This is a genomic window from Bernardetia aquimarina (genome assembly GCF_042180575.1).
Taxonomy (GTDB): domain Bacteria; phylum Bacteroidota; class Bacteroidia; order Cytophagales; family Bernardetiaceae; genus Bernardetia.
In genome coordinates this window covers 5,015,343-5,246,028 of sequence record NZ_CP170094.1, presented here as the reverse complement: position 1 = coordinate 5,246,028, position 230,686 = coordinate 5,015,343, and the positions used below count along the sequence as shown (strand labels likewise).

221 protein-coding genes, 10 tRNA genes, 2 other RNA genes and 2 pseudogenes (2 of these 235 only partly in view) are annotated in these 230,686 nt (G+C 31.2%); 114 read left to right on the top strand and 121 right to left on the bottom strand.

Going from position 1 to position 230,686, the window contains the following annotated elements; translation table 11 throughout:
• From ACE193_RS22690 to thiL, 4 genes are all read right to left on the bottom strand, one after another.
• On the bottom strand, positions 1-790 hold the 5' portion of the coding sequence (locus ACE193_RS22690; protein WP_375560467.1) for an aminopeptidase. It extends 296 nt beyond the left edge of the window; the window shows 790 of its 1,086 coding nt (coding positions 1-790); it begins with the start codon at positions 788-790; the stop codon falls past the left edge of the window.
• 5 nt (positions 791-795) lie between these two features.
• Positions 796-1,203: an STAS/SEC14 domain-containing protein gene (locus tag ACE193_RS22685; protein ID WP_375560466.1), complete on the bottom strand. Its 408-nt coding sequence runs from the start codon at positions 1,201-1,203 to the stop codon at positions 796-798.
• 244 nt (positions 1,204-1,447) lie between these two features.
• Positions 1,448-2,269, bottom strand: coding sequence for a 3-methyl-2-oxobutanoate hydroxymethyltransferase (gene panB / locus ACE193_RS22680; RefSeq protein ID WP_375560465.1), 822 nt, complete (start codon positions 2,267-2,269; stop codon positions 1,448-1,450).
• A gap of 149 nt (positions 2,270-2,418) precedes the next feature.
• Positions 2,419-3,456, bottom strand: a complete 1,038-nt coding sequence (gene thiL, locus ACE193_RS22675) for a thiamine-phosphate kinase (RefSeq protein WP_375560464.1) — start codon at positions 3,454-3,456, stop codon at positions 2,419-2,421.
• Between the two features lie 155 nt (positions 3,457-3,611).
• Here thiL and ACE193_RS22670 point away from each other — a divergent pair, with 155 nt between their 5' ends.
• Complete coding sequence (locus ACE193_RS22670; protein WP_375560463.1) at positions 3,612-4,616, top strand: ADP-ribosylglycohydrolase family protein; 1,005 nt, start codon at positions 3,612-3,614, stop codon at positions 4,614-4,616.
• Between the two features lie 485 nt (positions 4,617-5,101).
• Entirely contained in the window at positions 5,102-5,746 is a 645-nt protein-coding gene (locus ACE193_RS22665; RefSeq protein ID WP_375560462.1) for a hypothetical protein, read from the top strand.
• Positions 5,747-5,829: 83 nt separating this feature from the next.
• Here the strand turns inward: ACE193_RS22665 and ACE193_RS22660 are convergent, their stop codons facing one another.
• Positions 5,830-6,843 (bottom strand): IS110 family transposase, encoded by a 1,014-nt coding sequence (locus tag ACE193_RS22660; protein WP_375560034.1) that lies wholly within the window; start codon positions 6,841-6,843, stop codon positions 5,830-5,832.
• 450 nt (positions 6,844-7,293) lie between these two features.
• Positions 7,294-8,529 (bottom strand): 7TM diverse intracellular signaling domain-containing protein, encoded by a 1,236-nt coding sequence (locus ACE193_RS22655; protein ID WP_375560461.1) that lies wholly within the window; start codon positions 8,527-8,529, stop codon positions 7,294-7,296.
• A 319-nt stretch (positions 8,530-8,848) separates the two neighbouring features.
• Here ACE193_RS22655 and recO point away from each other — a divergent pair, with 319 nt between their 5' ends.
• Both recO and ACE193_RS22645 read left to right on the top strand, forming a co-directional pair.
• Positions 8,849-9,541, top strand: coding sequence for a DNA repair protein RecO (gene recO, locus ACE193_RS22650; protein WP_375560460.1), 693 nt, complete (start codon positions 8,849-8,851; stop codon positions 9,539-9,541).
• Positions 9,542-9,812: 271 nt separating this feature from the next.
• Positions 9,813-11,519, top strand: coding sequence for an acyl-CoA carboxylase subunit beta (locus ACE193_RS22645; protein ID WP_375560459.1), 1,707 nt, complete (start codon positions 9,813-9,815; stop codon positions 11,517-11,519).
• A gap of 151 nt (positions 11,520-11,670) precedes the next feature.
• On the opposite strand, the gene fbp is transcribed toward ACE193_RS22645, so the two are convergent.
• Positions 11,671-12,654, bottom strand: a complete 984-nt coding sequence (gene fbp / locus ACE193_RS22640) for a class 1 fructose-bisphosphatase (protein ID WP_375560458.1) — start codon at positions 12,652-12,654, stop codon at positions 11,671-11,673.
• A 309-nt stretch (positions 12,655-12,963) separates the two neighbouring features.
• On the opposite strand from fbp, the gene ACE193_RS22635 reads away from it, so the two are divergent.
• Together ACE193_RS22635 and ACE193_RS22630 are read left to right on the top strand one after the other, a co-directional pair.
• On the top strand, positions 12,964-14,874 hold the full coding sequence (locus ACE193_RS22635) for a von Willebrand factor type A domain-containing protein (protein ID WP_375560457.1): 1,911 nt from the start codon (positions 12,964-12,966) through the stop codon (positions 14,872-14,874).
• A 321-nt stretch (positions 14,875-15,195) separates the two neighbouring features.
• A complete protein-coding gene (locus ACE193_RS22630; protein ID WP_375560456.1) occupies positions 15,196-16,035 on the top strand; it encodes a tetratricopeptide repeat protein in 840 nt (279 codons plus the stop codon).
• On the opposite strand, the gene ACE193_RS22625 is transcribed toward ACE193_RS22630, so the two are convergent.
• Positions 16,036-16,515 (bottom strand): GNAT family N-acetyltransferase, encoded by a 480-nt coding sequence (locus ACE193_RS22625; RefSeq protein ID WP_375560455.1) that lies wholly within the window; start codon positions 16,513-16,515, stop codon positions 16,036-16,038.
• Between the two features lie 54 nt (positions 16,516-16,569).
• Here ACE193_RS22625 and ACE193_RS22620 point away from each other — a divergent pair, with 54 nt between their 5' ends.
• Both ACE193_RS22620 and ACE193_RS22615 read left to right on the top strand, forming a co-directional pair.
• Entirely contained in the window at positions 16,570-17,214 is a 645-nt protein-coding gene (locus ACE193_RS22620; protein WP_375560454.1) for a HupE/UreJ family protein, read from the top strand.
• Between the two features lie 27 nt (positions 17,215-17,241).
• Complete coding sequence (locus tag ACE193_RS22615; RefSeq protein ID WP_375560453.1) at positions 17,242-17,700, top strand: hypothetical protein; 459 nt, start codon at positions 17,242-17,244, stop codon at positions 17,698-17,700.
• 25 nt (positions 17,701-17,725) lie between these two features.
• Here ACE193_RS22615 and ACE193_RS22610 read toward each other — a convergent pair whose 3' ends face one another.
• Together ACE193_RS22610 and ACE193_RS22605 are read right to left on the bottom strand one after the other, a co-directional pair.
• Positions 17,726-18,742, bottom strand: coding sequence for a hypothetical protein (locus ACE193_RS22610; protein WP_375560452.1), 1,017 nt, complete (start codon positions 18,740-18,742; stop codon positions 17,726-17,728).
• A 425-nt stretch (positions 18,743-19,167) separates the two neighbouring features.
• Positions 19,168-19,890, bottom strand: coding sequence for a hypothetical protein (locus ACE193_RS22605; protein ID WP_375560451.1), 723 nt, complete (start codon positions 19,888-19,890; stop codon positions 19,168-19,170).
• A gap of 342 nt (positions 19,891-20,232) precedes the next feature.
• Between ACE193_RS22605 and ACE193_RS22600 the strand changes: the two genes are divergently transcribed.
• Positions 20,233-20,823 (top strand): hypothetical protein, encoded by a 591-nt coding sequence (locus ACE193_RS22600; RefSeq protein WP_375560450.1) that lies wholly within the window; start codon positions 20,233-20,235, stop codon positions 20,821-20,823.
• 17 nt (positions 20,824-20,840) lie between these two features.
• On the opposite strand, the gene ACE193_RS22595 is transcribed toward ACE193_RS22600, so the two are convergent.
• A complete protein-coding gene (locus ACE193_RS22595; RefSeq protein ID WP_375560449.1) occupies positions 20,841-21,347 on the bottom strand; it encodes a type I restriction enzyme HsdR N-terminal domain-containing protein in 507 nt (168 codons plus the stop codon).
• Positions 21,348-21,533: 186 nt separating this feature from the next.
• On the opposite strand from ACE193_RS22595, the gene ACE193_RS22590 reads away from it, so the two are divergent.
• Together ACE193_RS22590 and ACE193_RS22585 are read left to right on the top strand one after the other, a co-directional pair.
• Positions 21,534-22,307, top strand: coding sequence for an AMP nucleosidase (locus ACE193_RS22590; RefSeq protein ID WP_375563378.1), 774 nt, complete (start codon positions 21,534-21,536; stop codon positions 22,305-22,307).
• A 99-nt stretch (positions 22,308-22,406) separates the two neighbouring features.
• On the top strand, positions 22,407-23,051 hold the full coding sequence (locus ACE193_RS22585; protein WP_375560448.1) for a hypothetical protein: 645 nt from the start codon (positions 22,407-22,409) through the stop codon (positions 23,049-23,051).
• A gap of 58 nt (positions 23,052-23,109) precedes the next feature.
• On the opposite strand, the gene ACE193_RS22580 is transcribed toward ACE193_RS22585, so the two are convergent.
• Positions 23,110-27,045, bottom strand: a complete 3,936-nt coding sequence (locus tag ACE193_RS22580; RefSeq protein ID WP_375560447.1) for a SpoIIE family protein phosphatase — start codon at positions 27,043-27,045, stop codon at positions 23,110-23,112.
• Positions 27,046-27,531: 486 nt separating this feature from the next.
• Between ACE193_RS22580 and ACE193_RS22575 the strand changes: the two genes are divergently transcribed.
• Positions 27,532-29,259 (top strand): alpha/beta fold hydrolase, encoded by a 1,728-nt coding sequence (locus tag ACE193_RS22575; RefSeq protein WP_375560446.1) that lies wholly within the window; start codon positions 27,532-27,534, stop codon positions 29,257-29,259.
• A gap of 175 nt (positions 29,260-29,434) precedes the next feature.
• On the opposite strand, the gene ACE193_RS22570 is transcribed toward ACE193_RS22575, so the two are convergent.
• Positions 29,435-30,397: a hypothetical protein gene (locus ACE193_RS22570; RefSeq protein WP_375560445.1), complete on the bottom strand. Its 963-nt coding sequence runs from the start codon at positions 30,395-30,397 to the stop codon at positions 29,435-29,437.
• A 382-nt stretch (positions 30,398-30,779) separates the two neighbouring features.
• On the opposite strand from ACE193_RS22570, the gene ACE193_RS22565 reads away from it, so the two are divergent.
• The 3 genes from ACE193_RS22565 to ACE193_RS22555 all read left to right on the top strand — a co-directional run bounded on the left by ACE193_RS22565 (position 30,780) and on the right by ACE193_RS22555 (position 34,847).
• Positions 30,780-34,082, top strand: coding sequence for a S41 family peptidase (locus ACE193_RS22565; protein WP_375560444.1), 3,303 nt, complete (start codon positions 30,780-30,782; stop codon positions 34,080-34,082).
• A gap of 139 nt (positions 34,083-34,221) precedes the next feature.
• Positions 34,222-34,665: a DUF6934 family protein gene (locus ACE193_RS22560; protein WP_375560443.1), complete on the top strand. Its 444-nt coding sequence runs from the start codon at positions 34,222-34,224 to the stop codon at positions 34,663-34,665.
• 17 nt (positions 34,666-34,682) lie between these two features.
• Positions 34,683-34,847 carry a hypothetical protein gene (locus ACE193_RS22555; RefSeq protein ID WP_375560442.1) on the top strand — a complete coding sequence of 55 codons (165 nt, stop codon included), beginning with the start codon at positions 34,683-34,685 and terminating at the stop codon, positions 34,845-34,847.
• A gap of 65 nt (positions 34,848-34,912) precedes the next feature.
• Here ACE193_RS22555 and ACE193_RS22550 read toward each other — a convergent pair whose 3' ends face one another.
• From ACE193_RS22550 to ACE193_RS22540, 3 genes are all read right to left on the bottom strand, one after another.
• Positions 34,913-35,305 (bottom strand): type II toxin-antitoxin system VapC family toxin, encoded by a 393-nt coding sequence (locus ACE193_RS22550; protein ID WP_375560441.1) that lies wholly within the window; start codon positions 35,303-35,305, stop codon positions 34,913-34,915.
• Positions 35,295-35,507: a hypothetical protein gene (locus tag ACE193_RS22545; RefSeq protein WP_375560440.1), complete on the bottom strand. Its 213-nt coding sequence runs from the start codon at positions 35,505-35,507 to the stop codon at positions 35,295-35,297. The genes ACE193_RS22550 and ACE193_RS22545 overlap by 11 nt, the downstream gene beginning before the upstream one ends.
• 193 nt (positions 35,508-35,700) lie before the next feature.
• Complete coding sequence (locus ACE193_RS22540) at positions 35,701-36,255, bottom strand: hypothetical protein (protein WP_375560439.1); 555 nt, start codon at positions 36,253-36,255, stop codon at positions 35,701-35,703.
• A 54-nt stretch (positions 36,256-36,309) separates the two neighbouring features.
• Here ACE193_RS22540 and ACE193_RS22535 point away from each other — a divergent pair, with 54 nt between their 5' ends.
• The gene (locus ACE193_RS22535; protein WP_375560438.1) at positions 36,310-36,612 is read left to right on the top strand and encodes a DUF6804 family protein; all 303 of its coding nucleotides are present in this window, start codon (positions 36,310-36,312) and stop codon (positions 36,610-36,612) included.
• Between the two features lies 1 nt (position 36,613).
• Here ACE193_RS22535 and ACE193_RS22530 read toward each other — a convergent pair whose 3' ends face one another.
• Positions 36,614-36,865 (bottom strand): hypothetical protein, encoded by a 252-nt coding sequence (locus ACE193_RS22530; protein WP_375563377.1) that lies wholly within the window; start codon positions 36,863-36,865, stop codon positions 36,614-36,616.
• A 219-nt stretch (positions 36,866-37,084) separates the two neighbouring features.
• Between ACE193_RS22530 and ACE193_RS22525 the strand changes: the two genes are divergently transcribed.
• Both ACE193_RS22525 and metK read left to right on the top strand, forming a co-directional pair.
• Positions 37,085-38,140 (top strand): hypothetical protein, encoded by a 1,056-nt coding sequence (locus tag ACE193_RS22525; protein ID WP_375560437.1) that lies wholly within the window; start codon positions 37,085-37,087, stop codon positions 38,138-38,140.
• 293 nt (positions 38,141-38,433) lie between these two features.
• A complete protein-coding gene (gene metK / locus ACE193_RS22520; RefSeq protein WP_375560436.1) occupies positions 38,434-39,723 on the top strand; it encodes a methionine adenosyltransferase in 1,290 nt (429 codons plus the stop codon).
• 192 nt (positions 39,724-39,915) lie between these two features.
• Here the strand turns inward: metK and ACE193_RS22515 are convergent, their stop codons facing one another.
• The 4 genes from ACE193_RS22515 to ACE193_RS22500 form a co-directional block, all read right to left on the bottom strand.
• Complete coding sequence (locus ACE193_RS22515; protein WP_375560435.1) at positions 39,916-41,250, bottom strand: DUF58 domain-containing protein; 1,335 nt, start codon at positions 41,248-41,250, stop codon at positions 39,916-39,918.
• A gap of 178 nt (positions 41,251-41,428) precedes the next feature.
• Positions 41,429-43,342 carry a tetratricopeptide repeat protein gene (locus ACE193_RS22510; protein ID WP_375560434.1) on the bottom strand — a complete coding sequence of 638 codons (1,914 nt, stop codon included), beginning with the start codon at positions 43,340-43,342 and terminating at the stop codon, positions 41,429-41,431.
• Between the two features lie 84 nt (positions 43,343-43,426).
• A complete protein-coding gene (locus tag ACE193_RS22505; protein WP_375560433.1) occupies positions 43,427-45,265 on the bottom strand; it encodes a cation:proton antiporter in 1,839 nt (612 codons plus the stop codon).
• Positions 45,266-45,647: 382 nt separating this feature from the next.
• Positions 45,648-50,990, bottom strand: a complete 5,343-nt coding sequence (locus tag ACE193_RS22500) for an AAA family ATPase (protein ID WP_375560432.1) — start codon at positions 50,988-50,990, stop codon at positions 45,648-45,650.
• Between the two features lie 631 nt (positions 50,991-51,621).
• Between ACE193_RS22500 and ACE193_RS22495 the strand changes: the two genes are divergently transcribed.
• From ACE193_RS22495 to ACE193_RS22465, 7 genes are all read left to right on the top strand, one after another.
• Positions 51,622-51,942: a hypothetical protein gene (locus ACE193_RS22495; RefSeq protein ID WP_375560431.1), complete on the top strand. Its 321-nt coding sequence runs from the start codon at positions 51,622-51,624 to the stop codon at positions 51,940-51,942.
• 33 nt (positions 51,943-51,975) lie between these two features.
• Positions 51,976-52,317 (top strand): hypothetical protein, encoded by a 342-nt coding sequence (locus ACE193_RS22490; RefSeq protein ID WP_375560430.1) that lies wholly within the window; start codon positions 51,976-51,978, stop codon positions 52,315-52,317.
• A gap of 23 nt (positions 52,318-52,340) precedes the next feature.
• Positions 52,341-52,706 carry a hypothetical protein gene (locus ACE193_RS22485; protein WP_375560429.1) on the top strand — a complete coding sequence of 122 codons (366 nt, stop codon included), beginning with the start codon at positions 52,341-52,343 and terminating at the stop codon, positions 52,704-52,706.
• A gap of 9 nt (positions 52,707-52,715) precedes the next feature.
• The gene (locus ACE193_RS22480) at positions 52,716-53,051 is read left to right on the top strand and encodes a hypothetical protein (protein ID WP_375560428.1); all 336 of its coding nucleotides are present in this window, start codon (positions 52,716-52,718) and stop codon (positions 53,049-53,051) included.
• Between the two features lie 19 nt (positions 53,052-53,070).
• The gene (locus tag ACE193_RS22475; protein WP_375560427.1) at positions 53,071-53,406 is read left to right on the top strand and encodes a hypothetical protein; all 336 of its coding nucleotides are present in this window, start codon (positions 53,071-53,073) and stop codon (positions 53,404-53,406) included.
• Positions 53,407-53,428: 22 nt separating this feature from the next.
• Positions 53,429-53,731 (top strand): hypothetical protein, encoded by a 303-nt coding sequence (locus ACE193_RS22470; protein ID WP_375560426.1) that lies wholly within the window; start codon positions 53,429-53,431, stop codon positions 53,729-53,731.
• A 105-nt stretch (positions 53,732-53,836) separates the two neighbouring features.
• Complete coding sequence (locus ACE193_RS22465) at positions 53,837-55,360, top strand: hypothetical protein (protein WP_375560425.1); 1,524 nt, start codon at positions 53,837-53,839, stop codon at positions 55,358-55,360.
• 179 nt (positions 55,361-55,539) lie between these two features.
• Here ACE193_RS22465 and ACE193_RS22460 read toward each other — a convergent pair whose 3' ends face one another.
• The 5 genes from ACE193_RS22460 to ACE193_RS22440 all read right to left on the bottom strand — a co-directional run bounded on the left by ACE193_RS22460 (position 55,540) and on the right by ACE193_RS22440 (position 59,429).
• The gene (locus ACE193_RS22460; protein ID WP_375560424.1) at positions 55,540-55,857 is read right to left on the bottom strand and encodes a hypothetical protein; all 318 of its coding nucleotides are present in this window, start codon (positions 55,855-55,857) and stop codon (positions 55,540-55,542) included.
• Positions 55,858-56,020: 163 nt separating this feature from the next.
• Entirely contained in the window at positions 56,021-56,593 is a 573-nt protein-coding gene (locus ACE193_RS22455) for a DUF3109 family protein (RefSeq protein WP_375560423.1), read from the bottom strand.
• Positions 56,594-56,683: 90 nt separating this feature from the next.
• Positions 56,684-58,036 carry an SAM-dependent methyltransferase gene (locus ACE193_RS22450; RefSeq protein ID WP_375560422.1) on the bottom strand — a complete coding sequence of 451 codons (1,353 nt, stop codon included), beginning with the start codon at positions 58,034-58,036 and terminating at the stop codon, positions 56,684-56,686.
• 95 nt (positions 58,037-58,131) lie between these two features.
• Entirely contained in the window at positions 58,132-58,407 is a 276-nt protein-coding gene (nuoK, locus tag ACE193_RS22445) for an NADH-quinone oxidoreductase subunit NuoK (RefSeq protein ID WP_375560421.1), read from the bottom strand.
• Positions 58,408-58,562: 155 nt separating this feature from the next.
• Positions 58,563-59,429, bottom strand: a complete 867-nt coding sequence (locus ACE193_RS22440; protein WP_375560420.1) for a TIGR00730 family Rossman fold protein — start codon at positions 59,427-59,429, stop codon at positions 58,563-58,565.
• A 289-nt stretch (positions 59,430-59,718) separates the two neighbouring features.
• On the opposite strand from ACE193_RS22440, the gene ACE193_RS22435 reads away from it, so the two are divergent.
• From ACE193_RS22435 to ACE193_RS22425, 3 genes and pseudogenes are all read left to right on the top strand, one after another.
• On the top strand, positions 59,719-60,105 hold the full coding sequence (locus ACE193_RS22435; RefSeq protein WP_375560419.1) for a VOC family protein: 387 nt from the start codon (positions 59,719-59,721) through the stop codon (positions 60,103-60,105).
• Positions 60,106-60,392: 287 nt separating this feature from the next.
• On the top strand, positions 60,393-60,722 hold the full coding sequence (locus ACE193_RS22430; RefSeq protein ID WP_375560418.1) for an IS1 family transposase: 330 nt from the start codon (positions 60,393-60,395) through the stop codon (positions 60,720-60,722).
• Between the two features lie 92 nt (positions 60,723-60,814).
• Positions 60,815-61,138: pseudogene (locus tag ACE193_RS22425) on the top strand (IS1 family transposase); the annotation flags it as partial.
• Between the two features lie 402 nt (positions 61,139-61,540).
• Here ACE193_RS22425 and ACE193_RS22420 read toward each other — a convergent pair.
• Together ACE193_RS22420 and ACE193_RS22415 are read right to left on the bottom strand one after the other, a co-directional pair.
• On the bottom strand, positions 61,541-61,822 hold the full coding sequence (locus ACE193_RS22420; RefSeq protein ID WP_375560417.1) for a hypothetical protein: 282 nt from the start codon (positions 61,820-61,822) through the stop codon (positions 61,541-61,543).
• Between the two features lie 345 nt (positions 61,823-62,167).
• On the bottom strand, positions 62,168-63,247 hold the full coding sequence (locus ACE193_RS22415) for an LptF/LptG family permease (protein WP_375560416.1): 1,080 nt from the start codon (positions 63,245-63,247) through the stop codon (positions 62,168-62,170).
• Positions 63,248-63,576: 329 nt separating this feature from the next.
• On the opposite strand from ACE193_RS22415, the gene ACE193_RS22410 reads away from it, so the two are divergent.
• From ACE193_RS22410 to panD, 5 genes are all read left to right on the top strand, one after another.
• Positions 63,577-64,134 (top strand): 7TM-DISM domain-containing protein, encoded by a 558-nt coding sequence (locus tag ACE193_RS22410; protein WP_375560415.1) that lies wholly within the window; start codon positions 63,577-63,579, stop codon positions 64,132-64,134.
• A 58-nt stretch (positions 64,135-64,192) separates the two neighbouring features.
• Positions 64,193-65,314: a transposase gene (locus tag ACE193_RS22405; RefSeq protein WP_375559008.1), complete on the top strand. Its 1,122-nt coding sequence runs from the start codon at positions 64,193-64,195 to the stop codon at positions 65,312-65,314.
• Entirely contained in the window at positions 65,304-66,839 is a 1,536-nt protein-coding gene (locus ACE193_RS22400) for a 7TM diverse intracellular signaling domain-containing protein (RefSeq protein ID WP_375563376.1), read from the top strand. The genes ACE193_RS22405 and ACE193_RS22400 overlap by 11 nt, the downstream gene beginning before the upstream one ends.
• A gap of 175 nt (positions 66,840-67,014) precedes the next feature.
• On the top strand, positions 67,015-67,896 hold the full coding sequence (gene panC, locus ACE193_RS22395) for a pantoate--beta-alanine ligase (protein WP_375560414.1): 882 nt from the start codon (positions 67,015-67,017) through the stop codon (positions 67,894-67,896).
• A 143-nt stretch (positions 67,897-68,039) separates the two neighbouring features.
• Positions 68,040-68,387 (top strand): aspartate 1-decarboxylase, encoded by a 348-nt coding sequence (panD, locus tag ACE193_RS22390; protein ID WP_375560413.1) that lies wholly within the window; start codon positions 68,040-68,042, stop codon positions 68,385-68,387.
• A 284-nt stretch (positions 68,388-68,671) separates the two neighbouring features.
• Here panD and ACE193_RS22385 read toward each other — a convergent pair whose 3' ends face one another.
• From ACE193_RS22385 to rdgB, 5 genes are all read right to left on the bottom strand, one after another.
• Positions 68,672-69,676, bottom strand: coding sequence for a tetratricopeptide repeat protein (locus tag ACE193_RS22385; protein ID WP_375560412.1), 1,005 nt, complete (start codon positions 69,674-69,676; stop codon positions 68,672-68,674).
• Between the two features lie 143 nt (positions 69,677-69,819).
• Positions 69,820-69,914: signal recognition particle sRNA small type (gene ffs / locus ACE193_RS22380), an RNA gene on the bottom strand.
• 222 nt (positions 69,915-70,136) lie between these two features.
• An RNA gene (gene ffs / locus ACE193_RS22375) (signal recognition particle sRNA small type) lies at positions 70,137-70,231 on the bottom strand.
• A gap of 242 nt (positions 70,232-70,473) precedes the next feature.
• Positions 70,474-71,292: a hypothetical protein gene (locus ACE193_RS22370; RefSeq protein ID WP_375560411.1), complete on the bottom strand. Its 819-nt coding sequence runs from the start codon at positions 71,290-71,292 to the stop codon at positions 70,474-70,476.
• A 90-nt stretch (positions 71,293-71,382) separates the two neighbouring features.
• Positions 71,383-71,994 carry an RdgB/HAM1 family non-canonical purine NTP pyrophosphatase gene (gene rdgB, locus ACE193_RS22365; RefSeq protein WP_375560410.1) on the bottom strand — a complete coding sequence of 204 codons (612 nt, stop codon included), beginning with the start codon at positions 71,992-71,994 and terminating at the stop codon, positions 71,383-71,385.
• A 137-nt stretch (positions 71,995-72,131) separates the two neighbouring features.
• Between rdgB and ACE193_RS22360 the strand changes: the two genes are divergently transcribed.
• The 7 genes from ACE193_RS22360 (at position 72,132) to ACE193_RS22330 (ending at position 78,994) form a co-directional block, all read left to right on the top strand.
• A complete protein-coding gene (locus ACE193_RS22360) occupies positions 72,132-73,316 on the top strand; it encodes a hypothetical protein (protein ID WP_375560409.1) in 1,185 nt (394 codons plus the stop codon).
• A 59-nt stretch (positions 73,317-73,375) separates the two neighbouring features.
• Positions 73,376-74,134, top strand: coding sequence for a hypothetical protein (locus tag ACE193_RS22355; protein WP_375560408.1), 759 nt, complete (start codon positions 73,376-73,378; stop codon positions 74,132-74,134).
• Between the two features lie 12 nt (positions 74,135-74,146).
• Positions 74,147-74,908: a hypothetical protein gene (locus ACE193_RS22350; protein WP_375560407.1), complete on the top strand. Its 762-nt coding sequence runs from the start codon at positions 74,147-74,149 to the stop codon at positions 74,906-74,908.
• Between the two features lie 66 nt (positions 74,909-74,974).
• A complete protein-coding gene (locus ACE193_RS22345; RefSeq protein ID WP_375559008.1) occupies positions 74,975-76,096 on the top strand; it encodes a transposase in 1,122 nt (373 codons plus the stop codon).
• 47 nt (positions 76,097-76,143) lie between these two features.
• Positions 76,144-76,920: a hypothetical protein gene (locus ACE193_RS22340; RefSeq protein WP_375560406.1), complete on the top strand. Its 777-nt coding sequence runs from the start codon at positions 76,144-76,146 to the stop codon at positions 76,918-76,920.
• 8 nt (positions 76,921-76,928) lie between these two features.
• Positions 76,929-77,726: a hypothetical protein gene (locus tag ACE193_RS22335; protein WP_375560405.1), complete on the top strand. Its 798-nt coding sequence runs from the start codon at positions 76,929-76,931 to the stop codon at positions 77,724-77,726.
• Between the two features lie 23 nt (positions 77,727-77,749).
• The gene (locus tag ACE193_RS22330) at positions 77,750-78,994 is read left to right on the top strand and encodes an FAD-dependent oxidoreductase (RefSeq protein WP_375560404.1); all 1,245 of its coding nucleotides are present in this window, start codon (positions 77,750-77,752) and stop codon (positions 78,992-78,994) included.
• A 79-nt stretch (positions 78,995-79,073) separates the two neighbouring features.
• Here the strand turns inward: ACE193_RS22330 and ACE193_RS22325 are convergent, their stop codons facing one another.
• Positions 79,074-79,538, bottom strand: a complete 465-nt coding sequence (locus tag ACE193_RS22325; RefSeq protein ID WP_375560403.1) for a hypothetical protein — start codon at positions 79,536-79,538, stop codon at positions 79,074-79,076.
• Between the two features lie 472 nt (positions 79,539-80,010).
• Here ACE193_RS22325 and ACE193_RS22320 point away from each other — a divergent pair, with 472 nt between their 5' ends.
• Positions 80,011-82,257 carry a DUF5916 domain-containing protein gene (locus tag ACE193_RS22320; RefSeq protein ID WP_375560402.1) on the top strand — a complete coding sequence of 749 codons (2,247 nt, stop codon included), beginning with the start codon at positions 80,011-80,013 and terminating at the stop codon, positions 82,255-82,257.
• Positions 82,258-82,321: 64 nt separating this feature from the next.
• The gene (locus tag ACE193_RS22315; RefSeq protein ID WP_375560401.1) at positions 82,322-83,056 is read left to right on the top strand and encodes a diphthine--ammonia ligase; all 735 of its coding nucleotides are present in this window, start codon (positions 82,322-82,324) and stop codon (positions 83,054-83,056) included.
• 80 nt (positions 83,057-83,136) lie between these two features.
• Here ACE193_RS22315 and ACE193_RS22310 read toward each other — a convergent pair whose 3' ends face one another.
• The 12 genes and pseudogenes from ACE193_RS22310 to sdaAA all read right to left on the bottom strand — a co-directional run bounded on the left by ACE193_RS22310 (position 83,137) and on the right by sdaAA (position 93,398).
• Positions 83,137-85,551 (bottom strand): DUF2339 domain-containing protein, encoded by a 2,415-nt coding sequence (locus tag ACE193_RS22310; RefSeq protein WP_375560400.1) that lies wholly within the window; start codon positions 85,549-85,551, stop codon positions 83,137-83,139.
• A 226-nt stretch (positions 85,552-85,777) separates the two neighbouring features.
• On the bottom strand, positions 85,778-86,239 hold the full coding sequence (locus tag ACE193_RS22305; protein WP_375560399.1) for a hypothetical protein: 462 nt from the start codon (positions 86,237-86,239) through the stop codon (positions 85,778-85,780).
• Between the two features lie 42 nt (positions 86,240-86,281).
• Positions 86,282-87,403, bottom strand: a complete 1,122-nt coding sequence (locus ACE193_RS22300) for a transposase (RefSeq protein ID WP_375559008.1) — start codon at positions 87,401-87,403, stop codon at positions 86,282-86,284.
• 41 nt (positions 87,404-87,444) lie between these two features.
• Positions 87,445-87,717 (bottom strand): hypothetical protein, encoded by a 273-nt coding sequence (locus tag ACE193_RS22295; protein ID WP_375560398.1) that lies wholly within the window; start codon positions 87,715-87,717, stop codon positions 87,445-87,447.
• Complete coding sequence (locus ACE193_RS22290; protein WP_375560397.1) at positions 87,701-88,432, bottom strand: hypothetical protein; 732 nt, start codon at positions 88,430-88,432, stop codon at positions 87,701-87,703. The genes ACE193_RS22295 and ACE193_RS22290 overlap by 17 nt, the downstream gene beginning before the upstream one ends.
• A gap of 34 nt (positions 88,433-88,466) precedes the next feature.
• Positions 88,467-89,033 (bottom strand): annotated as a pseudogene (locus tag ACE193_RS22285) (IS630 family transposase); the annotation flags it as partial.
• Positions 89,034-89,064: 31 nt separating this feature from the next.
• Complete coding sequence (locus ACE193_RS22280; protein WP_375558679.1) at positions 89,065-89,508, bottom strand: helix-turn-helix domain-containing protein; 444 nt, start codon at positions 89,506-89,508, stop codon at positions 89,065-89,067.
• A gap of 43 nt (positions 89,509-89,551) precedes the next feature.
• Entirely contained in the window at positions 89,552-90,367 is an 816-nt protein-coding gene (locus tag ACE193_RS22275; RefSeq protein WP_375560396.1) for a hypothetical protein, read from the bottom strand.
• Between the two features lie 252 nt (positions 90,368-90,619).
• Positions 90,620-91,042 carry a hypothetical protein gene (locus ACE193_RS22270; RefSeq protein WP_375560395.1) on the bottom strand — a complete coding sequence of 141 codons (423 nt, stop codon included), beginning with the start codon at positions 91,040-91,042 and terminating at the stop codon, positions 90,620-90,622.
• Positions 91,043-91,078: 36 nt separating this feature from the next.
• Positions 91,079-91,696, bottom strand: a complete 618-nt coding sequence (locus ACE193_RS22265) for a DUF4231 domain-containing protein (protein ID WP_375560394.1) — start codon at positions 91,694-91,696, stop codon at positions 91,079-91,081.
• 132 nt (positions 91,697-91,828) lie between these two features.
• Positions 91,829-92,404 (bottom strand): DUF6702 family protein, encoded by a 576-nt coding sequence (locus tag ACE193_RS22260; RefSeq protein ID WP_375560393.1) that lies wholly within the window; start codon positions 92,402-92,404, stop codon positions 91,829-91,831.
• A gap of 85 nt (positions 92,405-92,489) precedes the next feature.
• Positions 92,490-93,398, bottom strand: a complete 909-nt coding sequence (gene sdaAA / locus ACE193_RS22255) for an L-serine ammonia-lyase, iron-sulfur-dependent, subunit alpha (RefSeq protein ID WP_375560392.1) — start codon at positions 93,396-93,398, stop codon at positions 92,490-92,492.
• 221 nt (positions 93,399-93,619) lie between these two features.
• Here sdaAA and ACE193_RS22250 point away from each other — a divergent pair, with 221 nt between their 5' ends.
• The 4 genes from ACE193_RS22250 to ACE193_RS22235 all read left to right on the top strand — a co-directional run bounded on the left by ACE193_RS22250 (position 93,620) and on the right by ACE193_RS22235 (position 99,650).
• Positions 93,620-94,375, top strand: a complete 756-nt coding sequence (locus ACE193_RS22250; protein ID WP_375560391.1) for an OmpA family protein — start codon at positions 93,620-93,622, stop codon at positions 94,373-94,375.
• A 141-nt stretch (positions 94,376-94,516) separates the two neighbouring features.
• Positions 94,517-97,561 (top strand): DNA polymerase I, encoded by a 3,045-nt coding sequence (gene polA, locus ACE193_RS22245; RefSeq protein WP_375560390.1) that lies wholly within the window; start codon positions 94,517-94,519, stop codon positions 97,559-97,561.
• Between the two features lie 113 nt (positions 97,562-97,674).
• On the top strand, positions 97,675-98,970 hold the full coding sequence (locus ACE193_RS22240; RefSeq protein ID WP_375560389.1) for an ATP/GTP-binding protein: 1,296 nt from the start codon (positions 97,675-97,677) through the stop codon (positions 98,968-98,970).
• Between the two features lie 38 nt (positions 98,971-99,008).
• Positions 99,009-99,650 (top strand): RloB family protein, encoded by a 642-nt coding sequence (locus ACE193_RS22235; RefSeq protein WP_375560388.1) that lies wholly within the window; start codon positions 99,009-99,011, stop codon positions 99,648-99,650.
• 29 nt (positions 99,651-99,679) lie between these two features.
• On the opposite strand, the gene ACE193_RS22230 is transcribed toward ACE193_RS22235, so the two are convergent.
• Positions 99,680-100,183 (bottom strand): DUF4112 domain-containing protein, encoded by a 504-nt coding sequence (locus tag ACE193_RS22230; protein WP_375560387.1) that lies wholly within the window; start codon positions 100,181-100,183, stop codon positions 99,680-99,682.
• Positions 100,184-100,292: 109 nt separating this feature from the next.
• Here ACE193_RS22230 and ACE193_RS22225 point away from each other — a divergent pair, with 109 nt between their 5' ends.
• From ACE193_RS22225 to ACE193_RS22215, 3 genes are all read left to right on the top strand, one after another.
• Complete coding sequence (locus ACE193_RS22225) at positions 100,293-100,982, top strand: hypothetical protein (protein WP_375560386.1); 690 nt, start codon at positions 100,293-100,295, stop codon at positions 100,980-100,982.
• An 80-nt stretch (positions 100,983-101,062) separates the two neighbouring features.
• Positions 101,063-101,266: a hypothetical protein gene (locus ACE193_RS22220; RefSeq protein WP_375560385.1), complete on the top strand. Its 204-nt coding sequence runs from the start codon at positions 101,063-101,065 to the stop codon at positions 101,264-101,266.
• Entirely contained in the window at positions 101,267-102,169 is a 903-nt protein-coding gene (locus tag ACE193_RS22215; protein ID WP_375560384.1) for a hypothetical protein, read from the top strand.
• 1 nt (position 102,170) lies between these two features.
• On the opposite strand, the gene ACE193_RS22210 is transcribed toward ACE193_RS22215, so the two are convergent.
• From ACE193_RS22210 to ACE193_RS22190, 5 genes are all read right to left on the bottom strand, one after another.
• Positions 102,171-102,860 (bottom strand): VOC family protein, encoded by a 690-nt coding sequence (locus ACE193_RS22210; protein WP_375560383.1) that lies wholly within the window; start codon positions 102,858-102,860, stop codon positions 102,171-102,173.
• A gap of 70 nt (positions 102,861-102,930) precedes the next feature.
• Complete coding sequence (locus ACE193_RS22205; RefSeq protein WP_375560382.1) at positions 102,931-103,773, bottom strand: patatin-like phospholipase family protein; 843 nt, start codon at positions 103,771-103,773, stop codon at positions 102,931-102,933.
• Positions 103,774-103,939: 166 nt separating this feature from the next.
• Entirely contained in the window at positions 103,940-104,809 is an 870-nt protein-coding gene (locus ACE193_RS22200; RefSeq protein ID WP_375560381.1) for a universal stress protein, read from the bottom strand.
• A 345-nt stretch (positions 104,810-105,154) separates the two neighbouring features.
• Positions 105,155-105,331: a hypothetical protein gene (locus ACE193_RS22195; RefSeq protein ID WP_375560380.1), complete on the bottom strand. Its 177-nt coding sequence runs from the start codon at positions 105,329-105,331 to the stop codon at positions 105,155-105,157.
• Positions 105,332-105,336: 5 nt separating this feature from the next.
• Positions 105,337-105,510, bottom strand: a complete 174-nt coding sequence (locus ACE193_RS22190) for a hypothetical protein (protein ID WP_375560379.1) — start codon at positions 105,508-105,510, stop codon at positions 105,337-105,339.
• Positions 105,511-105,654: 144 nt separating this feature from the next.
• On the opposite strand from ACE193_RS22190, the gene ACE193_RS22185 reads away from it, so the two are divergent.
• The gene (locus tag ACE193_RS22185) at positions 105,655-106,737 is read left to right on the top strand and encodes a transposase (protein ID WP_375558860.1); all 1,083 of its coding nucleotides are present in this window, start codon (positions 105,655-105,657) and stop codon (positions 106,735-106,737) included.
• Here the strand turns inward: ACE193_RS22185 and ACE193_RS22180 are convergent.
• From ACE193_RS22180 to ACE193_RS22150, 7 genes are all read right to left on the bottom strand, one after another.
• Positions 106,703-107,047, bottom strand: a complete 345-nt coding sequence (locus ACE193_RS22180) for a hypothetical protein (RefSeq protein ID WP_375560378.1) — start codon at positions 107,045-107,047, stop codon at positions 106,703-106,705. The genes ACE193_RS22185 and ACE193_RS22180 overlap by 35 nt on opposite strands.
• A 127-nt stretch (positions 107,048-107,174) precedes the next feature.
• Positions 107,175-107,480, bottom strand: a complete 306-nt coding sequence (rpsJ, locus tag ACE193_RS22175) for a 30S ribosomal protein S10 (RefSeq protein ID WP_338790525.1) — start codon at positions 107,478-107,480, stop codon at positions 107,175-107,177.
• Positions 107,481-107,777: 297 nt separating this feature from the next.
• A complete protein-coding gene (gene fusA / locus ACE193_RS22170; RefSeq protein WP_375560377.1) occupies positions 107,778-109,928 on the bottom strand; it encodes an elongation factor G in 2,151 nt (716 codons plus the stop codon).
• 367 nt (positions 109,929-110,295) lie between these two features.
• Entirely contained in the window at positions 110,296-110,778 is a 483-nt protein-coding gene (gene rpsG, locus ACE193_RS22165; protein ID WP_375560376.1) for a 30S ribosomal protein S7, read from the bottom strand.
• A 172-nt stretch (positions 110,779-110,950) separates the two neighbouring features.
• Positions 110,951-111,358, bottom strand: coding sequence for a 30S ribosomal protein S12 (gene rpsL, locus ACE193_RS22160; protein WP_338790521.1), 408 nt, complete (start codon positions 111,356-111,358; stop codon positions 110,951-110,953).
• 585 nt (positions 111,359-111,943) lie between these two features.
• Positions 111,944-113,317 (bottom strand): transposase, encoded by a 1,374-nt coding sequence (locus tag ACE193_RS22155; protein ID WP_375560375.1) that lies wholly within the window; start codon positions 113,315-113,317, stop codon positions 111,944-111,946.
• Between the two features lie 73 nt (positions 113,318-113,390).
• Entirely contained in the window at positions 113,391-115,046 is a 1,656-nt protein-coding gene (locus ACE193_RS22150) for an AIPR family protein (protein WP_375560374.1), read from the bottom strand.
• Positions 115,047-115,308: 262 nt separating this feature from the next.
• Here ACE193_RS22150 and ACE193_RS22145 point away from each other — a divergent pair, with 262 nt between their 5' ends.
• Together ACE193_RS22145 and ACE193_RS22140 are read left to right on the top strand one after the other, a co-directional pair.
• Positions 115,309-115,854 (top strand): thioredoxin domain-containing protein, encoded by a 546-nt coding sequence (locus tag ACE193_RS22145; RefSeq protein WP_375560373.1) that lies wholly within the window; start codon positions 115,309-115,311, stop codon positions 115,852-115,854.
• 143 nt (positions 115,855-115,997) lie between these two features.
• Positions 115,998-116,624, top strand: a complete 627-nt coding sequence (locus ACE193_RS22140; protein WP_375560372.1) for a thioredoxin family protein — start codon at positions 115,998-116,000, stop codon at positions 116,622-116,624.
• Positions 116,625-116,864: 240 nt separating this feature from the next.
• Here the strand turns inward: ACE193_RS22140 and ACE193_RS22135 are convergent, their stop codons facing one another.
• The 6 genes from ACE193_RS22135 to ACE193_RS22110 form a co-directional block, all read right to left on the bottom strand.
• A complete protein-coding gene (locus ACE193_RS22135; RefSeq protein ID WP_375560371.1) occupies positions 116,865-117,338 on the bottom strand; it encodes a hypothetical protein in 474 nt (157 codons plus the stop codon).
• 254 nt (positions 117,339-117,592) lie between these two features.
• A complete protein-coding gene (locus tag ACE193_RS22130; protein WP_375560370.1) occupies positions 117,593-118,843 on the bottom strand; it encodes a hypothetical protein in 1,251 nt (416 codons plus the stop codon).
• A gap of 236 nt (positions 118,844-119,079) precedes the next feature.
• Positions 119,080-121,929, bottom strand: coding sequence for an outer membrane beta-barrel protein (locus ACE193_RS22125; protein ID WP_375560369.1), 2,850 nt, complete (start codon positions 121,927-121,929; stop codon positions 119,080-119,082).
• Between the two features lie 116 nt (positions 121,930-122,045).
• A complete protein-coding gene (locus tag ACE193_RS22120; protein WP_375560368.1) occupies positions 122,046-122,876 on the bottom strand; it encodes an adenosylcobinamide-GDP ribazoletransferase in 831 nt (276 codons plus the stop codon).
• Between the two features lie 51 nt (positions 122,877-122,927).
• On the bottom strand, positions 122,928-123,689 hold the full coding sequence (locus ACE193_RS22115) for a hypothetical protein (RefSeq protein ID WP_375560367.1): 762 nt from the start codon (positions 123,687-123,689) through the stop codon (positions 122,928-122,930).
• A 3-nt stretch (positions 123,690-123,692) separates the two neighbouring features.
• Positions 123,693-124,436 (bottom strand): hypothetical protein, encoded by a 744-nt coding sequence (locus ACE193_RS22110; RefSeq protein WP_375560366.1) that lies wholly within the window; start codon positions 124,434-124,436, stop codon positions 123,693-123,695.
• 303 nt (positions 124,437-124,739) lie between these two features.
• On the opposite strand from ACE193_RS22110, the gene ACE193_RS22105 reads away from it, so the two are divergent.
• From ACE193_RS22105 to lpdA, 4 genes are all read left to right on the top strand, one after another.
• Positions 124,740-125,558 carry an IS5 family transposase gene (locus tag ACE193_RS22105; protein ID WP_375559445.1) on the top strand — a complete coding sequence of 273 codons (819 nt, stop codon included), beginning with the start codon at positions 124,740-124,742 and terminating at the stop codon, positions 125,556-125,558.
• A gap of 59 nt (positions 125,559-125,617) precedes the next feature.
• Complete coding sequence (locus ACE193_RS22100) at positions 125,618-126,004, top strand: hypothetical protein (RefSeq protein ID WP_375560365.1); 387 nt, start codon at positions 125,618-125,620, stop codon at positions 126,002-126,004.
• 123 nt (positions 126,005-126,127) lie between these two features.
• Positions 126,128-126,727 (top strand): ComEA family DNA-binding protein, encoded by a 600-nt coding sequence (locus tag ACE193_RS22095; RefSeq protein WP_375560364.1) that lies wholly within the window; start codon positions 126,128-126,130, stop codon positions 126,725-126,727.
• Between the two features lie 182 nt (positions 126,728-126,909).
• Positions 126,910-128,325, top strand: a complete 1,416-nt coding sequence (lpdA, locus tag ACE193_RS22090) for a dihydrolipoyl dehydrogenase (RefSeq protein WP_375560363.1) — start codon at positions 126,910-126,912, stop codon at positions 128,323-128,325.
• Positions 128,326-128,391: 66 nt separating this feature from the next.
• On the opposite strand, the gene ACE193_RS22085 is transcribed toward lpdA, so the two are convergent.
• Together ACE193_RS22085 and ACE193_RS22080 are read right to left on the bottom strand one after the other, a co-directional pair.
• Positions 128,392-128,922 carry a peroxiredoxin family protein gene (locus ACE193_RS22085; protein ID WP_375560362.1) on the bottom strand — a complete coding sequence of 177 codons (531 nt, stop codon included), beginning with the start codon at positions 128,920-128,922 and terminating at the stop codon, positions 128,392-128,394.
• Positions 128,923-129,017: 95 nt separating this feature from the next.
• Complete coding sequence (locus ACE193_RS22080; RefSeq protein ID WP_375560361.1) at positions 129,018-129,869, bottom strand: helix-turn-helix domain-containing protein; 852 nt, start codon at positions 129,867-129,869, stop codon at positions 129,018-129,020.
• A 360-nt stretch (positions 129,870-130,229) separates the two neighbouring features.
• Here ACE193_RS22080 and ACE193_RS22075 point away from each other — a divergent pair, with 360 nt between their 5' ends.
• Positions 130,230-132,425: a S9 family peptidase gene (locus tag ACE193_RS22075; protein ID WP_375560360.1), complete on the top strand. Its 2,196-nt coding sequence runs from the start codon at positions 130,230-130,232 to the stop codon at positions 132,423-132,425.
• Between the two features lie 125 nt (positions 132,426-132,550).
• Here the strand turns inward: ACE193_RS22075 and ACE193_RS22070 are convergent, their stop codons facing one another.
• Positions 132,551-133,357 carry a hypothetical protein gene (locus ACE193_RS22070; protein ID WP_375560359.1) on the bottom strand — a complete coding sequence of 269 codons (807 nt, stop codon included), beginning with the start codon at positions 133,355-133,357 and terminating at the stop codon, positions 132,551-132,553.
• A 329-nt stretch (positions 133,358-133,686) separates the two neighbouring features.
• On the opposite strand from ACE193_RS22070, the gene ACE193_RS22065 reads away from it, so the two are divergent.
• The 3 genes from ACE193_RS22065 to ACE193_RS22055 all read left to right on the top strand — a co-directional run bounded on the left by ACE193_RS22065 (position 133,687) and on the right by ACE193_RS22055 (position 135,764).
• A complete protein-coding gene (locus ACE193_RS22065) occupies positions 133,687-133,950 on the top strand; it encodes a hypothetical protein (RefSeq protein ID WP_375560358.1) in 264 nt (87 codons plus the stop codon).
• Between the two features lie 96 nt (positions 133,951-134,046).
• Entirely contained in the window at positions 134,047-134,328 is a 282-nt protein-coding gene (locus ACE193_RS22060; protein ID WP_375560357.1) for a hypothetical protein, read from the top strand.
• Complete coding sequence (locus tag ACE193_RS22055; protein WP_375560356.1) at positions 134,328-135,764, top strand: pyridoxal phosphate-dependent decarboxylase family protein; 1,437 nt, start codon at positions 134,328-134,330, stop codon at positions 135,762-135,764. Before ACE193_RS22060 ends, ACE193_RS22055 begins: the two co-directional genes overlap by 1 nt.
• 209 nt (positions 135,765-135,973) lie before the next feature.
• Here the strand turns inward: ACE193_RS22055 and gcvH are convergent, their stop codons facing one another.
• From gcvH to ACE193_RS22035, 4 genes are all read right to left on the bottom strand, one after another.
• Positions 135,974-136,354 (bottom strand): glycine cleavage system protein GcvH, encoded by a 381-nt coding sequence (gcvH, locus tag ACE193_RS22050; protein ID WP_375560355.1) that lies wholly within the window; start codon positions 136,352-136,354, stop codon positions 135,974-135,976.
• Positions 136,355-136,503: 149 nt separating this feature from the next.
• Entirely contained in the window at positions 136,504-137,505 is a 1,002-nt protein-coding gene (locus ACE193_RS22045) for a hypothetical protein (RefSeq protein WP_375560354.1), read from the bottom strand.
• 52 nt (positions 137,506-137,557) lie between these two features.
• Positions 137,558-138,292 carry a DUF4184 family protein gene (locus ACE193_RS22040; protein ID WP_375560353.1) on the bottom strand — a complete coding sequence of 245 codons (735 nt, stop codon included), beginning with the start codon at positions 138,290-138,292 and terminating at the stop codon, positions 137,558-137,560.
• A 43-nt stretch (positions 138,293-138,335) separates the two neighbouring features.
• On the bottom strand, positions 138,336-138,740 hold the full coding sequence (locus ACE193_RS22035) for a hypothetical protein (RefSeq protein WP_375560352.1): 405 nt from the start codon (positions 138,738-138,740) through the stop codon (positions 138,336-138,338).
• Between the two features lie 552 nt (positions 138,741-139,292).
• Between ACE193_RS22035 and hemG the strand changes: the two genes are divergently transcribed.
• Together hemG and ACE193_RS22025 are read left to right on the top strand one after the other, a co-directional pair.
• On the top strand, positions 139,293-140,657 hold the full coding sequence (gene hemG, locus ACE193_RS22030; RefSeq protein ID WP_375560351.1) for a protoporphyrinogen oxidase: 1,365 nt from the start codon (positions 139,293-139,295) through the stop codon (positions 140,655-140,657).
• Between the two features lie 60 nt (positions 140,658-140,717).
• Positions 140,718-141,611, top strand: a complete 894-nt coding sequence (locus ACE193_RS22025; RefSeq protein WP_375560350.1) for an OmpA family protein — start codon at positions 140,718-140,720, stop codon at positions 141,609-141,611.
• Positions 141,612-141,700: 89 nt separating this feature from the next.
• Here ACE193_RS22025 and ACE193_RS22020 read toward each other — a convergent pair whose 3' ends face one another.
• On the bottom strand, positions 141,701-143,500 hold the full coding sequence (locus ACE193_RS22020) for a M1 family metallopeptidase (RefSeq protein ID WP_375560349.1): 1,800 nt from the start codon (positions 143,498-143,500) through the stop codon (positions 141,701-141,703).
• Between the two features lie 170 nt (positions 143,501-143,670).
• Between ACE193_RS22020 and ACE193_RS22015 the strand changes: the two genes are divergently transcribed.
• Positions 143,671-144,405 (top strand): 4'-phosphopantetheinyl transferase family protein, encoded by a 735-nt coding sequence (locus tag ACE193_RS22015; RefSeq protein ID WP_375560348.1) that lies wholly within the window; start codon positions 143,671-143,673, stop codon positions 144,403-144,405.
• 60 nt (positions 144,406-144,465) lie between these two features.
• On the opposite strand, the gene ACE193_RS22010 is transcribed toward ACE193_RS22015, so the two are convergent.
• Positions 144,466-145,053: a pseudouridine synthase gene (locus ACE193_RS22010; protein WP_375560347.1), complete on the bottom strand. Its 588-nt coding sequence runs from the start codon at positions 145,051-145,053 to the stop codon at positions 144,466-144,468.
• A 227-nt stretch (positions 145,054-145,280) separates the two neighbouring features.
• Here ACE193_RS22010 and ACE193_RS22005 point away from each other — a divergent pair, with 227 nt between their 5' ends.
• The 6 genes from ACE193_RS22005 to ACE193_RS21980 all read left to right on the top strand — a co-directional run bounded on the left by ACE193_RS22005 (position 145,281) and on the right by ACE193_RS21980 (position 151,426).
• Entirely contained in the window at positions 145,281-146,219 is a 939-nt protein-coding gene (locus ACE193_RS22005; RefSeq protein WP_375560346.1) for a LytTR family transcriptional regulator DNA-binding domain-containing protein, read from the top strand.
• Positions 146,220-146,362: 143 nt separating this feature from the next.
• The gene (locus ACE193_RS22000) at positions 146,363-146,995 is read left to right on the top strand and encodes a hypothetical protein (RefSeq protein WP_375560345.1); all 633 of its coding nucleotides are present in this window, start codon (positions 146,363-146,365) and stop codon (positions 146,993-146,995) included.
• Between the two features lie 49 nt (positions 146,996-147,044).
• Complete coding sequence (locus ACE193_RS21995; protein ID WP_375560344.1) at positions 147,045-148,238, top strand: serine hydrolase domain-containing protein; 1,194 nt, start codon at positions 147,045-147,047, stop codon at positions 148,236-148,238.
• 312 nt (positions 148,239-148,550) lie between these two features.
• Positions 148,551-149,126 (top strand): RNA polymerase sigma factor, encoded by a 576-nt coding sequence (locus tag ACE193_RS21990; protein WP_375560343.1) that lies wholly within the window; start codon positions 148,551-148,553, stop codon positions 149,124-149,126.
• A complete protein-coding gene (locus ACE193_RS21985; protein ID WP_375560342.1) occupies positions 149,107-150,531 on the top strand; it encodes an outer membrane beta-barrel protein in 1,425 nt (474 codons plus the stop codon). The genes ACE193_RS21990 and ACE193_RS21985 overlap by 20 nt, the downstream gene beginning before the upstream one ends.
• A 172-nt stretch (positions 150,532-150,703) precedes the next feature.
• The gene (locus tag ACE193_RS21980) at positions 150,704-151,426 is read left to right on the top strand and encodes a lysophospholipid acyltransferase family protein (protein ID WP_375560341.1); all 723 of its coding nucleotides are present in this window, start codon (positions 150,704-150,706) and stop codon (positions 151,424-151,426) included.
• Positions 151,427-151,561: 135 nt separating this feature from the next.
• Here the strand turns inward: ACE193_RS21980 and ACE193_RS21975 are convergent, their stop codons facing one another.
• Positions 151,562-152,101 (bottom strand): IS5 family transposase, encoded by a 540-nt coding sequence (locus ACE193_RS21975; protein WP_375560340.1) that lies wholly within the window; start codon positions 152,099-152,101, stop codon positions 151,562-151,564.
• A gap of 48 nt (positions 152,102-152,149) precedes the next feature.
• On the opposite strand from ACE193_RS21975, the gene ACE193_RS21970 reads away from it, so the two are divergent.
• A complete protein-coding gene (locus ACE193_RS21970; protein ID WP_375559008.1) occupies positions 152,150-153,271 on the top strand; it encodes a transposase in 1,122 nt (373 codons plus the stop codon).
• On the opposite strand, the gene ACE193_RS21965 is transcribed toward ACE193_RS21970, so the two are convergent.
• Positions 153,268-153,579 (bottom strand): transposase, encoded by a 312-nt coding sequence (locus ACE193_RS21965; RefSeq protein WP_375560339.1) that lies wholly within the window; start codon positions 153,577-153,579, stop codon positions 153,268-153,270. The two genes, ACE193_RS21970 and ACE193_RS21965, sit on opposite strands and share 4 nt — an antisense overlap.
• 175 nt (positions 153,580-153,754) lie before the next feature.
• Here ACE193_RS21965 and ACE193_RS21960 point away from each other — a divergent pair, with 175 nt between their 5' ends.
• Together ACE193_RS21960 and ACE193_RS21955 are read left to right on the top strand one after the other, a co-directional pair.
• Positions 153,755-154,285 carry a hypothetical protein gene (locus ACE193_RS21960; RefSeq protein WP_375560338.1) on the top strand — a complete coding sequence of 177 codons (531 nt, stop codon included), beginning with the start codon at positions 153,755-153,757 and terminating at the stop codon, positions 154,283-154,285.
• A 332-nt stretch (positions 154,286-154,617) separates the two neighbouring features.
• On the top strand, positions 154,618-155,385 hold the full coding sequence (locus ACE193_RS21955; RefSeq protein ID WP_375560337.1) for a 3-hydroxybutyrate dehydrogenase: 768 nt from the start codon (positions 154,618-154,620) through the stop codon (positions 155,383-155,385).
• A 291-nt stretch (positions 155,386-155,676) separates the two neighbouring features.
• On the opposite strand, the gene ACE193_RS21950 is transcribed toward ACE193_RS21955, so the two are convergent.
• The 5 genes from ACE193_RS21950 to ACE193_RS21930 form a co-directional block, all read right to left on the bottom strand.
• Positions 155,677-155,994, bottom strand: a complete 318-nt coding sequence (locus ACE193_RS21950) for a hypothetical protein (RefSeq protein WP_375560336.1) — start codon at positions 155,992-155,994, stop codon at positions 155,677-155,679.
• A gap of 25 nt (positions 155,995-156,019) precedes the next feature.
• Positions 156,020-156,436, bottom strand: coding sequence for a hypothetical protein (locus tag ACE193_RS21945; RefSeq protein WP_375560335.1), 417 nt, complete (start codon positions 156,434-156,436; stop codon positions 156,020-156,022).
• A 149-nt stretch (positions 156,437-156,585) separates the two neighbouring features.
• On the bottom strand, positions 156,586-159,051 hold the full coding sequence (locus ACE193_RS21940) for a thiamine pyrophosphate-dependent enzyme (protein ID WP_375560334.1): 2,466 nt from the start codon (positions 159,049-159,051) through the stop codon (positions 156,586-156,588).
• Between the two features lie 297 nt (positions 159,052-159,348).
• Complete coding sequence (locus ACE193_RS21935) at positions 159,349-159,837, bottom strand: hypothetical protein (RefSeq protein ID WP_375560333.1); 489 nt, start codon at positions 159,835-159,837, stop codon at positions 159,349-159,351.
• A 174-nt stretch (positions 159,838-160,011) separates the two neighbouring features.
• The gene (locus ACE193_RS21930; protein WP_375560332.1) at positions 160,012-161,319 is read right to left on the bottom strand and encodes a chorismate-binding protein; all 1,308 of its coding nucleotides are present in this window, start codon (positions 161,317-161,319) and stop codon (positions 160,012-160,014) included.
• Between the two features lie 531 nt (positions 161,320-161,850).
• Here ACE193_RS21930 and ACE193_RS21925 point away from each other — a divergent pair.
• Together ACE193_RS21925 and ACE193_RS21920 are read left to right on the top strand one after the other, a co-directional pair.
• Positions 161,851-162,936 carry a branched-chain amino acid aminotransferase gene (locus ACE193_RS21925; RefSeq protein ID WP_375560331.1) on the top strand — a complete coding sequence of 362 codons (1,086 nt, stop codon included), beginning with the start codon at positions 161,851-161,853 and terminating at the stop codon, positions 162,934-162,936.
• Positions 162,937-163,046: 110 nt separating this feature from the next.
• Positions 163,047-164,264: an MFS transporter gene (locus ACE193_RS21920; protein WP_375560330.1), complete on the top strand. Its 1,218-nt coding sequence runs from the start codon at positions 163,047-163,049 to the stop codon at positions 164,262-164,264.
• 68 nt (positions 164,265-164,332) lie between these two features.
• Here the strand turns inward: ACE193_RS21920 and ACE193_RS21915 are convergent, their stop codons facing one another.
• The 25 genes from ACE193_RS21915 to ACE193_RS21795 form a co-directional block, all read right to left on the bottom strand.
• Entirely contained in the window at positions 164,333-165,700 is a 1,368-nt protein-coding gene (locus ACE193_RS21915) for a dihydrolipoamide acetyltransferase family protein (RefSeq protein WP_375560329.1), read from the bottom strand.
• 265 nt (positions 165,701-165,965) lie between these two features.
• Positions 165,966-168,074: a P-loop NTPase fold protein gene (locus ACE193_RS21910; RefSeq protein WP_375560328.1), complete on the bottom strand. Its 2,109-nt coding sequence runs from the start codon at positions 168,072-168,074 to the stop codon at positions 165,966-165,968.
• A 113-nt stretch (positions 168,075-168,187) separates the two neighbouring features.
• Entirely contained in the window at positions 168,188-168,640 is a 453-nt protein-coding gene (locus ACE193_RS21905; RefSeq protein WP_375560327.1) for a DUF2147 domain-containing protein, read from the bottom strand.
• A gap of 245 nt (positions 168,641-168,885) precedes the next feature.
• A complete protein-coding gene (locus tag ACE193_RS21900) occupies positions 168,886-169,488 on the bottom strand; it encodes an anthranilate synthase component II (RefSeq protein ID WP_375560326.1) in 603 nt (200 codons plus the stop codon).
• Positions 169,489-169,646: 158 nt separating this feature from the next.
• Entirely contained in the window at positions 169,647-170,348 is a 702-nt protein-coding gene (lipB, locus tag ACE193_RS21895; RefSeq protein ID WP_375560325.1) for a lipoyl(octanoyl) transferase LipB, read from the bottom strand.
• A 63-nt stretch (positions 170,349-170,411) separates the two neighbouring features.
• Entirely contained in the window at positions 170,412-171,419 is a 1,008-nt protein-coding gene (locus ACE193_RS21890) for a bifunctional phosphoglucose/phosphomannose isomerase (RefSeq protein WP_375560324.1), read from the bottom strand.
• A 163-nt stretch (positions 171,420-171,582) separates the two neighbouring features.
• Positions 171,583-172,668, bottom strand: coding sequence for a glycosyltransferase family 9 protein (locus ACE193_RS21885; protein WP_375560323.1), 1,086 nt, complete (start codon positions 172,666-172,668; stop codon positions 171,583-171,585).
• 31 nt (positions 172,669-172,699) lie between these two features.
• Positions 172,700-172,984 (bottom strand): hypothetical protein, encoded by a 285-nt coding sequence (locus ACE193_RS21880; protein WP_375560322.1) that lies wholly within the window; start codon positions 172,982-172,984, stop codon positions 172,700-172,702.
• 265 nt (positions 172,985-173,249) lie between these two features.
• Positions 173,250-174,359: a DegT/DnrJ/EryC1/StrS family aminotransferase gene (locus tag ACE193_RS21875; protein ID WP_375560321.1), complete on the bottom strand. Its 1,110-nt coding sequence runs from the start codon at positions 174,357-174,359 to the stop codon at positions 173,250-173,252.
• Positions 174,360-174,405: 46 nt separating this feature from the next.
• Positions 174,406-174,768, bottom strand: a complete 363-nt coding sequence (locus ACE193_RS21870) for an FdtA/QdtA family cupin domain-containing protein (protein ID WP_375560320.1) — start codon at positions 174,766-174,768, stop codon at positions 174,406-174,408.
• Positions 174,756-175,784, bottom strand: a complete 1,029-nt coding sequence (locus ACE193_RS21865) for a hypothetical protein (protein WP_375560319.1) — start codon at positions 175,782-175,784, stop codon at positions 174,756-174,758. Before ACE193_RS21865 ends, ACE193_RS21870 begins: the two co-directional genes overlap by 13 nt.
• A gap of 3 nt (positions 175,785-175,787) precedes the next feature.
• Positions 175,788-176,672 (bottom strand): methyltransferase domain-containing protein, encoded by an 885-nt coding sequence (locus ACE193_RS21860; protein WP_375560318.1) that lies wholly within the window; start codon positions 176,670-176,672, stop codon positions 175,788-175,790.
• A gap of 4 nt (positions 176,673-176,676) precedes the next feature.
• Positions 176,677-177,480: a methyltransferase, TIGR04325 family gene (locus ACE193_RS21855; protein ID WP_375560317.1), complete on the bottom strand. Its 804-nt coding sequence runs from the start codon at positions 177,478-177,480 to the stop codon at positions 176,677-176,679.
• A 62-nt stretch (positions 177,481-177,542) separates the two neighbouring features.
• Entirely contained in the window at positions 177,543-178,520 is a 978-nt protein-coding gene (locus ACE193_RS21850) for a hypothetical protein (protein ID WP_375560316.1), read from the bottom strand.
• Between the two features lie 4 nt (positions 178,521-178,524).
• Complete coding sequence (locus ACE193_RS21845; protein ID WP_375560315.1) at positions 178,525-179,751, bottom strand: alcohol dehydrogenase catalytic domain-containing protein; 1,227 nt, start codon at positions 179,749-179,751, stop codon at positions 178,525-178,527.
• A 57-nt stretch (positions 179,752-179,808) separates the two neighbouring features.
• Positions 179,809-180,873 carry a hypothetical protein gene (locus tag ACE193_RS21840; protein WP_375560314.1) on the bottom strand — a complete coding sequence of 355 codons (1,065 nt, stop codon included), beginning with the start codon at positions 180,871-180,873 and terminating at the stop codon, positions 179,809-179,811.
• 14 nt (positions 180,874-180,887) lie between these two features.
• Positions 180,888-182,411, bottom strand: a complete 1,524-nt coding sequence (locus tag ACE193_RS21835; protein WP_375560313.1) for an MBOAT family O-acyltransferase — start codon at positions 182,409-182,411, stop codon at positions 180,888-180,890.
• Positions 182,412-182,417: 6 nt separating this feature from the next.
• Positions 182,418-183,293, bottom strand: a complete 876-nt coding sequence (locus ACE193_RS21830) for a hypothetical protein (RefSeq protein ID WP_375560312.1) — start codon at positions 183,291-183,293, stop codon at positions 182,418-182,420.
• 23 nt (positions 183,294-183,316) lie between these two features.
• Positions 183,317-184,024 carry a cytidylyltransferase domain-containing protein gene (locus ACE193_RS21825; RefSeq protein WP_375560311.1) on the bottom strand — a complete coding sequence of 236 codons (708 nt, stop codon included), beginning with the start codon at positions 184,022-184,024 and terminating at the stop codon, positions 183,317-183,319.
• A gap of 6 nt (positions 184,025-184,030) precedes the next feature.
• Positions 184,031-185,086 carry an Ldh family oxidoreductase gene (locus ACE193_RS21820; RefSeq protein ID WP_375560310.1) on the bottom strand — a complete coding sequence of 352 codons (1,056 nt, stop codon included), beginning with the start codon at positions 185,084-185,086 and terminating at the stop codon, positions 184,031-184,033.
• A 10-nt stretch (positions 185,087-185,096) separates the two neighbouring features.
• Positions 185,097-186,365 (bottom strand): ABC transporter ATP-binding protein, encoded by a 1,269-nt coding sequence (locus tag ACE193_RS21815; protein ID WP_375560309.1) that lies wholly within the window; start codon positions 186,363-186,365, stop codon positions 185,097-185,099.
• Positions 186,366-186,445: 80 nt separating this feature from the next.
• Positions 186,446-187,396 carry an alpha/beta hydrolase gene (locus tag ACE193_RS21810; protein WP_375560308.1) on the bottom strand — a complete coding sequence of 317 codons (951 nt, stop codon included), beginning with the start codon at positions 187,394-187,396 and terminating at the stop codon, positions 186,446-186,448.
• Positions 187,397-187,434: 38 nt separating this feature from the next.
• Positions 187,435-190,242: a CHAT domain-containing protein gene (locus ACE193_RS21805; RefSeq protein WP_375560307.1), complete on the bottom strand. Its 2,808-nt coding sequence runs from the start codon at positions 190,240-190,242 to the stop codon at positions 187,435-187,437.
• 221 nt (positions 190,243-190,463) lie between these two features.
• Entirely contained in the window at positions 190,464-191,984 is a 1,521-nt protein-coding gene (locus tag ACE193_RS21800; protein WP_375560306.1) for a tetratricopeptide repeat protein, read from the bottom strand.
• A gap of 329 nt (positions 191,985-192,313) precedes the next feature.
• Positions 192,314-193,480: a tetratricopeptide repeat protein gene (locus ACE193_RS21795; protein WP_375560305.1), complete on the bottom strand. Its 1,167-nt coding sequence runs from the start codon at positions 193,478-193,480 to the stop codon at positions 192,314-192,316.
• Positions 193,481-194,050: 570 nt separating this feature from the next.
• Between ACE193_RS21795 and ACE193_RS21790 the strand changes: the two genes are divergently transcribed.
• The 6 genes from ACE193_RS21790 to ACE193_RS21765 all read left to right on the top strand — a co-directional run bounded on the left by ACE193_RS21790 (position 194,051) and on the right by ACE193_RS21765 (position 198,035).
• The gene (locus ACE193_RS21790; RefSeq protein WP_375560304.1) at positions 194,051-195,154 is read left to right on the top strand and encodes a type III polyketide synthase; all 1,104 of its coding nucleotides are present in this window, start codon (positions 194,051-194,053) and stop codon (positions 195,152-195,154) included.
• Positions 195,155-195,525: 371 nt separating this feature from the next.
• Positions 195,526-195,612: transfer RNA gene (locus ACE193_RS21785), tRNA-Ser, on the top strand.
• Positions 195,613-195,799: 187 nt separating this feature from the next.
• A tRNA-Pro gene (locus ACE193_RS21780) sits at positions 195,800-195,874 on the top strand.
• 109 nt (positions 195,875-195,983) lie between these two features.
• Positions 195,984-196,057, top strand: a tRNA-Arg gene (locus tag ACE193_RS21775).
• A gap of 168 nt (positions 196,058-196,225) precedes the next feature.
• Entirely contained in the window at positions 196,226-197,707 is a 1,482-nt protein-coding gene (locus tag ACE193_RS21770; protein ID WP_375560303.1) for a tyrosine-type recombinase/integrase, read from the top strand.
• 112 nt (positions 197,708-197,819) lie between these two features.
• On the top strand, positions 197,820-198,035 hold the full coding sequence (locus ACE193_RS21765) for a hypothetical protein (protein WP_375560302.1): 216 nt from the start codon (positions 197,820-197,822) through the stop codon (positions 198,033-198,035).
• Here ACE193_RS21765 and ACE193_RS21760 read toward each other — a convergent pair.
• Positions 198,032-199,432 carry a DNA-methyltransferase gene (locus ACE193_RS21760; RefSeq protein ID WP_375560301.1) on the bottom strand — a complete coding sequence of 467 codons (1,401 nt, stop codon included), beginning with the start codon at positions 199,430-199,432 and terminating at the stop codon, positions 198,032-198,034. The genes ACE193_RS21765 and ACE193_RS21760 overlap by 4 nt on opposite strands.
• Positions 199,433-199,507: 75 nt before the next feature.
• On the opposite strand from ACE193_RS21760, the gene ACE193_RS21755 reads away from it, so the two are divergent.
• Genes ACE193_RS21755 through ACE193_RS21745 form a run of 3 tightly spaced genes read left to right on the top strand, consistent with a single transcriptional unit; the run spans position 199,508 to position 201,623 of the window.
• Positions 199,508-199,912: a hypothetical protein gene (locus ACE193_RS21755; RefSeq protein WP_375560300.1), complete on the top strand. Its 405-nt coding sequence runs from the start codon at positions 199,508-199,510 to the stop codon at positions 199,910-199,912.
• 6 nt (positions 199,913-199,918) lie between these two features.
• The gene (locus ACE193_RS21750) at positions 199,919-200,446 is read left to right on the top strand and encodes a hypothetical protein (RefSeq protein WP_375560299.1); all 528 of its coding nucleotides are present in this window, start codon (positions 199,919-199,921) and stop codon (positions 200,444-200,446) included.
• Positions 200,364-201,623, top strand: a complete 1,260-nt coding sequence (locus ACE193_RS21745; RefSeq protein ID WP_375560298.1) for a terminase large subunit domain-containing protein — start codon at positions 200,364-200,366, stop codon at positions 201,621-201,623. Before ACE193_RS21750 ends, ACE193_RS21745 begins: the two co-directional genes overlap by 83 nt.
• 5 nt (positions 201,624-201,628) lie before the next feature.
• Here ACE193_RS21745 and ACE193_RS21740 read toward each other — a convergent pair whose 3' ends face one another.
• The 4 genes from ACE193_RS21740 to ACE193_RS21725 all read right to left on the bottom strand — a co-directional run bounded on the left by ACE193_RS21740 (position 201,629) and on the right by ACE193_RS21725 (position 203,738).
• A complete protein-coding gene (locus ACE193_RS21740) occupies positions 201,629-202,273 on the bottom strand; it encodes a hypothetical protein (protein ID WP_375560297.1) in 645 nt (214 codons plus the stop codon).
• Entirely contained in the window at positions 202,266-202,445 is a 180-nt protein-coding gene (locus ACE193_RS21735) for a hypothetical protein (RefSeq protein WP_375560296.1), read from the bottom strand. The genes ACE193_RS21740 and ACE193_RS21735 overlap by 8 nt, the downstream gene beginning before the upstream one ends.
• 108 nt (positions 202,446-202,553) lie before the next feature.
• Positions 202,554-202,784: a hypothetical protein gene (locus tag ACE193_RS21730; RefSeq protein WP_375560295.1), complete on the bottom strand. Its 231-nt coding sequence runs from the start codon at positions 202,782-202,784 to the stop codon at positions 202,554-202,556.
• Positions 202,785-202,805: 21 nt separating this feature from the next.
• On the bottom strand, positions 202,806-203,738 hold the full coding sequence (locus tag ACE193_RS21725; RefSeq protein WP_375560294.1) for an amidoligase family protein: 933 nt from the start codon (positions 203,736-203,738) through the stop codon (positions 202,806-202,808).
• A 197-nt stretch (positions 203,739-203,935) separates the two neighbouring features.
• Here ACE193_RS21725 and ACE193_RS21720 point away from each other — a divergent pair, with 197 nt between their 5' ends.
• From ACE193_RS21720 to ACE193_RS21705, 4 genes are all read left to right on the top strand, one after another.
• Positions 203,936-204,127 (top strand): hypothetical protein, encoded by a 192-nt coding sequence (locus ACE193_RS21720; protein ID WP_375560293.1) that lies wholly within the window; start codon positions 203,936-203,938, stop codon positions 204,125-204,127.
• A 71-nt stretch (positions 204,128-204,198) separates the two neighbouring features.
• Positions 204,199-204,498, top strand: a complete 300-nt coding sequence (locus ACE193_RS21715) for a hypothetical protein (protein ID WP_375560292.1) — start codon at positions 204,199-204,201, stop codon at positions 204,496-204,498.
• Between the two features lie 88 nt (positions 204,499-204,586).
• A complete protein-coding gene (locus tag ACE193_RS21710) occupies positions 204,587-204,793 on the top strand; it encodes a hypothetical protein (RefSeq protein ID WP_375560291.1) in 207 nt (68 codons plus the stop codon).
• Between the two features lie 23 nt (positions 204,794-204,816).
• Entirely contained in the window at positions 204,817-205,068 is a 252-nt protein-coding gene (locus ACE193_RS21705) for a hypothetical protein (protein ID WP_375560290.1), read from the top strand.
• A 35-nt stretch (positions 205,069-205,103) separates the two neighbouring features.
• Here the strand turns inward: ACE193_RS21705 and ACE193_RS21700 are convergent.
• The 8 genes from ACE193_RS21700 to ACE193_RS21665 all read right to left on the bottom strand — a co-directional run bounded on the left by ACE193_RS21700 (position 205,104) and on the right by ACE193_RS21665 (position 206,753).
• Positions 205,104-205,188: transfer RNA gene (locus tag ACE193_RS21700), tRNA-Leu, on the bottom strand.
• Between the two features lie 12 nt (positions 205,189-205,200).
• Positions 205,201-205,274 (bottom strand) — tRNA-Leu (locus ACE193_RS21695).
• A gap of 125 nt (positions 205,275-205,399) precedes the next feature.
• A tRNA-Ser gene (locus tag ACE193_RS21690) sits at positions 205,400-205,484 on the bottom strand.
• A gap of 9 nt (positions 205,485-205,493) precedes the next feature.
• A tRNA-Gln gene (locus tag ACE193_RS21685) sits at positions 205,494-205,565 on the bottom strand.
• Positions 205,566-205,584: 19 nt separating this feature from the next.
• Positions 205,585-205,668: transfer RNA gene (locus ACE193_RS21680), tRNA-Tyr, on the bottom strand.
• Positions 205,669-205,672: 4 nt separating this feature from the next.
• Positions 205,673-205,747: transfer RNA gene (locus ACE193_RS21675), tRNA-Glu, on the bottom strand.
• A gap of 5 nt (positions 205,748-205,752) precedes the next feature.
• Positions 205,753-205,825 (bottom strand) — tRNA-Ile (locus tag ACE193_RS21670).
• A gap of 61 nt (positions 205,826-205,886) precedes the next feature.
• Entirely contained in the window at positions 205,887-206,753 is an 867-nt protein-coding gene (locus ACE193_RS21665; protein ID WP_375560289.1) for an N-acetylmuramoyl-L-alanine amidase, read from the bottom strand.
• A 186-nt stretch (positions 206,754-206,939) separates the two neighbouring features.
• On the opposite strand from ACE193_RS21665, the gene ACE193_RS21660 reads away from it, so the two are divergent.
• The 18 genes from ACE193_RS21660 (at position 206,940) to ACE193_RS21575 (ending at position 222,227) form a co-directional block, all read left to right on the top strand.
• Positions 206,940-207,302, top strand: a complete 363-nt coding sequence (locus tag ACE193_RS21660) for a hypothetical protein (RefSeq protein ID WP_375560288.1) — start codon at positions 206,940-206,942, stop codon at positions 207,300-207,302.
• Between the two features lie 71 nt (positions 207,303-207,373).
• Positions 207,374-209,680, top strand: a complete 2,307-nt coding sequence (locus tag ACE193_RS21655; RefSeq protein WP_375560287.1) for a hypothetical protein — start codon at positions 207,374-207,376, stop codon at positions 209,678-209,680.
• 26 nt (positions 209,681-209,706) lie between these two features.
• Entirely contained in the window at positions 209,707-210,141 is a 435-nt protein-coding gene (locus ACE193_RS21650; RefSeq protein ID WP_375560286.1) for a hypothetical protein, read from the top strand.
• Positions 210,142-210,173: 32 nt separating this feature from the next.
• Complete coding sequence (locus tag ACE193_RS21645; RefSeq protein ID WP_375560285.1) at positions 210,174-211,538, top strand: hypothetical protein; 1,365 nt, start codon at positions 210,174-210,176, stop codon at positions 211,536-211,538.
• Position 211,539: 1 nt separating this feature from the next.
• Positions 211,540-211,977, top strand: a complete 438-nt coding sequence (locus ACE193_RS21640; protein ID WP_375560284.1) for a hypothetical protein — start codon at positions 211,540-211,542, stop codon at positions 211,975-211,977.
• 111 nt (positions 211,978-212,088) lie between these two features.
• Positions 212,089-213,369 carry a hypothetical protein gene (locus ACE193_RS21635; RefSeq protein WP_375560283.1) on the top strand — a complete coding sequence of 427 codons (1,281 nt, stop codon included), beginning with the start codon at positions 212,089-212,091 and terminating at the stop codon, positions 213,367-213,369.
• 59 nt (positions 213,370-213,428) lie between these two features.
• Positions 213,429-213,713, top strand: coding sequence for a hypothetical protein (locus ACE193_RS21630; protein ID WP_375560282.1), 285 nt, complete (start codon positions 213,429-213,431; stop codon positions 213,711-213,713).
• Between the two features lie 6 nt (positions 213,714-213,719).
• Positions 213,720-214,214 carry a hypothetical protein gene (locus ACE193_RS21625; RefSeq protein WP_375560281.1) on the top strand — a complete coding sequence of 165 codons (495 nt, stop codon included), beginning with the start codon at positions 213,720-213,722 and terminating at the stop codon, positions 214,212-214,214.
• A 12-nt stretch (positions 214,215-214,226) separates the two neighbouring features.
• Positions 214,227-214,682: a hypothetical protein gene (locus ACE193_RS21620; RefSeq protein WP_375560280.1), complete on the top strand. Its 456-nt coding sequence runs from the start codon at positions 214,227-214,229 to the stop codon at positions 214,680-214,682.
• A 6-nt stretch (positions 214,683-214,688) separates the two neighbouring features.
• Positions 214,689-215,219: a hypothetical protein gene (locus ACE193_RS21615; RefSeq protein ID WP_375560279.1), complete on the top strand. Its 531-nt coding sequence runs from the start codon at positions 214,689-214,691 to the stop codon at positions 215,217-215,219.
• A 15-nt stretch (positions 215,220-215,234) separates the two neighbouring features.
• Positions 215,235-215,879 (top strand): hypothetical protein, encoded by a 645-nt coding sequence (locus tag ACE193_RS21610; RefSeq protein ID WP_375560278.1) that lies wholly within the window; start codon positions 215,235-215,237, stop codon positions 215,877-215,879.
• Between the two features lie 36 nt (positions 215,880-215,915).
• Complete coding sequence (locus ACE193_RS21605; RefSeq protein ID WP_375560277.1) at positions 215,916-217,400, top strand: hypothetical protein; 1,485 nt, start codon at positions 215,916-215,918, stop codon at positions 217,398-217,400.
• A 67-nt stretch (positions 217,401-217,467) separates the two neighbouring features.
• Entirely contained in the window at positions 217,468-217,911 is a 444-nt protein-coding gene (locus tag ACE193_RS21600; protein WP_375560276.1) for a phage tail protein, read from the top strand.
• Positions 217,912-217,986: 75 nt separating this feature from the next.
• A complete protein-coding gene (locus ACE193_RS21595; protein ID WP_375560275.1) occupies positions 217,987-218,739 on the top strand; it encodes a hypothetical protein in 753 nt (250 codons plus the stop codon).
• Between the two features lie 14 nt (positions 218,740-218,753).
• Entirely contained in the window at positions 218,754-218,891 is a 138-nt protein-coding gene (locus ACE193_RS21590; protein ID WP_375560274.1) for a hypothetical protein, read from the top strand.
• Between the two features lie 196 nt (positions 218,892-219,087).
• Positions 219,088-221,589, top strand: a complete 2,502-nt coding sequence (locus ACE193_RS21585) for a phage tail tape measure protein (protein ID WP_375560273.1) — start codon at positions 219,088-219,090, stop codon at positions 221,587-221,589.
• Positions 221,590-221,751: 162 nt separating this feature from the next.
• Complete coding sequence (locus ACE193_RS21580; RefSeq protein ID WP_375560272.1) at positions 221,752-222,000, top strand: hypothetical protein; 249 nt, start codon at positions 221,752-221,754, stop codon at positions 221,998-222,000.
• A gap of 5 nt (positions 222,001-222,005) precedes the next feature.
• Positions 222,006-222,227: a hypothetical protein gene (locus ACE193_RS21575; protein ID WP_375560271.1), complete on the top strand. Its 222-nt coding sequence runs from the start codon at positions 222,006-222,008 to the stop codon at positions 222,225-222,227.
• Between the two features lie 9 nt (positions 222,228-222,236).
• Here the strand turns inward: ACE193_RS21575 and ACE193_RS21570 are convergent, their stop codons facing one another.
• Both ACE193_RS21570 and ACE193_RS21565 read right to left on the bottom strand, forming a co-directional pair.
• Positions 222,237-225,332 carry an ATP-binding protein gene (locus tag ACE193_RS21570; RefSeq protein ID WP_375560270.1) on the bottom strand — a complete coding sequence of 1,032 codons (3,096 nt, stop codon included), beginning with the start codon at positions 225,330-225,332 and terminating at the stop codon, positions 222,237-222,239.
• Between the two features lie 529 nt (positions 225,333-225,861).
• The gene (locus ACE193_RS21565) at positions 225,862-226,254 is read right to left on the bottom strand and encodes a hypothetical protein (RefSeq protein WP_375560269.1); all 393 of its coding nucleotides are present in this window, start codon (positions 226,252-226,254) and stop codon (positions 225,862-225,864) included.
• 157 nt (positions 226,255-226,411) lie between these two features.
• Between ACE193_RS21565 and ACE193_RS21560 the strand changes: the two genes are divergently transcribed.
• From ACE193_RS21560 to ACE193_RS21520, 9 genes are all read left to right on the top strand, one after another.
• A complete protein-coding gene (locus tag ACE193_RS21560) occupies positions 226,412-226,720 on the top strand; it encodes a hypothetical protein (protein ID WP_375560268.1) in 309 nt (102 codons plus the stop codon).
• Positions 226,717-227,007: a hypothetical protein gene (locus tag ACE193_RS21555; protein WP_375560267.1), complete on the top strand. Its 291-nt coding sequence runs from the start codon at positions 226,717-226,719 to the stop codon at positions 227,005-227,007. Before ACE193_RS21560 ends, ACE193_RS21555 begins: the two co-directional genes overlap by 4 nt.
• Entirely contained in the window at positions 227,004-227,201 is a 198-nt protein-coding gene (locus tag ACE193_RS21550) for a hypothetical protein (protein WP_375560266.1), read from the top strand. Before ACE193_RS21555 ends, ACE193_RS21550 begins: the two co-directional genes overlap by 4 nt.
• Before the next feature lie 10 nt (positions 227,202-227,211).
• Complete coding sequence (locus tag ACE193_RS21545) at positions 227,212-227,694, top strand: hypothetical protein (RefSeq protein WP_375560265.1); 483 nt, start codon at positions 227,212-227,214, stop codon at positions 227,692-227,694.
• An 11-nt stretch (positions 227,695-227,705) separates the two neighbouring features.
• Positions 227,706-228,029 carry a hypothetical protein gene (locus tag ACE193_RS21540; protein WP_375560264.1) on the top strand — a complete coding sequence of 108 codons (324 nt, stop codon included), beginning with the start codon at positions 227,706-227,708 and terminating at the stop codon, positions 228,027-228,029.
• A gap of 243 nt (positions 228,030-228,272) precedes the next feature.
• Positions 228,273-228,497 carry a hypothetical protein gene (locus tag ACE193_RS21535; protein ID WP_375560263.1) on the top strand — a complete coding sequence of 75 codons (225 nt, stop codon included), beginning with the start codon at positions 228,273-228,275 and terminating at the stop codon, positions 228,495-228,497.
• Positions 228,498-229,712, top strand: coding sequence for a phage late control D family protein (locus ACE193_RS21530; protein ID WP_375560262.1), 1,215 nt, complete (start codon positions 228,498-228,500; stop codon positions 229,710-229,712). It begins immediately after the preceding gene.
• A gap of 3 nt (positions 229,713-229,715) precedes the next feature.
• Positions 229,716-230,381: a phage baseplate assembly protein V gene (locus ACE193_RS21525; protein ID WP_375560261.1), complete on the top strand. Its 666-nt coding sequence runs from the start codon at positions 229,716-229,718 to the stop codon at positions 230,379-230,381.
• Positions 230,382-230,390: 9 nt separating this feature from the next.
• A protein-coding gene (locus ACE193_RS21520; RefSeq protein ID WP_375560260.1) for a GPW/gp25 family protein crosses the window boundary here: on the top strand, positions 230,391-230,686 show its 5' portion. The gene runs 100 nt beyond the window's last position; only the first 296 of its 396 coding nucleotides appear in the window; the start codon lies at positions 230,391-230,393; its stop codon lies beyond the right edge, outside the window.

The window sequence follows — 230,686 nt, the reverse complement described above, 5'->3', positions numbered from 1 at the left end:
AATTTGAGGCTAAAAGCATAAAATTTCTATATTTTTTAGAATCTTGAAGTGAAAAAATATAATCGTTTAATTCCTTCGAATTTTTTCCATATTTTTCTTCTAAAAAAAGTTTTGCGCCTTCTTCTCCTACAAAATTAGCTAAGTTTTCATTAAAGTTTACGCTGTCTTTTATATAAAGTGTGGCGTGTGTGAGTTCGTGTAAAATAAGTTCTACCAAATCGCCTTCCTCTCTCTCTAAATTATTGGAAAGCAAAACATCTTCAAACCAACCAAGCGTCGACCAAGCCGAAACAGAACGAATATTTGTATCAAATTTAATAATTTTGTCATTTATACGTTCGCCTTCATTTTTCAATCTATCTCTTTCTTTTTTGGCTTTCTCTAAATCAAAATACCCTTTGTAAGAAAATTTTCCTACTATCGGAAATTTCCATTCATACGCATCTAATTTGTAGGGGTAAGAAGCTGAAACATTCCATAAAATATCTTCACCTTTTTGGTCATATATTTTGGTGTAGTTTTTAGAAGGTTTCATTCCCAGTTTTTCCATTCCAAACTGACGAGCTTCTTCAATAATTTTGATTTTTGCTTTTAAAGAATCTGGAAAGTTTGTATCTTTTTTTAGCTCTTCAAAACTACGTCCGTTATTCATTACTTCTAATTGCCCATTAAGCTGCAAAAGTCCATAAGCAATCAGTTCTCTTTGCCAAATTGCTAAGGCAGAAAGAACTAAGAGAAAAATCCCTGTGTATTTTAGTAGTTTCTTTTTGTTGAGTTTAAAGCGTTTCATTTTTATTACACTGTTTTAAGCCATTCAATAGCATCTTGCAAATTAGTAAAAAAACGAAGTGTATATTTATCTTTATCCATTTTATCTACTATTTTTTTGACCGTAATTTGATTAAAAATGCTTTTTGATACAATAACAGCAGAGGTTCTGTATCCGTATTCATATATTCTAGGAAACCAAACTTTATCCAACCAATCTTGATTTTTTGGACTTACAGCTTCTGATTTCAAATTATTAGCAATCATTTTGCTGCTTTTATGTTTTATGAGTAACTCTAAAAAGAAATTACAGGCATCTACAAATTCTTCATGAGAAACATGCCCAAACCACTCAAATTGAATTGCATTTATATCTTGATGATAATAAATTTTGCATTTCGGTTTGTCGTACTCAAGTGTGATTTTTTCTTCCATCCTATTTTTATATAATTTGAGTTTTTATAAAACTAGAGATTTAAGGTAAGTCTTTTTAAACGAAAAACGCTTAATTAGTACAATCAAGCGTTTTTTGTAGATTTAATAAGAATTTAAGTAACTGAGCAAAATTATTTATCTGCAAATAGAATCTGTCTGACACCTCAAAGGTGTCTTGACAGTTTAAATTTCCACTTTCTAATTCTTTTCTTAGATATATTTTATTTTGCTCAGTTACTTATAATCAATAACTCTCATCTTTAGAAGGAAAACTCTCATTTTTCACATCTTTGATATATTCCTCAACTGCCTTTTGCATAATATCATTTAAGTCAGCATAACGACGCAAAAAACGAGGATTAAATTCTTTTGTAATTCCTAATAAATCATGAGAAACCAAAACTTGTCCGTCCACATCACCACCTGCACCAATTCCGATAATTGGAATATCAACTGTTTTGGCTACTTTTTCGGCTAATCTTGAAGGAATTTTTTCTAAGACAATCGCAAAACAACCACATTCTTGCAATATTTTGGCATCTTCAATCAATTTTGCAGCTTCTGTTTCTTCTTTTGCACGAACAGAATATGTTCCAAATTTATAAATAGATTGAGGAGTCAGTCCCAAATGCCCCATCACAGGAACACCAGCAGAAAGCACACGCATAACCGATTCTTTAATTTCTTCTCCACCTTCCATTTTGACGGCATGTGCACCCGATTCTTTCATAATTCGGATAGCAGAATCAAGAGCTTGACGAGAATTTCCTTGATACGAACCAAAAGGAATATCCACCACCACAAGCGCACGTTTGACTCCACGAACCACACTAGAAGCATGATAAATCATTTGGTCAAGTGTAATTGGAAGCGTTGTTTCGTGTCCTGCCATCACATTTGAAGCAGAATCACCCACTAACAAAACATCAATATTGGCAGCATCAAGAATTTGAGCCATCGAAAAATCATATGCTGTAAGCATAGAAATTTTTTCGTTTTTATTTTTCATTTCCTGCAATGAGTGCGTAGTAATACGTTTGGCAGAGGAAGAATTAGCAACAGACATATATAAATAAAGTTAGAAATATGAAGTTAGATTTTAGAAGTAATACAAATACAATTAAGATTTTTGTAGGGAAATGGCTTGCCTTTTCCTAAACTACGTAGAAATAATTAATTACAATTTATAACTAATAATTTATCATTAAAAATTAATTATTCATTTTCTTCAAAATGCTTCCAACCTTGTGCTTTTATATCCATTATTTGCTCCGAGTTCATAACTAACTTTACACCTTTTTCAGCTTCATGAATATAACCTATCAAATGCACATCGACTATTTTTTCAATTTTTTCTAAATCTTCTTGTTTGATAGTAAATAAAAGTTCGTAATCTTCGCCACCGTTTAAGGCACATGTCAAAGGACTAAGTTTTAATTCTTCGGCTGCTGTTATGGCTGTTTGCTCATCAATAGGAATATTTTTTTCGTACATCATTGCTCCCACATTCGACTGGCGACAAATATGATGAATTTCAGAAGCCAATCCATCCGAAATATCCATCATAGAAGTAGGCAAAATGCCCTTTTCTTCTAGCTCATAAATAATATCCATACGAGCTTTTGGTTTTAGCTGTCTTTCTAGTACATGATCTGCATTTTCTAGTTTTGGTTGTGCTTGTGGAGCATCGATGAAAACTCGTTTTTCTCTTTCCAAAATCTGTAAACCTACAAAAGCAGCACCCAAATCGCCTGTAACACACAAAACATCGCCTTTTTTGGCTGTATTTCGATAGACAATTTTTTCTGGACTTGCTTGTCCTAAGGCAGTAATTGAAATGACTAAACCTTTTGGAGAACTCGTTGTATCTCCTCCTACCAAATCAATTCCGTAATCTTCACAGGCAAATTTTACACCTTCATAAAACTCATCAACTGCCTCAACTGAAAAACGATTACTAAGCGCAAGACTAACCGTAATTTGATGAGGAATACCATTCATCGCAGCAATATCTGAAATATTTACAGCAACGGCTTTATAACCCAAATGCTTCAAAGGAGTATAAGACAAATCAAAATGAATTCCTTCGACAAGCATATCTGTCGATACTAAAAGCTGTTTGTCTTTTTCCAGTTCTATAACGGCTGCATCATCTGCAATTCCTTTTTTAGAAGTAGATTTTTGTAATGGAAAATTAGATGCTATACGCTCTATAAGTCCAAATTCACCAAGTTTATTTATTTCTGTACGCAATTTTATAGTTTGTTTTGATTTTTCTAGTCAGAATTAGATTGCAAAAATAGGGAATAATGAGGGAAAATGTTAATGTAAAAATCAAAATTCAAGTATTTTCAATTAAAAATTACTCATATTGTATTTTAATTATATTCCTCAAATCTCCATAAATTATGAAACAAAAAATAAAAGATACTTTTTTCGGTTTTGCTGTTGGCGATGCTTTGGGCGTTCCTGTGGAGTTTCGAAGTAGAGAAGATATTGCCAAAAATCCTGTTACGGATATGAGAGAATTTGGAACGCACCACCAACCAAAAGGAACGTGGTCGGATGATAGTTCGATGGCTTTTTGTTTGGCTGAAAGTTTGGCTACTCCCAAAAGCTCCACTAAAAAAGCAATTTATGATATAAAAAATATTGCAAATAACTTTGTGAAATGGAAATATGAAAGTTTTTGGACACCTCACGGAAGAGTCTTTGATATTGGAATTGCTACAAATGATTCTATAAAGAGATTAAAAAAAGGAGAAAATCCACTTTTAGCAGGAGGAGCAGATGAATATTCGAATGGAAATGGTTCTTTGATGCGAATTTTGCCTCTCGTTTTTTATAAAGGATATTTATTTGAAGATTCTATCAAAAAGCGTTTTGAATTAGTTTCAGAAGTGTCTTCGATTACACACATGCATTTTCGTTCTGTTTTTTCGTGTTTTATTTATACTGAATTTGCTAGGATTCTATTAAAACAAATTCATAACAGTAAAGAACAAGATAAATTTACAGCTTATAAAAAATTACAAGTTTTAATAAATGATTTTGCGCTAGAGTTTGATTTTAATAAAACTGAAATTGCTCTTTTTGATAGAATTTTGAAAAATGACATAACTATTTTTGAAGAAGAAACTATCAAATCTTCTGGTTATGTACTGCATACTTTAGAGGCTAGTTTTTGGTGCTTTTTGAAGTATAATTCATATTCTGAAAGCGTTTTGAAATCTGTAAATCTGGGAGAAGACACCGACACAACAGGCTGTGTAACAGGTGGCGTAGCAGGACTTTTTTATGGAATAAAAACTAAAAATAACGAAAAAGGAATTCCGAAAGAATGGCTAGAAGTGATTGTAAAGAAGGAAGAAATTAATGAGTTGTGTGAAAAGTTATATGATTTGAATTTTTGAGGTAAGTTACTACTTGTGGTTGTTGATGTCGCTAAAACACCAAAAATGGCAGTTGAAAAATCAAGTTTGAATTGAGATTTTATTTTTTTAGAATTTAATTTATCTTCACTCTATGATTAAGAATTAAAAAAGAGTAGTTTATTTAATTTCAATTCCTAAGCAATAACTGAGAGTTTGTTTTTTTTAAACAATGATATAAAGTGAGTTTCAATTAAAGAAGGTTATTCATCAAACTATTTGAAAGGTTAGGTTATCAAATAATTGAAGTTCGATTTTTCTAAATAAATTATAAAAAAAATGTCGCATTTTGTTATATTTAAGTAGTCTGCCATAATTAGCATAACATTTTTTAAAATTAAAAATCTTTACTCTTATCGTTATCCTAAAATAATAACAAAAGCGAGATGTTACATTAATTTAGTCACACTACTTATTCGTACTGTAAAAAAATGATATTTTTTTATTTAAATTTAATCAAGAAAGTTATGAGCATATTAAAAAAAACAATTTTTCTATTATCTATTGGAATTATAGTAAGTTTAGGTTTGTATAGTTGCTCTGTAACTTACGGAACTTGTGACGAAACAACAGATAGTCCTATTTCTATTATTGATGTTTTAGATGTAAAACAAATAGCAAGAAACAGCAACGGTTATATATATGAGTTAGATAGTACTAGAGTTGATGTTCAAAGTTATAAAGGTTTTGTGATAAAATTTGAAACTCATAGATTAGCTTATCAAAATAGCTTTGATAAACCATTTTCAATATTTTCATCAGCATATGCTTTAAGTTGTAGTGAGTCAACAGTATATTTAAAAGAAGTTTATCCAAAATCGATAAAAATATATACTGTTTATGACTTATATAGAAATGTTGATGTAGGTAGTCTAGTTAATAGATACTTTAGTTTGCCTTTTCCTACTCAAAATGACAATGAAACCGAATTCGTATTATCAGAAGTTGTTAGAGAAAGGTTTGATGATGATATTGATTTTCCATTTGAATTAGAATTTTACCTATACCCATCACCTCAAAGATCTTATGGAGTAGCTAAATTTCGTATAGAGTTAGAACTGAATAATGGAGAAATATTTGATATAGAAACGCCTAATGTACTATTTAAGTAAATACTTTATAAATTTAAAAAACTAGATTACCCCTGCTATCGCTCATAAAAAAATCGCTCTCGAAAACTATGGTAAAACCAAGTCTAACCTTTAGAAAAATTGTTAAAATTTATTCCCTTTCTATCGTATAAAGTTTTGTTTTTTACACAGGCAAAAATGCGTTGTATAATTTTATTTCGTAAGGCATTAATCACACTCATTTTGTTCTTTCCTTCGGCTACTTTTCTTAGGTAGTAATCTCTCATCTCCCCCTCTACTTTCATAGCAGATAAAGCACACATGTGCAAAGCTGTTTTGAGGGTTTTTTTCGCCATTTTTGATACTCTTGCCCTTCCTTTAAATTTTCCAGATGAATTTTCAAAAGGCACAACGCCACAATAAGAAGCTAGTTGTTTGGCAGTATCAAATTTGGTAAACCCGTCGGTAGCTACCAGTAACTGAATCGCTGTCACTTTTCCAACACCTACTACAGAAGTGGTGAGCCGATAGAGTTCTTTAAGCTCAGGGTCATCTTTGATAATTTGATGCATTTGTTTTTCTATTTCTTCTATGCGAAGACTCAAGTGTTCCAAGGTTGTTTTAGAGCTTTCCTCTAGAAGTTTTTGAATAGATATTTTGCTAAATTGGCTCTGTTCATTGACATAAGTTTCTAGCTCCTGTCTATGAGTAACTAGCTTTTTTCGTAGTGTCTGCAAGGTTTTTAGGGTTTCTAGCTCTTGAGTAGGAGGAGTATATAAGTTCACTTTGTCTTGAAAACGAAAGGCATAAGTTGCGATATTTTCAGCATCAACTTTGTCGTTTTTGAGCTTTTTGACCCCCATAGAACGTTTAATTTGAATGGCATTTTCTACCCAAATGGTACAATCAAATTCCATCAAAGCGATAACAAGCCAGTTGATATACATACCTGTATGTTCCATACAAAACAAGCTTTCTTCGATTTTATAAAGGTCTTGAAAAGAAAAAAGATACTCTTGTATAGCCTTTAAATTATTTGTAATTCGTTCGTGATTTACTACTTTTCCTTCTTGAAGAATAGCAATATCTAAATGTTCTTTACTCACATCGATGCCTATAAAATTTTGGTAAGTCTGCATAAAAAGTTAATTTAGGGTTACCTAATTTAAAAAATGATTCATCGTATTCAATCGGACTTAAAACCTTATCTAATGAGTTTATTTTTAGGTCAATAAAAATACTCCGAAAACTATTTGAGTTTGAGATTGAATAAAGGTAGGAAGAGGCTGTTTCGAGAGATAGATTTTTATAGTCTGGCTCGTTTCATAGGTTCTCTTCCTACTAGATGAATTCTTAAATACAAGATAAGAAATTACATCTATTTTATCTACTACAAACCTAAAGGCTCGTTTTTAACGAGTGAGCAATGTGTATTCGGCTTGTAGCCGTGTATTTGTATTTTACAACAACAATCGCAAATCTAATAAATTAGCAATAAAAAAAATATAAAGTTGCTCAAAAAAAATAATTTGTATTTATCCTGTATTTCATCATATAAATCACTTGCCAATCAGTTACAGTATTTTCAATCATTCCTCTTCTTCCTTTTTAATAACTTTCTGAACTGTATAACGGTCATTGAGAGAAACGGCACACAATAAAAGATAAAAAACTGTACCGAGTTCTATTCCGTGTTTGGTAATAAAAGTGGTATCTACAATCCCAAAAGATTTCAAAACAGCCAGTAAAATACCAATAGAAAAAAGATACGAACCCGAAACTACAAAACGAGAAAAGGCATAGCCCCTAGCACGAGTCATAACAGCCGTATAGAGAACTAAAGCAGCAGCAAAAAGAGCATTTGCAACCACAATTTTGGTAAATAAATTGTAATAGCCTATAAAAACGATACTTGCAATAACTCCAGCAATGAGAGAAGAAAGTTGCATCAATTTTTGTAAAATAGGAGCATGTTTTTTTGTCAGAAGAAAAAGTTGCGTAAAATTAAGAGCCGAAACCGTAAAAACACCAATACTAAAAGGGAGTGCTTGATTTCCCCAATCAGGTGCAGTTGCCCACAAATACTGAAAGGCATAGCCATTCAAAACAGATAAAAAAAGTGCTGCCGAAAGCACCAGCATAGCATAATAAAGATAAGAACGAGTTTTGAGCAGGCTTCCAATCAAAAAACCATACGCAGCCAAAACCATAAAAACACCAAAAAGACCTCCGAAAATGAATTGTTCGCCTAGTATTTCTTCAAATAAATTACTCTCATTCCAAAGTTTTACAGAAACCTGCAAACTTCCATTTGTTTTAACACGAAAATAATACGAAACACTATCTCTTGAAACAGGAATTTTGAAAATTAAATTGTGATAATTAATATCTCGTTGATAAAATGGAAGTACATCGCCACTATGTTTGACTTGCCAAGAATCAGAAATTGTATCCTTATAAAAAAGTGAAACGCTATCTAATAATGGGTATTCTAATTCTAAATAAAAAATTTTATTTTCTACATGAGGAGGAATTTTGACACGTATCCATTTGGCAGTTTCTTCAAAACCAAGATTCAAATACATAGACGGTATAGCAACAAATTCAGTAGTTAGTTTTTCTACTTCATAAATGGTAAGCTCGTTACTATTATTTTTGGTGTTTTCTAAAAGTTCTAAATGAACTCGTTCTCCTTCTTGATGTGTATTTTTTGGAGAAATATCTGTTTTTTGTGCAAAGACAACCGTCGAATTTCCTACAATAAAAATAAATAAGAAAAACCATAAATTAATAAAACAGAAAAATTTATTTTTAGGCTTTGGCACAATAAGGAAGAATAATTATTTGTGTGTAGGATGTTTTGAAAAAGATAGCTATTTAATCTATACTCCTCCGTAATTAGGTTTCTTCTCCTATCAGTACACCTTCAAGGTGTCAGATAGTTCATTTTATTAACTGTACTGACACTTATGAAAGTGTCTGACAGATTTACTTTTTTGAAAACCAAAAGTGTATGAGTATAACAGAAAAATAGTAGCTTTACTAAAAAACGCATTTTTTTCTCACAAAACAAAACGTAACTTACAAATAATTACTAAATAACGACGAATTAAATCAGAAAAATCATTTTTATAATCTTGTTCAATGTTAGAAAAAACACAGGGAATCGTTTTAGGATTTACAAGATATAGCGAAACGTCTATTATTTGCCGAATTTTCACCAAAAAGTTTGGCTTAAATTCCTATATCATAAATGGAGTACGACAAAAAAGCAAAACAAGCGCACGCAAAATGGCTTTGTATCAACCTCTAACTATTTTAGATTTGGTTATTTATTACAAAGAAAATAAAGGACTTTTACGTATTTCGGATTCTTCTATCGATCACCCTTTTAGAAGTCTTCCCTTTGAACCCAAAAAATCAAGTATTGCTCTTTTTATTACTGAAATTCTTAGAAAAGCCTTACAAGAAGAAGGAGCAAATGAAGAATTATTTATTTTTCTGACAGAAAGTGTTATTTTTTTAGATGATACAGAAACAGAATACGAAAATTTTCATATTCAATTTTTATTAAAATTAATTCCTTTTTTGGGTTTTGGAACAGATTCAGCAGAAGATTTTTTTGAATTAGAACCACCTCAATTTGAAATCAATAAAATGACAACCGATTATGTAAATGCACTTATGAAACTAGAATATAGTGATTATTTGCCAATGAATGGAAAAATGCGTCGAATGTTTTTATATTGGATTTTGGCTTTTTATCGAAATCACTTAGAAGATTTTGGATTTGTGCGTTCGCTGGCTATTCTGAAAGAAATTTTTGAAGAAGAGTAGAACAATTACCAGTTATCTGTGAATTTCATTACTTCTTTGATGCTCTATTAAATCTGTGGTTCAAAACTGTATTTCAACTACACTAATATTATAATCTCAGTTTCTTAGAAGACACAAAATTTCTAAACAAGAGTAAAAAAACTATATGTAGAAACGATTTTTACCCCTCTAATCAAAACTTTCTATTGTAAAATAGCGAATAAATCGTTTTTTTTGTAGAACCTAAAATATAGAATACAAAAAGTAAACCTTAGCACACACAACACAAACTATGGCAGAATCAAAAAGTCCTGATAAAACAAGTACACATAGTAGTCCTTCTAAATCTGAAAAGGAAAATGTACAGCTTAATATCAATGAAGATGCAAACAAACAGCTTGTTTTTCAACTTCAAGCCAAGCTAGACAAAGTAAAATTAGGAGGAGGACAGAAAAAAATAGACAAACACAAATCTAAAGGAAAACTAACAGCTAGAGAGCGTATCAATTACCTTTTGGATAAAGATGAAGAAGGAAATACTACCTATTTTAATGAAATCGGAGCTTTTGTAGGCGATGATATGTACAATGAGTGGGGAGGTTGTCCGTCTGGTGGTGTAGTTACTGGTTTGGGACATGTAAGTGGAAGACTTTGTGTAATTGTAGCAAATGATGCCACCGTAAAGGCTGGAGCGTGGTTTCCAATTACAGGAAAAAAGAATCTGAGAGCGCAAGAAATAGCCATGGAAAACCGAATTCCTATTATTTATTTGGTGGACAGTGCAGGAATATTTTTGCCTTTGCAAGACGAAATTTTTGCAGATAAAGAACATTTTGGTAGAGTTTTTAGAAATAATGCACACATGTCTGCTGAAGGAATTGTGCAAGTTTCTGCTATTATGGGAAGTTGTGTGGCTGGTGGTGCATATTTGCCAATTATGTCAGATGAAGCCTTGATTGTAGAGGGAACTGGTTCAGTATTTTTAGCAGGACCTTATCTTGTCAAGTCTGCCATAGGCGAAGATATAGACCAAGAAACATTAGGAGGAGCTTCTACGCATTGTGAAATTTCGGGAGTTACTGACAATAAATATCCAAATGACGAGGCATGTCTTGATGCAATTCGTAATATTATGGATAAAATTGGAGAGCCTGATAGTGCAGGTTTTAACCGTTCAGAGCCAACACTTCCTAGCAAAGACATGGAGGAAATTTACAGACTTTTACCTGCTGACCGTACAAAACCGTATGATATGCGAGATATTATCGAAAGAATAGTAGATAATTCGGAGTTTGAAGAATACAAAAAAGAGTATGGCAAAACGATTTTGTGTGGACATGCACGAATAGATGGCTGGTCAGTTGGAATTGTAGCCAACCAAAGAACCATTTTGAAGAGTGGTAAAAAAGAAATGCAAATGGGTGGTGTTGTTTACTCAGATTCTGCCGATAAAGCAGCTCGTTTTATAATGACATGTAACCAAAAGAAAATTCCACTTTTATTTTTGCACGATGTTACTGGTTTTATGGTGGGTAGTCGTTCCGAACATGGAGGAATTATTAAAGATGGTGCAAAGCTCGTTTCTGCAATGGCAAATAGTGTCGTTCCTAAATTTACAATCGTAGTTGGTAATTCGTATGGTGCTGGAAATTATGCCATGTGTGGAAAGGCGTATGACCCTCGTTTGATGCTTGCATTTCCGACGGCTAAAATTGCTGTTATGAGTGGTGCATCGGCTGCAAAGACACTTTTACAGATTAAAGTAGGTTCTGAAAAAGCACAAGGAAGAGAAGTTTCGAAGGAAGAGGAAGAAAAATTATTAGCAGAAATCACAGCGAGTTATGAAAAGCAAACTACGCCTTATTATGCTGCTGCACGTCTTTGGATTGATGCCATTATTGACCCTATGGAAACTCGTCAGATTATTTCGATGGGAATTGAAGCTGCTAATCAAGCTCCAATTACAAAGCGTTATAATGTAGGCGCAATTCAAACCTAAAATCAGTTACCAGTAAGTAGTAACCAGTTAAATACGAAAAAGCGAATGATTTATTATGAATCATTCGCTTTTTTGCAGTACAGACCAATTTAAAATACAAGATAATTTTTAGCAATAAAGGAAAATACAAAAATTGTCAGAGAACCATAAGTTACTCGTTAGTCTCAATTAACTCCAAAGCCTTATCGACCATATTTGCAGAACCCACATAATACGTAGTTCGTTGGTGCAAAGAATCTGGTTCAATATCCATAATACGTACACGTCCGTCATACGCTTTTCCTCCTGCTTGTTCGGCAATAAATGCTAAAGGATTACACTCATATAGTAATCTCAATTTTCCTTTTGGTGTTTTTTCTGTACTTGGATAAATAAAAATTCCACCTTTTAGCATATTTCTATGAAAATCTGCTACCAAAGAACCAATATAACGAGCTTTATATTCGCCTTCTTCTTTGCAAAATTCAATGTATTTTTTTACACCTGCTGTAAAACCTAAAAACCCACCTTCATTACAAGAATAAGTTTTGCTATCTTTTGGAATATCCAAGTTAGTTCGTGTAAGCAAAAACTCTCCTCCTTTTGGGTCATACGTAAAAATATGAACGCCATTTCCTGTTGTGAAAACAAGAGCCGTAGCCGTTCCATACAAAACATAACCACCAATAAGTTGTTCTGTACCTTTTTGCAAAACATCTTCTACTTTTGGCTTAGTTCCTTTCGGAGATTTGCGCTTAAAAACTGAAAAAATAGTTCCAATAGAAACATTTACATCAATATTTGAAGAACCATCCAAAGGATCCATTGCCACAACATATTCAGCATCATTATTATCCATCAAAATAATATCTTCCTCTTCTTCCGAACCTACCACACAAACTAAATTACTTTCTCTAAAAGTAGTAACAAAAAGTGTGTTGGCAAGTACATCCAGCTTTTGCTGTTCTTCGCCTTGTACATTGCTAGAACCTGCTGTTCCGTACAAATCTGTAATAGCAGCACGAGAAACATGAGCATGAACTGTTTTGGCAGTACGAGCAATAGAATGTAATAAATGGTCTAATTCGGAAAGTGGAGCAGGAAGATTTGCTTCATTATCTTTTAAAAATTGGCGTAAAGTGGTTTTTTGACTCATATCGATTTTAAATAATTACGTTTTTTTTGTGGAATAAGTAAAAAGGAGCATCTATTATGAAATGAAACTTTAATTCTTATTATTTTATGATGCAAAATTAGCCATTTCTAAAGGTTTTACAATATTTTATACTACTATTTTTATAGAACACAGATTTTTACGGATTGTACAGAAATACACAGATTTTGAATTTATAATGCAACGTTTTTAAGTTTTTTTACGAATAGGGAAAGAATATCATCAGAATTACCCTTCCCACAGAATAATATTTTATATAAAACTCATTTTTACTCACTAAATTATTTTATTATGAAAATGTACAATTACGTATTTACGATTCTCTTATTTTTGGGAAGCTATTTTATTTCAGATATTGCTTTTGCACAGCGAACTATTACAGGAACAGTTACGGCAAGTGATGGAAGTGGAGGTTTACCAGGAGCAACTGTTCAAGTAAAAGGAACAAATACAGGAACTTCAACAGATATGGAAGGAAAATATTCAATTACTATTCCTGAAGGAAATGATGTTTTGGTTTTTATGTTTGTAGGATTTGAAAACAAAGAAGTTACTATCGGAAAACAGACAGTTATTGATGTAGAGTTAGAAGAAAATACACAACTTCAAGAAGTAGTGGTTACAGGACAACATATAGAAAAAAGGCGAGAATCACTTTCTTATTCTCTTTCTGGAAAAGCAGCAGGGGTTCAAGTAAAAGGAGGTAAGCATATCAGAATAAGAGGAGCTAAAAGTAAAAGAAAAGCAAAAAATACTTCTTATAAAAAATCAAATACAGAAAGTTATGCTACAAAAGAAGAAAATAGTTTTCATTCTGTTTCTCAAAATCCTCTTTCTACTTTTTCTATTGATGTTGATAAGGCTTCTTATTCTAATGTTCGTCGTTTTTTGAATGATGGTGAAATGCCTCCACAAGATGCTGTTAGAGTAGAAGAAATGATAAATTATTTCAATTACAACTATCAAGAACCAACTGGAAAACATCCTTTTGGAGTTACGACAGAATACGGAAATTGTGCTTGGAACGAAAATCATAAACTTGTTTTGGTAGGATTACAAGCCAAAAAAATCAAAAAGGACAATTTACCAAATAGTAATATTGTTTTTCTGCTTGATGTTTCGGGTTCGATGAGTGATTATAATAAATTGCCTTTACTCAAAAAAGGACTTACAGAGCTTGTAAAGGAACTGAGAGAAAAAGATAGAGTTTCGATTGTCGTTTATGCAGGTGCAGCAGGTGTAGTTTTGCCTTCTACTTCTGGAGCTAAAAAAGAAGAGATTATTGCAGCTTTAGACCAACTTAGCGCAGGTGGAAGTACAGCTGGAGGACAAGGAATAGAACTAGCATACAAAATAGCAAAAGAAAATTTCATCAAGGATGGAACAAACCGTGTTATTTTATGTACTGATGGCGATTTTAATGTAGGTGCTTCTTCGGATGGCGATATGAAAAGATTGATAGAAAAAGAACGTGAAAGTGGTATTTTCTTGACGTGTTTGGGTTTTGGAATGGGAAATTATAAAGACTCTAAGCTAGAAATGTTGGCTGATAAAGGAAACGGAAATTATGGCTACATTGATGATTTTCAAGAAGCTAGAAGAATGTTAGTTACAGAGTTTTCAGGAACGCTTTTTACCCTTGCAAAAGATGTAAAAATTCAGATTGAGTTTAATCCAAATTATGTAGCTGCCTATCGTTTGGTTGGTTATGAAAACCGTCTTTTGAATGAAGAAGATTTTGATGATGATACCAAAGATGCTGGAGAAATAGGTGTAGGACATACCGTAACGGCTCTTTATGAAATTATTCCTGTCGGTGTAAAATCTAGTTTTCTACCCAAAGAAGACAAAAAGGGAAAGCAATTAAAGTATCAAAACTCAGAAGTTTCAGAAGCAGCAGGAAGTCAAGAACTGATGACGGTAAAGTTTCGTTACAAAGAACCTGATGGCAAGAAAAGCACAAAGTTTGAAGAAGTTGTTATGAATGAAGTTACAACAAATAATTCTGAAAATTTTATTTGGACAAATGCTGTTGCTATGTTTGGAATGATTCTGACAGATTCAAAATACAAAAAAGAAAAAGATTCAGAGTTGTATAAATGGATTTTGGAAAATGCTCCCAGCGCAAAAACAAAAGATGAAGATGGTTATAGAGGAGAGTTTATTCGCCTTGTCAAAACGGCTGAATCATTGAAGAAATAAATGAAATTTACTATGTATTTGTTGGTTTCGCAGTACTAAAAAACCAATAAAGGTTGTATTATTTTTTCTTAGGGTTGAGTTTGGACACCCAACTCTAAGAAAAATGAGTATTAACTTCGCTGTCTTACAGTTCTTAAACGACTTCAAAGCCTATTTATTAGAGTAAAAAACTTGAATAAATTGAAGATTGATTATAATATTATTTTGGCTTGCCATAAAAACTCATCCATTAAAATTTAAAAAGGCAACTTTTTTGCATTGTTTAGAGTAGAAATAAATATAATCCTATCTTAAAGTTACCTTAATTATTTTTTTACCCTAATGAAGTCAAATAGTCGATCAAAAAATACCTCAGACAGTACAGATTCTGCTGAAGGTGATATTTCAGCCAAACACAATAACACATTAATAAAATCTAAAAAACCGATTCATTCTTTTACTAGAGGAATTTATTTTCTTCTTGTTCTGAGTGGATTTTTATTTATGGCATCTTCTTGTAAGCCTTCTGTCAAAAAACACACAGAAAATGCTCGTCAGTTGATGTTAGAAGGAAAGTTTGAAGAAGCGATTCCTATTTTGAATACTGCCATTAAAAAAAACTCTAGTAGTCATGAAGCCTATAATTTGCGTGGTGCTGCTTATTTAGAGTTAGATAGATTCGAAAAAGCAAAAGAAGATTTAGATAAAGCAATCAAACTTCACAAAAAAGATTATCGATATTTTTATAATAGAGCAAAAGCAAAAAAAATACTCAAAGAATATGAAGCTGCCATCGAAGATTACAATAAAGCCATCGAACTCAATGAACATGTCGCAGATATGTATTTAGAGCGAGGACAACTTTTTTTGACATTACAAAAAGGAAATGAATCTGTAAAAGATTTGGATAAAGCTGTTATGCTCAATGCTTCCGAAAAAATGGCGTATTACAATCGTGCAGAGGCACATTATCTGCTTCATGAACTAAAAGATGCTGTTACTGATTTAGAAAAATGTGTTCGTTTGGATGAGCAATTTGGAAAAGGACACTATCGTTTGGCTCAAATTGCCTTAGAAATAAATCAAAATAGAGCAAATAGAGATATTTGTTTGCATCTCAAATCAGCTATAAAAGGAGGTTGTCCAGAAGCTGAATTATTGATAAACAAAGTCTGTCGTTAATCACAAACTCATTTTCATTTGATACAAATCAAACCCTTTTGCCCAAAAGTCTTTTTCTACTTTTTCTAGCTCAAACCCTACTTTTTGATAAAATTTATACGCCAACTGACTTGTTCTGACTATAATAAGATTGATTTCTTTACTCTTAATATGATTTATTCTATATAAAAGAAGTTTTTTACCAATCCCAAGACCTTGAAAATCTGGATGAATAATATCCCACGAAATACGAGCTAAATTTGGACTGCTGTTGGTAGCTTTATCAATGGCATCATTATTAAAAAAATAGTTAATTCCACCACAACCAACAATTTGATTTGTAACTTCGTCCTTTATGACAAAATAATCTTCCTTGTGTTTGTCCAAATATTCTACAAATTCTTCTTCTTCCGAACTATCAAAGTAAGTCGGAGTATTGAGTTGAATTAATTTGATAAGTTGATTTTTATCTTTTTCGGTGTAGATTCTAATTTTTTGCATTTTTTATTTATGTATCACAGACTTCCCTGTCTGTATAGAGATTATACTATATTTATGAATGAATTTTTTACTTTTATGGGAATGGGGATTGAACATATTCTTCAGTTTCCAGAAGGTTATGACCATTTACTTTTTATTTTGGCATTGAGTGCAATTTACACTTTTTCTGAATGGAGAAAAGTTTTTTTGCTCGTTACTGCGTTTACAGTAGGTCATTCCGTTACGCTTTTACTGACTGTTTCGGGTATTTCGCCTATTCCTAGCTCTGTTATTGAATGGCTGATTCCCTTGACAATTATTATTGTTTGTATCTTAAATTTTGTTACAAAAATAGAAGATAAGGCAAAAAATATAGATTCAACTACTTTAGATTTTCCAAACAAAGATGAGCAAATCACATCTCCGACAATGGTTCGTCGTTATAGTATTGCATTACTTTTTGGGTTGATACACGGTTTGGGTTTTGCAAATTATTTACGTCAAATGCTTCCCAATTCTTTATTTTCGCCTCTTTTGGGTTTTAATATTGGTTTAGAAGTCGCTCAAATTTTTGTGGTTGTAATAGGTCTTCTTATAGGGTTTTTAGTAATTAAATACCTTAACTTGACAAAAAATCGTTGGAAAATAGTCCTTTCAGCTATTGTTCTTGTTTTTGCCTTGCATCTTTTTGTGATGCAGACATTGGCTTTGTTTGGATAAAAATGATAATGGTATCAATAAATTTTTATGAGTATAGTTAAAGCCCTTTTTGGTAATACTAAAAAATATATAGAAAATATTTTTTTTGGAGAAATTCAAATCCGTAAATTAAAAAATGGCAATTTCCTTTTTATTTCTAAACGTCATTTCTCTCCTATAAAAAAGAAAATTGAAATAAGCATAGAAGGAAATGAGTTTGATAAACTGGATTTTGCAAACTCTTTTTTTGAGAAAATAGAATTTTCTTATCAAGAAATAACTTATGCAGTTACTCCAATTATTGAAGATACATTGAAAAATTGGAAAGAAGATTTTAAAATAATAAATTTTTATAAAGAATTTCGACCTATATATTTGCACCTTCCTATCAATGAATCTACTCAAAGTAATTGGGAGATAGTTTTTGAAACAATACATGACCCAAATCATCAGTTCACAATAATTATGTCAGATATGGAGGCTAAAGAAATAAATATAGATGGATAAACTAAAAGCCACAAATAAAAATGTTCTAAAAAAGCATTTCCAAGCTAGTTTGTAAAACTCCTCCCATATTTCTTGCTTTCAAAAACTTATCATTTTTATAAAAGTCAGCTAGTTCCTCTCTAAGCTGAACTACATTTTCTTTTGGCGAAATAGGTTCTTTTCGCATTGCTTTCAATAAATCTTTTACTGAATGAACTGATGCTTTTATGCGTTGTGCCATAAGTGAACGCTCTTCTTTTTGATATTGCTGAACGGTGGCTGGTGTCATCATATCAATTCCCAACTGAATAATCGGATTATTTTCTTTGAAATATTGAGGCATATAGACAATTCTTCGTCCTTCAAAAGATTGTTGGTCAAAATCTATGGCACGGATTCGATAATGTACTTCCTCAAAATCAGGGGTAATATCAATCACAAAATTATTGGAGTGCATATCTCCCAAAAGACGAACAAAACAACGTTCATTAAACTTTACAAACTCTTTTGCTAGACGAATTTTATTAAATTCTAAATCTTCCAATCTTTCCTTTATAAATTGGTATCCAGGGATTCCTGCAATATGTTCTTCTATAAGTGTCTGTTTATGAACTAGATAATTTATTCTATTAGGCGAAATCATATCTTCTAATTCTAATCCATAGACCCTAGAAGCATCTGCTTGTTTTATATAATAATAATCAAAATTATCATTGATTTGATTTACAACTCGGACACGAAACGGTTTTGTATTTCCATACGAACACAAATCTACTCTATCGATATACAAATGTTGCATTACCGAAAGGTCGCCATCTGCTTTTAGCATGGCATAGATTTTCTTCAAACCATCATAAATTTCTTTCATGTCTTCTGAGGCATAAAAAACAGTTAGCCACAATGTATCTTCACCCTTTTTATCATACAAATTTATCGAACTTGTAAAGCGAGTAAGGTCAGAATACGAAACTGGAATATCAATTTCTTTTTTATACTCTATCAAAAACTTGCGTAATGGTTCATTGATAGGATAAATTGTTTTCTTCTTTTTGATTAAGGTCATAAATGAAAAGTTTGAAATAATAGGTATGAAAAAGGACTATACGCTACTATTTTAACATGAACTCGGTATTATAATTTATGTATTTATCAGTCTAAGTGACTGAGCAAAATAAAACATATCTAAAAAAGAATTATAAAATGGAAATTTAAACTGTCAAGAGACCTTTGAGGTGTCAGACAGATTTTGTTAACCTATAAATAATTTTGCCCAGTTACTTATGTTTCTTTATTAGCTGATTTGCGAACTATCTTGTCAGCACACCTTCAAGGTGTCAGACAATTTAGCCCAACATAGCTGTCTGACACTCTGAAGTGTCTGACAGGGATATAAAGCACTCATTTAGAAACAATAAGTCATTGGTATTCAATGCATTACATTCGTAATTTTTAATTAGCTTCGCTGCTTTAGCAGGTCGTAATCATTCCTTATTTACTAATTCCGTAGAAAAGCGTAAAAAATGCTGATGGAAATAGTTGTTTATTTTCTGCCAATCCCATAATTTCCACTTTTTTTGAATAAGCATCGATCATCATTCCAGCCTCAAAACCCACTTGAGAGCCTTTAAAAGCACTAAACTCTAATGCTAGAGAAGTTTTTAGACTTGCTCCTAGCTGTATTTTGGCTGCTGTCATACGTTTGGCAAATGAGCCTGTTCCTAACACAGCTTCAAAAGAAGTATGTACATTTGGGTCGTATTGTTCAGTTCTGACTATTTCGTTAGTAAACTGATAATCAATAATATAAGGAGCTACAATTCCGATAGTTGGTCCTACTGCACCAATCGCATTAACTTGAATGCCACGCTCTTCTGCCTTTCTAAACAAAACCCATTCTCTACCATATTGAGGACGCAAAACATACAAAAAATTGCGTTTTCCAGGTGTAAAAAACTCACCTGTCAGACGGCTTGCTCTGCGCTGTTCTTTTGGATGCCTTACATCAACAAGCTCTAATGAAAAACTATGATACATCGTTTCATTTATTGCCTTTGAATAACGAAAAGCAAAACCACCAATTAATCCAGATTGTGTATTCAGATTAATGCCGTACACAAACTGCGTTTCATAATCAAAATCATCAGAATTATTTTGTGAAAAAGAAGAAAAACTAATAAAAAATGCTGTTAGAAAAAAAATAAATAATTTCATATATAAATAAATAATTTTGAAATTGCGATAAAATAACTGAAATGCTTTTTCTCACATTTATACTCAAATGTAATTAAGATTTAGAAAATTTGTTGACTTATCAGTTCTAAAAATGATTTTGGTTGAGTGTCAAATAAATACCAGTGAGTTATAATTTTTTGTAAATATACATAGAAAATCATCTTAGTAGATTAACCTAAAAAAATGAATTGTGTTTAAAAGTCCTAAAATGCTATTTGAGACTAAATTTTTATCAAATAAGATAGAAATAGAATAGTATTTGCTTTCTTTGCTAAGAAAATTAAAATAAATAATTCTATCGTCATAAAAAAAATCCTTATTATGTTAGCTCAAAATAAAACAAAATTTTCTTTATTATTTGTCTTTTTATTTTTGATAAATGGATTTTTTAATTTTTCTTTTGCTCAAAATGTTATTTCTGATGAGGAAAGAAAATTATTTACCACCATAGAAAACCTTGAGCCTTTAGGGATTGTCTATGAAAATGCAAGTGCAGGTGAAGAAATAGAAAAAGAAGATTATGGCGATGGCTCACTCCTTTATACCTACGAATTTGAAGATTCTGATTTGTGGTTGCACGAACTTATTTGGATAGAATCTTCGGCACAAGCAGCTAACTTTACTTATGAAGCCTACGGAGAAGCTAGTAAAACCTATCTTTCAGAGGGACTGATTTTGTCGGCTTTTAGGGTAATTAATTTACCAAACTCAAATGCTGATGTTGTGGTAGCTGATGTTTATAATGAAAAACAAAAAAAAGTAGGCTCTATTGTTCGTTTTAAAGAAAGAAATGTAAGTGGAATGCTTATTTTGATAGGAATGGAATTTCAAGAAAAGGTAATGGAAAAATTCTTGAATACAGAATTTCAACAGATGAATCAAACTTGCTCTAAACTTTCGCTTTGGAGATAATCTGCCAAAAAAAATAATTAAAAAACAGGTAAATCTTTAATCATTTTATAGGAATTATTATTCTCATTTTGATTTAACTTTCTCTCAAAAATACCTAATTGCATTCCGTTTGTTATCATTACAAAAGGTGCATCAATACAATAATTATAAACTGCGACCTGTGAAAAAACATCAGAAGAAAGTGGAATATGAGCAGCTTTACATTCGACAACCAAAAAAGGATTTCCTGTTCTATCAAAAACTAGAATATCAGTTCGTTTTTTACGCTCTTGAAAATGATGTTCGCTTTCTATTTGCATCAAGTTTTTAGAATACTTTTGAGATAGCAAAAAATGAATGACATGCTGACGAACCCACTCTTCAGGGGTAAGAATAATCCATTTTTTTCTTATTATATCAAAAATTTGATAATTTTCAGTAGCTTTATCTTTCATCTTATCGGTAAGTTTGTCAGTAGAGTTTTCTACTTGCTTGATTTTGGCTTCAAAAGAAGGAATATTGAGTTTTAGGAATTTGGAAACCACGTTTTATAGAATTTTATAATTATAAATATGTATTTTTGAATGAATTAAAATTTTACGACAAAAAATGTAAAATTAAGAAAAGGTATTCCTTTTCGCTACAAAAATCTAAATTTATTAACTAAACACACAACTACATTGGGAAAAAATTATAATACTTCGTATGAAGAAGACCACTCGCAACAAGACATGTCTAAAAAAGAAAATATTGTCAAAGATTGGTTGCCACGCTATACAGGGCGTAATTTAGAGGATTTTGGGGAATTTATCTTACTAACTAATTTCATTGGTTATGTCGAAATGTTTGCAGAACGTTTTGGAGTAGAGGTAATGGGAAGAGGAAAACCTATGCAATCAGCAACGGCAGGCGATATTACAATTATTAATTTTGGAATAGGAAGTGCGATGGCTGCAACTGTTATGGATTTGCTTTCTGCTATTGAGATAAAAGCATTACTCTTTTTAGGAAAATGTGGAGGTTTGAAGAAAAAAAATGAGCTGGGAAGTTTTGTTTTGCCTATTGCTGCTATTCGTGGCGAAGGAACAAGTAATGATTATTTACCAAGTGAAGTTCCTGCTTTGCCATCATTTCGTATTCATAAATCAGCTTCTATTGTCATCCGAAATCATCAATTAGATTATTATACAGGAACAGTTTATACGACAAACCGTAGAGTTTGGGAACACGACACAGGCTTCAAAAAATACTTGGAAGATATGCGTGTAATGGCGATTGATATGGAAACGGCTACTATTTTTACAGTTGGTTTTGTCAATGAAATTCCTCGTGGTGCGCTTTTGATGGTGTCGGATAATCCAATGATTCCAGAAGGAGTAAAGACTTCAAAGAGTGATTCGGCAGTTTCGGCGCAGTTTGCAGAACGTCATTTACAAGTTGGCATCGAAACTTTACAACGTATTGCAAAATCAGGTGAATCAATGAAACACATGAGATTTGAATAATTTTTTAGGAATTGGGAAATGGAGATTAGGGAATGCCAATAAATCACTATTTTTTCTGTATTTCATTTATAATCAACCATTAATAACTTGTAATTAATTTTGTCTATTTTTTCATTTTTAAAATCTAACAAAAAAAATCCTTTAGAAAATCAAATTTCGAAGGATTTTTTGCTTCGAAATGATAAATTAAAAAGTTATTTTTCAAAACCTATTTACTCTGTTTCTCTTCCTTCCCCTCATTCAGATTTTCAGTCTCAAAAAACGGTTTCTATTCCGAAATTTGAACAAACAGCTAGTTTTAGTCCTTTTTGGATTGCTTTTTCAGAACACGAACAGGCAAGTATTCAGACTGATTTAATTTCTCGGTGGATTCTTACAGACAAAACACTTATTTATAAAAGAGAAAGGAAACAAAAACGCTTCATTCTTTCTCAAATTGCAAAAATAGAACTCCATTACAAACGTTTGATGTTTCCTTTACTTTTGGGAGGAATTGGAGGTGCTTTTTCTATGGTGGCAAGTTTGAAAGGTTCTCTAAATTTATGGATTGGAATGGGACTGGGGGCAGTTGGTTTGTTGCTTTTTTATTATGGAATAAAAGGACGTTATCAATTAGAAATTTATATGAAAAGCAATGCTATTCATACTTTTTTTATAGAGGACAAAGGCAGAAACTGGGATAGTTTTTTTAAGAAACTAAATTATTTTTGGACAATAAATGGACAAAAACAAAAGAGGTCATAACAACTTTTTGAAAGGTAGATTTATTTTATATCAAAATTTAAAAAAGTGAATAGTTTGATTAGAGTTTAATTCCCATAAAGGTAATATCATCACGTTGTGGGGTATCTTTTTGATGATTATCTAACAAATCAGTTAGTTGTTTCTCTTGTTCTGTGATAGGAAGAGAAGCCAAAATAGGTAGTTTTTCTAAAAGTTGAGGTGTTCCTAATTTTATTCCTTCTGGATTGGATTGGTCTGTATATCCATCAGAAAAGATATATAACATTGTTCCTTTTGGGAGTAATAATTCATTACTTTCAAACTTACTGTACTTTTTCTTTCTTGAATAACCTCCAATCGAACGTCTGTTTCCTTTTACGACTTGCAAATCAGAAATAGCAGGCAATATATAAAATAGAGGTCTTTTTGCTCCACAATACGTAATTTTAACTTCTTCGTTTTCTGATTTATTTTTATCAATTACACAAAGTGAAATATCCATTCCATCAGCATTTACTTTTTGTTCTTGACGTAATGAAATTTTAATTTCTTCATTGAGCCACTCCAAAATATCAGCAGGATTAGTTAGATTTTGTTGAGAAACAGCTTCATTCAGAAAAGCATGTCCAAGCATAGACATAAATGCCCCTGGGACTCCATGTCCTGTACAATCTACAACGGCAACAAAATACTTATCTTTTGTTTCGGTCGCCCAGTAAAAATCTCCACTTACGATATCTTTAGGACGGAAAATAACAAAATGTTCTTCAAAATAAGACTTCATCTCTTCTTCAATCGGCAAAACAGCTTGTTGAATAGTTTGGGCATAACGAATCGAATCTGTAATATTTGTATTTTTATTCGAAATGATTTGATAGGCTTTAATATTATCTAACGCAATAGCTGTGTAAGCTCCCAAAGTATCTAACATATCTAATTCTAAAGAAGAATATTTATGCTCTTCCATACTCTGAACTGTAAGTACTCCAATCGTTTCTCCTTCAGAATTTAGAGGCAAGTACACTAACGAATAAGGTAATTTTCCCACTTCAACATCTTCCAAGACGACATTAAAATACTCTTTGTACTGTGAATGTGAATCATTGATAACCAAACGTTGATTGTTTTTCAGACTTCGTACAGATAATTTGGTATCGTCTTTTAGATTATCCGAATGAGCAGGTAGAATTTCATTATTTTCTATAAATCCTTCAAACTCTATTTTTCCTGTGTCTTTATTCAGAATTCCAATACCAAAACCGTCAGCAGGCATCAATGTATTTATATTTTCATAAACGGTTTGAATAAGCGTTTTGACATCAAGGATATTGGTTATTTTTTGTCCAATTTGGCTAAGAATACGTACATTTTGATACGATTTTTCAATTTCTTGTTTTTGTTCATTAATGGCTGTATTAGCAAGTGATAGATTTTCGGCTTGTAATTCTAGCTCTTCTTTTTGATTATTGATAGCAATATTAGCTTCGGAAAGATTATCAGCTTGCATTTGTAGCTCTTCTTTTTGCTGAACCACCTCGGCTGTTCGTTCTTGAACTGTCTTTTCTAGTTTTCTTTTATCTCTTTCTAGTCTTTTTGTATTTAATTTTACAATCATCCAAATCAATAAAATAGCTAAAATAATATAAGCAACATACGCCAACCATGTTTTATACCAAGGAGATAAAACTTCAAACTCATACGTAGTTTCTTCGCTTTCAACTCCCCAAATATTTCTTGTTTGTACTATAAATTTATAATTTTTATCTGAAAGGTTAGTATATTCTTTTTGTGTTTTGCTTGTCCATGCTGACCATTTTTCATCTAAACCTTCTAATTTATAGCGATATTCTGTCATTTCAGGAAAAGGCAATGAAGGACTAGCAAAAGAAAAACGCAAAGCATTAGTAGTAGCTTCTAATTTTAATTTTTGATTTTTGGGTTGTTGTTCTATTATCAAACTATCTGCATCAAAAAATACTCCCCCAAAAAGAAGTGAATCTGTTTCTCCTAAAAACTCTACTTTACGTATAAATGCAAGAGGCTTTTGCTCTGTTAAGAATTTTTTTTGTGTGTCTATAATCACAAATCCTTCATCAACTCCTACAGCTAATACATTATTTGGAAGTATAGTCATTCCGTTGGGTTGGCTATATATTCTTAATGCAGCCATAAAATCAGTTTGCTTTTTATAGGTATTATTTTCTTTCCATAAAATACCTTTTTCTTGTTCTGTTCTGTACCAAATATTTCCTTTTTCATCTTCTTGTAAAGCTCTAATAACATTACCTTCAAAATATGAACTTAGCTCTTGATTAAGAATAAATTGAGATTTTTTGGTATCATAGTTATATATTTTATCATTATTAGTAAGTACTATTTGGTCTTGTAATTTATACAAAGAATTGTCGTCAAGAGAAGGCAAACCTTCTTCTACACCATACGTTTTTATTTCTAAAAGACTATCATAACTTTCAGAAAATTGTAATCTAAATACTCCTTTTCGATTGCTTTCTGCCCACCAATAGTTTTTATGTTTTAATAGTTCACGAATTCCTTCTTCAAAGTTAGGATAACTTTTATGTTTCCAATGTACAGCATTTGGGATGTCTTTTCCATCTTCATCTTTTGATATTAATGCTATTCCCTTAGAATAAACTAAAAGCAACTTTAATGAATCTAATTTATCTGTTTTTGATGTAGGCACAATACCCCAAGTTGCTTTTGACCTTTTCTCGGAATATACTTTTTTTGCTATTGTATCTTGTACTTGAAAAACACCTAAATTGTGTCCATAAAATAATACATTATTCTTGTTAAGTACGTGAAGTGCATATCCTTCTGTTCCTTCTAACATTGAAAAAGGTTTTTGTATTCCATTTTCAAGATTTATTTTTATTAGATAATCATTCTGATAAATGCCAAAAGTAGTACCTATATAAAGTTTGTTATAGATGGATGAATATTCTAAGTTTAATCCTCTGCCTAATACTCCTTGTTTTTCACCAATAGAAGAATACGGAATAGATAAATAAATACACGAAATCCCATTATCAGTAGCAAGCCAAAGGTTATTTTTTGCATCTAAAAATAAATTATAGATAGTATTATTTTCTAATATATTCTCTTTATTAAGATGTAATTGTACATTTCCTTCCAAATCAGTAATAAAAAGACCATCTGTAAGAGTTCCGATAGCCAGTTGATTAGTCGGAAGAAGAACTGAACAATATGCTCTAGTTTCTGTCAGAGTAGTAACAGAAGTAAATGAAACTTGACTAACCTCTTTACCTTTTATTTTATAAACACCCTCAGGACGAGTAAGAACCATTAGGTTACCCTTACCTTCTAGATTTGAAAATATACCATACGTATTACCATCTCCTATTTTTTCAGATGCTACTGATTCTAACTCATAGCTTTCATTTAGCTTTACTAAACCTATTTCTGTATCACGAATATAAAACACACCATCTACTAAAAAAGAGGTGTGAAATTTATTTTTTGGCTCTATTACTCTAAATAATTCTTGATTCTTAAAAATAAATACAAATTCAGTCGTTCGGAAATAAATGTTTTCTTTATGTGTGAAAGTTTGCCATACATCCGTAAAATTACGTTTGTCTTCAGGAATTTTATCCATTAAAGACACATAGTGTAATGTATTTGTCGAATCAGGTTTCAGTACTCCTAATTCCCCTTTTGCCCCAACAAAGACTTCTCCTTTTTCATTAGCTGCTAAAGATTTGACTGTTGATTTGTTACTTGTTCTATATCTGCGCCAGTTTACACCATCAAATTCTAATACACCTCCATTATTTCCCACATAAATAAATCCGTTTGGTGTCTGTGTAATTGCCCAGTTTTGAGAAGTTGCTCCATACTCTTCTTGTGAAAAATTGCGTACCAAAGGCACTCCCAACTTAGGTATAAAAACCGTAGAATTAGACTGATTTTGAGTAGATTGAGCTACTCCGTTTTGTAGTAAGCTAAAATAGGTAACAAATAGAAAAAGCACAAAAACAAAATAGTAATGCTTTGATATATTTTGTTTAGCAAATTTTATAAAGGGGAAATCTATTTTCATAAAAAATCAATAATATTAAGAACATAACTAAAAGGGGAAGTAGTTTTTATTGTTCTATTTTTCAGTTTTAAAGCAGCATTATACAATAATAAGGTAAATTAACTAAAATTTAAAATCTTTTTTAGCGTTTTATTGTGTTTGGAGTTTTTTTTTCGTTTTTTCTGTATTTGTTTTGAAGAATACTCTACTCCACCATTTTTGTAAGTAATTTCAAGGATTAGTTTCACTGAACTGTCGGCTGGAAGAAATTAAGTACCTAAGAAAAATTATTTATATGTTAAAAAAAACTGTCTGACACCTTACTTTTACAAAAATCTTAAACTACTTCTTTTCTTATTTCGATTATAAAAATTGTAGAATATGTATCTTTGTAAAAAATTAAATATATCAATTTACGCAAGAAAAAATTCTACAAAAATGTATTCAAAGAAAATAGCATTTGTTTTTCTGTTGTTTATACTTTCCAAAACATCTTTTGCTCAACTTTCAGAAATAAAAAATTTGAGTTATTTATTAGAGAGGAAAGACTTCAAAACCAACCTAATAAAAAAAGGAAAAGCTCCTCAATCCTACGATGAATTTGATAAGGAAAGAAAAGATATAATGTTGATAAATTACGAATCAGATGGAAGAAAGCTAAAAGGGTTGGTAGAGACAAGTAACATAGAAGAAGGAAAAAAGAAACCTGTCTTGGTTTATCTGCACGGAGGCTTTGCATTAGGCTATCAAGATGTTTTAGACTGTCAGCCATTTATAGATGCTGGTTTTGTTGTTTTTGCGCCAAGTTATAGAGGAGAGAATGGCAATGAAGGAAATTTTGAAATGTTTTTTGGAGAAGTTGATGATGCCAAAGCTGCTGTTAATTGGATTGCAGAACAAGAATATACAAATTCAGATAGTATTTTCGTTTTCGGACATAGCATTGGGGGGGGCATGTCTTTATTGCTTTCGCATTTGGGAAATGTTCCTGTACAGATGAGTGCAAGTAGTTCAGGACTATACGATTTTGAAAGTTTTGAGAGCTTCGAAAAGCAAGGAATAAAAATGCCTTTTGATAGCAAAAATGAAAAAGAACTTTTGTTTCGATTGCCTTATGGAACGCTTCATTATTTACCCAAAAAGCATACAGTTTATTTTGGAGAAGAAGACAATCTAGAGTATTGGAAAGCAACTATCGCCCAAATTTATGAAGGAAAAGAAATTTTGCTTGAAATAAAAGGATTAAAAGGCAACCATTTTACAAGCCTTCAACCTTCTATGAAATTGTTTATAGAAGAAATTAGAAAAGGAGAGAAAGGCAATGAAAATAAAACTGAAACACCCAAAAAAGAGGATGTAATTGTTGATGATAATTTGTTAGAAGGACTACAACTCTACACAAAAGCACACAGTTTTTATGATGATGAAAACTACAAAGAAGCAATTCCTTATTTAGAAAAAGCTGCTCAAAAAGGACATGAAGGAGCGCAATTTGATTTGGCTTACTTGTATCAAGAGGGAAAGGGAATAGAAAAAAACAATGAGAAAGCTACATATTGGTTTGAAAAAGCTGCCAAACAAGGTAGCGAAGGGGCGCAAATGGCTTTGATTGGTATTTATCTTGAAGCAAAAAACTATAAAGAATTATTTAAAGTGGCTCAAGTAGTAGCTCAAAAAGATAATACTGATGTACAATATTTAGTCGGAATGTTGTCTGCTGAAGGAAAAGGAACGCCCCAAAGTTATGCAGAAGCAAAAAAATGGCTTACTTTGGCTGCCTCTAAAAATCACGTAGAGGCTGTTTTTTCGTTAGGATTACTTTATCAAAATGGGCTTGGCGTAAAACAAAACTACGCAGAAGCTGCAAAGTGGTATAAGAAAAATATCAATGCCAATCATGCTGCTTCGATGTGTAATTTAGCTCTTTTGTATGTGCAAGGTTTCGGAGTAGAAAAAAACAAGGGTGAAGCATTTAAATTGATGAACAAAGCCTATAAGGCAGATGCTAGTGTTCCAGATTTTGCTTATCATTTGGGTTGTATGTATATGTATGGCGATGGTGTGGAGAGAAACCCAAATACAGCAATTTCGCTTATGCAAAAAGCTGCTAGAAAAGGCTTCAAACCTGCTCAAGAACACTTAAAGGATATAGACAAAACGTGGTAAATGTGGTTTATAGTAGTGAGGAGTTAAGTTATTTTCTCTAGTAAACTCCTGATGAAAAAAATCATGACTATTGTTCCAACTATGCGCTATGAAAGCTATTTTCGGTCTGCCCTACTTTTAATCAAGGGCAATACCGAAAATTAAAAAAGCCGTTGAGTTTGTTTTAGTATTCAATTTACTCAAAATAGGTATAAGTCGTTTCAAAAGAAAAGGCTTTTTGTTCAGTACCACTGTCTTTGTACCAATATTCAGAACTTAATATTCCTTTTTTATTACAGTTAAAAGTTATAACAGACTGTCTCTCTCCATTTTTGCCATACGTACTTTTACATTGTATCAAGCAGCCATCTTCTGAATATTCGTATTCTTTCTTTGTATTATAATCTTCATTCCCCAAATTGTGAGTTTCTCGTCTTTTTAACTTTCCATTTTTATAAAAAAATAAACGTTTATTTTCACGTCCATTATAATGAAGAGTAGATTCTGAAATCATTTTTCCTAAAGAATCATAGACATAAGTAGTAGTAGAAGCAGTTTCAGTAGTTGTCCATTTCATTTTTGTTTCTATCAGATTATTATTCTCATCATATTTATAGTTTTCAATACGATTATTCAAACTTGTCTGTTGAGGAGCATTAAGATGTTTGAAAATTGCTTTTACTTTATTTCCTTTTTCATCGTATGCAAATTTGGTAGATAAACTAGGTTCTTTATCCTCTTTTTTAAGAAACTCTAAAATTTCAATTAATCTATTTTCTGTATCATATTTATAAACGAGTTTACTAGTATCATTACTATCATCTAGCATAGAATTTAGAAAATCCAATGTTTTTTTATCTTTATCACTTTGAGGATAATCTTTTTGAAATTCTGTTTTCTCAATTAATCTACCTTTTTTATCATATTTATAGGTATATTCTTGTGAATAGAGCATTACATCGAATAAGCGAAAATATTTTTCTCTTAAAATATTTCCATTTTTATCAAATTCAACTTTCCCTACTTCCATAGAATCATATCTTTCTACATCTGAAATACTATTAAAAATTGTAGTAATAGAACGAATACGATGCTTTTTGATTAATGAAGAATCATTGCGAACTGGATAATCTTGACTGAAAGCAAAATTTATAGACATTAAAAATAGTAAAATTGCTAAGAATGAGATTTTCACTTTTTGATAAAATTTGTTTTAAATTAATTCGATAATCGGTAAAGTTACACAAAAAAAGTAGGTTAAACGCACCAAATTTTTAGACCCTCATTTAAACACTGTAAACAACGTTTTTGACTTTGAAAAATAATTACACTTTTAATAGTAAAGTTAGTTTAGAGTTAATAGAAGTACTTTCAAAATTTTGATGCGTTTAACCTACAAAAAAAGTTAATTCCTCTTACCTTTGAAGACATTTTTGTAAGTCTGAAGCTATATTTGTTACTTACTGTTTTTTACGGTTTCAGACCCTAAGGGTTTACAAAACTCTTAGGGTCTAGTATTTTTTACACACAATTTATTTTTTATGAACATACTTACCAAGTCGTCAAAATGGATTTTGGCAGCTTTTGCTTTGTTGCTTATGTTTCCAGCTTTGGCGCAAACTGACACACAGACCGACACACAAACTACAAACGATAGTGACAATCCTCTTTGGATGCGTTATTCAGCTATTTCTCCCAATGGACAAAATATTGCTTTTTGCTACAAAGGCGATATTTACAAAGTTGATGCAAACGGAGGACGTGCTTCTTTGCTTACTTTGCATGATGCCTATGATGTAAATCCTGTTTGGTCGCCAGACGGAAAAATGATGGCTTTTGCTTCTGACCGTTTTGGAAATAAGGATATTTTCTTGATGAGTGCAGACGGAGGAGAACCGAAACGTCTTACAATTCACTCTTCTAATGATACACCAGTTGCTTTTTCGCCAGACGGGAAATTTGTTTATTTCAATGCCTATCGTATGCCTACAAAAAGTGATGTCGCTTTTCCGTTTGGTGGTTTCGAACAGCTTTATAAAGTAGCTATTGATGGAAAAACACGTCCAGAAATGGTTATCAATGAAGTTACTCAAAAAGGAAATCTGAATGCAGCAGGTAACAAACTCATTTATGAAGACCGTAAAGGCTATGAAAATGAATGGAGAAAACACCATGTTTCAAGTGTTGCAAGAGATGTTTGGGTCTATGATATGGCTACAAAAACACATACTCAACTCACAAAAAACTTAGAAGAAGACCGTAATCCTGTTTGGGTAGGAGACGATGTTTATTTTTTGAGTGAAAAAGGAGGCGTTGATAATGATAAAGTTTCTATGAATATCTTTAAAATGTCTGCTGCTAATCCAAGTGTACAAACACAGGTTACGACATTAAAAAATCATCCTGTTCGTTTCTTGTCTGCTTCTGATGACAAAACGTTGTGTTTTGGCTATAATGGCGAAATTTATACCATGAAAGATGGTTCAGAACCTAAAAAAATTGCTATTCAAATCGCTCAAGACAATCGTTACAATGCTATCGAATATAAAAACTTGAAAGGTGGAATTACGGATATGGCAGTTTCTAGCAATGGAAAAGAAATCGCTTTTATTGTGCGTGGCGAAGTTTTCGTAACAGCAGTAGAAAACGGTTATACCAAACAAATCACAAATACAGCAGAACAAGAACGCAATGTAGATTTTTCTCCTGATGGAAAATCGTTGATTTATTCGGCAGAAAGAAATGGAAGCTGGAATGTTTATCAAACCAAATTAGGAAGAGAAGAAGAAAAATATTTTTATGCAGGTACAGTTTTGAATGAAACTCAGCTTACTAATAATAAAAATGAATCTTTTCAGCCTTTATTCTCTCCAGATGGAAAAGAAGTTGCTTATATAGAAGACCGTAAGGCTCTCAAAGTAATTAATTTAGCTTCAAAAGAAGTGCGTACCGTTACTGACAAACTTTCGTATTCGTATGCAGATGGCGACCAATATTATGCTTGGTCTCCAGATTCAAAGTGGTTTTTGATTACTTATGAACCAAATAAAGCATGGATTCCTCAAGTAGGTTTAATTGCTGCAACAGGAAAAGAAGAAATCAAAAACCTTACTCAAAGTGGTTACAATGATGCTGCTCCTCGTTTTGCTATGAAAGGCAAGGCTTTTTATTGGATGTCTGATAAAGAAGGTTTGCGTTCGCATGGAAGTTGGGGTTCTGAGTATGATGCCTATATTCAGTTTTTTGAAGAAGATGAATGGAAAAAATTCACGATGTCAAAAGAAGAATATACACTTTGGGAAGAATTAAATGGAAAAGACAAAAAAGATGAAGAGAAGAAAGAAGATGATAAGAAAGACGAAGATAAAAAGGATGAAAAAGTTGAGCCTTTAAAATTCGAATGGACAGGCTTTGAAGACCGAAAAGAACGTCTAACTAGCCACGCTTCACAAATGAGTGATGCTGCTTTAAGTCCAAAAGGAGACAAACTGTATTACTTGACTTCTTTCGAAAAAGGGGCTGACCTTTGGGTAGAAGATCTGAGAGAAAAAGAAACAAAACTTGTCTTAAAACTAGGTGTAAGAGGTGGAAGTTTGGTAATGGATAAAGAAGGTAAAAACCTTTATTTGTTGGCAAATGGAAGCATAAAAGTAATTGATTTGGCTACAAACACTCCAAAACCAGTTTCTATTGATGCAAAAATGCAACTCAATGCAGCAGCAGAACGTGCATATATGTTCGAACACATGTGGCGACAAGTGCGTGAAAAATTCTATGTTACAGATATTCACGGTGTAGATTGGGATTTTTACAAAAAAGAATACGCTCGTTTCTTGCCTCATATCAACAACAATTATGATTTTGCAGAAATGGGAAGCGAACTTTTGGGAGAACTCAATGCTTCACACACAGGAACTCGTTATCGTCATTCTGACCCTAATGGCGACCGTACTGCTGTCTTAGGAGCTTTTTATGATACTTCTTACAAAGGAAATGGATTAAAAATAGCTGAAGTTTTGAATAAAAGTCCATTACAAAAAGCAAATAAAGCGATTGCAGCAGGAGATATTATTCAAAAAATTGATGGTGTAGAAATCACTCCAACAATGAATTATCATTCTCTATTGAACCGTAAGGCAGACGAAAGAACACTTCTTACTATTTTGGATGCTAAAACGAATGCTACAAAAGAAGTCATTGTTTTGCCTATCAATACGTGGGAAGAACGTCAGCTTTTGTATGAGCGTTGGGTAAACACTCGTAGAGAAGAAACTGAAAAATTATCTGATGGAAAAGTCGGTTATGTTCACGTAAGAGGAATGAATAGCGATAGCTTTAGAGAGTTATTTTCGGAGGCTTTGGGAAGACATGGCAACAAAAAAGCCTTGATTGTAGATACTCGTTTTAATGGTGGTGGTTGGTTGCACGATGATTTGGCTACTTTCCTTAGTGGAAAACAGTATTTTGAAATCGTACCACGAGGAGAAAAAATAGGTACAGAACCGATGTTTAAATGGAACAAACCTTCTACTGTTTTGATGAATGAAGGCAATTATTCGGATGCTAATATTTTCCCTTACGTCTATCAACACCTCAAAATTGGAAAACTTATCGGTATGCCAGTTGCAGGAACAGGAACGGCTGTTTGGTGGGAGCGTTTGATTGATCCAACTATTGTTTTTGGTATTCCACAAGTAGGAATTATTCGTACTGACGGAAAATACATGGAAAATACAGAGCTTATTCCAGATATTGAAATCAAAAATAATCCTACGCCACAAAGCGAAGGAAAAGATGAGCAGCTTGAAGGAGCTGTGAAAGAAATGTTAGAAGTAACGAAGTAAAATCAATTACGAATTACGAATTAAAAATTACGAGTAATACATAGTTTTTATAATGAAAAATTCCCTTAAAGGCTTTTTGCTTTTGAGGGAATTTTTGTTTTAATCTCTTATATTTGTGTAATTAAATAAAACTAAACGAATGAATAAACCGAAATATTTGTATAAGGCAGATGTTGAGTTTGCAATTTACGAATTTGTAAGCGAAGGAAAAAAAGGTAGGATTAAGAAAAGGATTGAATATACAGAAACTACTACTCCAAACGTTTATAATTTAGGGTTTGGTGATTATGACGAAACGACAAATTCTATAAATGACCTTTCAGTTACAAACAATGGAGATAGTTTGAAAGTTTTAGCAACAGTAGCTTCAACAGTTTACGCATTCATTGAAAAACACCCAAACGCTTATGTTTTAGCAACAGGAAGTACAAATGTCAGAACTAGACTTTATAGAATGGGTATTACAAATAATCTAGCAGAAATAACAGCAGATTTTTTTGTTTTTGGTTTGACTGGGGAGGGAGATTGGAGAGAGTTTGAAGTTGGCGAAGATTATGAAGCATTTTTAATTACTAAAAAATAATAAATACTATGAACACTATGAAAAAAATAGAAGAATTAAACAATTCAAAAATTCCTATAATTGTTATTGACAAAAAAATAGAACGATTTAAAGGTAAAACGCTATTTCCTGAAAAATTAGAAAGAGCAAACGAAATAATTGCTAAATATGGACTTCCAGATATTAAAAAAACAACAAAGTAAGTTTCTTTTGCTTGTTATACTGAAAATTCCCTTAAAGGCTTTTTGCTTTTGAGGGAATTTTGGTTTTACCATTTCTCAACTTTAAGGTCTTCTATTTCTTCAAAATGCTTATCTCTAGTTACCAAAATTAAATCGTGTTCTTTTGCTAGAGCAGCTATCCAAATATCATTTTCTGGAATTGGTTTTCCTTTTTTCTTTAATCCAGTCTTAATTTTTCCGTACAGCATACTTGTTGTATCAGAAGACTTCAGAATAGGAATTACTTGTCGTAATTTTGATAATTGCAGTAAATTCTCTTCAATTTTGAAAGAATTAAATGCTCCATAATATAGTTCTCCAATCGTAATAAAAGAAGTGTAACAAATATTATTTTGTTCGCTTAACTTTTCAATTATAGCTTTTTCGTGTTTAAAAAGGGCTATTAAGATATTTGTATCTAACAAAAATTTACCACTCATTTTCGTCTATTTTATTTCCTTCATTAATAACTCTTTCCATTTGTTCGGCATCTTCTAAGTGAATCGCACCTGCAAATTGAAGTAAATCATTTGTTTTTGCAGGAACATAAAGCATATTTTCCAAAAAACGCAATAAATCTGCTTTTTGGTAATAAGAGAGTTCATAAATTAAATTACGGATTTGGTTTTCTATTGCTATCATAATAGTATCATTTTAGATGAAAGATTTTATTTACTAAACGTGAAATATGCGTTTTTGGTTTTTATGCTATACTACATAACACAAAAATGACTTGAAAAGATTAGAATTACAATTTTGGTTTAGACTGAAAACTAAAAAAGCAGATTAATAATATCTATTACATTTAATATTTTTTTTGTTCTATAATTTCTTGTTATAGACACTCAAGATGAATTAGTTTACCTTTTCCATAAAACAAATTGGATTCGTTGGATTCCATTTCTACATATTCTCTTCTTTCATCTGCTGAAAGTTCAGAGTCATCTCCACTCCAAGTTACAAGAGGATAAAAGCTAACAGCTACTTTTTGAAGTTTTTCCAATTTAAATATCAATAATGGATCACTACAACCTTCTTCATTCTGCAATAATCTTTGTATCAACTGCTTTTCGTTTGTTTTTATATCAATAATATAATTATAAAGGTTGTAGAACCGTATAATATATGTTGAGTCGTTCTGTTTTACTAAATCCTGTATTTCACCACTATGAAGCATAAGAGCTTTAGAAACTATTAACTTTTCTCCTTCTACGCTATATTTGATGTTTACTGTGTCTATTAAATAATTTACACCATATTGTTTTCCCAACTTATCTATTTCGTTATCTATTTTCTCTCTTTCCTTCTTAATGTCGTCTAATGTAGTATTACGCTCACAACTGAAAAGTGTAAAAAAAAGAATAAAGATAAGATAGTTTAATTTCTTCATAATGAAATATTTTAGTAGGTTTGCTTAATTATACGTAAAAGATAAATAAATAAAATGAAAAAACTAATAAAAATCATTCTAGCAATTTTATTTTTTGCTTGTCTTTTCAAATTACCTTATAGCTATTACCAACTCGTTCGTTTTTTGGCGTTGGTAGGTTTTGGTTTTCTTACTTTTGAGAGCTTCAAAGATAAAAATCATCTTGGAGTGATTCTTTATATTGGTTTGGCTATTCTATTTCAACCTTTAATCAAAATTGCTTTGGATAGAGAACTTTGGAATATTGTCGATGTAGTAGTCGGAATTGGTTTATTGATAAGCATTTTTATGGAAAAAGATAAAAAACAAAAGGAGTAATTTATTCTTCCTCATCGTTTTCATAAGGTAGATAATCCAATATGTCACTAACAAATTCATCGATATATTTTTCTTTGAAATCGGATAAAGTGATGGTCTGCAAAGCTATCGTATAATGAAAATACTTACCCACTTTTTTAGGTGCGTAATATTGATTTCCTGCAAATTCTTTGTCAGTAGCCATTCCTATATTCTCATCTAATGTAGCTGTTATATAAATATCAGAAACATCGCCCTGCCCTTTCTCGGCTATTTTATTAGGCTCTCTCTCGTTTCCAAACGAGTGAGCAGCTATTTGGAAGCCTCTGGCTGGCGTTCTAAAGTGATGAGGTAAGTAGTTTTATGTTTTACAAATCAGCAAGTTTATTTCCTTTCTATCAAAATAGCCTTAGCATTACAAAGAGTAATTCTAAGGCTGTTTTTTTGTAACTTTGAGTCTTATTTTTTTATAATTCTAATCTTTTTAAATCAAATGAAAAAAATACTACCTATTTTATTTTTTATCTTTTTTTCTAATTTTGCTTATTCACAAGATGTTTCCCCTCCTATATGTGATTGTTTTGATTATTTGGCTACAGCCTTGGAAGAGGAAGATAAAAAAGGAAATTTAGTTGAGGAAGACCAGTTTATTGAAGTATTTAATACCCTCAAAATTACAAATCCAAATTTTGAAAAATGTGCAGGCTATTATAGTTTGAGTTTTAATGTTTGGACAAAAGGAAAGTTTAGAATTTTATCTCAATCAGGCTGTAAAATGTCTGAGAAAACCCTTGAACTGATAGAAAAAGGACCTATTATTTATGAAATGAATTTTAAATTAGAAAAAGAAATTGAGAAATTTCATGAAGATGATGTTTATGAATTAGTTTCAGATACTACTATTTTAAATAACTTAGAAAAACAAGCTGAGAAATTTTTGTGGGCTTCTTATGGTAATGACGGTAAACTTATTACTCCTTTTTATACTACTGAATATTTGTCTGTTTATGGTAAGGAAAAAATTGATGAGATGGCAAAAATGCAGTTTGCAGCTCTGCAAGAGATGAATATAAAGGTTCAGAAAATAGAAGTTATCGAATTAGATTCTTTATTACGACAAGATTCAGTTTTATCCACACAATTAGAAGTAAATATCTCTGTTTCAAAAGATGAAGAAGTTTTAGAACAAAAAACACTTCTTCTAGCCATTTCACTAAACAAAGGTGAAAATTGGTATTTTTTCAATCGTACCAATGACCAATTATTATCTTTATCTTTTTTGATGAATTATATTAATCCTTATTTTCTTGAAAAAAAACTTGCTGATGAGAAAGGTCGTAAACTGAATATAAATACCATTGAAGAATTGGCAGATTATTTTTGTGATTGTATGAATAATTTAAGCCCAACAGATTTTTTTGGTGGAGAATGTATGAAAACTGCACAAAATCATGAATTATGGAAAGTAAAAGAAAATAAAGACCTTATGAAAAAATATTTAAAAAAGAACTGCAAAGAACATGCAGGGAACATGATATTTAGATTTTAGATTATACCAGTTCTAGCCGAGTTAAGACTATATATTCAGCTTCCAACTCGTGGTTTTTGTATCTTAGATTCAATCCATAAGTGTAATAATCAAAAAAATAAAAATTTGAGAGGTCTATATTTTTGTAATTTGAGTTTAGGTTTGTATTTTTGCTTGCTTAAAATCAATACTAAATATAAAATGTCTCAATAGTGGTTTGATTATGAATCAAGTAAATAAAGAGATATTTTGACAACTATATAGTATTGATTTGCAAGAAAAAATTTTTACTTCATTTTTCTAAATTTATACGAATGGCTTATTTGTTCACTTCTGAATCTGTATCTGAAGGACACCCAGATAAAATCTCTGACCAAATCTCTGACGCTGTATTAGACGCAATGCTTTCTCAAGATCCAATGTCAAGAGTAGCCTGTGAAACGCTTGTAACAACTGGATTAGTAGTAGTAGCTGGTGAAGTTACAACAAAAGCGTATGTTGATATTGCTGAGGTAGCTCGCAAAACAGTTAAGCATATTGGCTATAATAGCGATGAATATCGTTTTGATGCCGAATCTTGTGGTGTTATTGTTACTCTTCACAGTCAATCTCCTGATATTGCTCAAGGTGTAGATAGAGAAAACGAAGAACAAGGTGCAGGTGACCAAGGAATGATGTTTGGTTATGCAACTAAAGAAACACCTGAATATATGCCAATGGCTCTTGCTTTCTCTCACCGAATTGTGAAGGAACTTGCTAAAATTCGTAAAGAAGAATCGCATTTGATGCCTTACTTACGTCCTGATGCAAAGGCACAAGTTACTATTCAATATAATGATGACAATGAGCCTATTCATGTTCATACAGTTGTAGTTTCTACTCAACACGATGATTTTGATTCGGAAGCTGCTATGCTTGCCAAAATCAATGAAGATGTAAAAAATATCGTTATTCCTCGTGTTATCTCTGAAAAATTAATCACAAAAGACACTGTTTTTCATATCAATCCTACTGGTAAATTTGTTATTGGAGGTCCTCACGGTGATGCTGGTCTTACTGGTCGTAAGATTATTGTTGATACATACGGTGGAAAAGGCGCACACGGTGGTGGAGCTTTCTCTGGAAAAGATTCTTCTAAAGTAGATAGAAGTGCAGCGTATGCAACTCGTCATATTGCTAAAAACTTAGTAGCTGCTGGTATTGCCACTGAAGCTCTTGTACAAGTTGCTTATGCAATCGGTGTAGCAAAACCAGTTTCTCTTTCTGTGGAAACCTATGGAACTTCTAAAGTAGATTTAACAGACGGACAAATTGCAGAAAAATTAAACGAACTTTTTGATATGCGTCCTTCTGCTATCATCAGTCGTTTGGGACTTACAAATCCAATTTTCTCTCCTACGGCTGCTTACGGACACATGGGACGTGATTCTTACAAAGAAAAAGTAAGTTTTTCTACTATCAAAGCCGAACAAAAAGGTAATGTTACTACTCAAACTCACACAGTAGAAGAGCGTGAAGTAGAATTCTTTACTTGGGAAAAATTAGATTATGTAGATAAAATTAAAGCTACTTTTAAGAATGCAATGAAAGCTGTTGAAGCATAATTAATACCTAGCTTATAGATTTTTAAAACCCTTTTAAATTCTCAAAAAAGAATTTAAAAGGGTTTTGTTTTTTTGGTGATGATTTATAATAACATAAGTTGTTAATAAAAAATAGTCATTAGAGCTACTCAAACATAAGTTGAAACAAGCAAGAATTAGGTTTTCTGCTACTTAAAACCTCTTTTTATAATCCTAAATCATCCCTCTAGCCTTCAATTCCATATATTTATTAACTGTATTGACAGATAAATCTTCTGGACGAGTAAGCACAGACTGAATACCGTATTTTTTGAGTTCTTCTACCATTCTACGCTTTTCTACTAAGAATTTTTGTGCTAAGGTTTGACTATAAATGTCTTCTAAATCAGTTGTAGGAAGGTTTGAATAATCGGTAAGTTCGGTATTTTGGAAAAAGACAACAACCAAAAGATGCAACTTATTCAGACGACGAAGTGTAGGCAAATTGCGTTTTAGTGCGCTCATACTCTCAAAATTGGTAAAGAAAATCAATAAACTTCTACCATTTGTCAGACGACGAACGCCATCGTACATCAAATCATAATCAGCTTCTAAAAATTCTGTTTTTTGTCTGTAAAGTGATTCCATTATTTTACCTAACTGTCCCGAACGCTGCTCGGCTTTTATCCTTGAATCCAACGTATTCGAAAAACTAATCAGTCCTACTCTATCTCCTTTTTGAAGAATAATATTTGACATCACTAAGGTAGAATTAATGGCATAATCTAGCAAAGTCATTTCTTCAAAAGGCATTTTCATCACACGACTTTTATCTAAAATCAAATAAACAGGTTGTGAGCGTTCGTCTTCATACTGATTTACCATAATTTCGTTTCTACGGCTTGTCGCTTTCCAGTTGATACTTCTAAAATCATCACCACGAACATAATTTTTTACTTGGTCAAACTCATAACTATGTCCAATTCTACGAAGTTTGCGAACTCCATTTTGCATACTCAGATTTGAAAACATCATCAGTTCATACTTTTTCATCTGCATAACCGATGGATAAACAGCCGTATCATAACTAGCAGGAAGTTTTATTTTACGCTGCAAAAGTCCAATTTGAGTTTTGGCAATAAGATTTACATCCCCAAAATTAAAAACACCTCTTTCTGTTGGTTTTACATGATACAAAATTTCTTCTGGTTTTTCTTGTTCTAGCTTTGTCGTAATTCCGAAATCTCTCACTTGAAGTTGAAAAGGTAATTCATCAAAAATATCTACCTCCACAGGCAAAGGATATTCACTTTTTACTACCAAACGAACAGGATTTGCATCACCTAAAGACAATTTAGGATTCAAAAGTCGCTCTACTTGAAGTTTCATTTTAGGATGAAAAAGCATAATTCCCTCAGCAGTAGTCAAGACAGCCAACGCACCTAACGCAATTTTGGCAACCCACATCAAAGGAGGAAACCAAAAAGCTGTAATAAAAAGGCAAATACAGGCTGTAATTGCATAAAAGAAACGATTAGTAAGAAAAGTATTTTTTATGATTGACCACATTTTGAATAGGGTTTTGTAATTTCTTTGTTCTTTGTTTGAGGAAGACTGAAGTCTTCAATATTTTTTCGCACACTAAAGTGTACACTTATATGATGAATCAGGGTTTTGTAGTTGTTGGTGTCGCTATCGCTAAAACACCAACAACGGTATTTTTTTTAAGAAAACCCTATATGATGAATTATAATTCTATCGTTACCAAAATTACATCATCAGTTTGTTTGTTTTCGCCTTTCCAATTTAAGAAATTATTTTTTAAAAAGTCATATTGTTCGGCACAACATAGCTTTGAACTCTCCTCTATATGAGAAATTAAATTTCTTGACATAAACTTACGGTTATTTTCTCCTCCAAATTGGTCTTGGTAGCCATCTGAGAATAAAAAGAAACGGTCTTTTTCTTGAAAATCTAAATGATGGGTTTGAAATTGTTTTTCTTTTCTATGTGTTTTGCCTCCAATAGCAGAAGAAGAACCTTTTATACGCTCTGCTTTTCCATTTCTGACAAAAACTAAAGGCAATTTTGCACCCGAAAATTCTAATTTTTTGGTTTCATTATCAATTACTAAAATGGTTGCATCCATTCCATCATTCGTATTTGAAGTTTCTTGATGTAATGATTCTCTGACACTTTTATCTAAGGCATGTAAAATTTGAGATGGTTCTATTATTTTGCGTTCTTCTACAATCGTCTTTAATAATGTTCTTCCCAAAACAGTCATAATCGCCCCTGGAACACCATGTCCTGTGCAATCTGCAACAACTACTATTTTTTTATTCTCAATTTTTGTCGTCCACATAAAATCCCCACTCACAATATCACGAGGCATATATAAAATAGACGATTCTGGGAATAATTCTTTAAATTCTTCTCTACTGGAAAAAGCATTCTGAATGCGTTGTGCATAATTTATACTTGCTGTAATATCTTTATTTTTTTCTTCAATAAGGTCGTATGCTTCTTTTAACTCTACATTTCTCAAACGATAAATTTCTGATTCTTGCTGTGCTTTCTCGGCTTCAAACTGTGTTTCTAGGTTTTTGATACGAACCGAATTCTCATCACCTAAAGCAAGCTCTTTTATTTCATTGTATTTTTCTAAATGGAAAAATGCTTTTTCGTAGTTTTTGATTTCTTTATAAGCATGACTAATCAATAAATGAATTCGAAATAGTTTTGCTTTTGCCTCTAGTTTTTCAGCTTCTTGAATTGCTTTTTTAAAAAAAGTGATTGCTTCCTTTGTATTACTTAGTTCTAGATGCAAACTTCCAATTTCAGAAAGCGTCGTAACAGCAGCCATATAAAAATTACCCTCTAGCCTTATTTGTAATGCTTTTCCATAATATGCAAATGCTTTTTCATATTCTTTTTTGGCAGCATAAATTTTTCCTAAATCATTATAATCTCTTGAAATACTTGTTTTATGACTATCTGAAATGTGTATTTCTAAGGCTTTATACCCATTTTCTAAAGCTAAATCATATTCTTTTTTGAGGTAATAAACATTAGCAAGTCCGTTTATGGCTCTTCCTTGTCCATTTTTTTCTTTCATTTCTTCAAAAACAGAATAAGCTCTTTGATAATAGAACTGAGCCTGTTCGTAATCTTTCAAATCAATAAAAAAACCTCCCAAAAGGTAGGAACTAAAACCAATAGTTCGGCTTAGTTGTAGTTTTTCAGCCATCAAAAAACCTTCTCTAGTAAGTTTCAAGCCATCATCATAATTTCCTAACCCCCAATATACACTACCCAAACGCATATATAATTCAGCTAAATATTGACTTTGTATAGCTTCTAAATAATACTTTGCCTTATTCAAATGGTTTATTGCTTCTATATTATTTCCATTAGAACTTTGAATAAAACCAATATTTGAATATCCTACTCCCTTTATTTGGTAGTTTTCTTTATCATCATTTATTTTTTCTATGTTTTGAGCAATTACCTGCCCCATTTCAAAGGATTCTTTTAGTCTTCCTTTTACAAATAACTCTTCGCTAAGAGAAGCAGCCAATCTAACCACTTCTACTGCGTTTGGGGGAGTTATATTTCGAACAGCTTCTAATTTTTTATATAATTCTTGTATTTGTTCCATAATTTATACGTTCCTTCCATTTTTTTAACAAGATTTATAAATTTTGTCATTTAACCTATACAAAATATCCAAATTTATCAGAAATTAAACAATCTGTAAATAGACAAATTTATTCTCCTTTCCGACTTCTAATGGTGTAACAGCTAAAGCAGGTTCTATAAAGTTTTTATTATTGATAACAAATAAAGGAATTACCTTTCCTTCATTTTCTTCAGCATTTAATATTTTTAATACTTCTTCACGGTTATTTACTTTTTTCTCTTTTATTTCTGGGTTTTTACGAATAAAATGTGAGAAAGCAATAAAATCAGCTTTTCCTTCAAAAAGTATATTTTTTGGATAGTCTTCTTGATTGAGAGTTTCTTGTTCACGATTCGAAATGAAACGAAACACTTTATCTTTCACAAGTTCTTCGCCCAAAATTCGGCAGGCTAAAGCATTTATTTCAGCATTGGGTGTCATTGCCCAAAGCTGACCATATTGAGCAAAATCTAATTCTTCCCACGCTTCTTCGTTTAGAATACTTCCTTCATAAATCGGAATTTGTTGCATACTCGCCTCTCTTGTATTTGCTTTTGAGGTATCTGCAAGCAAAACAGGAACATTATATTTTTGAAGAATTTTGGCAATAAAACGAGCCGATTCGTCAGCACTTAAAAAGGCTACTCCATTTGGTTCTTTGCGTGTAACTCCTAAAAGTTTGGCAAAAGGTTTGGCAGTAAGTCCTTGCAAAACAACTGTTCCGACAATCACTAAAAATACCAAAGGTAAAAGCATTGCAGCTTCATCTAAATCTATAATGTAATCTTTACTTTGAAATAAAGAAATAGAAAAAATGGAAGCCACAGCAGCCGTAACAATTCCACGAGGACATATATAAGATAAAAATATTTTTTCATTTAGTGTTAGATTTGTTCCCCACGTACTTAAAAACACAGATAATGGACGTAAAACAAAAACAACCACAGCAAATAAAATAAAGCTATTTGCTGTCAAGACTAACTCTATATCTACAACATCAATTCTTGAAGAAAGCAGTACAAACAAAAATGAGATTAGAATAATAACTAAATCTTCATTAAAGGAAATAATTTCTTTCAAGTTTGAAGTTTTCATATTTACTAAAGCCATTCCCATAATCGTAACGGCAAGTAGTCCTGATTCGTGTTTAATAGCATTAGACAATGCAAAAGAAGCAATTACTAAACCTAACATTACAATATTTTGAAGATATTTAGGCACTAATTCTCTACTAATCAAAAAGTTACCTATCCAAGCTGATACTCCACCTATTGCAATTCCTACAGCAATAGTAATGGCAAATGTTTGAAGAGCAATCCAACCAATTTGCGCTCCTTCTGTGCCAGAAATAATAAATTCGTAGGTAAGAATCGCTATTAAAGCACCAACAGGGTCAATCAAAATCCCTTCCCATTTTAAAATGGTTGTTATATTAAAATTAGGTTTCACATTCCTAAGAATAGGTCCAATCACAGTAGGTCCTGTTACAATAATAAGTGAACCAAAAAGTAATGATGTCTGAATAGAAAAATCCATAATGAGCATGGCTGCCACCGTTCCTCCTGCCATCGTAACGACAGAACCAATAACAATTATATTACGGACAGCTTTTCCTAATACTTTTACTTCTGATAATTTTAAAGTCAATCCTCCTTCAAAAAGAATCAGACCAACAGCCAAAGAAACTACATCAAAAAGAACTTTCCCTTGAAAAATAGAATCTCCGTCGATAAGTTTAGGTCCTTTTGAAACTAAATAGCCTTCATCGCCTGTAAAAAGTGTAGAAACAGGACCTACTAAAAGTCCGATAATGATAAGAGGAAGGATAGCTGGTACTTTGATACGCCATGATAACCATTGAGCAAAAAAACCAAGCACGAGAAGCCCTGCAAGTTCGAGCATATATTATTTTGATAGAGTTAGATTCGAATAAAGAATAAAAATACTAAAAATATATGAATGAGAAAGAGAAATTATCTATTGAAACTTGTATTTTTATTAAAATTTGTATTTTTAACTTGTATTTTTAGTTATGATACACTGATACGCTTTTGGTTTTCAAAAAAAACCTGTCGGACACTTTAATAAGTGTCAGTACAGTTAATAAAACGAACTATCTGACACCTTGAAGGTGTACTGATAGGAGAAAGTTTCGAAATCTAATTACGGAGGAGTATATTAAAAGCAACAACAGAACCTCAAAAAAGTTACGTTACAAAAATAAAACTATTGATTCTTTTGATTCAATAGTTTTACTATAATAAATTATTTTTAGTTATTTTGATTATAACCTTATAGCCAGAACTGTAATATCATCTCTTTGTTCGGCATCAAGTTGATGTTGGTCTAATTGATTAGATAATATTTCTTTTTGCTCTTTGAATGGTCTTTCATGAAACTGTTTGAGAAGAGATTCAAATTTTGTAGAACCAAATTTTTTCTTATCTGGATTTGCTTGGTCTATAAGTCCATCAGAAGTAAGATAAATTACATCTTCGGCTAACAAAACAGCTTTCTGATTTGTAAAGACATACTCTTTTTTCTTGACGACTCCTCCAATACTCAAATTATCTCCTTTTAACTTTTCTATTTCTCCATTTGAAGTATAATAAAGAGGGCGTTTTGCTCCTGCATAAGTAACTTCTATCCAATTTTCTTGTCTTTCTATTCTACAAAGAGCTACATCCATTCCATCTGTATTATCAGAATCTTTTTGATGAAGAGCTGCACGAACTCCTTCATGTAGCATTTCTAAAATTGTTGCTGGGTCAAAAACTCGTTTGACACCTACAATATCTGTCAAAAGTGTATTTCCTACCATCGACATGAATGCTCCTGGAACTCCATGCCCTGTACAATCAACAGCAGCAGCAAAAGTATAGTTTTCTACATGAGTTACCCAATAAAAATCTCCTGAGACAATATCTTTAGGACGATAAATTACAAAATGCTCTGTAAATAATTCTCTTAATGTTTTTTGAGCTGGCAGGATTGCATCTTGAATTGTTTGAGCATAGCGAATTGAATCGGTAATACGCTTATTTTTTTCATTCAGTTCTAGTGTTCGTTCTTCTACTTTTTCTTCTAAGTTTTGATAGAGTTGAGCATTTTCTAAAGAAATACTCACTTGTGAAGAAAGCATCTGTAAAGTCTGCAATCTATCAGGCGTAAATGCTCCTGTTGTTAGATTATTTTCTAAATAAAACAGACATAATAATTCATTTTTACGCATTACAGGAAAACAAAGTACCGATTTGGGCTTATATTGTTTCATGTAAGAATCATTTGCATATTTTTCGTCTTCAGACGCATTATCCAAAACGAGAGGTTGCTGTGTTCTGACTACATAATTAATTAGTGTTCTAGGAACTAAATCACTATCATCTTCAACAGCTTGATGTAAAAATTGTGTCGACTGTGTTTGTGTCAAATCTCCTTTTGCTTCTACAAATAATTCTCCATCGTGATTTTGAATCAAAAATGCTTTTTCTGCTCCTGCATTTTCCATTACTACACGCATCATTTTGGGCATTAATTCTTCAAAATTCACTTCTTGTGAAAGTGTTTGTGTAGATTTAATGAGCGTTTCGAAATCTAGAAAACTTGCACCACTTTTCGATCCACTAGACGACATTTTACTTGTAGTCATCATTGTAGTTGTAGCACCTTCTAAAGTATTATGTGTGTGCATGGTGTGAGAAGATGACGTAGTAGTCTGCCCTATATCACTAACAGCATCTTGCTTGACATAGTGAGAATATACCTTGTGCATGTGTTCTAACTTTCCTTTTGCTCCCCAAATACGATAATCGTAATAGGCTTTACGCAAAAACATCATGGCAATATCTTCTTGTTTTCTCTGCAACCAATAAAATCCAAAACGTTCTTTGATGAGAGCTTCTTCTTGAATAAAATTCGTTTTCTCAACTGCTTCTAAAGCTAATCTAAAATTCTTTTCAGTTTCTATATAATCATTTTTTGCTCGTGCCAATTCTGCCTCTACCAAATAATATTTATGTTGATTTGTTGAGGGAGAAAATTTAGCAAATTTGTAGAGTTTAGCTTGGTTTTTTGCGATACGTCTTAAAATACGCTGTCTGTCCCAAAGCGAAGAACTTGGATAAATAGCAATATGAATAAGCGAATCATATAAGTGATAAACAGATACTCCTGCTGTTGCAGTAATTCCTTTCAAATATTTCTCACAAAGGATAATATAACTATATGCTTTTTCTATTTCTCCAAAATTATAGCTCAAAGAAGCCTTCATAAAGAAATGTAAACATATAGAAGCTGTATTTCCTCCTTCTATAATTTCTTTTTGAAGTTCTAATGGATATTCTTCTCCTTCCAAAACAGCAGGATTTTCAGATTTTCCTAAATAATTTAGAAACGTCTGACGAAGTAATTTGATATTGTGATATGGATTGATTTGCTTTAAATCATAAGTTGCACTAATATACATATTAGCTTCTTTTTCTACTTCATTGAGTTCCTTACCTGTTGCAAAACGGTAATAGATATACATAAAAATAGAAAATGCTGCATACTCAAAAAATCCTGTATCAATTCCTTTTCTATATGATTTTACTAAAGGTTTTAGAGAATTTTCCAAAGGCTCTTTCCAATGACGAATCATGACATTAGTAACCATATAGGTTCTTGCCTTAAAACGTTCAGAGTCATGTTGGTCTAAAAGTTTGATGGCTAATTCTCCAAAACGATAACCTGCATTCAAATTTCCAATTACACCACATAAAATAATTCCATACGAAGAATAAGCATAGGTCGAAACAAGTGCATTTCCATATTTAATAGATAACTGTACTTGTCTGAAAATAATCATAGGATACAATGGCGAACCACTTACATAAGCAGCCAAACTAATGCCTGATAAAATTTTCATGGCAGCTAATTTCTTCTTATTTTCCATTGGAGGAAGATTAGCCAAATCAAATACTTTTTTCCCTGTCATGAGTCCTTTAATACGTAGTATTTCACGTAATAAATGAATTTTAGTTACCTTTCTTGGAAAACCTACTTTTAGCTTTTTGAGCGTCGTGATAGCGAGTTTAATCGCTTCTTGCATTTTTCCTTTAGAAATAAGAAACTGAATTTTGGTATCATAAACAGGTACTTGATCTAAAAAACTTTTTGCATTGGTAAGCACACCATTTACAAATTGTTCCATTCCATTTCCGTTGCCACTTAAATAAGCAGCCTCAGCAGCTTCATTATGCAAACGCAAAGCAAGGATATACTCATCTGTCCAACCCACAACATCTAAAAGAGCAACTCCAGCATAAAAATAATCATACGCAGGCTCATAGGCAGCCGATGCTTTGGCTCTTCTTCCTGCAATTAGGTTCAAACGAGCCAGTTCATAACGCTCTTGTTGGTCTTCTAAAAGCGCAACTCCAACATTGAGTTGATTAACAATATCAAATATTTTACTTTCTAACTGTCCGTCTGGTGTATTATCTTTTATAATTTTACCTACCTTATAGTGCATCTCAAAACGACTACTATCAGGAATAACAGAATAAACAGCTTGTTGAACTCTATCATGTAAGAACTTAAAACGGGCATTTACTCGCTGCTCAAGTGCAGGGTCTTCACTAAGAATTGCAATATGTTTGTAATTATCATCTAAAGGAAGTATCATTCCTTCCTCTATTGCCACCCAAATTCTATCAAAAATATCTTTTAGAGAAAAACCACTCACACTACGAAGCATCTGCAAATCAAACTTATCTCCGACACAAGAAGCAAATTTTAATATTTCTTGTGTTTCTAGTGGAAGTTTTTCGATTTTGCTAGTCATTAATTCGACTACATTATCTGTTGTTTTCTTCTCCTCAATCTTGACAATATCCCATTGCCATTGCTTTGTTTCTAAATCAAAATGTAATAATCCTTCCTCATGTAAAGACTCCAAAAACTGTGTTGCAAAGAAAGCATTACCATGAGTTTTTCGATAAATAAGATAGGAAAGCTGCTTTACTTGAAGGATTTGAGCTTTTAGAGATTCTGTAATTAGTTTTTCAATATCTTCATAGCCCAAATTATCTAATACTATCGAACTAACAGGTGCATTTTGTTCCTGCAAGCTCTTTACCATTATCATCAGAGGGTGTGCTGATGTAACTTCATTATCACGGTATGCCCCAATGACAAGTAAATAACGATTTTCGCTATCAGTCATCAAAACTTTAAGAAGATTCAGAGAAGCTCCATCTGCCCATTGCATATCATCAATAAAAAGAACAATAGGGTGTTTTTTCTGACTAATTACACGAATAAAAGATTTAAAAACATAATTAAAACGATTTTTTGCTTCATTAGGAGGAAGCTCTTGGACAGGCTCTTGCTCTCCAATAATCATTTCTAAGTTTGGCAAAACGTCTAATAAAATTTGTCCATTTTCGCCTAATACTTTATTTATTTTTCGCTTCCATTCTGCTAAGGAATCTTTATTTTCAGTAAGTAAATATTCTATAAACTCATTTAGAGCTTGAATAATAGCAGAATAAGGAACATTTTTTTGATACTGGTCAAACTTTCCCTTTATGAAATATCCTCTTTTTTCTGTAATCGAACGATGAGTTTCATTCACTAATGACGTTTTACCAACTCCAGAATACCCTTCTACCAAAATAAGCTCAGTAGCACCATTCGAAACTCTATCAAAAGAATTGAGTAATAATTTTACTTCATCTTCTCTACCATAAAGTTTTTGAGGAATAGAAAAACGATCTGAATAATCTTCTTGTCCTAAATTAAAATAATCAATTTTTCCATTTCCGTTGGCAATAAAACCTTTCAAGGCAAGCTCTAAATCAGCTTTAAGTCCGAAAGCAGATTGATAACGGTCTTCTGCATTTTTTTCCAAAAGTTTCATTACAATTTCGGAAAGAACACGAGGGACAGTCGGATTTACTTGATGAGGAGGTTGTGGCTTTTGAGCCAAATGACAATGTACTAATTCAATAGAATCAGCAGCAGTAAACGGCAGTTTGTTTGTTAGAATTTCATAAAAAGCAACTCCCAATGAATACAAATCTGAACGATAATCAACAGCACGATTCATTCTACCTGTCTGTTCGGGCGAAATGTAGGCTAATGTTCCTTCCAAAGCATCTGGACTTCGGAGGTCTTGCACACGAGTATCTATACGTGAAGAAATACCAAAATCAATAATTTTGATGCGATGAGTTGCCAAATCAACCAACACATTATTACTATTAATATCTTTATGAATTATCTGATTTTGATGTACTTGTCCGAGTGCCTCAGCAATATTTATAGCTACTTTCAGAAAATCTTTATACGTCCAAGAGTTTTCAAAAAAACTCTTTTTGAATGTAACTCCAGAAAAATACTCCAATACAAGCGCAGGCTTACCTTCTAGTTTATCTTTTTTGTATGCCTTTCTGATTCCCTCTATTTTGAGGTCTTTCGTAAATTCATACTCATTATTAAACTGAATAAGCTGCGTAGGAGTCGGAAAATCATTTTTAATAACCTTAATAATAACAGGTGTATTCCACTCGCTAGTATCTCGGTAATAAATGATTGAATTTACTCCCTCAAATAAGATTTTTGGAAGCGACGTAGCCACAGACATAGATTTTTAGTGTATTTGTGTGAGTTGATGCGTGTTTTGGATAGTATTTTTGTAGTATTAAGAAGCTAAGTCAATTAATTTAAAATGAAATTAACTCTTTCTTATTTACTTTTCTCTGCATAATATTTCTTTGTTGTAATTATTTATTCTGATAAGATTACAACTGATTGAACAAACTATCTCTAATTTCTTCTAAATTAAAGAATTGTTAAGAACAAATGCAAACTGCTATTTAATATATTTTTTCTATAATTTCTTTGACTGAATATAGGTCATTTGAAAATACAGTACTAGAGTACCATTTTTCAAATATCATTTCTAGCTTTTTAATTTGAATAAGCAATATATCAATTATTTTTCACTAATTGAGCATTGAAATTATACAAATTCGATAAACATAGGTCTAATAAAAAAATTATTTCATTCAGATTCCAACAGCTTCTTCATTTATTCTATTTTTTTATAAACAAAATTATATTTCTGACTTTTTAAATCCTTTATGCTAAAATATTATATCGCTTTTGATTTATATAAGATACAAAATATTTCGCAATTTTATACTACAACGGTAGAATAATTTGAAAAATTGCTTTATTACCTATTTATTCAATTTTCAGCCTTTAAAAAATTTATGGAAAACGTTTTAGATTTTGAAGACAAACCAAAAGAAAAAGGTAGTTGGAAACCTGTTTTGATTACGAATGGTGTTTTGTTTTTTATAGTAGCAACTCTAGTTATTTTACATTTTATTTCAGATGAATATACTTTTACTTCTGAATTTATATTTCCTTCAGGAGTTTTTATTAGTCTGCTGATTGCCTCTATTTGTATAATTTTTATTAATATAATAGCAACCTTAGTTTTACTTCTCTATTCTGATAAACAATGGAAAAAATGTTTGGTAATTGTGTTATTAGGAATAGGTTTGTTTGGAATCATTATCTTTATCTAACAAATTAATAAGTCATATAATTTAGAAATAATTATGGAAAATGTTTTAGATTTTGAAGACAAACCAGAAGAAAAAGGTAGTTGGAAACCTGTTTTGATTACGAATGGAGTTTTGATAATTGGCTTTCTAATTATTGGGTATTTATTATTTTTACAAGTTGCTTCTTTTTCAATTCCAATTGTGAGTATAGTTATAAATGTGCTTAGAAATTTGTGCTTTTTACTAATTATTGTAAATACATTATGTGTTTTTATTTCTCTAATCTTTTTTAAAAACTACTGGAAAAAATGGCTAGTTATGGCATGCTTTGGAGTGATATTATTTATAGCTGTTATAAGTATCATTTTTATATTGGATATAAGTAAAATTTTGTAATACAGATAAATGACTTTATAATTATGGATAAAATACTAGACAGAGAAGAACAAATAAAAGAAACAATCTTTTGGAAAAACTCTTGGTTTGTAGTTTTGGCTGCTAATGGAATGCTTGTTTTGATGAGTATTTATAAGACTTATTCCTTTTTTTCTTCGCCATTACTTCCTAATTTACCATTCTTAATGAAAATTAGTTTTTTTACTAACCGTCTTTCTTTTTTGATGTTGATTTGTAATCTTGTCTTATTGTTTGTATCATTATTTTTCTCAACAACTTACTGGAAAAAATGGCTCTTAATGGGATTAATAGGTTTAGTTTTATATGGAATTAATACTGCTCTATACTCAATTTCTAATTTTGATAGTTTAAAAAATTCTCTACAATAATTTTATAAAATGAACACACATTCAGATTCTAGCTCCAAAACCAAAAAAGTATATAGTTGGGAATGGGTTTTATTTGCCAATTTATGTTTCATAGCAAGTATTTGGTTTCTAATTTCTGGTAAAAATTTTTCAACTTCTGTTATTCCTGGATGGAGTAGTACTATGGGAATTATGGAAGTGCTGATTATAGTAACAGGAATTAATTTTTTGCTTATTTTTATTTCTTTATTTTTTTCTAAACGATATTGGTATAAATGGTTAATTATGGCACTAATAGGTTTTTCTATTATTTATACACAGTTATTAGGTTGGATAGATTTTTTCAGCTATTTTGGAGCATTTTAATAAACTTTGAGCATATAAAATGGAAAAAATATTAGACCGAGAAGAACAAATTGAAAATATAGATAATACACTATCCACAAGTTGGAATTATATCATCAAGACAAACATTATTGCTTTTATATTTTCACTATTAGCTTTCAAATTCTATGAATCAAAATTTATTTTTATCGGAATTTTACTCTTTTTATGTATTCTAAATTTTATCCCATTTTGCATCACTCTCATTTTGAATAAAAGAGAGTATTGGAAAAAATTGATTTTTATTTCTATCTTCTATCTAGGAATCGCTTTTATTTATGGATTGATAAAGATGATTAATTTTATGATAGTAACTTCTTCTCACAACATACATTAGGGGTACACAACACTACTTTTTTATGGAAAAAATACTAGACCGAGAAGACCAAATAAAGCTCAAAAGAAATAAAACATGGATAATTATAATACTGACAAATTCAACTTTATTATTGATTCTATATTTACTGTTCTCAAATTCAATACAGGGAATTAAGCAATTAATTATAGTAGGAATAGGAATGGTTTCCATTATTTTTATAAATTTGATTATAGCTGTAATAATACGTTTATACAGCAATTCTAAAGATTGGAAAAAATGGGGTATTGCTTCGCTTATTTCATTTTTTACATGTTTAGGAATTTATTTTTCTTTTTTATCCTGAAAAACTGTGTTAGGAAAAGGCGTGCCTTTTCCCTACAATAACTGTAAAACAGAATTTTCATTTCATCACTTCTAACTTCATAAATCATACTTCTTACTTTATTCCATGGATAATCTTCGTTCTATTTTAGATACTTTTTCGGAAGAAGAAAAAAAAGCTCTTCATGCTTTTGTGCAGCGTCAGAAAATCCGTAAAAACAGAAAAGACTTACAACTTTTAGAGCTTTTACAAGAGGAAACAATCTATAATGGAAAAGAATTATTACTCAAACTCTATCCCAAAACAAAAAATAAAGTTGCTTATCATGCGCTGCGTAGAAGATTGATGCAACATTTTATTGATTTTATTACACTTTCAAGAAGTACCGACCAGACTATTGAAGGAACAGATATTATGGGAATAATTTCACTTTCTCACTATCTTTTTGAGGTAAATTTGGAAAATATTGCTTGGAAATACCTCAAAAAAGCAGAAAATCAAGCACAAGAAAACGAACAGTATCATCTCCTTAATTCTATTTATAATCTAGCTTTAGCCAACACAGACAATGAATTTGCACCTCCATTTGAAAATCTTTTAGAATTACGAAATCAAAATAAAATTTTTGCAGAAGAGGAAGAACGAGCGCACATTGCCAACTGTATTTTGAAAAACAAACTTGCAGAAGCCAAGCGAGAAGGAAAAGTATTAGATTTTGATAAAATGACGACACAAATTTTGGAAGAATGGAACTTAACTCAAGCTGTTAGTGAGCGTCCTCGTATTCGTTTTAATCTTTTATCGATTGCTAGAAATGCCGTAGTTGCAAAAAAGGATTATTACAATTTTGAATTTTTCTTACGTGCAAATTATGATGAATTGATAAGTGATACAATGATTTCTGAAAAAAATCAATATTATAGATTGTCGCTTCTTTATATGTTGGCTCACGTTTTATATAGAAATAAAAAATTCAAAGAATCATTGAAATATCTTGATGAGTTTAAAAAAATTTTAGAATCTTCTAGCAAAAGTTCAAAAAGCTACAAAACTTCTTTTTATTCAAAATTTACGCTGCTTACGGCTGCCAATCTTGCCTTTACAGAAGAGCGAGATAAAGCAATTCAATTATTAGAAAATTTACTCAAAAAAAATAAAGCTATTCTTTCGACGAATGATATTCTCAACACACATCTAAACTTAGTTTTTTATCATTTTCAGAAAAGTGATTTCAAAAAAGCCCACAAAGTTTTATTAGATTTTGGGCATTCGGATGCGTGGGTAGAGAAAAAAATGGGTAAAGAATGGGTAGTCAGAAAGTGGCTGATTGAATCTGTTTTGCAGTTCGAACTCAAAAATGATGATATTGCAAGAAAAATAATTTCAAAAATAAAGCAAAAATACGCTTCTCTTTTAATACAATCAAATAATCAAAATAGCAAACCCTTTTTGAGTCTTTTGGAAGAATATATGCGTTATCCACAGCGAGTTACACAACCTATTTTTTTAGAAAAAGTAGAAAAACTTCTCACTTTTGCAGACACGACAGGACAAGAAGACCTCCAAGAAATGGCTTTCTATGCGTGGCTAAAGTCTAAAATGGAAAAGCGAGATTATTATGAAACGCTTTTGGAATTGGCGCATGAATAAAGTTAGAAGTACGAGTTAAGAAGTTAGAAGTAAATGAAACATGACAAAGTAACGAAGCTAATACAATAATTTATTATTAAAGTAAATAAAAATAAACACAACTTAAATTACATTTTATTGCAATTCTTATTTTTCACCTCTGACTTTTTAGTTTTTTTGAACGCTACAACTAACGAAGGTTATCTAAGTTTTATATCTATAACTTTTCCACTACTGTCAATATTTATATATAATATTTGAAAATTAATAGATTTTCCCTCTATATCTACCATACTATTAAATCCTTCAACATCAGAAAGATTTATTTTTTTCTCATTAAGAATTTGCCCCAAAATATTAACATCTTCGGATAACAAAAAATATATATCCTCAGAATGATTTAGCTTAAAAGAGAATAGATAACTTTGAACTATGAAATATATTAAAAATAATGTAACCCCAAAAGAATAAGCTAATATCCATTTATTAGTTTTGTATTTAGAAACGTTTGCTTTCATAAAAATAAAATTTGTCAGTAATTAATTTAAAAAGTACCATCACTTTTTAAAGAACCTATCTGTTCCTCAGCAGATACAGAGGTTATTGAAACATTACGATTAATTGGGAATTATTGGATAATTTCTTTTCGAATTAATTGTTTAAAAATAAAATTCGTAATTCTTACAAAAGCTCTTTCTCAATAAAAGTTGCTAATTCATTATACCATTCAGTTCCATATTTTCTGATTAAAGGAGTTTTTAAGAATTTATAAACAGGTACTTTTAGTTCTTTTCCTAAGCTACATGCAGGACTACAAATTTCCCACTCATCATAATTTATAGCATCAAAACTAGCATATTTTGTAATACGGATTGGGTATAAATGACAAGAAATAGGCTTTTGATAATCAATTTTTCCAGCTTCAAACGCTTTTTCTATTCCACATTTTGTAATTCCTTTTTCATCATAAGTAACATAAGCACAGGCTGTATTTCTTTCGATAAGTGTAGTAGAAAATTCATTATCTTCATCTAAAACATATTTTCCATTTTTTTCTATGGCTGCAATACCTTCTTCTGTCAAAAATGGCTTTACATCTTCATAAATATCTTCTAAAATATGTCGTTCGTCGTCTTCTAAAGGTGCGCCCATTTCGCCTTCTACACAACATGCGCCTTTGCATTTGCTTAGATTACATACAAATTGAGTAAAAGCTACATTATCACTAACGAGGGTATTTTTTATAGGAATCATCTAATTAATTACGAATTATGAAATAATCAGCATAGCTAATTACGGATTAAAAATTACGATTAAAATACAAAATTAGGTATAAAATGTATTTTATTTCAAGATTAATTTTTCTAAATAATGTGTTTCTATTCCAAAAAAAGATTTGAGCTTTTCAAATTCCTCTAATCTTTCTGTTTTTCTACTTTCTTCTAAAAAACTTTCTTTTTTGGTAGCAATGAGCAGTACATTTTTTGGTGTATGTGCATCTGAAATAAATTCTACAGCTTTGGTTTGATAACCACAATAATTGAGAAGCAAACAGCGCATCGTATCGGTTAGCATTTCGGCTTGTCGCTCTAAAAAAATGCCATACGAAGTAAGAGGGGAAAGAATATTTTGAGTTTTTTGATTTTCTTTTTTTTCTACGTCCTTTTTTTCGATTTCCTTCTTTTCGATTTCTCTCCGAATCTGTTTATGACAACAAGGCGCAACAACTATCAATTCGGCATCAGCTTCAACTCCTTTGAAAATTGCATCATCGGTTGCAGTATCACAGGCATGTAAAGCAATCAAAACATGTGTTCTGTCTTCTTTTTTTGTTTCTTGTTCTGTTTTTGAGTCTGATTTTATTTGATAATCTTCTATTGTTCCTTCTACAAAATTAAGATTTTCAAAACTAGATTCTTCTGCTATTTGATTACAAAGTTCGACCAAATCTTTTCTAAATTCTACACCAACACTATTTACTTTGAGTTTCAAATTATTTTTTAAATAATCATATAAAGCAAAAGTCAGATAGCCTTTTCCTGCTCCCATATCTGTAATCTGCAATGGTTTTTGAGAAGGTAATTGTTTCAACAAAACACTCAAAATTTCTATGTATTGATTGATTTGTTTGTATTTGTCTTGAGCGTTTTTATAAACCTTTCCTGTATCATCTGTTATTTTGAGAGCTTGGAGGTAATTTTTCAAATTTCCTTTTTGGTCTTTTGTTTGGATAGCTCGTTTTTTTTGTTTGTCGTGCGATGTAGAAAGGGTTTGTTTTTGAGTTGGTTTTTGAGAATGAATTGTCGGAGTTTTACTTATATTTTTGATATGTAAATCAAAGTTTGTTGTAAATAAAATAGCTTGATTAAAAAAACCTTTATCATTTTCTAAATTTTTGTCAGAATTTTCTTTTGTGAGAAATGTTATAATTTCTTTCACTCCTTCTTCAATAGAATAATTTTTAGTAATGTCATTCGTTTTATGACGATAAACAAAAGTCAGTTTTTCTTCTCGCTTGATAATCGTTTTGCGAATCAATATTTTTTGGAGGGTAGAATTAATTTTTATGTCTTTGGTAGGATTACCAATAATGACAGGAATATTTTCTTGATTCGATATAAAGTTAGATAGCGTAATTTTAATAAAACTATCATTTTCCAAACTCTCCTTTATTTTTTCTATAAATTGATGAAGCATTTTTATTACTATAAATCACTCGTGGGGACACAAGCAATGGTAAGATTAATTTTTGCCGTTGCTCGTGTCCCCACGAGCGACCTCTAAAAAAATAATTACTCTTTCTCTACAATTTTATCTAGTTCAATTTGTCCAAAATACCTATAGATTTTCAGAATCATAGCAAGAGCAATCGTAATTTCGGCAGCAGCGACTACAATAATCAAAAGAACAAACAAATGAGCATCCATTCCTATCGAAAAAGCAATAAAATTGAGCATCGAAGCCGTTAGCATGAGTTCAATTCCCATCAAAACAAGCATCGCATTTTTTCTTGTTAAGACAATCAAAATTCCAATTCCAAATAAAATAGCTGCTACAAAAAGTATCATAGAAATATAATTACGGATTACGAATTAAAAATTACGTTTATGGAATAGGAATTAAATAAATCACTTACACATAGAAAATAAGCAGTTGATAATCAACATTCGTAATTAGCTTGCGCTGCTTTGGCAGGTCGTAATTTTTAATTCGTAATTGTTTCTTAGAAATTTGGAGAAAGTAAATATTGAGAATAAAAATCATCAATTACTTTGACAGCATCATCAGCCGTATCTACCAAGCTAATCAAATCTAAATCTTCAGCACTTACATTTTTTTCTTTCTCTAAAACAGTTGTTTTTATCCAATCCATCATTCCACCCCAAAATTCTTTACCTACCAAAACGATAGGAAAACGAGCAATTTTTTTGGTTTGGATAAGTGTATAAGCCTCAAAAAGCTCATCTAATGTTCCCAAACCTCCTGGCATTACGATAAAACCTTGAGAATATTTTACAAACATCACTTTACGAACAAAGAAATAATCAAAATTGATGAGTTTGTCCAAATCAATGTAGGCATTTGCACCTTGTTCGAATGGCAAAACGATATTCAAGCCTACCGATTTTCCTTTTTCTGACCTTGCTCCTTTATTACCAGCTTCCATAATTCCAGGTCCTCCACCTGTAATTACTCCGTAGCCATGACGCACTAATTTGGCTGCAATTTCTTCAGTAAGTTTATAGTATTTGTGGTCTGGAGAAGTACGAGCCGAACCAAAGATAGAAACACAAGGTCCTATTCGTGCTAATTTTTCAAATCCTTCTACAAATTCTGCCATTACCTTAAAAATAACCCATGAGTTTGCTGATTTTATTTCGCTCCAATCTCTTTTTTGAAAAGCTCTAACAAGACGTTTTTCTTCATCTGTTTTTCCTTCTAATATATCGTTTGCATTACTGTTTCCTTCCATATCGTGCAAATCTGGTTGATATGGTTTTTCAGCTTTTCCCTCATTTGAGATAGATTCAGAAGTAAGTTTACGTTTTTTTACTGGTTCGTTTAGGTTTTCGTCTTCGTTATATGGCATATTGAAAATGTGTTTTTAATTGAATAGTTAGTTAAATGGTAGTAGCCTTAAATGACTGAATAGTCTGAAATTTCATGTGCTTAAATTTGATTTATACGCTCATCAAAATTTTAAACAGAACGGCTAAGTTACGGAAAGTAATCTTAAAATAAAATAGAAGATAGACTGAATAATTCATTTTATGTCATTGATTTAAAGCTCAAAAAACAAAATAGTTCAAAACGAATCTATCAAGAAACAGTTATCTAAATCAATAATATATCATCACAAATTATAAAAAACTACGTTTATGATTCAGAAAATTAAAGAAACCTGTCTTTACATAACTGATTTGGACAAAACAGAAGAATTTTATCACAAAAAATTAGAACTTCCTATTATTAGCAGAAAAGAAAATGCTTTTATTTTTTTTAGAGTAGGTTCTGATGTTCTTTTGTGTTTTATGAATGAATACGCCAAAAACCAAGAAACTTTGCCTCCTCATTTTGCAAACGGAAAAATTCACTTTGCTTTTGAAGTAAAAACAGAAGATTATCAAACTTGGAAAGACAAAATGAAAGAATTAGAAATCAAAATTACACACGAACAAGAATGGAAAAACAACTTGCTTTCCTTTTATTTTGAAGACCCAGACGGACACGTTTTGGAAATTGTGAGTGAAGGAATTTGGGATTGAGTTTTTAGACAAAAAATACCACTGTTGTCGCTCGTAAAAAATGGCTCTCACTTGCTTCATAGCAAGTGAGCAATATGTATTCGGCTTGTAGCTGTGTATGTATTTCGCTGTTCTACAACAACACTAACAAATTTAATAAATTAGCAATAAAAATATGCCTAAATAGGTACTTTTTTTAATATTAGTGCCAGTAAAAACATAGCTACTCACTTGCAAAATACGGGTAGTGTAGTAAAATTGTGTTTGATACATTTTGAAAAAAGGCAATAAGAGCCGAAATTTGTAAAATGAATGAAAAATCACAAATTTGCCCTTATTGCCAGTCCTCAAAAGTAATAAAAAATGGGTTCTCTGGCAAGCTAAAAGTACAGCGTTTTCGTTGTAAACATTGTAAAAAAAGTTTTCAAAATTCTTACACTTACAATGGTTCAAATCCTGCTATAATTACATTAGGGCTTCGGCTTCTAAGTAACAATGGAGGTATTCGTCAAACGAGCGAAGTTCTCCAAGTAAACAGTAAAACAGTCCTTTGTTGGATACTTCGTTACTTTCCTAGTCAGTTCAATGTTACTCCTGTTTCTTCTCATTATAAAGAAGTTGAAGTAGATGAATTTTAGCTACGCTGAACTCGCAAGCTCGGTTGGACTTTTGTAGGAAGTAAAGCCAATGTAATTTGTTGGTTTATAGCTTATTGTAAAAAACAAGAGCGGTTTTAGCTTGCGTAAAAGGTGAAAGAGATTGGGAGACAGTCGCTCATTTAGAAAGAGAGTTAAAAAATTTACCTATTGAAATAGACTACGTTTGCACAGATAAATTTAAAGGTTTTGCTAAGGTTTTTCCCAAGGAAAAGCATAAAGAAGGCAAAGAATTTACTAAAGCAATAGAAGGAAATAATACCATGATTAGAACACAAAATAGAAGGACAAATCGTAGAACAACTTGCTTCTCAAAAGAGTTGATTTATCATGAAAAAGTGATGTATAAAGTTATGATGGATGCTAATGAAAGAAGAGCTAGGAAAAATACATTTTAAAATTGGTATTATTCAATTAAAAAATGAATTTAAAGCCAAACACAATTTTACTACACAACCAGTTTTTCAAAGAGTTTCTCGTGTTGATTAAGTAGAGGTTCTATAGTTTTACTATCGTTAGGATTGCCTTCATAAGAATCTACACCTACTACAATTAAGTTCTTAGGATTTACAGGGCATGTTCATAAAAACTTTGTCAGTAGTTTTTGGTAATCCAAAATAACTCTGACAATAGTTTAACCCACAACTCTTTATTTTTTCAACTATTGACAGCCTTCTGAAAGGACTGTCAAAGTCAAAAAAATACTATAATTTGCTTGATTAAACATATTTACAAGAATATATATTTTTTATGAACATGCCCTGTTAGGATTTACTAATAAGCCTATTTTATTGCCAAATTCATAAGGATACCTGCTTTTCCCTTAGCAATACAAGTCGTAAAAGGTTTGTGAAGACTATAATTTTTTTTTTATCAGTACGTTTTTGTTCTAATACTTGAGCATAAAGAAGCAAATCTGTTGCATATTTTAGTAAGGTTTTATCATCTAGTGTTCTTTCTAATCCTCGTATCAAACGAATGGACATAGCAGGCTGACCTGTATGAGAATAATACTGGCTAAAATCATCTTCAAAATAACTCCAATCCATCTGATGGGCTAATAAAACTAACTCATGATTCATGTTAATGAAGTCCGAAAAATGAGGTAAAAAAAGATTAGTTTGAGATTGAATGGACTAACCTACCATAAAAAAAACAGTTTCTACAAGGTTTTTAAGTCATATAATGAAAAACCTTGCAATGTGGAACATTAAAATATCCATGAAATTAACAAAAAACACCCATTTAAGCAATTTAATTGAGTATTTTTAGACTTCGTAAGGACGGACTATTTATCCAAAAAATGTCTAGTAGTATGATTTACTTCTTAAGAATTGAAATTAAATAACACACTCATTTAAAAACAACAAATCATTGACATTCAAGGTATTACATTCGCAATTATTCCTTACCTCATACTTCTGACTTTATTTAGGCGCACGCCAGTACAAATAAATAGCAACCACACCAAAAATAACATTTGGAATCCAAGCACCTACACGAGGATCTAATGTTCCACTTTGTCCTAAACTTCTTGCTACTACTACAAATAAAATAAATACAAAGGCTAATACAAAACCAAGTGCAATATTAAAACTTGTTCCCTGTCGTGTTTTTTTCGAAGAAACTACTATTCCCATAATGGTAAGAATAATGATAGCAAATGGAGATGCATAACGTTGATATTTTTCCACATAATAAATTCCTAATTCTAAAGCTGTTCCTCGTGCTTTTTGCTCTGCTACATACTCGTCTATTTCGGGCAGCGTTAGAGTTTCATTATATCTATATTTACTCTCAAAATCTTTTGGCAAGAGTCCCATAAGTGTATCCATATCTTTTCCAGTTAGGATAATTTCTCGCTCTGCATAAAACTGATGGATTTTGTAATCATCAACATGCCACGTCTGTTTTAAAGTATCCCATTTAATATTTTCAGCCGAAAACTTCTCTACTAACTTTCTATCTTCTATTCGTTCTATTGTAAATTTTCGTCCATTAAATGTTCTATTATTGTAGCTTTGAAGATAAACATAGGTATTAGAATCTATCTTTGAATGCACGTTTCGTTCATCAAACGAAAATGGTTTTTTGACATACGCAGTTTCGAAGGCTACTCTTTTTTTATTAGCACGAGGAACAACCCAACCAGTCAAATAGAATGAAAAAATTGCAATAATAGTTGCACCAATCATATAAGGAACGAATAACCTCAAATAACTCACCCCACCACTCAACATAGCAATAATTTCGGTACGTCCTGCCATACGAGAAGTAACAAAAACAGTAGCAATAAATACCATCAACGGTGTAATAAGCCCAATAAGGTGCATGATAAAATTGAAATAATAGTCTATAACAATCTCTTTAAAGCCTAAAGAATGTTTGATAAAATCATCACTTTTTTCGCTATAATCTATCGCACAAATCACAGCTAAGATAACCAAGACAACAAAAATATATGTTGTTAGAAAATTTTTGAGAATATATTTGTCTATTATTTTCACTCTATTTTTTTATTTAATAACGTTAAACTAAGAAAGCCTAATTTGATTGCCCCTACAAACTTACAATTTTGAAATAGAATAATTGAATCAAAATCTTATTTTCTAACAGTTTTAAAGGAAATTTAAAGATAAATGATAGTTTTAAGATGTTGTTTGTGATTTATCTTATTTTAGAGCTACTCTTTCTTTTTTTTCACTGGAAATAATTTTATATTACTTACATTAAAATTAGTTTGACTATTAAATATGACTTCAATTTTATGTACTCCTCTAACATATATTACAATCTTACAAGAAAAAGTCTAACTTATTTTATCAAAGTTGTCTTTATGTTGTTTATTTTTTCGGCTTCTTTATCTGCTCAAAAAACATCTAAAGAATACCTAACTATTGATGATACTACCAATATTTTTTTATTAAATTCTTATTTATCGTATTATAATGATGAGGAAGGTAATTTATCTATTGACCAAATTAATGAAATGAGTAATGAGGTGCTAAAAAAACACTTTTTAGATTCTCTACAAATTACAGATAACACAAAATACATTTGGGTTTATTTTGATTTAAAAACACAAACTAATAAAGACTGGCTAATTAATACCAAAACTAAAAACAGTATTTTATATACAAAAAATAATAGTAAATGGGTAACTCATAACTCTTCTGATTATCTATATTCTAATAGACGTTTTCTTATTCCAAAATTTAATTCGGATACTGTGGAGCGTATCTATATAAAAATAACTCCATATCGTAGAATGCAAAATAAGGGTAAAACAGATATTACTCTCAATCAAAAATATACGTATGAAAAAGGTTTTTTAGAAGATACTATCTTTTATATGCTTGTTGTGGGAATAGTCTTTGGATTATTTTTCTTATAGTACTGGACATGAGTTAAATTTTTGACAAAAAAAGGACAGAAAGAGTTAATTTAGAAGTGTGAAAACCAAAAAACTCTATTCCGTCCTGCTGAACAAATATACAAAGGAATTTTCAGATATTCCTATCCATTATGTTCACGCTACTTTGTTGCTTATTAGCTGTATTCTGATAAAAGAAACTGTTAATCTAAACAAATTAAAAAATCAAGTAGGTATTTTTTTAAATTCTCCTACTGTTCAAATTGATTCTCATTATAAACGGCTTACTCGTTATTTTTTGGATGTCTATGTTCAAAAAACACTATGGAAGCTGATTCTAGTTTTTAGTATAGGCTCTTTTTTGAATAGAAAAGACATAAAAAAAGAAATTTTCTATCTAGCTATGGATGGTAGTGTTTGGCAATTAGGGGAATATACCTATCATGTTTTGGTCTTAAGTGTTATTTATAGAAAAATGGCTATTCCTATTTTTTGGATCAATTTAGAACGAAAAGGTAGTTCTACTGTTGCTCATCGTAAAAGTTTATTAGCATCGGCTTTATTGTTATATCCTTTTTTAAAAAGATTTACAATTTTAGCTGATAGAGAGTATAAAGGTAGAGTTTGGTTTAGGTATTTAGAAGAACAAGGATATACTTACATTATTCGTCTTTGTAAGGGAGATTATCAATTAGAAGTTAAAAAATACCACAGCTTACTTAAAAAAGCTAAATCAGGCAAACTAGTAAGCCAAGAATTTGAAACTGACTTTGCAAAAAAACTAAAAATAGTGATTTCTTATAATGCTCAAGCAGCAAAAGAAAGTGAAAAGTTTGTCATTTTATTAACCAACAAATATCGTTTAACAAAGGAGAAAATTAGTGCTATCTATTATCTCAGATGGAAAATAGAGTGTTTATTTAGACATTTGAAAACAAATGGATTTCATTTAGAGGAGTTAGGAATGGTAAACCCAAGAAAAATTCGTGTTCTAATGGCATTAGTAATTGCATCTTTTTTACTCTGTATCTTAGAAGGAGTAAAAACAAAACAAAGAGTAAAAAAAGACAATGAATCCTTTTACGAGTCTGTTTTTAGAATCGGATATGGAAAAGTAGTATTTTATGCTACTTCTATAGACAAAATATTAAAAATAATAACCCAATTAGTGCAAAAATCTAAAACTCAAAATACAACCTAAATTAACACATGTCCAGTACTGTATATTTTTCTACAATCTGTTCCTTTCTATAAGTACAAAAAGTTATAGTTATCTTCTATATAGTTTTGCCGTTTTTTTTATTGGGTTAAAATTTTTGGTGCTTTCCAATCTTTTTAGAGAATTAGTTATAGAATATAACCATGTTGCTCTTTTTTCTAATAGTTGTACTTCGTTCGCTATCTTTTTTTACTCTCTTTTTTCTTTGGCTTACTTCAAAGAAAATTACAAAAGTAGATGGACAAAAATTATCATCTCATTCCTACTATTTCATGTCTTAGTATCTAGTCTTTACATCTATAATTCATTTTACTATTCTGATTATTTTTATGAACACATAGGAAATTTTAGTATTGTGAGTATTTATATTTCTCTTTTTATTTTTTCTATTTATAAGGCAAAAAAGAAAACACTAGGAGCAAAATGGTTTTTACTCGCAAACTCTTTTTTAGTGCCTATTGTCTTGGTTACTGTACTTGTTAGCATATTCTCAAGTTCAATTTATGTGGGTTATATTCTTAGTTTTGGTGTCGTGATTCAGTTACTCTTATTTTCTTTTGCTCTTGGTTCTCGTTTTAATCTAATTAAAAAACAAATTGCTCAAAAAGAAAATGAAAAACTAGAATTAGAAAAAAATCAAATCACTGAGTTACAAAAACTAACAGCCAAAAAAAATCTAGAATTAGAAGAAAAAGTAACGCACAGAACTTCTGAACTACAAGAAACGCTTGGTGAATTAAAGTTTCAACACAAAAAAGTAACAGATAGTATCTATTATGCAAACAATATTCAAGAAGCTATTTTGCCTAAATTCTCAAAAATAAAAACTATTTTTTCTGACTTTTTTGTCTTCTTTCGTCCTCGTGATGTAGTAAGTGGAGACTTTTATTGGTATATGCCTTTAGAAAATGAAAAATATTTAATAGGTGCTTTTGATTGTACAGGACATGGAGTGCCTGGGGCTTTTATGTCAATGATAAGCTATCAAATTTTGAATGAAATTGTTTTGGCAGAGAAGAAAGTAATGCCAAATGAAATTTTGGATGCACTACGTAAAAATCTTTATTTTTCATTGAAACAAAATGAAAATTCGAATAAAGATGGATTAGATGCCTGTTTGATTATGGTAGATAAAAAAGAAGAAAAAGTCTATTTTTCGGGTGCAAAAAACCCACTTTACTATATCAAAAATAATATATTAGAAACCGTAAAAGGAACTAACCTTTACATAGGAGGAAAATATAATGAAACAGATAAATTTAAACTTCATACCATTTCATTTCATCAAAAAGATACTCAATTTTATCTTTCTTCTGACGGAATACAAGACCAATTTGGAGGAAATAAAGATAAAAAACTAATGAGAAGAACATTCAGAAATTATTTATTAGAAAAACAGAATCTATCTTCAGAACAACAGTTTGAATTTTGGAATACATTTATGACAGAGTGGCAAGGAAATAATCAGCAAACGGATGATATGCTTTTGATAGGAATACGACCTTGATAAATAAAAATTACAAATTAGGATACTAAAATGAGTGTATTCTATCAAAATAAAGAATAGAGAATCAAAAAAAATTACGACCTTTGCAGTCGAATAAATACGCCTCCTTTACTTTTCTCTAAATGAGTTGATGTTTGTTTATCATTTTTATAGATTCTTAATTATTGCAAGTAGTATGAAAGTCATTGAAAAAATAGATGAACTTAGGTTGTATTTAGAGCCTTTGCGTTGTAGAGTTTCAGAAAAAAAGCCTAAGAAAACGATTGGTTTTGTGCCTACCATGGGTGCATTACACAAAGGACATATTTCACTTATCAAAGAAGCCAAAAAAACATCTGATTTTGTAGTATGTAGTATTTTTGTAAACCCTTTGCAATTCAATAATACAGGAGATTTTACCAATTATCCTATTTCTTTAGAAAAAGATATAAAAATGCTAGAAAAAGCAGACTGTGATTTGCTTTTCTTGCCTAATTCTGATACTATGTATCAAAACCCTGTCCGTACAAAGATGGCTTTTGAGGCATTAGATAATGTAATGGAAGGAACTCATAGACAAGGACATTTTAGTGGAGTAGGAATTGTGGTAGCAAAATTTTTTAATTTAGTACAACCTGACCATGCATTTTTTGGACAAAAAGATCTTCAACAATTTGCTATTATTCAGCAAATGGTAACTGATTTATCATTTCCAATTGAGCTTCATTGTTGTCCTATCAAAAGAGAAGAAGATGGGCTGGCAATGTCTTCAAGAAATAGAAGATTAGATGAAGAACAAAGAATTATTGCACCTAAAATATATGAAAGCCTTATTTTGGCAAAAAAAATCCTCAAAAAAGGAGAAACTGTCGAAAAAGCACAGCAAGCAGGAATTTCCTATTTAGTTAAATACAAAGAATTTGAAATTGAATATTTAGAAATTGTAGATTTGACTACCTTGAAATCTTTAGATGCTAAATTGAAATTCAAAAAAATAAATACAGAAACAAAAATTGCAATTTGTGTAGCTGCAAAACTAGGAGAAATACGACTGATAGATAATATTCTCATCGATTAGAAAATAGATTAACACTTCTAATGTTACCAAATTGTTACTAAAATACAACTTAATCATTAATAAATTCGTATAATTAAGTAGAAATTATTAAAATTATCTCAAAAAAAGAAATCTTTTTTTGTTATTTTAATCAAAAAACAACTATGTTATTACAAATATTCAAATCAAAGATACATTGCGTCAAAATTACTCAAGCCGAACTAAATTATGTAGGAAGCATTACCATAGATGAAGAATTGATGGAGGCTGCCAACTTATACGAAGGCGAACGAGTTCAGATTGTAAATAATAATAATGGAGAACGCATCGAAACGTATGTCATTCGTGGCGAACGTGGAACAGGAACAATCTGTTTGAATGGTGCAGCAGCTCGTAGAGCACAAGTAGGTGATGTAGTAATTATCATTTCGTATGCTCTAATGACACACGACGAAGCAAAAGCACACAAACCAACTATTATATTTCCAAATGAAAATAATCGACTGGATTAATTATACAATGATGTTTTATAAACGTTATTACAGTTATTTATAAAACTGATAATCAGAGAATTATCAACAAACAAAACAACCTTATTTTCCATAGGATTGAGTTTATCGACTCTAATTCTATGGATTTTTTTTTGCATTCTATATTAGTTTGTTAATTGCTCCATAAATTTACCTATGGGCTGTGCTGATAATGATTCTTACAACAAATAAAATTAATACAAAAAAGCATTTCCAAAATCAATTAGAAATGCTTTTTATAATAGGATAGATTAAAAACATGTCTTTTAGTTTCCACATTTTTCTTGTTTCAATTCTTCCATTTCACTTCCAAACATTTTTGTAAAACCTAACTCTAAGGCTTTTTCTATATGTTGGCAACCCTCTTCTTTTTTGCCTAAATCAAAGGAAATCAAAGCTAAATATTTATAAACATAGCTATTAGTAGGCATAGCCTCTAAAGAAGCCATTACTTCTTTTAATCCTTCTTCTGTATTTCCTGTTTTGTGTTTTAGATAGCCTATATACCCTTGTGAGTATATTGTTAATTCCTTTCTTAATTCTTTATCTTCATATTTTTTTGTCAATTCTAAAACCTCTTTAGCGACTATTAAAGCGTTTTGATAATCTTCCTTTTTCAATAATATTTCTGTTCTAACAGATAAAGGTAAGTCAGGTTTTACATTAATTTCTAGAGCTGTTTGCACATCTTCTTCTGCTCTATCGTAATCTTTCAAATCCATATAAACACTTGCTCTTCCAGTCAAATAAAGCACTCTAACATAAGACTCCAAATCAAATTGCAAAAGTGCATCATAAGCTTCTATAGATTCTTCATATTGTTTCAGTCTTCGATGTGATTTAGCTTTGCCAGCTAAAGAACGCTCATCAGTTGGATGTTTTTTTAAATAAAAATCATAATCTACAATCGCTCTTTCATGTTCGCCACTAAAATTATAAATTGTTGCTCTATATTGATAACTTTCCAAATTACTTGGATTTATTTCTATCGCTTTATTTAAAGCTATAAGAGCTTCCTTTTCTTGATTTAAAAAATACAAACATTTGGCTTTTGTAAGCCATACATTTGCATTATTAGGCCACTTTTCAAGAATTTTATCACTATAATAAATTGCACTATCATAGTTGTCATTGTTATAAAACTCAACTGTTTTGCTAATATATTCTTCTGTTTTTTTATCTAATTTTTGGGCATTTGAACAAGAAAAAATACCTAGCCAAATAGAAACAAAGAAAATTACCTTTAAAAATGCACAAAATAATGTATTCATTACGGATTATATTTTAATCAAAAATTAAATAACAAAAAAAGCATTTCCAAAATCAATTAGAAATGCTTTTCGTATTCAATTTAATGAAAACTAAATAGGATAGAATTGTATAATCTTTATGTATATCAATTCAATAATGTCTTAAAAATGTAGCCGACAATACACCGCTCAACCATCTACCCTTGCTGCCTTCCGACCCTGGGGGAGTTCAACAGGAGCTAGTCACGCCGACCACGATGCAAAGGTACTATTTTTTTTTAGAGATGCAAGCAAAAAGCAATTATTTTTTCTATTATTTTTTACCTTTTGCAATAACTACTTAAAAATCATTGAGTTACAAGTATTATTTTATTGAAATAAAAAAACAATTACTTCAAAATAAATTCAATAAAAAAAGGCATTTCTAAATCAGCTTAATATTAAATTAAAAACTGAGTTAAAAATGCCTTTTCAATGTCTTAAAAATGTAGTCAGCAATACACCGCTCAACCACCTACCCTTGCTGCCTTCCGACCCTGGGGGAGTTCAGCAGGAGCTAGTCACGCTGACTACGATGCAAAGGTACGAATCTTTCTCAGACATGCAATAGGTTCAATAAAAATTTTTAAAGAAATTTCATCAAAAATGACTTTGTAATTTTGATTTCTAATTTAAGTTACTTATTTTCAAGGTTTTGTCTATAAAAAACAATTACTTAAAAAATGAAATTCTTCTATTATTTTATTGTCTGAAGTTGTTGGTGTCGCTTCACTAAAACACCAACAACAATATTATCAGAAATCTATAACCTAAATCAATTAATTCTGTGGCGCACCATCTTCTACCCAACATTCAATCAATTTTATTTCTGCATCTGTAAGAGAAAGTCCAGAAGAAGAAGGAGGCATCGAACGAGCAGCAGCACGACTCAAAACTCGTGAAGCATTGCCAGAAACACCATTGAAATTAGATAAACTTGGTGATTGTCCTCCAGCATGACAACCTGAAATGGCACAGTTTGTATTGATAATAGAAGCAATATTATCTGTATAATTTACTCCTGTTGTTAGCGTAGCTGATGCTGTTGCTTCACAATTTTCTGAATCTTTTACAGAAACAGTATAAGTTCCTGCTGCTAGATTTGAAAAGGTAGCTCCACTTTGAAAAGTTCCACCATCAAGACTGTACTCAAAATTTCCACTTCCACCTGTTGCAGTAACCGTTATCGAACCTGCATCAGAATCACAACCTGCATTTTGAGAAGCTAAAGAAATAGTAGGTGCATCTGCATTTTCGACAGTTGCTTTTGCATTAGTAGTACAATTTTCTGTGTCTTTTACCGTAATTGTATATTCTCCAGCAGCTAAGTTTTCAAAAACAGCACTACTTTGAAAATCGCCATTACCTAATTGATATGTTAAAGCACCTGTTCCTCCTGCACCTGTGGCAGTTATTTTTCCTGTGTTGGCTGCACAACCTGTATTTTCGGCAGTCAAAGAAAGTGTCGGAGGACTACTACAAGGATTATCTACTGGGTCTGGCGTTGGATTAGGGTCGTCATCTCCTCCACAAGAAAAAAGAACAATACTGGCAAAAATTGTAAAGAATAAAATAGCAAATAAAGAATTATTTTTCATAAAAAGCACATTTTGAGTAAGTTGTAAGGAAATAGTTATATATTTCAGAAGGGTATTTTTTGTCAATTTAAGAATTATAGTTGATTATGGCTACACTTTGTTAAGATTATTTAGAAATTCTACTAACTTTCTTGTTGCAATGGCTCTATGACTAATTTTATTTTTTTCAGATAAAGGCATTTGAGCAAACGTTTTTTCATAGCCGTTCGGAACAAAAATAGGGTCATAGCCAAAACCATCTTCTCCCTTTACTTCATCAATAATTTTTCCTTTAATTATTCCTTCAAACTGATGTTTTTGTCCATCCAAAACCAATGTAAAAACAGTTTTGAATTGTGCATTTCGGTTTGTATTTCCGTTTTGAGATTGCTCTTTTAGATTTTTTAAAACCAGTTTCATATTTTCTTTTGAATCCCTGTAAGAACCTACTGTTTCATCTGCATACATTGCCGAAGAAACTCCTGGTTCGCCGTTTAGTGCTTCAATTTCTAATCCTGTGTCATCTGCAAAACAATTTGTATCATAATTTTGATAGACATACATTGCCTTTTGTTCAGAATTTCCTTCAATGGTAGGCGTAGTTTCAGGAATTTCTTCTGTACAACCGATTTCTTTTAGACTAACAAGTTGAATGTTTGGAGGAAGAGCAGCTTTTACTTCTTCTATTTTTTTTGAATTATTGGTAGCAAAGCAGATTTTCATATTTTTGATTAGATTTGATGAATTTAATTCGTTTTTTTTTGTAAATTTTCAAAAACCTAAATTTGAGAATAAATACAAGATATTCAAAATTCAATTTATACCAAATACCTATCAATTCAATATAAAACTCTATTAAAATGCTAGAAAAACTAGATACAATTCCTTGGGCTGAGTTACAACACGCTTATGGTTCGGCTGCTGATGTTCCTAATAACATACGTAGCTTGACTTTTTCAGATAAAGAACTTCGTAAACAGGCTCTCTGGACACTTTATGGCAATATTTTTCATCAAGGAACACGTTATAATGCTACTCCGTATGCAATTCCATTTTTATTCGAACTTATTGAGAGTGAATATATTGAAGAGAGACACAAACTTATTTATTATATTGTTCATTTGGCTTTAGGATATGAAAATTCGTACTTATTAGAAGGAATAAATCCACGACAAATAAAGGCAGAACTCAAACATGCACACAAACACATGTCTGAACAAGAAATCCAAAACAGTCAAGATTATGGATATAGTTATTTGGCTCTTTTGGATTGTTATAGTTTTGTAGAGGAGCGAATTCCTATCTTATGGGAAATAATAGAAAAAACACCTAAAAACAACAATGTTGAAAACAGAAAATTAATAAACGCAGCTATTTATGCTTTGGCTTGGTTTCCAGAAAAAGGAACAGAATCGATAGAACTTATAAAAAGACAAATTCCTGTTCTGACACATGAAAACGATATTGCAAATTGTATTTTAGCGATTGGTTTGCTTTCCAAAAATACAGAACCAAAAATAGATATTTCATTTTTAGAACCCTATTTAGATTCTACTTCTGTACTTTTAAAAACTTCAGCAGTGATTGCATTAGTAAAATACCCTCTAACAAATCAAATTATTGAAATCTTGATTGATTCAATTACTTCAAATGAGGAACTAAGAAAAATAAATGAAATTCCATTTAACGACGGAAATATAAACGGTTATGCAAGTGGAATGCTTTCTGGTTATGCACAAACTGAAGACGAAGAACAGAAAATACTTTTAGCTTTTTGTCAAGTTTTGGAAAAATTGAATATGTATCAAGCCACCGAAACAACTGGATTTGTTTTAGATATTTTGAATAGAAACAGAACAATTCCTATCAAAGAAACTGATGTAAACGACTTAGAAAAAAATGAAATAATTGCATTAAGAGCCATTGCAAACTCAAAAGGTTGGGGAGAAGATATATCTTTTGCAAATTTTAGTTTAATGATGAGAGATGCAGGACTTCCAAACTCAAAAGAAAAATTGATAGAATATTTGGGAGAATATTATTAACTTGAATTATGTATAACAGACTTCCTAGTCTGTTCAAAAAACAAAAGAACGAGTAAAAAATGACAACCCACACCCTACAAAAAGAAAAACACCACGACTTCCTAAACCAAGAACGAATTGACCCCATTACTGGAGATATTCTACAAGAAGGAGATGAGGTTGTGATTTGTGCAAGCTGCAAATCTGCTTTTTTGGTGGATTCTTGGGAATATATGAATGAAAAACATTGTAATCAGAGAATTACATTAAAGGAAATACCTGTGAATGAGACTGTTAGGATTGAAAAAAGTATTTTTGTTGATTTATTAGAACTAAAAACATATTCAAATTTTTCGGCAGCACATACTGCATCTTCTCCTTATACTTTAAGTGGTTGGGCTTTGTTCACGTTACTATATAGTTTTGGATTTATTGAGCTTCTTGCCATTAATTTTGCACACTTCGTGTCTTGGTTTTTTATCTTTATTTTTTATGCAGAATCCAGTTATAAAAGACTCCTAAAAATAAAAAACAATACTCTTATTTTCAATAAGAGTAACGAGTCACAGGGTGCTGTTAAAATAGATGATATAATCAGTGTACAAATTGAAAAACCTAAAAGATTTTTTTTCTCAAATATGATAGGACGATTATATAAATCGGATAGAAATATATATAGTTTAAAAATTACTGACAAAAATGATTTTAAATCTAATATTTTAATGCATGCTGATCAATTAGAGCTAATCAATACAAAAACTAATCTTCTACAAAAATTCAATACAAACCTACCTCATTCTATTTCTGTTACTAAAAAGATTGAACAAAAAGCCAACTAAGAATGCAAAAAAATGACTACCCACACCCTACAAAAAGAAAAACACCAAGATTTCCTAAAACAAGAAAGAATTGACCCAATTACAAGAGATTTATTGCAAGAAAATGATAAAATTGTAATTTGTGCTGCTTGCAAGTCTGCTTTTTTGGTGGATTCTTGGGAGTATATGGATAAGAAGCATTGTGAGCAAAGTCTTACATTAAAGGAGATTCCTGTCAATGAAGTTGTTAGGATTGAAAGACCTTATCTGATTGATTTAAAAACTGTGAAAATTTTTGCAAATTATCAAGAAGCTCGTATAACTATCTTTCCTTATTTTCTCTTAGGTTATTTTGTTTCTTTTCTATTTGACCATTTCTCACTCATAAATATTAGTTACAGTGCATTTCTAGTTATGTTGATTTGTTATTGTTATGTTTATTTTGGCTCTAAAAAATCATATTACAAAAATAGTTTTAAAATAGAAGACAACACTCTATTTTTTAATTTAAAAGAAAATACAGAGACTAAGATGAAAGTTAAAGAAATTCAAAATATAGAATTATACAAATCTAGGCGACATTGGTTTGACAATGTAATAAGAGATATTTTTTCATCAAAAAATTCTTGTTATACAATAAAAATCACAGCTAAAGATAAATCAGTATATAAATTACTTCTTCAAAAAAAAGAATTAGAACACATCACAAAAGAAACCAATCTTCTACAAAAATTCCATAAAAACTCTCTTCCTTTTCTTTCCGTTAATTCAAAATCAATAGAAATAGATGAATAAAACTATAGTACTGGACATGAGTTAAATTTTTGACAAAAAAAGGACAGAAAGAGTTAATTTAGAAGTGTGAAAACCAAAAAACTCTATTCCGTCCTGCTGAACAAATATACAAAGGAATTTTCAGATATTCCTATCCATTATGTTCACGCTACTTTGTTGCTTATTAGCTGTATTCTGATAAAAGAAACTGTTAATCTAAACAAATTAAAAAATCAAGTAGGTATTTTTTTAAATTCTCCTACTGTTCAAATTGATTCTCATTATAAACGGCTTACTCGTTATTTTTTGGATGTCTATGTTCAAAAAACACTATGGAAGCTGATTCTAGTTTTTAGTATAGGCTCTTTTTTGAATAGAAAAGACATAAAAAAAGAAATTTTCTATCTAGCTATGGATGGTAGTGTTTGGCAATTAGGGGAATATACCTATCATGTTTTGGTCTTAAGTGTTATTTATAGAAAAATGGCTATTCCTATTTTTTGGATCAATTTAGAACGAAAAGGTAGTTCTACTGTTGCTCATCGTAAAAGTTTATTAGCATCGGCTTTATTGTTATATCCTTTTTTAAAAAGATTTACAATTTTAGCTGATAGAGAGTATAAAGGTAGAGTTTGGTTTAGGTATTTAGAAGAACAAGGATATACTTACATTATTCGTCTTTGTAAGGGAGATTATCAATTAGAAGTTAAAAAATACCACAGCTTACTTAAAAAAGCTAAATCAGGCAAACTAGTAAGCCAAGAATTTGAAACTGACTTTGCAAAAAAACTAAAAATAGTGATTTCTTATAATGCTCAAGCAGCAAAAGAAAGTGAAAAGTTTGTCATTTTATTAACCAACAAATATCGTTTAACAAAGGAGAAAATTAGTGCTATCTATTATCTCAGATGGAAAATAGAGTGTTTATTTAGACATTTGAAAACAAATGGATTTCATTTAGAGGAGTTAGGAATGGTAAACCCAAGAAAAATTCGTGTTCTAATGGCATTAGTAATTGCATCTTTTTTACTCTGTATCTTAGAAGGAGTAAAAACAAAACAAAGAGTAAAAAAAGACAATGAATCCTTTTACGAGTCTGTTTTTAGAATCGGATATGGAAAAGTAGTATTTTATGCTACTTCTATAGACAAAATATTAAAAATAATAACCCAATTAGTGCAAAAATCTAAAACTCAAAATACAACCTAAATTAACACATGTCCAGTACTGTAGAATAAAACACATTAGCATAAAAAATGACCACTCACACCCTACAAAAAGAAAAACATCAAGATTTCCTAAAACAAGAAAGAATTGACCCAATTACAGGAGATTTATTGCAAGAAAATGATAAAATTGTAATTTGTGCTGCTTGCAAGTCTGCTTTTTTGGTGGATTCTTGGGAGTATATGGATAAGAAGCATTGTGAGCAAAGCCTTACATTAAAGGAGATTCCAAAACAAGAAGTAGTCATTATTGATAAGTCTAGTATTTATCTAAATGTAAACCTTGAAATAAAGGCAATTTCAAATAAAGACGCTGCGAAAAAAGCATCTTCATTTATCTCTTTTTTGGGTGTTTTTATTTACATAATTTATGCGCTTAACTTTCATGATTTTCTGAATTATTTCTATAATTTATTAATAATGCTTTCTATTGTTTGGATACCACAATTTATATTTTGGACAATTAGTGATTATAAAGAACAGTTGAATATAAAAGGTAATGTTCTTTCTTTTTCATTGAATGATAAAAATTGGAATAATAATATTACACTCAATTCAATAAAAAATATTAGTTACTACAAACCAAGCCGTTATTGGATTTATAATTTTTTCAGAAAAAGACTAAAAAAATATGAACAAAAAGAAATTTACACGTTAAAATTCACACTAAAAGATAAAACAAGACACAAAGTTTTGATAACTAAAAAAACATTAGAACGTATCAAAAATGAAACTAACCTTTTGCAACAATTTGATAAAAGTTACCTTACTTCTACTAGCCCTACTATTAAACAACACTTAGCCTAATAAAAAAAATGACCACTCACACCCTACAAAAAGAAAAACATCAAGATTTCCTAAAACAAGAACGAATTGACCCAATTACTGGAGATATTCTACAAGAAGGAGATGATATTGTAATTTGTGCAAGTTGTAAGTCTGCTTTTTTGGTAGATTCTTGGTTATACATGGATGGGAAACATTGCAATCAAATACATACTTTAAGAGAAATCCCAAAACAAGAAGCCGTAAAAATCGATAGAGAATCAAGAAATGAAAGATTAGACAAGCTCACTTTTTATAAATTTAATTTAGTAAAACCATCCGAAGTTACGGGAGTTTATGTGGGCATTTTTGCTTTGCTTGGAGGGGTTTTCGAACTGTTGAGCTATTTTTCTACTATTATTGATATTAGTTTTGGGGGATGGATTGCGTTAGGAATAGTAGGTTTTGGAATAGGAAAAAAAATCACAAAGAATAAATCTTTACATCTTGATTCTGGACATTTTGTTTTAAATCACGGACTTAATAATCAAACTTCCATTTCTACACAAGAAATTCAAAATATTGACTATAAAAAAGCAGGGTTGTTTTCTAAAATTGTCAACTCACCTATTTTCAACAAAGAAGAAGATTTTTATAATTTAATTATAACCACAACCAATCAGAAAAAACATAAATTTTTCATTGCAGAAAGAGAACTAAACCGTATTCTCAAAGAAACTAATATTTTCACTAAATATAATGCTCTTGGAAATAATCAAATTCCCTTTCAAAACACAACTCATATTTACCCTCCAAACGATAGATTAGATTTGGGTTCGCCTTCCTAAATAATACAATTTTACAAAACAAAATGATAAAAATTCAAGTAAAGGAAACATCACAAACAGAAAAAAATACAGAAAACAAAAAGCCGATGTCTACACAAGTTGCCATTATCGGAGGTGGTTTGGCTGGGTTAGCGTGTAGCATTCAGTTAGCTAAAAAAGGGCTAAAAGTCATTTTGATAGAAAAAAATACCTATCCATTTCATAAAGTTTGTGGAGAATATATTTCGAATGAAGCCCTAGAGTATGTAAAATCTTTGGGTGTAAATCCTTTTGATTTTGGCGCAGTTGCTTTAGACAAATTTTGGCTTTCATCGCCTTCTGGAAACAAACTAGAATTAGATTTGCCTTTGGGTGGTTTCGGAATTAGCCGTTATACGCTAGATTATGAGCTATCCAAAATTGCAAAAAAAGAAGGCGTACAGATTTGGGAAGGAACTTTTGTGAAAGACGTGAATAAGGAAATGGGAAATGGAAATTGGGAATTAGGGAATGAAAAATTAGAAAATACAAAGGAGAATAACAGAAATGAGAATAAATTCTTGATTGAAACTTCAAATGGAATTATTGAAAGTCAGATTGTGATTGGTTCTTATGGAAAGCGAAGCAACTTAGATAATAAACTACAAAGAGATTTTTCAAGCAAAAACTTTCCGTATATCGGTGTAAAATACCACTTAAAAACAGATTTGATGCCTAATAATGTAATTGCTTTACACAATTTTTGGCGTGGCTACTGTGGAATTTCTAGGATTGAAGATGACAAATTTTGTTTTTGTTACCTTTCTCATAAAGACAATATTACAGATTTTAAGAAAGTAGAAAATATAGAAAAACAGCTTTTTACAGAAAATCCATTTTTAAGTAAAATATTGAAAGAAGCTGAGTTTTTGTATGATAAGCCAGAAATAATCAATCAAGTTTCTTTTTCTCCAAAAAAATTAATTGAAGACGATATTTTGATGTGTGGCGATTCGGCAGGAATGATAACGCCTTTGTGTGGAAATGGAATGGCAATGGCTCTTCATAGCTCAAAAATTTTGAGTGATTTACTAATCAATTACTTTGATAATCAAATAAATTTCAACACTCTAAAAACAGAATATCAAAAACGTTGGAATAGTCAGTTTCAGTTGAGATTAAAGGCTGGACGAACAGTTCAACGTTTTTTTGGAGGAAGAAAATCTAGTGAGTTTTTGATAAATACGTTTAAATATGTTCCCTCTGTGGCTCGTAAGGTAGTTAGTCTGACACATGGAAAGTCTTTTTGAAATAGGAACAAATAAAAAATGGATTCAAGTAATTTTACTCAAATCCATTTTTTTAGAAAGTGCTTTTAGCTAGAATATTTTATTTACCATCGCCATTTGTATCAATATTCTTAAAAAAGTTATCTACATCAGTAGCAATTTGGTCAGCCGTTTTGTTTACATCAGCTTTAAATTCAGACCATTCTGATTCCGTTTTGTTTTCAGCATTTTCCATTTTTGCTTTCAACTCTGCGTAATTGTTCGCAAGTTCTTCACGTTCTTGTTTTAGTTCAGTAGAAACTTCATTGCCTTGTGCTTCAATTTTGGCATCTAGTTCTGCCAAACGAGCATCCCATTTTTCCATTTTTTCGTTCATTGTATTTTTCCACTCCATACGCTCTTGCTTAAATTCAGCACTAGCTTCAGTGATTTCGTTGTTCATTTCAGTCATTTCTTCATTTACTTCTGCTTGGGCTTCTTTTCTTTCAGAAGGTGAGCAAGATGAAAAAAGAGTTGTTGAAGATAATAAAAGAGCGAATAAAAATACAGAAATTTTAGTATTCATAATAAAAAAAATAGTTGTTAAAAAAATAATTCCTTTTCAAATTAAAAGGAAAATAAATAAATTAGATGAGCTTTCTATAAAATATACTAACTCAATCTATTAATATAAACCATTTCAAAAAATGTTTAAAATTTAGTTTATATTCATTGCAAATTTAGCAAAAATAGTAAACAAATCATAAAAAATACAGGATTATATAAATAAAAATGATATAACTTTGTGATGATTTGTAGCGTAATAATTGCTTTTTTAGGATTAAACCTGCCAAATTTTACTTGGTAGGATAATTTCAATGTATAGAACATTACCAATTCAAAATAGTTTGAAAAAATAAAAATCTATTTTTTTTAGATTTATTAAATTCTCTTAAAGAAACATCATTTTTAAGTTTATTAACAAGTAAAAAAAGTATAAGCCAGTATTTTTGTTTAATTTAATTCAAAAACACACTTTACTATTTTAATCTCTTCTGATGAAACATTTTTACCTCTTTTTTCTTCTCACTTTTTGTCTTGCTTTTTCTACTTTTGCCCAAACCACTCCTAATAAAACAGAAACAATCTTAAAAGAAGAAATTACTTCAAAAAATGATTCGCTTTCTATCTCTCCTTATCAACTTTCAGTCAAAAAAACAGCAGCTATTCGTATAGATGGTGCGCTTGATGAAGAGATTTGGCAAATTTCAGAAATAGCAACTAATTTTGTTCAAAACTTCCCTACTGATACTTTACTGGCTCTTTCACAGACCGAAGTACGAGTAGCTTATGATGAAAATTACTTGTATGTAGCTGCTATTTGTAAAGGAAATCCAAAGCAAAAATATATTATTTCTTCGATGCGAAGAGATTATGACTGGGTACAAAATGATAATTTTTCTGTCAATCTTGACCCTTTCGGAGATGGTCTGAACGGAGTTTATTTTACAGTTTCGCCTGTTGGAGCGCAATTAGAAGGGCTTATTTTTGAAGGAGATAGAGATGCTACCAACTGGGACAACAAATGGTATAGTGCCGTTTCTGATTTGCCAGATGGCTCTTGGACATGTGAAATTGCCATTCCGTTCAAGACACTTCGTTATCCAAAAGACAAATCTAAATGGAAAGTAAATTTTGCTCGTAATGATGCGTATAGAAATGAAATTTCGGCTTGGATTCCTGTTCCCATTCAGTTTACTACGCTTTCTTTGGCTTTTACTGGCGAACTTATCTTTGATGAAAGTATAAAAAAAGCAGGTTCTAATATTTCTATAATTCCTTATTTGGCAGGTTCAACATCAAAAGATAATATCAATGACACTCCTTACAAAACAAAAGGAAATTTTGGAGGTGATGCAAAAATAGCAGTTACACCTTCTTTAAATTTAGATTTGACTGTAAACCCTGATTTTTCGCAGGTGGAAGTCGACCAACAGGTAACAAATTTGAGCCGTTTTGAAATATTTTTTCCAGAACGAAGACAGTTTTTCTTAGAAAACAGTGATTTGTTTGCCAATTTTGGTTTTAGTAGAATGCGTCCTTTTTTCTCTCGTCGTGTCGGAATTGGTTATGATACAACAACTAATCAAAATATTCAGAATCCTATTTTGTATGGTGCTAGATTGAGTGGAAAAGTAAATAAAAATTGGCGTGTAGGTTTATTGAATATTCAAACAGGACAAGATAAAGAAAAAGGAATTATTGGCAATAATTATACGGTTGCAGCTTTTCAAAGGCAGGTTTTTTCTCGTTCGAATATCGCAGGGATTTTTGTCAATCGTCAAGAAACAGGTAATGAAACTTCTGATAAACCTTATACAAGAATGGCAGGAATTGATTATAATCTACAATCTAAGGACAGTAAATGGAGAGGAAAAGTATTTTATCATCACGCTTTTTTACCAAACGAAACAAAAGGAACTTTTGCCCACGCTGCATTTTTTGCTTACAATACACGTAAATTTTATGCTGCTTGGAATCATGAATTAGTAGGTAAAAATTATGATATTAATGATATTGGTTATGTCCTTCGAAAAGGTCTTTGGCGTTTTGAGGATTGGGCTGGTTATAATATTTATCCAAAAAAAGGAAAAATACAACGTCATAATTTTCATGCTTATTTCAATACTTATTTAGATTTGAATTGGAAGATGACTGATAGAAATATTTCTTTAGAATACAATGCAGATCTTTTTAATACAAGTAGTTTTGGAGCAGGATTTTTTACTGATTATACCTATTTATTTTTTGCTTTTGACCCCACCAATTCGGGAGGAAAACAATTTGAAGAAGGTACAGAGTTTACAAATACAGGAGGATATGTATATTTTAATTCTGATTCTCGTAAGCGTTTCAATTTTTCTACATCAGCATCTCATCGTACTTATTTTACAGGAACTCGCTTTAATGTGGATGGAACAATTCGCTATCGTTTTCAACCTTATGGACAGTTTGCAGTTAGTTTTGACCACAATATAATTGATTTACCAGAGCCTTATAATGATGCTAATTTTTGGATTATTAGCCCTCGTTTGGATATTTCATTTACTCGCAGTCTTTTCTTGACAACTTTTTTACAATACAATACGCAAGCCGATAATGTAAATTTGAATGCTCGTTTTCAATGGCGTTTCAAGCCTGTTTCCGACTTTTTCTTAGTGTATTCAGAAAATTATTTACCCGAAAATTTTGGCTCAAAAAATCGTGCTATTGTAGCAAAAATTTCTTATTGGTTTAATCTTTAAAAAATTCATAAATTTAATATCAGAAAATAAAAAACCTTCTCCTATCTTTTAAAAAACAAAAATCATGTCTGAAAACAAAAAAACACTACCCAAAGCTGCTTTCTTTTGGAGTGGAGGAAAAGATTCTGCGTATTGTCTTCAAAAAGTTTTGCAAGAAAAAAACTATGAAATATCCTACCTTATTACTACACTTAGTCTGCCTTACAAAAGAATTACGATGCATGGCATAAAAGAAGAATTATTAGAAAAACAAGCTCAGTTTATCGGAATTCCATTAATTAAATTCTTTCTCTCAGAAGGAACAAATAAAGAATATGAAGAAAAAATGAATACTATCCTTCAAAATTTAAAAAATGAAGGAATAGAAACTGTTATTTTTGGAGATATTTTTTTAGAAGATTTGAGAGAATACCGAGAAAATCAACTCAAAGAAACAGGAATGAAAGCTATTTTTCCTCTTTGGAAAATGGACACAAATTTTTTAGTAAATGATTTTATAAATCAAGGTTTTGAATCAGTTACTTGTTGTGTGAGTGATGCTTTTTTAAATGAATCTTTTGTAGGACAAAAAATTGATAAGCCTTTTTTACAAAAACTTCCCAAACAGGTGGATGCTTGTGGTGAAAATGGAGAGTTTCATTCTTTTTGTACTACTGCTCCTTATTTTTCTGAGAAAATAGAAATCAAAGTAGGAGAAAAATTATACAAACCTCTTTCTATCCAAGCAAATTCAGATTGTGATTTGCCAAGCGAAAATGAAGTAAAAGGTTTTTGGTTTGTAGAATTAGAACTCAACTAAAAACTCATTTACCCAAAAGTAAAAAGTTGTTCAAAATAAGTGTAATTTTGAACAACTTTTTTTTGTAAAAAACAACCTTTCTACCCCTCAATCTTATCCTTATATTTATTATACAAAAATGAAATTATGACTAGCAGTGTTCCTAAAGAAACAAAAACAATCGTCTTAGAAATCGTTGATAAAGCTGCAATATCATAGAAAAAGAGTTTGGCAAACGTAATTCCGAACCATACCAAACCACCAATACGCAAATATTTTTTCTTCTTCCAAATTCCTAAAACAACCACAAAAAGCGAATAAGCTCCCCACAAAATGCTCAAACCAAGTTTGTAGGCATCTGCATTACTGGTTAGGCTAAGAATATGAATAAGTTCGGCACTTAGCAGCCACATAACAGAAACATGAAGAATGAAATCAAAGAAAGGACTAAAATCAAATTTCAAAAACTCTTGTTTTGCGAGTTTGAAAAGTGTAAACAAAAGCCCTACTACAAATGAATACGAAATATAACGAATCAATAAATTAAAAATTCCGACTTCATAATATTTACCTAGTTTTTGTGAGATATAACTTTCTCTAAGTTCGCTCAATTCATACAAACCTCCACTCATAAAAATAAATAGAACAAGAGCAGAAGCCAAATAATAGAGAATAACAGGAATTTGAGTTTCTACTTTTTTGATGCAATAAAAACCTAATCCAATAAAGAAAAGTAATGTATAATTGAGTAGCCAAATAGCTTGATAACGAGGTAAATCAGAATCATAGAAAGTACTTGAATAGTTTTCTTCTATTATTACCTCAAGCCTAGAAAGTTCATAAAGTTGATTAAAATAAACTGATATTTCGACTACCAAAGGCAAATAAAGAGCAAAAAGTAAGATTGTAGTAATTACAACAGTTATAAAACCTAAAAATCCACTCGCTTTTTCTTGTAAAGCAGAAACATATTTATCACTCTTATTCAGAAAATTAATAAAGAAAAACGAAGCTGCAAAAATAACGGAAGTCAAGAAAATTACATTAAAAATAGGCAGAACTTCATTTACAACTGTTTTATTCGTTTCATAATCATAAACTCCTGTTGAAGCATCAATAGCCAAAGTCCAATCTTGAAGCAGACTAAAAGAAGCCAAAACCATCAAAGGAAATGAAAGAGATTCATAAACACCTACTTTTTTAGTTCTTCCAATCCAAAATAAAAGAGCAGCCTGCAATGACCAAATCAAAGTTACCCAATTTCCATCTAGTTGAACAGGAACAGCAATCGTAATGAAAACCAAAACTAATCCAGAAGCCAAATAAAATAAATTTCTGTCAGCGAGTTTGTTTTTATATAAAACTACACTTACTCCAAAATGAATAATTGCCTGTCCGAGTGTAAATAATCCTACTAAATTTTCTGTTTGAACGTTTGTAGCAAGTGTTGCATAACCAACTCCATAATAAATAAAAGAATTGAGAAGCATCAAAATCACATCTCCAACATTGAAAATTTCTTTTTTTCTGATTTTGTAAGCCAAAAATGAAATATAAAAAATAAGGAAAAAGAGAGTAGAAAAAATCAACGTCAAACTAAAATGCTCTTCTTGTGTATATTTTGCACCATACCAAGCCAAAACAACAAGCCAAGTGAGCGAAAAAGCATTTATATAGAGAGGTTTCCAGTATTTTTTTATAGAAATAACTAAAATCCCTAAGTTGATAATTGCCATATAAATAAACAAAATCATCACTTTTCCAGAGCCATCACTAAGTAAAAACGGAACAGCATACGCTCCCACAAGTCCGATATGAGCAATAATTTGTCTGTCATAATTGAGGGAAGCCACCACCGTAAAAACCGTAAAAGTGACCATCAACCCAAAGGTAAATTCTTTTGGAAACATGGGCAGGGCATAAAAATCATACGCCATAAAGGTTACAAAATAAAAAATTGCCATTGCACCACTCAAAAGACCAGCACTAAATTTTTCATATTTTGCCTTCAAATAAATAGCAAAACCTAAAAGACCAACACCCACAAAATAACCTAAAATGATTCTTGTAAGAGGACTAATCATTTCGTTGTCGATGGCATATTTTACTCCAATCCCAACACCCAAAACAATAATCAAAACACCGACTATATAAATTACATTTTCGCCAATGAATTTTTCAATGCTTGATTTTTGATGAATTTTTGTTTTCTGAGGTTGGATTTGCTGCTCAAAAACAGGAGTTTTTCTGCGAATAGGTTCTCTTTTTTCTTCTTTTTTCTCATTTTCAGATTCAGCAGGAAAATCAGATGGAATATCTCTAAAAATGGGTTTTTGTCTTATTATTGGTTCGTCTTCTTTTGATTCTTTCGGTTTTTCTTTTTCAAAAGAAGTTTCATTTTGTAATCCTTCTATTTCTATGCGTAACTTATATATTTCTCGCTCAAAAATAGTTTGTTTTTTTTCTACAAAGTCTAGTTTTCGTAAGAGTTCTTTTATTTGTCGCTTTTTGTCCATAAGTAAAGTAAGTAGTTTGGTAATTCCTTATTTTAGAAAAATACGCATTTTATTTGAATAAATTAAAACTATTTATTGAATTGATTACGATTTTTTATGATTAAAAGATAAATGAATTTTCATAAAAACTGACTTTCATATTTTATATAAAAAACAAAAAAATCTTATTTCTGTAATTATTCACATAAATAAGATTTTTTAAACTGACCTTTTAAAATTTGACTAATCACTTATCAAGCTCTAGTTCTTCATAATCAAAAGGATTGATTTTACCATTTTTAGAGGGCATAACTTTGTACATTTTTGTAATGGTATCTTTTTCTATATATGTTTCTATTTGAATACCAATTAGTTTTTTTGAAGAACCTGTTATCCACAAAGCTTTACCTTGAAGTTCTGCAGCATTATAAATTCCTATACCTATGGTTGTATCACTAGCGTTTACTATTTTCATAGTTGTAAAAGGTGTGCTATAAGAACCAACTTTCTCATAGTGTTTATATAGGTAATAAAAGGACGTTTTATAACGGTCAAGGAGATTTACTTGCTCTATTATTTTGTTGTTTCCCTTATACACTTCTAGTTCTTTTAAAATTCTTTCTGTATCATCTATTGCTTCTATTGAATAATAATATTTACTTAAAAATGGTAAGATACGCTTATTTTCTATTTTTTCTTCTGCAAACATAGAGTTTAGTAGGAACTCTTACAGTACTGGACATGTGTTAATTTAGGTTGTATTTTGAGTTTTAGATTTTTGCACTAATTGGGTTATTATTTTTAATATTTTGTCTATAGAAGTAGCATAAAATACTACTTTTCCATATCCGATTCTAAAAACAGACTCGTAAAAGGATTCATTGTCTTTTTTTACTCTTTGTTTTGTTTTTACTCCTTCTAAGATACAGAGTAAAAAAGATGCAATTACTAATGCCATTAGAACACGAATTTTTCTTGGGTTTACCATTCCTAACTCCTCTAAATGAAATCCATTTGTTTTCAAATGTCTAAATAAACACTCTATTTTCCATCTGAGATAATAGATAGCACTAATTTTCTCCTTTGTTAAACGATATTTGTTGGTTAATAAAATGACAAACTTTTCACTTTCTTTTGCTGCTTGAGCATTATAAGAAATCACTATTTTTAGTTTTTTTGCAAAGTCAGTTTCAAATTCTTGGCTTACTAGTTTGCCTGATTTAGCTTTTTTAAGTAAGCTGTGGTATTTTTTAACTTCTAATTGATAATCTCCCTTACAAAGACGAATAATGTAAGTATATCCTTGTTCTTCTAAATACCTAAACCAAACTCTACCTTTATACTCTCTATCAGCTAAAATTGTAAATCTTTTTAAAAAAGGATATAACAATAAAGCCGATGCTAATAAACTTTTACGATGAGCAACAGTAGAACTACCTTTTCGTTCTAAATTGATCCAAAAAATAGGAATAGCCATTTTTCTATAAATAACACTTAAGACCAAAACATGATAGGTATATTCCCCTAATTGCCAAACACTACCATCCATAGCTAGATAGAAAATTTCTTTTTTTATGTCTTTTCTATTCAAAAAAGAGCCTATACTAAAAACTAGAATCAGCTTCCATAGTGTTTTTTGAACATAGACATCCAAAAAATAACGAGTAAGCCGTTTATAATGAGAATCAATTTGAACAGTAGGAGAATTTAAAAAAATACCTACTTGATTTTTTAATTTGTTTAGATTAACAGTTTCTTTTATCAGAATACAGCTAATAAGCAACAAAGTAGCGTGAACATAATGGATAGGAATATCTGAAAATTCCTTTGTATATTTGTTCAGCAGGACGGAATAGAGTTTTTTGGTTTTCACACTTCTAAATTAACTCTTTCTGTCCTTTTTTTGTCAAAAATTTAACTCATGTCCAGTACTATAAGGAACTCTCCCTTCTTTACAGTGTCTTGAACTATTCTATCTCTAGGATTATTTCCATCACTATTTATTTGAAATTCCATACTATTGAATTTATTATCATAAATCTTTTTATGAACTCTCAAGACAGTTTCTTGCGTTTCTTTTAGTGCTTGATGTTGCTTTTCTGTATTTTGAGTAAAATAAGAAACAACCAATACGATAAAAGATAGCCATAGAAAAAGGGATATGTATATTTTATTCTCTTTCTTCATAATCAAAAGGATTGATTTTATCATTTTTGGAAGGGATAACTTTATAACGTTTTCTTACAGTATCTTCTTTTGTATGAGTTTCTACATCAATAAGAGCTACATCTCCAAAAGAATTTAAAGCCCACATTACTTTATTTTCTGGAGGTATAATATAATCATCATAACTCCCTACAAACTCAAATCCTAAAGTTGTATCACTCGCATTTACTATGTTAGTTTTCGCAAAACGTATCCTGAAATCTCCAATCTTTTCATAATGTTTGTATAGGTAGCCAAAAGAAGTTTGATAACGGTCAAGAAAATTTACTTGCTCTATTATTTCGTTATTTCCTTTGTATTCTTTTAGCTCTTTCAAAATTTTCTCTGTATCATCTACTTCTTTCATTACTTCCATTGAATAATATTCTTTGTATAAAAATGGTAAAATACGTTGATTTTCTATTTTAGCTTCTGCAAACATAGAGTTTAGTAGAATTTCTCCTTCTTGTACCGTATTTTGAACTACTCTATATCTAGGATTATTTCCCATACTATGTATTAGTAATTCTGTAGTATTGAATTTATCGTTATACATTTTTTTGTGAACTCTCAAGACAGTTTCTTGCGTTTCTTTTAGTGCTTGATGTTGCTTTTCTGTATTTTGAGTAAAATAAGAAACAACCAATACGATAAAAGATAGCCATAGAAAAATAGATATGTATATTTTATTCTTCATGATAATTTTTGTAGGTGTAAGTAGTTAGACATAATTATCGTAACAATTTTCCTTTATATATAGTAAAATCAATTTTATACTTTTTACTATTGTATTTTTTTAGAATATTTTTTACAGCTTGATGTAAGTCTTCTTTACTCGTGAAATCTTGAGGTCTTAACCACTCTATTTTGATTTTTCTCCATAGTGTTTCTATGGGATTCAAATGTGGACTGTAAGAAGGTAAGTAGAAAATAAGTACTCCTTTCTCTTCCCATTCCTCTATTTTCTCTTCTATTTCTTTAGAAATATGCCAAGGTCCATTATCTAACACTAGAACAGTCGTTTTTTCAATTGTTTCTACAAACTGATCTATACAATCAATGATAACTTTAGAATTAATGTTTTGGGTGCTTACAAAACTGCTTAGTTCTCCACGCAAGTTAAGCAATCCAAATACATTTAAATTACCTCCCTTACTACTTTTAATGCCTACTTGTTCTCCTATTCTACACCAACCATAAGGAACATTGGGTTCTAAATTGAAGGAAGACTCATCACAAAAACGCAAATCTATACAGCCTGCTAAAAATAAAAGAATGAGAAATTCTAAACTACGTTTTTTTTCTTCATATACAACAGGGTCAGGTTTCTTAACAGTTACTTTTCTGAAGCGTTTCCAACACCATTTTTTTTTTAAGCAACCTTTTTAAAGTCTTGACTGACATAGATTTACCCAATTCCTCTTCCAATTGAGAAACAACTACTTTCAAACTTTGAGGACTGGCTTCAACTAGAGATTCTACTTTATTCATTTCTTCTTCATTATCTATACGAAGAATAGGGCGACGACCTTGTCCTTTACTCGTCTCTAATCCTGCTATGCCCTCTTTTTCATACCGATTAAACCAACGAATAACTAATTGGCGAGTAACTTGATAAAAATCCATTATCTCACTAACCTTTTTTCCTTGATGGCTTAAAAGAATGTAATGACAACGAGTACGGAAAGTTGATGATTTACCTTCTTTCCAACCTTGCTCTAAGGAAGATACTTCCTCTATACTCAAACTAATAAAACGTTTTTTTCCTCTCATAAAACAAAGATAAAAAAAATATTTAATAATTTTGTCTAACTACTTACATGGTATCTGACGAACATTTTATTCTAATATCCATATCAATCTTTTTACCTCTCAAAGAAGGTGGAATAATCAAATACCCCTTATCATCGAAACGAGTTTCTAAGCCTTTTGGAGATTCTATTTTTGTATGTTCTGTATCAAATGGATAGACAGTATAAACAACTACTCTTCTGCCTTTTTGGTTAGTGATGTATGGAACAATAACTGGGTTACTCAATTTTTCTTTTAATTCATTTAGAAAATATATGTTGGCTAACAGTTTCATATCATCGCTGTACATTTCGGCAAGTTGCATTTCAAACCTAGCCAAATGATACTTGGTTTGCATACTATCATAAGAAAAGTAGTTGAGATTGATTTCTTTGTCTGATAAGCCCTTTTCAAATACAAAATTTTCGTATTTTTTAGCCAAAGCTGTATCTAACTCACTTGCCTTTTTGATGTAACTATCAAATACAAAACGAATAGGGATTTCTTTTAAGTTAGAAAAATCATTTTGTACAAGATTTTCATTTACTAATTCTCGTAAATATTTTATCAACTCCGAATTAATGGGAGGAATTTTGTCTTGATTCAAACAATATTCATAACTAGACTGATATTTCAAGTCTCTCATTGACCTATCCGTATTTTCTAAGTACGTATTTCCTAAACTTTTAATTTTATTTGTAGCAGAATCCCAAACTTTTTTCTCTTTGTTTGTGTATTTTTCTTTCAAAAAATTATCGTATCCTATCCAACAAAAAGTTATTAACAGACAAAAAGCAGGTAGAATAGGATTTAAAAGATATATTTTTACAATACGCTTCATTATTTACTGTATTTTGAATCAAAATCTATGTGTAATGGATTTTACTAAAAGAAGAAACAAGACCATAAAAAAAATAGTATTCAAAATAGTACTTCAATAGTCGTTTTGGTGTTCTTACCAACTTCTGTTCGGATGCATAACAAATTATCGCATTACAAAAATATAAACAGGGTTAAAACCCTGTTTATGCGACAATTTGTTATGCACCCCCTTCTGTTCCTATACAGTAATATTTCCATTTAATTTATCTAACTAAACAGGAGATGCATGTCTTACTCTTCTAGGCGCAGTATTTAAAAATGAAATGACTTCATCCAAACTCCCAAAGTGTTTTGCTCCATTAGAAATAATCATTTTAGTAACTGCATGCATAGATTTTATCTGAACAGCGTCAAATTCTTTATCTCCGTCTTTTGAAAGGAAACAAAAAAGTGTTTTCTTGGGTCTTTTATTCGAATCATCTACCACTTCAGCAATCGAATAGACTCCTTTCATCATGGGAGTAAGTACATAAAGGCAATACTCACAATGCTCTCTTTCGTAGAGTTCTTTTTTATAGGCTTCATCATTCCATTCTTCGACAACAGGATCAAAATAATCTATATTCAAACGGGGCATTACATAATTCCTCCATTTTGAACCATTTACTGTTCCTCCTAAAAATACTTTTGGCATTTTTTTATATATTAAATAAAAGTAAATTACTAATTTTTAACTAATTAAAGATTGTTTGTCTTCTTTATGTGATATTTCGTTTTCTTGTTGTGGGACAGAATTTTTTGCTTGTTTGTCAGATTTTTTATCAATTTGTTTCCAACGCTGAGTTTCAGAATTAAGAATAGCCTCAATTTTTTCCACTAACAAAGGAAAAGCGTCAGCTTCATCATAAGGTTCGCTACGTGTCATGTACATGTAACGCTCATGACGCATCATTTCGCACGTTACACGATATTCTTTCCATAATTTATGGTGTTCATCCAATTCCAAAAAGCTATTCATGATTACCAAAGCAACACCAGCAAGAGCAGCAATGACTTGCAGATAAACTCCTAAATCATTCTCTTGTATAACTTTAAATGCTCCAAAAGTAATTACGACAGGAATGAGAGCAGCAATAACTGACTCGGTTCTCTTAATACGCTTGTATTTTGATTTATTTTCACTACTTTTTCTATCATACCACTCCATTTGAGCAACCAAACGTTCATTGATATATTCTTCATCACTCATAAGAGCCACCGTTCTTTCCTGTGGATTATGATTATAAGATTGCCCTGAAAATTTGGGTTTAGAAGTTGTTTCTTGAGTGGAAGAAGTTGCATTTTCCATAAATATAAAAATAGTTAGTTATGGTAAGTAGATCATTTTTTATTTTGACACTCAAAATATATTAAAAAATAGATTCAAAAACCAATTTACATTTCCAATTCCTTAATTTTTTTAAATTTTCAACCTATTTTTCTAAAATTGAATTCTTTGTGTACGTTCATCATTCGTAAAATTGAGAAATTCTTTTGTTTTTTCTTTGGTAAGATAAAGCATATTTCGTTGGTCATCAAACAAATCCATCAAAATCATATTCTTAATAAAAATAGATTCTTTTTCAATAGATGTTGATTTTTCTATACTTCCATATACCCAAATAACATCATCTTCAAACTCTAACCCAATATAATTTATTTCTTCTTTTTTAGAATTAACCTTTAAATCTACGCTTTTTTTGAGATAATTATAAATATATTTCTCGGCTTCTTTGTGTTGTGTTGTGGTAGAAATATTCGGTTTTGAGTTTTTAAATACTTCTGAATAATTCTTTCTTAAAGCATTTTCCAAATCATCTATAAAAATTTTGTGAGAGATTTGAATTTCGGTTTTTTCTCCTTTTGTCTTAAAATCCATTTCTGTAATGCTCAAATGCATGGCGTGTTTTGGAATGAATGAGAAAAGTAAAAAAGTTAGGAATAAAACTATATAATAATGTCGTTGGTAAGGACACCAACAACGGCTGTGTATCTTTGAATGCTGATTTTTTGACATATTTTTATTTAAAATTATAAAACTAAATTTGCTCTTAACTAAAAGAAAAAACTAATTTCCGTAATCCGTAATTCGTAATTTTTAATTAATTCTCTTCCTCTTCATCAGGTAACATTTCGATATCGTGAATCAAAACTCGTTTCGAAATTTGCTGACCAGTAGAAGTTGCTGCAAGCCCTCCTAGAGCCGTTTCTTTATATCTTGCTTCCATACTTTGACCAATTTCGCCCATCGCAGCGACACATTCATCGACAGGAATAACGGCATTTACATTAGCAAGCGAAATTTGAGCCGAAGAAAACGCAATCGCTGCTGCACTTGCATTTCTGACCACACAAGGTACTTCCACCAAGCCAGCCACAGGGTCGCAAACCAAACCCAACATACATTGAATCGTAATCGCCACAGCACCAAAAACTTGATTTATATCTCCTCCCAAACAATAAACCATCGCACCTGAAGCCATTGCAGCAGCACTTCCCGTTTCTGCTTGACAGCCACCAACAGCACCAGCCAAAGAAGCATTTTGTTCGATAATAAGCGCAATACCAGCAGCCACCAAAAGCCCTTCCAAAATTTTATGTTCTTCTATTCTGTGAATTTCCTGTAAAGTATAAAGCGTTCCAGGTAAAATCCCAGAAGCCCCTGCCGTTGGAGCAGCTACGATACGTCCCATACACGAATTGACCTCTTTTGCAGCCAACGAACGAGCTATCAAATGCTGAAATTCTAACGACAAAACAGGCGTAGGATAACGATAGACTTTCTTTGCTCCATTATTTATCATTCCAGAACGAGAAATCATTTCTTCTTTCAGACCTGTTTCGACAGCATCTTTCATTACTCCAAAAGCCTTGCTAAGATTTTCAAAAATTTGTGTTTCGGACTTTCCTCTAAGTTCGGTTTCATAATCTAAAACAGATTTATATAAAGGTTCGTTATTAGTTTCGCAATGGTTTTGCCAGTCTTTGAAAGAATCGAATAATAAGGACATAATTTTATTTTTTTTGTGGTGTGTTTTCTTGTTGAACCGTCAACGAGGCTTTGCCGTCGTTGAGGTCTTAAAAATTACCTCGTTGACGGCAAAGCCTCAACGACGGTTTGTTTAAGAATAAGCTAATTTACCAAAATTCTATCCATTCGTACAATAAAATGAAATTGGTTTTGATTTTTTATATTTGTAAAACAATTTTGCCTTTAATTTTTCTATCAAACATGAAAAAATATATTTTTACTTTTCTGTTTTTCTTTTGTAGCTTTTTGAGTTTTGCGACCAGTTTTGAGAGTATTAATTTTGATAAAGGTAAAGTAAAACCAAATACGGACGGTAAGGGAGTTCTCAAACGTTTATTACTTTGTCTTAAAAATGACCCACTAGCTGATTTTATTTTGGAGGGACATACAGATTCGTATGAGTGTAAAGATTCTATTTCAGCTATCAAATTAAGTAAAGAAAGATTGTATTTTTGTGTGAATTTTCTGATAAAAAATGGAATTGATAGTTGTAGATTAAAAACTTCTTTTCACGGAAAAGACCAACCTACTGTTCCCAATGATGTAGATGGAATTCCTAATGAACTAAATCAAGCAATAAACAGAAGAGTAAGAGTAATTCCTACTATGAGAGACCGTAAAATATTTGCTCAATCTGAAACCAACTCTTTAGATTCTCTAATTACCTTTGCCAAACAGTACAAAAGAAAATTTCCTGATAAACATATTGTTGTTTTTCCTTGTGGAGATGAAAAAATCAATATAAAAGACTATTTGGGGTATCATCTTCCACTAGCTATTTATACATCGATTAACACAAAAAACATAGAAGATACAGAACTCTTAGAAAAAGTGAAAGCACCAAAGAAATTATATAAATACGCTACTCACATTTTACTTGACGGAGTTTATGATTATGATTTTGAAAACTCTGATAATTTTGTTGTATTCGTTCTTGAATGGACATGTGAAGAATAATTAAAATCACTACCAAAACTAAAATTTAAAAGCTACTTTTGTAAAAAATGTAGTCTAGGAAAAGGCAAGCCATTTTCCCTACAAAATTGTAAATTTATTCAACTGGTTACTGATAACTGGTAACTGATAACTGACCCAAAAATGCTTTCAAATCCAGACGCTCCCAAAAAATTATTTCTTCTTGATGCAATGGCACTCATTTATAGAGCGCATTTTGCCTTTAGTAAAAATCCTAGAATGACTTCTACTGGTATTGATACAGGTGCAATTTTGGGTTTTACCAATTCTATTTGGGATGTTATTCAAAACGAAAAACCTACGCATATTGGCATCGCTTTCGATACTTCGAAGCCTACTTTTCGCCACGAGCGTTTTGAAGCCTATAAAGCACATAGAGAAAAACAGCCAGAAGCAATCACACTTTCGAAGCCCTTTATTAATCGTTTATTGGAAGGTCTGAATATTCCTATCTTGAAAATGGATGGTTTTGAAGCTGATGATATTGTCGGAACACTTGCTAAAAAAGCAGCGAGAGAAGGTTTTGAGGTGTATATGGTTACGATTGATAAAGATTACGCACAACTTGTTGAGGAAAAAATATTTTTCTATAAAGTCGCTTATGCTGGGCGCAATCCTGCTGCTATTTGGGGAGTAAAAGAAGTGTGTGAGCGTTGGGAATTGGATAATCCGATGCAACTGACAGATATTTTAGGACTTCAAGGAGATGCTTCTGACAACATTCCAGGGATTCCAGGGATTGGAGAAAAAACGGCTATCAAACTTCTCAAAAAATACAATAGCGTAGAGGGAATTATTGAAAATGTAAACGATTTAAAAGGAAAACAAAAAGAAAACGTCATTAATTTTGCCGAGCAAGGAATGTTATCAAAAGAATTAGCAACTATAAAAATTGATGTTCCGATAGAATTTGATGAAAAAGCATTAAAATACGATGCAAAAGATGGAACAGAAATAAATAAGGAAGTTTTGTCAGCCCTTTTTGATGAATTAGAATTTAGAACATTAAAACGAAAAATCTTAAACGAAGAAACACCAAAATCATATTCTCCAAAGACAAGCGCAAAAGTAGGTTCTTCATCACTTAGTAAAACCATAAGTGAAAACAAAAAAACAGCGACTGACCAAATGGATTTGTTTGGAAGTCCGAAAAATAATGAGCAATCTGCCCAAAAAATTACTAAAAAATCAAATATTACTCCAGAGGAAGCAAAAGCAGCTTTAGAACAATTACCATTTGTTTTTACAGAAAAAGAACTTGAAAAATTAGAAGGAATAACGAATGATACAAATTCAGTTTCTCAAAATGATGAAAAAGAACAAGCACCAACAGAACAACTAAGCACAGTTTTTACTACAAAGCACGATTATCATTTAATTGATACCAAAGAAAAAAGAGAACATTTGATCGATTTTCTTTTACTTCAAGATGAAATTTCTGTCGATACAGAAACAGATAATTTAGATGTCATGGAGGCTAATATTGTTGGTTTTTCGGTGGCTTATAAAGAATTTGAAGCCTTTTATATTCCTGTTTTGGGAAATGAAGAAGAGCGAAAAAGTATTTTGAATGAGTTTAAAAGCGTTTTAGAAAATCCAAAAATCACAAAAATTGGACAAAATATAAAGTACGATTATCAAATTTTTTATAAATATGGAATTGAGCTAAAAGGACAATTTTTTGATACAATGTTAGCGCATTATGTCTTAGAGCCAGAACTTCGTCATAATATGGATTATTTGGCACAAACTATCCTCAACTACAAAACTATTTCTTATGATGAGATTGTAGGGACAGGCAAAAAAGCCAAAACGATGGCAGAATTTGAGCCAAAAGAAATTCTGAATTATGCAGCCGAAGATGCAGATATTACACTTAGACTGAAAGAAAAACTACATTTTGAATTAGAAAAAGAAGAAAATAAAGGATTGAAAAGCGTTTTTTATGATATAGAAATTCCATTGATTTCAGTACTAGCAAAAATTGAAATGAACGGAATGAACATCGATACAGAAGCCTTAGCTGAATTTTCGTTAGAGCTAGGAAAAGAAGTCGAAATTGTAGAAAAAGAAATTTATCAGATAGCAGGAGAGCAGTTTAATATTGCTTCACCGAAACAGTTAGGAGAAATTTTATTTGATGAGAAAAAATTAGACCTAACACCAAAACCAAAACTGACAGCAAAAAGCAAACAGTACAAAACTGACGAGAGTATTTTGGTAAAACTGGCTGATAAATATCCGATTGCTGCCAAAATTGTAGATTATCGCCAACTTCAAAAGCTAAAATCTACTTACGTAGATGCTTTGCCTTTGCTTCTTTCTCCTAAAGATAATAAAATTCATACTTCATTTAATCAAGCCGTTACTTCGACAGGAAGGCTGAGTTCGACAAATCCAAACCTTCAAAATATTCCAATCCGAACCGAAAGAGGACGAGAAGTAAGAAAAGCATTTGTTCCTTCTAATGAAAATCATGTTCTCTTGGCAGTAGATTATTCTCAAATCGAACTTCGTTTAATGGCATCTTTTGCACAAGACCCAACAATGATTGAGGCGTTTAAAAATCAAAGAGATATTCATACAGCCACAGCAGCAAAGATTTTTAAAGTAGAAACAGAGGACGTAACTCCAGAAATGCGTCGTTCTGCAAAGACGGCAAACTTCGGAATTATTTATGGCGTTTCGGCAATGGGATTAGGTCAGCGTTTGAATATCAAAACAACAGAAGCCAAAAAACTAATTGATTCTTATTTTGAAGAATTTTCTTCTATCAAAAATTATATGGATAAGGTGGTCAATGAAGCCAGAGATAATGAATCTGCACAAACACTTTTGGGAAGAAAAAGACCTTTGCGTGATATAAATTCAAGAAACCAAACACAGCGAGGTTTTGCCGAACGTAATGCTGTAAATATGCCAATACAAGGAACTGCTGCCGATATTATAAAACTGGCAATGGTAAAAGTACAAGAATATTTGGAAGAAAATAATCTAAAAACAACAATGATTTTGCAGGTTCATGATGAACTGGTTTTTGATGTTCCTAAATCCGAACTGGAAACTGTAAAGCCAAAAATTATGGAAATAATGAGTAAGACTTATCAAATTGATGTTCCTTTAGATGTAGAAGCTGGGATTGGTCAGAGTTGGTTAGAGGCGCATTAGAATAAAGTTAGAAGTCAGATTTTAGAAGTTAGAAGTAAATACAACTAAATACCAAAATTTCAATTTTTGTGTTTATATTTGCAGGTAACTGGTAAAATTTAATCAAAAAATCTATGATAATCAATTTTTCTGTTCAAAACTTTGGAGCAATAAAAGACAAGGTAACACTTTCTTTTGAGGCTGATTCTTCTGAGGAATTAGAAGACTATTATATTATCGAACCAAAAAAAGGATTGCGACTTCTCAAACTTGGGCTTATTTATGGTGCAAATGCTTCTGGAAAAACAACTATTTTGAAAGCCTTAGATTTTCTTAGAAAATTAGTTTTAAATCCTTTAGAAAAGAAAACCCAAGAATTAGATTTTACGCCTTTTTTGTTTCAAGAAAAAATAGGAAATACTTTTTTTGAGTTAGAATTTTTCCATCAAGAAAAAAAGTATTTGTATGAAATTGAACTCAATAAAAAAGCCATCGTAAAGGAAAAACTCTATTTCTATAATCCGAATAAGGCATTAGTTTTTGAAAGAAGTACAGACGAAAAAAAGCAATTTACTTCTATAAAATTTGGCTCAAAAATAAAAATTAGTAAAGAATATAAAACAGTTTTAGAAGCAAATACACTTTGGAATAATACTGTTTTTGGTGGATTTTCTAAGACTAATTTTGAGTCTTTGGAATTGCAGAGTGTTTTGGATTGGTTTACATCTATTTTAAGTCCTATTGTTTCTCCAGATGTGAATTTCATTCCATATATTTTAGAAAGTTTAGAAAAAGGAATTATTGATAAAAAAGCAATAATACAAAACATTACTAAAGCAGATTTCAAAATTATAGATTTTATTGAAGAAACTAGAAGAACACCTTTGAGTTTTAAAAAACTTATGATATTGGGTCAGAGTAATGACCCAATGAGAGAGGAAAACTTAGAAGATGATATACAAGCAACTGAAACTAAGCGATTACTCTTTTTCAAACACAAAATAGATGGCAAAGAATACTTGATTAATTATTTTGATGAATCTTTAGGAACACAGAGGTTTTATGGCTTTAGTGGATTGTTAGCTATAATGATGAAGTATAAAATTATTTTCCCAATAGATGAAATAGAATCTTCTCTACACTCTGATTTACTCCGTCATTTTTTACTTACTTTTTTGGTCAATACAAAAAATGCTCAACTGATTGCCACTACGCATCATCGTGAGCTTTTGATGGAAAAAGATATTTTGAGAAATGATGCGATTTGGTTTACAGAAAAAAAGGAAAATGGAAGTACAGATTTATATTCTTTAGCTGATTTTGATAGTTCGGTTATTCGAAATACGAGTTCGGTTTATAATGCCTACAAAATCGGAAAGCTCGGTGCTTTGCCTAATTTAGATGACTATTATATTGATACAGAAAACTAAAATTTTATATTTCAATCTCAATCAAAAATAGCTCTACAATGGCACGAAAAAGCAACAAAAGAGAATTCAAAAAGGGAAAAGGTAAAAAAGTGTGGGCAATTATTGTCGATGGAGATACAGAAATTTGGTATTTTCAAATGCTAAAACATCATGAAAAAAATCTTTCCATAAACATAAAACCAGACCTTCCAAAAAAGAAAAAACTACAAGAACAATTTGAAAGTGTTTGTCAGAATGCAAAAGATTACGATAAAGTTTTTTGGGTAATAGATTTTGATACAATCTTGAAAGAAGACAAACAAACCAAGAAAGGCGAAACTTCAGTTGTTGAAGCATTCAAAAAATATAGAAAGCAGCTTCACGAAGACTATGAAAATGTAACTGTTTTGGTAAATAATCCCTGCTTAGAATTTTGGTTTTTATTGCATTTTGAAGAAACAAGTAAACAGTTTTCAGAATGTGAAAGCGTAGAAAAGCTACTCAAAAAATATATTCCAAATTATCAGAAAACACAGAAGTTTTTCAAAAAATCAAATCAAGATATTTATAAAATCTTAAAGTCTGACCAAGAGAAAGCAATTCAAAACGCTCAAAAACTAGGTGTTTGGAATGAAGAAAATCTCAAAGCAGCTAAATGTGAAATGTATATTTTATTAGAATTACTAGAAATAGTAAAATAAATAGTAAATTTTGTGTTCAATTATGGATTCTACAAATTTCCTAGTAAACTACTCAAAACTAACCAAGTCGCATAAATACTTCCTCCTACAAATCCTGCTAAAAGCACTAAAAACCCTATTGCAGCAACCCAAACAACATATTTACTAGCCTCTGTATTTTTTCCAGAAGAATAATAGTCTTTCAAAATATCTACATTTCGTCTATTGGATTTGAAAGCAGCATCAAGAAAATCTCCCAAAAAAGGAAATAGCCCAACCAAATAATCAAAGGTAATATTTCCCAAAATCTTAATCAAAACAGAAAAACTTACACCGTGCCGAACAATCGCCAAAACCATAGAAGCCGAAATAGCAAAACCCACAAAATCACCCACCACAGGCACAAGTCCGATAAGAGGGTCAAGTCCAAAACGAAAATTTGTAGCAGGAATCTTGAAAATATCATCCAAGGCTGTAGAAGTTTTATCAATCCAAGCTAATTCTTTTGGAAGTTCTTTCTTAATTTCTTTAGTAAGTTCGGTTTGTTTTTTCATAAGTTTAGAATAAAATTATTTTTATAATTTGAATATATTTGTGTTGTATCTGTAAGTTATGGCAGTTCTGAGTTTTAAAAATATAAAGCTACCAAAATCATTTCATTAAATGTACATTCACAAAATAGATTCCACTTTAGAAACACATCAAAACTTCTTAGCACAAAATAGAAAAGACCCAATTACAGGAGATTCTATTTCGGAAGGCGATGAAGTTGTTTTTTGTGCAGGTTGTAAATCTGTTTTTTTCAAAGATACGTGGGAATATTTGGGAAATCAGCATTGTCAGCAAAGCAAAACATTAAAAACTCTTCCTTCTACATCCATTCATATACGAGTAGGAGAAGATATTTTGTATTATCAATTTATAGAAAAAGACAATGAAACTGGAGTTTTAGAAATAAGAAAAGATTATAAAAACTGGCTTTATAAAGAAGCAAATACAGGAAGGTTTCGTAATTTATTTTATGGAAAAAAGAAAAATTTATATCAATTCGGAATTGGTCTTGGATTATTTCTACTTCTTATTCCCTTAAATTTACTTATTGCAAATGAGGTTTTTATTATTTTTTCTATTGCACTTTTAGTAGGTCTTTTTCCAATTCTCAATTTTTTTCATCAAGAAAATTACGAAACAAAAATAAACACTAAATACAGCGAAATATCTAGTAAAGCATTCATCATCAAACCTCAAGGAATTGCTATCAGTGAGCCTTATGGAATTAGAGAAAATTTCTTACCCAACAAACATATAAAAGCAATTACACTTTCAAAACTAAACTTTTTTCTAAAGAACTGATTTTTGAATATGAAGATAATGAAGAATTAGTCATTCCTATTTCAAATGATAGAAGTAAGACGTTAAAATTATTGAAGGCTTTGGCACAACTTAGTACAAATTTGCCTTTCCCTGTCACATTATACATAGATAATGCGTTAGAAATAGATGAGGCAAAAAAGTTAGTAATCGATAAAGAAGCAAAATTTACAATAGAAAAAAGACAAGATTATCTAATGGAAAAATACAAAAAGCTAAAAGCCTACAAAAATAAATTAAAAGCACTAACAAAATCATTTCATTAAATGCACACTCACAAAATAGATTCCACTTTAGAAACACATCAAAATTTCTTAGCTCAAAATCGAAAAGACCCAATTACAGGCGATGCTATTTTAGAAGGCGATGAAGTTGTTTTTTGTGCAGGTTGTAAATCTGTTTTTTTCAAAGATACGTGGGAATATTTGGGAAAGCAGCATTGTGAGCAGTATGAAACATTAGCTAAATTTCCTGTTCAGAAGACAATACGACTGAAAGTAGAAGACTCTATTTTATTTTATACTTCACTTCCAAAATCAGGTAAATCACAGACACGTATTCCAAATAAAGCAAAGGAAACACCGTGGATTCAGACCTCTCAAGAGGTTTCTCCTTATCAACATATTTTTCATAATCCTCTTATGAAAGCTGGTCAATATATTTTTTTAGCTATTTATATGTTTATGGTTTTTTCCATGAAAACCGTTCTTTACCCCTTATTTTTTATCATTCCTCTTATTTTTCAAGGTAGTATTTGGTTACATGATTGGTATTACGGAGGAAAATTAGAATCTACCTATCAACATTTTGCGAATAATACATTTTATATTACCAAAAAATCCATTGGTTTTGCTACTAAATATGGAATTGAAGAATTTGTATTGCCTGCACAAGATATAGAAGGTATCGTTTTTCATGAGAAAAACAATCTATTTGCAGACAGTTATTGTAAAATCCATTACAAAAGAAATGAAATAAGCCAAACCATAAAATTTAAAATTGATAGTGGAATATTTCAGAATGGAACAATTCTTTTTTCGGCTCTAAATGCGTTATCGACAAATCATAACACTCCAATATATATAGAAAGCAAAAAGGAAAACACTCTTTATCATGTTCAAAAAGTGATAGCTAATGGTAATTCTAACATTCGTATTTTTAATCTATAAATTAAATATCTTTCCTATCAAAAACATTCATTTTCTCTTTTTTGAATTGCATCGCATATAAATAATTCCCAACTTCAAAAATTCCATAAAAAGGAGAAGGTTCTAATCTAGTAGTTGTTGGAAACCATTCTTTTTTGATTTCATAATTAGGCAATAGAAATAGTCCTTCTTGTGTTCCATTTGTACCAAAACGCTCGTAATCTCCTTTCCAAAACTTTGAATTTAATTCTTTTTCTAATGATTGATTCAATTCTTTTATATTTTTGGTAGGCATTCCAATTTCATTGAGACAAATAATTTGAGATAAATCAAAATCTTTCTTGCCTGTTTCATTCTTTAGGTCATGACGCACAATAAACTCTGCAATATTTCCAGCACCATCATAGAAATAAACAGAATCAGCATTCCAACTTTCAAAATTTTGAATGACTCTTTCATCTTCAATTTTTATAATATCCAATCTACTACTTAGCCATTTTATAGCTGCTTCTAATTGATTAGATGGAATCAGAAAACAATAATGATAGATATATTTTTGCTCACTAGCTTCGAAAGTAACTTTAGTAAAGCCTACTTGAAACGTAAAATTTCTAATACTATTCCTCATTATTTCAAGACCAAGCGTTTTTTTATAAAAATAAAGTTGCTCGGTTAGTTTGTTTGTAAATAGTGTGATTTCTCTGATTTTCATAATTTATTGATGTGTTATGGACAGGTTTTTTAAATGGCAAACAAAGATAATAATTAACAAATTTCAAGCATTAACTTTGCATTTCAAATTTATTTAATAAAATTATTGTAGAATCATAACCTATTTGAAAGGCTTTATCAATATCCATACTCGAAAACTTTACGGTAGCAATTTCTTGAGGTTCGATATACAAATCACAGTTTGGAATATCTTTTTCTACAAAAAAAACGCCCACAGCTTGAAAATACCTTTCTATAACCGAACGAGTAGAAGTAGGAATAAAATTATCTGCAAGAGGATTCGAATGAATTCCAATTATAAAATAGTCTGAGAAATAATCTGATTCTTTTTGAACTTCTTGATTTTCAGAGTTTATATTTTTTTGATAAAATGGTTTTACAGGGAGATTTTCCAAAAGTCCACTATCTACAAAATCATACATTCCAATTCTGATAGGTGAAAAAATAGCAGGAACAGCCATTGAAGCAAGTAAAGGAGAAATCAAATCTCCACTTTCAAAACGCTCTATTTTGGCAGTCTGCAAACAAAAAGCTGAAATAATAAGAGGAAAATGTAGTTCTTCAAATGTTTTTGGAAGGTAGTTTGAAAATAAAGTCTTTAGTTTTTGAATGGAAATAATACCATTTTCACTCCACGTAGGTCTAAACCATTTTTTCCAACTTTCAGATTGAAAAATTTTTGTTGTTTCATCAGTCGAATAACCTGCTGCCCACATTGCGCCAATAATTCCTCCCATACTTACTCCACTTATTTTTTGAGGTTGGATTCCTTTTTCTTCCAATGCTTTCCAAATTCCTAGATGCACTAGCGCACGTCCACCACCACCTGAAAGAACAATTCCGATAGGTTTTTGAGTTGGATTGAATGATTTTTTTGATTGATTTTCTGACATTTTATAAAAATTGAAATTGATTTATAATCGAATACTTAAAATATTCGGTACATTTTCACATCCTAAAAGATACGCTACATTTTACATAAAAAATGCTTTACCTTTTTGAGATAAAGCATTTTTTAGACTAAAATGTTATTTTATTCATTCTATCAATTTCTTCTATTTAGCCTTGACGGAAAACAAAAACAGGGATTTCAGAATGATTGGCTACATTTTCGGCAATACTTCCCATCATAAATCTAGAGAAACCTTTTCTTCCATGTGTGCCTAACAAAATCATATCAGCTTTTTTTTCTTCTGCAAAAGTCAAGATTCCTTCTTCTTCTGTATAATAATTATAAATATTCATTGTAAAATCTTCTTTCTCCATGTTTAGGTCTTTTGCAAACTCTCGCATTCTTTTTTGAGTAGTCGGAGTGGCTTCAAAAGTACTTGGTGTAACGATATTCAAAAGGTGCATGGTACTTCCATAAAGCGTTTTGAAAAGTGGAAATAATCTAGCTGCTTCTCCACCCATTTCTGAAAAATCAGAGGCAAAAACGATATTTCTAGGGTTAAAGTTTCCTTCATCATCTTTAATTACCAAAACAGGACAGCTTGCATTTCTGACTACCTTTTGAGTATTTGAGCCGATAAAAACTTCGCCCAAACCAGAAGCTCCACTAGAACCCATTACAATCAAATCTACGTCTGTACCTTCCACCACACTATAAATCTGACGATGCACTCTATCAAAAACTACCTTTTCTACAAACGTAATTTTTGGATATTTTTCTCTTGCTTCACGAAGTTTTCTTTTTGTTTCCTTCATTGTAAATAAAATAGCAGGAATATCATCCTTTCCACTATTTTCATGATTTCCAAAAGTATCTAAAGCTAGTTGATATTCTGGGCGTTGTGTTTCGGGAACATCAATGATATGTAAAAGTGTAATTTTTGAATCAAACTGATTAGCTACATCAGCAGCAGCTTCTAAAGCAGCATACGAACGAGGAGAAAAATCAATAGGAACGAGAATGTTTTTGAATGACATAGTAATTTGGGTTTGAGTGAGTTGTATAAACTTTGAAAATCTAAGATAATAAAATATCTGATTGCTTACTTTCTATAACGTAAAATTACTACTTTAGATACGCAAATTTATATGATTCTTACTTTGTCTTTTTATGATTTTTGTTAGGTTTTGGGGGAAATTTATGTCGCTTGTGGGGATACAAGCAAGGGCAGAAGTATCGTTGAGGTAAATTAATATTTACCCTGTTTTTTTTCAACTAAGTAACTAGGCAAAATTATTTATAGGTTAATGAAATCTGTCTGACACCTCAAAGGTGTCTTGACAGTTTAAATTTCCATTTTCTAATTCTTTTTTAGATATGTTTTATTTTGCTCTGTTACTTATCATAGTAGAAAAATTATAAAAATCTTCTTTGTTTACAGTATAATATTCATATTCCATTTCTAAGTAGCCAACAAAGGCTAAAAATAAATCTACAAACAGGAATGAAAAAATGACAAGGATGTTTTTTAGTGTAAGTAATTTGAGTAAATTTTTCATTGTCATTATATATTTGTTGAGTTTAGATATTCATAACAAACTATATCTTCTAATTTATGATTGATTTCTATTCCAATAGATTTTGCTATTGAAATAACTATTTCTTGTTCGTCAGACTTTTGTAAACTTTGTTCTTCAAAAGGTAAAGGTTCTCCAATGTTATGTGCGACTTTTCTCACTCCTGTAAATATACTATCTTCAAAAACATATTTGCGTCTAAGTTTTCCATCTTGAAAATAAGTAAAGTCAAAAGGTTCTTTATGATTTTAGTTGCAAATGTTTAAATTAGCATTTATTTTCTCTTTATTACAAATATCATTTTTATGGATAGTGTAATTGTTTTTGATGAATTATTACATATTGTCGCTCCTTTTCATATTCGTCAAATTGATAAAGATGAATTAGCCAAAAAGGTTCATGTTTATGTTGAAGTTTGTTCTACTTACCGTCCTTCTGCTTTTGAAGACTGGCGTATTCATAGCTATAAAGATAGAGAGTGGGAGCATTTAAATATTTTTGAATATCGCTGTTTTATTCATTGTAAACTACCTATTTATCAAAACAAAATTACTAAAGAAACTTCTCAACTTAAAGTAGATTTTTCTAGAGAGTTTTCTCGTTTTACTCTACTTTATGAGCAAAAAGTAATGGATTTACTAAAAATATATCATTGTTTTCAAAAAGTAGCTAAACAACTAGGTATTTATACACAGCGAGTGGAACACATTTATCACTATTATACGCAAGACTTAAATGAAAATCCACCTCTAGGAGCAGTTAGAAAAATAGGAGCAGATGAAACTTCTACTAAAAAAGGACATGATTATATCACTTCTTTTATAGATATGGAAACTTCAAAAATAATTGCAATAGAAGATGGGAAATCAGGGGCTACTTTTGAGCAATTAGCTCTACACCATCCTAATCCTAATACAGTAAAGGAGATTTCTATTGATATGTCTCCTGCTTTCATTAGTGCAGCCAATGAATATTTTCCAAATGCAGCTCTTACTTTTGATAAATGGCATGTAATTAAGTTATTATACAAACACTTAGAAAAGTTAAAGAAAACACCAATTTATGATAGTCTAGTACTTAGTATGGAAAAACTTGAAAGTTTTTACGAGAACAAATCAATAGAAGAAGCCAAAGCACAATTACTGTTTATGGCTGATTTTGCAGAAGAAATAAAACCCAAAAATCCATTCACAAAGACAATATATCGTCATTTTGAAGGTATTATAAATTACTTTTCTTCTAAACTAACAAATGGTATTTTAGAGGGAATTAATTCAACTATACAGGTAATTAAAAGAGTAGCTAGAGGATTTAGATACACTCATAATTTCAAGAAAATGATACGATTTATTTTTAGTGATAAAGTGTATTTGCAACCGAATTCATAAAGAACCAGTCAAAAGAATTATCACAATCTCCCACAGAACAATAAAAAATATCATATTCTTTACCTAATTTATCAACGCTGTTTTTAAAAGGTGTTGAATGCCATAAGTCATATAACCAATTATCCATTATATGAATCCAGTTTGTACTTCTTGTTATATACAACGACTTTTCTCTGTCCTCTAATGAATCAATAATTTTGAATGTGTTTAAACCTAAAAGTTGAAGAACTTGCTTATCTGATAAATGATTTACTCCTTTTATAAAAATAAGAAATGGACTATCAAAACAGTTTGTGTACTTGTCTATCATTTTTATAATCAATTTAGAGAAACAAAAAAAGCATTTCCCAACCAAACCTAAATTTAGTAAGAAAATGCTTTTTATTATAATTTTATACCGTTGTTTGTGTCCTCACAAACGACACTATTTTCAAAAATTACACTTTAATCTCTACATCAACACCAGAAGCTAATTCTAATTTCATCAAAGCATCAACCGTTTTAGGGCTGCTTGAATGAATATCGATAAGGCGTTTGTAAGTACAAAGTTGGAACTGCTCACGAGCTTTCTTGTTTACGTGAGGAGAACGAAGTACAGTAAATTTTTCTTTCTTAGTAGGCAATGGAATTGGTCCACTAACAACTGCACCTGTATTTTTGACAGCCTTAACAATTTTTTCAGCCGACTTATCAACCAAATTGTGGTCGTAAGATTTAAGTTTGATTCTAATTTTTTGTGACATCCTCGTGTTGAGTTTAATCGTTTTTATTTTGAAAGACTTGTATAAAAATAAAATTATTTTTCATTATTCAAATACTCAATCAATTACGGATTAAAAATTACGCTTGTAATAATGTGTATCAACTACACAGAACTTTAATTCGTAATTCATAATCTTTAATCCGTAATTATAATAAGTATCTAAACCAAATCTTTACTTGGAATTTATATATTTAATAGTTTTATGAATTAGGGAATTAAATTTTATCAATATGAATATTCATTTTGTAATTTTTAATACGTAATTCATAATTCACATTTAGGCAGTTTTCATACCTTTAACATCTTCGATAACTTTTTCTGCGATATTGTTCGGTACTTCTGCATAGTGAGCAAAAGTAAGTGAAGCAGCACCACGACCAGAAGTGATTGTACGAAGTGAAGTAACATAACCAAACAATTCCGACAATGGAACGTCTGCTTTGATTACAACGCCAGTACCTTTCATTTGCTGACCTTTAGGCATACCACGACGACGGTTAAGGTCACCGATTACAGAACCAGTAAATTCTTCAGGACAAACAACTTCTACGTCCATGATTGGCTCAAGAATTTTTGCACCTGCTTGCTTACCAGCAGTTTTGTAACCCATTTTGGCAGCCATTTCAAAAGAAATAGCATCTGAATCCACACTGTGGAATGAACCAAAGAATACACGTACACGCATACCCACAACTGGGAAGCCTGCAAGTACACCATTTTTCATTGCTTCCTCAAATCCTTTCTTGATTGCAGGAACGAATTCTTTAGGAATTACACCACCTTTAATCTCATCAACGAATTCAAGAACACCTTCTTTTTGGTTTTCTGGATCTTCTGCTGGTCCGATTTCAAACTGAACATCAGCAAATTTACCTTTACCACCTGATTGCTTTTTATAGACTTCTCTATGTTCAACATTTTTAGTAAATGCTTCTTTATAAGCAACCTGTGGCGCACCTTGGTTTACTTCTACTTTAAACTCACGCTTCATTCTATCCATGATAATTTCAAGGTGAAGCTCGCCCATTCCTCTGATGATAGTTTGACCTGTTTCTTCGTCTGTATTTACACGAAGAGTAGGATCTTCCTCAACAAGTTTGGTAATAGCTAAAGAAAGTTTGTCTTGGTCTGCTTGTTTCTTAGGCTCAATAGCATATCCAATTACTGGCTCTGGGAATGTAAGTTCTTCCAAAACTAATGGATTTTTTTCTGATGTAAGTGTATCCCCAGTTTTGATTTCTTTGAAACCAACACCAGCACAAATATCACCAGCACCTACTCTATCAATAGGGTTTTGTTTGTTAGAGTGCATTTGCATCAAACGAGAAATACGCTCTTTTTTACCTGTACGGTTATTTAAGATGTAAGAACCTGCGTCCAAAGCACCTGCATAAACACGCATAAAACAAAGACGACCTACAAAAGGGTCAGTAGCAATCTTAAACGCAAGGGCAGTAAAAGGCTCATCTTCATTTGGCTGACGAACTTCTTCTTTTCCTGTATCAGGATTTGTACCAGTAACTGGTGGCAAATCAAGAGGAGAAGGAAGATATGCACACGCTGCATCAAGAACAGCCTGAACACCTTTATTTTTAAACGCACTACCACAGAATACTGGGAAGATTGTCATTGCCATTACAGCTTTACGAACTGCTCTACGGATTTCGTCAGGAGTAATTGAATCTGGATCTTCATCATATTTCATGAACAAATCCTCATCCATTACAGCTACTTCTTCCAAAAGATTGTTGCGATATTCTTCAACATCAGCTTTCATATCTTCAGGAATATCAATAGTGTGGAAAGACATACCTTGTGTTTCGTCTTCCCAAACGATAGCACGTTTTTCGATCAAATCTACTACACCTACAAATTTGTCTTCTGCTCCAATTGGAATTTGAAGAGGAACTGCATTTGCACCTAAAGTAGCTTTAATGTCTTTTATAGCATTATAAAAATCTGCACCTGCTCTGTCCATTTTGTTTACAAAACAGATACGAGGAACGCCATATTTATCTGCTTGTCTCCAAACAGTTTCTGATTGAGGCTCAACACCTGAAACTGCACAGAAAAGAGCAACTGCACCATCCAAAACTCTAAGAGAACGTTCTACCTCTACGGTAAAATCAACGTGACCAGGAGTATCGATGATGTTAATTTGAAATGAATTTGTTTTGCCATCAATATCCAAACTTTTATCATCAGTAGGATATTTCCAGCTAGTTGTTGTAGCTGCTGACGTGATTGTGATGCCACGTTCTTGCTCTTGCTCCATCCAGTCCATAGTCGCAGCTCCATCATGTACCTCACCAATTTTGTGGCTGATACCTGTATAATAGAGAATACGCTCTGTTGTGGTTGTTTTTCCAGCATCAATGTGAGCCATGATGCCAATATTTCGACGGAATTGTAGGTCTTTTTTAGACATTGTAACTAAATGTATAATGAGATAGAAAACTTCTATTTATTAGTAGTGTTGCTATATCAAGTGAGAATAAATAAGTCTATTTTAATAAGTTTCACAAAAGTACGAAATTTATTTCAAATATCATTACTTTCTGAGCTTGATGTAGTTGATTAACAAATGGTTATAATAAAATTACGAATTAGTTAATTACGAATTACAAATTAAAAGGCAATACAGAATAATCTCATCTGATTGCATAAAAAACTGAATAACAGCTAATGTATTTAATTTGTAACTTTTAATTCCTAATTCGTAATTACTCAACCAGTTGTGAATGGCATTAATTCCATTTTATTAAATAAACGACAGTTTGAAACTGTCACTTAATTTAGAAACGGAAGTGAGAGAATGCTTTATTTGCATCTGCCATACGGTGCGTATCGTCTTTACGTTTAACAGCAGCACCTTCACCTTTTGCAGCAGCCATAAATTCGGCAGCCAAACGGTCAGTCATGTTGCGTTCGTTACGACGACGAGAGAAATTAATAAGCCATTTCATACCTAGAGCCATTTTACGCTCTGGACGAACTTCTGTCGGTACTTGGAATGTTGCTCCACCTACACGACGACTTTTAACTTCAACACCTGGTGTTACATTAGTCAATGCTTTTTTGAAAACTTCTAATCCGTTTACAGATGGATCTTCTTTTTTCATTTTTTCTTCTATACGGTCTAATGCACCGTAAAAAATATCATAAGCTAAACTCTTCTTTCCAGAGTACATTAAGTTATTTACAAACTTAGTTACTACTGTATCGCCAAATTTTGGGTCAGGAAGAATATCTCGCTTTTTTGGTTTATGCTTTCTCATGAGTTATCTCAAGGTTTTTTATAAAGTTTTAAAAAAGGAAACAATCAGAAAAAATAGTGATAAATGATTAGTTATAAGTGATGAAATTGCAATTAATGTAATTCTTAACTTTTAGCTTTTCATTTTATTTAATTGTCTGACACTTTGAAGCGTCTGACAATTTTAAATCAACTTATTTTTTCTTTTTAGTTGGCTCTGGTGCTGCACCTGGTTTAGGGCGTTTTGCACCATATTTAGAGCGTGATTGCTTACGACCTTGAACTCCAGAGGTATCCAAAGCACCACGAACGATATGATAACGAACACCTGGTAAATCTTTTACACGACCACCACGGACGAGTACGATTGAGTGTTCTTGAAGATTGTGTCCTTCGCCTGGGATGTATGCAATAACTTCGATACCATTAGACAAACGAACTTTAGAAACTTTACGCATTGCTGAGTTTGGTTTCTTTGGTGTAGTCGTATAAACACGAGTACAAACACCACGCTTTTGAGGACAAGAGTCCAAAGCAGGTGATTTCGATTTTTTAATGATTTCTTTGCGTCCCTTGCGAACTAATTGTTGAATAGTAGGCATTTCTTGAAACTGTTTAGACCACTTAAATACTGTTCTTCTCTAAAAGTCTATTGGAACAAAACTGAAACTCTGCCAGTCTGTTCTTCAAACACTCCTAAGCCTAGTATTATCTATATTTATAAAAAATATGAAGTATATCGTAGGTGAGGAATTTAAGCAGCGTGCTAGAATAAATTTAAAATAAGTTTAGCAACGTCTGAAAAAGGTATTTCTTAGTTTTTGAGAAATAAATTTGATACAATTCTTTCCTCATTTACATCAAAATACGGATTTTTTCAGAACTGCAAAGGTAAGAGTATTTTTATTGATTTGCAAACTGTTTGAGGAGAATAAATTATTCTTTAATTTCTGGTTTCTCTATTCTATCAATGTCTATTTCCATTTTTTCTATTTCTTGTTTCATTATTTCGAAAAAAATTGATTGTTCTTTCAATTCGTTATGTTTTTTTATAAAAGATTCCTTTTCATTTTTTATAAGATATTCTATAACTATGCTAGTACAATAGTTGAAAATATTGCTCAATTTAACTAGACCCTGTTCATTTACTATAAAATTATATATTTTCTTTTCAATATGAGTGTCATTTAAGCAGCGTTTATTAGGTCTTTTGGTGCAAATTGTTCCTCATTTAGAGAATTAAAATTAATTTTAGGGTTATTTATCAACCAATTAATTATTGATTTTACGTGAAATTTATGGTTGTAGTGTACTTTTAGGTCTAAAATACTTAATTTTTGATTTTGGTGTTTTTCTCTAAATTTTTCTACCATTGATTTACTAATTAAGGTCATTGTAAGGCTTAAATTAACAAAATTAGTTAGATTTTTTTCTTTGTAATTTTTAAAATCAGATAAACCAAAATATTGTTTAGCATCTCTAAAATCAAATTCGATTTGAAAACGTAATCTATAATATTTTATTAAGGTCGCATAATCAAGTTCCAAGTCATCAGTGAAAAAAACTTGTATCCCTATTTTTCCATTTTTACGAATGGCTTTTTGTACAACTACATTGAGTTTTTTTCCTTTTATATTTTTACTACGAGCTTCAATCTGGTAGGTTTCTATGCAGGTTTCTTTATCATCTTTTTCAGAATGTTTTAGATGTTTTTTATCTAATGAAGCTAAACAAAGTTGATTTCCATATAAAGGTGGTCTGCCTACTTGAGCTTTTCCTCCTTTTTTTTCTTTTTTCTCTGCTACTTCAAATAAAGTAGCATTTTTGTAAAGTTTCAAAATTAAAAATAATCCATTTTGAGAAACAATATTCAAGTAATTTTCATTTCCATAGGCTGTATCACCAACTACATATTTTACTTTTAAAGTAGGTAATAGAGATGAAAAAAGAGCTAGTGTTTCACTAAAAATACGTTTGAAAGCTCGTAAAGAGGCATTATCTACTTCTTCTTTTTTTTTATTTTTACTTCCTTTTTTTCGCCCTCGTTTCAAAGGTGTACCTCCATTTTGTAATCTTAATTTAGCCTTTTTTTTCTTTGCTTTATCTGCTGCAATACGCAATCTATCAGCTTGATTATGAACCACTTGAATAATATGAATCATAAATGAGGTTCTACTTTCTACATCTATCAAAGATAAAGACGAAAAACAAATGCTATTGATAGGTTTTTCAATAGAGGAACTGTAAAATTTAGAAAGTCCATAACTACATTTACCACTTTTTTTCTCAACTGTTTCGTCTGTTGCTAAAATATAGGTCCTATCTAACTTAAAATTCAAGTGAACAAAAAGAAGAATACGAATAGAAAGCCAATCAATTTCACAACTTAAAAAACGAAAAATAGTACGCAAGCTAAAATTACTATACCGACTCAGGCTACGAGTAGTAACTTTAAAACGAACACAAAACATACTATTGATCAAGCAATATAAAATGCTTATATTTGAACTTGTCATAGTAGTTTCTAAAATAACTTGAAATGAAATGATACTAGGAAGCATAAAAGTATATATTTTGGTCTGGTAACTTAAATATACAACCTTTTTTGTTTCCTTATTTTTTTAGCCTAAAATGTCACTCATATTGCTTTTGATTCTTTTTTAATAAATATTTTTCTATAATAGTTTTAGAAATTGCTAACACATATAAAGGAGTATCTCCATTTAATATAAGTCCTCTTGTATCTCTATTATTTTCTTCAATAAACTCACTACGATAATTGTCATAAAAAGCTAAAATGATATAAGCTGTAATCATATCTTCAAAATTGACTCCTACAAAAACCTTTTCATACAAACCTGTTTCCCCAAAAGCGAATATCTCTTTACTAAATTCAAAAGTAGCTTCAAATGGTTTTTGTAAGTGAAAAGCTAAATATGCTCTCGCAAATTGTACATTAGTTACTATGTCAATTTCTAATTTATCCAATGTTTCAATATCCCTAAATTCTCCTCTACGTTTTTCATACCAAAAATTTGTTTTAAAAGACTCTAACTGCAACCTTCTTTGTTCCTCACGATTAGCCACAAAATCTCTATCTTCCATTTGATTTTGTTGATTTGTAAAACGAGTAATTTCCATATTAAATTGCTCATCACTAGAACGTATCAAACGAAAAGAAACTCGTGCATCAGTATCCATAATTTCACGCTGCTCAATGGTTGCACTTTCATAAGCTTTATAAATAGAATAAACTGTTTGCGCTCCATTTATGACTTGTAAACCTTTTACAGTAAAGGTTTTTGAATGATTACCAACATCAGGAATTCGTTTTGTAATAGCCGTTATTCCATTATTAAAATACCAAAATGTATCAGGTCTTTTTTGTAATGTTTCGACAATCTGCTCATTATATTCAGAAACACGCAACGGATTTCTAATATTCTTGAAGAATAAACTAAACTTGAATTTTTGAAAAAGAGCATGAACAGTTTTTGGTTTAAGAAGAAAAATATACGCCTGCATACGTCCTTCAAACTGCAACATATCACGTTTAGAAGATTCTTGACTTACATGTTCGCCACTATTAAAACGTTCTACTTCTAAGATAATTTCTTCATCTTCTGGGTCATAATTGTACTCTAAAGGATTATTTGCTACAATTTCTTTGTATTTGAACTCAATATAATCTTGTTTTATTCTATTGATGTCAATGAGTTGAAAAGTAACATTAGGCGCATGTTGTTTTTCAAAAGACTTGATTGTATCTTCAATTTCGGGATTGGTGTCAGCAGCCGTAAAGAAAATAAATTTTGCTTTTCCATTAGCTTCCAAATGCTCTATAAGTTTTCTATACTTTTCATTGAATTTTTCGTTTTTGCCTTCCTTTTTACTTCCATCCAAAACAGTATCAAATTCTTTAATTACAGCATTAAATTCTTCCTTTCCAATTTTAGGAAATTCTTGTATTGGACTTCCTTTTTTAACTAAATTACCTTCTTCATTGATGGTAATATTTATCCATTTTGATTGAACGACATAAAAAATACGTTGTCCTTGTGAATCTGTATTCTCAAAAATTATATCACACGAACTATCATCTTTTCCATCTGTAATATATTGTTTGTAGAGCGTTTTTTGTCCATAAAAATTTAAAAACCAAATCAAGAACGCATAGCCTTTATTTTGTTCGTCTTTTTTGTGTTTATGCAATTCTTCATCTTCTTTATTATTGTCAAGAATTTGAACTAACTCTTTATTGAGTAATTTATAAAAATTATTGGTTAGCATTTTTGTAGAGTTTTATTCTATTTTTCAATCTAAAAATCAGATTAAAGATAGTTTAAAATTTTAATTCCTACAATTTGATTTTGAAAATATAGTTTTCAAATCCATACGTTTAGGAAAAGGCAAGCCATTTTCCCTACAAACTAAAATCAGATTTTACAAAAAAATAGACTTTTATAACTATTTTTTTGAATTATTCGAACCTATTTTTATTTAAAAAATAGGTATCTTTGTTAGAACAAATCTTTTATTTCCCCTTCAAACTATGAAAAAACACACTTTTATATATTCCTTTCTCATTATTTTAGTATCTGCAATTTGTTTTTCTTTTATACTAAAAACAGATACAAATTCAGTAAAAAACAATCAAACAGTTACTCCAATAGACGAAAATCAGCTTATTGAACTTACAAAAAAAGAAGATGATTCTCTTTATATAATCAATTTTTGGGCTACTTGGTGCGCTCCTTGTGTGCGTGAACTTCCTTATTTTAATGCTGCTCACAAAAAATATAATAATTCTGATGATAAAGTTTCGATGAAACTTATCAGTATGGATTTTGACACTCAACTAGAAGAACGAGTAATTCCATTTTTTAATCGCAAAAATTTTATGGATTTTGCAATGGATAAGTACTTAATTACGTCTATGGATTATGACAACTGGATGTCTAAAATAGATGAAGATTGGTCAGGTTCTATTCCTGCAACTCTTTTTTATAACAAAACTAAAAATATTCATCATTTTCACGAAGGTGATTACAATCAAGAAGAATTATATCATACGATTGATTCCCTTTTGGCTTTATGATTTGGTCATAGATATAGCTCGTGGGGACACGAGCAATGGTAAATAGATTTATATTAAAAAAAATATTTTCTTCTTACCTCTAAATTTAAACTCCTCCGTTGCTTGTGTCCCCACGAGCGACTTTTTACAAACCCTCAAAAATTATGAACTACAACAAATTTTTCACTTCTATTTCTATGTTAGTAGCAGTTTTGGCTATTACTTTTTTATTCACTGCTGCGACTGACAAAAACGGTTATCAAGTAGGCGATGAAGCAAAAGATTTCAACCTCAAAAATATTGATGGTGAAATGGTTTCTCTTGCTGGAATGGAAGATGCAAAAGGCTATATTGTTACTTTTACGTGTAATCATTGTCCGTATGCAAAATTATATGAAGACCGTTTGATTGCTTTACACAATCAGTTTGCCGAAAAGGGTTATCCTGTTGTGGCAATTAACCCAAATGTTTCGACTACGGAAGCAGATAATTTTGAAGCAATGATTGAACGTGCAAAGGAAAAAAGTTTTCCATTTGTTTATCTTTCTGATGAAGACCAAAGTATTGCAAAAACTTATGGTGCTACAAAAACTCCTCACGTTTATGTAATAAGCAAAAATAAAGGAAAATTAAAAGTAGAATATATTGGTGCTATTGATGACAATGCAAAAAGTGCAGAAGAAGCGACAGAAACGTATGTAGTAGATGCAGTTGATGCGCTTTTGGCTGGTAAAAAAGTTAAAAAGAAAGAAGCTAAAGCTGTTGGTTGTTCTATCAAATGGAAAAAATAGCTTTTTCCATTTAATTTAAGAGGTTGTCTGACAATTTTTGCACCTTATTGATTTTTTCGAATTTTGAATATTGGTGGTCGTCGGTGGAGACACCGACAACGGCTATAACCTGCCGTTGTTGGTGTCCCACCAATGACATAGTGCAAAAATTGTCAGAGAACCATTTAAGACTTGAACTAGTATATTCTCCAAAAACCTTGTATCAAGCTATATTATCCAAGTTTTTTTTATATCTATTTTTTATCTTATTTTAGTTTTGTCTTCCTTTGGAATAATAGAAATATCATCTTTTTTGGTATCTTCTAATTTTGCAAATTCCAAAACTATTTTATCCAAATAATTTTCGGCTTGTTCTACATTCTTAAATTTTTTAGTATGAATTCCAGAACGTTGTACAATATGAGTTGCTTGCAAATCTGCTATATCATTTATTGCTATTACTTCTGCTACTTTACTAATGCCTTTTTGCATAAGATAAGATTGAATAGATTCGTGCAATTTTTCTACTGTTTTTGATTGTATGCCCATAGCTCTCACATCTGAAAGAACAGTAAAATTAGTTGATACTTCCGAAATAGCTTTTTTCCAGTCTTCTACAAAATAAGGAATTACATTTATATCTTTTATGCTTCCTGTAATGCTAAAATAAATTCTGTTTTTAGTTGGATCAGTATGTAATTTGTAATATTGATTATCTATTAGAATAGCTTTCATTTCAAAAGAATTAAGTAGTTTTTGTGATTTTAAAGAGTTAAGTCTTTATAAGTAGGCTTGTCCTTTATTAAACAAAAAATGACCTTTTGTTAAAAAAACTTTCTTATAGTCTATATTTATTCTATAAAGATACAATTTGTTTAGACCAAGACGAAATAGTAGCATAAAATGGCTGACATACATACACTTTGAAAAAAAAATCTTGTATAATTTAAAATTATACAAGATTTTTGCTTTATGCTAAAAAAATAAAATCATCTAATCAACACAATTTCATCACTAATTACTTCTGATTCATTTCCTGCATCATCTTTAAATTTTATATAAATGGTTTTCTTTCCATTTTCTCCCATCAAACGCCAATCACTAACAAGTTCTTCATAAGGCAACCAACGTCCACCTCTAAAATTATCACTATTCGAAATCATCATGTACTTTGCGTCTTCTGCTTTTATGACAAGCTCAACAATTCCGTCAATGTGTCTTGAAGTTTGGTCGCCTCCATTTATTGTAATACTCATATTTGAAGGAGGAGTAGAATCTACATCTATACTAGCCGAAACTACTTCCGTTTCATTTTTGGCATTATCTCTAAATTTTGCATAGAGTTTTTTCTCACCATCACCTTCTGAGAGATTCCATTTCAAGTATTTTTTGATAGGCTGCCATTCTTTTCCTTCAAAAGATTCATTATCTGAAACCATCATTTCTGTTGCTCCTCCTGCTGTAAGTGTAAGCTGAACTTCGGCTGCTTGTTTGGTAAGAGCAGGTTCACCATTATTTATTGTAATCGAAGGACGAACAGGACCTTGTGTATCTAAAACTACTTTATCAGAAACCACTTCAGAAATATTTCCAGAACGGTCACGAAATTTAGCAAAAACAATTTTTACTCCATCTAATTTACTTCCAAGCTGCCAGTCTTCAATTTCAGGAGTAATAAGTTGCCAACGCTGACGATAAAAAGAGCGATGATTAGAAACCATTACATAATAACGTTTGTCCACTTCCTCTGCGTTTACAAAAAGTTTTACAAGTTGTGTAGAGTCTTTAATGGCTTCTCCTTCTACATCAATCTTAATTTTTGGATTTTTGGGAGGAGTCATATCCAAATGAATATCTGCAACTGCATTTGACATAGTTCCTGCTTTAGCATCCTTAAAACGAATATATACTTTTTGATCACCATCTTCTGGTATCAATTTCCAACCATAAACAGTTGGTTGATATGGAATCCAATGTGCATCTATAAAATCTTGACGATTACTGATTTGCATTTGCGTAACATCAAAAGCTGCAATTTGAAGTGTAACAAAAGGTGTACGAGTGTAATGACTTCCTTTATTTATAGTAACTCTATTAGTAGAATCTTTTTTGAAATTAAACTGCGCTTGTACATTGGTAGAAGTAAAGAAAAAAGAAAGTAAAAAAATGCAACTTCCTAGTATTGTTTTGGTTAGAGAAAAACTAGAAGTAGAACGAAAGAATGAACTATGATTTATCATTTTATTAAATTATGTGATAGTCTCATATAATAATGAGTTGTATTGAAAAGCTGTTTTTTTATAGGATATTTTTATGCTAAATACTAAGTATAAATTCCCTAAAAGTATGCCAAATTTAATAAAAATAAAAGGATAAAGAACTGGATTATAAATTTTGATAAATCAAATTGCTACATAATTCTTCTTACTTTTCCTGTAACGAATTGATTTATCAAACCTTTTTATCATTACTTTTATTAATTCCTTCCTCGTCCAAAACGTTGTCCACTTCTTTTTCCTTCTTCTTCTTTGGCTTTGGCACTTTTAAAATTACGAATCATATACGTAAAACTTACCATAAAATAACGATTCAAAACCTGTGTTTGTATATCTTCTACATAAGTTTCGGTAACATTTCTTGAAATACTATTATTTTGGTCTAATAAATCAAAAACGGTTAGTTTTATTTCTCCTCGCTCATCTTTCAAGAAACGTTTTCCGACACTCATACTCCACAGTAAATAATCTTGATTAAAACTATCAGAAAGACCATTATAACTCTGATATGTAATATCATTTTGCCATAAAAAGCCTTTTTTGAATAAAAATAAATTTCTAAATTCAATGTTGTGAGTAATAAAGTTATTGTCTGCTTGTGGCTGAATTGTATTTTCGACAATGTTATAACCCAAATTATAAGTAATTCCGAAATCTATCTTTTCATTGATATTACTAGAAACACTCAAACCTTCTGAAATAACATAATTATTAGAAATATTTTCATTTCCATTGATAAAAGTAGGTGTTCGGTTATAACTAAATTGATTGTTGAGATTAAAATTAAGTTTCCAAAACGGAATGCCAACACTAGCATAAAAACGGCTCGTAACATATCCATCTACATTTACAGGACGAGTAAGCTGAACACCTTCACTCAAAAAAACACCTTCTATCGTAACTGAATCTTGTTGTGCTATCCAAGTAGAATTGGTAATATAATCATTTGTATTTCTGATGTATGCAAAGGCAAAGAAATTGATACGTTTATCAGGGTTGTTGTATGAATAGCGAGCAATATAACGGTTTTCCACTTGTTGATTCAAATCTTCATTACCGACAGAAAGCTGTAAGGGGTTGCTATTATTGACTACTTCTTGAAGCTGTGTAATTTGAGGATTACGAGTAGAAGAGCGATAAATCAAACGAATATTACTATTATCTGAAAATTTGTATCTAGCAACAAATCTAGGTAGAATACTCTGAAATTTTCTATTAAAATTGGTTTCGAAAGGGAATGTCTGTCCACCCTCTAAGGTTGCATTTTGATACGTAAAAGTAGTATTTACAGATAATTTTTTGGTGCGATAGCTGTATGTCAGACCTGCTTGATGATACAAATAATCACTTCCAATAGTAGAAGAAAGTTGATTATTAATGATTTTATTTGGATTTAATTCTGAAAAAATATCAAAAGTTTCAGTTTCGTTTTCAACTTGATTATTTGAATATTCGTATTCTACTTGCAAACTAGATTTTTCTGAAAGAGGTTCTGTATATTCAAATTCACTTGCCCAAAGAATATCATTTTTTTTGTTAAACGTTTCTTGATTGAGCGTGTCAGCACTTTTAAACGTTTCTACATTTGCCAAAAGACTATTTTCTCCATCTTGCAAATTTGCTTGTGTATTTAGTTTTACTGAAAAAGTTCGCCCACGTTTTTTAAATCTATGACGAAAAAGAGCGTCATTTTCAAAGTTGAGAGCCGTTGAGTTATTTTTAAAGTCATTAGTTGTTCTATTTAATAAAAAACCATCATCTAAAAGCGTAGTTGCATCAGTAAAACTAGTACCTTCATAATTTTGAATATTTAATCGTGGTGTCAAAATCAATTCATTGACTGAATCAATTTTGTATTCAAAACGCAATGCAAAACGATGGTTTTGATTACTACTACTACTATTTTGGTCTTGTCTATAAAACTGATTTTGAGTTGTTCCGTTTGCATCATCTTGTAAAAAGAAATCTCTAGTTAGGTTTGTAGTGGCAGAATTGTCACTCCAATTAAGAAAATAGCTTCCTGAAAGTTGAATTTTCTTTCCCCATTCATCTGAATAGTTAATTCCGACGCTATGTGTCTGAGTAATTCCATTTTGTCCACCGACCAAAAAATTATTTGCATCACTTGGGTTTCCTCTATTTCTTCGTCCTCTTCGCCCTGTATTTTCTGAACCTACCACACCCAATAAATCCTGTGTAGAGAAATTTTGCTGACTGACATTATTTGTAATTCCAATGACAGAAATACGCTGTTTTCCATTAAAAAAGTTTATATTTCCTCCTCCAATATAACGCTCATCTGTGCCATAGCCTGCATATATTTTTCCAAATTGTCCGTTTCGGCTATCTTTTTTTGTAATAATATTTATGGTTTTGACTGTATTTCCGTCACTTACTCCAGAAAATTGTGATTGGTCACTTTCTCTATCAAAAACCTGTACTTTATCTATAATTTCGGCAGGCAAATTTTTTAAGGCTGTTTTTGGGTCATTTCCAAAAAACTCTTTTCCATCTACCAAAACTCTACCTACTTCTTCGCCTTGCGCTTGTATTGTTCCGTTTTCAGTGGTAATAGTAGGCATTTTTTTGATAAGTGTTTCTGCATCTGCATTTTTTTCTGTCTTGAAAGCAGAAGCATTATATTGAGTGGTATCTCCTATTTGCTCCGAAACGGTTTGTCTTCCCTCAACTGTTACAGCCAAAAGTGTACTTTCTTCTATCAAAATAGCTGGTAATGTTGTATTTGGTTTTGATAGAGTAATATTTTGAGAATAATTTTGATAACCGACGTAACTAATTTGAAGAATATATTCTTTTTGAGTAAGATTTTTGAAAGCAAATTTTCCTTCTATATCTGTTGTAGCAAAAACGAATTTTGAGGTATCACTAGCAAATCGCATTACGATATTTGCAGAAATAAGAGGCTCTGAGGTTTCTTTTTCTAACACAATTCCTTGTACATCATAACTTTGCGCTAAAGCAAAATTAGAAAAGGGAAGAATAAAAAAGGAAAGAAACAAAAAAATAAAAGAATAAAAAATAGATTTCATCAGAAAAAGTTTTAAGTAAAATTTTTGATTTAAACACGATTACTTAGACACTTTATAGAATGAAAAGTTTAATTATTGATTGTTTAAAAGTGTTAATGTTTGTATTTTCTTTTAAATTATAAATTCTCCAAAAGTTTCAAAACTCCAATAAAGTAAAGATAAATTATGACTTCTGAAATCTGTTGAGTAGCCCCCAAACAATCGCCTGTATATCCTCCAATCCATTTTTTGAAATAATAACCTAGATATAATTTGAGGGCAAAAAGTGGTGCAATGACAAGCGCACCAACAGCCCAAGGAGAAAAAAGAAAAATAGGTAAAAAACCAAAAATAGAACTTACTATAATTTCGGTAGCAGATATTTTTTTACCAATTGGTTTTACTTTACTCAACAAATCTTCACGCACATATTCATGAGTATAAATAAAGGTAAGAGCTGTAAAACGACTCAAACTATGTCCCATCAAGAAAACTATCCAAAAAGAATTAAATGAATTAGCAGCCATAAACTCAAAAAGAGTAAGCAAAGCCGTATATTTCAAAAGTAAAAGCAAAGCCATTCCAATCATTCCATACGCTCCAATCCTAGAATCTTTCATTATTTCTAGGATTTTCAACTTCTCCCAACCTCCACCAAAACCATCACACACATCAGCAAAACCATCTTCATGAAACGCCCCTGTAAGCAATACAGTAGCAATCATACTAAAAATAATGGCTACATAGTGCGAAAATAAAAACTCACTTCCCCAAAAAACAAGTGCAGCTATTCCACCCACAACCCAACCAATAAAAGGAAAATAAATAGATGATTTATTGAGTTGCTCATCACTATAACCTACCCACTTTGGAACAGGAATTCGTGTATAAAACATCAAAGCAGTCAGAAAAAGTCGTAATTGATAGTGAAGACTAGGAAGGAGAGATTGAAGATTTGGAAACCTCATAAAGTAAAACAAAATGTTGTAAATAAATGTATTTTTATTGTGATTTGAATATTAAATCCATTCTATGATAGCAGGGGTATTTTTAGGATTGATGCCTGATTGATAAGAAGTATCCATTTTGAGAATTACTTTTGTTTTTTTGGAAAGCTGTGACACAAATTTCATAAAAGTATCATTACTATTAAATTTTATATTCTTCAAATTGAGTTCTTCCGAAATAGAAGGTGCATCTTTTCGGCGAATATAGACATGTGCATACATAACAAACTCTGGACTTCTTTCCATCAAAAAAATAATATCTATAATGTCTTGATAAGGAATAGCACTTTTAATATTTAGTCCTCTTGTAACTATAAGTTCAGATTCTTCTATGTGAATTTTATTCAATGGAAAAATAGCAAAAAGAGAGTAAAAAAGGGTTGAGATAGCAATAATTCCACTAAAAAGATATTTTATACTATGCTCTTGAAAAATAAGTAAAGCAAGAATAGAAAAAAATGAAGCTCCAAGAATGAGTATAGTAAGCGCAGCAGGAGGAATTTCTTTTATCGTAAAATTATTTTGGTTATAAACTTTAAAAACTAAACTTTTATCTATTGGAATAGCTGCTAATGTCTTGTCTTGCCCACAATGCTCATTTCCCAAATACTCCCAACTCTCCTTCAAAAAAGCAGATTTACACGAAGCACAAATCACAATTTCATCTTTTTCCTTTATCAAATCGCCTGTAATTGGGTCTTTACGTTCTTGATTGAGAAAATCAAAGTGATTTTGAAGAGTTAGTGTGTGCGTATTTTGATACTTGTTTTTCATAAATTAAATCAATTCTATTTTTACAGGTATATTTCTTTTTTCTACAATAGATGAATAATTAGAATTGACTTTCAAAATAACCCTAGTATAACGAGATAAAAAAGCCACAAAATTTAATAACTCTTCATTTTTGGAAAACTGAAGGTACTTTTTTTCTAAAGGTATTTTACTACTCGTTCCATTGGTTTGTTTTATAAAAATATAACTTGATGTAGGTTCTGAGCTATTACAGGTAATTTTTATGTATTTTATTTCTCTATACTCTATTTTTGTTGTTCCTATAATTCTCTTTATTTTCAAACAAGAACTATACAAATTTATACTCGTAGTAGGCATAATCAAAACACTTGTAGCAACAGGAATAAGAAGCGCAATAAGACCGATAACGAGTAGAGTTAATGAATCATCTGAACTAAAATAAACAAAACCAAAAGCCAGTATTTCAATTATCAAAACACCTAAAAATTTTGTAAAAATATCTTCTTTAGGAGCTAGAGATAAAAAAGTAAGTAAACCTATTTTGAGTTCTAATTTATTCTGTTTTGGAATACTTTCTAATGTATCCTTTTGCTCACAATGCGTATTTCCCAAATACTCCCAACTTTCCTTCAAAAAAGCAGATTTACACGAAGCACAAATCACAATTTCATCTTTTTCCTTTATCAAATCGCCTGTAATTGGGTCTTTACGTTCTTGATTGAGAAAATCAAAGTGATTTTGAGTAGATAATTTGTGAATATGTGTCATTTTTTTGAAACTGCGATATAGATTTTAACTTACGTAAAAATAAGTGTTTGAGTTGGTTTTTTGGAAGAGAAGGTTTTATTTATATTGAACTAATATGAGAACAATATCTGTTAATTTCACGTATTTATATTTTGAAATAAAAAAATAATCCTTCACATAAAAATATATAATGAACTATTCTGTAAATGATGAAGTCTTAGAGCGTGTTTAAATTTTATTTTGCCAAAATTTGCAATTTCACTAATATCACTTTACAAAGTTAAATAAAATGAGAATTTGTAGAAGAAGTAGTACTTTTGTTAAATGAAAGAACAAAAAACAACAACTTCTAGGCAACAACGTCGCTTCCTACAGCGCAGTTTTAAACCCTTGACAAATTCTCAATGGGAAATTATAAAAAATCTTTTAGATAAACCAAGAAAACGTAAGCATTCTTTGCGAAATGTTCTTGATGGAATCTTAAAAATAACTCGTACAGGAACTCAATGGCGTAATTTAGACTCTTGTTTTCCACCTTGGGAACTAGTCTATTATTACTTTCGTAAATGGCAAAAAAAGGGAGTTCTAACATTTATTTTAAATCATCTTGTTGGTTTAGAACGAGTTAGGCAAGAGCGTAATGTTTCTCCTACCACTTGTGCAGTAGACAGTCAAAGTGTTAAAATAGCTGCTTTTATAAATGAAGAAGTAGGCATAGACGGTTTTAAAAAAATTAATGGGCGTAAGCGTCATATTGCAGTAGATAGCTTAGGATTACCTCTTGCTATTCACGTATCAGCAGCAAATACTTATGATGGAAATGAAGGTATTGAACTATTTTCTCAATTAGAAGAAGTAGCTTCAGAGCTAGAAATTATTTTCGCAGATAGTGCTTACAAAGGATATTTCAAAGAATGTGCAGCATGGTACAAATGGAAGGTTGAAATTACACAACGTCCACCTAATGAGAAAGGATTTGTTCCTCAAAAGGGAAGGTGGCAAGTGGAAAGGTCGTTTGGATGGTTCAATTTTTTCCGTAGATTAGCCAAAGATTACGAAAAAACAATACAATCTTCTGTAGCTTTTATACAAAGTGTATTTATTACTATAATTTTAGCTAGATTAGATAGAGAAAATTTTTAAACACGCTCTTAAAGACCATAAAAGAATGCTTAAATGAATTAGAATCTTCGAAAGGAAATTTGAGCAATGCTATTAAAAAGCTGAAAAGAGCAGCAGAGTTATCTGAACATAATGATATAGTTGCTTGGTGTAACCTTCAATTAGGAAATCCAACACATACAAAAGCAGCAAACAATTATATACAGGCTAATATAACTTATAGTCGTACTAAAAAAGACGAACACTATAAAGAATTAATGAAAATGCAAAAAGCTTTTCAAGAAATTCTTTTTGAAGTCAATGAAAATAATATTCAAGAACTAAATGCAGAACTAACACAAAAAGCAAGTATAGCTTCTGGAGGTTTAGAAAATATTGGGTTTATAGAAGAAACATATAATGATTTTGTCAAAAATAAAAAAGGAAATAATGGTACTTATTATCAATCTAGTCTCGGTAAGCACTGAAACTTAATAAAAGTCAATGCTCATACAAAAGCTACCTTTATTTATAATAAAATAGCTTTTAAAGATGCTCCTAAATCTAGTTTTGATTATTTAAAATCTGCTGTAGATGATAAACTTTTGGATTTGAATCCAGAGTTAGCAGAACAATTAATGATAACTTTTAAAAGTTTAAATAGCAATTCTGATGAAGAATTATCACATTCACTAACTACTTGTAGACGGATGATTGAGAACTTTGCAGATATAGTATATCCTCCAAGAGAAGAACTTCATAAGGGACGAAAAGTAGGTAAATCACAATACATAAATAGACTATGGGCTTTTATTGATAGTGTAGTAGAAAGTGATACAAACAAGCTTTTAGCTCAAAGTCATCTTGAATATTTAGGTAAATATTTAGAATCTATTCATAAGTTATCTAATAAAGGGGTTCATGCTAAGTTAGCAAAACTAGAAGCTATAAAAACTGTATTTCATCTTTATTTAGTCTTTGCTGATTTATTAGATTATTTAGACTTTGAAGTTATCTCAAGCGATAAAATAGATATAAATAAAGCCTCTATTGATGAATTGGAAGTATTAGGTAATATTAATAGAAATATAGCAAAGGAAATATTTAAAACTCGTATAACTATTGGAAATCTAAATGAGGAAATCTTATTGTCTGTAAAAGGAATGGGTAAGAAAACTTTAGAATCATTAAAAGAAAATTTTCAAGTATAGTTCAATGCAAATTTTCTTAAAACAATTATAAAAAACTATACCTAATTAGCTATGTCAAATCACTATTTCGTAATTCGTAATTTCTAATTCGTAATTGAACTTGAATTACTGACAAAAACCAGTTAATTTTACGTATATATAAATTTAGACAACTAGAATTATTTTTTAATCCATTTTTATAGATGAAATACGACGTAACAATTATTGGTTCAGGTCCTGGTGGTTATGTAGCTGCCATTCGTGCAGCACAATTAGGACTCAAAACTGCAATTATAGAAAAATATGCTACTTTGGGTGGAACGTGTCTTAATGTAGGCTGTATTCCTTCAAAAGCACTTTTAGATTCTTCAGAGCATTTTCATGCTGCTCAAAAAAACTTTAAAGAACACGGCATTGATATCAATGAGCCAAAAGTAAATTTTGAGCAAATGATTGAGCGTAAACGTGGCGTGGTTCAAAAAACCTGTGATGGCGTTGATTATTTGATGAAAAAAAATAAAATTGATGTTTATCAAGGAGTAGGTTCTTTTATTGATAAAAACAATATCAAAGTTACGGCAACAGATACTAAAGAAAAGGGCAAGGAAACTAAAATTGAAACTGATAAAGTTATCATTGCAACAGGCTCAAAACCAACTATTTTTCCTTTCTTTCCTTACGATAAAAAACGTTTTATCACTTCAACAGAAGCATTAGAATTGAAAGAAGTTCCTAAAAAAATGATTGTTATTGGTGGTGGAGTAATCGGAATGGAACTTGGTTCTGTATATGCTCGCTTAGGAACAGAAGTTTCTGTTATCGAATTTATGCCTTCTATTATCCCAACAATGGATAGTACAATGGGAAAAGAATTAGAAAGAGTAAGTAAAAAATCGCTCAAAATGAAATTCTTTTTACAACATAAAGTAGAAGAAGCAAAACAAGATGGCGATGAAGTAGTCATAAAAGCAATAGATAAAAAAGGCAAAGAAGTAGAATTTAGAGCTGATTATTGTTTGCTTTCTGTTGGTCGTCAGGCTTATACAGAAGGTCTAGGATTAGAAAATATCGGTATTAAGACAGACAAAAGAGGTACAATCGAAGTAAATGACCATTTAGAAACAGAAGTAAAAGGCGTTTATGCAATCGGTGATGTTGTTCGTGGCGCAATGCTCGCACACAAAGCTGAAGAGGAAGGTGTAATGGTTGCCGAACTTATGGCAGGACAAAAGCCTCATATCAATTATCTTTTAATTCCAGGAGTTGTTTATACATGGCCAGAAGTGGCAAGTGTAGGCTACACAGAAGAACAACTCAAAGAATCGGGTAGAAAATACAAATCAGGTTCGTTTCCATTTATGGCACTCGGAAGAGCAAGAGCTTCAATGGATACCGACGGACTTGTAAAAGTATTAGCAGATGAAAAAACAGATGAAATACTTGGAATGCACATCATAGGCGCAAGAGCAGCCGATATGATAGCGACAGGCGTAACAGCAATGGAATTTAGAGCATCAGCCGAAGACCTTGCAAGACAAAGTCACGCACACCCAACCTATATGGAAGCAGTAAAAGAAGCATGTTTGGCTGCAACTGAAAATCGTGCTATGCATATGTAAAAAATATTTTTTGTAAATAAGTTTTAAACTCCCTAATTACTTTTATTTTTAGGGAGTTTTTTGTTTTTATTTCCATGCCAAAATTTCAGAAATAGGCAAATGGTCATCATAATCACTTCCATAATAGACTTTATGTATATTTTGATTTTCATCTATCAAAAAATTAGCAGGAAGTACTGGGTCTTCTGCCATTGTTTTTAGACTAAAAAAACCACCAAACATAGCTTTGAGAGCTTTTTTAGGATTGAGCATAGCTTTAAACATTCCATTATATGAGACATCAATACCATATTTTTGATAAACCTTGAAATCTTTGTCTGCAATAATTGGAAAAGGAGGATTTTGCTTTCCTACATATTTCAAAATATCTTCCTTTGAAGAAGCAAAAAAAGCAATAATTTGAATATTTTCTTTCTTAAAATCTTCATTTCGTTTGATTAACTCTTGAACTCGCATATTGCAAAAAGGACAAGCTGCCTTTCTAAAAAAACTAATAAATATTTTCTGCCCTTCGTAATTTTTTAGGTCTATATTTTTATCAAAAGTATCTTTTTTTGAAAAATGAATTGCTGAACTGCCTTTTGTTATTTTTGTCATTTATTTGTATAATCGTAAAGTAAAAAAATGAGCTGAAATAGAATTATACAAAATAAGACAATATCAAATTGAGATAAATATACAAAAAGACCGTTTTACTGGATTTTAGGCTCATTATTTACTTTTCGATAAATGCTTGGAGCAGTTCCTTCTTGTTTCTTGAACATTCTAGTAAAATAGTAAGGGTCATTAAATCCAACTTGATGCGATATTTCAGCGATAGATAAATCAGATAATTCTAATAACTCTTTTGCTTTCTCAATTTTTTTCTTGTTCAAAAATCGTATTGGACTTTCATTATAAATAGAATTAAATTCTCTTTTAAATGATGAAACACTCAAATTACATAAAATTGCTAACTCTTCAACTGATAAATTCTGATAGCTATGTAAGTCAATAATTTTCTTTAATTCAGATTTTCTAGGTGAGTATAAATCTTCAATAAGTTCTAAAACCGATGAAGCATTTTTTGTTTGAACTAATAAAAGAATCAGTTCTTTTATTTTCAGTTCAAGCAAATCATCACTTACCAAAGATGGATTTTGAAAATAAAACTCTAAGGATTCTACAAATTTTGAAATTGTATCAGTAGGAGCTATTTTTTTGACTTGTGTATAATTCGCACTTTTTTTTAATCGTTGGGGTAACTCATTTTTATACAATTTTTCCAAAATTTCAGGATATAAATGAACAGCTAAAACTTCTACCATTGAATCTGTTTTTTTCAACCAATCCACAAAATATGTCCCACATTTCAATAATACAGCATCTTTATTTTCTAAAGTTAGATTTACGTCTGAAGAAATTAGTTTAGTGTCTTTTGATTTGAGATAAATAAAACAACCTTCATTTTGAAAAATAGCTTCATAACGAAAAGGTGGACAAATAATTACTCGCTCAATCAAATTCTTATTCTGATATTGAAATACCTGTCTGTCTTTTATCATAATAGAGTTTTTTAAATGACTTTCAATGGATGTTACTTCTAGTCACAAAATAGATGTTAGAATTTAATTAGCCAACTATTATTGTCAGCATTTTTTTTACTAAAAACTACTGACAAAGTTTTATTAAACGAACACCTATTAATTCTCATTTTTATACTGTAAAAATTGAGATAAACATCGCTTATATTCCTCTAATAATTTTAAGATTTCTGAATTGATATGCAATCACTTACATAATTTATAAAATAATAACGTATTTCATTAAAAGAAAAAACACTAATTTGCAGTATCTTGATTTTCCAAAAGATAATTAATTATAAAAACACAATTCGGCAGACTGGAAAGTCTGTTCTATCAAACATGCAAACAAATTTTTCAAAACTCTGCCTTATCAAACCTACTCTGATGGCAGTTATAGCTTCTTCACTTCTTTTTAGTTGTGGAGAAAATTCTAAAAAAGATAATTCAACTGAAACTATGACAATTACAGACACACTTACGCCTCCTATGGCTCAAAAAGTTCCTCAAAAACTAGAAGAACACGGACAAACACGCATCGATAATTATTATTGGCTTCGTGATGATAGCCGTACAAAACCTGAAATGCTGGCTTATCTGAATGCAGAAAATGACTATGTAACCAAATCATTAGCACACACAGACGAGCTACAAACAAAAATTTATAAAGAAATTAGAGGAAGAATCAAAGAAGATGATGCTTCTGTTCCTTATAAATATCAAAACTATTGGTATTACACTCGCTACGAAGAGGGAAAAGAATATCCAATTTATGCAAGAAAAAAAGAGACTTTAGAAGGCGAAGAAGAAATTTTATTGAACGGAAATGAGCGTACCGAAGGAAATGATTTTTATTCGGGTAAAATAAGTGTCAGTACAGGCGAAAATATGTTGGCTTTTGCAGAAGATACCACAGGAAGAAGACAATACACCGTTCGTTTCAAAAATCTAGCAACAGGAGAAATACTAGCAGAAACTCTGCGAAATGTAGAAGCTGCACTCGTTTGGGCAAATGATGATAAAACTCTTTTTTATGTAAAAAAAGACCCAGAAACTTTACGTTCTCATCAAGTTTGGAGTCATACATTGGGTACAAACCCCGAAACGGATAAGCTCATTTATGAAGAAAAAGACGAATCGTACTACACTTATATTGGAAAATCAAAATCCAAAAAATATGTAATGATTTATTTGAGTAGTACATTAAATACAGAAGTTCATTTGATTGATGCTGACAAACCAACCTCAAAACCAACAGTATTTTTGAAGCGAGAAGCAAAACATGAGTATAGCGTAGAGCATCAAGACGACCATTTTTACGTAGTTACGAACTGGGAAGCACAGAATTTTCGTTTGATGAAAGTAAAAGTTGGACAACAAAACGATAAATCTAAATGGGAGGAAGTAATTGCTCATCGTCAAGATGTCTTATTAGAAGATATCGAAGTTTTCAATGATTTTATGGTTTTGAGTGAGCGTAAGGAAGGACTTTTACAGCTTCGTGTCAGAAACCAGAAAGATAATTCTGAACACTATTCTGAACACTATATAGAGTTTGAAGATCCTGCATATATGGCTTATACAGCTCAAAACTTTGAGTTTGATACAAAAACGCTTCGTTTTGGTTATACTTCCATGACAACTCCAAATTCGGTCTATGATTATGATATGGAAACCAAAGAAAAAACACTCAAAAAACAACAAGAAGTAGTTGGAGGATATGAAACTTCTGATTTTGTTTCAGAACGTGTTTATGCAACTGCAAAAGATGGAACAAAAATTCCTATTTCATTAGTCTATAAAAAAGGAACTAAAAAAGATGGAAAAAATCCTCTAGTAGTTTATGGCTACGGTTCGTATGGTGCATCGATGGACGCATATTTTAGTGTTTCAAGATTAAGTCTTTTGGAGCGTGGTTTTGTTTATTCGATTGTTCATATTCGTGGTGGAGAGGAAATGGGAAGACAATGGTATGAAGATGGCAAACTATTGAAAAAGAAGAATACCTTTGAAGATTTTGTAGCTTGTACAGAGTTTTTACAAAGCGAAGGTTTTGGAAGTCCTGAAACTACATTTGCTGCTGGTGGAAGTGCAGGTGGTCTTTTGGTGGGTGCAGTTGCTAATATGCGACCAGATTTGTACAAAGGAGTTTTGGCAGCCGTTCCTTTTGTTGATGTTGTTACTACGATGTTGGATGAATCTATTCCACTCACTACAAACGAGTTTGACGAATGGGGAAATCCTAAAAACAAGGAATATTACGATTATATGATGACTTATTCGCCATATGATAATGTAGTTGCACAAGATTATCCGAATATGCTTGTTACAACAGGTTTGCACGATTCGCAAGTTCAGTACTGGGAACCTGCAAAATGGGTCGCAAAACTTCGTGAACTCAAAACAGATAAAAACAAACTCTATTTCAAAACTAATATGGATGCTGGACACGGTGGAGCATCTGGGCGTTTCGAAGCTCTCAAAGAAACAGCTTTAGAATATGCTTTTATGTTGGATTTGGTGGGTAAAGCAGAGTAAATAATTAAAATATTCAACTGTATAAAACAACCTCCTATTTTGCTTACTTGTAAGATAGGAGGTTGATTTTTTTCATCTAAAATATACTTCCTTGTGAGAATATAAGTCAACAAAATCTAACATTTCTACTTAGTTAAATTAGGAATTATAATTAAATCCTCTATGCCTTTAGTCATATTGAGATGTTTTTTTAGAGGCAATAAACTCTTCTTTTTAGTATATATGATTTTTTCATCTGTAGTGGGATGAATGTAACCATAAAGCTCCAAATCAAAATCGTTATGTTTGAATTTATCCTCCCACTTTTTTAATAATGAGTTATATTCGATAACATTTGTATATATTTCAACTGTACTCAAAGTGTAAAGATGTTCTCTTTTCCCAGACTTAGAAAAGTCCGATTTTATATAAAAAGAAATGGCTACACCTGCATAAGGTATATGATTATGAGTAATCAAATTATTACAAAGAGATAAAACTTGATGTTCATCTATAATTAAAGGGATTTTCATTTCCACTCCAATTTGTTGAGCTATCAATTTTTCATTCTCTTTAATTTCTTCATGAGATAATTTTAATTTTCCCCAAGCATTTCTATAATCTTCTTTTGTTGTTCTCTGTAATAAAGATATATCTTTAAAAGGTCTTATGAGACCAAGTCTAATCATAGTATCCATTTGTATAATAAGATGAGCTATATCATTCTTATCATCTTTAAGAAGATACAAAATATCAGTAACATGTTTTTTGGTAGAATCTAGAAGTATTGTACTATTAGGCGTAGAATACTTGATAGTATCATTTTTTTCTTGGTAGATAGTATTGGTAGTAGCCTCTGTAAAAGAAACTCCAGTCAACAAATATAAAGTCAATAATAAAAAGACAGTTTTTGTCTGATTATTTTTAATTCGGTGTTTATTTTTATGGTTCATCTAAATTAGTTTATGGTAAAAAGTATTATCATTTATTTGATGAATATAATCTTTAATTTAGATTGAAGTCACATTTTTATTATATTTTATCGTCTTTTAGTATAAATTTAGGCTGTTTTATAACTTGGACGTACTTATAGGCTTCATTAATAAGTAGTAATAACACTTTCTACAAGGCAGTTTTTTTCTGTTGAAAACAAGAGTCCATTTTTCTCGTTAAACAAAATATTTATCTTAAAATTTTTATAAATCATTGATAGAAGCAAACTTGATTTTGTTGTTTCTTTAATTTGTGAAAGTCTTATATCTATATTAAAACTCAAAAATACATGGAAGATATAGAAGAAATGTTCTCAGACGCTTTTGAAGTAATTTTTCAAATCCTTTTCAATGTTATTGGAGCGTCTGTTCGATGGTTGTTTTTTCTTGGTCAATACTCGTTTAGTAGCTTGAGAAATCAAAGACTCAAAAATATATTGGTTGCACTTTTAGTTTGGCTTATGTTACTAGGTGGTGGAGGTTTTTTGTTGTTTAATAAAATTTCTATAAATGAAAAACAAGAGCAGGAGATTAGTAATATTTCTATTTCCTAATTTTGCTAGGTTTTGTCTTTGTAAGTTTTCAATTCTCTCTGAATTCTAAAAAATAAGCACAATTGAAAAACATTTCCATTTCTAAATAACAAAAACATGGTAGGAGATATAATTGTAGGTTTGATAGAAGGTATATTTGAAATTCTAGTAGAATTAATTTTTAAAATTCTCTTCAATTCAATAGGAGCTGCCGTTCGTTGGTTATTTTTTTTAGGTAACTATTCATACAGTCATTTATTCGGACATTTCACAAGAAATATCATAGTTGCTATTTTGACTTGTATTATGATTGTTGTAGAAGGAATTTATCTAAATCAAAATTCTAAAAAAGAAATACAAGAACAGGAAAACAACATTAATTTATCAATCAAAAAATAATGAACAATATCTTACAATCAGATTCAGAAAACATTGAATCAATTCTACAAAAAGTAGCTTCTCAAGGAACAGATTATCTAAAAAATATCAATGACAGACCAACATCTAGTAAGTTTGACTCAAAAGAACAACTAAATCTTAATCAGCAAGGTTTGGGAACAATAAAAGCCTTAGAATTATTTAATCAACGATTTGAATCTACTATGGTAGCCTCTTCAGGTTCAAGATTTTGGGGGTATGTAACAGGAGGTTCTACACCTGCATCACTTGTAGGTGATTGGTTGGCAAGTATTTACGACCAAAATACACAAGCTACAAATGGAAATGGAGATATTTCTGCAAATATTGAATTAGAAACTATCAATTTATTATTGGATTTATTTAATCTCCCAAAAGATTTTTTAGGTGGTTTTGTAACAGGTGCAACAATGTCTAATTTTACCTGTTTGGCAGTAGCAAGACAATGGATTGGCAAAAACAACAAGGATAATCAAGGAAATAATGTTTCAAAAGATATAGCTAAAGAAGGAATTAGAGAAGAAATTGCAGTTTTATCAGCTACTCCACATTCATCTGCTATCAAAGCTATTTCTTTATTAGGAATGGGAAGTACAAAAATTATTTCTATCAAAACACTAGAGGGAAATAGAGAAGCTATTTCAATTCTAGATTTAGAAAAAGTTATTGAATCTCTACATGGAAAACCTTTTATTTTGCTTTCAAGTGGAGGAACAGTAAACACTGTAGATTTTGATGATTTTGAAGCAATATCAAAACTGAAAACTAAATATAATTTTTGGTGGCATATTGATGCTGCCTTTGGTGGTTTTGCAGCTTGTTCGGAGAAGACAAAACATTTGGTAAAAGGTTGGGATAATGCAGATAGTATTACTATAGACTGTCATAAATGGCTGAATGTTCCTTATGAGAGTGCGATTTTTTTAGTAAAAAAAGAATATAGCATTTTACAAACTGAAACATTCCAAAATTCGAATGCTCCTTATTTAGGCAATCCATTTGAGAATTTTAGTTATCTCAATGTATTACCTGAAAATTCAAGACGTTTGAAAGCTCTTCCTGCTTGGTTTACACTTATGGCGTATGGAAAAGAGGGTTACAAAGATATTGTAGAGAATTGTATTGATTTGGCAAACTATTTTGGTCAGAAAATTACTGAAAGCAATGATTTTGAATTATTAGCACCAATTCATTTGAATAATATTTGTTTTTCATTGAAGCAAAATAATAATGAAGATAATCAAGAAGAAGTTACACTTTTTTTAAAAAAGCTAAATGATACAGGAAAAGTATTTATGACTCCAACTTTTTATGAAGGTAGAAAAGGAATTAGAACTTCTTTTGTAAATTGGAGGACAAAAAAAGAGGATATAGATTTAGTTGTTGAACAAATGAATCAGACTATTTCATTATTTTAAATTTTAGTGTTTTCTTCAATTCAATAAGGTACATAACACATTGTTTCTTATACTGTTCTTGACATACTTTACATCTATTACTTAGGTTTAAAACTATTAAATCAAGAACGTTTGAGTAGGTAAGACAAATTTAATTTTAATTTTAATTTTATTTATAGGGAAAAGCTATGTCTTTTCCCTATAAATAAAAATTCATTGCGATGGAGTAATTACGACTTAACTAAAGCTGTATAATCAGCAGCAGACATAAGCTCGGCTACATCATCTACATTATTAACTTGAATTTTTATCATCCAACCACCTGTATAAGGGTCAGAATTTACTATTTCAGGAGAATCTTCTAGTTCAGGATTTACTTCTGTTACTGTTCCTGTAATTGGCATATACAAATCAGAAACTGTCTTCACAGCTTCCACAGAGCCGAAAACTTCGCCTGCTTCCACTTCATCACCTTCTGTTGTGATGTCGACATAAACGATGTCACCAAGCTCCGATTGAGCAAACTCTGTAATTCCAACAGTTGCGATATCGCCTTCTAAACGAATCCATTCGTGTTCTTTGGTGTATTTTAATTCTTCTGGAAAAGTCATAACTACTAATTTATGTTGTTGGTAAGGACACACAACAACGGCAAAAAAAATATAAAAATAAGTTACAATCCATTACTAAAATCTAGTTAGATTGTTTATAAGTCAAATATACAAAAATAGAATAGGCAAAAATAAATTTGTGTAAATATTTATCTTTCTTGAACATCATTATTTTTATCCTTTTTACTACTTTTCATTCCATATTTCTCAAATAGCTCTTCAAAATCTTTTACTAAATATACATTCCAAAGGTGATCGTAGTTTCCACAATCTAAAAGTGGTCTTATAACCGTAACAGATTCCTCATTTTCTAAAATATAATCTAATCGCTCTTTGATTTCTGAGTTTAGTAGTATTCCTTCATTTTTTTGTAAGTATAAAAGCGCACCTGCTGCTAATAGTTTTCCTCGTGGATTCACTGTATAAAGAATATTTTCTAACTCTATTACTTTATTATTTTCTATTAAAAATGAAATATACTTAAATGCAGTTGCAAATTCACAACTACTAAAATTATAATTATTAAAAATAAAGTATATTGATTCTGTATTCATTAAAAAATCCACTGCTCTGTCTGTTCTGTTAGCTACTTTTTTTGGTTGGTGGTCAATAATTACTTTTGGATTAACCTTTCTGTATTCTTCTATATTCTCTATAAATGCTTTATGGTAAGAAACCGATTTAGTCTGTTCATTTAATTTCAAAATTCCATTATCTAAATGTACTTTGAAAAACTGATTTAAGCATCTTAGTTGTCGTTCTTCCATAAAAGAACTATCTCTACGAATAGGATTAATGAGAGGAGCTGGCAAGAATAGACAATCAAAAACAAGAACCTTATTGTTGTAATTTATAAATTGAAAAGAATATTCTATTTGGTCAGTAAAAAAATTCAAGTTTATGAGATACAAATCTTTGTCTAATTGATTTGTGTCTGACCAAAAAATTGATATTGCTTGCATAAATTGCATAAGTTCAGTATCAATTTTATCAAAATTTGGTTCTTTTTCAAGTTCATTTCTGATATTATCAAATAGATAAAGCATTGATTTATTTGTAATATCTAAAGAATCATCTGATTCATCTTGTGCAAAAAGGGAACTTACAAAAGTAAAATTCAAAAGAAGAATAAGGAATAGTAATTTTTTCATGATAGTTAAGTTTTGATTTTTTTAATGGAGTTATTTTTAGAAAACGCTAGATTTAATTTTTAGTATAAAATTTCTCAAAAACTCCTACCAAAACCAAAGAAAGCAGCATCAGAGAAATTCCACTTACAATTATATTTCCTATATGAAAACTCTCTTGAAAATAATAAATCATAAAAAGACGAACAGAAAAAAAAAACACAAAACAACCAAAAACAGAAAGCCAATAGTTGAAAGAAATAGGATAAATAGTTTTAGAATTTTGAGGTAATTTATAAATCCAAAAGGCGATACAAAATCCACCTATAAGCGTACTAAAGTGTTGTAAAATCTTGAAAACAGGAATAGAATAGAAAGCAGTTTTGGTTTGTAAAACAGAAAAAAGTTCTACAAAAAATCCGTCGTGATGTGTGAACCCATCCCAAAAAAGATGAGAAAAAACTCCCAAAAGCAAAGAGAAAATTACAATCAGAAAACGCTTTTTGAAATAATCTACAAAATCAAAATCTAAGAAATCATTGAAACAAGTCTGCAAAAAGGTAGGTAGGTTTTTAAAAAGAGATTTCTTGATAAGCAAATGAAATACAAAACAGAGAATAATTCCTAAAGGCAAATCAAACCAAAAAACACCCAAAAGAGTATGTGAGAAATCACTACGCACCTTCAAACGCAAAAAATATTCAAAATCTGGTGTCATACTTCCAACAATAAGAGCTGTCAGAGAAAAATAACGTTGCCATAAAATCCCAAGAGGTAAAACGATTGCAGGATGAGAAAAGGTAAAAGGCATTTTAGGAGCTATTTTTTTGTATTTATTTTTGATACAATCTACTTTATTTTTTGCTCAATATCCAGTTTATAGCTTTTTCTATGTCAGAAAAATAAGATAATTGATAGGGATAATTCATTTTATCTGTTGCTTTAATAGCCATCTCAACCCCCATTCTATGTATTGCATTTGGAGGTGGAATCATAGCTATGATTAATTCTTGATTGAACTCTCTAAAACATTTCGGTAAAAAAACAGAAACTTGCCAAGTTCTGGCTTTTAAGGAATCATATTCAAACTCTGATAAATCATAAATCCAATACCTACAATTATATTCTTTTGCTTCTTTCAAAATAGCAAAAAAATAATTTTTATACTCTTCCAAATTCATATTCCCTTTCATTTTAAAAATAAAAAACTCATCTTTTTCATTGTAATTAATAGTGCTTAAATTTGAATTAGGAAACATACTCATGACTTGTCTTATTCTTTTAGATAGGTTTATTTAAAGGGATTATAGTACAAATTTAGGTGCATTTTGATAGAGTAAAATCCGTTTATTTATTTTATTGAACAGCTTTGCTCAAAATAAATCATTTTATAAACAAAAACACCAAATACACTATCAAATACTTCACTCTATTGCATAAGTAAGTCAGAATACAAGATTAATAATAGTTTGATTAATTCAAAAAAAACCAAATAAACTTCTGACTTACTTGTTAATATTAGTTTTACATGTGTCTCAGTAATCCTAGACATTATCTAAATACATTTTTTACTTACAAGCGATGTGTTTAAGTTCATTTTAACAGTTTATATTTTGTTAAGCCTTCTGATTTTCAATTATTTAAACAAGTAATTTATCATCTACATAGATTTAATAACCGTTATACTTCTTTCACTTTTTTACTTTAAAATTTTAATATTTTGTTTCTTATCAAGAAACTCTTTATTTTCGTAAGTTGGTTTTTACTCTTCTATCCATAAATTATTTTTAATTTTTTTCCACTCTAACAAAATGATAGCAATCGTTGGCGCAGGTATTTCAGGGCTTTCTCTAGCTTGGCATTTACATCAAAAAAATATTCCTTATCAAATTTTCGAATCTAGTAGTGAAGTAGGAGGATATTTGAAGACTGTACAAATGGGAAAAAACAAAGCCTATTTACTTGAAAGAGGAGCAAATTCTCTGCTTATGGACGATGAAATTTTTGATTTTATCAAAGATGCTGGTTTTGCAAACGAACTTGTTTATGCAAATAAAGTAAGCAAAAGTCGTTTTATTGTTCGTAATGGAAAACCTAAAAAATTACCTACTTCTCCACAAGGATTATTATTTGGTTCTTTCTTCTCTACCAAAACAAAAGCTAAGATTTTTAAAGAATTATACCATAAAAAAGAAGAATTAGACCCAAAAATAACCGTAGGCGATTTTTTAGAAGAGCATTTTGGAAAAGAAGTTGTGGATTATGCAGTCAGTCCTTTTGTTACAGGCATTTATGCAGCAGATGCGTATCAACTTTTATTAAAATACACATTTCCTATACTGACAGAATATGCTCTAGAACATGGTTCAATAGTAAAAGGATTTATCAAAAATAAGTCTGGAAATAGAAAGCAGTCTGTTTCGTTCAAAAATGGAATGCAGTCTTTAGCCAAACATTTATCCAAAAACTTGAATGTCCAATTTAATCATACTGTTATTTCACTCAAAAATAGTGATTTTATAGAACGTAAAAACAGGCGTTGGGTATTAGAAATTGAAAGTGATAAACGTGGAGAGAAAAAAATAGAAACCCTAGAATTTGATAAAGTTTTTCTAACTACTCCTCCTTCTGTGTCTGCTGATTTGTTAGAGCCTCATTTTGAGAAATTAGCGCATACGATTAGAGATATTCATTATCCAATGATGTGTTTGATTCATAGCATTTTCAAGAAAGAAGATGTAGATTTTGATTTGAATGGTTTTGGAGCATTACACCCAAAAGTAGAAGACCTTTTTTCGGCAGGAACAATTTGGAGTAGTAGTGTTTTTGAAGGACGTGCGCCAAAAGATGAAGTTTTATTTACTGGTTTTGTAGGTGGAAGACAATGGCAAGCAAACGCAGAATTACCAAAACAGGAAATTTTGAAACGCCATACAGACGAACTAAAACAGATTTATGGAATAAAAAATGACCCTATTATTCAACAATTTACACGTTGGGATAAATCTGTTCCACAATATGACGAACAAATGTTGAAAGTAGAACGACAACTAAAACGACTCAAAAAGTCAGATATTTATATTTGTGCAAACTGGTTTGGTGGCGTTTCGGTAAGTGATTGCATCAAAAAAGGACGAGATTTGGCGTTGCAGTTTATTGCTGATTCTAATCTTTAAATTATAAAATGCAACCAATAGGTTAGACAAATACAGACTAAATTTTAAATTAATAAAAAAGTGAACCTACAAATACAGTCTATAAAAAAAATAGTTCTACCTATTCTCCTATTCTTTCTTTTGAGTGTAGTAGTTTTCTCGTGCGTAAGCCCCAATAAATACAAAGCAAAAGTAGCCGAAGTAGAAAAAAAAGACCAAGAAAATGAACGCATCAAAAGGCAGTTTTATGAAGCTCAAAAACTCTTACTTCAAAGTTCGGATTCTCTTAGAGAAATTATTATTTCATTACAAACCAAAGATTATCAATTAGATAGTCTTCAAAAAATTGCAAAAAAAACAGTAGAGGAAAATACTATTCTGAATAAAGAATTACAGGAAAAAGAAATAGAATTAACAAAAAAAGAAAGCGAAATTTCGAACAAAGAAAAAAATATTTCTACTCTAAAAAACAAACAATACCAACGCCAAAGACAATCAAATGAATTGCAAAAGTCTATCAAAACAGCTTTTAGTTCATTGAATAAAGAATCTTTTTCAGTAAAAGAAAAATCTGGGCGTTTGTATATTTCACTTTCTAACAAACTTCTTTTCGAAACGGCAAGTATTGATATTAATTCGGAAGGAAGAAAAGCACTTCAAAAATTAGCAGCCTTGCTCAAAAATAATGCTTCTGAACTTGATATTTGGGTAGAAGGACACACCGATAATATGCCTGTAACAGGTGCAGAATTGCCTTTCAAAGATAACTGGCAACTTAGTGCATTGCGTGCGTCTGTTGTTACCAAAATTTTGGTAGAAAATGGAGTTTCTCCTCAAAGTATCGTTGCAGCAGGACATGGAGAACATTTGCCTATTTCAAGCAATGCCACACCAGAAGGAAAAAGCAAAAATAGAAGAATAGAAATTGTTCTTTTACCAAAATTAGACGAGATTTTTGAGTTGATTGAAAAGTAGCCAATATATGAAAGAGATGAAAATTAGCTACTCTCATTTTTAGATGTTTAGTTCTTGAAGTTTTTCTCAAAAAGCGAACTATTTCCCCCTTACTTTTTTACAGAGTTGGCTAAATATTTTCTTCCGTTTATTATCAATTCTATTTCCTCCATTTTCTTTTTTTCTTTTTTACTGATTTTATCTGAAATCTCTATTTTTTGAACTTCTGTTGTAGCATTGAGCATAAAAGATTCTTTTTCAGTTTTATCTTTTCGGCTTAGAAAAACTTCCACTGGCATATTAAAATCTTTATTTTTCTCTTCATTTACCTTCCAATAATAAGACAAAAATAGCTTATCATCTTCTTCCACAATTTCATATTTCAAAACAGGAATTTCTTTATTAGTTAGATAAAAATTAAAAATTGGTGTTAAGTTTCTACCTGTTTTTTTATTAAAAAAATCAATGACTTGTTGTGTGTTTATGTGCGAATATTTATAAGTCTGATAAAAATCTTTAACCGTCGAAATCCAAAGCTCATCATTATCAACTACCGAACGCAAAGAATGTAACATCCAACTTCCTTTGTAATACATGTCTGCACCAAGCCAATTATTATAATTTACATCAAGAGGAGCAAGAATTACATCTTGACTGATGATTTTTAGTTTTTGTGTCAATAAATAATCAATCGATTTTTCTTTTCCTTGAAAATATTCCACAAAAAGAGCTTCTGAATACGTCGTAAAAGATTCATGAATCCAAAGTTCGGCATTATCATTTGCACTAACACTATTTCCAAAAAACTCATGTCCCGATTCGTGAATAATAATAAAATCAAAACCAAAAGAATTGAGTTTGTAATTATTTCCATACGCCACACAAGATTGGTGTTCCATTCCCCAATAAGGCGTTTCTACAAGTGCATAGCCATCTTTTTTGAATGGATATTCTCCAAAATAATATTCAAAAGCCTCTAACATTGGTTTTACTTGACTTTCAAAAAATGGTTTTGCCTTCGTTTCATTTCCTTTAATTACATAATAATCTAGTTTTATAGAATTTAAAGAACCTTTCTTATTTGTAGGATTTGTTAAATTTATTTTAGAGATATATTTATCTTCAAAATGAACATAATCACCAATATTCAATGTCATATTATAGGAAGCAATCGGATAAGATGTTTTCCATTCATAGCCTACAAAACTTTTATCTTTTGTTTCTTTATTAATAGAAATCAAATCACCATTCGAAACACAAAACAAGTCTTTCGGAACTTCAAAATACATTCGAACACTGTCAGGTTCATCGCTCAAATGATCTTTCAAAGGAAACCAACTGCTTGCCCCCAAACCTTGACAACTAACTGTTACCCAAGGCTTTTCATTTGCTTTTTTATTCCATGTAAAACCACCATCCCAAGGAGGATTTACAGCATTTTGAGTTTTTCCATGATAGAAAACACTTATCATTTCATTGGTTTTGTTTTCTTTAGAAACATTTAAGCTATTTCTAATTTCAGTCGGAAGCTCTACCCAAATTACCTTTCCCTCTCTTCGATTTCGAAGCGTTTTGGTCGGATTTATCAATCTTTGTGTTGTATATTGATTATGATAAACGATAGAATCAATTTCAAAATTTTCAAATAAATCTAACTGCAAAACTGAATCTAAATCTGTATTTTGAAAAGTTATTTTATTAAATCCTGAAATAAATTGATTGTCAATATCAATCTTTAAGTTCAAATCATAGTGTTTTACATTGTATGCTCTCTCTTTTCGCAATGCTCCACGCAAAGAATCTTGACGAGAAAATTGCATCTTTGCATGTTGAGCAAAAACAGCATTACTTTGAAAAACAAATACTATTGCAAAAAACAACATTGATAATGAGTAAACTATTTTTTTCATGTTTTTATGATTAATTTATTGTTAGTGGAAAACTAAGCAATGGCGAGTCAGATTTATAAAATCAAAGGTAATTGAAAAATTGCATTTGTATTTTCTCTTGTTTTCCTCTTCATTTTCTGTGGTTAAAATGTATTTGCAGGTCACTTCTAACATTCTAAATTTATTTCAAAATGCCTTTACAAATTTTACATACTTCTGAAAACCGTTTGGTTGCTCTTTGGCAAATTAGTGAAACTATTTCTTTTTTTGAAACGCAATTACCAAAAGAAGATTTAGCTTATATCGATAGCAAATATTCAGATAAAAGTTCGAATGCAAAATTACAGGCAAAACAAGAAGAAAAAAAACTAGAACGTTTAGCAGTTCGTCTTTTGGTTAAAACTTTGGTCGAACAAATAGGTTTTGATTATACTTTTTTAGCAAAAACCCAAACAGGAAAACCATTTTTGAAAGAATCAAACAATAATAAAAATACGAATTTAAAACTTTCCATTTCTCATGATTTTCCTTTTTGCGCTGCAATTATTGATACAACCAATGAAGTAGGAATTGATATTCAATCACTTACACCAAAAATCGGCCGAGTTTTTCATCGTGTAATGAGTCAAAAAGAACAGAAAAAAGCACAAACACTCAAACAACAAACTTTTTTTTGGTCTTCAAAAGAAGCACTCTACAAATATGCAGATATTGAAGGTCTTTTTTTTAAAGAAGATTTGAATGTAAAAATACAGAGCAATTACGGATTACGGATTACGACCTGCCAAAGCAGTGAAGCTAATTACGACAAAGACATTCAGCTTTTTGGAAGAATAAAAAATAATTTAATTTCTAATGAATGGCTGGTTTTATTTCATAATTATTTTACAAATCAAGAAAAAGAATTTGTAGTTGTTTGGTTATAAAATAATTTATTTTCATTACTCATTTAATTGGTTGGACGACTTTAACAGGTCGTAATTTCATTACACTTTCATTCCTAGTTTTGTATAAAGTTCTGTTCCAGAAAGTTCCAAAATATCTCCAGATTGCATGTCTTCCAGTTCTATATTTTCAATGGCATAACGAACAAGTCTCAAAGTTGGAAATTTTACGGCTGCTGTCATGTGCCTTACTTGTCTATTTTTTCCCTCTGTCAAAGTAAGTGAAATCCAAGAAGTGGGAATACTTGCCCGATAACGAACTGGAGGATTACGTGGTGGAAGTTCGGGTTCATCAATACTTTTAGCTTTTGCAGGACTTGTAAAATAATCTTTTTTCTTGATTCGAATAGTAACCCCTTCCTCTAATTGTTTTAAGGCTTCTTTATGAATTTGTCCATCTACCTGTACATAATAAGTACGCTGATGTGCAAAATCAGGGTTTAAAAGTTTATGATTGAGTTTTTTATCATTGGTCAGAATTAATAATCCTTCGCTGTCAGTGTCTAGTCTGCCAAGTGGATAAACATCTTTCGGAAAATCAAAAGCTAAATCGGCTAAAGTAGCTTTGTCGCCTTCTTTTGAAAACTGACAAATCATTCCGTAAGGTTTGTAGATAATAAAATAACGCATTTTTTATACTAGGTTTATTTTTTTGAATAAATTTAATAAACGAAGTTACAATAATAGTAATCCAAAATAGGTTTTCCTTTCCAGATTCTAAAAATAAAACTTTATGTATCTTTAGTTTTATTATAAAATAACCAACATCTAATCAGTGTTATTTTGTGTGAAGAAGTACAAAAATTTATTATTTTTAAGCAAAAAATAAAACTTCTAATCTTGTTAGTACCTAAGTTATGCCTCAAAAAGTCATTTCTACCTATTGGTTTTTTATTTATTATACTATTTCAGCACTAGCTGTGGTGCATATTGGTAATGATAATACTTTTTCAGAATTATTAGATAACCCTAGTTATTATACAGATCTTATTTTTGCACTAGTATTAAGTTATCTGTGTGGTTTGTATTTGTATTTATTTTATAAAAAACTGAATACAACTCACTTTCATAGACAAGAGCTTTCTCATAGAATAAAAAAGCAATTTTTGATGGGAGTAACTTTTCCTTTAGTAGTAATTATCAGTACAGAAATTTTGTATTTGATTTATTTATTAGATATTCCACTTCATAAAAGTTCTATATTTTATCTAGAATTACCTTTGGTTTTTATATTTCTGTTTTTAGCAAATGCAGCTTATTTTATCAATTTTGAATTAAAGAATAGAAATGAATTTTTGACTGATAATTTAGAGAAAAAGCTAGAACAAGAATTAGAGAATAATCTAAAAATCAAAGTAAAACAAGAAACTAAAAAAATTACAGAAGAATTGATTTATAAAATAGAAACAGATTTAAAAGCAAAATTAGAACAAGAGTTAGAAGAAAAAAAAAATCAAATTCCCTCTTACTTTGTAGTCAATCGTGGTCATGATTTTATAAAAATTCCTGTTGAAGAAATTGCTTTTTTTGAACTTTCTGAAAAAATAATTTATCTCACTACTTTTGAAGGCAATCGTTTTTATCAAAAAGAAAAATTACAACATTTTTTCTCCCTTCTTTCTCCTCAAAACTTCTATCAACTCAATCGTCAAATTATTGCCCACCGAAAAAGCATCATCGGCTACGAAGCTACAACTACTCGCAAAATCAAAATCCATTTTTCGCCAAAAAGTTTGGAGGAACAGTTTGTAGCCAAAGCAAATGTTTCTAAATTTTTGGAATGGTATCAAGTTTAAAATAATGTCTCTGTCCGTTTCAGTTTCAAAAATGCCCTTTTGAGTAATTTTAAAGGATTAAAAGATGTTTTTTATCCTTTTCTTCATTTAGTTTTGCTTCATAGTTTTTTAGTAACCTAATTTTTAAGCAATTCTATCATTTTATGAAACTCAATACATTTGGCTCTTTTCAGTTTTTAATTTTATGTAGTTGTCTTTTTTATTTCAGTACCACCCCTACAAAGGCACAAAAAATCCCTGTTCAGATTTCGGTGTTTAATCAATCTACGGCTATTCCTTTTACTCGTTTTTTTACTATGCCTGTTCATTTGGGTTTGCAAGTCGGAACAGAGTTTAATTACTCAAAAGACTATTATTCTACCTTTCCTCAAAAATCACATCGTTGGTTTCAAACAGCTAATCTTTCCTATTTTTATCATAATCATTTGGCACAAGGAATAGCATTTTTTAGTGAAGTAGGTTATGAAAAACGCTTCAAATTTGGTCTAGCTCTTCAATCTTTATTAGGAATTGGCTACTTACATACCTTTGCAACACAAGATGAGTTTGCACTTGTAGATGGAGTTTATAAAAAGAAAAAAGACAAAGGAAATGGACGTTTGTATCCTACTTTTTCGCTTGGTGTAGGGTATTATCTCAAACCGTTAGAAAAATATAGTCCTAAATTATTTGTTCGATATCAATCTTGGGCAGAATATCCCTATTCGCCAGATTTTATTCCAGTCATGACTCATATCAATTTTCATGTAGGCTATAAATTTTTTATTTCTAAATAACTTACCCCTTTTATGACAGACTTCCTAGTCTGTCCAAAAATTAACTTATATGTTCAATCAAAAAATCAATTTCGTTGTTTCTACTCTCTTCTTTATTCTTATTTTTTCTTCTTGTGAAAAAAGCGAAGAATTGAGTGCAAATTTTTATAACTGTTTACCTATTTTAAACGATAGCAGTCAGCAAAACAAAAATCATCAAAAATATGAGGAATTTATGCAGCAATTAACAGCTAAAGGAATTCCTAGTATTTCGATGACAATTTATAAACAAACAGACGGACTTTGGAGTGGTGCAAATGGAAAAGCAGATATTTTCAACGACATCAATTTGCAATCTTGTCATCAAACTAGAGTAGGTTCGACAGTCAAAATGTTTACTGCCGTAACTGTTTTGAAACTTGTAGAAGAAGGAAAACTCAGCTTAAATGACAAAATTGCTGATTATGTTTCAAAAAGTATTGTCAATAAACTAGAAAATGCTGATAAGGCTACAATTAGACAGCTTTTGAATCATTCAAGTGGAATTTATAATTACATTCAAAGTCTAAAATTTCAGACTGCTTCGCTGAATGATTTTGAAAAAACGTGGCAACCTGAAGAATTATTAGATTATGCGTATGGACAAAGTGCCTATTTTGAAGTAGGAGAAGATGTTCGATATTCGAATACAAATTATGTTTTGCTAGGAATGTTGATTACAGAAATTGAAAATAAGCCATTTTATGAAGTTTTTGAAGAAAAAATTTTTATTCCTTTAAACTTAAAATACACACAATTTGCTGCCAAAAACCCTATTCCTAATGGACTTGTGAGAGGTTATATTGATATGTATTCAAATTTTAATCTGACAGAAAGCACATATAAAAGTGGTTGGGATTATTATACTGCTGATGGTGGTCTTTTGTCTAATTCTCATGATTTAGCTATTTTTTTTAAGGCATTGATGAATGACGAAATTATTACTCAAAATAGCCTATCTGAAATGCTAACTGTGCGTGAACCTAAAGAAAAAGATTCCAATTTTTTCCCTATTTATTACGGTTTAGGAATTTTCAAGATGGAAACACACAAAGGAACAGCTTATTTTCATAGTGGAGATGCCGTCGGATATTACGCCAATATGATTTATTTTCCAGAGGACAAAACCATTATTTCTTACGCTGTCAATGGAAATTATGGAAGTTTAGACCAATATACTTCCACAAAAGAAGCAATGACTAATTTTATTGATTTGGTAAAATAGAGTTTTATCAAAAAATTGATACTTTTCGAGGTCTTAATTTAAATATACACCTTGAAGGGTATTTTCTTTTTTAACAAGTTATTATTTTTGTATAAAGATATTAAGTTTTTTGTTGAGAATAAATTACGAGTTCTAAAAATCCCCCTACACCCATTTTACGCACGTTTTAAAGAAGATTAATAAAATATTTCAAAAAAAAATAAAAACTTTTGATTTTTTTGCGACACCTTTGCAGCACTTCCAATCTTCTTTGCGTAAGGACTTTGAAAGCAACTTAAATATTACCCTAAGAACATTAATTACTAATTGTTGGTGAAAGCCATAGAGCTAACAGATATTGAACTTCGCCTAATAGAAGGCTGCCGAAAAAAACACGCAAAAAGTCAAGAAATGTTATATAAGCATTTTTATGGGTATGCGATGTCGGTATCGCTACGTTATTGCAAAAGCAAAGATGAAGCGAGTGAGGTGTTGAATGATAGTTTTATGAAAGTATTCACAAAAGTATGTCAATACGACACCAAAAAATCTTTTAGAGGTTGGCTTCGCAGGATAATTATTAATACAGCGATTGATTTTTATCGCAAAAATGAAAAACACACCAATCATTTGGATGTAGAATATGCCGATAGAGAAGAAGATTCGACAGGCGATGTAATAGACCAAATGAGTGCAGATGAAATTTATGCACTTGTTCAATCTTTACCAGACGTTTACAGGATTACATTTAACCTCTATGAAATTGAAGGCTATTCACACGAAGAAATTGGAGAACAAATGGGGATTCCAGCAGGAACTTCTCGTTCGAACTTATCAAGAGCAAAACAAAAATTACGCTTACTAATAAAAGAGCATTTCGGAAAAAAGTATGAAGCATATATACGATAACCAAAACGGGAATCACAAATCATCAGAAGAGCGTTTTACAGAACGGTTTAAAGAAGTAGTACAAAATTATGAACCTACTTTCGAACCTGCTGATTGGTCTGCTATGCAATCAAAACTGGCTGCTCATAATGAAAAAGACCGTAAAACAGTCGTATTTAGACGTTTGGCAGTTTTTGCAACAATGGGAGCAGCAGCAGTAATTTTATTATTTGGAGGATATCAATTTTTAGATAACTCGGCAGATAAAATTTCAAATCAAAATATAGCTTTTCAAGAAAATTCTATACAGGAATCAAATTTAACTAATTCAAATTCTATTGATGATAAAATAATTACACAAAACAATTTAAAAGACAACTTAGAATCTAATAATAAAAGCAATACTGATAATTATTTAGATAATAATTCAGAAAAAAACACTAAAAATTTCACTAAAACAGAATCATATTCTAATTCAGAAACTCAACTAGAAAAAAACACTAAAAATAATCAAACGGCTTTCAATTCATCTTACTCTACTGATAATTCTGAAGAGAAAGTAAATACAACAAATAGTTTGTTGGCTAATAATGATGCTATTCAAAAAGTAGAATCTAATAAAATGCTTAGTGCATTAAATATAAAAGAAACTAATTTTGATTTGTTTGTTGATGTCAAACCAGAAGAAATGACATTGCCTGAATTAAAAATTGATGACACATTTCTTGTCTCTGCTAATCAAAATGAAGAGTTGATTAGAAAAAATCCAGTAGTGAATGCTGTCGGAAAATGGAGGTTTGGAGCTGCTCTTATGGCAATGACAAATATTTATAAGAGTAATGACAAACAACGCATGAATTATACAAATGGATATGGTATAATGGCTGATTATCAAATTGCAAAACGTTTTAATATCTCAACAGGAGCAGTTTATACACAAAAACAGATTGATGTAGAAGAACCTTTATCTATACCAACTATTGCAAATAACTTTGCTCCACCTACAAGTGAAGATGCTTGGGTAAAGAAAAATAAAACTCAAATAAATTGGCAGTTACTAGATTTACCTATACATTTGCGATACAATGCAATTCAAACAGACCGAAATAAATGGTTTGTATCAGCAGGTACTTCAAATTATTTCTTTTTAAAAGAAAATTATGAATCTGATTATACAGTTTCATATCAAGATATTTATGACCCACGTCTTACTCGTACACAAGAAGTAGTAAAACAAAGGGAAACACAATCAGCTTTACAGCTTTTTGCAACCATTAATGTTTCTGCAGGACTTGAAACCTCCTTAGGAAAACATTTAACGCTACAAGTTGAACCGTATTGGAGATTTCCAGTACGCTCACTTGGTTCGGAAGGGGTATTTGTTCAGACAGGTGGATTACTTACACGCATTAACTTTGCACTGTAACAATCAACGTTACTGAATAAATATTATCATAAATTGACAATCTTCTTTGAGGGTTGTCAATTTTTTTTTGCGTTAATTTGTAATTGCTTTAAAAAAGCATTTTAGATTTTACTAATTACAGTACTCATTACTATTCACTGGTAACTGATAACTGGTAACTGATAACTAAAAAATGAATTTATATACTATGTGGTGTGCATTTTGGTTTATGCTCATCTTTTTGCTTTTATATCCTTTTTTGTGGCTTGCTACTCAGCGCAAAGAATGGCATTATTGGAACGGATTTTTATATAGAATTTGGGCAAAAATTTTATACTTTGGAATGGGCATAAAAGTAAAAACAGAATGGGAATTCGAACCCAATCCAAACCAAAACTATATTTATGCTTCTAATCACACTTCCTATTTAGACATTGCTGCTATGGTAATGACTGTTCCTAAATTTAGTGTTTTTATGGGAAAGGCATCTTTGAGTAAAGTTCCTTTATTTGGTTATATTTTTAAAAAAATTCATATTCCTGTTAGCCGTGGAAGAGGAACAAGTCGTTTTGAGGCATTCGAAAAAGTAAAAGAAGCCTTAGCAGAAGGTAAAAATGTTTTGATTTATCCAGAAGGAGGAATTATTGGTACTAATCAACCCGAATTGAATCCTTTTAAAGATGGTGCTTTTCGTGCAGCTATTCAAACACAAACATCTTTAGTGCCTGTAACTATTCTTTATAATTGGATTATTTTTCCTGATAGACAGCCTTTTAAATTTACTCGTCATCATTGTAAAATGATTTATCATAAACCAATAGAAACTACAAATTTAGAGGAAAAAGATGTGGAAAATTTAAAAAACACAACCTTTCAACTTATTGATTCGACAATCAAAAAATATCCCCTAGAGTAGAAATTAATTAAAGCACTATTTTCAAAAATATGAATATTTAATTTTCAACAGATGGAAGCCGTAATTTTTAATTCGTAATTGATTAATGGACATTATCTCAGCTCAAACTTTTTTTGTAAGAGCCTGTTCGAGTTTTTATTTTTTATTTCTTTTAGCTCCTTTGTTTATGAGATTCAAAATCATAGCTAAATACACAAATGCCTTTGCAGATTTTCTTGTTTTTTCATAATCTACTTTTAGTCTTCGGTTCTGATTGAGCCACGCAAATGTTCTTTCTACAACCCATCTTTTGGGTTGTGGAACAAATGCTTTATCATCTTTTTTTTCTCTTCTTGGACTATTGACAATTTCCACTTGCACTCCTGTTTGACTAAATATTTCAGTAGCCAAAGCCCCACTTCTATACCCTGCATCAGCAAGAATTTTGAAAAATGGTCTGCCTCTAAACTGAGCTAAATACGACAAATAAGCAAGTTGATTTACATCGGCTTGATTGGCTGGACTAATCTCTAATTCTAGTAAATTTCCTTGCGTATCTACTAAAATATGCCGTTTCCGTCCTTTTTTGAGCTTATAGCCGTCCACTCCTATCGCCTCTCCTCCATAAACACTCTGAACACTTTGAGAGTCTATACAACCCAAAGAAGGTCTTGGATTTCTTATAGTACTGGACATGAGTTAAATTTTTGACAAAAAAAGGACAGAAAGAGTTAATTTAGAAGTGTGAAAACCAAAAAACTCTATTCCGTCCTGCTGAACAAATATACAAAGGAATTTTCAGATATTCCTATCCATTATGTTCACGCTACTTTGTTGCTTATTAGCTGTATTCTGATAAAAGAAACTGTTAATCTAAACAAATTAAAAAATCAAGTAGGTATTTTTTTAAATTCTCCTACTGTTCAAATTGATTCTCATTATAAACGGCTTACTCGTTATTTTTTGGATGTCTATGTTCAAAAAACACTATGGAAGCTGATTCTAGTTTTTAGTATAGGCTCTTTTTTGAATAGAAAAGACATAAAAAAAGAAATTTTCTATCTAGCTATGGATGGTAGTGTTTGGCAATTAGGGGAATATACCTATCATGTTTTGGTCTTAAGTGTTATTTATAGAAAAATGGCTATTCCTATTTTTTGGATCAATTTAGAACGAAAAGGTAGTTCTACTGTTGCTCATCGTAAAAGTTTATTAGCATCGGCTTTATTGTTATATCCTTTTTTAAAAAGATTTACAATTTTAGCTGATAGAGAGTATAAAGGTAGAGTTTGGTTTAGGTATTTAGAAGAACAAGGATATACTTACATTATTCGTCTTTGTAAGGGAGATTATCAATTAGAAGTTAAAAAATACCACAGCTTACTTAAAAAAGCTAAATCAGGCAAACTAGTAAGCCAAGAATTTGAAACTGACTTTGCAAAAAAACTAAAAATAGTGATTTCTTATAATGCTCAAGCAGCAAAAGAAAGTGAAAAGTTTGTCATTTTATTAACCAACAAATATCGTTTAACAAAGGAGAAAATTAGTGCTATCTATTATCTCAGATGGAAAATAGAGTGTTTATTTAGACATTTGAAAACAAATGGATTTCATTTAGAGGAGTTAGGAATGGTAAACCCAAGAAAAATTCGTGTTCTAATGGCATTAGTAATTGCATCTTTTTTACTCTGTATCTTAGAAGGAGTAAAAACAAAACAAAGAGTAAAAAAAGACAATGAATCCTTTTACGAGTCTGTTTTTAGAATCGGATATGGAAAAGTAGTATTTTATGCTACTTCTATAGACAAAATATTAAAAATAATAACCCAATTAGTGCAAAAATCTAAAACTCAAAATACAACCTAAATTAACACATGTCCAGTACTGTATGGATTTCTACCTTGTGCTATACGTTCCCTTCTAACAAGCTTATCTAACAGCTTTTTATACCAACCTGTCTGCTGCCACTTACTGAAATAATCATACAAGCTACTCCAAGGAACACCATAACTACTAGGAAGCAAACGCCAACTGCTACCTGAACGAGTAAGATAGAATAGACCAGAAAATAAATTATACAAACTGTGTTTGCGTTTTCTTTTCAAATACGAAGAAGGTATAAATTTTTTCATATATTGCCAAAGAGCATCAGATAAATATTCATTAGTAAACATAGAAATTGATATTTTAATTAGTAACTGAAAATCAATTACTTAACTAATAAAAAAATCTGATGTTCTTTTTTTTTAAACTAAACTCGAACAGGCTCTAAAACAACTTATTCCATTTTTTAGAGAATGGGGTTTTGAATATATAGATACATATAGCCAGTTCCGAAAAACTGATAAAATGGGTTTCAAAAACGTCATTTTATCCATTTCACAATATGATGATGAGATTTGGATTGAGGTAACTTTAGGAGTCAGAAAAGATGAAGTAGAACGAATCACACAACCCTTTTTATCGAATCTTAGTGATTTTCAAAATCAAACAACTACTATTTCAGTTTCTGTGGGTAAATTAAATCAAAACCCCTATTTTAGATATAAAGCTGAAAATGAAGAAGACTTAGAAGTTTGTGCTGAAGAACTCATAAAATTTATGACAGATGAAGGAATGACTTTTTTGGAAATGAAAAGCTCATATCAAGAATTAGATTTAACCTTTAATAGAATTCCTAAACGTCCAATTTTATATATTTATAATCAGCATCATCGTTTTTTTAAAGGAATTGTTTTAGCCAAGATTACTAACAATCCAAGATATGAAGAGTTAGTAGAGCTTTATTACCGTTCTTTAGTTATTCAAAAGACAAACGAAACTATTCAATCAAATTTTAAACGTTTGGTTGATTTTTTAGTTAATTATTCCGTAAATTGATTGGTTAGATTTGTCGTTGGTAAGGACACCAACAACGGCAAAATATAATAAATTTACCAGAATTTTATTTTTTCATTGTCGGTGTCTCCACCATAGCCGTAAGGCTATTGAGAAATTTTGCCCTCTGCTCCGTTAGGAGTTTCATATTGGTAGATAAAAATAGAAAAGTTAAAAATCATTTACTCCGTAGGAGTTGTATATTGGTCGCATTTTGTATTAAAATTCTTGAAATCTACCAATATGTAGTTCCTAACGGAACAGAAAGACAAATATTTTTTTAACCTTACGGCTATGGTGTCTCCACCGACGACTTACTCATAACAACATTTTTTATGGCAACAGTACTCATTACAGGAAGCACAAGTGGAATCGGTTTAGGTATTGCACAGCATTTTGCAAAAGCAGGATACAATGTAGTTTTTAATGGATTGGAAGACAACGGCGCAGAAATAGCAGCCAATGTAGCAAAAGAACATGGCGTTCAGACGATGTTTTCTGATGCAAATATGCTTTATCCAGAGCAAATCAATCAAATGATAGACGAGGCAAAACAAAAATTCGGAACTATTGATGTTTTGATAAATAATGCAGGTATTCAGTTTGTTTCGCCTATTGACGAGTTTCCTGCTGCCAAATGGAATGCTATTATTGGCATCAATTTGAGTTCAGCTTTTCATACTTCACAAGCTGTTTGGGCAGATATGAAAAAACAAAAATTTGGTAGAATTATCAATATTGCTTCTGCACATGGACTTCGTGCATCTGAATTCAAATCAGCCTATGTAGCTGCCAAACACGGAATTGTCGGACTTACAAAAGTATTAGGTTTGGAAGGTGCGCCTTATAATATTACTGCAAATGCCATCTGTCCAGGGTATGTCAAAACGCCTTTGGTAGAAAAACAGATTGCAGACCAAGCCAAAACACATGGAATGAGTGAGGATGACATAGTAGAAAAAGTAATGCTCAAAAAACAGGCTGTAAAAGATTTTGTTTCGATTGATGCACTTGCAGGAATGGCTTTATTTTTAGCTTCAAAAGAAGCCAGTACATTTACAGGAACAGCTATTCCGATTGACGGAGGTTGGACTGCTCAGTAAAGTTATACTTATTTTATTTTTGTTCCTCAACGATGGCTAAAGCTTCGTTGATGGTTCAAAGATAAAGAAAACTAATCATCGTTTAGTTAAAATGTAGGGCAAACGCACGAAATTTTATTTTTTAAGAATTGGTTCAAGCGAGGACGCTTAAACCAGTTTTTGTCTAATTCAAGCGTCCTCGCTTGAATTTTAAAACTAAAAAAATAGGTCAAAAAGAGTGTAAAATCATACATTTTATTTTCGTGCGTTTGCCCTAGTTAAAATGAGAATGCACTTAAAAAAAGCATCAGTTTATGCATCATTTATGGCATAATCTAAAAGTCTAATTGCAACTTCTTTATCTGTTATATTTTTTGAAAATTCTGAAACAGCATCTGTAAAATAGTATATATCAAGTAAGTTATGATGAATAATACCATTTGATAAATATTCTATTTTTCCTTCTGTCTTTTCTATTTCAAAAAAAGATAATTCATTATTCAACTCAAAAGGTTTTTGCATATATATTTCTATAACTTCTGAATTACTATCTAAATTATTTTTTTGACAAAAATCTTCAAGAGAATTATTTTTTTCTCTAAACAAACGAACTAAGTCAATAATATTCATAAATAAGATAATTTAAAATAAAACCTTAAGCATTCATGTTTTTCCACTCCAAAAAACGCATATCTAATACTTTAGCTACTTTTTCATAATTTCCCCACGTATCTTCGACTAGATACATACAATCATGTTGTGGAAAAATTTTTCTATAATCTTCAATATATTTTCCAGTCGCATAATAGGCATCAGCAAATTTTTTGGCTTTTGGATTGAGCATTTCATCAGAAATTACACCATCCCAAAGTTCACTAAAAATCCCACAGGAAATAGAATGTTGATGCAAATGTCTAATTTGTAGTCCTGCTTCATCTTCAAAATCTTCACTAGCAAGGTCATTTTGGGCTATCCAACTCAAAAACATGCCAATGTGTGTATGTGCATGAATAAGGGAAAGCTCCATAAATTCTTCTTTGTCTTGGTGGTCGTTGGCTTTATCGTATAGCATTTTTTTTGTTGAAGTTTATAAGTAGTAAAAAAAGTAATAGGCTATAAAGTTTATGAGTGTATGCTTTGCTAACAGAAAAAGTGAGTATGAAATCATTAAATGATAACATACTCACTTTTTTTATACAAAAATCAATCTAAAAAATAATCTTAATATAATTCAGGGAACTGCTCAGGGTTAAATTCATGCATTAAATTATAAGCTGCTTCTGTAATGTCTTCTGGATTGGGCTTAGAAAAATAATCTCCATCAGTTGCATACGCAGTACGGTGGTCTCTTGCTGAAATACAAACTGGCTTAGAATCTAAGAAACGATACGCATTTTGCTCGTCCAATACTTTCTGCATCATATAAGCAGTCCCTCCACCAGATACATCTTCATCTGCAAAAATAACACGATTGGTCTTTTTGATAGATTCCAAGATAGCATGATGACGGTCAAAAGGAAGTAACGTCTGAACATCAATAACTTCAATATTTACACCTAACTTTTCTAACTGCTCGGCTGATTCCATTACAATTCTACACATAGAACCATACGTAACTACTGTAACATCAGTACCTTCTCTCAAAATCTCTGGAACTCCTAAAGGAACAGTAAATTCTCCTACATTATCAGGTGTTATTTCCTTCAAACGGTAACCATTCAGACATTCAATAATAAGTGCTGGGTCGTCAGATTTGAGCATCGTATTGTAAAAACCTGCTGCTTGTGTCATATTACGAGGAACTAAAACATAAATTCCACGCAATGCACCCAAGATAGTTCCGATAGGCGAACCTGCGTGCCAAACACCTTCTAAACGATGTCCACGAGTACGAATAATCAATGGTGCTTTTTGTCCAGCTTTTGTACGGTAACGCAAACAAGCCAAATCATCAGATAAAATTTGCAAGCCATAAAGCAAGTAATCTAAATACTGAATTTCTGCAATCGGACGTAGTCCACGCATTGCCATTCCAATTCCTTGTCCCATTATAGTAGCTTCACGAATTCCTGTATCTGTAATTCTGCTTTCTCCAAACTGCTCTTGCAAACCTGCAAAGGCTTGATTTACATCGCCAATTCGTCCTACATCTTCTCCAAAAGCAACCACTAAAGGATTATTTTCAAAAGCATTAATAAAACACGACTGTAAAACTTCTCTACCATCAACTACTGGACTCTCATCGTTGTATGTTGGCTTTATTTCTTCTACTTTTAAAGCTGAAAGCTCAGTTTCAGAATGCAAATGAGAATTATAACGGTCGTAATTTTCTTCTTTTGTTCTGTCTAAAAATAATTTTAAATCTATACGAATCGGATTTTCTAATTCATTTTTCAATATTCTCAAAGCTGCTTTTACGGCTTTGATTGTATCCAAACGCATGGCATTGAGCGTAGTTTTTAATGTAGAATGAATTTCTAATAATTCATTTTTGACAGCATTATTTGAAGATTGATTTGCGCCTTTTTCTAATAAATTTAATGCTTCATCTTGGTCTGCTTTCATAGCTCCATTGAAAGCTTTCCAAGCATAATTTCTTGCATCTCTAGCTCTAACAAATGATGTTTTTTCTATTTCATCTAATTCCTCTTCTGTTGCAATTCCTTCTGAAAGAATCCATTTACGCATTTGTACCAAACAATCAAATTCTTTTTCAAACTCTAAACGCTCTTTTGGTTTATAACGAGTATGCGAACCCGAAGTAGAATGTCCTTGTGGCTGTGTAACTTCTTCTACATGAACCAGAACTGGTTGATGTTCGGTACGACAAAGATTTGCTGCTTTTGCATATACTCTACACAATTCTGCATAATCCCACGCTTTTACTTTAATAATTTCGTAACCTTTGTTATTTTCATCTCTTTGAAAACCTGCCAAAACATCCGAAATACTTTCTTTTGTAGTTTGATATTTTTTAGGAACAGAAATTCCATATCCATCATCCCAAACCGACATCAAAACAGGAACTTGCAAAACACCCATCGCATTAATTGCTTCCCAAAAAAGTCCTTCCGAAGTAGAAGCATCTCCTATTGTTCCAAAAGCAATTTCATTTCCGTTTTTAGAGAAGTTTGTATATTCTGATAAAATATCGGCATTTTGACGGTATGTTTTTGAAGCTAAAGCCAAACCTACCAAACGAGGCATTTGTCCTGCTGTTGGAGAAATATCTGCACTAGAATTATATTGTTCTGTAAGATTTTTCCAATTTCCATTTTCATCTATCGAACGAGTAGCAAAGTGTCCATTCATCTGACGACCTGCTGAAGCTGGCTCTGCTTCTAGGTCTGTGTGAGCATAAAGTTGTGCAAAATACTGCTCTAAAGTAATCTCTTCTAATGCCAACATAAAGGTTTGGTCACGGTAATATCCCGAACGAAAATCTCCTTTTTGAAACGCTTTTGCCATTGCAATCTGTGGAACTTCTTTTCCATCTCCAAAAATTCCGAATTTGGCTTTTCCTGCAAAAACTTCCTTTCGTCCTAATAGACTGGCATTTCGACTTTCCCAACCAATACGATAATATTTTAATACTTCAGTAGGCTCAAAACTTGTATTTTGGTTTGTACTTGAATTTGAGTTTGTATTTTTTGGAGTTGATTCTTCTAGCGTTTCTTTTGTTTGCATAACTTTAGGTGGCTTATTTTTTATAAATTTTATATGTGTGTTTATTTTTACTAGTCATTTTATTTTTAACCGTCGTTAAGGTCTGAACCATCAACAAGGAATTTTTGACTTCTTACAAATTTAACAAACCAAACGCAGATTTGGAAATTTGAAAAAATACTAAAAATAAGGATTCATAACCCATTCATTTTGAATGATTTACATTTTACAGTAGCTTTTATACCCTCTTAATACTATTTTATTTGTTTTTGTTTTGGAGAATTTGGGAAATACAGAAGGATTTTTGAATTATAAAAACTAATCTTTTTTAAATAAATTTGGTTCTATGTTATCAATTTTATATTGAAGATTTATTTCCCACTCTTTTCCATGTCTTCTCGTAATTTCATTTTTTATTATCTCATTGTACATTTGCATTCCATCGTAAAAACAGCCATCCATTACACAACTTGTATAAAAGTCATAGTACAAAAAAGAATAATATAGTGTAAGAGAATCATAATCACCTCTCCCTCTTGAGCTATTATGTCCCATGATTCCTTGAGTATAAATAAATAAAGTATCACTTTTAATGATATTTTCTCTGATAAAATCTTTGATTTTAGGAAAATGAAGACTACTATCTTTACATTTTATAAATTCAAGTTCTAAAAGAAGATGGTCTAAATATAGTATTTCTTTATTATTTTGGAAAACAGAACGTCGCAATTTTTTAGCTTCATCATTTTGAGCAAAAGAACCAAAACTAATAAAAAGTAAAAGAAGAATTATTTGTAAAATTTTCATTATCGTTTTTATACTCACAATGCTTTGCATTTTTATAAATTGCACAATAATTTAAGATAGATAGAAGTTCCTTTTTTAGAATTTTCTTATGAAGAAAAAATGCTGTTATTAGCTTTTAATTTCACTTGTTACTATGGTAAAAAATAAAGCAGAATGAATTTCATTCTAATTCTCCTAACTCCCACTATCAAAAACTACACTTTCGATAGTCTGACATTTCATTTCAGTTTCTTGCCATTCTTTTTCGGTGTCCGAATCTGCCGTAATTCCACCTCCTGCATACAAAATAGCTTGATTTTCTAGTAATTGCATACAACGAAGCTGAACATATAAGCTACTTCCCTTCTTAAAATTAATTCCACCTAAATAACCTGCATAAAAACCTCTATCATAGCCTTCATTTTCTAAAATAAACTGTGTCGTTATTTCTTTTGGCATTCCACAAACTGCTGAGGTTGGGTGTAAAAGTTCTAGCATAACTGTTGCCAGTTGTGGAAAACGCTCTTTTATTGTATCTACTACAAACTCAGTTCTTAGATGCAAAAGGTTTGCTGCTCTGACTGTTTTTGGACCTATCTCTTCGTATTCTCTCAAACGAATTTTCTTAAAACAATTTATGACATAACGACTCACTAAAGCCTGTTCTTCGATTTCTTTTTGCCTCCAAAGTGCATTTTTGAGTTCTTTTACTTCTTTTCCAGACTGTGTTCCTGCGAGTGCCATCGTTCGGAAAATTCCATTTTTATCTTGACTTACCAAAAGCTCAGGTGTTGCACACATCCATGTTCCGACACGAGGAATCGAAACCAAAGAAACAAAAGCTGTTTTGTAAGTATGCTCTAATTTATGGTAGGCTTCTAAAGCATCAAAATCAGCATTCAAGTCAATAAATTTATTCCTAGAAATGACTACTTTTTGAAACTCCTCGTTTTGCATTGATTTTATTGCCTTATCAACTGCTTTTTTGTGAGTTTCTTGTGTAGTGGCTGTTGGAATGCTTTGAGGATAAAAATAAGGCGTTTTGCAGTCTTCTTGATTTTGTAATTCTTTTAGTTTTTCAAAAAACTGCTTTTTTGTTTGATTTAACTTTTCAAATTCCTTCCTGTTTTTGGAAGGAATATTTTCTACGACAAAATCATTTGACGAATCAAAGTATAGATGTGCTTCTAAAAAATAAGCCTTCGAATTACTTTTACTATTCTCCTTAGAAAATTCTTTTTCAAATTTATGCATCAAAAAACCTGCCCCCAAATCTTCTAAATCGGCTTCTACTAATCTAGTTTTTTGAGATAAATCAATGACTAACTGCAAATTATCAGTACTCGGTTCTCTCCACAACGAAACACCCAAGTTTTGAGCAATGGCAGCACACCACATTTTTTTGATAAACTCAAATGGATGTATGTCTATTTTATTTTTATCAAGATGTAAGTCTTCTTTGTTAGAATCTACTAATTCTGAAAGAGCTAAGTAATTTTTCACGACTGGTTGTATTTTTATAACCGTAAACGAGTTTAGAATCATCATTTAGGTTAGGGAATTTTAATCTATTTTCAAAACTTTCAAATTAAACTGAAAGTTACTATAATTAACGGACAAAATCAAAAGATGTTACAAATTTAAGGGTAAAATCAAAACCATTTTACTCATTTTCTAATTATGGAATACAAGAGTAAGATGGACAGACATAATTTGTGTATTTATAAAAATAAAAACTTTTTTATACTTCCATGCAAAAAATACCTGCTTTCAAAATTGCTCTAATTTTAGTATCTTGCTAAGAATAAAAGCAGTCTTTTGTTTTGCTTCAATTTTAGGCAAAAAATGACAATAGATTTCTATAACAAGATAAATTACCTCGTTTTACAGTTCTTTTTCAAAAAGATATAAAATTAAAAATTGTTAATTAAAAATTATCAAAATTTTATTCTGTTTCATTTCATTTTAGCTTAGAAATTTACTTTCTACATTCTCCTATTTCACTAAATAAAAATCACAAAAATTTACACAAATATGCTCTCTACCGACACAAATATTTATATTGATGTTCAGCCTACTCAAAATTCTCGTATAGATACTTTAGATGAGAATAACATTCCTTTTGGGCGTGTTTTTTCAGACCACATGTTTATTGCTGATTATAAAGATGGTGCTTGGACAGATTTTAAAATTGTGCCATATAGCAACCTTTCAATGAGTCCTGCAGCTTCTGTTCTTCATTATTCTCAAACAATTTTTGAAGGAATGAAGGCATTTTATAATACAAAAGATGAAGTAGTTCTTTTCCGTCCAGAAGAAAATTATGAGCGTTTGATGCGTTCGTGTGAGCGTATGTGTATTCCAAAAATGGATAAGGAAGTTTTTATGCAGGGACTAAAAAAACTTATTGATGTGGATAGAAAGTGGGTTCCCAAATCAGAAGGAAGTTCACTTTATATTCGTCCATTTATTTTTGCATCAGAAGGTTTTTTGGGAGTTCGTCCTGCCGAAGAGTACAAGTTTATCATCTTTACGTGTCCTGTGGCTGCATATTATACACAGCCTGTCCGTGTAAAAGTAGAAACTAAATTTGTTCGTGCAGCAAGTGGAGGAACAGGAAATGCCAAAACGGGAGGAAATTATGCAGCAGCTTTATATCCAGCCAAACTAGCACAAGAAGAAGGGTATCATCAGCTTATCTGGACAGATGCAAAAGAACACAAATACATTGAAGAGTCTGGAACGATGAATATTATGTTTGTCATTGATGATGGAGGTAAGGGAAAAATACTTACGCCACCCGTAGGAGATACTATTTTGAATGGAATTACTCGCAAAAGTTTGGTTCTCTTAGCAAAAGATTTGGGGTATGAAGTAGAAGAACGCCCTGTAACTGTTGCAGAGATAGAAGGAGCTATGAAAAATGGCAATCTCACAGAAGCCTTTGGAGTAGGAACAGCAGCCGTAATTTCTCAAATTGCAGCCATTGGAATAGAAGGAAAAGATTATGAATTACCAGCCGTAGAAACACGAAAAATCAGTAACCATATTTTGAAAGAATTAAAAGCTATTCGTTCGGCAGAAATTGAAGACCGTTTTGGTTGGATGGACAAAGTCTAGTTTTTAGTGATAAGTGATTAATGAGAAACGCATTGTGTTATGAATTAACCCAATGCGTTTTTTATATTTTTAAATTAACATTCGTTTTATCTCATTGTTTGAATAAATAAATGGAAAAAATTAAAATCCAAACTCATCCTAGAGAGACTTTTTTATACGCAACTTCTAGAATGTTAGAAAGAATTGCTTACTATGGTATTCGTGCAATTATCATTTTATACATGGTTAGTGAAAGTGTAAAAATGGATGAGTCAGAAGCATTTAATATTTATAGTTGGTTGGCTACTTCAGTTCTTTTTTCTCAGATTATTGGAGCATTACTTGGAGATTTATTGATAGGAAATAGAAAGTCAGTAATAATTGGTGGAGTTCTTCAAGCCTTAGGAGCATTTAGTTTTTGCATTCCTTCAACTATAGGGCTTTATATTGGATTGTTTTTAGTGGTTCTAGGTGGAGGGTTTTACACACCAAATATTATCTCAAATTTTGGAAAGTTATATCTAAATAAAACCAAACTATTAGATTCAGGATTCACTTTGCTTTATACAGCCGTTAATTTGGGAGCATTTGCAGGACCTCTATTGATTGGCTATTGTGGAGAGTATTTTGGTTGGAGCATTGGTTTTATAATTGCAGGAATCTTAATCTTGGTATCACTAATTCCAATTCTATTTATAAAGGGAAATAATCAAAGTAAAATATTAGCAAGTGACCTACCAATAAAACGACGATTTTTCACTATTTTAATCGCTTTTGTTTTTGTTGGTCTTTTTTGGGCTATTTATGAAATATCTAATTTTCGAATTTTTGATTTACAATCTAAACTAAGTGAAATTTCAACGTTGGGCATTCCCACAGATATGTGGTCATCATTAAATACTGTTTTTACTGTACCTTTCACCCTATTAGCAATCATTTTATGGAGTTATTTTTATAGTACTCAATTTTTCAAACTTATGATTGCTTTTATTTTTGGTACTATATCATTTGGAATTCTAGTTCTAATACCAGAAACTCCTAATGAGCAGCACATGATTTTGTACCTAGTCTCTTTATTCTTTATTAGTGTTGCAGAAATCCATATTATTCCCATAATTCATTCAATATTAACACAGTATGCAAATCCTAAATACCTAGCAATTCTAATAAGTTTAGCATTCATACCAACAAGGTTATTTTCGCTTATAGTAGGTCTATTTAATGAAGGACTACATGAAAGACCAGTAACTGCACTAATTATAGCTACGGTAGCAATGACCATTTTGAGTATAGGTTTAATTATATTTAATCTAATAAATAAAAAAGATGATACTGTAAACTTGGATTAAATCAAAAAAAGGCATTGAATTAAATTCAATGCCTTTTTAATTAATAATTTATCACTAAAAATTTATAATTAAATAGTAGTATTTACATCAAAGTTCTCTAAATAATCAGCTACTCTTCTCACAAATTTACCACCAAGTCCACCATCTACAACTCTATGGTCGTAAGAATGTGAAAGATACATCATGTGGCGAATTCCGATCATATCACCATGTTCTGTTTCTACAACAGCAGGTTTTTTGACAATCGCACCGACCGACATAATCGCAACTTGTGGCTGCATAATAATTGGCGTTCCGAGCATATTTCCGAAAGAACCAATATTTGAAAGTGTATATGTTCCACCAGACAAATCATCTGGAGAAAGTTTGTTATTTCTTGCTTTATCTACAAGTTCTGATACTTTTTTAGTGATTCCTAAAAGATTAAGTTCATTTGTATTTTTGATAACTGGAACAATCAAATTATCATTCGAAAGAGCCACAGCAATTCCTACATGAATCCCTTTTTTCATCAAAATTTTATCTCCATCTACCGAACAGTTGATTTTTGGATAATCTTGAATTGCCTTCGCAACAGCTTCTACAAAAAGAGGCGTAAAAGTAAGCGCAAGTCCATCACGTTCTTTAACTACTTTTTTCCATTTGTTTCTCCAATTTACAAGATTAGTAACATCAGCTTCAATAAATGAAGTTACGTGAGGAGAAATACGTTTTGAATCGACCATTCTTTGGGCAATCATTTTACGCATTCTGTCCATTTCTACCACCTCAATATCATTACTGTATGATTTTACAGGCTGTAATTGTTCTATTTTCTGATTTGATTGAGGAGTTGGTTCTGCTTTTCGTTCTTTTACTTCTACTTTAGGAGCAACAGCAGTTTGAGAACCGTTTCCATTATTATTTTTTCTACTTTCAAGGAAATTGAACATATCATTTTTGGTAACACGCCCTTCTAAGCCTGTTCCTTCGATAGTTTCTAACTCTGAAATAGATACATTTTCTTCTTTTGCAATAGACATCACTAAAGGAGAATAAAAACGAGTAGCCGTAGCAAGGTCATTTTGCTGATGAACATTTCCATTTACATAGCTGCTACCATTTGCTGATGCAGTTTCTAAAACAGGTTCTTTTTCTTCTACTTTTGTTTCTTGTACAGGTGCTTGAGAGCTTGGAGTGCTTCCACCTTCTGCACCGACTGTTTCTATAACGGCAATCGTTGCACCTACTTGTACTACATCGCCTTCTTGTGCCAATATTTCGACAAGTGTACCTGCGTGGGTAGCTGGTACTTCTGTATCTACTTTATCGGTCGCTACTTCCAAAACAGATTCGTCTTGTTCGATTGAATCTCCTACACTTTTGAGCCAAGTTAGGATTGTGCCTTCCATTACGCTTTCGCCCATTTTGGGCATTACCATTTCTATTTTAGCCATAGTGATATATATTTATGAGTTATTTTTTGTTAGGTCTAGTGTTTCTTTAGTTTTTGGGATAGTATTTATTTGAACAGAAAGCTAAAGCATTCGGTACAATTTTACTCACTCTAAAGAGTAAGCTACATTTTACAAATTTACCAAAAAAATAACATTTAAAAGACAGAAATCAAAATTAGAGAGAATATTAGGGATTTATTCCTTTTTGAATAACTAAATAACTGTGAATGAAGGGTTTTGTAGTGGAATGTTTTTATATAGTTAATTAATTATTCTTCACAACTTCTTTATCAAAATATTTTAAAGCCCTACACAAGTATTCTAAATTTAGTTTTCTAGTGATATTTAACTTCTTATTGCAATCTTTAGCCATTGGACAAATTACCCCACTAATAGAATTAATAATTTCTATTTCAGATTGATATAAATATTCTCTTATTCTTCCACTTGTATGATTTGATGAATCATTTTTTACAAAGTAAGAAGATAGAGCATAAATTAAATCTCCAAATTCTTTGGTACTCCTATTGCAAATTAATGCTCTTTTAATAAAATCGTCTAATTTGTTCTCTTCTTCAAGATAGATAAATAATCCTCTCTTCTTCTTTTCATAAAGCTCAATCAACTTATTAAAATCTATTTCTTGATTGATGTAGATATGCTCATATAGCTCCCTTCCTTCTTTATACTCTATCTTATAATTATATTCTTGATTCCAATTATTAAATATTTTAGCACATTCTTTTATTACATCTTTTCTTTCTTGAATACCTTCCATTTGAGCTTCATCGTACAAAAATGTGTAATCAATATAGTAATCAATTCTCTTATCAATATCCTGTTTACTCAAGCCTAACTTATAAGCATCTAATATATCTTCAACACTCATTGAAAACTCATCAGATGTAATAGCGTAATTAATTAATCTAAATGCTACCCGATTTATTTTTTTATAGTCATATAAACCTTCTTTTAAAGAGTTTAATGTGATATTTAAGTGATTTAAAAGGTTTTCATGTGAAATACCAAGTATAGATTTAATTGAATTGAAAGACTCATTAGCTCTTAATACTTCTGGTCGAACCTCTTCTTTCTCAAACCTTAATAAGTCATTTAATAAATTGTCCAAATTTATTGAGTAGCTATAAACAACATACTCCAAGATACCATTTAGAACACTATCATATGATATATTTTTATGTATTCTTGCTCTTATTTTTTGTTTGTAAATATCCTCTTCCGTTTTTTCTTTAACTATTTTATTTGTATCAAAATTAGAGGCAAAGTTTGAAAAATCTGGTTGTATTCCTCTTTCTTCTATAAAATCTGAAATATCTTTATGTGTAAAAGTTTCTTTCATGTGTTCTATAGAAAAACGAATCATCTGAGTTACTAGCTGTTCTATTACCTTTTGGCTTGTTGGAAATGAATTACTATCAACAGAAAGGATTTTCTTCTGTCTATTGTGCCTTACTACTTCTTCTAATATATCAAATAGGCTACTTAGAGTAGAGTTTATAACTCTAAAGTTACCATAGTTACCAAACTCTTGTTTTATTAATTCTTGCTTTTTCTTGATTATTTGCTTTCCATAAGATGAATCCACTAATCTACCATCTAATTCATTTATTATAAAATCTATCGCTTCACTTCCTTCTAGCTCATACTTTAATGATTTACCAATAACTTTTTCTTTAACTCTCTTATATAACTTCTTCTCGTCTTTAGAATCACCTATTTCTTTTTCGTTAGCAATGACTAGAACTTTGGTATTATTTTCTTCTTCTACATACTTACTAATCAATCCCCAAATCTGTGTTATTTTTAATGGGCATCTTTCTAAATCGTCAAAGCATATAAGAAAACTTTTAGTTTTAGAAAGTTCATTTGTTGTAGAGTCTATATTTTTCTTTGAAAGAAAATCAAAGTTACCTTTAAACCATCCTTTTTTCTTGTGTGCTTCAATGTTGTTCTTAATTTCTTTGAGGTCTTTATCCTCAACTCCTATGGATTTTGCTATTGCTTCAAAATCCAAATTCTGCTTAACAAGTTTTCCAATAGAAGTAGATAAAGAATTAATTAGTTTAAATTTTTGTAATGATATTCCCAACATTGAAGCTGTTTTAGTTTGAAAAATTTCTTTTTTTAACTCTTCAATATTTGACTTTCCATTTAGTGAAATATGGATAGGAATATATTTTCTAAATCCTTTATTTCTAATTACAATATCATTTTGTAAGATTTCATTTACTATATTTTGCTTCCAAAAATGTGTTTTTCCTGTTCCCCAATCTCCGTCAAGCATTAAAGCATAATCACTTTTTTCATCTTGTAAAAACTTTAGCACTAAAGTTTTGTATTCGCTTGTTTTCATCTTTTTTATTTAAAAATGTTATTCAATATTTTGTTATACAATTTAACAAAAAAATGGATAATCCATTCAACATGAATTATCCATTTTCGATTTTATTATCTAGCAAGGAATACTTATTTCACTCTAAACCAGTTTTGCGAACGTCCTACAAAAGAGAAACCGATATAACCTCTTACTTCTAATTTATCATCAGAAACAAGTTTGATTTCACAGCTATATTCTTTTCCATTATTTGGGTCATATATTTTTCCATCCTCCCATTCCTTGTCGCTGTCTTTTTCTAAGTTGTAAAGAATTTCCATTCCTACAAGTTTTTGTCCTTTACGTTTTCCATCACATTTTTCACATACTTTATCTTGACTTACACCATCTAAAAGCTCAACAATTTTACCATGAACTTTTCCATTTACTTCATATATTTCAATAATAGACTTTGCTTTTTTAGTTTCATCATCTATCGTTTTCCATTTTCCTAATACTTTAGCATTTGGACTGTCCTGTGGAACAAAAGCAGACAAAAGACCAATACAGAAAAGAAGAGCAAAAATTTTTGTAATACGAATCATGTTTTTTGAGTTTGAATAATTATAACAAAAAGAGAAATTAAATATATTGAAAGAATATAATCTTTAGAAAGAACTTCATTAAGAAATAATCTGTCTAAAATTAATCTAACTTTATTGGATTGGCAAAATTCGAACCAAGAAAATAAAGTAAAAAGTATGAGATATGAAATAAAAAGTAAATGCAAAATGCTAGAGTTAAAATAACAAGCAAAAAAGTGATAGTAAATAATTAGAAATTTCACTCCTTACCTCATACTTCTGACTTCCTGCTTTATTAAACTTATCCAATTTTCTAGCATTTGTAATCCATATTCTGTCAAAGCTGCTTCTGGGTGAAACTGGATTGCTTTTATAGGAAGTGTTATATGAGAAAATGCCATTAATTCGCCTTTTTGGGTATAAGCTGTGGGAATTAATACCTTGTTTTTACTTTGTTCTAAATCTATCAGCAAAGAATGATAACGCACTACTTGAATTTGGGAAGGCATATTCTGAAAAACTAAATCGGTCTGATTATTTATTTTGCAATCGATAGTAGAAATTTTGCCGTGCATTGGTTTTTCTGCATAAATCAAATTTGCCCCAAAATAAATTCCTAGTGCTTGATGTCCCAAACAAACTCCTAAAATCGGTAACTTTTTATGGTAATAATCAATCACTTGCATCATATTTCCAGCCTCTTGTGGTTTTCCAAATCCAGGGGAAAGAATAATTCCTGTAAAATTATATTGTTTTAATTGTTCTAAAGGCGTATCATTTCTAAAAACTTTGCATTCTACTCCCAAACGCTGTACGTAATCCCATAAATTGTAGGTAAAAGAATCAAAATTATCCAATAACAATATCAAGTGATTAGTGATTAGTGATTAGTGATTAGTGATTAGTGATTAGTAAAAATTCTATATTCAAATAAATTGTTTTATAATTTCATTAAAAAATGTATTCGTAATTTCTCTGTGAACTCTGTGTTAAAAAAATGCAATTCATAATTAGTAATTCGTAATTCTTACAAAATTTTCACATTAAATCTTTGTTCAAACTGCTGTTTTACTCGCTGTTCTACTTCCTTTATATCGATTTTTTTTCCTAGTTCTTTTTCTAAAGAAGTTACTCCTTTGTCTTTTATTCCACAAGGAATTATTAAATCAAAGTAAGACAAGTCTGTATTTACATTGAGTGCAAAACCGTGCATTGTTATCCATCTACTAGCACGAATTCCGATAGCACAAATTTTTCTTGGGGTTGAAGAATCTGGGTCTATCCAAACACCTGTAAGTCCTTCTACTCTTCCAGCATCTAAACCATAAGTTTGCATGGTTTGGATAATTACTTCTTCTAATTCTCTAAAATACCAATGTAAATCTTGTTTGAAGTTCATCAAATCCAAAATAGGATAACCGACAAGCTGTTCCAAACCGTGAAAAGTAACATCTCCACCTCTATTTATCTCAAAATATTCAATTCCTTTTTGATTTAATTCTTTTTCAGATAATAAAAGATTATCCAAAGAGCCAGCCTTTCCCATCGTAAAAACAGGGTTATGCTGACAAAAAAGAAGGTAATTAGGTGTAGAAATTTGGTTATCTGTTTCTTCTATTTGACGGTTTTGTTTTTTAACCTCAAAAATTCTATCAAAAACCTCTTGTTGATAATCCCATGCTTTTTGATACGAAAGTGTTCCTAAATGTTCGAATGATACAGTTTGCATTTTTTGATTTTTTACTCATATCTAAAAAAATGAAAGTACAAATTTCTTAGACTAAAGTATAGATTAGAGTTCTTGTAATGATGATTTTAGATAATTAATTACTTCTACTGGGAAAGGATCAACACTATTTTCTTCTGCTAGATAATAAGAAACCCAATCAGTAAGATAAATAAGATAAAATACCTGTTCTAAAAATGAATTTCCTTTTGCTGAAATATGAGTAATAGAATTCGTATGTTTATTAAAAATGTCTTCACAAATTTCCATTCTTCTACTTACTCTCTCATGGTCATAATCTGAATGAAAAAGCAAAATATGCGTTTTTGATAAAATTTCTTTTGGTAGATGCCAGCCCACTAATTCATTATGATTCATTTCTGGAAAAACAGCCACATGACAAAGTTGTTTTGCATTTTCATTGATTTGCTGTTGAAAACGAATCAACATTGGTTCTAGAATTGCGTCGGCATATAAAATTGGAAATTTGTTTTTTAAAGATATCGCTAATTGTTTAGCTTCTTTTTTTATTATTTCATTATTTGTATTCAAACTTGCAACTGTTTCTTTTATTTCCTTTTCAAAATCTATATCTATCAATTCATAATGATTTAAAAGTAATAATAAAGAAATGGCAGAATAAGGCAAATGTGCTCTCGGACAAGCAGCCAATGACTTTAATGGGACTAAATCAAATCCTTTTTGCATAGCAATTTCCTGTATTTTTCCTCCTGAAGTCAGACAGGCTATGTATGCACCTTTTCGTTGAGCTTCCTCTAAAGAAACTAATGTCTCTTCTGTATTTCCAGAAAAAGAAGAGGCAATCAAAAGTGTATTTTCATTGATATAACTTGGTAAATTATATGTTTTACAAACTTGATAAGGTACTTTGAGCAAACTGCGAGTAATGGTTTGCACTAAATTACCTCCAATTCCAGATCCTCCCAAACCTACTACTACTATATTAGATATTTTTCTATCTGTGCCTAAAAACGAAGCGAGAGACAATTTTTGAAAGTTAGAATATGCACCTTCTAACTGTTGAGAAAAACTAGAAATTAATTCATTCATCATAATTATATATTTTATTTTTTAGTCGTATTTTTTATTTTTAGGAATTTATCTTTACTTTTTTTTGATTCAAAGATAGTCTATCAAACTTAATTCAGAACAAAAACAAAAATGTAAAAATAAGAAATTTTCAGACTATAAATTTGATTATTTTTTATTAATTTGATTACGGAATCCAAAAATCAAAAATCATCTCATTCATACACTTAAAATGTCCTTTTGGACATGCTTTAAAGCCTATTTTTGAACATGGACGACAAGAAATTTTATTATTCTCAAAGACAACAAACTGTGTCTTGTAGGGATACATACCCAAAGCAGGCGTTGTGTTTCCCCAAATAGAATAAATTTTTTTCTTAAAAGCTGCTGCAATGTGCATCAAACCTGTATCGTGTGAAAAAACCACATTTGATTGTTTGAGCAGTGAGGCAGATTGTCCTAAAGTAAGTTTGCCACAGCCATCAAAAATACGTGTTTTTTTTCCTAATTTTTCAATAGCATCTTGTGATTCGAAGGTATCTCTATCTTTTTCAAAGAAATCAAAAATAGCTTGTCCATTTTCTATGTCTTCTTTTCCCCCTAACAAAACAATCGGTTTATTTATTTTATCACAAAGCTCAATCATTCGCTTTAAAGGTAGTTTTTTTGTATTGTGTGCTCCTCCAATCGCAAAAGCAATATAGCCTTTTTGATGAGTTTCGGGCAACCAATTTAATTCAAAGTGGTCTTCGTTTCCCAAAAAATAATCTAAACCTGTTGCTTCTTTATTTTCTTTGTTTCTTTTATTATTGTCATCACTTTGTTTTTCATCATTTTCTAAAGTAATTCCCAAAGGCTTCATCGTATCCATATATCTTTCGACGATATGACGATTGGGCATTTTATTTTTTTTGAGATTGACATAAATCCATTTTTCAAAATTTAGCTTTTCAAAGGTATATGATTTTGCATTTAGTCTAAATTTTATGATACTTGTTCTTAGGTTTTTATGCAAATCAATAATTATATCAAAATTTTCTTTTTTGAGTAGAGAAATAAAATCAGAAAGTGATTGGTCTTTTTGTAACAAGTGAATCTGGTCTAAATACGGATTATGCTTCAAAATCGTTTCAAAACTTGATTTTGTAGCATAATGCAACTCTAATTCTTCATTATGGACAGAAGAAAATTGCATTTTGAGAGAACGAATGACAGGTGTAGTCAAGACAATATCTCCAATGGAAGAAAAACGAAGAATGAGTATTTTTTTCAAGAAACCTTTTATTTTTAGTCTAAAATCAATTTTAATTTAACTTTTGACTGACTTGTTTTCTTGTCAATCCTACCTCATTTTTACCACACATTCCACAAAAAACTGCTTCATTTTCCATATTTCCACATTGATTGCAACCTCTAGGATTTTTCATTCTTGAATTAGAAACAACCATATAACTTATGAAAGGACTAAAAATGATTGATATAAAAAAAGATTTAAGAAAACCTATTTTTTTCTGAGAACCTAACTTACCTATTAGGAAAGCAAGTCCAATCCAAAAAGTGATAACGAGAAAGGGAATTAAACTATTCATTCTTTTATTAAACTTGATGAGTAATTAAACATTATCACGGTTAATTTAGTAATGTTCATTTTTCCATAGCGACAGGTTTGCAAACCCCTGTCGCTATGGAAAAATAAGACTGTTTTGTTTTTCTCTAACTAATTGATTATTAGACCTGTAAATAACCGTGATAATGTTTATTGCTAAAAATAGTTTTCTATGTTGCAAAGACCGCAGAAAAGTTTTCTACAAATTTAGGTATATTTTCTGACACTTATAAAGAGTATAAGCTATTTTAAAACTTATTCATTACTTCAATTACTCTCAAAATATTATTTTCTGTATGGCAATACGAAATAGGCAGACTAAGAATAGTTTGATGAATCTCTTTTGCTATTGGAAAATAAGTTTTATCTAAAATTCCTTCTAGTGCTTTTTGCTCTGCTGGTGGAACTGGATAATGAATTTCTGTACTAATTTCATTTTTGAGTAAATATTCTTTCAATTTATCTCTCTGTTGGTGTCTGATAGCAAAAATGTGATAGACATCGTGAAAATTTTCTTGCACAAGTGGCAGAATAAAATCTGATTTTAGATTTTCTAAATATAGCTTTGCTAATTTTCTTTTATGGTTGTTTATTTCGTCTAACTTTTGAAGTTTGATACGTAAAAAAACGGCTTGAAGCTCGTCTAAACGAGAATTAAAACCAATTCTTTCATTATAATATTTTTGTTTTGAACCGTAATTTCGTAGCGAACGAAATACTTCATTTAGTTCTGAATCGTTTGTCGTAATTGCACCTCCATCACCTAAAGCTCCCAAATTTTTGGTAGGATAAAAACTAAATCCATTTGCAATCCCAAAACTTCCTGCTTGTTGATTGTTAAAAGTTGCACCATGTGCCTGTGCTGCATCTTCTACAATCAACAAATTATGTTTTGTAGCAATTTCTTGTATTTTATCCATCTGACAAACTTTTCCGTACAGATGAACTACCATTATAACTTTGGTTTTCGGAGTTATTGCTTTTTCAATTTCTACTGGGTTAATATTGTACGTATTTAGTTCAGGTTCTACCAAAACAGGTTTAAAACCATTTTGAAGAATAGCTAAAATAGTAGCAATGTAGGTATTTGAAGGAACAATTATTTCTGTTTCCTTATTATTATTTTGAGCAAAATTATACTTTTCTGCTAGAGCTTTAAGGATAATAACAAGTGCATCCAGTCCATTTCCTACACCTATACAGTGTTTGGATTGAGAATAGTGAGCAAACTCTTTTTCAAATTCTTGTACTTCATTTCCTAAAATAAACCAGCCTTTTTCTAAAAACTGATTGAATTTTTGTTGGTATTCTTTGAAGAAAGATTGATTAGAGAAATGCAGATTTTCGTAGGGAATCATGAGCTAAAAAAATAAATTAGGGTAAAAAATATAAATTTTATGCTGTTCAATATGGCTCAAATATATAATCATTAGCATCATACTCGTCAGAAGCAAGTACCATAAGAATTGCATTGGGTGTGAAATTATACATTCTATGCCAATCTTTTGGCTCTAAAATCAAACACTTATGAGGTGCATCTAATTGAAATTCTTGCTGTAGTTCTCCATCATCATTCCAAATAGTACAGCTTCCTACCAAACATATAGCAGCTTGTTTTGTCTTGTGGTGTCTGTGTCCACCTCTTACAGAATCATCAACTCCATAAATGTAAAAAATCCTTTTTATATCAAAAGGAATGACTTTTTCTATAACTGTTAGGTTTCCTCTTTGGTCTGTATGAGTTTGTAAATTAATTATCTCTGCCATTTATTTTTTAATTTAGAGTAAAAGCTGTACATATTTTTAACATTTACAAACTTCGTATAAAACATCGTATGTAACAACATATTTTCATAAATCATTTTATCTAAAAACTTAATTTCTTTCAGTTTATATCTACTATTAAAAAACTCTAAACCGAATTTTGATTCTTCTATTTGTAATCTTCTAATGTATTTTCTGTAAATAGCTCGTACTGCCTTTATATCAAAATACTCTTTCTGCCAACCTGCTGGATAATAGACTTCATAAAAATATTCATTTACTCTTTTCAAATAATGAAAATGATAAAAAATAAGTTTTTCTTTGTTTACTGTATAGGTATTATTCTGATAATCAAACTCTACATTATCTAGGTTAAAAGGAGCTAGATTAGCCGTTGGTTTATCAAAAACAAACACTTTATCAGACATCGTAGGAAATTTTTCTGTATATTTTTGGTCTGCAAAACGCTCGTTTTCTTCATCTAACTCATCATAACACCATTCAATACATTTTTCTCTCCACCAATTCAGACAAAGTAATCCGTCTTTATCTTTTTTAAAAGTATTAAAGACCACATTATACTTTCCATATACATTTGCCCATTCATTTTTTTTAGAAAAATGATGAGGAATGACTACTACTGAATTATTTCCCATTGCATCAAATATCCTCTTAGGCGAATCAAAAAAGTAAATATCAGCATCTGTATAAGTAATCATGTCTATATGTGAGAACTTTTCTATCACATAAAGCACCAAACAAGGAGTTATTGTAAAATAGTATTCTACTTTACTTCTTGTGTCTTTTATAGAAAATAATTCTTTATCATACTCTTCTAATTCACTCAATTTTATAGGAGTTACACAATCTGTATATTCTTCACAAAAAAAATCATACACAAATTCATCTAAAGCTAATACAAATAATTGAAAATCAACTTTTTGTTCTTTTAAAGAATGAATAAGAGTAAGCCCACGAGATAAATAATTTTTATCAAAATACGTTGTGAAATAATACATATTTTATTTTTTTATGGCTTCTATAAATAAAGAATCAGGTTTTCTTATTTTATCTCCTTCTACATCAAGTTGGAAATAATTCCAATTTGGAATAGAACTTTCAAAGCCTGTTTTAATTTCAATAGTATCAAATCCAACTTCTTGTAATAACTTCTTGATAGAATATCTATCATACATCCATTGGTGAATTTCTCCTGAAAGCCTAAACTGACCTACTTTTTGATAATTGAGTTTGGTTACTTCTTCTGGTTGCTCAATAGTTCGTCCCAAAATAATTTTAATAGCATCTTTTATACGCCTTACCATTGAGGTTTTATTAGGAGTAGAAGGTATTGTTGATATACTTGTATTTTTATTTTCGAACAAATGAGTATTTTCTAAATACCAATTTCTTAAGTGTTCTCCTTCCTTACCTATTCTTTGAAAGACAAAATCTTGATTAAGTAATTGGGGTTGAAAGATATGTTTTGCCATCTGTCCTCCTCCTTGGTGTCTAGAGGCTTGGTCAATGAGTTCTATAATCATCCATTGATGATTGAGTTGCTTTATTTTATCATTTGGTTCTTCTACTGCTTCTTCCAAACTTTTAATATAGAAACGAGCTATTTGTTCTAAATCAGGAATTGCAATTCGTAGTATTCCTTCTGACTTTAATACTCTTCTACATTCTTCTAAAAGAGTCTGAGCATCTTCTTTTGAAAAATGCTCTAAGACATGAGAATGATAGACTACCTCAAAAGTATTATCTTCAAAAGGTATTCCATTTAATAAATTATGTGCTATAACTCCCTCTCCTGTCTTAACAAAATCTAAATTAGTCCATTGTGTATGAAAACGAGTGCCACAGCCTAAATTTAGATAAGGTAGTTTTTTAGTTTGGTCATTCATTATTTTATATGTTATCTATTTTTTTAAATAAAAATCCATTCCAATATACTTTTCTTTCATCCTCTAATTGAATAGAAGGCGTTATTCCACTATCAAATTCTGTGATAAGTTCATACTTTTTATTAAAAGTATGAACAAATTTATTTTGATTTAAAAACCATGCTGGATACGAAGCTTCATAGATAGGCTCATGTGTATGTTGAATAGTAAGCCTTTCTGGAGCATTTTCTATAAAAGCTGTTCTATCTATAATTATGTATTCAAAATCATAAGATAAGAATTTTTCTAGCCATGTATAAGGCTTATCCAAATACTGTATGACACTTGAAAGCAAAAGTATAAATGTATCTTTTGTCTTTAGACTTTCTTCAATAGAATAATAAAAAGATAATTCATCATTCTGTATGTATGCTTTTCCTTTTTCAACAAAATGTTCTTGTTCCACAACTTTCCAACTTATTTCTTTTAAGTCATTTAGAAAATGTCTGTTTTGAAAATAAGTACTTCCTAAAGCTCCTCCAAAATCAATTATGGAAAGTTTGTTTTCATAATTAATAGCTATTTTTAATAAAGTAGCCAAAAAAGACCAATTATATTCTATTTTATCAAATAATACAGAATCTCTTTCATAAACAGCTTCCTCATTTTTAACCATTAAGGTAGATTTTAGCACTTTTTGTATTATTATCGAATCATCATAACCAACACATTCCTTTTGGGCTTCCTGCCAAGAGTTATAGTTACCTTTCCATCTAATATTATTTTCATCTTCAATCTTTTTTTTATCTTTTTTTGTATTGGAAGACATTAAAAATATTTGATAAATTTTGATAAAGATAGGTGGAAGAATTAGTTTTATTATTTTTTTTATCATTTTTGTCTGATATATTTTTTTATAAACTTTAAATTTAATTGAGAAAGTATAAACCTAAATAGCCCTAATTTAGATAATTTATTAGCTACTCCTAACTCTATATCAGCTATTTTTTTCTGTCTTTCTATATTTTCGACATCTTCTATTGGAAATCTATAAGGAGCTAATTTTTTAGATTCTTCTCGTTCTTTTGCATAGGCACTATGCCAATCTTCTTCTAATGTTTCATATTTAACATTGGGACCAAATTCAAAAAATTTCAATCCAAAATGAATAGAATAATAAACAGGGGAAGATAATAAATCATTTGAAGTAGCATACTCACAAGATAGTGTATTCAAATAAAAATTTTGCAAAAAATCTTGTGAAAGTAATTTTCCATTTTGTACTACTTCAAAACCTTTTTCTCTAAAGGGTTTATCTTTTCCTCTCTCTATATCTAAATAATACATACAAACTTTTATTGGTTTGTACTTTTCGGGGAGATTATCCAACATTTTTGCATACTCTGTATAATCTGTAACTACATTAGAAAAATGAGTTCCTTTTGAAGGAAATGCAACAGTACCCTTCTTTTTAATAATCGGATTCTCTTTCTTGATTTTCTCTAAAAAAGGATCTAAATAGATAACAGGTGCGCCTATATTTTTTATCTTTTGAGTCTTTGTTTGATTTTCAGATTGAAGATAAGATTCCACAAATTCTTTTTCTTTGTCAGAGTACATTAAAAATAAGGATGAATCTCCTTTAGGAAGATAAAAAGAGAGTTGTTCATTTATATTTTCTAGTGAAGTAACACTAAAAAATTTTATTCCATGTTGTATTCTAAAATTTAAAGGTATCCAATAAGGCAAACCTGCATATTTTTTTAAAATATTGCCTAATCCATAGTAGTTATTTCCTTCCCAGTATTCTCTTTTGAGTTTTTTGACCAACTTAGGATTTTGTATTTCCTTATAAATATCAACTGCCATTTATTTAATTATTTAGTTTGAAATCTATATATGCATGAGGTATTTGGTCTAAAGGTAAAGGAGGGTTTTGATAAGCCTCAACAAAACTTACAGCTTCCTCTAAACCTCCCAAAACTTTTGAATGAGCAATTAGAGACGAATTGATAAATTTACTAGCTCCTGCTTTTATCAGTTCGATAGTTTCTCTTCTATTTCTCAAATTTCCTACACCTCTTGACATAAGTATATTCAAGCCTGATGCTTGTATGAGAGATTTATCAATTACAATATCTTTAGAACCAAAACCAAAAGGAATGCAATGTGTATTAGGAGAAAGTAATTTAGCATTATCCCAAAGCATTGTCGAATTTCCAGATGTGCAATCCATCAAAAAGTTAGCATTTCTATTTTTAAAATGTTTACGAGCTACATCTCTTATAGATTGAATTTCATTTTGTATCAGAGGTTCTTCTTTTGAACAATCTTGTTGATTCATCAACTGTGCTGTTTGGGGAGAGATAACATAACTTGTTATGGCATCTGGATTTAGAGCAACAACAGATGCAGCTCTTTTTTTGTTTGTATCTATTACTACAATCTTTGATTCTGGACAAGAATGTTGATGCAAATAAGCAGCTAAATGTCCTGAATAACCAGCACCAAATAAAAGCATTCTACGCATACGCAATGTGTCAGGATGTCGTGTCATAGCATTTCTCACGTCTGCCACCAAAAAACTAAACATAAATGCTTTCAATTCTTCCTCTGAAGGATTTTCATAATGTTTATAACACAATTCCCAAGAATAAGCAGGTAGGACAGCATATTTAGCAAATGTACCGTCATTAGAATGCTTTCCATGACCAATTATTGTTGATTCATTATAATCACATTCTGTATATCTATGCAACACAGTACAAGAATAACAATCATAATGAGTACAAGGGGCATGACCTAAAATAGCAACGTAATCTCCTTTTTCTACTTTACTTTGCTTTCCATTTGTTTCTATAACCTTTCCTATCCCTCCATTCCCAAAGACAAAGTAATCTTTTTCTAAAAACTCTTCTTTTCTAGGGTGTAACAAATTAGGATGAGATGCCAACCAAAAACTACCGTGCATTGGCACATAACACATTTCAACTAATATTTCGCCTTCTTCTAAACTAGGTATCGAAGTGGTGCGAATTTGTGTATGTAGTTTCGTATGAGTAGAATCTGTATAGGTTGTATAGAGTTGGTTGTTTTGCATTTTTGAGAATTGAATTGAACTAAATTAAAGAGTTTTATAGTTAGCAAAATTAGTACCTTATTCTAATAATCTTTTCATTGCAGTAGGACGTAAATGATAAGCATCATAAAAATCTGGAGTTTTCATGTTTATTTTATTAGGATTATAACTACCTAATAATTCTGTATTGGTTGTTTTTGCTATAGTAATAAATATTTTTTCTGCTTCTAGTACATTTCCGTATTTTTGTTCTTTGGCAAAATAATCCCAAACAATTGGATGATAAGGATGAAGAATCAAAGTTACTTCTATATTTTTCAATTTTAGATATTCAATAAGTTTTAGAACTAATTTTTCATTTTTCTTAGAAATTTCATCAAAATCATTTAAAAATCGTATTTCATCTTGTTCTATGTATGCTTGAGAAACTTTTTCTACTTCTTCATTTTCTCTAAAAAACTGTTTTGCATTATACAACCTTGACCCATCAGCCAGTTTTGTATCTGCAATTTCATTTATACTGTCTAACGAGACCTCATAATATGAATTATTTTTATTTTGAGAACTCATTTTTACTGACTCTTGAAAGTATTTGAAAGACAAGGCTTCTTTCATTTTTTCAGTATATCCTTTTACATCATTCTTTGATATTGTAGCATTAGCATCAATGCCTAGTTTTTGAGCTAGTTCTGTATAATAACTTTTCAAGGGTAACCACCTTATCTCTTCATTATTCTGATTTAGTATCCAAGGATCTAAGCCTAAAATTATTTTCTTAGGTAATTTATCGTTTTGTTCATAAAGAGCAATAATACCATAAATATCTTCTATAGTAGCTCCACTTAATCCACTATTTATAAAATAAGAATCTTCAAAAAAATAATTCCTTATTTGCATTACTCTACTACTACCTACAGCAAGTATATCAGGTGTTGCAGTAATGTTATTTATAAAATTTATTTGAACTTTACGCTCGTCGTAATTATAGATACTACTAATATTATTTCCCTTTATCAATTCTTGTGCAATTTCTTTTTCTACCTCTCCTGTACTAAACAATAAAGCAGGGTCAATATTTACATTGACAGAAAGGACAAAGATTAGGAAAGGAATAAAACAAATAAATTTTAAAAAGATTTTCATTGATTCTTTACTTTTTAGAACTGAAAATATATAAACTGCGATTCTGAAAAAACTCCAAAAAATAAAATAGCCAAAAGTAACAAGTAATATAAAAACCACCTCCAAGCCCAATGCAAATCATTGATAGTAATTCTCAAAGAATGCTTTCTTTGCAAAAAATGAATAAATTCCATAGCAATTATTGCTAGTATAGAAATGGTAAAATCATATACTGAAATATCAAGATATTCATTATTTATTTTCATATAATTCTGCCAAGTAATATCATTTTGATTTAAAATTACTGATTTGAATGTCCAAACAAGGTCTTTAAATTGAATAATAATATTTGAAGAAAAACTATTTTTTATCAATAAAAAACCTTCTTGAATTGTATTAGCTCTAAAAAACACCCAAGCTAATAAAACTAATAGAAATGTAATACTAATATTTATCAATTTGTATATATTACCTTCTTTATTTATCCTAAGTTTTTCATACACTTTTTGGCTTATAGGAGCTATCAATAAAGCTATAATTAGATAAAAACCATGTAATGCTCCCCAAAAAACAAAAGTCCAATTTGCACCATGCCAAATACCACTAATCAAAAAAGTAATAAAAAGATTATAATACCAACGCCATTTTATTGTTCTGTTTCCCCCTAAAGGGATATAAACATAATCTTTAAACCAAGTAGATAAAGAAATATGCCATCTCTTCCAAAACTCTGAAATAGATTTAGAAAAATAAGGTCTATCAAAGTTTTTCATCAAATCATAGCCCATTACTTGAGCAGCTCCAATAGCTATATCTGAATAAGCAGAAAAATCACAATAGATTTGGAAAGCAAAAAATATAGAAGCTATCCATATACTTAACCCTGAAAAATTGGAAGGGTTATTATATACTGCATTTACTACAATGGCTAACCTGTCTGCAATAACAAGTTTTTTGAAGAATCCCCACGCCATTAATTGCAATCCATACTTTACTCTTGTATAATCAAATAAGTGATTTACTCTAAATTGAGGTAATAAATGACTTGCTCTCTCAATAGGCCCTGCAACAAGTTGTGGAAAAAAAGTAACAAATAAAGCAAAAATACCTATATGTTTTTCAGCCTTTATCTTTCCATTATATACATCAATTGAATAACTAAGTGTTTGAAAAGTGTAAAAAGAAATCCCCATAGGAAGTAACACTTGCAATAATGGAAAGACTGTATTTCCTGTTAGGAAATCAGAGAGCTGATTTGTTGTGGTAGCAAAAAAATTGAAATACTTAAAGCTAAATAAAATTCCTAGATTAGATAACAAACTCAAGTAAAGAAATGGTTTTCTTTCCTTTTTATTCTCTCGTTTACTCATCTTTATAGCACAAAAGTAATCTATTAGTGTCGAAAATATCAACAATAAAATATATTCTGCTTTCCAAGCCATATAAAAAATGTAGCTTGCAATCAAAAGTAGTACCCATCTGTAGCGATGAGGTAGAATAAAGAAAAGAAGTACGACAGTTGGGAAAAATAATACAAATTCCCAAGAATTAAAGAGCATTCTATTTTAAAAATTAGGATAAATCTGATAACTTTTTTCTAACATAAAATTTTTCAATAAACTTTCATTAATAACATTATATTGAGGTAATACATTTTTATTAAGTTCAAATTTACTTGATTCATTCTTGTTATGTGTATAATCTTCAGAATACACACAATTTCTGCCTGAGCCATCTAATCCTATATTATCGATAAGTGTTTCTCTTGGATAAATGACTGTCGTATTTGTGAGATAATGCGCTAATGACCAAGGAATACTCCATACATCAACCAATCCATTTATATATTTTTCAGAATTAGCTAAACGATGCAAATCAGGAGCAATTAGTTTTATATCTATTTTGGCTTGTTCAAACTTTTCAAGCACCTTACCCACCTCTATTTCATAATCCTTCCATCTATCAGCCCAAGTTGCCCATCCCCATGTAGAAAATCTAGACATCAAAAGTAAATCACTCCTTTCAGAAACTTGAAAAGGAATATTAGGTGGAAGATAACCACATACAGAACGCACATTTTTATTATCTTTCTGATTAGTAAGTGTATCTTGAAAAAATTGATAAGCTCCATCTCTAAGTACACAATCATCTTCAAGTAAAATAACCCCATCATATCCTCTCTCAAATAAAGTATCTAAGGCATAAATTACAGATTTCTTAAGTCCTTTAGATTCTTCGTGTCTGTAGAGTGTTATATTTAGTTTGTCTGAATGTTGGTCTATTAGAGATACAATTTTTTGTTGGTTTTGTTTTACTTCTTGTTTTTCAGAAAAGTCTAGAAAAGCATAAACATCATCAACATTATTCTCAACAAGGCTTTCAATTACTTCTTGGCAATGAGTTGGACGATTGTATAATAGTAGAGCAATAGCAATTTTCATCTTATGGTATTAGATTTGAACTTTTATTTATTCTTGATTTGCGTATCATATAGAGAACGTGCCATAAGTAAATCTACTGGAGTATCTATATCTACTGAACGCCATTTTTCCATCTCAACCATTCCTATTTTATCCCCCATTCGACAAGTTTTATCAAACAAAACATCTTTTCGCATAACATAAATAGCTTTATTTTCAGCCCATTGATTCCACATTTCTTTTTGACGTGGCATTCTATTGCAAGGATCATAGTTAGATGGTATGACTGTTTCATCATCATTATATCCTGTTTTTTCCCATAAGTAACGAGTATCATGGTAAACAGATAATACAGAATCATATTTTCCTAACTTTACTAGCTTTATAGCTTTATCTATTGATTCTACATCTCTAAGAGGAGCTGTAGGATACAGTAATACAATTATATCATAACTTGTATTTGTCTTTTTTTCAAACTCTTTGGTAGTCCAGATTAATAATTTATCTACTTCTTGTAAAGTTTTATCATGAGCAAACTCATCAGGTCTATCCAAAACTGGCGCACCAAAAGAGGCAGCAACATCTCTTATATCTTTATCATCAGAGGTGACTACAAGATGGTCTATCTCTGAAGCTTCTTGTGCATGAGAAATTGTATGAGCTACTAAAGGTTTTCCTCCTAATAATTCTATATTTTTTCTTGGTATTCCCTTTGAACCACCACGAGCAGGTATAATAGCAAGTACTTTCATTTTATTTTATTTTATTTTTAGAAAATGAGTCGAAATATTCATTTTTTTTGCAATATCAAATAATTGATTTTGTAATGTTAAATCTATAGGTATTCCACTAATTAAACGCTCTTGTTTTATTAGTTTTTCTATATCTCCTGGAACGTATATAGGAGTTTTATTATCTACTTTTTCAGAACTTCTTATTTTTTCAGTCAAATTTTGCAAATTTTCTTTAAAAGAATGAATGTCTCCAAACGGCTTTATATCTAAAACCATGAAAAAGTGTCCTAAGTATCGTTTTTGAGACAAAGGACTATCATACATAGAAGAAACCTCATCAGCAAATGGCATATTTGTCAAAAAACTAGAAAATATATCTATTGCCATAGCTAAACCAAAACCCTTATACTGACCAATTCCTGTTAGATAATAAGCTAAAGTAGCATCAGTAGTATCTTCACCATTTTTATCTTTCGCTACTCCTAAAGGTAAAGGTTTATTATTATTTTTATAATGTTTTACTTTATTTCCTGTAAAACTAGTAGTAGCAGCGTCAAAACAAAAAGGTTGCTCTGACAACATAGGAGCTGTGATACATAATGGGTTTGTTCCAAAAAATGCTTTTTTCCCATTAGGAGTACTCATTTTAGGGGTGGTACTTGTCATAACTACACCAATCATATCTTTTTTGGCAGCCTCTAACCCATAATGAGATAATGTTCCCATATGATTTGAGTTAGATAAAGATACTATACCAACGCCATATATTTCTGCCATTTCTATTGCTTTATTTATAGCAACCATTCCACTTCCATAAGCAAAACTGTGATTACCATTTATTTTGGCAATACAGGGAGTTACTTGATTTATTTCAATATTTGAATTAGTAGATATTCTACCTTCTAATATGCTAGAAACATAATGAGGTAAAAGACGCACGCCATGGGAATCTATTCCTTGCAAAGATGCTTGACTAAGTGACTCAGCACAACTTTCACTAGTTTTTTTATCAATACCTAGACTTTCCAGTATTAGATTGATATAATTATAGATATTATTGTAATCTATTAATACCTCCATAATATATTAATTATATTTTTTGCCATTGTGTATCTATTCTAACAATTCCAGGTCTTTGCATGCTACGAATTGACCTTGTGTCATATACTTTAAAGCTACATATAGCTTCCTGCCTGTCCAAATGTTCTAAACCAGCCACTACCACAGCAGCAACTGTAATATAATAAGTATCAGGAACAAATACAGATGGTATTTTTACTAAAAATGAATATTTTCCTATTGATAAATTAGAAGTAACATTACTTTCTGTATCTCTAGTATCATTAAAATAAACTTCAATTCCTTTTTCATTCTGCAACTTCAAAGCTAAGTAAAAATTGGGAAAAACTTGAAGCGTTTCGAATTGAATATTAATAAATATATCTTCACCAAACTCAAAATCATGTTGTAATTTTTGGTCAGTATTGAGTACACTTATTTTAGTAAATCGAAAAGGTTGTGATTGTTTAAAGTCCAAATTTACTTCTGCTTTTTTTCTTCCTATATTATTTATTCCTAAATAATAATCTACCATTTTTTGAGTTTCTCCTATATGTTTTATTGCACCCTGTTCTAGTAATAAGGCTTTAGTACAAAGAGTATTTATTGAATTCATATTATGACTAACAAACAGAATAGTTCTTCCTTCTTGAGTAGAAACATCTTGCATTTTACCGATAGCCTTTTTCTGAAATTCGGCATCTCCTACAGCTAATACCTCATCGACAACTAAAATATCAGGATCTAAGTGAGCAGCAACAGCAAAACCCAATCGCACCGTCATGCCAGAAGAATAGCGTTTTATAGGCGTATCTATATATTTTTCTACACCTGCAAAATTCACTATCTCGTCTAGTTTTCTAGTAATTTCTCTTTTAGTCATTCCCAAAACTGCACCATTGAGATAAATATTTTCTCTACCTGTTAGTTCGCCATGAAACCCTGTTCCAACCTCTAAAAGACTAGCAATTCTTCCTTTTACCTTTATACTTCCTGTAGTAGGAGCAGTTATTTTAGAAAGAATTTTGAGAAGAGTAGATTTTCCTGCGCCATTTTTCCCAATAATACCAAGTATTTCGCCTTGTTTTACTTCGAAATTAATGTCTTTTAATGCCCAAACATAATCAGAATCAGATTTTTGAGTACGGTCATTTACTTGTCCTACTTTTAAAGTAGGGTCTTCTTTTCCTCTAAGTTGCGCCCAAAAACGAGCTACATCATCTTTTAGTGTTCCACTTCCTACAAGTCCTAAACGGTACTGCTTACTTATGTCAGTAGCTTTAATAACAATATTACTCATCTATAAAATTTAGGTGCAAACATTTTCTAATAGGTAAGAAACAAAGATAGTTTTTTTCATTGACAAATCTAAAAAACAACTCATAAAAAAATTTGAATTGCTTCTTTCCAAACTTTTGGTTCTGCCATTATATATGATTCATGTCCTGCATTTATCCACACTTTTTCTTTTTTATCTTTTTGAGTAGCTAAATTTTCATAAATAGCATCTATTTCCCAATTTTTGACTCGTGCATCATTTTTTCCTCCCATAAGCAAAGTAGGAATAGTTACTTTTTTAGAATATACTTGAGGATTATGAGTAAATGCCCAAAAACCATGTTGTAATCCTCCCCAAAACATAAGCCACTCAGCCAAACCTTGAGAGGGAACTCCCATTACTTCAAAACGACCTTTTACGGTTTGTTTCATCGTTGCAAAAGGACACTCCAAAATCAATTTAGTTGCCTTCAAATCATAAACTGCAATCGCTCTCAAAATAGAAGCTGCTCCCATAGATGAACCATACAAAATTATATTTTTGGTCTTTTGTTGATTTTTGATGTAATCAAAAGCTGCTTTTACGTCATCAGCTTCATGATAACCTAGTGAAATTTCTTTTCCTTCCGAACCTCCATGACCTACAAAATCAACCAACAAAGTAGAATAACCTATCTGTCTAAAGTAATCAGCTTCTAATTCATAAGAAGATTTACATCCTCCATAACCATGAAAAAGAATAACTGTTCCTTTTGAATTTTCAACTTTATCAAACCAAGATTCTAATTTATACTTATTATTTCGTGTAGAAATAAAAATAACATCTCTTTTTGAAGTAGTATAAGGAGAAATTATGTTTTCTGATTTAGGTAACGAAATTCCACCCAAAAGAATTTTGAGTTTTTGAGAAAAAGACAAACTCTCTGGAGATAATGAACGCTCCCCTTCTGTAACATGTGTAAAATGATAGGCATGTTTGTAAACCATTACATTAGCAGCCACAAAACCACCTAAGATTGTCCAAAAAATTGTTTTTTTAGTTTTTTTATTCATCGAAAATAACGTTAATTTAAAATGATTTACTTTCCAAATCACTTCCCAATTAAGATAAAAGCAGCCCAGTAATAAGGAGCAGCAAATTTCTCACTTTCTAATAAAGATAATTTAGCTTTTTGAAGAGAAGACGAATAATCTATTTTTTGAAAAGATGTCGTTGAAGAAACATCATTCTTCAAATTTTCTAAACTGGTTGCATAAAAAATAGTTGCTAGTTTGTTTGTTGCCTCATCACTCACTTGCCACAAAGAAACTGTTAGATTATCTGCCCCTGCATAAAACCATGCTCTTGTCAATCCAACAATTCCCTCTCCTTTTGAAGTTTTACCCAGCCCCGTTTCACATGCTGACATCATAACAAGTTCTGCGCCTACTTGCAAAGCATAAATATCTGAAGCAAACAAACTTCCAGTACTTCCGTCAGAGTTAGTCAGAAAAATTTGAGATAAATCTGGATTGTCTTCATTTACTTGTCCATGAGTCGCCAAATGAATAAAACGATAGTTTTTTAATGAATCTGAAAATAAAATTGTTTTATTGGCTTGTTTGTAAGTGTAAAGTGATGTAGAAATATTTTTTTGCTGAAAAATAGAATCAATTTGTTTGACCTCTTGTGCCGTTCCTTTCAAACTTGGCAACTCTCTACTTTCAAAAGTTATAGGGGCAAAAAGAAAAATTGATGACGTTTTAGATTGTACAATTTCATTCTTTTCTATAAATAATGTTGCTGAATAACTATAACTAACTGTATGCTTTTTGATAAGAAAAGGTAGTTTAGAATAACTTTCTTCTTTTAAAAACTCGCTTTTTTCGCTTATTTTTTCAGTAAATAAGGCTTCAAAAGGAATCTTACCCATATTTCCTTCAGGAACAATAACCACTTTTTGAATATAGCTAGGAATATCAAAAAATAATAGTTGCTGACTTAACAAAGAAGAAGATTCAACAAAATCATCATAACTTTGAAATTCAATGCTATTTCTAAGATAAATAAAATCACTTTCCAATTCTTTTTCAGCGATTGTATTTATTTCTAGTTTATCTTTAGTAATGAGAAAGGCATAAATTTGTGAGTTATCTCCTTGACTGTATGTTTGAGCATATAATAATAAAGCTGTTTTATCATCTAATTTTGCTTGTATTTTTGGAATGTCAGCAATTTGAGTATTATACTTTAGAGAAAAATAATTTGGATATTGCTTTTCCAAAAGGCTCGTAAATTCTTTTGCTTGTGTTTGATAGTTGATAAGTTGTGAACGCAAATAAATCAAGTCTGAATCTTGAAGTGTCGTATTTGAGATGGGATAACTTTGAATTTGCTGTTCGAAATAAGCAATTTGTGTTTGAATTGTTTGTTCTTTTTCTAATAATGAATCTGGAATTCCTGCAAAATGTTTGGCTTTTGTATCAGCAATGGCAGCCAACAAAACTGATGCTTTATTTCTTTCAGCAAAATAAAATGCTTGTTCTTTATATTTTTGTTTTTGGAGAGGAAACTCACTAATTGTATAAGCAATTCGCAGCCCTATTTCATAAATTTCTGTCGCACGATTTCCTAATGCTATTTTATCTTGTTTATTGATGCGTAAATTACGAATATTCTCTATCAACTTATCAGCAACTAATAACGTTTGAATAGCATCTTTCAAATCCTTTAGTAAAAGCGTCTTTTCATTGTATTTTCGTTCTAAAGTACGAGCTTTTAGAGAAAGAGAAAGTAATAAAATATCAGCATTTAGATAATCTGTTGGAAGAGGATTTGTATCTGTTTTGTTTGATTCAAATTTCACAGTATTTGCTTGTAGAGCTTTTTGATAAAAATCTAAGGCTTTCGAAAACTTTTCTTTTGCTTCATAAATTGTTCCTAACTGATTATAAACTGTTGCAATATCTGGGTGTTTTTTTCCATAATTATTTTGATAAATTTTCAGAGCCTGCTTTTCATAATCTTCAGCTTGCTCAAAATAATTTTGAAGAAACGAGTTTTGACCTAAATTATTGATTACAAATGCTTTTGCTAGTTCGTTGTGAGAAGTTTCGAAAGAATGTAATGCTTTTTTGAAATAATCTTCTGCCAACACATAACTTTCTTGTTCTCTCAATATTATTCCTAGATTAATCCAAGTATAAGCTAGTTTATTACTAATTCTATCATTTAGTTCTTTATTTGTAGGATTTTCTTTTCGAAGTCTATCATAAATATACTGACTCATTTGATAATATTCCTTTGCATTTTCGGGAAACTGACTGGTCAGAATAAGTCCAAAATTATTGTATGCATCTGCAACTTCTTGAGAGTCTTCTCCAATTTTGTTTTGTGCTATCAATACAGACTGTTCGGCAAAAGAACGTGCGCCAGCCAAATTTCCAGATTGCCAAAGAGCAATACTCATACTTTTATTGAGTTGAAGAGCCTGATGAGCAGATAAGGTTTGACCAGACTTTAATTTTTGAGAATTTGTATAAGCCTCTTCAAAAAACTCAAGAGCTTGATTTATATCTCCTTCATAAAGCGCAAACTCGCCTTTTGTATGTGTAGCTTGAATTGCTAAAGCAGGTTTTTCTTCATAAACAGAACTTGGAATTTGCTTTAATCTAGCAAGTAACTTTTTGGCTTTATCAATATTTCCATTCTGAATATAAAAACGAACTAACTCAGCATGTGTATCTAAAAACTCTTCCCAAGAGCTAGATTGTAACTGTGAATCTAAATTAGCTTCTAGTTCTATTACTCTAATATTTGTAGAATCAGATTCTTGGCTATTTTGCGAAAAAAGGAAATTTGAACTACTTATTCCTACAAATAAAAATAAGGTAAGAATAAAAAAGCTAATCAATTTCATATTTTGATATAATTTTAGGGTTTCAATTTTTCTCGTTCTATTCTCTAAATATAGAATAATAAAATTATAGATGCTATTATTTAGGATTTTCTATATAAAAACTACTATCAAGTTGTGGTTGTTACGTAAAACATCAACACAGATATTTTGCATAAAAAAGGTTACTCAATCTATTACGTTGAATAACCTTTTTTGTTTATTTATCAGACAAGTTTATATTTTTATTCTCCGTCTTCTCCTGTCATATCTTCTCCTGTATCATCCATTCCTTCCTCGGCTGCTGTATTTGGGTCTTCTACTGAAATACTCGCAATTTCATATTTTGAAGCTGGACCAAAAGCTGGACTTAATATCGCTGCTTTTTTAAGATTTTTTACAGATAAAGCATATTGTTTGCCTCGGTGTTGAAAAATTCCTAATGCAAATGCTGCCATAGCACGAGCGTTTCTATTGATTTGAGGTGTACTACTGATAGCTAAAAGTAATGACTCAGCTTCTACATCATCTCCTACTTTTTGTAGAGCTAATGCTTGATAAAACAAAATCAAAGGGTTTTTAGGATTAATAGCAGAATACTGACGAGAAAACTCCAGTGCATCATCATAGTTAGCAACTTCTAAATAAACTTTAGTAAGTTTTCCATAAATATCTAACTTTTGAGGAGTATTGAGCATAAATTTTCTTGGATCTTGATTACCTTCTAACTTTCCATTCCTTGCTTTTTCATCCATTTCTAATTTAAAATTGAGGCTTTGAAGCAATGTATCTTTGTCTGCTTTATTATCTATATATTCTTTTAGTTCTTGTGCATCTGGAAAAGGGTCTTTCATGGCAATTACTATTTCCAAAAGCTGTCTTGCATCATTAAACTCATAGACTTTTGAATATCCATCAGCTACTTTCATCAAAAACTCTGGGCTAAACTCTTTAGCACGACCTGCAAACTGAGTTCCCTTTGTAATTTTACTAAATGCTCTTTCTGCCTCTGCATAATTTCCTAATTTAAAATGAGTATAACCTAACTCATAAAAATCTTTATCATAGCCAATTCCTGTTTCTCCTCCTGTAACATCCATCAACTCAGTCATAAGTTCTAATGCTTTCTTATGATTACCTATTGTATTTTCATAACGAGCTTGTAAGTAAAACAAATCTGGCATACCAGGGAATAATTCATTGGCACTTTTAATAAATTTCCCAGCCTCTTCTACATTACCTGTTCGAAAAAGAAGGTCAATGGTACGAAATAGATACGCAAACTTTTCTCCATCATCTTCTGCAATATCAATTATTTTCTCATACATTTTGACAGCATTACCATAATCTTTTTTCTGTTTGTAGGTATTTGCCAACATTTCATAAGCAGGAATATAATTTGATTTTTTCTCTAATACAGATTGAAAACATGTTTCAGCAGCAGGATAATTACGTCCCTCATAATAACACATACATTTATTGTACAGATATTCTAAGTTTTCAGGTTCTTTAGCAATAGCCTTATCATAAAATGGAATTGCTTGTGGAAATTTTTGAGTCATACGCAACTGCTCTGCAACTACATATTCGTCTAGCCCTTCACCTTTGTTAGATTTTGGCAAAGTATGAGTTTCATCTACATTCGTAGTATCTGTGTCATCTTGAGCTTTTACTAAACTAGCTGACATAAAAAATGCACTAAACAAAAATGCTAAAAGCAAGCAGTTTTTTGATAGTTGCTTGGAAGTTGGTTTACATGTTGTCATAAAAGTTAAATTTGGTTTTTTGTATAATTTTATTCTATTAATACAGGAATAAATATTTTTTTGTGTATTGAATATTTCTAAGAAACTAAATACTTGATTACTATAGTCTATCATAGATACATAGACAAAAACTTTACCTAATTATTTTGAGTTAATTTATTAAAGTTTTTTTAGAAATTTTCATTGTAATATACAAATATAAGAAAAGGCTTTTCGAAAACATCGAAAAGCCTTTATAAAAGTACTCATTTATTTAACTAAAAAATAGAGCTATTTATTTTCAAAGAAAATCATAAATACTTTATTTCTATTTTTATTCTATTTCTTCTTTACTCTTGAGTTGCTATTTTTACAACAAAAGGAGTAGAAAGTCTATTTTTATTATCTTTAAAGCGCACATACAATGTCTTTGTATCCGACTTTATCTTTTTTTCTGTCATAAGTGCTGGTTCATACGTATTCCATTTGCTCCCTTTAAACTCTTCGCTATCTGAAACCATATATTCAGTTGCACCTACTGCATAAATACGCATTTGGGCTGTACCTTCTTCTATCTTGGCTGGGTTTAGAGCTACTCCAACAGCAAGAGGCTGACGGTCTAGTGTATCTGTCATACTTGCCCAAGAATACATAACCAAGTTATTAACCATAGAATAAGTAGCACTTTTAAGATTATCTCCTTTTTCCATAGTACGTAAATATTGAATATAATTTTCTACTGCGTCTTCGTGTTTGCCTAAAACTTGATATACATCACCTAGTGTATATAAAATACTTGCTACTTCTGGATTTTCTAAGCCTACAGCTTCAATAGTTTGTAGAGAAAGTTCTTCAGCTTCTATATAATTACCTACATTTAAGTTGAGTTGAATCTGACTTCCCAAAGCATCTAAATATTCTTTTGATTGAGTTCCTTCTGTTTTTACTACTTGATCAATATACATATTCAAATAATCTTGTGCGCTTTCATAATCATATTGTTCTTCATAATGTTTGGCTAAAAACTTTTGATACTTTGAATCTCCAGCCTTTGCCTTTTTTGTAGCTTCTTCCAAACTTGAAAGCAATACATTATCAAAAAACAAATCTGATTCACTACGATCACCTTCTTGAAGAGTAAGTACTTCTGTGCCTTTTGGCAAAGCATCAAAAACCAAATGAAAGTATTGTACACTCATCATTTTACACTCAACAACACCTGCTTCTGCTGCTGTAATTCGTAAAAGGGGATAAGTTTCTTCTCCTGCCATCATTTTAAAAGCGTGAATAGAACCTTTTTCATGAAGTGTATATTCCAACCCTTCAAAACAAGTTAGTTCCATCTGAAATACAGTACTATCTGGAGAGGTTTCAATTTTAGAAATAGTAATGTATTCACTATTTGTTCCTGCTACAATGGGGTTATCTATTGTTGTTTGAGCAGAAATAGAAGAAAAAGCTGCCATAGAGGCAATAAATGTAAGGCTGAAGGCGAAATAGCGTAAAATATTATTCATAGAAAATACGTATAAAATACTTAAAGTGTATTAGTTTTAGTAGAATGAAATGGACAGACAAATGATAATATAACTAACATGAAGTAACTCAATGCCTATAACAAAACTTAGCAAAGATAAGATACTAAATTTTCAATTAAAAGAACTGTTTTAAGAATCATATCTAAAAAATAGAAATTTTCTTTATTAAAAAACAATATAATTGATTACTTGCAATTTGGCAAACATTAAGCCATTATTTATTAGAAAGCTCATTTTTAATCAATTTCAGACCTATTTGAAATTTACAAATTAAAACTTAGTAACTACTTTGAAAGTTATCAAAACGTGATTAGTTTACTAGCTTTTATTTAACTTGCAATTCATTTGTCTTTCTTTGTCTCTCTGATTTTTGGTTTAAAGTTATTTAAGAACTGTAATTCAATAAGACGAATACCTATTTTTATATAATTAAATGGATGTTTCAATCTCCAATTTTATAAATAAAAAATACAATTAAACTTATTCTTAAATAACTTCTTTGATTATCTATATCTATTCTGCTTTATTTTTTTTATTTTAAAATTCTTAATGAGTTATATTACGGCCCTCAATACTGCAAATCCTCCTTTTACTATTTCACAAGAACAAAGTGCTGATTTTTCAGCTCACTTTATGGGAAAAACCAAAGATGAGAAACGAAAAATTAGAATTCTACAACGTGCAACAGGAATAAAAAATCGTTATACTGTTCTTGAAGATTATACAAAAAAAGAAAATTTTGATTTTTATCCTAACTCTGAAAACTTAGAACCTTTTCCAACTACTTCTAAACGCATGAAAATGTATGAAAAATGGGCTACAAAAATAGGTTTGGAGGCTGCAAGACCAATCATAGAAGGACGGGAAAAAGAAATCACACATTTGATTACAGTAAGTTGTACTGGAATGTTTGCCCCTGGTATTGATATTGAGCTTTTGCAAAACTTAGGTCTTAATTCTTCTGTACAACGCACTTCAATTAATTTTATGGGTTGTTATGCTTCCTTTAATGCACTCAAAGTAGCTGACGCCTTTTGTAAAGCGTTTAATGCAAAAGTTTTGATTGTTGGGGTAGAGTTATGCACCCTTCATTTTCAGAAACAATCCGATGACGATAATCTTTTAGCAAACTCTATTTTTGCTGATGGTGCTGCTGCTGTTTTGGTAGAATCCAAACCAAGACCTAATACTACAAATTTGTTTTTAAAGAATTTTTATTGTGACCTTGTACCAAAAGGAAAACAGGATATGGCGTGGTACATTAGAGATACAGGTTTTGAAATGCGCTTGTCTTCTTATGTAGCTGATATTTTGGGAGAAGAAATCGAAGAAATTTTAACTAAGCTAATGGCAGGATTGAATGTAGATAGAAATTCAGATGCTATTTCTCAATGGGCAGTTCATCCAGGAGGGAAAAAAATTTTAGATACACTTGCTAAAAAACTTTCTATGGATAAATCAAAACTAGATGTTCCTTTCAAAATTTGGGAAGAGTATGGTAATATGTCTTCTGTAACGGTACTTTTTGTTTTAAAAGAACTTTTACACAATAAAGAATTCTATCAACTCAAAAATAATCAACTTATTCCATCTCTTGCTTTTGGACCAGGATTGACTGTCGAATCAGCTCTTTTTGAATTAAGAGAAGGGTAAAAAAACCATTTCACAAAATAAAAAATTTTTTTTCTCATCCACAAAAAACATAACAAATTGATAACTAATTACTTACAATTACTTTTTGTTATAACAAACAAACTAAGAGGCTTTTTTATAAAAAAACTTTACATTTTGTTTGTGTATGTCAAAAATAGTTACTTACTTTGCATCGCAAAAAGGGACAACTATATGTCTTTTAAAGCAAATCAACTAAAGAGTTGATGATGAAATTTATAGGTAAATGGTAAATTAATATAATAAGTATTTTAGTAAAAAAAGCTAAAATTAAATAAATATACTTTTTTTAAATTTACTTTGAACTAAAACAATTTGTTTGTAGTTTTGTATTCAAATTTACAATAGTAACTAGAGAGGTGGCTGAGTGGTCGAAAGCGGCACCTTGCTAAGGTGTTGTACTCGTAAGGGTACCGGGGGTTCGAATCCCTTCCTCTCTACTAGAATTTTAATATTCTAAAAAAAAGAGAAAAAAGTTTAAATTTATTTTGTTTTTATAAAAAATATTTTTACCTTTGTATTCTCAAATTTGATACTCAAACATAGCACTCAAATAATGATATTTAATTTACTCATTTAAAATTAAAATATCGTCCATATCGAGTCAGATTATCAGATACTAAAAATCGGGATGTAGCGTAGTCCGGTCATCGCGCCACTTTTGGGAAGTGGAGGTCGCAGGTTCGAATCCTGCTATCCCGACAAGATTAAAATAAAAATTGTTAGGCACAAAATTAATTTTATCTCGTATAATTTTATTTTTTTTTCTAACAATTTTTTTGTTTAATCTCAATCCAAATTAATTTTCTCTGGTTCCTTAGCTCAACTGGATAGAGCAACTCCCTTCTAAGGAGTAGGTTTCAGGTTCGAGTCCTGAAGGAATCACTAAACCAAAGGCATATACAGCAGTATATGCCTTTTTTTTGGCTTTAAATGAGTGTTTTTGTATATTTACGTATAGTCTAAAGGTCTAAAAAATAGTATAAAACCTTAGATTTTGTCCCCTAAATTGTCCCTAATTACAGGTATGCGTACCCTAAAAAAACAAGAGTTATGGCAAGTGTAAATATATATATTGATAAAGAAACTGATAGCAAAGGTTTTTGTAAACTATTTCTTTATTTTTCTTTCAATGGGAAGAGATTAAAAAAATTTACTGGTGAAAAATGTTTGCCTCAAAATTTTGACAAAAAAAAGCAAAGAGTAAATAGAAAACATCCATTTCAAATAGAGGTAAACGCTATCTTAGATAAATTGTGTAATGATTTAATGCAGGAATACAAAGTTAGTATATCGAAAGGGGTTGTACCATCTATCAAAGAATTAAAAGAAGCTACAAGGTCAAAGTCAAAAGAAGAGCTTAGTTTAGAGAATCAGAGTATAGAATATTATTTTGGGTTACTTTACAAAAGTCAAATAGCTAAAAGACTCAAGAAAGGAACAATAGCCCCTCACAATACTTTACGAAATACGATTTTAAGATTTGAGAAGGACTTACAATTAAAAATTACTTTATCAAATTTTGATAGTATTTTACATACCAAGTTTACAGAATATCTCATATACGAATTAGATTTACATCCAAACACTTTAGCTTTACGAAATAAACATTTGAAAGCTTTTTTTAAGTTTTGTGATGAAGATTTAGAAGTACCCAATGTTAATTCTTTCTATAAAAAGATAAAGTCAAAAACTGTAGATGTCCCTCAAGTGCATCTTACAGAGATAGAATTAAAATTGATAGAAGATTACGAAGTAGGAGAAGACTTAGAGAGAGTAAAAGATTACTTTTTATTCGGCTGTTATACAGGAAGACGTTATTCTGAGATTGATAATTTGACATACAGTAATTTATCTACCAATGCTAGAGGGGTTAGGGTGCTTACTTTTTTTGAAGAAAAAAAAATAGAAAAAGGTTCAGTTACATTAGCATTAAATAATAAAGCTATTGAAATAGTAGATAAATATGCCAATCACCCTGAATTTAAAAACACTCCCTACTTATTACCAAAACTAACAAATCAGACTATAAACAAAAGAATAAAAAAACTTGCAGCTTTAGCTGGTGTCAATAAACCTACTGAAAAAGTTATTTATGAAAATGGTGTAGCAAAGCGTATAGTAGTACCAAAATATCAATTGCTTAGTACACACAATTCAAGACATACTTATGCTACCTTAAGTAGTGAAAGGGGGATGCCTATGACTGTCTTACAGAAAGAATTAAACCATTCAAGAATAGGGCAAACAATGGTTTATAATCATGTTACACAAAAATACCAACATGATACTGCTTTAAGTATTTGGAATCAAAAAGAAGATAAAAATATAGAAGCATCAGAAAGTGAAAATGTAAATATTGAAGATATTACTAAGCTTATATTAGAAGCTAATGAGAATGGAGTAAATAACATGAATGTAAATTATGAAATAAAAGAGGAAGTTATAAATGATTTAAGAAAAAAGGGTTTTTCTGTAAAGGACTGCTCTCCTATAGAAAAACTAAAAGGTATATTTTATATCATCTCGTGGTAAAAAAACACTACAATCAACTGCAAAGAAAAGGCTCAGAAACTAATTTCTAAGCCTTTTTTGTTTTATCTTTGTGAGCTGACGAATAACTTAAAACTAAAGAACTAAATTTATAATGGGAAAGAAAATAATCCACCATAATTCTAGTCATTCTAATATCATTACTAATTCAAAAGTAAAAAAGAATGTACACCAAATTCAAAATGCGAATAAAGAAAAGAATGAAACTGACTCTAATATTCTCTATTTTCATGAACTCTTAACTAGCATTCACGAACTCACCGAAGAAGTAAAAGAACTCAAAGAGCAAATCAAAAATAAGAACTCTTAAAGTGTCCATTCCATTTTTACATCTGCCCTGTTCAAGCATTTAATTTCTTGGTCAGGGTATTTTTTATGGTAACGATTCAAAATAAGCTGTACATATTTGGGTTCAATCTCCGTTCCGTGAGCAATTCTTTTTGTTGCTTCAGCTCCCATAATAGTCGTTCCACTTCCCATAAACCAATCGACAATAATTTCCTCTTCATCTGACACATCAAGACAAACATCAGCTACCATTTGAACAGGTTTTGGCGTTGGATGATGCGAAAGCATCTCACGGTCTGGATTAGAAAAACTACTTGCTGTTGGATAATCCCAAACATTTGCACGATATCTAGCTCCCAGTTCTAATTTAGATGTATGCTTTGCCTCTCCATTTTTGAAAACATAAATAAATTCGTGTTTAGCACGATAGAAGCTACCATTTCCTGCTTGACTTTTAGCCCAAACACAGAGTTGTTTTGGTTCAACCGTTCCAAATACAGGTTTTGCGCCTTGACAAACGTGCCAACCGTGACGAAAATCCATACACAAATAAATGATTGCTCCATCGACAGAGTTTTCTTTTGAAACTTCAAAAATTTGTTGAATAAATAAAGCAAACTGCTCATCACTCATTTCTCCTGCGCCTTCAGCAAAATCGGTATGGGTATGTTTTCCTTTTCCACTAAAGAAATTTGAAGGTAAATTATAAGGAGGATCGGTAAATGTAGTTCGTGCTTTTTTGCCATCCATTAAAATAGTAACTTCTTTTTTGTCTTTAAAAGAACCACAATACAATCTGTGCTTTCCAAGCTGATAGATATCGCCAGCTTTTACCCAAATATCCAAATCGGATAGAGCTTCCATTTTTTCGGTTACATCCGAATCTTCGCTATCTGTGTTCTCGTCATTTATTCCTTCCAAATTATGAAAATCAAATTTCTGCTCCAACTTATCAAAATTAAATTTTGGCAAATTTACATATCCTTTCAGTTCATTCAAGTCCAATTCGTAAGTACGAACAAAACTGTTCATTCCTTCCTGCGTAATACTTGCATAAGAAGAAGAATATACCAGAACCAAACGAGCAGCCTCTTTTTTGTCTTTGCATTCCATAAAAAGCATAGGAAGTAACAAAGGAACATCGACACCTTCTTCGATTAATTCTTTCAATAAAATTGTCCTGTGCTTTCCATCTAAACAATATCGCTCTCCATTTTCGTCCTCCCAACCTTTAAAAGGATCAGCAAAATTATTTTCTACAAAACTGGCTTTTAATCGCTGCTTTTCTGTTTTGGGTAATTCTTTAAAATCATCTTGTTGAATAAATTTTAATTCTTGCCAATTCACATTTTCCATTTTTAGGATTCTATTTGTGATTTGTTCTGCTTTTTTCTCTATACTATCTAGCTCTTTTTGCATAATTTGTAAAATATTGCTTATATTTTTAATAAATTTGTAATTAAAACGCTAATTTATTGAAAAATGAGTATTGTTTTGAAAAATTCAGATAGAAAATATACGGCTCTTCTTAAAAATGAAAAGGAATTAATAGAGGAAACCTTAAAAACTATACCTGAGATACTGGCTGTCATGAGCTCTCAAGAAGTAGAAAGCTGTTTGAAAAGACGTGAAATAGCCTTCAGTCAAAAAGAAGTTCTCAAGCGTATTATGTCCAATGCCGAATCCCTAGTTATTAATGACAATGAAAGGTATTTGACATTATTAGAAATTGAATTAGAATTAATTGAGGAAGAAGTAAAATCAGCAGTACAACCTTTTCCAGAAGGATTAAGCCGAGATGAGTTAAACAATTATTTACGACGTAGAGAAGTAGTTTTGGCTGTAAATTCACTTTTAAAACGTCTTTTAGCAAATACCAAAAGATTAGTAATAGATTAATGAACGATGTCGAATGAAAAAAAGGATAGTAGTAAAAAAATAAAGAAAACTTCTACAAAACGCATTACACAGGCAGAGATGTTATTGCGTAAACGAAATGTTGCCGAATGGATTTTGGATGGCAATATGCCTGTCGATATTGTCAGTAGTATTCAGTCCAAATGGGGATTAAAACAACGCCAAGCCTATTATTACATTGATGGTGCTTTGCAGTTATTAGAAAAAAATATAGTTGGAAAATTAGGAGAACGCATTGCTTTTCATGTTTCGGTACGACTAAAACTCTATAAAGAAATTTCAGAAGACAAAAGTTTGAAGTCAAGAGAGCGATATGCTTTGATGATGGATGTTCTGAAAGATATTGCGACTCTAGAAGGAATTTATAAGCATACGATAAAACTAGAAACAGAACATACTGAAAATTATAATTTTACGCTAAACTTAGGAGATAGTGAGCAGCAAGAGCAAATCAAAGAACGTACAATTCAACTACTACCGACCTCCGATAACCAATTATCAGAAGGCGATTCTTGATAGCCCTGCTCGTTATACAGTTACAGAAGCCTCTACCAAAGCAGGTAAAACAGCCTCACATATTATTTGGCTTTTCGAACAAGCCTTGCAAGGAAAAAAAGGAGATAACTTTTGGTGGGTTGCACCTGTATTTTCGCAAGCTGAGATTGCTTTCAATAGGATGAAGAACCAAGTTTCTTTGCCTAAGTTTTTCAAAGTCAATATCTCCAAGCTCAAACTTACCTTACCCAATGGTACACATATTTGGTTTAAGTCTGCCGATAATCCAGACTCTTTGTATGGCGATGATGTGCAAGCTGTTGTCTTTGATGAGTTTACTAGAGCCAAGGAGGCAGCTTGGATAGCTATCCGTTCGGTCGTAACCAAGACAAAAGGTAAAATCAAATTCATTGGTAACTGTGTAGGTACAAAGTCGTGGCACGGAAAATTAATTACAAAAGCTAAAATTTATACCAAGGAAAATGAGGATAAAAACCTTGAAAGTCCTGAGTATGAATACTTCAAAATTACAGCTTACGATGCTGTAAATGCTGGCGTACTTTCCTTAGAAGAAGTCGAACAAGCAAAACGAGATTTGCCAGAACTTGACTTTAAAGCTTTGTATTTGGTAGAACCTCCAGACGATGGTGGAAATCCTTTTGGGTTAAAACACATAGTTGCTTGTCTTGTGCCTCATATTTCTCAAAAACCTGTCGTATGCTATGGAATTGACCTTGCCAAGTCTGTGGATTATACCGTAGTGGTCGGATTGGATGAAGATGGACACCTTGCTTACTTCAAACGTTGGCAAGCTCCTTGGCTAGAGACACTAAGGTATTTGAAAGGTCTTGAAAATATTCCGATGCTCATAGATAGCACAGGTGTAGGCGACCCTATCGTTGAGCAACTTCAAGAACACTTTGACCTTGCTGAGGGCTTCCACTTTTCTAGTCGGAGCAAGCAACAGCTTATGGTAGGCTTGGCTGCAGCTATCCAACAGCAAGCTATCGCTTTCCCTGATGGAGTTTTGAAAGATGAATTGGATAGTTTTGAATACGAATATACACGAACAGCAACTCGTTATTCTGCGCCTGAAGGTTTGCATGATGATACTGTTTGCGCTTTGGCTCTTGCTAACCGAAAATTTGAATCTTTGAGTAGGGTTGAGAAAGTTTATGAAATGCCGATTGTGGGGTAAAACTTTTAAGGAATGGTGTATAAGTTGTTAGGCTCTTTGGGTAGAAAATAACCTTTAATACAATTAGGGTTGCGAATAGCTATTTGAATATGATTCTTTTCTTTGAATCCTGCATTTGGATAGAGATCTTTTCCTTCAAAAAATACACCTCGTACAGAGTCAAAAGGATTACTATTAGACTCTTCTCTAAACTTATGCGTAGCTTCTATGACTGTACAATCTAAGTTACGTAATAATAAATCCATTCCTTTTCCAATAGTTCTATTTTTTGGTAAAGTGAAGTTGAATTTTCTTTGGAAGGCTTCCAGCTCTTTATAACTAGCTGATAAAATTTCTAAATAAGTAGAATCCATTAAATCCATGCAAAATCCCAAGTCTAGAATAGCACCTATAACAGATGGTTTCTCAATAGGTCTTACTGCTTGTTTGGAAAACTTTTTTAAATCCTTTGCATATTGTAAAGCCCTATCATAATTATTTTCCCAAAAATAAATTCCAGAACCTAGCCAATCGTATTCATTTTCACTTGCTCTCAAGTCTGCTTTTCCATTTAAAACAGCATCTCTTATACTCTCATCACAACCGTGAAAACCGATTACTAATCCACTTTTGCGTGAATACATTTCACTAATGTCATTCTTATTAGCCATTTCCACCATAATTTTTAGTTAGTTTGCCTGATTCAGTTAATACACCTAATTCTTGCAAAAATTTAATTCCTTTTTCTTTGGTAGATAGTTTTTCTTTTAAGTAAACTTTCATCTCTTCTTTGAATTCAGATTTTGAAAGAGTACGAGTTGGTTTTTGATTTTTACTTTCCATATCTTTTTTTTATTTATAGTGATAAAATAATTTGATTGCTGCTAACTTATATAAAACGTATTACTGCATAAATTAGTTTAATGAATAAGAGTGTTAATGTTAGTTGGGTTAAGCTTCATTCAAATATCCACAACCAAGCAAATCCTCAACAAAATTATCTACCGAATCAAAACGAATTTGTGTTCCTTCGTATTCGTTGAATCGCTTGGCAAATCCTTTTATGTATTGTTTTGGAGTTTCGTCGGCTGTAAATCTGCCACTATTTTTGAGGGCATTTACAATTTCTAAATTTGAAGAAGCTATGATTAAATCTCCTTCTTTGGTTTTGTAGGTTTTCATATTTTTTTGATTTAGTTGGGTTTAAGATGCCAATTGTGTTTTACGATTTTCTAAGTAGGTATAAACTTCTTGCTGATTAAATGTTTTGAGTGTTTCAAATTTAGGTCTTGAAACTCTTTTGTCTTTTGAATATTCGACTAAGTTATGTAAAAATAATATCCAGTTACTGATTTTTTCAAATTCTATTGTTCCCGAGTGTTGTCTAAATTCAATGGTCTTATATCTCGTATAAGATTGTGTATTGAGTTTGTTGTACCTCGTTGGTATAGCGTTGGTTAATTCATTTATTGTTGAGGCACTTTCTATTTTTGTTTTATGATTTTTAATGGATTTGCAGTAGCCGTTATTATTTGCTCTTCTGCTTTTTGGTAAAAAATTATCGATTACTTTTTCTAAGTCTGCGTAGTTGAGCATTATATTTTTGAATTGTTCCACTCCAAATTTCTTTGCGTCAAAATGGATATGCACACCACAACTTTTATTGATAAAAGTGTTACATTCTTTTAAAGCTCTGCATACTTTTTCTAGTTGATCCAGTCCGTTTTTTCCTTTCAAAATTGGGCTTACAATTTCAAAACCTTGGTTTCCTCTGATGCTTCCGTCGGTTATAATTTTCCAATGTTTTTTTGTGGCGTGATTGTACCTTTCAACCTCTACCTTAACTCCCAATCTTACTAAAGCTCTTTTTAGTGTTTGCTTATCCACATTGTAGGCTTCTATTTCGACTCCAAACTGTCTGTTAAAAGCTATGGGGTAAAAAGCGTTTCCATTTGTTATGATTTGCCTTCCTCTGCTAGTTACTTGGTTGGGGTAGGTTTTGGCATATACATTTTGTACAAATCCGTAGCCTACATTCATAAGTTTGGCTACTTGTTTTCTTGTAAATCCTAACTCTAAGAGTTGTTTTATTTTGTTTGTTTTTGTCGTGTTGGAGGTTAAAATTTGAGTTGTCATGAAGTCGTTTTTTAGTGGTTTAATTACACACTGTACACGACACATTTAGGGAATGGTTACGATAAAAAGCAATAAAATAGATACTATTTATTATAAATAAAACACTTAATATATATATATATTATTGCAACCATTCTTTAAAGCTGTCGTTATTGTAAGTGTAATTAAAACACGAACTAATCAAACTCAAACCAAAAATGGCAAATCATATTGTATTAGAAGCATCAGGAAAAGACTGGGATATTTTTAGCGTAACCGTTAAAATATTTAGCAATAAAAAAGAAGCGCAAGAATATTGTAAGCAAAACTCAAAAAGAGATAAAGATGACCAGAGATTTTGGACAAAAGCTGAAATTAAAAAAGATGGGGAGAGTTTTGATTTTGTATAAAAAACTTAAAGATATAAGAGCTACTGCTGAAGTAGTATAAATTAAAAATGAACTATTTATTTCTTATAAAAATGACCACAACAATCATCACTTATATACACGAGGACTTACAATACGAAGCTATTTTAGTAAAACACAAATGTACTTCTGAAAAACTTGAAGATAAATTGAAAGAGGAGTTTGAAGACTATAAAAGAACAATTACACTTACTGATGTAGCTATTTTTCTAATGAAGAACTCAAAAAAATATCAGATAATGAAAAACCAATATTTTTGGAATGAATCTGAATTTAGGCAAAGTAAAATATTCAAGGCTGCAAGCGAGGAAATAGAGTTTGCTTCAGATAGATATTTTCAAATATATAATTAAGCAAATAACGAGAGTATCGTAACCCTTCCAATACGTTATCGTGTACAGTAGTGTAAATTAGATACGAACTAATTAAGCCCAAATAAAAATGCAAAATCTACTTAACACTTACAACGAAAAATTAGACAAACTTCAAGCAGAACATGCAACTGCAATGTCAAGAGAAAGAGAAACTCATCAAAACAATGACGAAATAACTAAAATCTACTGGAATACAGCAAAAGGACTTCTAGTTGCAAAAATGGAAATTTGCCAACAAGTGATAAGCGATATTGAAAGTGAAATAGCAAAGTAAAAACCATCAAACCAATAATTATCATGAGTGTATTTTCATCAACGATACTTCAAGAGTATCTCCAAGAATACAATGAGAGCGACATAGCTAGTGAAGACATACACATCTACGAATCTGAGCAAGTAGATGGAGGTATTATGGTAGAATATAGACTAGGAGAGTATGAAAAATACGAGAATAAAGACAAAAAAATATTCATTCCCATAACTGACCTAATTGATTTTACTTTTATGAAATTCAAAAAGTTAGAGGTTATACTTAATAAGCAAGAATAAACAAGCCTTTCAGATTAATCTGAAAGGCTTGTTTGTGCTGATTGAGGGACTCGAACCCACACTTGCTTTAGTGCAAAACAGGGCTTAAACCTGTCACGTCTTCCATTTCGTCAATTCAGCATTTATTTTGAGTAGCGATAGAGAGATTCGAACTCTCAAAACTTAGTTTCTAAAACTAATACGTATGCCAGTTCCGTCATATCGCTATTTTTGCAGATAGTACAGGATTAGCTTCGCTGAATACTTATTTCGAACCTGTGTTACGAATGAACGTAAAATGAGTTAGCAACCCATCGTAATAAACCACTCTACCAACTATCTATATTTTTTGAAGAGAGTAAGGGATTCGAACCCTTGTATCTGTTACGATATTTTGTTTTCAAGACAAACGCAATAAGCCTCTCTGCCAACTCTCTTTATTTTTGCTACCTCGTCAAGATTCGAACTTGAATAATCAGACTCAAAATCTGACGTGTTACCCATTACACTACAAGGCAATATGTATTTTTTATTCTGTGGGAATACTAGGAGTCGAACCTAGAAAGTCGCAAGACTCCAGATTTACAGTCTGGTGCAGATTGCCATATCTACAACATTCCCATTTTGGTACTCCATAGCAGAATCGAACTGCTGTTATCTCTTAGAAAGAGAGATGTGATTGCCACTACACTAATGGAGCAGATGTAAGATGAATAGGGTTCGAACCTATGACCTTCTGTGCATCAGACAGATGCTCTACCCATTGAGCTATCATCTTATCTGCCTCTATCAACCTTAATTGAATTTGGAAAGTTCCATTTGGAAAACTCTTATTATGTTTACTCCCAAAAATAATTATCCACCCCTATCGCAATAGCTGTTGCAATAGTTTTTTGCCCTTCCTCACTTTTTAAATACGCCAAATCACCACGATTTGTCATAAATGCACACTCAATAGTTACGGTTGGGCAGATTGTATCTCTAACCATTTGATAATTCCAACCAATAGCTTCTCCTCTATTAAAACTCCAAACTCGGTCTGGTAATCCTGTTCGTTTTATCATTTGTTCGTGTATAGCAATCGCAAGTCTTTTCCCTTTTTTGCTATATTTAACCACCTCTTTTCCGTCTTCTGTTTTTACCTCCCAGTAAAAAGACGCTGTACCACTTGCACTTGTGAACTCTATTTTATTTTTGTTCGGCTGATGAGCATTACAATGAACATCAAGACAGATTACTTTTTTGCCTTCTGATACAGCTTTTTCAGTAATTTTATTTACATGACCAACCACTATATTTAATGCTTTTTTTGCATTTGAGTCTTCATAATCATACGGATTTGCAATTATACATTCATAACCCAAACTCTCTAACATAGGTATCGCTTTTTCTGTAATCCATTTATTGAGTTGGTACTCTTTTATAATCGTTCCATTATCTTGCATAGGAGTTTCTTTGCCTGATGTATTAAAGCCGTGTCCAATTCTAAAAATGACAACCTTGTTTTTATTTGGATTCTCTTTTGGTTTTGCCTCTTCTTCAATCGTCTCAATCAAAACTTCAATCGGTTCTTTTTCAGGCGTTTCTGTTACTGGTTTTTCTGTATTTTCCTTTTCTTCCTCTATCGGTTTTTGATTTTCTACCTCTTTATTTTTTATCAAAGAAGGAAATATCATTTTTATCAAATCACGTATCCACTTTACCATATCTTCAAAATTTAGGTCTGTTTTTTACAAAATCTTCAATAAATCGCTATTATTTTTAATAATTTACAAAAATAAGTCATTTTTATTATGAAATTTGTAAAATAATTCAGATATTTTTATGAAATTTACATCAGAACAGTTAGTTTATTGAAAATTTTATAATCAATCACATAATTTATTACAAAAATGGCAGAGCAAAACGAAAGTATAGAAGAATTGAAAGACGTTGTTTCTTTTGCGTGTGATGCAGGAGAAGCTTTAGCTAGAATCCGAGAAGATGGTAAAACGGAAAAAGAAGAAGTAACCAAAGAAGGATTTGGACTTCTTATGAAATCCACCAAGTTAGTCGGCATTGCACAAGCGATTGAGCAACGAAAACATTTACAAAACCCTGCAAAACGTCAAGAACTCGTCGACTTCTTCAAAAAAGATTTTGACATCGAAAATGACGAAGTAGAAGAATTTGTAGAAGAAGCTCTGGAAGCACTTGACAAACTCGTTGGTGTTGGTCAGAAGGGAATGAATTTGAGAAAGAAGAAAGAGGCGTAGGAAGAGGCGTAAAAATTTGAATTGATAATTTTAAAAGATAAAAACCGTAGATGTTACTGAACCTAAATAAATTGCTTTTTTGGAGAAAACCTAAGGCAGGTAACGAGGATAAAAACGCTGCCGAACCGAACAACGAACATAAAATAGGTTATGCTCCTATTGCAGGAGGTTCTCGTAGCTCTACGGTTTCTATTAATAACTCACTTTTTGGAAATAAAAAACAAGAAATTTCGCCAGAGTTTTCGCTAGAGTGGATTACGATTTTAAGACGTTTATCGGTATTTGATTCGAATGTAAGCCGAGCTGTAACCAATACAACTTCACTTGCAAATACTTCTTATCAAATTGAATTGCCTGATAATCTATCGAAAAGAGATAGAAGAAAAATAATGGAAAGCATACGAACATTTGAAACAGAAGCAAATATTGATTCATTTATTCGTAACGCAATTCGAACGGTTACTTATTCAGGTGGGCTTGCTTCTGAGGCAGTTTTAGAACTAGACCCTTATCCAAATGCAGTTAAAAAAGCTGTTATTTTGGATATTACAAATATTCGTTTTGACTATGACTTTTTGAAAGATGAGTTTATACCAAAACAAATTAATGCAGGATTTTTACAAGGAAAGTCTGAAAATATACTTAATAAAAAAACTTTCTTTTATGAAACCATTCACTCGTTTGAAGAAAATCCTTATCCTATACCTGCTTTACTCGCAGCTATTGAGGGTATAAAAACTCAAAAAAAGATGATGGATAATTTTATTATCATCATTGAAAAAATTGGAATGATGGGTTTTTTAGAGGTTTTAGTCAAACAACCTAGTAAAAAACAGGGAGAGTCAGATGAGGCTTATTTTAGCAGATGCACAGACTATCTACAAAGATTAAAGCCACAAGTACAAGAAGGCTATGCAAAAGGTATGGTTATGGGGTTCACGGATTCTCACGATTTTCGTTACCAAGCTAGTAACTTAAATTTTGGAGGAGCAGAAAAAGCCTTTGAAATTGTAAGTAAGTTTTTGAATAATGGTTTGCAAACCGACGGAGTTTTTATGAATCAAAATAATAACACGTCTGAGACTTTTGCACGAGTATTATTACAAGTTTTGATTGGAAATATTGAGAGCATTCAGAAAGCTGTTGCGTCAGTACTTAGTAAAGTTATTTTACTTCACTTGAAATTACAAGGATTTCAAAAAGTAGATTTTTTGAAAGTAATTTTTGAAAAACCGTTAATTGGCGATAGCTTAAAAGAAGCACAAACTGAAAGTGTAAATATTGCCAACACAAGAGCAAAAGAAGATGCTGGGTATATTAGCAATGATATTGCAGCGCAAGAATTAGGTTATGAAAGTGCAACAGGAACAAAAAAAGAAGAAAATAAGGCGATTCCAAAAGTGGAAGTTTCGCCAGATAATAACACCAATCCAGATAAAGACAAAAATGTAGGATTGAGTGAAAACTTTAAGTTTGAAACGGATTTTAAAGATTCGTATTTGAATGATGCAGCAGATGATTATGCTACTGCGATTGATAAAAAATATAAAAAAGCAGTAAAGAATGTCGTTGATTTGACTATTGAAACGATAAAAGAATTTGGCGTTCGGAATGAAAGTGATTTAGTCAGTATTTTTATTCTAACACTTGAACAAAACTGGGAAACTCTTTTTATAGAGAACTCCCAAAAAAACATTGAAAAATATACGCAAAAGGTGTATAACAAATACCGTAAAGACAAATCTATTTTTGGGGAAATAGAGGAAGAAGGCGAAACGAAAAATACTCGTTTCTTTGATCCTCCTCCTCCAATAATTGACTTTTTAGATTTACGATTGATTGAGTATTTATCCAATTCAGATAGTTTTTATTTGGGAAGATTTATCACAAATGAGGCTTCTATTCAACGATTTACACAAGCAATTTTAGATTTTTATGTAGCCAATGATGGCGAGATAGGAAATAGTCAAACGCTGAGTGAGTTTTCTGAATTGATGCAGGGCGAAATGAATTTACAAGACTATCAAATTCGTAGAATTATTGATACGACAATGACAAACGCTCGTAATTATGCCAACATCAATTATTTGAGACAAGCTGAAGTTGATAAATTTAGAAGAGTAGAAATTGGAGATAGATTGACTTGCGCTCATTGCCAAGCAGTAGATGGAGAGATTTATGAAACCACTCGTGAACTTGCTAAAGTAGAGCGTTTTATAAATTTAGGTTTTGAAGAAATTGGAGATGTAGCTCCTTTTGCCACAACTGTGGATATTGATAGTTTTAGAAGTTTAAGTTCTAGTGAAAAACAAGATATGGGTTTTGGAGCGCAAGCCTTGCACCCACATTGTCGTGGTCGGATTGTAGCAGATTTGTAAAATGATAATTTTAATTGAGGATATAAATGGACGCAGAATTAAAAATAGTAGGTGCAATAATTATAGCCATTATGTTTTTAGCAAATACTGGTATTGGTGTTTGGATTTATAGGATAATGAAGGCTTCTGAAAGAATAAAAGAAGTTGATAAAATCATTGAAAAAAATACACAAGATATTCTCCTTGTTGAAAAGCAAATTGGTGTTGAAAAGGAGAATATAAACGACAAACTTACTAACGAAAGAGAGCAAAGAATAAAATATGAAGCCCGTATAACACAAACTGAAAAAGATACTGAAAACCTACAAAATGAGCTATCAAAAAATTCAGAACGCTTTATCAATATTGCACAAAAGTTTGATGTTTCTATTACTCATTTGAATGCTTCTATGAAAAATTTCTCTGAGATTTTAGGAGAAGTAAAAGGCGATTTGAAGGAAATAAAAAATAATAACGGATAGAGAATAAGATAATTTTAATTTTATAAAACGATATGGATAAGAATAAAACCACACGCCCTTATGCGATACAAATCATCGGTAATGGCATTCCACAAGTCAGAAATTTTGATACAAAGTACGCTTATATTCCTTTTAGACTACTTTCTGCTGATTCGATTATCGGTGCAGGAGGTTGGAATTGTTCCTTTTTTCCTAAAAAGGTATTGCAAGAAGCTGCCGAATTATGGGAAGGACAAGTTTTACGAGTTGATCACAGCCTATCTACTAAAAATATCATCGGTAACGTGGTAGAAGTTTGGTTTGATGAGGGCTTTATTCAAAATGGAGTAGCTATTCCTGCTGGTGTCAATGGTTTCTTTAGAGTAAGCCGTGAGGAATTCTCTAAAGAAGTTGAGCTACTCACTTCTGACCCTGCTGGTATTCGTGCGACAAGTGCAGGAGTTCAGTTTGAGTTTGAATATTCTCATGAGTTCGAAGACGATTGGGAGTCTTGGTATAACATCGGAAACGTAATCAATGGAGAGTACGCTCACTTTAAAGTAACCAAAATTACAGAAGTGATTGAGCAATCTGCTGTTTGGGATGGTGCAGACCCTTGTGCCGTGATGCTTGGAATGGAAGAAGATGCTGTTATTTTCAAGTACCTCAAAGAGAATAGAATTCTGAATGAAGCTCGTATGGACGAACTCAAAACCAAAACAGAAAATAAATCTCAATTCAAAACGGAGTTCAAAAAAGAGTATCCTAAAGGAGTGGCTAAGTTTGCCAAACTAACTTTTGACAATCCAAATAAATCGTTGGATGATACTTTCGGTGAAGGACTAGGCAAAACTTTTGATGACCACGAAAAGGAACTGAAAGATGTTATTGATAAATCCAAAAAAGAAGAAACTGAAACTGAATCTCAAGAGGAAGAAAAGGTAGAAGCTACCCAAGAAAGCTTCAAACAAGAGTTGAAGGAAAAACAATCTACTATTACCCAACTTCAAATTTCTTTAGAAGAAGAAAAAGGAGAAGTAGCAAAACTCAAAACACAACTTGAACTGGCTAATAAAAAGCTAAAAGCAAGTGAAGAGTCAGTAAGTTTCTCAAAACAAATTCTTAAAAAGAAGCAAAATTACACAAAAGAAGTCTATGCTAAATTAGGCAAAGAAGTTACGCCAGCCATTGAAGCTATCATTATGAAAGCTGATTTTGATAGCCTAGATTCTTTGATTGAATCTTGGGGAGGACAAGCCATGACAATTTACGGCACTCCAAAATGTTCAGAGTGTGGAGGAAAAGAGTTTACCGTTCGCAATTCAGAACACACTGACTTACCTGATGAGCGTGAAACTGAGAAGGTAACTTCAAATGATGCATTAGACAATTTTTACTTAAACCATAATTTAAAATAAGATGACAGGAGATATTCAACCAACCAAAAAAGCGACCTACCCTGAACAAGGTTGCGTAATGACTTTGAAATGTGCAATTGATTCCACCTTAGTAAAAGGACAGGAAGTAGTAGTTAGCACAGCAGGTCTAGTAGAGGCTCGTAGCGCAGCCACTTCTGATAATTTTATCGGAGTAGTAGATTCACTTCCTAAAGAGGGAAGAGTTGGCGTTCGCACAATTTTCCTTTGTGAAACTTTTGGATCAAGCTCAGATGGAACTACCTCTTTAGGTGCAAATGGAATTGGTGTAAAACCAACAGGAAGTTTACTAAACGACAAGCCTATTTATGAAGCAGCAACAACTGGAAACCATTATGCAGCTATCGTTTTAGATAATTCCGATGCTACAAGTACTCGTTTGGGTATTTTATATACACCTAGAGTTTCGACAGCCGTATAAGTAGCACAGAAAACAGCATTTATTTGACAGAATAAAAAAAATAATTTTAAACGTTCAAGATAATTTTAATTGGATATGGATAAGAATAAGAAAAAAACAATTGGGTGTGAAATGACCCATCAATTCTTCGCTACAAAGCGAGAAAACAAGGAAAGTCTTTCGCAAAAGGCTGTGGAAGAAACAGCAGAAGCTGCTCGGGAAAGTTTTGCTCAGTTTGCGGATTTTGTTTACAAAGCTCGTAGTGGTTGGACAGATGATAAAAACGAGAAACATGCTCCAATCAATCTCTCTACAGAAGCTGCTTTAAAATTGTTCTATGGAGCAAACTCTACGTTTGAATTTTTACAACTCTTTGGTGTAAATCCTCATACAGATACGCTAGAAGGAATGGCTCGCAAACTGACAGGAAAAGAGAGCTTTACCTTGAATCCTTCTCAAGTGATGGATATGCTAACAGCGCAAAGTTTTCATACCATGTACGGAGGGAATCAACGAGGCGACTACAATCCAGAGTTTGCCTTTCTATTGCCACAAGTTATTTTGGATGCCATTTATTTGGGGTATGCAAATGGAGGAATGCACCTCAAATGGATTATGCGAACGCAAAGTACCAATGGTCAAGACCGTGCTACCTTCCCTTATATCATTATGGGAAATGGTGCTGTTGGAGAAACGGCAGAAGGCGCAGATGCGAAATTTACAGATGTAGAAGTAGGTCAGAAACGTCCAAAGACCACCAAACTAATGAGTGGAATCAAAATGACGTATGAAGTTTTGAGAAGTACAACCCTTATCAATTTAGCTGATGCTTTGTCGTACATCGGAGAGCAAATGGCAATGAAAGCTGATGCGATGGCAATGAAAGTTTTGATTAGTGGAGATATGACTGACAATAGCGAATCTGCACCTATCATTGGAGTAGGAGGGGTAGGAGCATTTGCCTCAAAAGACATCAAACGAGTAATTGCTCAGATGGCTCGTCTTTCGTACTCTTCTAGTCGTATGATTACAGGGCTAGACGCAGGAATGGACATTGATGAGTTGCCAGAATTCAAAGGATTTAGTGGCGAAACAAAACAGTTCCGTTTACCTCCATTGGGTGTCCCTCAAGATTTTACTCGTGAGATTTTCACGATGCCTTCTGATGACCAAGTTCTTTTACTTGATCCTACTAAGACCATGGTTAAGTTAGAGGAGACAGGAATTATGATTGAGCAAGATAAAAATATTGTCAATCAAACGGTTACAGGAGTGGTTTCTATGAATGTAGGTTTTGCCATTGCTCGTCGTAATGGAAGAGTTATTTTAGACAGAACAGTAGATTTTGCTGCTGCTGGATTCCCATCTTATATGGATGTAGATGCCCTTTTAGCTGAATTTTACACCAATTAGACTCGTTCTAGTTGGTGCTATTTTCTTTTTTACAATTACACAAAATTAATTTACGTAGTATGGAAACTATATTCGTTACGATTGCGCCTCAAGCCAATCAGTTTTGGGACCCAACCAATAAAAAACAGACCATGTTAGTTGGCAAAGGAATTTTTGAAGTCCAAAATACAGCAACTATCCAAAATGGAATTGCTAGTGGAGCTTTATCAAAGTCATCAAAAAATGAATTTGATAGGCAAGAAGCTGACAAAACAGAAAAGCCTGTTGCAGAAGAAAAGCCTGCTGAGAAACCAAAAGCAGAAGATAAAAAACCTGCTACCAAAACAAGTACCACTAAAAAGTAAAAAGTTATGCCTTTAACCATCAAAGATATTATTCAGAATAGATTACCCTTTGTAGATATTACAAATACGGTAATTGATTCTCGTTTGGATAAAATTATAATGGAAGTTCAATGGACATTGCAAAGCCCTTTAAAAAAGGAAGATGCTGATGTAGAAATTGAATTGAATTATAACCAACAAGAAATAATTTTGATTGGTGTTTATTCGGCATATTTAGCTCTTTTTAGAAAGGCAATCATAACACTCGCAGGGGACACAGAAACTTCTGAAGAAGCATCTGCAAAGACTTTAAAAAAGGCAAAAGCCGATGTAGTAGAAGCTGAATTTCATATTAATAAAGCAAGTGATGGCTCAACTATCCAGTTGGACACAAAAACATTACTTGCTTCATTAAAAAAGGAAATCTGTGATACGGCTGCGCTGTTGGATATTTCTCTTGTCATTTGTGATGATTGTTCTATTTCTGAATATCCATTACCGATTGTTCATTATTGGACTTAAAAAAAATAGAATATGGCTAATTTACTCAATGCAAACGATTTGAATCAAATCAATAAAGCTTTTCAAGAAGATATTCCAGATACTTTTTTGAAAAATGATATTGTTTATCATCTAGCAGGTCAGATTTACGATCGCTTTATGGAAAGCAATGACGAGCAAGAATTTAGAGATATTCCTCTCAAAGGATTGATTGTAGATAGTGACTCAAAACAAGATGCAGCAGTCAAATTTTCTCAAGTGGGAAGGACTGATATGTCGGAACATTATGTTCTTATCAATTTTGCACAATTAGAAGCAAATGGCTTACTAGATGCAAATAGAGAACTTTTACTGAAAGCAAATGCCGATTATATGACGTTGCGTGGAGAGCGATATGAAGTTACATCGGTCATACAAGTGACTGACTTAGCGACACTAAAAACGTACATAACAGTTGGTTATCGTGATAATATTAGACCTAAACGATAAAAAACTATGCCTGTCAAACGAACTGGAGATTTTGGGAAAGCAAATAAACTATTCAGCAACTTTGTTGAAAATGTAACGAAAGCTGAGCGTACTGTAATAGCTAAAGTCGCTTTGAAAGCTGAACAAATGGCTGTAGATAGGATTAAGTCGCAACCCTCAGAATGGAAACGACTCAATCCTGCTTATTTGAAAAGAAAGTTGGGAGGCTCTTGGGGAAGAATTAGAAAAGATGGAAAGCGAGATAAGAGGTTTAAAAATAAGTCTGAAAAAATACTGATTGCAAGTTCTACTTATATCAATTCCATTACTTCAAATACTACTTCTTTGGTTGGATATGCAGGAGTGCCAAAGTCTGCAAAATATGATAATAGCGAAAGTGTAGCTAAAATAGCAGCTATTCATGAATACGGTTCTACCAAAAATAATATTCCTGCTCGCCCTGTTTGGATGGTGGTAAAAAATCAAATGGAAACTTATATTCTTACTTCTCCAGAGATACCCAACACGATGAGAAAGGCTTTGTTGAGAGGAATGTAAAATAGAAAACAACTTATGCAATTCGAACTCCAAGAAATAGACCGAGCCTTTTACGATTATTTGCGAAGGGAATTAGTTAGAAACAATCTAATACCTGATATTTCTATTCTTTCAAAAGCTGATTATTTGCTACAATTAAAAGCAATGATTGATACTCCAAACTCAAAAGTTGTAGAAATTTTTGGTGTAGGAGATGTGAAGGCGAGAGGAGCTGTCGAAGTAAATAAAATTGTCATTGATAGAATTGATATAGCTACTGCTGATATAGGAGCTTGGGGAACAGTTCGGTATGAAAAAAATGAATCGCAGACAGCGTACAATAAGTACAAACGTCCAGCAGGAACGTATAATGTAACGTATCAAATAGGATATGTTACTGATAATACAGAAGATGATAGGTTTTTGAATAACCTAATTATGTCCGTTTTTGATGCATTTGGCTGCAAAAATGGAATAAAAAACGATTTTTCAAAGACAGAAAATTATTTTGATTATATCCAAAGTGATTACAAAGACAACTCAGACGGAGATTATTTTGAAAGAATATTTAGGTACAGAGTTTCAAATGTTTTCATTGTAGCTGATAAATTGATAAGTGATGAGATAGGAATTTTGACAGAAGTAACAACAGACGTAAAAAACACTCAAGACAACGAATAAAAAAATTGATTTGATAATTTTAACTGATACAATAAAATGAGACCACAAACCACCGTTTCTTTTAGAGAAGATACGCAAACAGCCTTTAATTTGGGAGTTGCAAAATTTGCCGTGCAAGTCGTAACTGAGAGAGGAGTTGCAAATAAACCCAAAGAAGTCAGAACCGAAAGAGAGTTTATAGAAAACTTTGGAAAAGTTACACATCCAACAGCCGAAGAAGCTGTTCGTGCCTTGCGAAAAGGAGCAATTCTTATTGTCAATCCATTGCATAAGTTTACTTCTGGCTCAACCGTCGGAACAAAAGCAAGTGTAGAAATTGTCGTTGGCGCAGAAAGTTTAATTGTTACTGCAAAAGAAGTTGGTGCAGGGTATAATGGAATCGTAGTTAAAACTTCATCTCCAAGAAGCCGAAAAGCTGATGTAGTTGATTTGACTATCCAAAAAGGAACTGAGTTTGAAGAAGTTGTTCGTGATGTTCCTGTTTCGTTTACGGCTACAGAGGTTATTGCTATCAATAAGAAACTAATCAATGTTTCTTTGTCTATTTCAGACACACTTACCCTCACAAATGCACTTACAGGAACACTTGCATTAGGTGCAAAAGATGCTAGTGCATTACTTCCTGCTGATATTATTGCAGCTCTCAATGCAGCTTTTGAAGATTTTGACTTTGGAGATATTTTCCATATAGTCAATCTTTTCTATGCTAATTTTGAAGTAGATGCTGCTTTTGTTGCCTTGGCAGAAACCAACAAACTCTCTACTCACTTTCCTTTGCCTTTAAATGTTTCAGTTGCTGATGCCATTGCTCAACGAGAAGGAACAGGTTCTTTTTCACATCAGCCGATAAACTCTATGTTTGCAGAATATTGGATTGGTCAGATTGAAGTTAGGAGTATTCAAGACTCAACTCAAATTATAGATTTGCATCCAATGGCTGACATTATGGAAGCCATTACCAAAAAAGATGCTATTGGGCAATGGCTGAGTGCTTCGGCTGCTGAATATGGGAAACTAGATGGCGATGTATTGAATGCTCGTAAGTTTACTAATTCCGAACTGGACCAACTCTATGATGCAGGGATTAATTTTGTTTCTCGTATTTCTGGACTGGGTGTGAAATTGAATGGAAATAATTCTCTATGGAGAGATAATTCTCAACTCGCTAGTAAAAGAAATATTGGCGATTTGACAATTTACAATCTTCGTTGGACAGAAAAACTAGGCAATAAATATATCAGTAAACCTTCCGATATTCCAACATTTAGAGAAATGTATAGAGAGGCTTTGGAAACAATCAATGATTTGATTGCACGTAGAGCCATCACAGAAGACTATGTTTGGGTAGGCGACCAAGAAGCAAATACGCTTGATGATTTGGTATTGAATGATAAAGTAAAAGTTCAGTTAGGAGAATACAAAATTGAATTTTATGTAACGCCAATCGGTTCTTTGGAGCAAATTGGAATCGAAACGGTCAATACACAAGGCGCAAGTGCTGCCTCTGCTGTTCTTGTATAAGAATAGACCTTTGAAAGTTTTAATTTTTGATAGAATAAAAATACGATAACTATAAACTAAAAATAGCATGCAAGGAAATTTTTTAACCCAAGCCAAGTGGCGTTTAGAAATCACAGGTGTAGATGAACTTTTGATTCAAGAATGCCAACTGCCAGAACGTGAAATAGAAGCTGTAAAAATCCAGGGTGCAGTAAACGAGTACGAAAAAGACATACCAACAAAAAAGAAAATCGGTAGAATGACTACCAAAAAACTTGTTCCTATTGGCTTGCCTGATAATTACATAGACCAATGGTATGAAGAAGTGTTGAAATCACCACGTCAAGCGTATGCTCGTTTTGCTGTACTTGTTCAGCTCGGAGCAGATGGAAAAACGCCAGTCAAAACGTATGATTTGGGAGAGATTTTTCCAGTCAAAATTTCGCCTGATAATTTGAGCCGTACTTCTTCTGAATTATTCTATGAAACGATAGAATGGTCAGTTAGTCGTTTGGAAGTATTGTCGATATAATTCATAAATATTGAAATCATTCTCATTACTCATTTAAAATAATTGATAGAATAGAAATTATAATTTGTAAAAACAATGAACACAAAAGTATATAAGCTGCAATCTGGTGTAGAAGTAGAAAGCGAATTTATTACAGGAAATCATTTGGAAATTTTCTCTAAGCAAGGCACAAAGAACAACAAAACAAAAATGTTACTTGCTCTTGTAAAACGAATAGGCGAAAATACAAATATCAAACTTGCAGATATTGAAAAGATGCCTATCAATGATGTAACTGATTTGATGATACAACTTCGTTTAGACTGCTATGACCCAGAAATTGCCTTTACCTTGGAATGGGAAAATCAGCAAAAGAATACCTTCAAACACGAACATTCTATTGAGCTTACAGAAAACTTCTTTGAGAAACAAGCTCCTGAAAAGCAAGTAAAATCTTACGATGAGTTAGAATATAAGTATGATGTTGAGCTGCCAGTTTCTAAACAAAGAGTTCGTTTGAGAATCCTTACACAAGGAGATTTGGATAAATTGGGAGGGACAATAAACCTTCAAGATGTGCATTTGAATACGCTTTTGGAATGGAGAAAACCTGTCATCATCACAAAAGATACCAATGCTGATGGTAAAGAAGTGGATAGAGAATTCAGATGTGATTTGAAAAAACTCATCGCAAGAGATTTGTCTTTCATTCAAAAACAAGTCAATCTCAAAGAAGGGAAAATAAACACATCACATGAGTTTTCGCATCCGATTGAAGAACTTGCTTTTCTACCAAAACAGACTGTCGATATTGTAAATTCTTTGGTTTTTTTGTTCCCTGCTCTGTAGAAGAATTGGATGAGATGTGGTGTACTATACACTATGCAGGTCTTGGTATTACTTTTACAGAATTTTATAGTCTAGAATTCAAGCGAATGACACGTATTTTGGTTTGGCTCAATAATCAAAAAGCGAAAGAGTTAGCAGATTCAAAAAGTTAATGTGATGGCTATGTGATTGTACGACGATAAATTTAATAAAATGTTCGTTTGTAGCATCGCATAGCCATTTTTTTACGTGATTTTACAGCGATAAATTTAATAAAATATTCGTTTGTAGGCTCAGATGAGGATTTTTTTATGTGACAGTTATGTGATTTTGATAGGAATAATTTTGATACGATAAAATGATACAATAATGAATGCAGCAAGTGTTTTAGGAATAGGTTTAGTCTTCACGCTCAAAGACGAGGTTTCCAACACAGCCAGTAAAATGACACAAAAGTTTAAGCAATTAGACTATGTATCTTCTGAAACGGCTGCAAAAATGGAATCTTCACTCAAAGGTATTGGTACAGGTTTTAAAATGATGGGTGCAGGGGCTGCGCTTCTTGCTCCTCTTGGTTTGGCTGTAAAAGAATCAATGGCTTTAAACAAACAAATCTCTGCCGTTGGAGCAAAAACAGGATTACAAGGAGCAGCTCACGCACAAGCTATTGAACAGCTAAAAGCAAACGCAAAAGAATTAGGAGCGACGAGAGCTTATACTGCTGTTCAGGTCGGTCAAGCACAAGAGTTTTTGGCAATGGCAGGTTTTAAAACCAATCAAATTATAGGAGCAATGCCAGGGCTTTTGGATTTAGCTGCTGCGAGTGGAACAGACCTTGCCACAACGGCTGATATTGTTTCAGATACACTGACAGCAATGGGAATGTCAGCAGAACAGACCAATTATTTAGCATCTCAAATGGCTTTTGTTGCTACAAGTGCCAACACAAGTGTAGTGCAACTTGGGGAAGGATTAAAATATGTAACAGCTACTGCGAGTGGTTTGGGTATTGCAAGTGGAGAAATGTTAGCTCTATCTGGTATGCTTGGCGATATTGGTTTGAAGGGTTCAGTTGCTGGTACTTCAATGGAAAACTTTTTATCACATTTGGGGAATATCAAAAAAGGAAAAATGTCTGATGCTTTTGCCAAGCTTGGTTTAGATATGTCAGATGTTGTGGATAAAAATGGAAATCTAAAAACGCTAAGTGAAATTATTCCAAAACTTCAACAGGGATTAAAGGGAATGGGTAATACACAAGCAATGGCAGTTTTAGAGGATTTATTTGGTAAAATAGGAAAGAAAACAGTTAATGCCTTTTTAGATAACTCTAATAAAACGGTAGGCGAAGCTATGAAAAAAGACTTCGTTAAATATGCTAGTGATGTTACCAACGTAAGTGAAGATTACGCTAAGAATATGGCAGAAAAAATGTTGGATAATCTTGCTGGAGATTTTACAAAATTACAATCGGCTGTAAGTGGAATGTTGATTTCTATTGGAGATAAAATTGAGCCTTTTGTACGACCTATCGTTCAAGCCTTTTCAAGTTTGGCTTCTTATATGACAAGTATTGCCGATTCAAGATTTGGAACATTTATTATTGGATTAACAGGAGCTTTGGGAGCTGGTCTTGTTGCCTTGGGTGGTTTTGTATCTGCTTTTCATACTGTAAAATTTGCTATGATGGCAATTCAGCCTGTTTTGGTAATGTTGAAAGGAGCTTTTGCATCTACATTAGTTCCTTTACTTCCTTTTATTGCAGTTGGAGTTGCCGTTGCTGGCGTTATTTATGGATTAGTAAAAGCCTATCAAAGTTTTACAAATGTTTTAGAAGGTAATGCAGCTCCTGCAACTGGCTTCTTAGGATTTATGCAAAAAGTGGGAGGAGCTATTCACGCAGTTATAGCCATTTGGAAATCTGCAACGAGCGAAGGATTTACGCTTAGTGGAAAATTGTATGAAGCTCTAAATTCAATCGGATTAGGAGAATTTGCATTAAATATTGGAACTTGGATTGTTCGTATAAAAGCATTCTTTGGAGGAGCTGCCGAGCGTTTTGAAAACCTAAAAAATGTATTTGGCTCAGTTGGAGAAGCCTTTGGTAGAATAGGAACGGCATTCAGTCCAATTATAGATTTATTAGCAAAAGCAGGTTTTACGATTGATAAGTTGGGAGGAGATGTGAGTATATTTTCACAGCTTGGAGGATATGCTTTTGACGCTCTTACTTTGGGTATTCGTGGAATTGCCGTTGCTTTAGAAATTACAGCCAACTATGTAACTCTTGCCTTAGAAGGATTTATGATATTCTACAATTTTGTTACAAATACTTTCTCTCAAATAAATGGATATATCGAACAGTTTAAAGGAGGTTTCATTTCCCTTCCTCAACTTTTCTTAAAAATAGGCAATGCCATAACTACAAATCTACTAGAAGGAATAAAAGCAGGTTGGTCATCTATAACAAGTTTTCTAGTTAATTCCTTGAAGGCTTTACCAGGGGGTGAAGCTGTTGCTGCTTATTTTGGAATCGGTGGAGATACGGCAGAGGGACAAGCAAAACAAGCTGCTGTTGCACAAACAGGATTAGCAGGAAGTGGTGTTTCAGATACTGAAGTTGCGCCATCACAAGCGAGTTCTTCTTTTTCTAAAAAGGTAGGTAATATTAATAATGCTTCTGTAACGAAAGCGCAACAAACTAGGGAAACATCAGAAGGAATTAAGCAATTAGGGCAAGCAGGAATGGCTAATGCAGGAGGACAAAATACACAAGTTAATCTCCAACCTAAATTTAATGTTCAGATTGGAGACCGTGATGTAGCTGCTGTAATACGTGAAATGAATGAGCTAGACGATGCAAGAAGCTAGTTTTTGGTCTAAATCTCGGCTAAAAGTGGTCTAAAAGCCGTCTAAACTTTCTCAAAAAAGATAGGTTTAGACGGCTTTTTCTTGCTCAAATTGATAACCATTAAGGCACGTTATCGTGTACAGTAGTGTAAATTAAACACGAACTAATAAATAGCGAATAATATGACTAAGGAATCAGAAGCTTTAAAAATGAATAAAGCAGATATTCTCAAAATGTTAGAAGAAAATCCATACAGAATTCAATATTTATTTGTCAATACTGATGAGATAAGACTTGCATTTAATCTCTTTATTAATAGGTATGATATGCCAAAAAACCCGAAAGGAATAGACTATGAAAATCGCTTGCGATATGGATTATCAGAAATACTAACCATTTTTTATCCTGAATATTTAACCCTACCAAACTAAAAACTATGCTACACCAACTTGACCACACAACAATGACAAAAGAAGAAGTTTTTGATGTCATTATCTCTAATCCAAATAAAGCGCATTTTTTACTTATCAGAACTGAAGAAATGAGTAAAAAATACGATGAAGCTGCAAGAGAATATGAGCTTCCAAACTGTCCACTTGGGAAGGATTTTATGAAGCAAACTCAGTATGGATTACTCAAAATTTTTATCTATTGCTAACATTAGGTATTAATTAATAGGTATTCCTATAAAAAAAATAGTTCCAACTCCTTCTTCAATTTCAAACCAAATTTCCCCATCGTGTTTTTCAATTATTTTTTTTGTAATATCTAACCCTAAACCACTTCCTTCTCCTGCCTGTTTGGTGGTAAAAAAAGGATCAAAAACTTTATCTTTTATTTCTTTAGGAATACCTCCACCTGTGTCTTGGATAGAGATTATAGCTTTTTGATCCTTTACTTTAGTCTTAATTTCTAGTCTACCTTTTCCATTCATAGCTTGGATAGCATTATGAAGAATATTTGTCCAAACTTGTATTAATTCATCTGGATAACCCATAAATATTGGAATTTCTGTAAAATCACGACTCACATCAATACCATGTTTAATTTTATTATGATAGAGCGTTAGGGTTGTGTTAAGACTCTCATTAATATTTACAGCAGATTTCTCTTCTGTTTGGTCTTGACGTGCAAACGTTTTAAGAGCTAATACGATTTTAGAAACTCTATCAGTTGCCATTTGAATGGTTTGATTACTTTTTATAATATTTGATAACTGATAAGCTATATTGATAAGTCTTTCACCATTTTTATTATTAACTAATAAACTAAATAATTCCTCCTCCGTTTGCATATTCATATCCACTAGTATTTCTGAATATGTTTCTGCATCTGCTATTTCATTCTGTTCTAGTTTTTCTAGTAAGACACGACGTATCTTTCTTTTTTCTCTAGTGGTAAGTGTATCAGGTTTGGAAATAGATTTTCTTAAAAAAAACATAAAACTCTCTAGTTCTTCTTGTGTACAGTCTTTTGAAATTAAAGCTAATTGTAATAGGTTATTTTCTAGATTATCAGATATATTTTCGGTAGAAGAGCGAATAGCTCCTAAAGGTGTATTGATCTCGTGAGCAATATTAGCTACTAATTGCCCTAAACTTGCCATTTTTTCAGATTGAATAAGTTGCTTTTGAGTAGACTGAAGTTCCTGATAAGCTGTTTCTATTTCATTTTTTTGTTCCTCTAAAAGTTCTTGAGTAGTTTGAAGTTCTTCTAAGTTTTGACGTAATTCTTCTTCAGAGACTTGAACTTTTTTATAGGCTTCAGAAATTTCAATCTCTCTAAGTTTTTGTTCGTGTATATCTTGCACTGATCCAATCACAGTGCTAGGAATATCATCCTTTTTGAGAACTTTTCCAATAGCTCTATAATAGCGATACTCTGTAAAATTTTTAGTTTTTAAACGATAAGCTACATCAAATTCATCTAATTGACCTTGAGCAGCACTCGTGAGTGTTTCAATGATAAGATTTTGATCTTGAGAATGCATTAGTGGAATAAGCTCAGCCATTGATTCTAACTTGTCTAATTGGTAGAGTGCTAATAAATTTTTAGAGTGTATTACATTTTGTGTAGCTAAATCTATTTCAAAACTTCCTAGTTTGGCTATTTTCTCTGCCTCATCTAATACGTTTTGTTTATTTTTAAGCTCCTTTTGTAGATTTTTTTGAGATGTGATATCAATCTGAACAGTAGCCAAACCAATGACTTCTTCAGTAGATTTATCTTTGAGTAAAAAAGCATTTGCATCTGTATGGTAAATCTGTCCTGTTTTATGATTTATTAGATCTCTTTCACCTCTCCAATATCCTTGTGTTTCGATGGCAGGTAATACCTCTTGTTTTGATTTAGGCTTTTCATATTCTGGATAATAATCTGTGGTGATAGTTTTTTGATATTCTTGCTTTCCAAACCCCGAAATATCTTGTCCTTTTTTATTAAGATAAACTACCTTTCCATCCAAAGTTGCAATAGCAATTGCAGCATCAGCCTGTTCTACTAAATCGACAAATTTATCTTGTTCTTGTTTTGCATCTAATAAGTGTTCTTGTGTAGCATTGAGTTCTTCTAAATTTTGACGGAGTTCTTCTTCTGTTGCCAAAAGTTCTTCTTTTTGGCTCTGAATTTCTAATTCGGTTTCTTTTTGTGTATTGTAATTACTAACTATTTTGATTATACGGATGATTTCTCCTTTTTGATTCTTTACTGGACAATATGCTCCAAAAACCCATAAATTTTTATTGGATTTGGTTTTTCTTTTAAAAATACCACTTACAGTTTTTCCTGTTTCTAAATCTTTCCATAAATTTTCAAAATAATATTCAGTATTTTCATCTTGATGAAGAAGTTGCTTGTGAGAAAGTCCAATTAACTCTGTTGGTTTAAATTCTGTCCAAGCAGCAAATCTACTATTTACATTAGTAATTGTTCGATCTAATTTGAATTCTACATACCCAAAGTTAGTATTAATTGCTTCTAATTGATATTGATTTATTAGAAAAACTTCTTGGAGTTGTTCCTGTGTAGCATTAAGTTCTTCTAAATTTTGGCGAAGCTCTTCTTCTGTTGCTTGTAACTCTTCATTTTTAGTCTTTATTTCTTTTTGAGATTCAACAAGTTCTTCTTGCACCTCTAAACTTGCTCTAGTTATCTTGAGTTCTTCTATAGTATGGTGCAGTTGAGTTTCATTTTTTTCCATATCAGCTGTAAAAGAATGAATAATTGCCCATAAAATAACCATATTGAATAAAATATAAACTATTCTTCCAATTTTAAGCTCTTCTGAATTAACATTAATTGTTTCAAAAATACTATAGTCTGAACTTTCTGAAATGATATAGAGTATAAAAGGTAAAATAAAAAATATTGTTTTCCATATTTTTTCTTTATTAGTGAAGAAAAGTCCTGCAATAGGTATTCCCATTACAAAACTTAAAGCGTTGAATGCAGCTACGTCTGATGAATTTACCCTATAGAAAATAATACTATTTATAACCAAAAAGAAAAATAGCTTAGCAAAAAGTAACTTTCCATAATAATTAGCAAAGAGAGAAGTTAGTGCTTGTAGAACTACAAATCCTAGGATAAAAAAGGCTTTGCTTGTTTCGATAGAAAGAATAGAAGTTGTTAACAAAACAATATAAAGAATGCAAACACAAAGCATCAATAAACTAATGATATTTACAATCTTAACAGTTCTTTTTTGCTGAGAAGTATTGGCGTATTGTAACCCTAAATTGAGGAGTTTTTTTATAAAGTGCATAAATTTAAAAAATAATCAGATGATAAATTAGACAGCATAGAGTCATATAACACAATTTGTATTTTATAAAAAGGTGCCATTTTTTTTAATTGTATTGAGCTTAAGTATTTACACATCTAAAACAATACCATTATAAATAAAATAGACTTCTGTATGATTAGCATTTGGTAGTTTAGAAAAACAAATTCTTTGTTTAACCAGTATTTATATTTTATTAACTAATTATACTATGTAAGGAGCTTCATTTTTTTCTATAGAAAAATGGTCTAAGAATTGATTTTTGTTAACAAAATTAAAATAGTTTTTCAATTAATATTTTTGGTTAAAATAAGTGATTTAGATAGTGAATTGTTTTTATACTAAATAGATGACTTTAAAATAAATAGTCCTGCAAAAAAAAAACGCATCTAGCTGTAGAAGTTAGATGCGTTTTTGTTTTAGAGGCTATTTAGCCATATTTCTTATTATCACTTCGAAAACTTACTGGATTTAGAGTCCATCTAGCCATAGAAGAAGTTTAGCAAAATTACTATGCTCTGTTCCTGCTATCAGATTGCAAGTTCGAAGCGATGAATATCCGATTTGATTTAAATAAAAACCGAAAGGGATTTTTAATTCTTGACATATCCTTTACGGTAATTGATTTTGTATGATTTGTTAAATGATACTGATGATGCAAATCAATAGCATCATTGTAAATCTTTGGTTCATTCCTCTCAAAATAGGAATAGGAAATAGGAGAAAGATAATCCGAAGGACTTGCAAAATCTTCATTTTGAATTCTCTCTTGATCAACTACTAAAATGACTTTTGTAGAATTTTCCTTATCAGGCAAATCATCATCAAAATCAAAAGTGGCAAATACAGGTGTTGTAAAGAGGAGCAACACAAAAGCAAAGAGCAAAAATTTATAACTTTTCATACGAGGTAAATTTGGGATTTATATTAAAACTATCTATCATTAACTAAAATCAAATATAAAAATATTGATTGGTTTATTTATGAAATTTTCAATAAAAAGCTAATTATTTTGTAAATTTGACAAAACAAGTCATTGATAACGATATAATTAAAGAAATATGGCACTTGCAAAAATTGAAAAAGAGAGATTAGTTGATAGCTTAGAAAAAGTAGAAATAATAAAAGAAAATGAAGCCTATTTATGGTATGAGGATTTACAAGAAATCTTAGAAAGCAAAACTGTAAAATGGCTAAAATTCTTAGCAGGAAAAAAAGTAAAGCGTATTTTAGAAATTGCTAATAAAATTGTCGGTTTGATTACTTTTATTCAAGATCTTGGAGGGTGGGAGAATTTCAAAAATGTAATTCTAAAAATCATTGAAGTGGGAGGAATTGAGGAAACGCTTAAAAAATTAGAGAAGAAATGATAGAATTTAGCATAAACGCAATCACTTGGACTACCACAAGTTTATCGGTATTGTACTTTTTCAACTTGATTTATTATAGAATAAAAAAGGTAGAATTAATACATGAATCTACTTCAAATATTCACTTGGCTATTATTGTTGTTTTGGAGCTTGTGAAAATTCCTTTAATACAACCTCTCAATATTTATCAATCTGCTATGATTTTTATGATGATAGCTACTTTGGTTTATCTCTTATATAGGAAACATAGAAAGCAATGCAATACCGATAAACATAATAAGAAATGAGCAAAACATTTTTCAAAATAATAGGCTACTCACTTTTAGTTTTAAATGTTGTGGTTATGGAAATGTTGGCTAATACAATGCTTTCTTGTTTCCAAGAACAAAATTACATTCTAGGTATTTTATTTTTAATTTTGAATATAGCTTTATTTTTAGGTTGCGCTTGGGTTTTGATAAAAATAAGAAGCAAAATTTAATTTAGAAAAAATGCAACACAAACTCTCAGCCCTTGACGGCTCAATCTACATCTTGGAATTAGCAGAACCTTTCGAAAGATTGGAGTTGCAAGAAATGCCATCTGAAATATCTGGACAGCGTTCTGGTAATTATGCAGAAATCAACGTGCCTGGAAGAAATGATTCGTTGTTCCACTTTACAGGAGGTTCAGAATCATTTTCTATTTCTTGTCAGTTTTTTGCTGATGATTCTGGTGTAGATAATGTTTTGAGAGATGTAAACTGGCTTTTAGGGTTGATGGCAAATGATTCATTCAATGCACCTGTACGAAAAGTATCTTTCGTTTTTGGGAAAATATTTGATAGAAAAGCATACATCGTAAAAGATGTAAAGTATAAATTTATGGATTTCCGAAAAGACAATGGATTAGTCAGCAGACGTGCAGAGGTAACTATTTCTTTTGCATTGGCAGTAGATAATAATAGAAGTATTGCAGACATACGACAATTTTAATAAGTAGAATAATGGCAACAGAAAAACCAATCCGATTACACGAATCAAATCTTTACGCAGGAGGAGGTCTAATTATTTTCGAAGATGGCAGACGAATTTTAGAAGTCAAGGAAAGAAAACCTACCAAAAATTTACAGTTTCAAATGCACTTAGTAGTCGCCGGAGATGATTTGACAGTTTTGGCGAATAGGTATTATGACTCTCTTGTTCCGAAGGCTAAGAACTATTGGCATATTATCGCAGATGCAAACAACATCGAAAAGCCTTGGCAGCTTACTGAATATATCGGAAGTGAGATTGTTATTCCTGATGTTTTGCAATGGAAATTGGGTTAAATAAAGCACAAAAAAAACTCTCAAATTAATGAGAGTTTTTTCACACCTAAAAAATTCATACTTACAAACAAAAAATGAAAAAGACAACGTTAAACGCACCAAACATCTAAACGTTGAAAATTATCTACACTTCAAATTTAGTAAAAAAAATCAATTAAATTATTAATCTTACAATAAAATAGCTGTATTTTTACTAAATTTATAAAATTAGTAGATTTAATTGATAAAATAATAATTAATTCAATGAAGATAGGCGATTTAGTATGTCTAAAAAGTAATCCAGAACGTGCTATGACTGTCGAAAAAACAGATGGTAAAACTATCACTTGCGTTTGGATTCATAACGACGGCAGTTTGAAACGAGAAGAATTGAATAACTCAATGCTTGAAGTAACTCATCCTGCTGCTCTAAAAATTGCTGATGTAGTTACAGATTTTTTCAAAGAACTATCAAAAGTATTAGATTAAATGGAAGGAAAAGTAGGTTCTCCTTTTTACAAAGTATTTATAGCTTCCACAGGAGAGGACATTACTCCTTTTGTGGATAGTTTTAGCTATGAAGATACTTTAGAAAAAGATGATTTACTTCGTATTTCGGTAACACTAAAAAATGTTTTTGAAATTGATGAGGATTGGATAGCAATTGGCGAAAAGTTAAACTTCTTTTTTGGTTATATCGGTGGGCTTCAAACGGAAATAAAAGTAGCTAAAATTTCAGATTTCGACACGCCTTATGGAGATGTCATTAAATTGAAAATTGATGCTACCGATGTAGGGCAATTTATGAAAGAAGAGTTTTCTAATAAAATTCATAACGAAAAAACACTTTCAGAGCTGGTACAAGAAATAGCTGATAAATACTCTCTAAAAGCAGAGATTATTGAAACGAAAAAAAAGTATTCGTACTTGCCACAAGCACAGAAATCTGACTTTGATTTTCTTACGCAATTAGCGAAAAGAGAAAATTTAGTTTTTAGAGTAACTGGTGAAACACTCATTTTAGAAAAAAGAAATTTACTAAAAGAATCTATCAAGACTTATACATGGAGAAAAGATATTATTTCGTTCCACCCAAAAGTAAAGTATTCAAAACAAGATAGTTCTTCTCAAAAAACAACTTCTTTTTCTTTAAATCCTCAAACCAATGCTATCCAAAAAAGTGAAGCTAAGAGCGATGATAAAGACAAAGAAAAGTTAGGCGAGTACGAAGTAAAAGTAGATGCAAATGGGAATCAAACAAAAGTATTTCCTAAGAAAAAAGCAGAAGCTGAAAAGTCGGAAGATGGAAAGTTAGTGCAAGGCTCTGTCGATAAAGCAGAAAATGACGGGCTTGTAAACAAAATTCAAGAAGACAAATCATTAGGAAATGTTACAGCGATATTGGTAGTTGAAGGGAATCCAATTTTGAAAGCTGGGCAAGTCTTGACGATTGCAGGAGTGGCAAAAAAACACGAAGGAAACTGGAAAATTGTATGTGTAAAAACGGATATTACAGCAGGGGCGTATTACAAAACGACTTGCGATTTGAAGAAAAATGCAACAAACAAGTCTGTTACAAATGTGCAGCCTGACAAAGCGAGTACGAAAAGCCAGGCTGTAAATGATAGTCAAGGAAGTACACAAACGAATGAAGCACAAAGTGAAGTTTTGTTTTTTGACCAAAACTCAAAACGAATAAAATAAATAATGGATAGAAAATTCAAAAACGCAGTTCAAGAACAGGGTTTAGAGCGGACAGGTAGGTTTTACGGATTATACCAAGGGCTTGTAATTGAAAATAATGACCCTGAAAAGCGTGGTCGTTTGAAGGTTAAAATCCCTTCTGTTTTGGGAGATCAAGTGTTTGAAAAGTGGATTTATGGAAAGTCTATTTTTAATGGCAATAATATTGGAATTTTTGCAATTCCTTCTGTGGGTAGTGGTGTTTGGATAACTTTTATCAATGGCGACTCATCAATGCCAATTTGGGAGATGGGTTGGTTTTCAGATAAAGAAATTCCAGAGGAGTTTAAAGAGCGTTATTTGGATGGAATAACTTTGAAAAACGATAGAATATTTATTCAATCAAAAGAGGCAAGTATTGAGCTTTTTGAAAATGGTGATATAGAAATAGATGGAAAAGGAAAAATAACAATAAACGCTTTTTCAGATATAGATTTGAAAAGTACAAGTGGTAGAATTGGAGTGAAAAATACAGCTTTATCCTTGGCTCAAATTTTACAAGAACTAATGATTGTTCTAACTACTTTTAAAGTTGCAGTTGGAACAACACCTTTAAATACTAATGTTTTTGCAGATACGCAAACAGCTATTACACAGTTATCAAGCAAAATAGCAGTATTATTAAAATAAAGATTCAAAATGAGTGATAAAATTACAGGTATTGGATTAGCATTTCCTTTGCGAGTAGATTCGGCAGGGCGTTCCATCTATGCCTCTGATCAAGAACTCATTAATCAATCACTTGCTATTATTCTTTTGCAGCCGACCAAGGAACGTCCTTTTGCTCCTGAATTTGGAGTGCAGATAGAGCGTTTGAGGTATGAGCCAAATGACACTATTTTAGAAAGGCTTTTGTATAATTTTATTGTAGAAGCTGTTGAGCGTTTAGAAAAAAGAATAAAAATAAAAAATGTAACATTTGAAAAACAAGAGCT

What these genes read in the sequence shown, in the direction of transcription:
- ACE193_RS22685 (WP_375560466.1), bottom strand. Translation starts at nt 1,203, where the DNA reads ATGGAAGAAAAAATCACACTTGAGTACGACAAACCGAAATGCAAAATT.
- panB (WP_375560465.1), bottom strand. Translation starts at nt 2,269, where the DNA reads ATGTCTGTTGCTAATTCTTCCTCTGCCAAACGTATTACTACGCACTCA.
- ACE193_RS22670 (WP_375560463.1), top strand. Translation starts at nt 3,612, where the DNA reads ATGAAACAAAAAATAAAAGATACTTTTTTCGGTTTTGCTGTTGGCGAT.
- ACE193_RS22665 (WP_375560462.1), top strand. Translation starts at nt 5,102, where the DNA reads ATGAGCATATTAAAAAAAACAATTTTTCTATTATCTATTGGAATTATA.
- ACE193_RS22660 (WP_375560034.1), bottom strand. Translation starts at nt 6,843, where the DNA reads ATGCAGACTTACCAAAATTTTATAGGCATCGATGTGAGTAAAGAACAT.
- recO (WP_375560460.1), top strand. Translation starts at nt 8,849, where the DNA reads ATGTTAGAAAAAACACAGGGAATCGTTTTAGGATTTACAAGATATAGC.
- ACE193_RS22645 (WP_375560459.1), top strand. Translation starts at nt 9,813, where the DNA reads ATGGCAGAATCAAAAAGTCCTGATAAAACAAGTACACATAGTAGTCCT.
- fbp (WP_375560458.1), bottom strand. Translation starts at nt 12,654, where the DNA reads ATGAGTCAAAAAACCACTTTACGCCAATTTTTAAAAGATAATGAAGCA.
- ACE193_RS22635 (WP_375560457.1), top strand. Translation starts at nt 12,964, where the DNA reads ATGAAAATGTACAATTACGTATTTACGATTCTCTTATTTTTGGGAAGC.
- ACE193_RS22630 (WP_375560456.1), top strand. Translation starts at nt 15,196, where the DNA reads ATGAAGTCAAATAGTCGATCAAAAAATACCTCAGACAGTACAGATTCT.
- ACE193_RS22625 (WP_375560455.1), bottom strand. Translation starts at nt 16,515, where the DNA reads ATGCAAAAAATTAGAATCTACACCGAAAAAGATAAAAATCAACTTATC.
- ACE193_RS22620 (WP_375560454.1), top strand. Translation starts at nt 16,570, where the DNA reads ATGAATGAATTTTTTACTTTTATGGGAATGGGGATTGAACATATTCTT.
- ACE193_RS22615 (WP_375560453.1), top strand. Translation starts at nt 17,242, where the DNA reads ATGAGTATAGTTAAAGCCCTTTTTGGTAATACTAAAAAATATATAGAA.
- ACE193_RS22610 (WP_375560452.1), bottom strand. Translation starts at nt 18,742, where the DNA reads ATGACCTTAATCAAAAAGAAGAAAACAATTTATCCTATCAATGAACCA.
- ACE193_RS22605 (WP_375560451.1), bottom strand. Translation starts at nt 19,890, where the DNA reads ATGAAATTATTTATTTTTTTTCTAACAGCATTTTTTATTAGTTTTTCT.
- ACE193_RS22600 (WP_375560450.1), top strand. Translation starts at nt 20,233, where the DNA reads ATGTTAGCTCAAAATAAAACAAAATTTTCTTTATTATTTGTCTTTTTA.
- ACE193_RS22590 (WP_375563378.1), top strand. Translation starts at nt 21,534, where the DNA reads ATGTCTAAAAAAGAAAATATTGTCAAAGATTGGTTGCCACGCTATACA.
- ACE193_RS22575 (WP_375560446.1), top strand. Translation starts at nt 27,532, where the DNA reads ATGTATTCAAAGAAAATAGCATTTGTTTTTCTGTTGTTTATACTTTCC.
- ACE193_RS22570 (WP_375560445.1), bottom strand. Translation starts at nt 30,397, where the DNA reads ATGTCTATAAATTTTGCTTTCAGTCAAGATTATCCAGTTCGCAATGAT.
- ACE193_RS22565 (WP_375560444.1), top strand. Translation starts at nt 30,780, where the DNA reads ATGAACATACTTACCAAGTCGTCAAAATGGATTTTGGCAGCTTTTGCT.
- ACE193_RS22560 (WP_375560443.1), top strand. Translation starts at nt 34,222, where the DNA reads ATGAATAAACCGAAATATTTGTATAAGGCAGATGTTGAGTTTGCAATT.
- ACE193_RS22555 (WP_375560442.1), top strand. Translation starts at nt 34,683, where the DNA reads ATGAAAAAAATAGAAGAATTAAACAATTCAAAAATTCCTATAATTGTT.
- ACE193_RS22550 (WP_375560441.1), bottom strand. Translation starts at nt 35,305, where the DNA reads ATGAGTGGTAAATTTTTGTTAGATACAAATATCTTAATAGCCCTTTTT.
- ACE193_RS22545 (WP_375560440.1), bottom strand. Translation starts at nt 35,507, where the DNA reads ATGATAGCAATAGAAAACCAAATCCGTAATTTAATTTATGAACTCTCT.
- ACE193_RS22540 (WP_375560439.1), bottom strand. Translation starts at nt 36,255, where the DNA reads ATGAAGAAATTAAACTATCTTATCTTTATTCTTTTTTTTACACTTTTC.
- ACE193_RS22535 (WP_375560438.1), top strand. Translation starts at nt 36,310, where the DNA reads ATGAAAAAACTAATAAAAATCATTCTAGCAATTTTATTTTTTGCTTGT.
- ACE193_RS22525 (WP_375560437.1), top strand. Translation starts at nt 37,085, where the DNA reads ATGAAAAAAATACTACCTATTTTATTTTTTATCTTTTTTTCTAATTTT.
- metK (WP_375560436.1), top strand. Translation starts at nt 38,434, where the DNA reads ATGGCTTATTTGTTCACTTCTGAATCTGTATCTGAAGGACACCCAGAT.
- ACE193_RS22515 (WP_375560435.1), bottom strand. Translation starts at nt 41,250, where the DNA reads ATGTGGTCAATCATAAAAAATACTTTTCTTACTAATCGTTTCTTTTAT.
- ACE193_RS22510 (WP_375560434.1), bottom strand. Translation starts at nt 43,342, where the DNA reads ATGGAACAAATACAAGAATTATATAAAAAATTAGAAGCTGTTCGAAAT.
- ACE193_RS22505 (WP_375560433.1), bottom strand. Translation starts at nt 45,265, where the DNA reads ATGCTCGAACTTGCAGGGCTTCTCGTGCTTGGTTTTTTTGCTCAATGG.
- ACE193_RS22500 (WP_375560432.1), bottom strand. Translation starts at nt 50,990, where the DNA reads ATGTCTGTGGCTACGTCGCTTCCAAAAATCTTATTTGAGGGAGTAAAT.
- ACE193_RS22495 (WP_375560431.1), top strand. Translation starts at nt 51,622, where the DNA reads ATGGAAAACGTTTTAGATTTTGAAGACAAACCAAAAGAAAAAGGTAGT.
- ACE193_RS22490 (WP_375560430.1), top strand. Translation starts at nt 51,976, where the DNA reads ATGGAAAATGTTTTAGATTTTGAAGACAAACCAGAAGAAAAAGGTAGT.
- ACE193_RS22485 (WP_375560429.1), top strand. Translation starts at nt 52,341, where the DNA reads ATGGATAAAATACTAGACAGAGAAGAACAAATAAAAGAAACAATCTTT.
- ACE193_RS22480 (WP_375560428.1), top strand. Translation starts at nt 52,716, where the DNA reads ATGAACACACATTCAGATTCTAGCTCCAAAACCAAAAAAGTATATAGT.
- ACE193_RS22475 (WP_375560427.1), top strand. Translation starts at nt 53,071, where the DNA reads ATGGAAAAAATATTAGACCGAGAAGAACAAATTGAAAATATAGATAAT.
- ACE193_RS22470 (WP_375560426.1), top strand. Translation starts at nt 53,429, where the DNA reads ATGGAAAAAATACTAGACCGAGAAGACCAAATAAAGCTCAAAAGAAAT.
- ACE193_RS22465 (WP_375560425.1), top strand. Translation starts at nt 53,837, where the DNA reads ATGGATAATCTTCGTTCTATTTTAGATACTTTTTCGGAAGAAGAAAAA.
- ACE193_RS22460 (WP_375560424.1), bottom strand. Translation starts at nt 55,857, where the DNA reads ATGAAAGCAAACGTTTCTAAATACAAAACTAATAAATGGATATTAGCT.
- ACE193_RS22455 (WP_375560423.1), bottom strand. Translation starts at nt 56,593, where the DNA reads ATGATTCCTATAAAAAATACCCTCGTTAGTGATAATGTAGCTTTTACT.
- ACE193_RS22450 (WP_375560422.1), bottom strand. Translation starts at nt 58,036, where the DNA reads ATGCTTCATCAATTTATAGAAAAAATAAAGGAGAGTTTGGAAAATGAT.
- nuoK (WP_375560421.1), bottom strand. Translation starts at nt 58,407, where the DNA reads ATGATACTTTTTGTAGCAGCTATTTTATTTGGAATTGGAATTTTGATT.
- ACE193_RS22440 (WP_375560420.1), bottom strand. Translation starts at nt 59,429, where the DNA reads ATGCCATATAACGAAGACGAAAACCTAAACGAACCAGTAAAAAAACGT.
- ACE193_RS22435 (WP_375560419.1), top strand. Translation starts at nt 59,719, where the DNA reads ATGATTCAGAAAATTAAAGAAACCTGTCTTTACATAACTGATTTGGAC.
- ACE193_RS22430 (WP_375560418.1), top strand. Translation starts at nt 60,393, where the DNA reads ATGAATGAAAAATCACAAATTTGCCCTTATTGCCAGTCCTCAAAAGTA.
- ACE193_RS22420 (WP_375560417.1), bottom strand. Translation starts at nt 61,822, where the DNA reads ATGAATCATGAGTTAGTTTTATTAGCCCATCAGATGGATTGGAGTTAT.
- ACE193_RS22410 (WP_375560415.1), top strand. Translation starts at nt 63,577, where the DNA reads ATGTTGTTTATTTTTTCGGCTTCTTTATCTGCTCAAAAAACATCTAAA.
- panC (WP_375560414.1), top strand. Translation starts at nt 67,015, where the DNA reads ATGAAAGTCATTGAAAAAATAGATGAACTTAGGTTGTATTTAGAGCCT.
- panD (WP_375560413.1), top strand. Translation starts at nt 68,040, where the DNA reads ATGTTATTACAAATATTCAAATCAAAGATACATTGCGTCAAAATTACT.
- ACE193_RS22385 (WP_375560412.1), bottom strand. Translation starts at nt 69,676, where the DNA reads ATGAATACATTATTTTGTGCATTTTTAAAGGTAATTTTCTTTGTTTCT.
- ACE193_RS22370 (WP_375560411.1), bottom strand. Translation starts at nt 71,292, where the DNA reads ATGAAAAATAATTCTTTATTTGCTATTTTATTCTTTACAATTTTTGCC.
- rdgB (WP_375560410.1), bottom strand. Translation starts at nt 71,994, where the DNA reads ATGAAAATCTGCTTTGCTACCAATAATTCAAAAAAAATAGAAGAAGTA.
- ACE193_RS22360 (WP_375560409.1), top strand. Translation starts at nt 72,132, where the DNA reads ATGCTAGAAAAACTAGATACAATTCCTTGGGCTGAGTTACAACACGCT.
- ACE193_RS22355 (WP_375560408.1), top strand. Translation starts at nt 73,376, where the DNA reads ATGACAACCCACACCCTACAAAAAGAAAAACACCACGACTTCCTAAAC.
- ACE193_RS22350 (WP_375560407.1), top strand. Translation starts at nt 74,147, where the DNA reads ATGACTACCCACACCCTACAAAAAGAAAAACACCAAGATTTCCTAAAA.
- ACE193_RS22340 (WP_375560406.1), top strand. Translation starts at nt 76,144, where the DNA reads ATGACCACTCACACCCTACAAAAAGAAAAACATCAAGATTTCCTAAAA.
- ACE193_RS22335 (WP_375560405.1), top strand. Translation starts at nt 76,929, where the DNA reads ATGACCACTCACACCCTACAAAAAGAAAAACATCAAGATTTCCTAAAA.
- ACE193_RS22330 (WP_375560404.1), top strand. Translation starts at nt 77,750, where the DNA reads ATGATAAAAATTCAAGTAAAGGAAACATCACAAACAGAAAAAAATACA.
- ACE193_RS22325 (WP_375560403.1), bottom strand. Translation starts at nt 79,538, where the DNA reads ATGAATACTAAAATTTCTGTATTTTTATTCGCTCTTTTATTATCTTCA.
- ACE193_RS22320 (WP_375560402.1), top strand. Translation starts at nt 80,011, where the DNA reads ATGAAACATTTTTACCTCTTTTTTCTTCTCACTTTTTGTCTTGCTTTT.
- ACE193_RS22315 (WP_375560401.1), top strand. Translation starts at nt 82,322, where the DNA reads ATGTCTGAAAACAAAAAAACACTACCCAAAGCTGCTTTCTTTTGGAGT.
- ACE193_RS22310 (WP_375560400.1), bottom strand. Translation starts at nt 85,551, where the DNA reads ATGGACAAAAAGCGACAAATAAAAGAACTCTTACGAAAACTAGACTTT.
- ACE193_RS22305 (WP_375560399.1), bottom strand. Translation starts at nt 86,239, where the DNA reads ATGTTTGCAGAAGAAAAAATAGAAAATAAGCGTATCTTACCATTTTTA.
- ACE193_RS22295 (WP_375560398.1), bottom strand. Translation starts at nt 87,717, where the DNA reads ATGAAGAAAGAGAATAAAATATACATATCCCTTTTTCTATGGCTATCT.
- ACE193_RS22290 (WP_375560397.1), bottom strand. Translation starts at nt 88,432, where the DNA reads ATGAAGAATAAAATATACATATCTATTTTTCTATGGCTATCTTTTATC.
- ACE193_RS22280 (WP_375558679.1), bottom strand. Translation starts at nt 89,508, where the DNA reads ATGAGAGGAAAAAAACGTTTTATTAGTTTGAGTATAGAGGAAGTATCT.
- ACE193_RS22275 (WP_375560396.1), bottom strand. Translation starts at nt 90,367, where the DNA reads ATGAAGCGTATTGTAAAAATATATCTTTTAAATCCTATTCTACCTGCT.
- ACE193_RS22270 (WP_375560395.1), bottom strand. Translation starts at nt 91,042, where the DNA reads ATGCCAAAAGTATTTTTAGGAGGAACAGTAAATGGTTCAAAATGGAGG.
- ACE193_RS22265 (WP_375560394.1), bottom strand. Translation starts at nt 91,696, where the DNA reads ATGGAAAATGCAACTTCTTCCACTCAAGAAACAACTTCTAAACCCAAA.
- ACE193_RS22260 (WP_375560393.1), bottom strand. Translation starts at nt 92,404, where the DNA reads ATGTCAAAAAATCAGCATTCAAAGATACACAGCCGTTGTTGGTGTCCT.
- sdaAA (WP_375560392.1), bottom strand. Translation starts at nt 93,398, where the DNA reads ATGTCCTTATTATTCGATTCTTTCAAAGACTGGCAAAACCATTGCGAA.
- ACE193_RS22250 (WP_375560391.1), top strand. Translation starts at nt 93,620, where the DNA reads ATGAAAAAATATATTTTTACTTTTCTGTTTTTCTTTTGTAGCTTTTTG.
- polA (WP_375560390.1), top strand. Translation starts at nt 94,517, where the DNA reads ATGCTTTCAAATCCAGACGCTCCCAAAAAATTATTTCTTCTTGATGCA.
- ACE193_RS22240 (WP_375560389.1), top strand. Translation starts at nt 97,675, where the DNA reads ATGATAATCAATTTTTCTGTTCAAAACTTTGGAGCAATAAAAGACAAG.
- ACE193_RS22235 (WP_375560388.1), top strand. Translation starts at nt 99,009, where the DNA reads ATGGCACGAAAAAGCAACAAAAGAGAATTCAAAAAGGGAAAAGGTAAA.
- ACE193_RS22230 (WP_375560387.1), bottom strand. Translation starts at nt 100,183, where the DNA reads ATGAAAAAACAAACCGAACTTACTAAAGAAATTAAGAAAGAACTTCCA.
- ACE193_RS22225 (WP_375560386.1), top strand. Translation starts at nt 100,293, where the DNA reads ATGTACATTCACAAAATAGATTCCACTTTAGAAACACATCAAAACTTC.
- ACE193_RS22215 (WP_375560384.1), top strand. Translation starts at nt 101,267, where the DNA reads ATGCACACTCACAAAATAGATTCCACTTTAGAAACACATCAAAATTTC.
- ACE193_RS22210 (WP_375560383.1), bottom strand. Translation starts at nt 102,860, where the DNA reads ATGAAAATCAGAGAAATCACACTATTTACAAACAAACTAACCGAGCAA.
- ACE193_RS22205 (WP_375560382.1), bottom strand. Translation starts at nt 103,773, where the DNA reads ATGTCAGAAAATCAATCAAAAAAATCATTCAATCCAACTCAAAAACCT.
- ACE193_RS22200 (WP_375560381.1), bottom strand. Translation starts at nt 104,809, where the DNA reads ATGTCATTCAAAAACATTCTCGTTCCTATTGATTTTTCTCCTCGTTCG.
- ACE193_RS22195 (WP_375560380.1), bottom strand. Translation starts at nt 105,331, where the DNA reads ATGAAAAATTTACTCAAATTACTTACACTAAAAAACATCCTTGTCATT.
- ACE193_RS22185 (WP_375558860.1), top strand. Translation starts at nt 105,655, where the DNA reads ATGGATAGTGTAATTGTTTTTGATGAATTATTACATATTGTCGCTCCT.
- ACE193_RS22180 (WP_375560378.1), bottom strand. Translation starts at nt 107,047, where the DNA reads ATGATAGACAAGTACACAAACTGTTTTGATAGTCCATTTCTTATTTTT.
- rpsJ (WP_338790525.1), bottom strand. Translation starts at nt 107,480, where the DNA reads ATGTCACAAAAAATTAGAATCAAACTTAAATCTTACGACCACAATTTG.
- fusA (WP_375560377.1), bottom strand. Translation starts at nt 109,928, where the DNA reads ATGTCTAAAAAAGACCTACAATTCCGTCGAAATATTGGCATCATGGCT.
- rpsG (WP_375560376.1), bottom strand. Translation starts at nt 110,778, where the DNA reads ATGAGAAAGCATAAACCAAAAAAGCGAGATATTCTTCCTGACCCAAAA.
- rpsL (WP_338790521.1), bottom strand. Translation starts at nt 111,358, where the DNA reads ATGCCTACTATTCAACAATTAGTTCGCAAGGGACGCAAAGAAATCATT.
- ACE193_RS22155 (WP_375560375.1), bottom strand. Translation starts at nt 113,317, where the DNA reads ATGCTTCCTAGTATCATTTCATTTCAAGTTATTTTAGAAACTACTATG.
- ACE193_RS22150 (WP_375560374.1), bottom strand. Translation starts at nt 115,046, where the DNA reads ATGCTAACCAATAATTTTTATAAATTACTCAATAAAGAGTTAGTTCAA.
- ACE193_RS22145 (WP_375560373.1), top strand. Translation starts at nt 115,309, where the DNA reads ATGAAAAAACACACTTTTATATATTCCTTTCTCATTATTTTAGTATCT.
- ACE193_RS22140 (WP_375560372.1), top strand. Translation starts at nt 115,998, where the DNA reads ATGAACTACAACAAATTTTTCACTTCTATTTCTATGTTAGTAGCAGTT.
- ACE193_RS22135 (WP_375560371.1), bottom strand. Translation starts at nt 117,338, where the DNA reads ATGAAAGCTATTCTAATAGATAATCAATATTACAAATTACATACTGAT.
- ACE193_RS22130 (WP_375560370.1), bottom strand. Translation starts at nt 118,843, where the DNA reads ATGATAAATCATAGTTCATTCTTTCGTTCTACTTCTAGTTTTTCTCTA.
- ACE193_RS22125 (WP_375560369.1), bottom strand. Translation starts at nt 121,929, where the DNA reads ATGAAATCTATTTTTTATTCTTTTATTTTTTTGTTTCTTTCCTTTTTT.
- ACE193_RS22120 (WP_375560368.1), bottom strand. Translation starts at nt 122,876, where the DNA reads ATGAGGTTTCCAAATCTTCAATCTCTCCTTCCTAGTCTTCACTATCAA.
- ACE193_RS22115 (WP_375560367.1), bottom strand. Translation starts at nt 123,689, where the DNA reads ATGAAAAACAAGTATCAAAATACGCACACACTAACTCTTCAAAATCAC.
- ACE193_RS22110 (WP_375560366.1), bottom strand. Translation starts at nt 124,436, where the DNA reads ATGACACATATTCACAAATTATCTACTCAAAATCACTTTGATTTTCTC.
- ACE193_RS22105 (WP_375559445.1), top strand. Translation starts at nt 124,740, where the DNA reads ATGAAAGAACAAAAAACAACAACTTCTAGGCAACAACGTCGCTTCCTA.
- lpdA (WP_375560363.1), top strand. Translation starts at nt 126,910, where the DNA reads ATGAAATACGACGTAACAATTATTGGTTCAGGTCCTGGTGGTTATGTA.
- ACE193_RS22085 (WP_375560362.1), bottom strand. Translation starts at nt 128,922, where the DNA reads ATGACAAAAATAACAAAAGGCAGTTCAGCAATTCATTTTTCAAAAAAA.
- ACE193_RS22080 (WP_375560361.1), bottom strand. Translation starts at nt 129,869, where the DNA reads ATGATAAAAGACAGACAGGTATTTCAATATCAGAATAAGAATTTGATT.
- ACE193_RS22075 (WP_375560360.1), top strand. Translation starts at nt 130,230, where the DNA reads ATGCAAACAAATTTTTCAAAACTCTGCCTTATCAAACCTACTCTGATG.
- ACE193_RS22070 (WP_375560359.1), bottom strand. Translation starts at nt 133,357, where the DNA reads ATGAACCATAAAAATAAACACCGAATTAAAAATAATCAGACAAAAACT.
- ACE193_RS22065 (WP_375560358.1), top strand. Translation starts at nt 133,687, where the DNA reads ATGGAAGATATAGAAGAAATGTTCTCAGACGCTTTTGAAGTAATTTTT.
- ACE193_RS22060 (WP_375560357.1), top strand. Translation starts at nt 134,047, where the DNA reads ATGGTAGGAGATATAATTGTAGGTTTGATAGAAGGTATATTTGAAATT.
- ACE193_RS22055 (WP_375560356.1), top strand. Translation starts at nt 134,328, where the DNA reads ATGAACAATATCTTACAATCAGATTCAGAAAACATTGAATCAATTCTA.
- gcvH (WP_375560355.1), bottom strand. Translation starts at nt 136,354, where the DNA reads ATGACTTTTCCAGAAGAATTAAAATACACCAAAGAACACGAATGGATT.
- ACE193_RS22045 (WP_375560354.1), bottom strand. Translation starts at nt 137,505, where the DNA reads ATGAAAAAATTACTATTCCTTATTCTTCTTTTGAATTTTACTTTTGTA.
- ACE193_RS22040 (WP_375560353.1), bottom strand. Translation starts at nt 138,292, where the DNA reads ATGCCTTTTACCTTTTCTCATCCTGCAATCGTTTTACCTCTTGGGATT.
- ACE193_RS22035 (WP_375560352.1), bottom strand. Translation starts at nt 138,740, where the DNA reads ATGTTTCCTAATTCAAATTTAAGCACTATTAATTACAATGAAAAAGAT.
- hemG (WP_375560351.1), top strand. Translation starts at nt 139,293, where the DNA reads ATGATAGCAATCGTTGGCGCAGGTATTTCAGGGCTTTCTCTAGCTTGG.
- ACE193_RS22020 (WP_375560349.1), bottom strand. Translation starts at nt 143,500, where the DNA reads ATGAAAAAAATAGTTTACTCATTATCAATGTTGTTTTTTGCAATAGTA.
- ACE193_RS22015 (WP_375560348.1), top strand. Translation starts at nt 143,671, where the DNA reads ATGCCTTTACAAATTTTACATACTTCTGAAAACCGTTTGGTTGCTCTT.
- ACE193_RS22010 (WP_375560347.1), bottom strand. Translation starts at nt 145,053, where the DNA reads ATGCGTTATTTTATTATCTACAAACCTTACGGAATGATTTGTCAGTTT.
- ACE193_RS22005 (WP_375560346.1), top strand. Translation starts at nt 145,281, where the DNA reads ATGCCTCAAAAAGTCATTTCTACCTATTGGTTTTTTATTTATTATACT.
- ACE193_RS22000 (WP_375560345.1), top strand. Translation starts at nt 146,363, where the DNA reads ATGAAACTCAATACATTTGGCTCTTTTCAGTTTTTAATTTTATGTAGT.
- ACE193_RS21995 (WP_375560344.1), top strand. Translation starts at nt 147,045, where the DNA reads ATGTTCAATCAAAAAATCAATTTCGTTGTTTCTACTCTCTTCTTTATT.
- ACE193_RS21985 (WP_375560342.1), top strand. Translation starts at nt 149,107, where the DNA reads ATGAAGCATATATACGATAACCAAAACGGGAATCACAAATCATCAGAA.
- ACE193_RS21980 (WP_375560341.1), top strand. Translation starts at nt 150,704, where the DNA reads ATGAATTTATATACTATGTGGTGTGCATTTTGGTTTATGCTCATCTTT.
- ACE193_RS21975 (WP_375560340.1), bottom strand. Translation starts at nt 152,101, where the DNA reads ATGTCCAGTACTATAAGAAATCCAAGACCTTCTTTGGGTTGTATAGAC.
- ACE193_RS21965 (WP_375560339.1), bottom strand. Translation starts at nt 153,579, where the DNA reads ATGTTTACTAATGAATATTTATCTGATGCTCTTTGGCAATATATGAAA.
- ACE193_RS21960 (WP_375560338.1), top strand. Translation starts at nt 153,755, where the DNA reads ATGGGTTTCAAAAACGTCATTTTATCCATTTCACAATATGATGATGAG.
- ACE193_RS21955 (WP_375560337.1), top strand. Translation starts at nt 154,618, where the DNA reads ATGGCAACAGTACTCATTACAGGAAGCACAAGTGGAATCGGTTTAGGT.
- ACE193_RS21950 (WP_375560336.1), bottom strand. Translation starts at nt 155,994, where the DNA reads ATGAATATTATTGACTTAGTTCGTTTGTTTAGAGAAAAAAATAATTCT.
- ACE193_RS21945 (WP_375560335.1), bottom strand. Translation starts at nt 156,436, where the DNA reads ATGCTATACGATAAAGCCAACGACCACCAAGACAAAGAAGAATTTATG.
- ACE193_RS21940 (WP_375560334.1), bottom strand. Translation starts at nt 159,051, where the DNA reads ATGCAAACAAAAGAAACGCTAGAAGAATCAACTCCAAAAAATACAAAC.
- ACE193_RS21935 (WP_375560333.1), bottom strand. Translation starts at nt 159,837, where the DNA reads ATGAAAATTTTACAAATAATTCTTCTTTTACTTTTTATTAGTTTTGGT.
- ACE193_RS21925 (WP_375560331.1), top strand. Translation starts at nt 161,851, where the DNA reads ATGCTCTCTACCGACACAAATATTTATATTGATGTTCAGCCTACTCAA.
- ACE193_RS21920 (WP_375560330.1), top strand. Translation starts at nt 163,047, where the DNA reads ATGGAAAAAATTAAAATCCAAACTCATCCTAGAGAGACTTTTTTATAC.
- ACE193_RS21915 (WP_375560329.1), bottom strand. Translation starts at nt 165,700, where the DNA reads ATGGCTAAAATAGAAATGGTAATGCCCAAAATGGGCGAAAGCGTAATG.
- ACE193_RS21910 (WP_375560328.1), bottom strand. Translation starts at nt 168,074, where the DNA reads ATGAAAACAAGCGAATACAAAACTTTAGTGCTAAAGTTTTTACAAGAT.
- ACE193_RS21905 (WP_375560327.1), bottom strand. Translation starts at nt 168,640, where the DNA reads ATGATTCGTATTACAAAAATTTTTGCTCTTCTTTTCTGTATTGGTCTT.
- lipB (WP_375560325.1), bottom strand. Translation starts at nt 170,348, where the DNA reads ATGCAAACTGTATCATTCGAACATTTAGGAACACTTTCGTATCAAAAA.
- ACE193_RS21890 (WP_375560324.1), bottom strand. Translation starts at nt 171,419, where the DNA reads ATGATGAATGAATTAATTTCTAGTTTTTCTCAACAGTTAGAAGGTGCA.
- ACE193_RS21880 (WP_375560322.1), bottom strand. Translation starts at nt 172,984, where the DNA reads ATGAATAGTTTAATTCCCTTTCTCGTTATCACTTTTTGGATTGGACTT.
- ACE193_RS21875 (WP_375560321.1), bottom strand. Translation starts at nt 174,359, where the DNA reads ATGATTCCCTACGAAAATCTGCATTTCTCTAATCAATCTTTCTTCAAA.
- ACE193_RS21870 (WP_375560320.1), bottom strand. Translation starts at nt 174,768, where the DNA reads ATGGCAGAGATAATTAATTTACAAACTCATACAGACCAAAGAGGAAAC.
- ACE193_RS21865 (WP_375560319.1), bottom strand. Translation starts at nt 175,784, where the DNA reads ATGTATTATTTCACAACGTATTTTGATAAAAATTATTTATCTCGTGGG.
- ACE193_RS21860 (WP_375560318.1), bottom strand. Translation starts at nt 176,672, where the DNA reads ATGAATGACCAAACTAAAAAACTACCTTATCTAAATTTAGGCTGTGGC.
- ACE193_RS21855 (WP_375560317.1), bottom strand. Translation starts at nt 177,480, where the DNA reads ATGTCTTCCAATACAAAAAAAGATAAAAAAAAGATTGAAGATGAAAAT.
- ACE193_RS21850 (WP_375560316.1), bottom strand. Translation starts at nt 178,520, where the DNA reads ATGGCAGTTGATATTTATAAGGAAATACAAAATCCTAAGTTGGTCAAA.
- ACE193_RS21845 (WP_375560315.1), bottom strand. Translation starts at nt 179,751, where the DNA reads ATGCAAAACAACCAACTCTATACAACCTATACAGATTCTACTCATACG.
- ACE193_RS21840 (WP_375560314.1), bottom strand. Translation starts at nt 180,873, where the DNA reads ATGAAAATCTTTTTAAAATTTATTTGTTTTATTCCTTTCCTAATCTTT.
- ACE193_RS21835 (WP_375560313.1), bottom strand. Translation starts at nt 182,411, where the DNA reads ATGCTCTTTAATTCTTGGGAATTTGTATTATTTTTCCCAACTGTCGTA.
- ACE193_RS21830 (WP_375560312.1), bottom strand. Translation starts at nt 183,293, where the DNA reads ATGAAAATTGCTATTGCTCTACTATTATACAATCGTCCAACTCATTGC.
- ACE193_RS21825 (WP_375560311.1), bottom strand. Translation starts at nt 184,024, where the DNA reads ATGAAAGTACTTGCTATTATACCTGCTCGTGGTGGTTCAAAGGGAATA.
- ACE193_RS21820 (WP_375560310.1), bottom strand. Translation starts at nt 185,086, where the DNA reads ATGGAGGTATTAATAGATTACAATAATATCTATAATTATATCAATCTA.
- ACE193_RS21815 (WP_375560309.1), bottom strand. Translation starts at nt 186,365, where the DNA reads ATGAGTAATATTGTTATTAAAGCTACTGACATAAGTAAGCAGTACCGT.
- ACE193_RS21810 (WP_375560308.1), bottom strand. Translation starts at nt 187,396, where the DNA reads ATGAATAAAAAAACTAAAAAAACAATTTTTTGGACAATCTTAGGTGGT.
- ACE193_RS21805 (WP_375560307.1), bottom strand. Translation starts at nt 190,242, where the DNA reads ATGAAATTGATTAGCTTTTTTATTCTTACCTTATTTTTATTTGTAGGA.
- ACE193_RS21800 (WP_375560306.1), bottom strand. Translation starts at nt 191,984, where the DNA reads ATGACAACATGTAAACCAACTTCCAAGCAACTATCAAAAAACTGCTTG.
- ACE193_RS21795 (WP_375560305.1), bottom strand. Translation starts at nt 193,480, where the DNA reads ATGAATAATATTTTACGCTATTTCGCCTTCAGCCTTACATTTATTGCC.
- ACE193_RS21790 (WP_375560304.1), top strand. Translation starts at nt 194,051, where the DNA reads ATGAGTTATATTACGGCCCTCAATACTGCAAATCCTCCTTTTACTATT.
- ACE193_RS21770 (WP_375560303.1), top strand. Translation starts at nt 196,226, where the DNA reads ATGGCAAGTGTAAATATATATATTGATAAAGAAACTGATAGCAAAGGT.
- ACE193_RS21765 (WP_375560302.1), top strand. Translation starts at nt 197,820, where the DNA reads ATGGGAAAGAAAATAATCCACCATAATTCTAGTCATTCTAATATCATT.
- ACE193_RS21760 (WP_375560301.1), bottom strand. Translation starts at nt 199,432, where the DNA reads ATGCAAAAAGAGCTAGATAGTATAGAGAAAAAAGCAGAACAAATCACA.
- ACE193_RS21750 (WP_375560299.1), top strand. Translation starts at nt 199,919, where the DNA reads ATGTCGAATGAAAAAAAGGATAGTAGTAAAAAAATAAAGAAAACTTCT.
- ACE193_RS21740 (WP_375560297.1), bottom strand. Translation starts at nt 202,273, where the DNA reads ATGGCTAATAAGAATGACATTAGTGAAATGTATTCACGCAAAAGTGGA.
- ACE193_RS21735 (WP_375560296.1), bottom strand. Translation starts at nt 202,445, where the DNA reads ATGGAAAGTAAAAATCAAAAACCAACTCGTACTCTTTCAAAATCTGAA.
- ACE193_RS21730 (WP_375560295.1), bottom strand. Translation starts at nt 202,784, where the DNA reads ATGAAAACCTACAAAACCAAAGAAGGAGATTTAATCATAGCTTCTTCA.
- ACE193_RS21725 (WP_375560294.1), bottom strand. Translation starts at nt 203,738, where the DNA reads ATGACAACTCAAATTTTAACCTCCAACACGACAAAAACAAACAAAATA.
- ACE193_RS21720 (WP_375560293.1), top strand. Translation starts at nt 203,936, where the DNA reads ATGGCAAATCATATTGTATTAGAAGCATCAGGAAAAGACTGGGATATT.
- ACE193_RS21715 (WP_375560292.1), top strand. Translation starts at nt 204,199, where the DNA reads ATGACCACAACAATCATCACTTATATACACGAGGACTTACAATACGAA.
- ACE193_RS21710 (WP_375560291.1), top strand. Translation starts at nt 204,587, where the DNA reads ATGCAAAATCTACTTAACACTTACAACGAAAAATTAGACAAACTTCAA.
- ACE193_RS21705 (WP_375560290.1), top strand. Translation starts at nt 204,817, where the DNA reads ATGAGTGTATTTTCATCAACGATACTTCAAGAGTATCTCCAAGAATAC.
- ACE193_RS21665 (WP_375560289.1), bottom strand. Translation starts at nt 206,753, where the DNA reads ATGGTAAAGTGGATACGTGATTTGATAAAAATGATATTTCCTTCTTTG.
- ACE193_RS21660 (WP_375560288.1), top strand. Translation starts at nt 206,940, where the DNA reads ATGGCAGAGCAAAACGAAAGTATAGAAGAATTGAAAGACGTTGTTTCT.
- ACE193_RS21650 (WP_375560286.1), top strand. Translation starts at nt 209,707, where the DNA reads ATGGACGCAGAATTAAAAATAGTAGGTGCAATAATTATAGCCATTATG.
- ACE193_RS21645 (WP_375560285.1), top strand. Translation starts at nt 210,174, where the DNA reads ATGGATAAGAATAAAACCACACGCCCTTATGCGATACAAATCATCGGT.
- ACE193_RS21640 (WP_375560284.1), top strand. Translation starts at nt 211,540, where the DNA reads ATGACAGGAGATATTCAACCAACCAAAAAAGCGACCTACCCTGAACAA.
- ACE193_RS21635 (WP_375560283.1), top strand. Translation starts at nt 212,089, where the DNA reads ATGACCCATCAATTCTTCGCTACAAAGCGAGAAAACAAGGAAAGTCTT.
- ACE193_RS21630 (WP_375560282.1), top strand. Translation starts at nt 213,429, where the DNA reads ATGGAAACTATATTCGTTACGATTGCGCCTCAAGCCAATCAGTTTTGG.
- ACE193_RS21625 (WP_375560281.1), top strand. Translation starts at nt 213,720, where the DNA reads ATGCCTTTAACCATCAAAGATATTATTCAGAATAGATTACCCTTTGTA.
- ACE193_RS21620 (WP_375560280.1), top strand. Translation starts at nt 214,227, where the DNA reads ATGGCTAATTTACTCAATGCAAACGATTTGAATCAAATCAATAAAGCT.
- ACE193_RS21615 (WP_375560279.1), top strand. Translation starts at nt 214,689, where the DNA reads ATGCCTGTCAAACGAACTGGAGATTTTGGGAAAGCAAATAAACTATTC.
- ACE193_RS21610 (WP_375560278.1), top strand. Translation starts at nt 215,235, where the DNA reads ATGCAATTCGAACTCCAAGAAATAGACCGAGCCTTTTACGATTATTTG.
- ACE193_RS21605 (WP_375560277.1), top strand. Translation starts at nt 215,916, where the DNA reads ATGAGACCACAAACCACCGTTTCTTTTAGAGAAGATACGCAAACAGCC.
- ACE193_RS21600 (WP_375560276.1), top strand. Translation starts at nt 217,468, where the DNA reads ATGCAAGGAAATTTTTTAACCCAAGCCAAGTGGCGTTTAGAAATCACA.
- ACE193_RS21595 (WP_375560275.1), top strand. Translation starts at nt 217,987, where the DNA reads ATGAACACAAAAGTATATAAGCTGCAATCTGGTGTAGAAGTAGAAAGC.
- ACE193_RS21590 (WP_375560274.1), top strand. Translation starts at nt 218,754, where the DNA reads ATGTGGTGTACTATACACTATGCAGGTCTTGGTATTACTTTTACAGAA.
- ACE193_RS21585 (WP_375560273.1), top strand. Translation starts at nt 219,088, where the DNA reads ATGAATGCAGCAAGTGTTTTAGGAATAGGTTTAGTCTTCACGCTCAAA.
- ACE193_RS21580 (WP_375560272.1), top strand. Translation starts at nt 221,752, where the DNA reads ATGACTAAGGAATCAGAAGCTTTAAAAATGAATAAAGCAGATATTCTC.
- ACE193_RS21575 (WP_375560271.1), top strand. Translation starts at nt 222,006, where the DNA reads ATGCTACACCAACTTGACCACACAACAATGACAAAAGAAGAAGTTTTT.
- ACE193_RS21570 (WP_375560270.1), bottom strand. Translation starts at nt 225,332, where the DNA reads ATGCACTTTATAAAAAAACTCCTCAATTTAGGGTTACAATACGCCAAT.
- ACE193_RS21565 (WP_375560269.1), bottom strand. Translation starts at nt 226,254, where the DNA reads ATGAAAAGTTATAAATTTTTGCTCTTTGCTTTTGTGTTGCTCCTCTTT.
- ACE193_RS21560 (WP_375560268.1), top strand. Translation starts at nt 226,412, where the DNA reads ATGGCACTTGCAAAAATTGAAAAAGAGAGATTAGTTGATAGCTTAGAA.
- ACE193_RS21555 (WP_375560267.1), top strand. Translation starts at nt 226,717, where the DNA reads ATGATAGAATTTAGCATAAACGCAATCACTTGGACTACCACAAGTTTA.
- ACE193_RS21550 (WP_375560266.1), top strand. Translation starts at nt 227,004, where the DNA reads ATGAGCAAAACATTTTTCAAAATAATAGGCTACTCACTTTTAGTTTTA.
- ACE193_RS21545 (WP_375560265.1), top strand. Translation starts at nt 227,212, where the DNA reads ATGCAACACAAACTCTCAGCCCTTGACGGCTCAATCTACATCTTGGAA.
- ACE193_RS21540 (WP_375560264.1), top strand. Translation starts at nt 227,706, where the DNA reads ATGGCAACAGAAAAACCAATCCGATTACACGAATCAAATCTTTACGCA.
- ACE193_RS21535 (WP_375560263.1), top strand. Translation starts at nt 228,273, where the DNA reads ATGAAGATAGGCGATTTAGTATGTCTAAAAAGTAATCCAGAACGTGCT.
- ACE193_RS21530 (WP_375560262.1), top strand. Translation starts at nt 228,498, where the DNA reads ATGGAAGGAAAAGTAGGTTCTCCTTTTTACAAAGTATTTATAGCTTCC.
- ACE193_RS21525 (WP_375560261.1), top strand. Translation starts at nt 229,716, where the DNA reads ATGGATAGAAAATTCAAAAACGCAGTTCAAGAACAGGGTTTAGAGCGG.